The 226,842-nt window shown below is 57.6% G+C and carries 220 protein-coding genes, 2 tRNA genes, 1 other RNA gene and 1 pseudogene (2 of these 224 running past the window's edge); 113 read left to right on the forward strand and 111 right to left on the reverse strand.

Translation table 11 applies throughout. The annotated features are described in order from the left end of the window. From ED661_RS19795 to ED661_RS19810, 4 genes are all read right to left on the reverse strand, one after another. Positions 1–1,047 carry the 5' portion of an SPOR domain-containing protein gene (locus ED661_RS19795; RefSeq protein ID WP_254054902.1) on the reverse strand. The gene continues 564 nt to the left of window position 1, outside the view, so only the first 1,047 of its 1,611 coding nucleotides appear in the window; its start codon is at positions 1,045–1,047; its stop codon lies beyond the left edge, outside the window. Positions 1,048–1,145: 98 nt separating this feature from the next. Further along, positions 1,146–2,891 carry an arginine--tRNA ligase gene (argS, locus tag ED661_RS19800; protein ID WP_122076350.1) on the reverse strand — a complete coding sequence of 582 codons (1,746 nt, stop codon included), beginning with the start codon at positions 2,889–2,891 and terminating at the stop codon, positions 1,146–1,148. A 141-nt stretch (positions 2,892–3,032) separates the two neighbouring features. Continuing rightward, entirely contained in the window at positions 3,033–3,329 is a 297-nt protein-coding gene (locus tag ED661_RS19805; protein WP_122076352.1) for a hypothetical protein, read from the reverse strand. A gap of 132 nt (positions 3,330–3,461) precedes the next feature. Beyond that, the gene (locus tag ED661_RS19810; RefSeq protein ID WP_122076354.1) at positions 3,462–4,613 is read right to left on the reverse strand and encodes a deoxyguanosinetriphosphate triphosphohydrolase; all 1,152 of its coding nucleotides are present in this window, start codon (positions 4,611–4,613) and stop codon (positions 3,462–3,464) included. Positions 4,614–4,703: 90 nt separating this feature from the next. Between ED661_RS19810 and ED661_RS19815 the strand changes: the two genes are divergently transcribed. Then, positions 4,704–5,027 carry an iron-sulfur cluster assembly accessory protein gene (locus tag ED661_RS19815; protein ID WP_122076355.1) on the forward strand — a complete coding sequence of 108 codons (324 nt, stop codon included), beginning with the start codon at positions 4,704–4,706 and terminating at the stop codon, positions 5,025–5,027. Between the two features lie 85 nt (positions 5,028–5,112). Here ED661_RS19815 and ED661_RS19820 read toward each other — a convergent pair whose 3' ends face one another. From ED661_RS19820 to ED661_RS19830, 3 genes are all read right to left on the reverse strand, one after another. Further along, positions 5,113–6,093: a DMT family transporter gene (locus ED661_RS19820; RefSeq protein ID WP_122076357.1), complete on the reverse strand. Its 981-nt coding sequence runs from the start codon at positions 6,091–6,093 to the stop codon at positions 5,113–5,115. Beyond that, complete coding sequence (locus ED661_RS19825) at positions 6,090–7,244, reverse strand: hypothetical protein (protein ID WP_122076359.1); 1,155 nt, start codon at positions 7,242–7,244, stop codon at positions 6,090–6,092. Before ED661_RS19825 ends, ED661_RS19820 begins: the two co-directional genes overlap by 4 nt. Before the next feature lie 105 nt (positions 7,245–7,349). After that, positions 7,350–7,661 (reverse strand): DUF6749 family protein, encoded by a 312-nt coding sequence (locus ED661_RS19830; RefSeq protein WP_162930203.1) that lies wholly within the window; start codon positions 7,659–7,661, stop codon positions 7,350–7,352. A 368-nt stretch (positions 7,662–8,029) separates the two neighbouring features. Between ED661_RS19830 and xth the strand changes: the two genes are divergently transcribed. Beyond that, complete coding sequence (gene xth, locus ED661_RS19835; protein WP_122076363.1) at positions 8,030–8,836, forward strand: exodeoxyribonuclease III; 807 nt, start codon at positions 8,030–8,032, stop codon at positions 8,834–8,836. A 185-nt stretch (positions 8,837–9,021) separates the two neighbouring features. On the opposite strand, the gene ED661_RS19840 is transcribed toward xth, so the two are convergent. Next, positions 9,022–10,197: an FAD-dependent monooxygenase gene (locus ED661_RS19840; protein WP_122076365.1), complete on the reverse strand. Its 1,176-nt coding sequence runs from the start codon at positions 10,195–10,197 to the stop codon at positions 9,022–9,024. A gap of 95 nt (positions 10,198–10,292) precedes the next feature. Further along, the gene (gene dksA, locus ED661_RS19845) at positions 10,293–10,715 is read right to left on the reverse strand and encodes an RNA polymerase-binding protein DksA (protein ID WP_027240655.1); all 423 of its coding nucleotides are present in this window, start codon (positions 10,713–10,715) and stop codon (positions 10,293–10,295) included. Between the two features lie 186 nt (positions 10,716–10,901). Between dksA and ED661_RS19850 the strand changes: the two genes are divergently transcribed. From ED661_RS19850 to ED661_RS19860, 4 genes are all read left to right on the forward strand, one after another. Next, positions 10,902–11,741, forward strand: coding sequence for a MoxR family ATPase (locus ED661_RS19850; RefSeq protein ID WP_122076367.1), 840 nt, complete (start codon positions 10,902–10,904; stop codon positions 11,739–11,741). A 259-nt stretch (positions 11,742–12,000) separates the two neighbouring features. Beyond that, complete coding sequence (locus tag ED661_RS19855; protein ID WP_122076369.1) at positions 12,001–13,362, forward strand: DUF2927 domain-containing protein; 1,362 nt, start codon at positions 12,001–12,003, stop codon at positions 13,360–13,362. A gap of 50 nt (positions 13,363–13,412) precedes the next feature. Continuing rightward, entirely contained in the window at positions 13,413–13,580 is a 168-nt protein-coding gene (locus ED661_RS22035) for a hypothetical protein (protein ID WP_162930204.1), read from the forward strand. A 21-nt stretch (positions 13,581–13,601) separates the two neighbouring features. After that, positions 13,602–14,786 carry a VWA domain-containing protein gene (locus tag ED661_RS19860; RefSeq protein WP_122076371.1) on the forward strand — a complete coding sequence of 395 codons (1,185 nt, stop codon included), beginning with the start codon at positions 13,602–13,604 and terminating at the stop codon, positions 14,784–14,786. A 163-nt stretch (positions 14,787–14,949) separates the two neighbouring features. On the opposite strand, the gene ED661_RS19865 is transcribed toward ED661_RS19860, so the two are convergent. Then, positions 14,950–15,270: a DUF4389 domain-containing protein gene (locus ED661_RS19865; RefSeq protein ID WP_254054904.1), complete on the reverse strand. Its 321-nt coding sequence runs from the start codon at positions 15,268–15,270 to the stop codon at positions 14,950–14,952. A 136-nt stretch (positions 15,271–15,406) separates the two neighbouring features. On the opposite strand from ED661_RS19865, the gene ED661_RS19870 reads away from it, so the two are divergent. Both ED661_RS19870 and ED661_RS19875 read left to right on the forward strand, forming a co-directional pair. After that, on the forward strand, positions 15,407–16,093 hold the full coding sequence (locus ED661_RS19870) for a M48 family metallopeptidase (RefSeq protein WP_122076375.1): 687 nt from the start codon (positions 15,407–15,409) through the stop codon (positions 16,091–16,093). A gap of 93 nt (positions 16,094–16,186) precedes the next feature. Then, on the forward strand, positions 16,187–17,176 hold the full coding sequence (locus ED661_RS19875) for an LLM class flavin-dependent oxidoreductase (RefSeq protein WP_122076377.1): 990 nt from the start codon (positions 16,187–16,189) through the stop codon (positions 17,174–17,176). Positions 17,177–17,199: 23 nt separating this feature from the next. Here the strand turns inward: ED661_RS19875 and ED661_RS19880 are convergent, their stop codons facing one another. From ED661_RS19880 to ED661_RS19900, 5 genes are all read right to left on the reverse strand, one after another. Then, entirely contained in the window at positions 17,200–17,745 is a 546-nt protein-coding gene (locus ED661_RS19880) for an RSP_2648 family PIN domain-containing protein (RefSeq protein WP_122076379.1), read from the reverse strand. A gap of 9 nt (positions 17,746–17,754) precedes the next feature. Beyond that, the gene (locus ED661_RS19885; RefSeq protein WP_122076381.1) at positions 17,755–18,969 is read right to left on the reverse strand and encodes an RSP_2647 family RNA methyltransferase; all 1,215 of its coding nucleotides are present in this window, start codon (positions 18,967–18,969) and stop codon (positions 17,755–17,757) included. A gap of 90 nt (positions 18,970–19,059) precedes the next feature. Beyond that, a complete protein-coding gene (locus ED661_RS19890) occupies positions 19,060–19,833 on the reverse strand; it encodes a DUF6778 family protein (protein WP_122076383.1) in 774 nt (257 codons plus the stop codon). 210 nt (positions 19,834–20,043) lie between these two features. Beyond that, a complete protein-coding gene (locus tag ED661_RS19895; protein WP_122076384.1) occupies positions 20,044–20,316 on the reverse strand; it encodes a hypothetical protein in 273 nt (90 codons plus the stop codon). Continuing rightward, positions 20,288–23,098, reverse strand: coding sequence for a glutamine-synthetase adenylyltransferase (locus ED661_RS19900; protein WP_122076386.1), 2,811 nt, complete (start codon positions 23,096–23,098; stop codon positions 20,288–20,290). Before ED661_RS19900 ends, ED661_RS19895 begins: the two co-directional genes overlap by 29 nt. A 562-nt stretch (positions 23,099–23,660) precedes the next feature. Between ED661_RS19900 and ED661_RS19905 the strand changes: the two genes are divergently transcribed. From ED661_RS19905 to ED661_RS19920, 4 genes are all read left to right on the forward strand, one after another. Continuing rightward, on the forward strand, positions 23,661–24,329 hold the full coding sequence (locus tag ED661_RS19905) for a cupin domain-containing protein (protein WP_122076388.1): 669 nt from the start codon (positions 23,661–23,663) through the stop codon (positions 24,327–24,329). Next, the gene (locus tag ED661_RS19910; RefSeq protein ID WP_122076390.1) at positions 24,329–25,429 is read left to right on the forward strand and encodes an NAD(P)/FAD-dependent oxidoreductase; all 1,101 of its coding nucleotides are present in this window, start codon (positions 24,329–24,331) and stop codon (positions 25,427–25,429) included. Before ED661_RS19905 ends, ED661_RS19910 begins: the two co-directional genes overlap by 1 nt. After that, positions 25,422–26,000 carry a TetR/AcrR family transcriptional regulator gene (locus ED661_RS19915; protein ID WP_122076392.1) on the forward strand — a complete coding sequence of 193 codons (579 nt, stop codon included), beginning with the start codon at positions 25,422–25,424 and terminating at the stop codon, positions 25,998–26,000. Before ED661_RS19910 ends, ED661_RS19915 begins: the two co-directional genes overlap by 8 nt. A 239-nt stretch (positions 26,001–26,239) precedes the next feature. Continuing rightward, entirely contained in the window at positions 26,240–26,917 is a 678-nt protein-coding gene (locus ED661_RS19920; protein WP_122076394.1) for a nitroreductase, read from the forward strand. Between the two features lie 119 nt (positions 26,918–27,036). On the opposite strand, the gene ED661_RS19925 is transcribed toward ED661_RS19920, so the two are convergent. Then, on the reverse strand, positions 27,037–28,158 hold the full coding sequence (locus tag ED661_RS19925; protein WP_122076395.1) for a serine/threonine protein kinase: 1,122 nt from the start codon (positions 28,156–28,158) through the stop codon (positions 27,037–27,039). Positions 28,159–28,664: 506 nt separating this feature from the next. Here ED661_RS19925 and ED661_RS19930 point away from each other — a divergent pair. Continuing rightward, positions 28,665–30,566 carry a PAS domain-containing sensor histidine kinase gene (locus tag ED661_RS19930; protein WP_122076397.1) on the forward strand — a complete coding sequence of 634 codons (1,902 nt, stop codon included), beginning with the start codon at positions 28,665–28,667 and terminating at the stop codon, positions 30,564–30,566. Positions 30,567–31,064: 498 nt separating this feature from the next. On the opposite strand, the pseudogene ED661_RS19940 reads toward ED661_RS19930, so the two are convergent. Further along, positions 31,065–31,499, reverse strand: a pseudogene (locus ED661_RS19940) (integrase core domain-containing protein); the annotation flags it as partial. Between the two features lie 14 nt (positions 31,500–31,513). Here ED661_RS19940 and ED661_RS22115 point away from each other — a divergent pair. Continuing rightward, complete coding sequence (locus ED661_RS22115) at positions 31,514–31,816, forward strand: hypothetical protein (RefSeq protein WP_216822473.1); 303 nt, start codon at positions 31,514–31,516, stop codon at positions 31,814–31,816. Between the two features lie 31 nt (positions 31,817–31,847). Here ED661_RS22115 and ED661_RS19950 read toward each other — a convergent pair. The 3 genes from ED661_RS19950 to ED661_RS19960 all read right to left on the reverse strand — a co-directional run bounded on the left by ED661_RS19950 (position 31,848) and on the right by ED661_RS19960 (position 33,281). Further along, positions 31,848–31,934, reverse strand: a tRNA-Leu gene (locus ED661_RS19950). Between the two features lie 155 nt (positions 31,935–32,089). Further along, positions 32,090–32,719, reverse strand: coding sequence for a tetratricopeptide repeat protein (locus ED661_RS19955; RefSeq protein ID WP_122076398.1), 630 nt, complete (start codon positions 32,717–32,719; stop codon positions 32,090–32,092). Between the two features lie 91 nt (positions 32,720–32,810). Next, the gene (locus tag ED661_RS19960) at positions 32,811–33,281 is read right to left on the reverse strand and encodes an Lrp/AsnC family transcriptional regulator (protein WP_122076400.1); all 471 of its coding nucleotides are present in this window, start codon (positions 33,279–33,281) and stop codon (positions 32,811–32,813) included. A gap of 125 nt (positions 33,282–33,406) precedes the next feature. Between ED661_RS19960 and putA the strand changes: the two genes are divergently transcribed. Genes putA through ED661_RS19975 form a run of 3 tightly spaced genes read left to right on the forward strand, consistent with a single transcriptional unit; the run spans position 33,407 to position 38,051 of the window. Beyond that, positions 33,407–36,814 carry a bifunctional proline dehydrogenase/L-glutamate gamma-semialdehyde dehydrogenase PutA gene (gene putA, locus ED661_RS19965; RefSeq protein ID WP_122076402.1) on the forward strand — a complete coding sequence of 1,136 codons (3,408 nt, stop codon included), beginning with the start codon at positions 33,407–33,409 and terminating at the stop codon, positions 36,812–36,814. Between the two features lie 58 nt (positions 36,815–36,872). Further along, complete coding sequence (locus ED661_RS19970; RefSeq protein WP_122076404.1) at positions 36,873–37,643, forward strand: rhomboid family intramembrane serine protease; 771 nt, start codon at positions 36,873–36,875, stop codon at positions 37,641–37,643. 12 nt (positions 37,644–37,655) lie between these two features. Continuing rightward, positions 37,656–38,051, forward strand: coding sequence for a GFA family protein (locus tag ED661_RS19975; protein WP_122076407.1), 396 nt, complete (start codon positions 37,656–37,658; stop codon positions 38,049–38,051). A gap of 99 nt (positions 38,052–38,150) precedes the next feature. On the opposite strand, the gene ED661_RS19980 is transcribed toward ED661_RS19975, so the two are convergent. Further along, positions 38,151–38,936 (reverse strand): inositol monophosphatase family protein, encoded by a 786-nt coding sequence (locus ED661_RS19980; protein WP_122076409.1) that lies wholly within the window; start codon positions 38,934–38,936, stop codon positions 38,151–38,153. 249 nt (positions 38,937–39,185) lie between these two features. On the opposite strand from ED661_RS19980, the gene ED661_RS19985 reads away from it, so the two are divergent. Then, entirely contained in the window at positions 39,186–40,226 is a 1,041-nt protein-coding gene (locus ED661_RS19985; RefSeq protein WP_122076411.1) for an NADP-dependent oxidoreductase, read from the forward strand. A gap of 233 nt (positions 40,227–40,459) precedes the next feature. Next, positions 40,460–41,491, forward strand: coding sequence for a GAF domain-containing protein (locus ED661_RS19990; RefSeq protein WP_122076413.1), 1,032 nt, complete (start codon positions 40,460–40,462; stop codon positions 41,489–41,491). A 79-nt stretch (positions 41,492–41,570) separates the two neighbouring features. Here ED661_RS19990 and ED661_RS19995 read toward each other — a convergent pair whose 3' ends face one another. Next, entirely contained in the window at positions 41,571–42,476 is a 906-nt protein-coding gene (locus tag ED661_RS19995) for a LysR family transcriptional regulator (protein WP_122076415.1), read from the reverse strand. A gap of 96 nt (positions 42,477–42,572) precedes the next feature. Here ED661_RS19995 and metF point away from each other — a divergent pair, with 96 nt between their 5' ends. Further along, positions 42,573–43,442, forward strand: a complete 870-nt coding sequence (metF, locus tag ED661_RS20000; RefSeq protein WP_122076417.1) for a methylenetetrahydrofolate reductase [NAD(P)H] — start codon at positions 42,573–42,575, stop codon at positions 43,440–43,442. Between the two features lie 101 nt (positions 43,443–43,543). Continuing rightward, a complete protein-coding gene (locus ED661_RS20005) occupies positions 43,544–44,035 on the forward strand; it encodes a PaaI family thioesterase (protein WP_122076419.1) in 492 nt (163 codons plus the stop codon). Between the two features lie 75 nt (positions 44,036–44,110). Here ED661_RS20005 and ED661_RS20010 read toward each other — a convergent pair whose 3' ends face one another. The 3 genes from ED661_RS20010 to ED661_RS20020 are packed head-to-tail and all read right to left on the reverse strand — an operon-like array spanning position 44,111 to position 48,666. Further along, positions 44,111–45,190, reverse strand: a complete 1,080-nt coding sequence (locus ED661_RS20010) for a DUF2235 domain-containing protein (RefSeq protein ID WP_122076421.1) — start codon at positions 45,188–45,190, stop codon at positions 44,111–44,113. Next, complete coding sequence (locus tag ED661_RS20015; RefSeq protein ID WP_122076423.1) at positions 45,171–47,465, reverse strand: xanthine dehydrogenase family protein molybdopterin-binding subunit; 2,295 nt, start codon at positions 47,463–47,465, stop codon at positions 45,171–45,173. The genes ED661_RS20010 and ED661_RS20015 overlap by 20 nt, the downstream gene beginning before the upstream one ends. A 49-nt stretch (positions 47,466–47,514) precedes the next feature. Further along, positions 47,515–48,666 (reverse strand): type III PLP-dependent enzyme, encoded by a 1,152-nt coding sequence (locus tag ED661_RS20020; RefSeq protein ID WP_122076425.1) that lies wholly within the window; start codon positions 48,664–48,666, stop codon positions 47,515–47,517. 107 nt (positions 48,667–48,773) lie between these two features. Here ED661_RS20020 and ED661_RS20025 point away from each other — a divergent pair, with 107 nt between their 5' ends. From ED661_RS20025 to ED661_RS20095, 15 genes are all read left to right on the forward strand, one after another. Next, complete coding sequence (locus ED661_RS20025; RefSeq protein ID WP_122076427.1) at positions 48,774–49,208, forward strand: Lrp/AsnC family transcriptional regulator; 435 nt, start codon at positions 48,774–48,776, stop codon at positions 49,206–49,208. Positions 49,209–49,329: 121 nt separating this feature from the next. Next, on the forward strand, positions 49,330–52,452 hold the full coding sequence (locus tag ED661_RS20030; protein ID WP_122076429.1) for a valine--tRNA ligase: 3,123 nt from the start codon (positions 49,330–49,332) through the stop codon (positions 52,450–52,452). Between the two features lie 195 nt (positions 52,453–52,647). Continuing rightward, on the forward strand, positions 52,648–52,941 hold the full coding sequence (locus ED661_RS20035) for a DUF1330 domain-containing protein (RefSeq protein ID WP_122076431.1): 294 nt from the start codon (positions 52,648–52,650) through the stop codon (positions 52,939–52,941). A 163-nt stretch (positions 52,942–53,104) separates the two neighbouring features. Then, the gene (locus ED661_RS20040; protein WP_122076433.1) at positions 53,105–53,566 is read left to right on the forward strand and encodes a TerB family tellurite resistance protein; all 462 of its coding nucleotides are present in this window, start codon (positions 53,105–53,107) and stop codon (positions 53,564–53,566) included. Continuing rightward, positions 53,566–54,006 carry a TerB family tellurite resistance protein gene (locus ED661_RS20045; protein ID WP_122076435.1) on the forward strand — a complete coding sequence of 147 codons (441 nt, stop codon included), beginning with the start codon at positions 53,566–53,568 and terminating at the stop codon, positions 54,004–54,006. Before ED661_RS20040 ends, ED661_RS20045 begins: the two co-directional genes overlap by 1 nt. After that, on the forward strand, positions 54,003–54,770 hold the full coding sequence (locus ED661_RS20050; protein WP_122076437.1) for a phosphate/phosphite/phosphonate ABC transporter substrate-binding protein: 768 nt from the start codon (positions 54,003–54,005) through the stop codon (positions 54,768–54,770). The genes ED661_RS20045 and ED661_RS20050 overlap by 4 nt, the downstream gene beginning before the upstream one ends. Before the next feature lie 135 nt (positions 54,771–54,905). After that, a complete protein-coding gene (locus ED661_RS20055) occupies positions 54,906–55,694 on the forward strand; it encodes an ABC transporter ATP-binding protein (protein ID WP_122076440.1) in 789 nt (262 codons plus the stop codon). Positions 55,695–55,772: 78 nt separating this feature from the next. Beyond that, positions 55,773–56,480 carry a transporter substrate-binding domain-containing protein gene (locus ED661_RS20060; protein ID WP_122076442.1) on the forward strand — a complete coding sequence of 236 codons (708 nt, stop codon included), beginning with the start codon at positions 55,773–55,775 and terminating at the stop codon, positions 56,478–56,480. 106 nt (positions 56,481–56,586) lie between these two features. Further along, positions 56,587–57,468 (forward strand): ABC transporter permease, encoded by an 882-nt coding sequence (locus ED661_RS20065; RefSeq protein ID WP_122076444.1) that lies wholly within the window; start codon positions 56,587–56,589, stop codon positions 57,466–57,468. Further along, complete coding sequence (locus tag ED661_RS20070; protein WP_122076446.1) at positions 57,465–58,271, forward strand: ABC transporter permease; 807 nt, start codon at positions 57,465–57,467, stop codon at positions 58,269–58,271. The genes ED661_RS20065 and ED661_RS20070 overlap by 4 nt, the downstream gene beginning before the upstream one ends. Before the next feature lie 159 nt (positions 58,272–58,430). Further along, the gene (locus ED661_RS20075) at positions 58,431–59,750 is read left to right on the forward strand and encodes a glutamine synthetase family protein (protein ID WP_122077095.1); all 1,320 of its coding nucleotides are present in this window, start codon (positions 58,431–58,433) and stop codon (positions 59,748–59,750) included. A 60-nt stretch (positions 59,751–59,810) separates the two neighbouring features. Next, positions 59,811–60,491 (forward strand): type 1 glutamine amidotransferase, encoded by a 681-nt coding sequence (locus ED661_RS20080; RefSeq protein ID WP_122076448.1) that lies wholly within the window; start codon positions 59,811–59,813, stop codon positions 60,489–60,491. Continuing rightward, positions 60,491–61,849: a glutamine synthetase family protein gene (locus ED661_RS20085; RefSeq protein ID WP_122076450.1), complete on the forward strand. Its 1,359-nt coding sequence runs from the start codon at positions 60,491–60,493 to the stop codon at positions 61,847–61,849. Before ED661_RS20080 ends, ED661_RS20085 begins: the two co-directional genes overlap by 1 nt. 121 nt (positions 61,850–61,970) lie before the next feature. Continuing rightward, a complete protein-coding gene (locus ED661_RS20090) occupies positions 61,971–63,281 on the forward strand; it encodes an FAD-binding oxidoreductase (protein WP_122076452.1) in 1,311 nt (436 codons plus the stop codon). Positions 63,282–63,511: 230 nt separating this feature from the next. Beyond that, positions 63,512–64,723 (forward strand): DegT/DnrJ/EryC1/StrS aminotransferase family protein, encoded by a 1,212-nt coding sequence (locus ED661_RS20095; protein WP_122076454.1) that lies wholly within the window; start codon positions 63,512–63,514, stop codon positions 64,721–64,723. A gap of 203 nt (positions 64,724–64,926) precedes the next feature. Here ED661_RS20095 and phaR read toward each other — a convergent pair whose 3' ends face one another. Then, positions 64,927–65,502, reverse strand: coding sequence for a polyhydroxyalkanoate synthesis repressor PhaR (phaR, locus tag ED661_RS20100; RefSeq protein ID WP_122076456.1), 576 nt, complete (start codon positions 65,500–65,502; stop codon positions 64,927–64,929). A gap of 210 nt (positions 65,503–65,712) precedes the next feature. Between phaR and ED661_RS20110 the strand changes: the two genes are divergently transcribed. Beyond that, the gene (locus tag ED661_RS20110) at positions 65,713–66,585 is read left to right on the forward strand and encodes an NAD-dependent epimerase/dehydratase family protein (RefSeq protein ID WP_122076460.1); all 873 of its coding nucleotides are present in this window, start codon (positions 65,713–65,715) and stop codon (positions 66,583–66,585) included. A 141-nt stretch (positions 66,586–66,726) separates the two neighbouring features. Here the strand turns inward: ED661_RS20110 and ED661_RS20115 are convergent, their stop codons facing one another. Both ED661_RS20115 and ED661_RS20120 read right to left on the reverse strand, forming a co-directional pair. After that, positions 66,727–67,170: a phasin, PhaP gene (locus tag ED661_RS20115; protein ID WP_122076462.1), complete on the reverse strand. Its 444-nt coding sequence runs from the start codon at positions 67,168–67,170 to the stop codon at positions 66,727–66,729. A 132-nt stretch (positions 67,171–67,302) separates the two neighbouring features. Then, positions 67,303–69,108 (reverse strand): alpha/beta hydrolase, encoded by a 1,806-nt coding sequence (locus tag ED661_RS20120; RefSeq protein ID WP_122076464.1) that lies wholly within the window; start codon positions 69,106–69,108, stop codon positions 67,303–67,305. Between the two features lie 141 nt (positions 69,109–69,249). Between ED661_RS20120 and phaZ the strand changes: the two genes are divergently transcribed. Together phaZ and ED661_RS20130 are read left to right on the forward strand one after the other, a co-directional pair. Continuing rightward, positions 69,250–70,551: a polyhydroxyalkanoate depolymerase gene (gene phaZ, locus ED661_RS20125; protein WP_122076466.1), complete on the forward strand. Its 1,302-nt coding sequence runs from the start codon at positions 69,250–69,252 to the stop codon at positions 70,549–70,551. A 4-nt stretch (positions 70,552–70,555) separates the two neighbouring features. Then, the gene (locus ED661_RS20130) at positions 70,556–71,128 is read left to right on the forward strand and encodes a DUF6151 family protein (RefSeq protein WP_122076468.1); all 573 of its coding nucleotides are present in this window, start codon (positions 70,556–70,558) and stop codon (positions 71,126–71,128) included. A gap of 31 nt (positions 71,129–71,159) precedes the next feature. Here ED661_RS20130 and ED661_RS20135 read toward each other — a convergent pair whose 3' ends face one another. From ED661_RS20135 to ED661_RS20145, 3 genes are all read right to left on the reverse strand, one after another. Then, a complete protein-coding gene (locus ED661_RS20135) occupies positions 71,160–71,897 on the reverse strand; it encodes an alpha/beta fold hydrolase (protein ID WP_122076470.1) in 738 nt (245 codons plus the stop codon). A 200-nt stretch (positions 71,898–72,097) separates the two neighbouring features. Then, positions 72,098–72,523, reverse strand: a complete 426-nt coding sequence (locus ED661_RS20140) for a VOC family protein (RefSeq protein WP_122076472.1) — start codon at positions 72,521–72,523, stop codon at positions 72,098–72,100. Between the two features lie 49 nt (positions 72,524–72,572). After that, complete coding sequence (locus tag ED661_RS20145) at positions 72,573–73,313, reverse strand: alpha/beta fold hydrolase (RefSeq protein ID WP_122076474.1); 741 nt, start codon at positions 73,311–73,313, stop codon at positions 72,573–72,575. A 205-nt stretch (positions 73,314–73,518) separates the two neighbouring features. Here ED661_RS20145 and ED661_RS20150 point away from each other — a divergent pair, with 205 nt between their 5' ends. The 6 genes from ED661_RS20150 (at position 73,519) to ED661_RS20175 (ending at position 79,616) form a co-directional block, all read left to right on the forward strand. Beyond that, positions 73,519–74,526, forward strand: a complete 1,008-nt coding sequence (locus tag ED661_RS20150) for a DUF4105 domain-containing protein (protein WP_122076476.1) — start codon at positions 73,519–73,521, stop codon at positions 74,524–74,526. A 164-nt stretch (positions 74,527–74,690) separates the two neighbouring features. Continuing rightward, complete coding sequence (thrS, locus tag ED661_RS20155; RefSeq protein WP_122076478.1) at positions 74,691–76,637, forward strand: threonine--tRNA ligase; 1,947 nt, start codon at positions 74,691–74,693, stop codon at positions 76,635–76,637. 221 nt (positions 76,638–76,858) lie between these two features. Next, positions 76,859–77,164, forward strand: a complete 306-nt coding sequence (locus tag ED661_RS20160) for a DUF2282 domain-containing protein (RefSeq protein WP_122076480.1) — start codon at positions 76,859–76,861, stop codon at positions 77,162–77,164. A gap of 214 nt (positions 77,165–77,378) precedes the next feature. Continuing rightward, entirely contained in the window at positions 77,379–78,269 is an 891-nt protein-coding gene (locus ED661_RS20165) for a DUF692 family multinuclear iron-containing protein (protein ID WP_122076482.1), read from the forward strand. After that, positions 78,266–79,048, forward strand: a complete 783-nt coding sequence (locus ED661_RS20170; RefSeq protein ID WP_122076484.1) for a DNA-binding domain-containing protein — start codon at positions 78,266–78,268, stop codon at positions 79,046–79,048. Before ED661_RS20165 ends, ED661_RS20170 begins: the two co-directional genes overlap by 4 nt. 4 nt (positions 79,049–79,052) lie before the next feature. Further along, positions 79,053–79,616, forward strand: coding sequence for a DoxX family protein (locus ED661_RS20175; protein ID WP_122076486.1), 564 nt, complete (start codon positions 79,053–79,055; stop codon positions 79,614–79,616). Between the two features lie 116 nt (positions 79,617–79,732). On the opposite strand, the gene ED661_RS20180 is transcribed toward ED661_RS20175, so the two are convergent. Further along, the gene (locus ED661_RS20180) at positions 79,733–80,047 is read right to left on the reverse strand and encodes an ArsC/Spx/MgsR family protein (RefSeq protein WP_122076488.1); all 315 of its coding nucleotides are present in this window, start codon (positions 80,045–80,047) and stop codon (positions 79,733–79,735) included. A 231-nt stretch (positions 80,048–80,278) separates the two neighbouring features. On the opposite strand from ED661_RS20180, the gene ED661_RS20185 reads away from it, so the two are divergent. Next, a complete protein-coding gene (locus ED661_RS20185; RefSeq protein WP_122076490.1) occupies positions 80,279–80,497 on the forward strand; it encodes a cold-shock protein in 219 nt (72 codons plus the stop codon). A gap of 137 nt (positions 80,498–80,634) precedes the next feature. Here ED661_RS20185 and ED661_RS20190 read toward each other — a convergent pair whose 3' ends face one another. Together ED661_RS20190 and ED661_RS20195 are read right to left on the reverse strand one after the other, a co-directional pair. Continuing rightward, entirely contained in the window at positions 80,635–81,123 is a 489-nt protein-coding gene (locus ED661_RS20190) for a dihydrofolate reductase (protein ID WP_122076492.1), read from the reverse strand. Between the two features lie 82 nt (positions 81,124–81,205). Continuing rightward, positions 81,206–82,039: a thymidylate synthase gene (locus ED661_RS20195; RefSeq protein ID WP_122076494.1), complete on the reverse strand. Its 834-nt coding sequence runs from the start codon at positions 82,037–82,039 to the stop codon at positions 81,206–81,208. Positions 82,040–82,348: 309 nt separating this feature from the next. On the opposite strand from ED661_RS20195, the gene ED661_RS20200 reads away from it, so the two are divergent. Next, positions 82,349–82,777: a VOC family protein gene (locus ED661_RS20200; protein WP_122076496.1), complete on the forward strand. Its 429-nt coding sequence runs from the start codon at positions 82,349–82,351 to the stop codon at positions 82,775–82,777. Between the two features lie 227 nt (positions 82,778–83,004). Here ED661_RS20200 and ED661_RS20205 read toward each other — a convergent pair whose 3' ends face one another. The 3 genes from ED661_RS20205 to ED661_RS20215 form a co-directional block, all read right to left on the reverse strand. Then, complete coding sequence (locus tag ED661_RS20205) at positions 83,005–83,502, reverse strand: MarR family winged helix-turn-helix transcriptional regulator (RefSeq protein ID WP_174214198.1); 498 nt, start codon at positions 83,500–83,502, stop codon at positions 83,005–83,007. A gap of 71 nt (positions 83,503–83,573) precedes the next feature. Then, complete coding sequence (locus ED661_RS20210; RefSeq protein ID WP_122076500.1) at positions 83,574–83,843, reverse strand: succinate dehydrogenase assembly factor 2; 270 nt, start codon at positions 83,841–83,843, stop codon at positions 83,574–83,576. A 10-nt stretch (positions 83,844–83,853) separates the two neighbouring features. Next, complete coding sequence (locus tag ED661_RS20215) at positions 83,854–84,255, reverse strand: helix-turn-helix domain-containing protein (RefSeq protein ID WP_122076502.1); 402 nt, start codon at positions 84,253–84,255, stop codon at positions 83,854–83,856. Positions 84,256–84,353: 98 nt separating this feature from the next. Between ED661_RS20215 and ED661_RS20220 the strand changes: the two genes are divergently transcribed. Then, positions 84,354–85,556: a pyridoxal phosphate-dependent aminotransferase gene (locus ED661_RS20220; RefSeq protein WP_122076504.1), complete on the forward strand. Its 1,203-nt coding sequence runs from the start codon at positions 84,354–84,356 to the stop codon at positions 85,554–85,556. Between the two features lie 18 nt (positions 85,557–85,574). Continuing rightward, positions 85,575–85,988, forward strand: a complete 414-nt coding sequence (locus tag ED661_RS20225) for a hypothetical protein (protein WP_122076506.1) — start codon at positions 85,575–85,577, stop codon at positions 85,986–85,988. Between the two features lie 10 nt (positions 85,989–85,998). On the opposite strand, the gene ED661_RS20230 is transcribed toward ED661_RS20225, so the two are convergent. Then, on the reverse strand, positions 85,999–87,393 hold the full coding sequence (locus ED661_RS20230; RefSeq protein ID WP_254054906.1) for an MATE family efflux transporter: 1,395 nt from the start codon (positions 87,391–87,393) through the stop codon (positions 85,999–86,001). A 105-nt stretch (positions 87,394–87,498) separates the two neighbouring features. Next, positions 87,499–88,434, reverse strand: coding sequence for a polyphosphate kinase 2 (ppk2, locus tag ED661_RS20235; RefSeq protein ID WP_122076510.1), 936 nt, complete (start codon positions 88,432–88,434; stop codon positions 87,499–87,501). Between the two features lie 184 nt (positions 88,435–88,618). Between ppk2 and ED661_RS20240 the strand changes: the two genes are divergently transcribed. Next, positions 88,619–89,488: an alpha/beta fold hydrolase gene (locus tag ED661_RS20240; RefSeq protein WP_122076512.1), complete on the forward strand. Its 870-nt coding sequence runs from the start codon at positions 88,619–88,621 to the stop codon at positions 89,486–89,488. Between the two features lie 55 nt (positions 89,489–89,543). On the opposite strand, the gene ED661_RS20245 is transcribed toward ED661_RS20240, so the two are convergent. Then, complete coding sequence (locus ED661_RS20245; protein WP_254054907.1) at positions 89,544–90,158, reverse strand: HD domain-containing protein; 615 nt, start codon at positions 90,156–90,158, stop codon at positions 89,544–89,546. Continuing rightward, positions 90,155–91,027, reverse strand: a complete 873-nt coding sequence (locus tag ED661_RS20250) for a phytanoyl-CoA dioxygenase family protein (protein WP_122076514.1) — start codon at positions 91,025–91,027, stop codon at positions 90,155–90,157. Before ED661_RS20250 ends, ED661_RS20245 begins: the two co-directional genes overlap by 4 nt. Before the next feature lie 107 nt (positions 91,028–91,134). On the opposite strand from ED661_RS20250, the gene ED661_RS20255 reads away from it, so the two are divergent. The 8 genes from ED661_RS20255 to ED661_RS20290 all read left to right on the forward strand — a co-directional run bounded on the left by ED661_RS20255 (position 91,135) and on the right by ED661_RS20290 (position 98,886). Continuing rightward, positions 91,135–92,037 (forward strand): LysR family transcriptional regulator, encoded by a 903-nt coding sequence (locus ED661_RS20255; protein ID WP_122076516.1) that lies wholly within the window; start codon positions 91,135–91,137, stop codon positions 92,035–92,037. Positions 92,038–92,157: 120 nt separating this feature from the next. Continuing rightward, complete coding sequence (locus ED661_RS20260) at positions 92,158–92,766, forward strand: carboxymuconolactone decarboxylase family protein (protein WP_122076518.1); 609 nt, start codon at positions 92,158–92,160, stop codon at positions 92,764–92,766. A 213-nt stretch (positions 92,767–92,979) separates the two neighbouring features. Beyond that, positions 92,980–94,938, forward strand: a complete 1,959-nt coding sequence (gene parE / locus ED661_RS20265; protein ID WP_122076520.1) for a DNA topoisomerase IV subunit B — start codon at positions 92,980–92,982, stop codon at positions 94,936–94,938. Positions 94,939–94,999: 61 nt separating this feature from the next. Then, a complete protein-coding gene (locus tag ED661_RS20270; RefSeq protein WP_122076522.1) occupies positions 95,000–95,632 on the forward strand; it encodes a DUF2971 domain-containing protein in 633 nt (210 codons plus the stop codon). A 600-nt stretch (positions 95,633–96,232) separates the two neighbouring features. After that, a complete protein-coding gene (locus ED661_RS20275; RefSeq protein WP_122076523.1) occupies positions 96,233–96,997 on the forward strand; it encodes a hypothetical protein in 765 nt (254 codons plus the stop codon). Positions 96,998–97,029: 32 nt separating this feature from the next. Continuing rightward, positions 97,030–97,452, forward strand: coding sequence for a PaaI family thioesterase (locus tag ED661_RS20280; RefSeq protein ID WP_122076524.1), 423 nt, complete (start codon positions 97,030–97,032; stop codon positions 97,450–97,452). A gap of 17 nt (positions 97,453–97,469) precedes the next feature. Further along, entirely contained in the window at positions 97,470–98,129 is a 660-nt protein-coding gene (locus ED661_RS20285; RefSeq protein ID WP_122076525.1) for a DNA-3-methyladenine glycosylase I, read from the forward strand. 73 nt (positions 98,130–98,202) lie between these two features. Continuing rightward, positions 98,203–98,886: a hypothetical protein gene (locus ED661_RS20290; RefSeq protein ID WP_122076527.1), complete on the forward strand. Its 684-nt coding sequence runs from the start codon at positions 98,203–98,205 to the stop codon at positions 98,884–98,886. A gap of 26 nt (positions 98,887–98,912) precedes the next feature. Here the strand turns inward: ED661_RS20290 and ED661_RS20295 are convergent, their stop codons facing one another. Then, positions 98,913–99,320, reverse strand: a complete 408-nt coding sequence (locus tag ED661_RS20295; RefSeq protein WP_122076528.1) for a cytochrome c — start codon at positions 99,318–99,320, stop codon at positions 98,913–98,915. 258 nt (positions 99,321–99,578) lie between these two features. Between ED661_RS20295 and ED661_RS20300 the strand changes: the two genes are divergently transcribed. Continuing rightward, positions 99,579–100,013, forward strand: a complete 435-nt coding sequence (locus ED661_RS20300) for a DMT family transporter (protein WP_122076530.1) — start codon at positions 99,579–99,581, stop codon at positions 100,011–100,013. Here ED661_RS20300 and ED661_RS20305 read toward each other — a convergent pair. Beyond that, positions 100,010–100,693, reverse strand: a complete 684-nt coding sequence (locus ED661_RS20305; protein ID WP_122076531.1) for an ABC transporter ATP-binding protein — start codon at positions 100,691–100,693, stop codon at positions 100,010–100,012. The two genes, ED661_RS20300 and ED661_RS20305, sit on opposite strands and share 4 nt — an antisense overlap. After that, positions 100,686–101,972, reverse strand: coding sequence for a lipoprotein-releasing ABC transporter permease subunit (locus ED661_RS20310; RefSeq protein ID WP_122076534.1), 1,287 nt, complete (start codon positions 101,970–101,972; stop codon positions 100,686–100,688). The genes ED661_RS20305 and ED661_RS20310 overlap by 8 nt, the downstream gene beginning before the upstream one ends. A 280-nt stretch (positions 101,973–102,252) precedes the next feature. On the opposite strand from ED661_RS20310, the gene ED661_RS20315 reads away from it, so the two are divergent. The 4 genes from ED661_RS20315 to ED661_RS20330 all read left to right on the forward strand — a co-directional run bounded on the left by ED661_RS20315 (position 102,253) and on the right by ED661_RS20330 (position 108,061). Further along, positions 102,253–103,362 carry an NADH:flavin oxidoreductase gene (locus tag ED661_RS20315; protein WP_122076537.1) on the forward strand — a complete coding sequence of 370 codons (1,110 nt, stop codon included), beginning with the start codon at positions 102,253–102,255 and terminating at the stop codon, positions 103,360–103,362. Between the two features lie 253 nt (positions 103,363–103,615). Next, a complete protein-coding gene (locus ED661_RS20320; RefSeq protein ID WP_162930205.1) occupies positions 103,616–104,347 on the forward strand; it encodes a class I SAM-dependent methyltransferase in 732 nt (243 codons plus the stop codon). 219 nt (positions 104,348–104,566) lie between these two features. Then, the gene (gene prpE / locus ED661_RS20325) at positions 104,567–106,459 is read left to right on the forward strand and encodes a propionate-CoA ligase PrpE (protein ID WP_122076543.1); all 1,893 of its coding nucleotides are present in this window, start codon (positions 104,567–104,569) and stop codon (positions 106,457–106,459) included. 171 nt (positions 106,460–106,630) lie between these two features. Continuing rightward, positions 106,631–108,061 (forward strand): amidase family protein, encoded by a 1,431-nt coding sequence (locus ED661_RS20330; protein ID WP_122077101.1) that lies wholly within the window; start codon positions 106,631–106,633, stop codon positions 108,059–108,061. Between the two features lie 374 nt (positions 108,062–108,435). Here ED661_RS20330 and ED661_RS20335 read toward each other — a convergent pair whose 3' ends face one another. After that, on the reverse strand, positions 108,436–109,191 hold the full coding sequence (locus ED661_RS20335) for an NAD kinase (protein ID WP_122076545.1): 756 nt from the start codon (positions 109,189–109,191) through the stop codon (positions 108,436–108,438). A 186-nt stretch (positions 109,192–109,377) separates the two neighbouring features. Between ED661_RS20335 and glyA the strand changes: the two genes are divergently transcribed. Both glyA and ED661_RS20350 read left to right on the forward strand, forming a co-directional pair. Then, a complete protein-coding gene (gene glyA / locus ED661_RS20345; protein ID WP_122076551.1) occupies positions 109,378–110,673 on the forward strand; it encodes a serine hydroxymethyltransferase in 1,296 nt (431 codons plus the stop codon). Positions 110,674–110,743: 70 nt separating this feature from the next. Continuing rightward, on the forward strand, positions 110,744–111,274 hold the full coding sequence (locus tag ED661_RS20350) for an RNA 2'-phosphotransferase (protein ID WP_122076554.1): 531 nt from the start codon (positions 110,744–110,746) through the stop codon (positions 111,272–111,274). Between the two features lie 50 nt (positions 111,275–111,324). Here ED661_RS20350 and ED661_RS20355 read toward each other — a convergent pair whose 3' ends face one another. After that, complete coding sequence (locus ED661_RS20355) at positions 111,325–111,690, reverse strand: hypothetical protein (RefSeq protein ID WP_122076557.1); 366 nt, start codon at positions 111,688–111,690, stop codon at positions 111,325–111,327. Positions 111,691–111,775: 85 nt separating this feature from the next. On the opposite strand from ED661_RS20355, the gene ED661_RS20360 reads away from it, so the two are divergent. Then, positions 111,776–112,576: an alpha/beta fold hydrolase gene (locus ED661_RS20360; protein WP_371412474.1), complete on the forward strand. Its 801-nt coding sequence runs from the start codon at positions 111,776–111,778 to the stop codon at positions 112,574–112,576. A 144-nt stretch (positions 112,577–112,720) separates the two neighbouring features. On the opposite strand, the gene ED661_RS20365 is transcribed toward ED661_RS20360, so the two are convergent. Together ED661_RS20365 and ED661_RS20370 are read right to left on the reverse strand one after the other, a co-directional pair. After that, a complete protein-coding gene (locus ED661_RS20365; RefSeq protein WP_122077106.1) occupies positions 112,721–112,912 on the reverse strand; it encodes a hypothetical protein in 192 nt (63 codons plus the stop codon). 87 nt (positions 112,913–112,999) lie between these two features. Further along, positions 113,000–113,398 carry a rhodanese-like domain-containing protein gene (locus ED661_RS20370; protein ID WP_122076560.1) on the reverse strand — a complete coding sequence of 133 codons (399 nt, stop codon included), beginning with the start codon at positions 113,396–113,398 and terminating at the stop codon, positions 113,000–113,002. A 741-nt stretch (positions 113,399–114,139) separates the two neighbouring features. Here ED661_RS20370 and ED661_RS20375 point away from each other — a divergent pair. Genes ED661_RS20375 through ED661_RS20405 form a run of 7 tightly spaced genes read left to right on the forward strand, consistent with a single transcriptional unit; the run spans position 114,140 to position 121,617 of the window. Next, positions 114,140–115,261, forward strand: a complete 1,122-nt coding sequence (locus ED661_RS20375; protein WP_122076564.1) for an SRPBCC family protein — start codon at positions 114,140–114,142, stop codon at positions 115,259–115,261. Continuing rightward, positions 115,258–116,793 (forward strand): choline-sulfatase, encoded by a 1,536-nt coding sequence (betC, locus tag ED661_RS20380; protein ID WP_122076567.1) that lies wholly within the window; start codon positions 115,258–115,260, stop codon positions 116,791–116,793. The genes ED661_RS20375 and betC (ED661_RS20380) overlap by 4 nt, the downstream gene beginning before the upstream one ends. Continuing rightward, positions 116,790–117,584: an SDR family NAD(P)-dependent oxidoreductase gene (locus ED661_RS20385; RefSeq protein ID WP_122076570.1), complete on the forward strand. Its 795-nt coding sequence runs from the start codon at positions 116,790–116,792 to the stop codon at positions 117,582–117,584. Before betC (ED661_RS20380) ends, ED661_RS20385 begins: the two co-directional genes overlap by 4 nt. After that, complete coding sequence (locus ED661_RS20390) at positions 117,584–118,516, forward strand: 3-keto-5-aminohexanoate cleavage protein (RefSeq protein WP_122076573.1); 933 nt, start codon at positions 117,584–117,586, stop codon at positions 118,514–118,516. The genes ED661_RS20385 and ED661_RS20390 overlap by 1 nt, the downstream gene beginning before the upstream one ends. Before the next feature lie 10 nt (positions 118,517–118,526). Next, positions 118,527–119,945 carry an aminobutyraldehyde dehydrogenase gene (locus ED661_RS20395; RefSeq protein WP_122076575.1) on the forward strand — a complete coding sequence of 473 codons (1,419 nt, stop codon included), beginning with the start codon at positions 118,527–118,529 and terminating at the stop codon, positions 119,943–119,945. Positions 119,946–119,971: 26 nt separating this feature from the next. Beyond that, positions 119,972–120,685 (forward strand): SDR family NAD(P)-dependent oxidoreductase, encoded by a 714-nt coding sequence (locus ED661_RS20400; RefSeq protein ID WP_254054908.1) that lies wholly within the window; start codon positions 119,972–119,974, stop codon positions 120,683–120,685. Further along, entirely contained in the window at positions 120,685–121,617 is a 933-nt protein-coding gene (locus ED661_RS20405; protein ID WP_122076581.1) for a 3-hydroxyacyl-CoA dehydrogenase NAD-binding domain-containing protein, read from the forward strand. Before ED661_RS20400 ends, ED661_RS20405 begins: the two co-directional genes overlap by 1 nt. Here ED661_RS20405 and ED661_RS20410 read toward each other — a convergent pair. The 7 genes from ED661_RS20410 to ED661_RS20440 all read right to left on the reverse strand — a co-directional run bounded on the left by ED661_RS20410 (position 121,595) and on the right by ED661_RS20440 (position 127,645). Continuing rightward, the gene (locus tag ED661_RS20410) at positions 121,595–122,626 is read right to left on the reverse strand and encodes a GlxA family transcriptional regulator (protein WP_122076584.1); all 1,032 of its coding nucleotides are present in this window, start codon (positions 122,624–122,626) and stop codon (positions 121,595–121,597) included. The genes ED661_RS20405 and ED661_RS20410 overlap by 23 nt on opposite strands. 205 nt (positions 122,627–122,831) lie before the next feature. After that, on the reverse strand, positions 122,832–123,740 hold the full coding sequence (locus ED661_RS20415) for a DMT family transporter (RefSeq protein ID WP_122076586.1): 909 nt from the start codon (positions 123,738–123,740) through the stop codon (positions 122,832–122,834). Between the two features lie 13 nt (positions 123,741–123,753). Beyond that, positions 123,754–124,389, reverse strand: a complete 636-nt coding sequence (locus ED661_RS20420) for a cysteine hydrolase family protein (RefSeq protein WP_122076589.1) — start codon at positions 124,387–124,389, stop codon at positions 123,754–123,756. Between the two features lie 61 nt (positions 124,390–124,450). Further along, positions 124,451–125,236 (reverse strand): ABC transporter permease, encoded by a 786-nt coding sequence (locus ED661_RS20425; protein WP_122076592.1) that lies wholly within the window; start codon positions 125,234–125,236, stop codon positions 124,451–124,453. A 4-nt stretch (positions 125,237–125,240) separates the two neighbouring features. Further along, positions 125,241–125,897, reverse strand: a complete 657-nt coding sequence (locus ED661_RS20430; protein WP_254054909.1) for an ABC transporter permease — start codon at positions 125,895–125,897, stop codon at positions 125,241–125,243. A 119-nt stretch (positions 125,898–126,016) separates the two neighbouring features. Beyond that, positions 126,017–126,790, reverse strand: a complete 774-nt coding sequence (locus ED661_RS20435) for a transporter substrate-binding domain-containing protein (RefSeq protein ID WP_122076597.1) — start codon at positions 126,788–126,790, stop codon at positions 126,017–126,019. Between the two features lie 60 nt (positions 126,791–126,850). Next, a complete protein-coding gene (locus ED661_RS20440; protein ID WP_122076600.1) occupies positions 126,851–127,645 on the reverse strand; it encodes an ABC transporter ATP-binding protein in 795 nt (264 codons plus the stop codon). 115 nt (positions 127,646–127,760) lie between these two features. Between ED661_RS20440 and ED661_RS20445 the strand changes: the two genes are divergently transcribed. Next, a complete protein-coding gene (locus tag ED661_RS20445; protein ID WP_122076603.1) occupies positions 127,761–128,660 on the forward strand; it encodes a LysR family transcriptional regulator in 900 nt (299 codons plus the stop codon). 43 nt (positions 128,661–128,703) lie between these two features. On the opposite strand, the gene ED661_RS20450 is transcribed toward ED661_RS20445, so the two are convergent. After that, on the reverse strand, positions 128,704–129,627 hold the full coding sequence (locus ED661_RS20450; RefSeq protein ID WP_122076606.1) for a LysR family transcriptional regulator: 924 nt from the start codon (positions 129,625–129,627) through the stop codon (positions 128,704–128,706). 98 nt (positions 129,628–129,725) lie between these two features. Between ED661_RS20450 and ED661_RS20455 the strand changes: the two genes are divergently transcribed. From ED661_RS20455 to ED661_RS20485, 7 genes are all read left to right on the forward strand, one after another. Beyond that, on the forward strand, positions 129,726–130,511 hold the full coding sequence (locus tag ED661_RS20455) for a CmcJ/NvfI family oxidoreductase (RefSeq protein ID WP_122076609.1): 786 nt from the start codon (positions 129,726–129,728) through the stop codon (positions 130,509–130,511). Positions 130,512–130,547: 36 nt separating this feature from the next. Next, a complete protein-coding gene (locus tag ED661_RS20460) occupies positions 130,548–131,336 on the forward strand; it encodes an SDR family NAD(P)-dependent oxidoreductase (protein WP_122076612.1) in 789 nt (262 codons plus the stop codon). A 101-nt stretch (positions 131,337–131,437) separates the two neighbouring features. After that, a complete protein-coding gene (locus tag ED661_RS20465; RefSeq protein ID WP_122077109.1) occupies positions 131,438–132,283 on the forward strand; it encodes an enoyl-CoA hydratase/isomerase family protein in 846 nt (281 codons plus the stop codon). Positions 132,284–132,436: 153 nt separating this feature from the next. Next, a complete protein-coding gene (locus tag ED661_RS20470; protein ID WP_122076615.1) occupies positions 132,437–133,345 on the forward strand; it encodes a 2OG-Fe(II) oxygenase in 909 nt (302 codons plus the stop codon). A 195-nt stretch (positions 133,346–133,540) separates the two neighbouring features. Beyond that, positions 133,541–134,518, forward strand: a complete 978-nt coding sequence (locus ED661_RS20475) for a zinc-dependent alcohol dehydrogenase family protein (protein WP_122076617.1) — start codon at positions 133,541–133,543, stop codon at positions 134,516–134,518. Between the two features lie 604 nt (positions 134,519–135,122). Beyond that, complete coding sequence (locus ED661_RS20480) at positions 135,123–136,205, forward strand: AbrB family transcriptional regulator (RefSeq protein WP_162930206.1); 1,083 nt, start codon at positions 135,123–135,125, stop codon at positions 136,203–136,205. Between the two features lie 8 nt (positions 136,206–136,213). Beyond that, on the forward strand, positions 136,214–137,164 hold the full coding sequence (locus tag ED661_RS20485; RefSeq protein WP_122076623.1) for a formylglycine-generating enzyme family protein: 951 nt from the start codon (positions 136,214–136,216) through the stop codon (positions 137,162–137,164). Positions 137,165–137,338: 174 nt separating this feature from the next. Here the strand turns inward: ED661_RS20485 and ED661_RS20495 are convergent, their stop codons facing one another. Genes ED661_RS20495 through ED661_RS20515 form a run of 5 tightly spaced genes read right to left on the reverse strand, consistent with a single transcriptional unit; the run spans position 137,339 to position 143,170 of the window. Next, positions 137,339–138,484 carry an alpha-hydroxy acid oxidase gene (locus ED661_RS20495; protein ID WP_122076628.1) on the reverse strand — a complete coding sequence of 382 codons (1,146 nt, stop codon included), beginning with the start codon at positions 138,482–138,484 and terminating at the stop codon, positions 137,339–137,341. Between the two features lie 13 nt (positions 138,485–138,497). Beyond that, positions 138,498–140,024 (reverse strand): sulfatase-like hydrolase/transferase, encoded by a 1,527-nt coding sequence (locus ED661_RS20500; RefSeq protein ID WP_122076631.1) that lies wholly within the window; start codon positions 140,022–140,024, stop codon positions 138,498–138,500. Positions 140,025–140,061: 37 nt separating this feature from the next. Beyond that, entirely contained in the window at positions 140,062–141,642 is a 1,581-nt protein-coding gene (locus tag ED661_RS20505) for a tripartite tricarboxylate transporter permease (protein ID WP_162930207.1), read from the reverse strand. Next, positions 141,642–142,202, reverse strand: a complete 561-nt coding sequence (locus ED661_RS20510; RefSeq protein ID WP_122076636.1) for a hypothetical protein — start codon at positions 142,200–142,202, stop codon at positions 141,642–141,644. Before ED661_RS20510 ends, ED661_RS20505 begins: the two co-directional genes overlap by 1 nt. Positions 142,203–142,228: 26 nt before the next feature. Next, a complete protein-coding gene (locus ED661_RS20515) occupies positions 142,229–143,170 on the reverse strand; it encodes a tripartite tricarboxylate transporter substrate-binding protein (RefSeq protein WP_122076639.1) in 942 nt (313 codons plus the stop codon). A gap of 118 nt (positions 143,171–143,288) precedes the next feature. On the opposite strand from ED661_RS20515, the gene ED661_RS20520 reads away from it, so the two are divergent. Then, positions 143,289–144,218, forward strand: a complete 930-nt coding sequence (locus tag ED661_RS20520; RefSeq protein WP_162930208.1) for a LysR family transcriptional regulator — start codon at positions 143,289–143,291, stop codon at positions 144,216–144,218. A gap of 26 nt (positions 144,219–144,244) precedes the next feature. Here ED661_RS20520 and ED661_RS20525 read toward each other — a convergent pair whose 3' ends face one another. The 3 genes from ED661_RS20525 to ED661_RS20535 form a co-directional block, all read right to left on the reverse strand. Beyond that, a complete protein-coding gene (locus ED661_RS20525; RefSeq protein WP_122076644.1) occupies positions 144,245–145,096 on the reverse strand; it encodes an NAD(P)H-binding protein in 852 nt (283 codons plus the stop codon). 75 nt (positions 145,097–145,171) lie between these two features. Beyond that, positions 145,172–145,642, reverse strand: coding sequence for an ester cyclase (locus ED661_RS20530; protein WP_122076647.1), 471 nt, complete (start codon positions 145,640–145,642; stop codon positions 145,172–145,174). Positions 145,643–145,703: 61 nt separating this feature from the next. Continuing rightward, complete coding sequence (locus tag ED661_RS20535; RefSeq protein ID WP_122077111.1) at positions 145,704–145,997, reverse strand: DUF2218 domain-containing protein; 294 nt, start codon at positions 145,995–145,997, stop codon at positions 145,704–145,706. Here ED661_RS20535 and ED661_RS20540 point away from each other — a divergent pair. After that, positions 145,975–146,985 (forward strand): LysR family transcriptional regulator, encoded by a 1,011-nt coding sequence (locus tag ED661_RS20540; RefSeq protein WP_122076649.1) that lies wholly within the window; start codon positions 145,975–145,977, stop codon positions 146,983–146,985. The two genes, ED661_RS20535 and ED661_RS20540, sit on opposite strands and share 23 nt — an antisense overlap. Before the next feature lies 1 nt (position 146,986). On the opposite strand, the gene ED661_RS20545 is transcribed toward ED661_RS20540, so the two are convergent. Both ED661_RS20545 and panB read right to left on the reverse strand, forming a co-directional pair. Continuing rightward, on the reverse strand, positions 146,987–148,072 hold the full coding sequence (locus ED661_RS20545; RefSeq protein ID WP_122076652.1) for an aromatic ring-hydroxylating dioxygenase subunit alpha: 1,086 nt from the start codon (positions 148,070–148,072) through the stop codon (positions 146,987–146,989). Continuing rightward, positions 148,069–148,929, reverse strand: coding sequence for a 3-methyl-2-oxobutanoate hydroxymethyltransferase (gene panB, locus ED661_RS20550; protein ID WP_216822474.1), 861 nt, complete (start codon positions 148,927–148,929; stop codon positions 148,069–148,071). Before panB ends, ED661_RS20545 begins: the two co-directional genes overlap by 4 nt. Positions 148,930–149,022: 93 nt before the next feature. Between panB and ED661_RS20555 the strand changes: the two genes are divergently transcribed. Together ED661_RS20555 and ED661_RS20560 are read left to right on the forward strand one after the other, a co-directional pair. Next, positions 149,023–149,508 (forward strand): MarR family winged helix-turn-helix transcriptional regulator, encoded by a 486-nt coding sequence (locus ED661_RS20555; RefSeq protein WP_122076657.1) that lies wholly within the window; start codon positions 149,023–149,025, stop codon positions 149,506–149,508. A gap of 35 nt (positions 149,509–149,543) precedes the next feature. Beyond that, positions 149,544–150,647, forward strand: coding sequence for a glycine cleavage T C-terminal barrel domain-containing protein (locus tag ED661_RS20560; RefSeq protein ID WP_122076660.1), 1,104 nt, complete (start codon positions 149,544–149,546; stop codon positions 150,645–150,647). Between the two features lie 461 nt (positions 150,648–151,108). Here ED661_RS20560 and ED661_RS20565 read toward each other — a convergent pair whose 3' ends face one another. Next, positions 151,109–151,654: a tyrosine-type recombinase/integrase gene (locus tag ED661_RS20565; RefSeq protein ID WP_162930209.1), complete on the reverse strand. Its 546-nt coding sequence runs from the start codon at positions 151,652–151,654 to the stop codon at positions 151,109–151,111. Between the two features lie 711 nt (positions 151,655–152,365). Further along, positions 152,366–152,452 (reverse strand) — tRNA-Leu (locus tag ED661_RS20575). Positions 152,453–152,690: 238 nt separating this feature from the next. Between ED661_RS20575 and hemN the strand changes: the two genes are divergently transcribed. Next, positions 152,691–154,046, forward strand: a complete 1,356-nt coding sequence (gene hemN / locus ED661_RS20580; protein WP_122076666.1) for an oxygen-independent coproporphyrinogen III oxidase — start codon at positions 152,691–152,693, stop codon at positions 154,044–154,046. A gap of 83 nt (positions 154,047–154,129) precedes the next feature. Here the strand turns inward: hemN and ED661_RS20585 are convergent, their stop codons facing one another. Both ED661_RS20585 and proS read right to left on the reverse strand, forming a co-directional pair. Next, entirely contained in the window at positions 154,130–155,035 is a 906-nt protein-coding gene (locus ED661_RS20585) for an ABC transporter substrate-binding protein (protein ID WP_122077114.1), read from the reverse strand. Between the two features lie 338 nt (positions 155,036–155,373). Then, positions 155,374–156,729 (reverse strand): proline--tRNA ligase, encoded by a 1,356-nt coding sequence (gene proS, locus ED661_RS20590; protein ID WP_122076669.1) that lies wholly within the window; start codon positions 156,727–156,729, stop codon positions 155,374–155,376. A gap of 265 nt (positions 156,730–156,994) precedes the next feature. Here proS and ED661_RS20595 point away from each other — a divergent pair, with 265 nt between their 5' ends. From ED661_RS20595 to ED661_RS20615, 5 genes are all read left to right on the forward strand, one after another. Next, the gene (locus ED661_RS20595; RefSeq protein WP_122077116.1) at positions 156,995–158,359 is read left to right on the forward strand and encodes an FAD-dependent oxidoreductase; all 1,365 of its coding nucleotides are present in this window, start codon (positions 156,995–156,997) and stop codon (positions 158,357–158,359) included. Continuing rightward, positions 158,359–159,336 carry an isopenicillin N synthase family oxygenase gene (locus tag ED661_RS20600; protein ID WP_122076673.1) on the forward strand — a complete coding sequence of 326 codons (978 nt, stop codon included), beginning with the start codon at positions 158,359–158,361 and terminating at the stop codon, positions 159,334–159,336. Before ED661_RS20595 ends, ED661_RS20600 begins: the two co-directional genes overlap by 1 nt. 157 nt (positions 159,337–159,493) lie before the next feature. Beyond that, on the forward strand, positions 159,494–160,576 hold the full coding sequence (locus ED661_RS20605) for an AI-2E family transporter (protein ID WP_122076675.1): 1,083 nt from the start codon (positions 159,494–159,496) through the stop codon (positions 160,574–160,576). Further along, complete coding sequence (locus tag ED661_RS20610) at positions 160,577–161,296, forward strand: DnaA ATPase domain-containing protein (protein WP_122076678.1); 720 nt, start codon at positions 160,577–160,579, stop codon at positions 161,294–161,296. A 57-nt stretch (positions 161,297–161,353) separates the two neighbouring features. Beyond that, the gene (locus ED661_RS20615) at positions 161,354–162,898 is read left to right on the forward strand and encodes a Ppx/GppA family phosphatase (protein WP_122076681.1); all 1,545 of its coding nucleotides are present in this window, start codon (positions 161,354–161,356) and stop codon (positions 162,896–162,898) included. 55 nt (positions 162,899–162,953) lie between these two features. On the opposite strand, the gene ED661_RS20620 is transcribed toward ED661_RS20615, so the two are convergent. The 4 genes from ED661_RS20620 to ED661_RS20635 all read right to left on the reverse strand — a co-directional run bounded on the left by ED661_RS20620 (position 162,954) and on the right by ED661_RS20635 (position 165,743). Continuing rightward, positions 162,954–163,331, reverse strand: a complete 378-nt coding sequence (locus ED661_RS20620) for a hypothetical protein (RefSeq protein WP_122076684.1) — start codon at positions 163,329–163,331, stop codon at positions 162,954–162,956. A gap of 31 nt (positions 163,332–163,362) precedes the next feature. Next, positions 163,363–164,358, reverse strand: a complete 996-nt coding sequence (locus ED661_RS20625) for an endonuclease/exonuclease/phosphatase family protein (RefSeq protein WP_122076687.1) — start codon at positions 164,356–164,358, stop codon at positions 163,363–163,365. Further along, complete coding sequence (locus tag ED661_RS20630; RefSeq protein WP_122076690.1) at positions 164,339–165,037, reverse strand: molecular chaperone DjiA; 699 nt, start codon at positions 165,035–165,037, stop codon at positions 164,339–164,341. Before ED661_RS20630 ends, ED661_RS20625 begins: the two co-directional genes overlap by 20 nt. 103 nt (positions 165,038–165,140) lie before the next feature. Then, entirely contained in the window at positions 165,141–165,743 is a 603-nt protein-coding gene (locus ED661_RS20635) for a VOC family protein (protein ID WP_122076692.1), read from the reverse strand. 274 nt (positions 165,744–166,017) lie between these two features. Between ED661_RS20635 and ED661_RS20640 the strand changes: the two genes are divergently transcribed. Continuing rightward, the gene (locus ED661_RS20640) at positions 166,018–166,497 is read left to right on the forward strand and encodes a hypothetical protein (protein ID WP_122076695.1); all 480 of its coding nucleotides are present in this window, start codon (positions 166,018–166,020) and stop codon (positions 166,495–166,497) included. 82 nt (positions 166,498–166,579) lie between these two features. Here the strand turns inward: ED661_RS20640 and scpA are convergent, their stop codons facing one another. Next, the gene (gene scpA, locus ED661_RS20645; RefSeq protein WP_122076698.1) at positions 166,580–168,709 is read right to left on the reverse strand and encodes a methylmalonyl-CoA mutase; all 2,130 of its coding nucleotides are present in this window, start codon (positions 168,707–168,709) and stop codon (positions 166,580–166,582) included. Continuing rightward, positions 168,672–169,607: a hypothetical protein gene (locus ED661_RS20650; protein ID WP_254054911.1), complete on the reverse strand. Its 936-nt coding sequence runs from the start codon at positions 169,605–169,607 to the stop codon at positions 168,672–168,674. The genes scpA and ED661_RS20650 overlap by 38 nt, the downstream gene beginning before the upstream one ends. A gap of 180 nt (positions 169,608–169,787) precedes the next feature. Between ED661_RS20650 and ED661_RS20655 the strand changes: the two genes are divergently transcribed. Continuing rightward, positions 169,788–170,234, forward strand: coding sequence for a DUF4174 domain-containing protein (locus tag ED661_RS20655; protein ID WP_122076705.1), 447 nt, complete (start codon positions 169,788–169,790; stop codon positions 170,232–170,234). Between the two features lie 4 nt (positions 170,235–170,238). Here ED661_RS20655 and ED661_RS20660 read toward each other — a convergent pair whose 3' ends face one another. From ED661_RS20660 to ED661_RS20690, 8 genes are all read right to left on the reverse strand, one after another. Then, complete coding sequence (locus tag ED661_RS20660; protein ID WP_122076708.1) at positions 170,239–170,739, reverse strand: hypothetical protein; 501 nt, start codon at positions 170,737–170,739, stop codon at positions 170,239–170,241. Between the two features lie 186 nt (positions 170,740–170,925). Continuing rightward, positions 170,926–172,977: an acetyl/propionyl/methylcrotonyl-CoA carboxylase subunit alpha gene (locus ED661_RS20665; RefSeq protein WP_122076711.1), complete on the reverse strand. Its 2,052-nt coding sequence runs from the start codon at positions 172,975–172,977 to the stop codon at positions 170,926–170,928. A gap of 137 nt (positions 172,978–173,114) precedes the next feature. Then, positions 173,115–173,318 (reverse strand): hypothetical protein, encoded by a 204-nt coding sequence (locus ED661_RS20670; RefSeq protein ID WP_122076714.1) that lies wholly within the window; start codon positions 173,316–173,318, stop codon positions 173,115–173,117. 277 nt (positions 173,319–173,595) lie between these two features. Beyond that, positions 173,596–173,952 (reverse strand): hypothetical protein, encoded by a 357-nt coding sequence (locus ED661_RS20675; RefSeq protein ID WP_122077119.1) that lies wholly within the window; start codon positions 173,950–173,952, stop codon positions 173,596–173,598. Positions 173,953–174,021: 69 nt separating this feature from the next. Further along, complete coding sequence (locus tag ED661_RS22040) at positions 174,022–174,162, reverse strand: hypothetical protein (protein WP_162930210.1); 141 nt, start codon at positions 174,160–174,162, stop codon at positions 174,022–174,024. Between the two features lie 214 nt (positions 174,163–174,376). Further along, on the reverse strand, positions 174,377–174,946 hold the full coding sequence (locus ED661_RS20680) for a DUF6497 family protein (protein WP_122076717.1): 570 nt from the start codon (positions 174,944–174,946) through the stop codon (positions 174,377–174,379). Next, positions 174,943–175,365 carry a hypothetical protein gene (locus ED661_RS20685; protein ID WP_122076719.1) on the reverse strand — a complete coding sequence of 141 codons (423 nt, stop codon included), beginning with the start codon at positions 175,363–175,365 and terminating at the stop codon, positions 174,943–174,945. The genes ED661_RS20680 and ED661_RS20685 overlap by 4 nt, the downstream gene beginning before the upstream one ends. Positions 175,366–175,520: 155 nt before the next feature. Next, the gene (locus ED661_RS20690) at positions 175,521–177,053 is read right to left on the reverse strand and encodes an acyl-CoA carboxylase subunit beta (RefSeq protein ID WP_122077121.1); all 1,533 of its coding nucleotides are present in this window, start codon (positions 177,051–177,053) and stop codon (positions 175,521–175,523) included. A gap of 241 nt (positions 177,054–177,294) precedes the next feature. On the opposite strand from ED661_RS20690, the gene ED661_RS20695 reads away from it, so the two are divergent. The 3 genes from ED661_RS20695 (at position 177,295) to ED661_RS20705 (ending at position 181,325) form a co-directional block, all read left to right on the forward strand. Beyond that, entirely contained in the window at positions 177,295–178,611 is a 1,317-nt protein-coding gene (locus ED661_RS20695) for a M10 family metallopeptidase (protein ID WP_122076722.1), read from the forward strand. A 48-nt stretch (positions 178,612–178,659) separates the two neighbouring features. Beyond that, a complete protein-coding gene (locus tag ED661_RS20700) occupies positions 178,660–179,871 on the forward strand; it encodes a multidrug effflux MFS transporter (protein ID WP_122076725.1) in 1,212 nt (403 codons plus the stop codon). 65 nt (positions 179,872–179,936) lie between these two features. Further along, positions 179,937–181,325 (forward strand): short-chain fatty acyl-CoA regulator family protein, encoded by a 1,389-nt coding sequence (locus ED661_RS20705; RefSeq protein WP_122076727.1) that lies wholly within the window; start codon positions 179,937–179,939, stop codon positions 181,323–181,325. Positions 181,326–181,448: 123 nt separating this feature from the next. On the opposite strand, the gene ED661_RS20710 is transcribed toward ED661_RS20705, so the two are convergent. The 5 genes from ED661_RS20710 to ED661_RS20730 form a co-directional block, all read right to left on the reverse strand. Continuing rightward, positions 181,449–181,688 (reverse strand): YdcH family protein, encoded by a 240-nt coding sequence (locus tag ED661_RS20710; protein ID WP_122076730.1) that lies wholly within the window; start codon positions 181,686–181,688, stop codon positions 181,449–181,451. Positions 181,689–181,908: 220 nt separating this feature from the next. Further along, positions 181,909–183,564: a choline dehydrogenase gene (gene betA, locus ED661_RS20715; protein WP_122076733.1), complete on the reverse strand. Its 1,656-nt coding sequence runs from the start codon at positions 183,562–183,564 to the stop codon at positions 181,909–181,911. Between the two features lie 210 nt (positions 183,565–183,774). Further along, the gene (gene betB / locus ED661_RS20720) at positions 183,775–185,232 is read right to left on the reverse strand and encodes a betaine-aldehyde dehydrogenase (protein WP_122076735.1); all 1,458 of its coding nucleotides are present in this window, start codon (positions 185,230–185,232) and stop codon (positions 183,775–183,777) included. Between the two features lie 48 nt (positions 185,233–185,280). Continuing rightward, complete coding sequence (betC, locus tag ED661_RS20725; protein WP_122076738.1) at positions 185,281–186,789, reverse strand: choline-sulfatase; 1,509 nt, start codon at positions 186,787–186,789, stop codon at positions 185,281–185,283. A gap of 145 nt (positions 186,790–186,934) precedes the next feature. Then, positions 186,935–188,143, reverse strand: a complete 1,209-nt coding sequence (locus ED661_RS20730; RefSeq protein WP_122076741.1) for a BCCT family transporter — start codon at positions 188,141–188,143, stop codon at positions 186,935–186,937. A 157-nt stretch (positions 188,144–188,300) separates the two neighbouring features. Between ED661_RS20730 and betI the strand changes: the two genes are divergently transcribed. Continuing rightward, positions 188,301–188,876, forward strand: a complete 576-nt coding sequence (gene betI / locus ED661_RS20735) for a transcriptional regulator BetI (RefSeq protein ID WP_122076743.1) — start codon at positions 188,301–188,303, stop codon at positions 188,874–188,876. 74 nt (positions 188,877–188,950) lie between these two features. Here betI and ED661_RS20740 read toward each other — a convergent pair whose 3' ends face one another. From ED661_RS20740 to ED661_RS20750, 3 genes are all read right to left on the reverse strand, one after another. Further along, entirely contained in the window at positions 188,951–189,973 is a 1,023-nt protein-coding gene (locus ED661_RS20740) for a DUF1036 domain-containing protein (RefSeq protein WP_162930211.1), read from the reverse strand. A gap of 67 nt (positions 189,974–190,040) precedes the next feature. Continuing rightward, positions 190,041–190,961 (reverse strand): DMT family transporter, encoded by a 921-nt coding sequence (locus ED661_RS20745; RefSeq protein ID WP_162930212.1) that lies wholly within the window; start codon positions 190,959–190,961, stop codon positions 190,041–190,043. 114 nt (positions 190,962–191,075) lie between these two features. After that, the gene (locus tag ED661_RS20750; protein ID WP_122076749.1) at positions 191,076–191,696 is read right to left on the reverse strand and encodes a LysE/ArgO family amino acid transporter; all 621 of its coding nucleotides are present in this window, start codon (positions 191,694–191,696) and stop codon (positions 191,076–191,078) included. Between the two features lie 143 nt (positions 191,697–191,839). On the opposite strand from ED661_RS20750, the gene ED661_RS20755 reads away from it, so the two are divergent. The 4 genes from ED661_RS20755 to ED661_RS20770 all read left to right on the forward strand — a co-directional run bounded on the left by ED661_RS20755 (position 191,840) and on the right by ED661_RS20770 (position 195,524). Further along, positions 191,840–192,745, forward strand: coding sequence for a LysR family transcriptional regulator ArgP (locus ED661_RS20755; protein ID WP_122076752.1), 906 nt, complete (start codon positions 191,840–191,842; stop codon positions 192,743–192,745). A 31-nt stretch (positions 192,746–192,776) separates the two neighbouring features. Next, complete coding sequence (locus ED661_RS20760; RefSeq protein ID WP_122076754.1) at positions 192,777–193,469, forward strand: nitroreductase family protein; 693 nt, start codon at positions 192,777–192,779, stop codon at positions 193,467–193,469. A 33-nt stretch (positions 193,470–193,502) separates the two neighbouring features. After that, positions 193,503–194,348, forward strand: coding sequence for a hypothetical protein (locus ED661_RS20765; RefSeq protein ID WP_122076757.1), 846 nt, complete (start codon positions 193,503–193,505; stop codon positions 194,346–194,348). A 78-nt stretch (positions 194,349–194,426) separates the two neighbouring features. After that, the gene (locus ED661_RS20770; RefSeq protein ID WP_122076760.1) at positions 194,427–195,524 is read left to right on the forward strand and encodes an agmatine deiminase family protein; all 1,098 of its coding nucleotides are present in this window, start codon (positions 194,427–194,429) and stop codon (positions 195,522–195,524) included. A gap of 94 nt (positions 195,525–195,618) precedes the next feature. Here the strand turns inward: ED661_RS20770 and ED661_RS20775 are convergent, their stop codons facing one another. Then, the gene (locus tag ED661_RS20775; protein ID WP_122076763.1) at positions 195,619–196,359 is read right to left on the reverse strand and encodes a YebC/PmpR family DNA-binding transcriptional regulator; all 741 of its coding nucleotides are present in this window, start codon (positions 196,357–196,359) and stop codon (positions 195,619–195,621) included. Between the two features lie 161 nt (positions 196,360–196,520). On the opposite strand from ED661_RS20775, the gene ED661_RS20780 reads away from it, so the two are divergent. Together ED661_RS20780 and ED661_RS20785 are read left to right on the forward strand one after the other, a co-directional pair. After that, positions 196,521–198,296 carry an SLC13 family permease gene (locus ED661_RS20780; RefSeq protein WP_122076767.1) on the forward strand — a complete coding sequence of 592 codons (1,776 nt, stop codon included), beginning with the start codon at positions 196,521–196,523 and terminating at the stop codon, positions 198,294–198,296. Positions 198,297–198,426: 130 nt separating this feature from the next. Further along, positions 198,427–200,097: an FAD-binding dehydrogenase gene (locus ED661_RS20785; RefSeq protein ID WP_122076771.1), complete on the forward strand. Its 1,671-nt coding sequence runs from the start codon at positions 198,427–198,429 to the stop codon at positions 200,095–200,097. 466 nt (positions 200,098–200,563) lie between these two features. On the opposite strand, the gene ED661_RS20790 is transcribed toward ED661_RS20785, so the two are convergent. The 4 genes from ED661_RS20790 to mgtE form a co-directional block, all read right to left on the reverse strand. Next, the gene (locus ED661_RS20790; protein WP_122076774.1) at positions 200,564–202,342 is read right to left on the reverse strand and encodes an SLC13 family permease; all 1,779 of its coding nucleotides are present in this window, start codon (positions 202,340–202,342) and stop codon (positions 200,564–200,566) included. A gap of 196 nt (positions 202,343–202,538) precedes the next feature. Continuing rightward, positions 202,539–203,357, reverse strand: a complete 819-nt coding sequence (locus ED661_RS20795) for a TIGR00282 family metallophosphoesterase (RefSeq protein ID WP_122076777.1) — start codon at positions 203,355–203,357, stop codon at positions 202,539–202,541. Between the two features lie 131 nt (positions 203,358–203,488). Beyond that, entirely contained in the window at positions 203,489–204,046 is a 558-nt protein-coding gene (locus ED661_RS20800) for a 5-formyltetrahydrofolate cyclo-ligase (RefSeq protein ID WP_122076779.1), read from the reverse strand. 26 nt (positions 204,047–204,072) lie between these two features. After that, positions 204,073–205,464, reverse strand: a complete 1,392-nt coding sequence (gene mgtE / locus ED661_RS20805) for a magnesium transporter (protein WP_122076782.1) — start codon at positions 205,462–205,464, stop codon at positions 204,073–204,075. A 137-nt stretch (positions 205,465–205,601) separates the two neighbouring features. Between mgtE and guaD the strand changes: the two genes are divergently transcribed. Next, on the forward strand, positions 205,602–206,888 hold the full coding sequence (gene guaD / locus ED661_RS20810; protein WP_122076785.1) for a guanine deaminase: 1,287 nt from the start codon (positions 205,602–205,604) through the stop codon (positions 206,886–206,888). Positions 206,889–206,925: 37 nt separating this feature from the next. Here guaD and ED661_RS20815 read toward each other — a convergent pair whose 3' ends face one another. From ED661_RS20815 to ED661_RS20830, 4 genes are all read right to left on the reverse strand, one after another. Beyond that, on the reverse strand, positions 206,926–207,378 hold the full coding sequence (locus ED661_RS20815; RefSeq protein WP_254054912.1) for a CAP domain-containing protein: 453 nt from the start codon (positions 207,376–207,378) through the stop codon (positions 206,926–206,928). Position 207,379: 1 nt separating this feature from the next. Then, positions 207,380–208,720, reverse strand: a complete 1,341-nt coding sequence (locus ED661_RS20820) for an 8-oxoguanine deaminase (RefSeq protein WP_122076788.1) — start codon at positions 208,718–208,720, stop codon at positions 207,380–207,382. A 226-nt stretch (positions 208,721–208,946) separates the two neighbouring features. Beyond that, the gene (gene hisN, locus ED661_RS20825; protein ID WP_122076791.1) at positions 208,947–209,741 is read right to left on the reverse strand and encodes a histidinol-phosphatase; all 795 of its coding nucleotides are present in this window, start codon (positions 209,739–209,741) and stop codon (positions 208,947–208,949) included. A 249-nt stretch (positions 209,742–209,990) separates the two neighbouring features. Beyond that, entirely contained in the window at positions 209,991–210,359 is a 369-nt protein-coding gene (locus ED661_RS20830; protein WP_122076794.1) for a helix-turn-helix domain-containing protein, read from the reverse strand. A 350-nt stretch (positions 210,360–210,709) separates the two neighbouring features. On the opposite strand from ED661_RS20830, the gene ED661_RS20835 reads away from it, so the two are divergent. Further along, positions 210,710–211,666: an NADPH:quinone oxidoreductase family protein gene (locus ED661_RS20835; RefSeq protein WP_122076797.1), complete on the forward strand. Its 957-nt coding sequence runs from the start codon at positions 210,710–210,712 to the stop codon at positions 211,664–211,666. A 157-nt stretch (positions 211,667–211,823) separates the two neighbouring features. Here ED661_RS20835 and ED661_RS20840 read toward each other — a convergent pair whose 3' ends face one another. Further along, entirely contained in the window at positions 211,824–212,705 is an 882-nt protein-coding gene (locus tag ED661_RS20840; protein WP_122076800.1) for a LysR family transcriptional regulator, read from the reverse strand. Between the two features lie 124 nt (positions 212,706–212,829). Here ED661_RS20840 and ED661_RS20845 point away from each other — a divergent pair, with 124 nt between their 5' ends. The 3 genes from ED661_RS20845 (at position 212,830) to ED661_RS20855 (ending at position 214,682) form a co-directional block, all read left to right on the forward strand. Beyond that, complete coding sequence (locus tag ED661_RS20845) at positions 212,830–213,063, forward strand: DUF1127 domain-containing protein (protein ID WP_122076802.1); 234 nt, start codon at positions 212,830–212,832, stop codon at positions 213,061–213,063. Positions 213,064–213,326: 263 nt separating this feature from the next. Continuing rightward, complete coding sequence (locus tag ED661_RS20850; protein ID WP_122076805.1) at positions 213,327–214,100, forward strand: Bax inhibitor-1/YccA family protein; 774 nt, start codon at positions 213,327–213,329, stop codon at positions 214,098–214,100. A gap of 108 nt (positions 214,101–214,208) precedes the next feature. After that, on the forward strand, positions 214,209–214,682 hold the full coding sequence (locus ED661_RS20855; RefSeq protein ID WP_122076808.1) for a GNAT family N-acetyltransferase: 474 nt from the start codon (positions 214,209–214,211) through the stop codon (positions 214,680–214,682). A 168-nt stretch (positions 214,683–214,850) separates the two neighbouring features. On the opposite strand, the gene ED661_RS20860 is transcribed toward ED661_RS20855, so the two are convergent. From ED661_RS20860 to gatC, 7 genes are all read right to left on the reverse strand, one after another. Continuing rightward, the gene (locus tag ED661_RS20860) at positions 214,851–215,306 is read right to left on the reverse strand and encodes a hypothetical protein (RefSeq protein ID WP_162930213.1); all 456 of its coding nucleotides are present in this window, start codon (positions 215,304–215,306) and stop codon (positions 214,851–214,853) included. Positions 215,307–215,581: 275 nt separating this feature from the next. Continuing rightward, positions 215,582–215,749, reverse strand: a complete 168-nt coding sequence (gene rpmG, locus ED661_RS20865) for a 50S ribosomal protein L33 (RefSeq protein WP_008206879.1) — start codon at positions 215,747–215,749, stop codon at positions 215,582–215,584. 371 nt (positions 215,750–216,120) lie between these two features. Further along, positions 216,121–216,543: RNase P RNA component class A (gene rnpB, locus ED661_RS20870), an RNA gene on the reverse strand. 175 nt (positions 216,544–216,718) lie between these two features. Then, positions 216,719–217,447 carry an N-acetylmuramoyl-L-alanine amidase gene (locus ED661_RS20875; RefSeq protein ID WP_122076814.1) on the reverse strand — a complete coding sequence of 243 codons (729 nt, stop codon included), beginning with the start codon at positions 217,445–217,447 and terminating at the stop codon, positions 216,719–216,721. After that, positions 217,447–218,232 carry a hypothetical protein gene (locus ED661_RS20880; protein WP_122076817.1) on the reverse strand — a complete coding sequence of 262 codons (786 nt, stop codon included), beginning with the start codon at positions 218,230–218,232 and terminating at the stop codon, positions 217,447–217,449. The genes ED661_RS20875 and ED661_RS20880 overlap by 1 nt, the downstream gene beginning before the upstream one ends. 39 nt (positions 218,233–218,271) lie before the next feature. Beyond that, complete coding sequence (gatA, locus tag ED661_RS20885; RefSeq protein WP_122076819.1) at positions 218,272–219,759, reverse strand: Asp-tRNA(Asn)/Glu-tRNA(Gln) amidotransferase subunit GatA; 1,488 nt, start codon at positions 219,757–219,759, stop codon at positions 218,272–218,274. A 3-nt stretch (positions 219,760–219,762) separates the two neighbouring features. Continuing rightward, positions 219,763–220,050, reverse strand: coding sequence for an Asp-tRNA(Asn)/Glu-tRNA(Gln) amidotransferase subunit GatC (gene gatC, locus ED661_RS20890; protein WP_122077130.1), 288 nt, complete (start codon positions 220,048–220,050; stop codon positions 219,763–219,765). A gap of 231 nt (positions 220,051–220,281) precedes the next feature. Between gatC and ED661_RS20895 the strand changes: the two genes are divergently transcribed. After that, complete coding sequence (locus tag ED661_RS20895) at positions 220,282–220,974, forward strand: metal-dependent hydrolase (protein ID WP_122076822.1); 693 nt, start codon at positions 220,282–220,284, stop codon at positions 220,972–220,974. Between the two features lie 144 nt (positions 220,975–221,118). Here the strand turns inward: ED661_RS20895 and ED661_RS20900 are convergent, their stop codons facing one another. After that, positions 221,119–221,742, reverse strand: a complete 624-nt coding sequence (locus ED661_RS20900; protein WP_122076823.1) for a DNA-3-methyladenine glycosylase I — start codon at positions 221,740–221,742, stop codon at positions 221,119–221,121. Between the two features lie 128 nt (positions 221,743–221,870). Further along, positions 221,871–222,317, reverse strand: a complete 447-nt coding sequence (locus tag ED661_RS20905; protein WP_122076826.1) for a nucleoside deaminase — start codon at positions 222,315–222,317, stop codon at positions 221,871–221,873. 81 nt (positions 222,318–222,398) lie between these two features. Here ED661_RS20905 and ED661_RS20910 point away from each other — a divergent pair, with 81 nt between their 5' ends. The 4 genes from ED661_RS20910 to ED661_RS20925 form a co-directional block, all read left to right on the forward strand. Then, positions 222,399–223,568 (forward strand): pseudouridine synthase, encoded by a 1,170-nt coding sequence (locus tag ED661_RS20910; protein ID WP_122076829.1) that lies wholly within the window; start codon positions 222,399–222,401, stop codon positions 223,566–223,568. A 173-nt stretch (positions 223,569–223,741) separates the two neighbouring features. Continuing rightward, positions 223,742–224,671: a 5-bromo-4-chloroindolyl phosphate hydrolysis family protein gene (locus ED661_RS20915; RefSeq protein WP_122076831.1), complete on the forward strand. Its 930-nt coding sequence runs from the start codon at positions 223,742–223,744 to the stop codon at positions 224,669–224,671. A 37-nt stretch (positions 224,672–224,708) separates the two neighbouring features. Further along, the gene (locus ED661_RS20920) at positions 224,709–225,899 is read left to right on the forward strand and encodes a toxic anion resistance protein (RefSeq protein WP_122076834.1); all 1,191 of its coding nucleotides are present in this window, start codon (positions 224,709–224,711) and stop codon (positions 225,897–225,899) included. Continuing rightward, a protein-coding gene (locus ED661_RS20925; RefSeq protein WP_122076837.1) for a DUF2927 domain-containing protein crosses the window boundary here: on the forward strand, positions 225,900–226,842 show its 5' portion. The gene runs 17 nt beyond the window's last position; only the first 943 of its 960 coding nucleotides appear in the window; it begins with the start codon at positions 225,900–225,902; its stop codon lies off the right edge, out of view. It begins immediately after the preceding gene.

Here is a 226,842-nt window from a genome sequence, read left to right on the forward strand (position 1 = left end):
GGCCGACACGGAGGCCTCGGAAATCTGCGGTGCGGCTGCCTGGCTCCCCTGATTGATAACCTGCGGTGGCAGGTCAGCCTCTGGCGTGGTGAGACGGGACATCGGTTGGTCATCCTGTGACAGCTCGATGGGCTGCGGCGCCAGGGTCACGCGATCCGCTGCCGCTTCGGCGGTGCCATTGGCCGCAACTGAATTCACCGCCAGGCCCTGATGATCCGCCTGGCTGCCGCCTGGGTTTTCAGGCTGTGCGCGCATTGGTCCTTCTACAGCCCGCACAACCGGAACACCGCTGACGTCCCGCATGACCAGCTGATAGCCCCAGACGCCCAGTCCGATCACCAGCGCCAGAGAGGCCGCAGCCCCCGCCAGGCCAGCAGCACGGGCAAAACCCGTAGCGGCAATCGGCGTCGCGTAGCTGCTGTCGTCATCATAGCCGTAGTCAGTGAGTTCTTCTTGCGCCTGATAGCCATAGCTCTGCGCCGCCGCAGCACCATAGACCGCTCCGTAGGCACCATCGCTGGCGCCAGCCTCAGGAGCGGGGGTTGCTTCGACAGCCCCTGCATATGTTGCAGCGGGCTCAGCCGCATAGCTATCCGAGTTAAATTCCTGTGCGGCATAGCTCTGCGCGCCAATCCCAGGCACGCCGTAGTCCTCGCTCACATAGTCCTGCAGCTTTGCCTGATGCAGCGGCGCTGTCGCGGTGGGAGCCGCAGCAAAGGCAATCGGCGCGGCTTCAGCCTCGCTTTCAGATTGGCGCGGCTGGTAATTTGCGTAGAGATCAGGGCCTTCCGAGGGGAATGGGCTCACCACGCGGGGGGCTTGCGGCTGAACAGCTGGCTGAGCGACCTGCGGTTGGGGGGAATGCTGAAAACCCTGAGCTTGCGCCGCCGGAATGGGGCGCGCCATCACATGCGGGTTCACAGTCACCTTGGGGCCTGCAACTTTGGGACCAGGTGCCCCCTGCCCCAAATGATCAGTAGCCCCCTCGTTTTGGGAACCATTATGGGAATGGGACTGACCAGAGCCCGCCTGCGCAAAATACGCCATAATCCGCCTTACTGCCCTTAGCATCAGGCGAGATCTCCCTCACCTGACTGCTATTAGGTCTCTTGAACTGCCTCAGTCCGACGGTTGTGCGCGGTTTTTTACCGCATCTCCTGCGCCGGTTTCACCCCTAGAATACCAAGACCGGCGGAAATAACAATGGAAACGCTGCGCGCCAGCGCCAAATTGGCATGTGTTGCCGTTTCGCTGCTCTCGTTAACAAAACGTAAACCAAACTCCGTTTTGCCAAGATGGTAGAGCCCGTGCAGCTCCGACGCCAGATCATAGAGGTAGAAGGCGACGCGATGCGGCTCGTTTGTGCGGGCGGCAATTTCAATCTGACGTGGCCATTCTGCCAGCTTCTTGACCACAGCCAGCTGCGCCGGATGGGAGACCTGAGCCAGATCAGCAGCGCCAAGCACCCCATCATCGGTGGCGATATCGGCCTCACCCGCCTTGCGCAGGGTCGAGCAGATCCGCGCATTGGCATATTGCACATAGAAGATCGGGTTGTCCTTGGATTGCTCCAGCGCCTTATCGAGATCAAAGTCAAAACCCTGATCGTTCTTGCGGGTGAGCAGCATAAAGCGAGTCACATCCGGGCCCACCGCATCAACCACATCGCGCAGGGTGACAAAGGTCCCTGCCCGTTTCGACATCTTGAATTCCTGACCATCCTTGAACAGCTTGACCAGCTGGCAGAGCTTGATGTCCAGCGGCACCTTGCCGTCCGACAGCGCCGATACAGCCGCCTTCATCCGTTTGACATAGCCACCATGGTCGGCGCCAAAGATATCGATCAGCTCATCAAAGCCACGGCTGACCTTGTCGTAGTGATAGGCAATATCCGGGGCAAAATAGGTCCAGGCGCCATCGGATTTTTTCACAGCCCGATCAACATCATCGCCATGGTCGGTAGATTTGAACAAGGTCTGCTCGCGTGGTTCCCAATCATCAGGCTTCTTGCCCTTTGGTGGCTCCAGCACGCCCTGATAGATCAGCCCCTTGCCTTCCAGCTCCGTCAAGGCAGCCTCGATCCGGCCCGTGCCATAGAGCGACTTTTCCGAATAGAAGACATCCATCTTGATGCCGAGCATCGCCAAGTCTTCCCGGATCAGCTCCATCATCGCATCGGTGGAGAATTCCCGCACCTCAGCCAGCCAGGCATCCTCGGGCCGGTCGAGATAGGCATCACCGACCTTGTCTTTCAGCGCCTCGCCCACGGGGACCAGATAGTCACCGGGATAGGTGCCATCGGCAAAGGCGATTTCCTGACCATGTGCCTCCAGGTAACGCAGGTAGACCGAGCGCGCCAGGACGTCGACCTGACCACCGCCATCGTTGATGTAATACTCGCGGGTGACGTCATAGCCCGCATAGCTCAGCAAAGAGGCCAATGCGTCGCCAAACACTGCGCCCCGGGTGTGCCCCACGTGCAGAGGTCCGGTGGGGTTCGCCGACACATATTCGACGTTGACCCGCTTGCCCCTCCCCAGATCGGCGCGCCCATAGTCGAGCCCGCCGTCCAGAACCGCGCCCAGAACCGATTGCCAGACCACGGGTGCCAGCCGCAGGTTCAAAAACCCAGGGCCTGCGACCTCAGCCGAAGTGATCCGCGCATCATCGCCCAGCTTGGCAGCCAGGGCATCGGCAATATCACGGGGTTTCATCTTGGCGGGTTTGGCCAGCACCATGGCGGCATTGGTTGCCATATCCCCATGCGCCGAATCGCGCGGCGGCTCTACCGCAACATTTGCAAAATCGAGCCCCTCGGGCAGAGCGCCCTCGGTGGTCATTGCAGTGAGGCTGTCGATGACAAGCGCGCGGATCTCGGAAAAAAGGTTCATCTCTGGCGTCCCATTGGTTCGGCTTTGCGGCTTATCATGCCTAGCTCAATGGTCAACCATTCTATGCGGCAAGACCAGCGCAGAAGCAGACCAACCGCCTATTGCAGGCGCATCTTCTGGCTAAAACCAGCCATCAGGCCATCAAATCGCGGCCTGATCCACAGCAGCATCGCCCCAGGCGCTGACCTTGTAGCGGCGCAGAGAGGCGACATAGTATGGGTCCGACAGGATGAGCCGTTCGACATCAGCCCGGGTTTCCGCCTGAACCGTCCAGATGGCGCCGGGAAAATCCTGCATGGGCACCATCGCCAGTGGTCCGCCAATCTGCAACTCGGGGCGCCCTCGCACAAAGGCAATATGCGCGTTGCGCCGCGCCCTATCGCTGCGGATGCGAGACATGCCTGGGGCATCGAGAAAAGTAACAGTCCATTGTTTCATAGCGCGCCCCGGCCTTGTCCTGCGATGTCCCAAAGAAAAGGCCACAGCACGCCGGAGCATAGGGCCAGATTGCAGCAGAAATACAGCCAGAGACCGAGCCAAGAGTTAACAGCGGCAGCTTCCCCCCCTGGATCACGCGAGTTTTCCCTCTCTTGTCAGCTGCTCGTGCTGTTGCAGTGCAAACCTGTCGGTCATGCCGGCAATGTAATCAGAGGTAATCCGCGCCAGGGTGGTCTGATCAGATGCCGCCTTGATTTCCTCATGCCAACGGTCCGGCATTTGCAGTGGATTGGCCAAAAAGTAGGGGAACAGATCCTCGACAATGGCGGCCATACGAATACGCACCTCCATAACCGAGGGCGCGCGGTACATATGGCGGAACAAAAAGGCGCGGATCTCTTTCAGATCGCGCCACAGGTCGGGCGAAAAAGCCACCACGGGACGTCCCAGCGCCCGCACCTCTTCGACGCTTTGAACACTGCTATCGCGCAGGTTGGCATGGGCTGTGTCGATCACATCCCCAACCATGACGCCAAAGACCCGACGCAGGGCCTCATGGCGGCGACGCAGCGGGTCAAGGCCCGGGTATTTGCCATCCACTTGCGCATAGGCGCCACCAATGATGGGCAGATGGGTGATATCCTCATCCCTGAACAGCCCGGCGCGCAGACCATCGTGCAGATCGTGATTGTTATAGGCGATATCATCCGACAGGGCCGCAACCTGTGCCTCGGCACTGGCATGGGTATGCAGCTCCAGATCCATCGCCGCGTTGCATTCTGCGAGCGCCCAGGGCAGCTCGCCCACCACAGGTCCATTGTGCTTGGCAATGGCTTCCAGGGTCTCCCAGGTAAGGTTCAGCCCGTCAAATTCGGCGTAATGGCGCTCGAGATTGGTCACGATGCGGATGGCCTGGGCATTGTGGTCAAAGCCCCCATGGGGCGCCATCAGCGCATGTAAGGCGTCTTCGCCGGTATGACCAAAGGGCGTGTGCCCTAGATCATGCGCCAGGGCCACCGCCTCGGTCAGTTCCTGATTGAGCCCCAAAGCTGCGGCAATGGTCCGCCCGACCTGTCCCACCTCGATCGAATGGGTCAGGCGGGTGCGGTAATTGTCGCCCTCATGTTCGACAAAAACCTGGGTCTTGTGTTTGAGCCGCCGAAAAGCGCTGGCATGGATGATACGATCACGGTCGCGTTGGTAGGGAGAGCGAAAGCTGCTTTCCTCTTCATCAATCAGCCTGCCCCGGCTTTGATCCGGTTTAGTGGCATAAGAGGCATGCATGATTAATCTTTCTCCCATGAAATCTTGTCGTTCTGCCTGCACCTTTCTATATAATGGAATGCGCTGCAATACAGCATCGGGAGAGACCAGATGAACCTGCCACCAAAAGTGACCGACCGGGCCTTTGCCCGACTGACCGAAATCGGCGCTGCGGCCCAGGGTCAAGCCCTGCGCATTGCGGTCGAAGGCGGCGGTTGCTCAGGCTTTCAATATGAAATCGCTCTGGATGCACCAGCCGCAGATGACCTGGTGCTTGAAGGTCAGGGCGAAAAGGTGGTGGTTGATACCGTCTCGCTGCCCTTCCTAAAAAACGCGGTGATTGATTTCACCGAAGAGCTGATTGGGGCGCGATTCACCATTGAGAACCCCAATGCCTCCTCCAGCTGCGGCTGCGGCACCTCGTTCTCTATGTGATGAAACAACGGCCAGCCTGACGCAGCATTCAAACCTGCATTCTGCCCGCCAGTTCAGCCCGCAGAATAGGGGTTTGAGCGTCACGCTAGGCGGTTAGGCGTTGTCTGACTGTTGGCCGCAGCACCTGCCCCCAAAGCAGGAAGGCACCGGACCCGATCACGATACAGCCGCCTATCCAGGTGCCCTGGGTTGGCATTTCGCCAAAAATCCAGGCCCCGATAGTCAGCATCCAGACAAATTGCAGGTTCATCAACGGTGTCACCACATAGGCAGGCAGCAGACGAAGGGCCGAAACTGCGAGCCAGCGGGCGGCAAAAAGCAGCACGGCATATCCCAAGACCCAGACCAGATCGCTCAGCGGCATCGGCTGCCAGACAAAGGGAAATAGCGGCAGCATCGCAAGACAGAGCAGCAGGTTTGGATAAAAAACCTGCGGCAGAAGATTTGTATCATAGCGACTGATGTAACGCGCCATCACCATGGAGAATGTCCCCCACGCCGCCCCCGATAGCGCCAGAACATGCCCTCCCGATACGGAAGAGACGCCGCTGGGAAACAAAAACAACACTCCAACAAAGCCCAACCCCAGGGCTATCCAGGCCCAAAAACTGATCCGCTCTTTCAGAATCAGCCCCGACATAACCCCTGCCAGCAGCGGCATAAGGCCGATAAACAGAAAGACCTGCGCAAAGGGCAGCAGTCGAAAGGCGTAAAAAAAGCAAATGGCCCCCAGAAGGGCCGCAAAGCTTCGCAAGGTCATGGCCCGCGGGCAAGCGGTTCGCCAGGGAATAATCCCGGTTTGGGCCGCCTGCCCAGATGGCGACACCTGCCGCTCTAGGGGGGCGCTCCCCATGGTCCGCATTTTGCCCCGAGCAGCCTCCCGAGATATGCAGCCCCAGCTGACCAGCACCGACAGCAAAGCTACAGCACCACCTGAAATCACATAGATCTGCGCCGCCTCGTAGCCCCCTGACAGCAGTTTGATGATGCCATCGGCAGAGGAGACAAAGCCCGTATAGCCCACGATCATTAGTGCGCCCAAAACCGGAGTTGACAGCCCCCTCATCCGTTGTTCACCCGCATAAATGGCTGCTGCTGGATGGTGCCCCTGCGGGCAAAGCCATCAAAGAAAGTGCCAAACCTATCAAAGCTCTTCTCGGCTTCACAGAGAAGCCTGTAGTCGCCCTCGCTGAACCCGTCAGAGATCTGCGGCCGCAGCTTTTGCCAATCCCCGGATCGCCCCTCCAGCTGATAAGCTGCGTGGGACAGGTGATGCAGAATTCCCTGGCGGGCCGGGCGCTGAAACCGCAGCGCGCCTGTTGGAACCCTTTGATGAAAAGACGCCTCCCCAGTTAGCGCCTGATGCCAACTGCTCACCAGGAACATATGATAGTCGTCACGGTGCAGCGCAGGCGCGCCGGCGCGCCCCGCCTCGATCAGCGCAAATCCCTGATGATGCAGTTGCAACCAATCCTCCCACACCTTTGAGGGCATCTCGCTGCAATAGCGCAGCGACACACAGACCTCAGACAACAGATCAGCGTCTTGATCCAAAAAGGCCAGCAGCCCGACATGGTTGAGGCTGTGCACGGCAGTAGCCGACAGCCCCGGATCACGGCGGCCATAATCGCTCAGATAAAAGACAATATGTGTCAGCTCATAGGCTGCCTTACGGTTGGGCACAGCAAACTGAGCTGTATTGTCGACAAACCCATGCAGCCTGTCATCCAAACCGGGAAAATCCCCCACCAGCCCGCGCCGCGCCAACAGACGGCGCGCTTCGGCGCGCTGCAGGTCAGATAATTCATGCCCCGGCAGATCCTGTTGCATCACCCAATGGGCCAGATCCTCGCCCCTGCCAGGGGTGCCAGCCAGTCCAAGATCCTCAAGATCCATACAGATGGACAGGATAAACCGGTAATACTGCCTGAAAAAGCAAAGGTGGCGGTCAGCATCCTTGTAAAAGCTCCGAAGCGGGGCCAGTGCGTCCGGGCATAGCTCAGCAGCAAGCTCGCTCAAATCGCCCGCACCAGCCCCCGTGGCACCCGTGGATTCTCCCGTACATTCGAGCACATTCAACAGTTCAGCATTCTCTTTCAACCAGTAGACATCTTCCCGTGAGTGGCGATGCTTAGACAGGGCTGAAATCAGGTGAGACAAGTTGTCGACACGGCGCAACGGCAACCTGGAATTGGGAAATTTCAGAATCTGCGCCATGTATTTCTCTCCCTAGACCTCGCCTACAGGGGCCTGCCCTGGCCCCAGTGCCTTACCACCGCCCCAAAGAGGCGCGCTCGCAAAGAGCGCGCCATAGCTTTTGTTTTAGCTGCCCGAAGAGAACAGCCCAGACAGATCACCCCGCACAACAGAGGTCTCTGCTGTCGGCGCCGACCCGGATGAGAACAGCCCAACCAATGCGCCGGAGGTTTGATCACCGCGCGCCTGAGGCGCAGAGCCAGAGGAGAACAGCGCTGAGTTCTCACCGCTCCAACAGCTATTCATTTCAGGTGCAGAGCCGGACGAAAAAAGCTCAACCCCATCACCACGGAACAGGCTGCATCCTTGTCCTTCCGCCTCAACCTCTGTCAGAGCCGGGGAAAAAGTCGCCGTGTGAGTTTTATGCAAAGCAGTCATTGGAACCTCCGTTGGAAATGAATAGTCACCCCCAAAGGCTTGCACGGCTTTTCCTGTCTGAAAACAGCGTAATTCAATTTCAGGTTGCCAGTCAAAGGATACTCACCTTAACTTAGGAATAGATTTAACTGTTCCTTTTCAGATAACTAAATCGATCCCCATGCTGCGGGTCGATTTATCCACAGCCATGTAGATGCAAGGCAATACCCTCACGCCAAGATTGCACCCCGCAGCCCTGCAAAACCTCCAGTTCTTTTGCGAAAAAAAGTCACTTACTGATTCGTGTTTTCACCCCGCACTTGCTCCAGCCTCCTACTTCGGCGATAGATCAGCCCAAGCACTCAAATCGCCGTGGCAGGAGAGACCCCATGAAGATCGCCAGTTTCAACATCAACGGCATCAAGGCCCGCGCCGCTGCCCTCCCGCAGTGGCTTGATGAGGCCAATCCGGATGTTGTTCTGCTACAGGAGGTCAAATCTGTCGATGAAGCCTTCCCGCGGGAGCTGTTTGAAGATCGCGGCTATGCCGTCGAAACCCACGGACAAAAGGGTTTTAACGGGGTGGCGATCCTGTCCAAGCTGCCATTGGAGGACGTGAGCCGGGGTCTGCCTGGCGATGATGAGGACCTGCAGGCCCGTTGGATCGAAGCAACTGTGGTTGGCAAGCAGGCCCTGCGCATCTGTGGCCTCTATTTGCCCAATGGCAACCCGGTTGAACTCACCGAGGATGGCAGCCCGGTTCCAGGCGGGAAATACGCCTATAAGCTGGCCTGGATGGAGCGGTTAAAGGCCCGCGCACAGGACCTGTTGGAAAGCGAGATGCCCGCCCTGATGGCGGGGGACTACAATATCATTCCCCAGGCCGAAGATGCCAAGCGCCCAGAGGCCTGGCGAGAGGATGCCCTACACCGCCCCGAAAGCCGCGCTGCCTATCAGCGCATCGTCAACCTCGGCTTCACCGAGGCCTATCGAGCGCGCCACCAGGGGCCAGGGCATTATTCCTTTTGGGACTATCAGGCGGGGGCTTGGAATCGGGATGATGGCATCCGCATCGATCACTTCCTGCTCAGCCCGCAAGCGGCAGATCTTTTGCAGGACTGCCAGATCGACAAAGAAATCCGCGGCCGCGACAAACCCTCCGACCACGTGCCAATCTGGGTTGAGCTGGACCTCTAGCCCCCTGATGGAGGGTCCAAGTTTCGAGCCAATCGAGGGGCCGCGTTCCAGATCAGGATCAATCCGCGCCGCGCGGTAGCACGGCGCCAGACCCAACGGGAGGCCGGGCCGCCAGGCGGCCCAACTCCGGGCGGGAGCCCCCCGTTACTTTGCTTGATGATCAGCTAGGGGCGGTCGCCCAAGAATCACGCCTGGCGGGTCACATCGTGGCGATAGATCCAGTCAAACTGCGCCACCATACGCTGGGGAGCCAGCCGCCCTCCCAGTTTCAGAACCTGGTGCGCGGGCCAGCTCAGAGGGGCGCGCAGATGATATTTCCAAGCATTGCGGCTGGCAGCATCAACCACCCTAACCGCCCGATCCCGCCGCTGGAGTTGATAACCTGCCAGAGCCGCCGGTATATCTTCCGGCTGCGCCTCCAGCGCCTCCCCCAGCAGCCAGGCATCTTCCAGGGCCAGATTTCCGCCCTGCGCCATAAAGGGCAGCGTGGGATGCGCCGCGTCCCCAAGCAGGGCAACGGCCCCCTTGTGCCAATGCTTGGCAACGGGGTGACGGAACAGCCCCCAAAGGGCGCAGTCTTGTACCTGAGACAACAGGTGATGTGCCTCACCGCCAAATCCCGCAAAGGCCCGGCGCAGGTTCTCCGGATCATCCGGCAAATGCCACCCCTCTTCTGCCCAGGCGCGACGCTCCTGCGCCGCAACCAGATTGACCATCGAACCGTCGCGCAGCGGATAGGCCACCAGATGCTGTCCCGGTCCCATAAAGACCTGCACCTCGGCTGGCAGCTTGCCGTGGTTTGGCACAATCGCCCGCCAGGCCACCTGGCCGGTGAAAAACGGCTGACTGGTCTCGTTCAGCGCCCGCCGGGCCTGCGAGTGCAACCCATCAGCGCCGATCACCAGATCGCCGCCGCATTGGGCACCATTGGCAAGATGCACCACAGGATTTGGCCCAGTGTCGACCCGCTCCACTTTCTGCAACAGCCGAACCTGAACCCCGGCTTCCCGGGCGGCATCGGCCAAGATCTTGATCAGATCCGCACGATGGACAAAATAGTAGCGCAGATCGGCGGCGTATTGGTCCAGATCCAACCGCAACACCGCGCTGCCATCCCCATGCCGCCGCAACACCACCGCCTTGGCCCGTTGCGATGACCAGGCCAGCGCATCACTCAACTCCAACGCTGTCAGAACCGCCATGCCATTCGGGGTGATCTGCAACCCGGCCCCGACCTCCGAAACAGCCTCGGTCTGTTCCAACACCGTGACCTGGGCGCCTCGGCGTTGCAAAACCAAAGCCGCCGCCAGGCCGCCGATACCTGCCCCGATAATGGTTACATTGAGATGTTTCAGTGTCATTGCGACCCGCTGTGTTGCGCTCATAAACAGTGCATAAACGAAAATCGCCGGAGCAACAGGCCCCGGCGGAATGGTTTTTCAATTTTACTCGGGAATCAATCGTCGCGGTGTACTTTTTCGCGGCGCTCGTGACGTTCCTGCGCTTCCAGGCTCATGGTCGCATTGGGACGCGCATCCAGCCGTTTCAGCGAAATCGGCTCCCCGGTGACTTCGCAGTAACCGTATTCCCCCTCATCGATCCGGCGGATCGCCGCGTCGATTTTGGAAACCAGCTTGCGCTGACGGTCTCTGGTCCGCAGTTCCAGGGCCCGGTCAGTTTCTTCGCTGGCCCGATCCGCAACATCTGGAATATTGCGGGTATTGTCTTGCAGCCCTTCAATGGTATCGCGGCTTTCAGCGAGCAGATCCTGCTTCCAATTCAGAAGTTTACGACGGAAATACTCAAGCTGCCGATCATTCATGAAAGGCTCGTCTTCGGCCGGACGGTAATCTTCCGGCAGAAACATTTCTTGTTTCATTTCGGCTCCTTCGGTCTCGCCCATTCTGTAGGTCTCTTTAATTATCGCCATACATCCTGGCTCCCCATGCCGCTGCGTTTATCCCCTGACAGTCCGATTGTCACTACACAATAGTAAAGAGACCGGGTTAAAACCGTGCTAAATGCGCCAGATCGCAAGTTAGCAAGCAGGGGATGTATATAAACTATGCAGTTTCAAGGCACTAAAGACTACGTCGCCACCGACGACCTGAAAATAGCCGTCAATGCGGCCGTCACCCTGGAGCGCCCGCTTCTGGTCAAGGGCGAGCCCGGCACCGGCAAGACGGAATTGGCCCGCCAGGTGGCAGAGTCCCTGGGGCTGAAAATGATTGAGTGGAACGTAAAATCCACCACCCGTGCCCAGCAGGGTCTCTATGAATATGATGCGGTCAGCCGGCTGCGCGACAGTCAGCTTGGCGAAGAGCGCGTGCATGACGTCAAGAACTACATCAAAAAGGGCAAGCTCTGGGAAGCCTTTGAAGCAGATGAAAAAGTTGTTTTGCTGATCGATGAGATCGACAAAGCGGATATCGAATTCCCCAACGATCTGTTGCAGGAACTCGATAAGATGGAATTCCACGTCTATGAGACAGGCGAGACCATTCGTGCGGTGAACCGCCCTATCATGATCATCACTTCCAACAACGAAAAAGAGCTGCCCGACGCCTTTTTGCGCCGCTGTTTCTTCCACTACATCCAGTTCCCGGATGCGGCGACCATGAAAAAAATCGTTGCCGTACATCACCCCGACATCAAGGAAGCCCTGCTGACTACGGCGCTCACCCAATTTTATGAGATCCGCGACACCGCTGGTCTGAAGAAAAAGCCCTCGACCTCTGAGGTCCTGGATTGGCTGAAGCTGCTATTGGCCGAAGACCTGACCCCAGAAGATCTGGCTCGTGACGGTGCAGATGCCCTGCCAAAACTGCATGGTGCGCTGCTTAAGAATGAACAGGATGTGCATCTGTTCGAACGGCTTGCCTTTATGGCTCGCGGGCGCCGATAACCGCAATCTTTGCTGGCGGCACCCGCGGGTCGCCGCCAGCAAAAGACCAATGATTGGTCAGACACAACCAACAAGTTTCTCTCGACTGCCTCCGTCTCTTCAAATTTGCGCCCCATTGCCCTATCACTGATATAACGGATCTATCGAGCGGTGCCGTTTCGCGCCGAGTTTTTGACGCATGCCGGAGCCACAACTGTTGCCTTTAAGATTTCAAATCGGCCCCGTTTCAGGAACCCGACGCCCCGCGGTTCTGACCCGTTTGCGCCGCGCTGCGCTGCCGCTTGGCCTTGCAGCGCTGCTCTCGGCCTGCGCCCTTCCGGACAGTCAAAAATCCACCAGTCGCGCGGCCCTGGCCAGCAGCAGCCTGCCAGCCGCCAAGGCCTTTTCAGCGCCACGCCCGCAGGCGCCGCAACGCTCCAACCGCGATATCGCCCGTGATTTTCTCGATCTGCATTTCCGCCTCGAAGGCGGCACCAACCTGCCTGTCTTTACCCGTTTTGAGCGCCCCATCCGCCTCAGGGTGACCGGCAACCCCAGCGCCGGCTTTCAAAGAGACCTCACCCAATTGTTGCACCGTTTCAAACAGGAGGCCGGGATCGACATCCAGCGGGTGAATAGCGGCCCGGTCGAGATCACCGTTCAGGCGGTCTCCAGCCGCGCGATCCATCGCGCCCTGCCCAAAGCAGCCTGTTTTGTTGTTCCAAATGTCGACTCGCTTTCCGAACTACGCCGCAAACGGCGCAGCCCCGACACCGATTGGTCGCGCCTGCGCAGCCGCGAACGACTGGCCGTGTTTGTCCCCAATGACATCAGCCCCCAAGAGGCCCGCGATTGCCTGCATGAGGAGCTGGCCCAGGCCATTGGCCCGCTTAATGATCTGTATCGGCTCTCTGATTCCGTCTTTAACGACGACAATATCCATACGGTGCTCACCGGGTTTGATATGCTGGTATTGCGCGCCACCTATGCGCCAGAGCTGCGCACCGGCATGAGCCGCAGCGAAGTCGCCGCTTTGTTGCCGGGACTGTTGTCGCGGTTAAACCCTGCGGGCAATTCGATTGCCTCGCGGGCCCTGCCCGCAACGCCGCGCAGCTGGATCACCGCGATAGAAACGGCACTTGGCCCCGGCAGCAGTCTCAGCAGCCGCAAACGGGCGGCAAACCAGGCTGTTGTTCAGGCGCGCAACCTTGGCTGGTCCGATCATCGCCGCGCCTATAGCCACTATGTTCTGGGGCGGATGATTCAGGCAGGTGAACCGGATCTTGCGCAACGCCACTTTCAGACGGCGATTGATTTCCTCAGCCAGGTGCCTGGCAGTGAGCTGCATCAGGCGATTATCCGGCCGCGCATGGCCGCCTATCAGATTGCCCATGGCGCTGGCGAAGCCGCACTGCAGCAAATCAACCCCGCGCTGCCTGTTGCCAGCCGTTATGAAAATGCCGCCCTGTTGGCGACCTCCTTGCTGATCAAGGCCGAAGCCCTGGATCTGTTGGGCCAATTTGCCACTGCAAATACGGTCAGGCTGGACAGCCTGGGATGGGCGCGCTACGGGTTTGGCCCGGATTGGGCGGTACATGCCAAGATCCGCGAAGTCGCGGAACTACGTCCCGCATCCAACTGACAGGTACAAATAGTGGCGCAGGAAGTTGCGCATAGACAGGCGGAAAAATCATGATCGTAATTGGCGCAGTCCTGCTGGGCATTCTGTTGGGCCTCTACACGGCACGAAAACGTGGCGGCAATACAGCCGATTTGCTGCAATATGGCGCTGTCTATGCCATCGCCTTTGGTATTGTGGGTGTCATCGCCACCATCGTGATCCATCGCATGCTGGCCTAACCGCCGCGAAAGGCCCTCTCTATGTTTCAGCCCTTTTTTGAGAATCTGCGCAAGGCCGCAATCCCGGTCTCGCTGCGCGAGTACCTCACCTTTCTGGAGGGCATGAAAAAGGGTCTGGTGACCTATGACATCGAGGCCTTCTACTTCCTGGCCCGCGCTGCCATGGTCAAGGATGAGCGCAATATCGACAAATTCGACCGCGCCTTCTCGGCCACGTTCAAAGGTCTGGAATCCATCCCGAATTCGGCTGTGATGGATGCGGTAGACATTCCCGAGGAATGGCTGCGCAAGATGGCTGAAAAGCACATGACGCCGGAAGAAAAGGCCGAGATTGAGGCCATGGGTGGCTTTGAGAAGCTGATGGAGACGCTGAAAGAGCGGCTGGAAGAGCAAAAGGGCCGCCATCAGGGCGGCAGTAAGTGGGTCGGCACGGCTGGCACTTCGCCTTTTGGCGCCTATGGCTACAATCCCGAAGGCGTACGCATCGGTCAGAAAGAAAGCCGTCATCAGCGGGCGGTCAAGGTCTGGGATAAACGTGAATTCAAAAACCTTGATGGCGATGTCGAACTGGGCACCCGCAACATCAAAGTGGCGCTAAAGCGCCTACGCCGCTGGGTCCGCGAGGGCGCCCATGAGGAGCTGGACCTCGACAACACCATCCGCGCCACTGCCGAGCATGGGTATCTGGATGTAAAAACCCGGCCAGAGCGGCATAATGCCGTCAAGGTTCTGCTGTTTCTGGATGTGGGGGGATCAATGGACCCCCATATCAAAGTTGTGGAAGAGCTGTTTTCGGCCGCCCGCAGTGAATTCAAGCACTTGGAATATTTCTACTTTCACAACTGCCTCTATGAAGGGGTCTGGCGTGATAACCGGCGGCGCTGGGATGCGCAGCTGCCCACCCATGAGGTGCTGCGCACCTATGGTCCGGATTACAAATGTATCTTTGTCGGCGATGCCTCAATGTCACCTTATGAGATTGCCTATCCAGGCGGCGCCAATGAGCATTGGAACCAAGAGGCCGGCCAGGTCTGGCTGCAGCGCGCCCGAGATCAGTGGCAAAGCCATCTCTGGATCAACCCGGTGCCGCAGATGCACTGGGACTATACCCATTCCATCGGTATGGTCCGCGAGATCTTTGAGGACCGCATGGTACCGATGACCCTGGACGGGTTGGAAAGCGGCATGAAAGAGTTGACGCGTTAGAAACTCAAAAACCACTGGCCCGCATTGTTGGAAACCGTCTCCTAAAGGGATTGCCCTTTGGGCAAGGCCTCCGGCGGGAATATTTTTAGAAAGATGAAGTCGGCAAACCCCTAGGGGGCAGCTTTGTCAGTCTTCTGCAATGTGAGAGGGCCGCAGGGTTCCTTTAGTCCAGTTCAGTCCAGGGCCAGGGTTTGACGTTGCTGGCCGCCATTTGATAGCGCGCGGCCTTGGCGATCCAAATACCCAGATCGGTGCCAAAATCTGCCAGCCGCTCGTTTGGCTCCTTGCTGATCGCCATGACAATGAACTGCAGCACCGTGGCGGTTGCCAGCACCGTCTGGGCGAAAGAAATCATCACCGCGATCAGGATCATATAGATCAGCCGCGTCAGCAGATTGTCCTTTTCCTCAGGCTCAAACTGGTCGCCGTGTAGACGGCCATCGATGTTTTTAGGGTCTGACACTGTATTCTCACGATCTGGCAATTTCCCCTATCCTGAAACACCGAAGGGATATCTGCAACCAGAGAACGACAAGAGGAGCATCGTTTTGATCGCCATTCGCCTTGTGTCCCGACAAAGCTCCCTTGCCCTACCGCCCAATCCGCCCCATATCTGAGAGATGTTGCGCTTTACCCCCATCCTGCTGGCTGTGATCTATGGCCTTATCTCTTACCGGATTTCTGTCTGGCGCACTCACCGCGAGCTGGATGCGCGCTCAACCGAGCTGGCGGATGCAAAACTGCGGCGCCTCACCGATCGCATGGCGGCTGCGCTGGAGATCGAGCGCATTCCGGTCTTTATCTATGAGGTCGACCCGGTGAATGGGCTGGCGGCACCTGATGGGCGTATCTTCATCACCCGTGGATTTTATCGCAAATACCAAAACTGCGAGGTCACAGAGGCCGAGTTGGCCTCTGTTATTGCTCATGAGCTGGGCCATGTGGCGCTGGGGCATGCCAAGAAACGTATCATTGATTTTTCAGGCCAGAATGCCCTGCGGACAGCGTTGATGATGATCCTGGGGCGCTATATTCCCATTGTCGGCCCCTGGATTGCGGGACTGCTGGCCAATCTGCTGGCGGCGCGTCTGTCGCGCAGTGACGAATATGAGGCCGATGAATATGCCGCCGCTTTGCTGGCCAAGTCCGGTATCGGACTGGAGCCGCAGAAGAGCCTGTTTCTTAAACTCGAAGAGTTGACACAGGCTCGCGCCGGCATGGCCCCTGCCTGGTTGATGTCACATCCCAAAACAGAAGAGCGCATTGCCGCGCTGGAGCGACTGGAAGCGAGCTGGCACGGCACCTGACATGACGTCATTTTTCCAAGCCCCCCTTGCCAATCCTGCCCTGCGTGCCCACATCAAAACTTCCCGTGACTGGAAGCCTGATTGGACCCATTGATGCGCTACTCTCTTCTTGACCTTGCCCCGGTACCCGAGGGCAGCGAAATCCCCCAGTCCTTTCAAAACAGTGCCGATCTGGCACGTCAGGCCGAAGGCTGGGGCTATCATCGTTACTGGCTGGCAGAGCATCACAATATGCCCGGTATTGCCTCTGCTGCCACGGCAGTGTTGATCGGACATATCGCCAGCCAGACCTCGTCAATTCGCGTTGGCGCTGGCGGGATCATGCTGCCCAACCATGCGCCCTATATGGTGGCTGAGGCCTTTGGCACACTTGCAGCCCTTTATGGTGATCGAATTGATCTGGGGCTGGGCCGTGCACCGGGCACGGATATGGCGACCGCCCGCGCCCTACGGCGGGGCATGGCACCGGGTGCTGGGGACAGCTTCCCACAGGATGTGATTGATCTTATGGGTTTTCTTGGTCCACTGGATCCGGAGGCAAAGGTGCGTGCCTTTCCCGGGCAAGGCAGCAATGTGCCTGTCTGGATCCTCGGCTCCAGCCTCTACGGCGCACAGTTGGCGGCGCAACTGGGGCTGCCCTATGCCTTTGCCTCTCACTTTGCGCCCCAGGCACTGGAACAGGCGCTTGAGGTCTACCGCCGCACCTTCCGCCCCTCGACCAATCTGGAAAAACCCCATGCCATGGTGGCAGTGAATGTCTTTGGCGCCGAGAGCGACGCCGAGGGCATCCGGCTGCGGACCACCATGCAGCAAGCCTTTGCCCGGCTGCGGTTGGGTCAGCCCGGCAAACTGCCGCGCCCGGTGGAGGATATCAACGATCACCTGTCGCCATCGGTGCTGGCCGGGGTGAACGAGGCCCTGACGGTTTCAGCCACCGGCAGCCCTGAAACGGTCAAGCGTGAGCTTTCGGAAATACTGCAACGTTACACCCCGGATGAGGTGATCATTACTGGACAAATTCACGATCATGCTGCCCGGCTTCGCTCGTTCAAAATTGCTGCTGAGGCGCTCAAAACACTGTAATTCCCAACGAGGTCGCAGCCCCGTTACAGACCCGCAAGGGCCTTGGCCAGCCTCGGCAGTCGGGCCTTTTTCAGCAGGGGCCGGATTTCCCAGCCGCCACCTGACAGGCGGTTGGCCTCAGCCAATACCCGTGCCCCCAGGGCTTCCATCCCGGCATTGTCTTTGAGCCAAAGATCATACAGAAACTGATCCGGACCAATGCGCTCCAGCCCTTCCTCCGCCAATGTATGACGGGGGAAGTCCTTGTTATTGACGGTGACAATGGCGTCGGCATGACCGGTGATAGCCGCAGCGAGCACATGCACATCCGCAGCGTCCGGCAGCCAGAGCCGGGCCTCCACTCCCGGGGCCGGGGCCATAATCGCCCCCGGCCAGTTGGCTTTCAGCAATGCCACCTCTGAGCGCGCCTGCGCCGCCCCAACGGGGCCGAGTTTCAGCGCCGCCCGGCTCCACTCTTCCAGAATGCGCGCAGACCACAGCGGTGTGAAAGCGCCCTGTGCTGCCGCGCCGATCAGCATTTCCCGCATCACGGTCGGGTAAAGCACACAGGTGTCCAGAAGCAGCTTCATCGCAGGGGCTCAGTCCAGACGGAAGAAGACGGACTTCAGATAGCCGCTTTCCGCCAGTTGTGGCAATTGCGGATGGTCCGCGCCTGCATAGCCCGTGTGGATCAACTGCCCGCGCCGCCCGGCCCGACCAATGCCACGCGCCGAAGCATTGCGGAACCGCGCCAGATCAGCGGCATGTGAACAAGAGCACAGCCCCAGATAGCCACCCGGTTTGACCAGCGGCGCTGCCAGCTTAGCAATCCGCTCATAGGCGCGTAAGCCCGCCTCCAGCGCCTGTTTCGATGGGGCAAAGGCCGGGGGATCACAGATCACCACGTCAAAGCTGCGCCCTTCCTCGGTCAGGGCTGCCAATTGATCAAAGGCATCGCCCTGACGGGCGGTGAAACTATCACCAAAGCCAGAGGCTTCAGCCCCCTGCCCGGCCAGTTCCAGCGCCGCGGCAGAACCATCAACGCAGGTGACGCTGCCAGCGCCAGCTGCGCGCATCGCCAGGCCAAAACCGCCAACATGGGAAAACACGTCCAATACATCACCGCCCTGGGGCACCAGACGGGCGGCAAAAGCGTGATTGTCACGCTGATCATAAAACAGTCCGGTTTTCTGCCCGCCGGTCAGATCCGCCATATAGGTGGCCCCGTTCATTTGAACCGGCACCGGCGCGCTAGGTGTTTCGCCCAACAGAGTGAGGCTCTCGTCGTCCAGCCCTTCCAGCCCACGGGTCCGCCCGGAGGCGTTTTTCAAAATAATGCTACAGCCGGTGACCTCAGCCAGGGCAGCTGTTAGGGGCTCCAAATGGGCCTCGGCCCAGGCGGCATTGGGCTGCACCACGCAGGCCTCGCCAAAACGGTCAATCACCACCCCGGGCAACCCGTCGGCCTCGGCATGAACCAGGCGATAGAAAGGCGCATCATAGAGCTGCTCGCGCAGGGCAAAGGCCTGGGAGATCCGGGCCTGAAACCAGGCCTGATCAATCACCGCCTCTGGGTCGCGGTCCAGCATCCGGCAGATGATCTTGCTGGTTGGGTTCACCGCAACGGTGCCCATTGGCGTCTGCGCCTCGTCCAGCAGCACGGCGAGGCTGCCCGGCTCCAGCTTGCGGGTGCGCCGATCAGTGACCAGCTCGTTGGAATAGACCCAGGGAAAGCCATGGCGCAGGGCGCGGGCATTGGCTTTGGGCAGGAGTTTTACGCGGGGGCGCTCTGGCGCGGGGGATGTGGCTGTCATAGGCCCCTCATAGACCCATCGTGGCAACAGGGAAAGGGGCCAGCACATCCCATGCGGCCCCCAAAACCTCTGCAAGGTTGATAATCTGCTCTAGAGCTTGTTCAGAGCCTGGATCAGCCCCCCCCGACGTGGCGCCCGGCTGCCGGGGGCCAGGATTTCCTGCTGGATCACCTTAGCCAAAAACCCAGTGATCCGCACTTTCTGGGTGTTGCCTTCGGCAATGGCGACTAGGGCACGACGCCCCCCATAGGCCGTCAAATCCGCCTCGATCTCTCGCACTTCGGTGAGCGCTTCACCGGTCTGAGCGTCACGCAGCACCATGGTAAAGGAAATCGAGTGCACCCCACCAGTGGTATAGCGCGCCTTTTGGGTCAGGGCGTGGAACCGCAGGACTTCAACATCCAGCTCGGCCTGAACTGGTCCGGACAAGGGGCGCACCCCGGCTTCGAGCGCATTTTGCACAATCGCCTGAACCTGCGCATGACGGTTGCCCAGAGGATCTTCACGCCAAACGATATCTCCCTGAGGAAGGTAGCGGTTGGCCTCTGACGCCTTCAGGGTGCGGGGCACCCGCACAGTGACTTTGGTGATCGACATGTCAGAGCCTGCAACACTCCCGAGTGCCCCAAGGGCCTGTGGGTTGTAGGCATTACCGTCCAGGGTATCAACAGCAACTACCGGCGTGACGAACTCCGGCTGCAGTTGCAAAACCGAGCGCTCAAGAGGTTCATAGCCCTGCGCAACAGCGCCATGGCTTTCAGGCAAAGACTCAAACGGCGCATTACGGGAAGGAATGTCCACTGTGGCACAGGCCGAAAGGCTACAGCCCAATGCGGTGAGGAAAAGTCTGCGAAGGGTCATCATTGCTCTGCTCCTTGCCAATTGCCGGTAAGGCCCGGCACTGCTGGTTCAAAGCCAACCTGATCCGCAATCAGGGCAGGATTGAGACAAATTTAGTCCAATTTAACGAAATCGAAATCTATTTGCAGGTCTCGAGCCGCTGTCCCTCCAGACCTTTCCGGGTCAGATCCGGAAAGGAACAGAGCCAAGCCGAGCAATACCTCAGCTGCGCAATCAGTCTCGCGGCCGGGAGCGCCATCCGCCACGTCGGCGCGGATTGACGGTTTCGTTCAACCCCTGTTGCAGCACCGCAGTCATTGGATGATCTGCCGGTTCATCCCTGTAGTGTTCCAGTAATTGGGCGATCGCAGACCGGTTTTCCATCTGGACAGGCAGGCTCAGCGCCCAGTCCAGAAAGATGCTGCGACATTGGCTCGCGGTGATGCCCTCGATCCGGTAAGCCTCCCGGATCAGCTGTTTATGGTCCAGTTCCGCCAGCGTCTGCATGCGCCGTCTCCTTCTGCAGGGTCTGCGAAATGATCGCAGCGCAATTCCCATAGGCCGCTTCCAGGGCCTGTTCCAAGTCTTGCAAGCTTCCATAGTCGGCACTGCGGCTCAGGAACTGTGCACCGCCCTCTCCCAGGGCCTCTTGCTCCAGAGAACCGCCAGACAGCAGGCGGGCAGCGGTTTGTACCGACCAATATAGGGCGTAGCCGTTTTGCAAAACCAGCGCATCTGCGGCATCCAGCCAGCCACCAGCGACAGCCTGCTGCAGTCCGCTGGCCACGTCCCGCTGTGGCGACTGCGCCAACAACGCCCCCGACTGGGACAACAGCTCGATATCCATCATCCGCCCGGCGCCAGTTTTGGCATCCCAAACCCCAGAGGGGGTCTTGGCCGCTGCCAGCCTGTCGCGCATATGAGCGACCTCTCCCAGCACCACTTCTTTTTCCCGCTGGCGCGAAAGCACACCTCGCCGGAAACTCTCAAACTCCTGCATCAAGCCCGGCTCACCGGCAATCACCCGCGCCCGTGTCAGCGCCAGGTGCTCCCAGACCCAGGCCTCATTCTCCTGATAATGGGTAAAGGCCGCCCAGCTGGTGGCCACTGGCCCCTTGTTGCCCGAGGGGCGCAGCCGCATGTCCACTTCGTAAAGACGCCCCTGCGACATTGGCGCCGAAAGCGCCGTAATCAGCGCCTGAGTCAAACGGGCATAATAGGGACGCGTCGCCAGCGACTTGCGCCCCTGTGACATCTCCACGTCCTGCGGGTCATAGACCACAATGATATCAAGATCGGACTGCGCATTGATCTGCCCTGCCCCCAGAGACCCCATGGCAATCACAATGGGTCCAGAACCGGGAGGTGGCCCATGTTTGATGGAGAACTGAGCAACCACCCGTGGGAAAAGCGCCTGGATGACGGCCTCTGCCAGTTCACTATACTGAGCACCCGCAGCTTTGGCGTCGATCAATCCACGCAGATGATGCACGCCGATGCCGAAATGCCATTCCTTGCACCAGCGTCGCGCAGCATCCAGCTGGCTCTCGTAATCCTCTTCCAGTGCCAGAACTGATTCCAGTTCTTGCTGCAGCGCCGCGCCGCCTGGCCAGTCCTCAAAGAAACTACCGCCAATCACTGCATCAAATACGCTGGAGTTGCGTGACAGAAACCCGGCCAGCGCATGAGAAGTCCCCACAATATCCACCAATAGATCCATCAGATGTGGGTTTGCCTCAAACAGGGAAAACAACTGCACCCCCGCAGGCAGACCTGCCAGAAACCCATCCAGTGCCAGCAGCGCCTCGGCTGGTTTTGCGGTACGGGAAAGGCGGCTCAGCAGTTCCGGTTTGAGCCGGTTAAAGATCTGTGCGCCGCGTTCAGAACGCAGGGCGGGATAGCCGCGCCAACGGGCAATAACGCTTTTATCAAATCCCTCTGGAATGGTCGCTTTGGGCTGCGCCGCTGCGTCCGGGGCAAAAAAGTCTTCAGTCATGCCGTGGACTTCGACCAGGCGGCTGCGGATTTTTGCCTGCAGATCCGCCGGGTCCTCTCCCATCAGGCAGGCCACACGCGCAATACCTTCGGCCGAATTTGGCATCTTGTGGGTCTGAGCGTCATGCACCATCTGAATGCGATGCTCCACCTCGCGGTGCGCCCGGTAATGATCGCTCAGCCGCTCCGCGACATCCGCAGGGATCCAGTCCCTCTGGGCAAGAGCAGCAAGCCCCTCAACAGTGCCACGCAAGCGCAACCCCTCGTCGCGACCGCCTGCAATCAGCTGCCGCGTCTGGGTAAAGAACTCGATCTCACGAATGCCACCACGCCCCAGTTTCATATCATGGCCGGGCACGGTAATCGGGCCACCGGTGCCCTTGTTTTCACGGATCCGCAGCCGCATGTCATGGGCATCCTGAATGGCGGCAAAATCCAGATGGCGACGCCAGACAAAGGGCCGCAGGGTTTTGAGGAAGGCCTCACCCGCAGCGATATCCCCGGCGCAGGGGCGCGCCTTGATATAGGCGGCCCGCTCCCAGGTCCGTCCCAGGCTTTCATAGTAACGCTCTGCAGCCTCCATCGCGAGACAGGCCGGGGTCACCGCCGGGTCAGGTCGCAGCCGCAGATCGGTGCGAAAGACATAGCCATCGGCAGTGCGCTCGCTCAATGTTGTGCACATGTTTCGGGTCGCCCGCGCCATGCCCTGGCGCGCCTCGAAAAAGTCATCGGGGTCAAAACGAGTCTCGTCAAACAGGCAGATCAGGTCGATATCGGAACTGTAGTTCAGCTCATAAGCGCCCATTTTCCCCATAGCGAGAATGGAAAGCCCCCCGGCGGTCTCAATATCCGCCTCCGTCAGGCCCGGCAGTTTCTTGCGCCGAATGAGTGTGGCAATTTCCGCCTTGATCGCCACATCCGCGCTGAGTGCGCCAAAATTTGTAAGCGCCGTCGTGACCTCTTCCAGTGACCAGCCACCAGAGAGATCGCAGAGCGCCGTCAAAAGCGCGACACGGCGCTTTGCCTTCCGCAGCCCCGGCTTCAGCTGATCAGGTGCCAGGGCACGACAGTCCTCAAATACTGCCGCCAAAGCCCGTTGGGGATCACTCAGCGCCTCGCCAATCCATGCCGCCTCTTGTTCGACCAAACTGCGCAGATAAGGGCTGGAGCCGGCTGCTCCGGCGATAAGTTGCCCTGTTTCCTGATTAAGCCCAGCAACAAGATCGCGGGATTCGGCACCAAGATCGGGGTCATAGGCGATGGGAAGGCGGGTGATTTGCAGGTGATCAGACATGGCGAAACACTGTTCTGCCTGACCAGCGGCGTCAATCCGCGAACCGCCCAAACGTGGCAAGAAAGCGCGGATCATAACCCAAAATGACGCCTATGAGGTAAGGAATTCCAGCCTCCTCATTTCCGATCACAACCGTTAAGGTAGTCTTGCTGCTATGCTCTTCCATTTGTTTGTTTTTTGATGGTTCACGAGTGAAAGTGTTTTGGCTTTTCCAGTCAGGGATATTTTCCTTGGCCCTGTGGCAAAGTCGGTGTTTTGTTTAGGTGTTTGTCAGTCGGCGGATCATAGCAGCGCTCCTCTCTCCTCCCAAAAAAACCAGTTCTGCCAATCAGTTGTCAGCCTGCCCTAATCAACCGATCTTAATGGTAGTGACAAAAGCGTGAACAGCGCCACCTTTACCTCAACTCATGCTTCACCTATCTAGATTTCACCTACCTACTGGTAGATAGAATTCCAGCATGCTAACCGCTCACATGCAGCGCCAGTGAACACCAAACCGCTTGCGCCATCATTTCACAGCAGCCAGAGAGGCTGGCCAGCTTTAACAACCGGAGACAAGTTAATGGAAGTCAATGCAGATTTCACCAAACGCGCGCTGGTTCATTCCACTGATGAGCCCTGGATTGCCTCTCCGATGGCGGGGGTTGACCGCCGAATGCTCGACCGGATTGGCGATGAGGTGGCCCGCGCCACCTCAATTGTCAGATATGCCCCCGGCAGTCATTTTTCCCCGCACACCCACACCGGCGGCGAAGAGTTCATAGTTCTGGAGGGCGTATTTCAGGATGAACATGGCGACTATCCCGCAGGCAGCTATGTCCGCAACCCGCCCACCACCAGCCACACACCAGGCTCCGACGAAGGCTGCACCATTTTTGTGAAACTCTGGCAGTTCGATATGGAGGACCGCACCCAGTTCCGCAAACAAATGACCCTGGAACCAGGGTCCGAACAAGATGGCGTTGCCACGCTCGAGCTATATCGCGACGCCCGCGAAGTCGTGCGCTATCACCAGATCGCAGCCGATACCCCGTTTGAGATCACCGCCCCCGGTGGCATTGAGATTCTGGTTCTCGACGGCAGTCTCAGCGAAGGCGGCGACCAGCTCAAAACCGGCTCCTGGCTGCGCCTTCCCGAAGGCGAGACGCTCGAGGCCGTAACCGGGCAGAACGGTGCACGGGTCTGGGTAAAAACCGGCCACCTGCCCTTTGCCAAACCTCCGGCCGCCTGATGCACACCGATATTGCCATCATCGGCGGCGGGCTCGCTGGCCTGTCCCTTGCCCGGCAACTTACCCTGGCGGGGCGGGATTTTCAGCTGTTTGAGGCCCGCGACCGCCTTGGTGGGCGGATCGCTTCAGTGCAGCACCCGGCACAGCAAGAAAGGTCACTGGGGCTGGAGGGCTATGATCTCGGCCCCTCCTGGTTTTGGCCGGGCCAGCACCGGATGGAGCGCCTTGTTCAGGACCTTGGCTTGGCCAAGTTTGACCAATATGCCAGCGGCGCGATCCTGTTTGAGACCGAAACCGGGGAAGTTCTGCGCAATCTTGGGTTTGCTTCGATGCAGGGGGCATGGCGGCTACAATCCGGCATGCGTGGGCTGATTGATGGGATTGCACAGCAGTTGCCGCCGGAGCGATTGCACCTGAATCATGCGGTTACAAAGCTGACCCAGGATGGCAAGCTTACCTTCAAAGATGGCTCCAGCTGTCAGGCAGAGCGGATCATCCTGGCGCTGCCACCGCGCCTTGCGGCTGAGTTGTCTTTCGCCCCCCCGCTCAGCAGGGCGCAGCTTCAGGCCCTTACCGCAATCCCCACCTGGATGGGAGGCCAGGCCAAATTTGTGGCACTTTATGATCAGCCCTTTTGGCGCGAGGATGGGTTCTCCGGCGATGCGATAAGCCAGTCAGGTCCACTTGCCGAAATCCACGATGCCTCGCCACCACAGACCGCCCTGAGCAGTGGTGCCCCTGCGGCCCTGTTTGGTTTTCTCGGCCTGCCTGCGCCGACACGTCAGGGAAAAGCGGAGGCGATCACCCGCGCCGCTATAGCCCAGCTCACCCGCCTATTTGGACCAAAGGCGGCTCAGCCCATCAGGGTCGCCTATCAGGACTGGGCGCAGGAGCGCTACACCGCTGCGCCTATGGATCAGTCCGCCGCAGGTCAACATCCCGCCTATAGCCTGCCCGCGGCCTTGCAAGATATCTGGCATGGGCGGATCTCCCTTTGTGTGAGCGAAGTGGCCTCAGAGATGGGCGGATATCTGGAAGGTGCTCTGGCTGCGGCCGAGGAGCAGACAGAACTCTTACAGAAAGAGCGGGTAGATGAGTAAAGCTGACACCAAGACCAAGCTGATGGATGCCGCCGAACATCAAGTCCGCCAAAAGGGCGCCGATGGGTTCAGCTATTCAGACCTGAGCGCCGAGGTAGGCATCCGCAAGGCCAGCATTCACTATCACTTTCCCGCCAAATCCGATCTTCTGACGGCGATCATGGCGCGATACGCGCAGCAGGTCCTGGCAACTCTGGAAGGCTATGCCGATCAGCGCCCCACCCCTGAGGAACAGCTGACTGCCTTTGTTGGCTTTTATCGCGATGCCTTGCAACAGGGCAGTCGGCTTTGTCTTTGCGTTGCTTTCACGGTGGGCCGGGACGGTCTCTCGCCAGACACCCGCCAAGAGATCAGCCGCTTTCGCGATGCTGTGCAAAACTGGCTGCAACACCGCTTTGAGCAGATGCAATCAGAAGGCAGTTATACCAGCTGGACTGGCGATCCAAAGGCAGAGGCCGCCGCGACGCTTGCCCTGGTGGAGGGCGCGCAGCTTGCAGCCCGCAGCACCGCTGATCTCAGCCGTTATGATGCGGCCACCCAGGGTCTGTTGGAACGGCTCCACGTCGCCTGACCGCTGGGTTCAGCCAGCCTCCTATCGCAATATGCCTGTTACAGTCCCTGCCCGCCCTTTGAATCACACAACATGTGCCGCTGCGGCACATCTGGCAAAACCATCTATAAAGCAAAGACCTAGAGACCTAAGATCATGACTGAACGTGCTTTACCCTCGCGGCAAAGCACCAAGGCTTCCTGAGACCAGGCCCTATCCGGCAGGCCGAACGGAGGTCAGGCAAACAAAAAGGGCATGTGATGGAACTCAAACAGGCAATTCAAGAGCGGCGCTCAATCCGGGGCTTTACCAAGGAGCCGATCTCAAAAGAGATCCTGCAAGAGATCATTGCGCTCGCCAACCGCGCCCCCTCCTCCATGAATACCCAGCCCTGGCACCTGCATGTGCTGACCGGAGACCCCCTGGAACAGGTACGCCGTGGCAATACAGAACGGATGCTGGATGGCACGCCGCCGACCCGCGACATCGAGGACTACGCCGCCTATGAGGGCGAGCACCGCGCCCGTCAGATTGAAATTGCAGTGCAATTGTTTGAGGCCATGGGGATCGAGCGTCACGACAAGGAACGCCGTCAGGATTGGGTGATGCGAGGGTTTCGTCAGTTTGATGCCCCGGTTTCCATTGTGGTCTGTTTTGACCGGGCGCTCTTGGACAATACGATTGCCCATTTTGACACTGGTGCGATGACCTACGGACTGGTGCTGGCCGCCTGGAGCAAGGGGATTGGCGCGGTGATCAATGGCCAAGGCATCATGCAGAGCCCGGTTGTGCGGGAGGTTGCCAATATCCCCGAGGATCAGATTATCCTGACCTGTGTGGCCCTGGGCTGGCCGGATGAGGATTTTATCGCCAATTCAGTTGTCTCGCGCCGCCGACCGCTGGAAAACACCACGCGTTTTCTGGGCTTTGAGGACTAACCGACGTCCAACAAGTCTCGCTTGCCGCCATCAAGACTGACTGTAGCCCTGGGGAGCTCCCCTGCCCTGTAGAAAAAGGCCGACCCAATTGGGTCGGCCTTGAAGAGTTTTTTCGAGGCTTAAAGGTTCGGGAAGTAGTCTTCACATTCGCCGTCGCGGTAAACATCCGCAGTACAGCAATGCAAACCACCGCCAAAGGCATAGGCGTCGCGCAGCTCAACTTCGACGACCTCCATACCCAGCTTGTCCATCTGCTCAGCCTGATAGACTTCGGACTTTTCAACACAGACGGTTTTGGGGTCCAGAACCAGCACGTTCATCGACAACCAGGTTGAGGAATAGCACAGCGGCGGCGGTGTGTTGTGGGCAGGCTGTGCCGCATCCACGATCTCCCAGCCGTTTTTCTCAAACATGCCGCGCTGCTCTTCGGGCAATCTGCGTTGAGGGTTGTTGAGGATCAGCCCAGGACGCAGGGGGGTGAACGTGGCGTCGATATGGATCGGATAGGGATCGCCGGGGAAGTTCACGGTGTGCACACGGTGGTCGGGGAAGTGACGGCGCAGCCATTCGATCCCTTTGAGGTTGGTGGTAAACCCATGCTGCACGACCAGATCACGGCCAAAACGCAGCACATCAGCCGCATCAAACAGCGGCTCTTCTTCGGTGGTGACAAAGAACTTCTCTGCCGCCCATTCCAGGCGCTTGGCCTCGCCGATCTTGTCGCTGAGATAATCCGGATGATAATCGGCATCGGTCAGGCGCGGCTTGGGCGCAGCCTCGTGGCGGAACTTGGGATCCTCATCCCAATATTGCTGCAACAAAGGACGGTAGTTCAGATACTCAAACCAACGGCACCGATAAGACATCGTCGCCTCAAGCATCTCATGCCCGACAGTCAACAATACATCGCGTGGCGGCATGCAGCCAAATTGGCTGTCGGTGTGAAAATCCGGGGTCGTGGCCGGCTGAGAGTGATCAATGGATGTCGGACGATCAACCCGAATACCGCGACCGCGCAGCTGATTGGCAAAATTGTCGAGCAGCTCATTGGCGCGATCGATTGTCTCTTGCGGGCGGCGCCCCCATTGGCCACGCATATCGCTGTCTTCTGGAACCTTGGCTTCCAGCGCGGGCTCTTCAGGTGGAATGTGGCAATCATCCGCACGGCCCACAATGACGTGGCGCAGCGTGTCCCATTCGTTCCAGCTTTTGATTTCGGTTTTATCTGGTGACCAGGCCATGACCGTCTCCTGTTGTGAGGGAGATAAGGCAGGGCCTTCAACCTCCCGATTGAAAGTCCCGGCGTACAGGATCTGGGGTTAGGCAATAACAATCCCCGCGCGACGCCATCGCCAGAGTGCCTTATGAGCGGCATATCATTGCACAGGGACATTGGGAAGAAGCGGATTAAAAGGAGTAGTTTTACCGAATTTGGCAACCTGACACGCCACTAAGGGCACCTCTCGTTGGTTCATCGCAATCAAAAGTCGATTTGACTGATCAGCCTGACCTAAGTGATCGATGATGAAAGTTGGTGCCAAAACAGAGAAATAAACCTGGTGTTCACCGCGAAACGATAAGCTGTAGCTGTGCGCCTTGCGACGAGGATGCAACCCAGAAATGAATGCCAAACTGCGACGTCAGGAGGGCTTGCTAGGTTTAGGATTTTTCCTGTTAAACTGAGTATGCTGAACCTCTGCCCACATAGGAGTGTTCTGAAGAATCTATCTGCGACGAAAGGAAAAAGATGAAAGGTCGTAGTGAGATTGAACTGCAGCAGGTGTTTGAACAGGCAGGCGAGGCGATCTACGTCATCGATGCCAAAACGGGCTTTGTTGACCAGGTTAACGAGCAAGCCGTACTGGATTTAGGATACAGTCGAGAAGAACTCTACTCAATGACCGCAGCCGACTTGGTCGGCCTGGACGAAGGAGAGGTTATCTTCAAGTCATTGCTCAGTATGAAGATGGGCGAAAAGAGAACTCGTCGGGGTTTCCACAAAAGAAAAGACGGGTCGATCTTCCCCGTTGAGGTGCGTGTGGGAAAAATTGAAATCGGCGGAGCAGCTAAGCTTCTGTCGCTTGCGCGAGACATGACGGAACAAGTTCAGGTTCTCGAGCAAAAAGCTGTGAGTGACGCGAACTTTCGCCTGCTGATCGACAACTCGGTCCAAGGTGTAGCGATCGCTAATTCGAAACGTCAAATTGTATATGCGAATGCAAAGTTCGCCGAAACCTTTGGCTATGCCAATGAACAAGAGATTCTCTCGGCAAAAGGCACACCTAATTTTATCTCTGAAAAAGATCAGGCCTTGGTCAATGATATTCGCAAGAGAGTTCTCTCTGGTGAATCTGAACCGACGACTTTTGAGTTCGACGGTATCAAAAGAGACGGAAGTGTCGTCAACCTAGAGTGCACTCTCGGGCGGGCAACCTGGAACAACGAGACAGCAACTTTAACAACATTCAGGGATGTTACCGAGGAAAAGCAGGCCAAAATCAGGCTTCAGCAAGCGCAGAAAGTAGAAGCCATTGGGCAAATGACCGGAGGCGTGGCACATGACTTCAACAATTTGCTGGCTGTCATTTTGGGCAATCTAGAGCTGCTGAATGAAGACTTGGCAGATGAGGCACAAAAAAAACTGGTGGGGAAGTGCATTTCCGCGACTGCCAGAGGCGCAGACCTTACTCGCAACATGCTCGCGTTTGCCAAACAAGCGCAACTCCAGCCTGTGGTCTTGGACGCGAACCAAACAGTGATGGATGTTCGGAGCTGGGCTGGTCGAACGCTTCCGGCATCCATTAAGCTTGAGTGCTCCCTGAAGAATGGGCTTTGGAGCGTAAAAGCTGACAAGCCATCGTTGGAAAGCGCTTTGTTGAACCTAATTCTGAATGCCAAGGACGCTCAACCAGAAGGGGGCGAAATTTCGGTTACTACGGAAAACGTGATAATCGAGGGTACCGACGTTGGATCAAATGACCTCGAACTTCCTTCTGGGCGCTATGTCAAACTGTCTGTGAGCGATACAGGAAACGGAATTGCAGATCAGAATCTACCGTCCATTTTTGATCCTTTCTTCACTACAAAACCCCCTGGAACTGGTTCAGGCCTTGGTCTCTCCATGGTTCAAGGGTTTATCCACCAATCCGGCGGTGCTGTTCAGGTTTTTTCTGAACAAGGCAAGGGGACACAAATAAATCTCTTTTTTCCAGCGGTTTCATTGGAAGCTAAACAACCTGTCTCCCCAACAGATGACAAGGTTTTCACTTCTGGTGCGGCAAAATCAATCCTTGTCGTCGAGGACCAGGAAGAAGTCAGAGATGTTGTTGTCGCGACACTAGAACGGGCTGGTTACAGTATAACAGCAGCCATATCAGGAGATGCCGCCAACGCGCTCTTTGGAGACGGCGGGGGTTTCGACTTGTTAGTGACCGACATTGTCATGCCCGGCCACCTACAAGGTCCCACTCTAGCCCAGGCGCTAAGGGAAAAGAAGCCCGATTTACCTGTCGTTTTCATGTCAGGTTATGCTTCGGAAACCATTGACGCAGAAGACGGCATTCATGCCGATGATATTCGGCTTTCAAAGCCGGTGCTTCGCCAGGATTTGCTTCATGCAGTTGAGACGGCTCTCAGCAAAGTTCGATAGTTTTCCTCCTGCCCGGCCTCAGCGAGTCCGTGGTCAGGGTTTTGGAACAAAAAGCAGCCTAAACTCAGAGAGTGTATGGCTCATCTGGGAGGGTGTAAAAGTTCTGTTGAGGTCATTTACGCGAATACAGATACTTAACGCGGGGAATCCAGTGAGTGAACTGCCTGGGTGATCAACCATGGCTCATCAACATAGGACTGGAAATTGCGAGGGATTAGCCGCGCCTCGGCCTTAGCCTCGGGGTTCCCCTTCAGCTGATCGACAGAGACCGCCCTGCCCGCTTCAACCGGCTAAGCTCGGAGTCCGCTGACTTTTGGGCAGCTGCCTTGTTCGGGAACCTGCGCTTGAGGCGCAGAACTTGGGCTGGGCAGCCTTATCTGACTGGTCCAATTTGATTGTTAGTGCATGATCGGCCTGGGTTCCATTGGGACAATGTGTATTGGTTCAGATGTGATCTGACAGTTGTCCGTTTTTCTGGCGGCGTCTGTCAGGCGAAGTTCAGCTCACGAACTTTTCCATCCAGATTTCTTTCCCGTCGATCATAGTTTCGATGGATGTTCTGCCGCAACACATTTTGCCCTGATGTGTGCGCTCGTGGTTGTAGTGATGCAGCCATTCGTCGAGATCAGCTTGTAACGCGTCGATGCTGTCGTAGAGCTTCTTGCGGAACGCGACCTGATAGAACTCCTGTAGGATCGTCTTATGGAACCGCTCGCAGATGCCGTTGGTCTGGGGTGACTTCACCTTGGTTTTGGTGTGGTCGATATCATTGATTGCCAAGAAGAGCTGGAAATCGTGTTTGTCGACGCGCCCACAATATTCCGTGCCCCGATCCGTCATGATCCGCAGCACCGGCAGGTCGTGTTCCTCGTAGAATGGCAGCACCCGGTCATTGAGTAGATCAGCTGCCGTGATGGGGGGCTTAGTGGTGTAAGCAGCAGGACGCCATGGTTGAGAGATTGGTTGAAACATCTAACCCGAAGGTCATTGCAGCACTCGAAACAAAGATTGCCAAGCTGGATGAAGACAAGCTCCGCCTGAGTGACAAAATCACGCAAAACACCAAACTGAAGGCCAGCATGGGTCAGATTTTCGAACTTTTGCGCGAGTTCCTGTCAAACCCTTGGAATATCCACGATAAAGGGCCTTTGGCAGTGAAGAAAACCATCATCAAAACGGCATTCAAAGCACCTTTGGCCTATGACCGCAAAAACGGATTTCGAACTCCGCAAGTGTCTGTAATATTTTAGTTTTTGGGATTTTTTACGTCTGAATGTAAAATGGTGCGGGCGGTGGGACTCGAACCCACACGGGCACAAGGCCCAACAGATTTTAAGTCTGGTATGTCTACCATTCCATCACGCCCGCAACCAAGGCAGGGTTTCACCACGCCTTAGGACAGTTGTCTAGCCGCCCAAGTCTCAGGGTTCAATCGATTTTCGCGCCTTAAAGGGGTTTCTCTGGCTTTCTGCAGAAACGACGAGACCACCAGCTGGAAACCTGTGCCCTTCCCCAAAGAACAACTAGAGATCCTGGCCTGATGAAGGAGGGCTTGCCGGAGGTTGCGGGGACAACGGGCCGCCAGGGGTGGCGAGCCCACGCTCTGGCAGCCAAGGGTTTAGCGTCAGGGCTTCGCCAAGCGCCAATCGGGCTTCGCCGAGCCGATTCAATCCATAAAGCGCCAGTGCCCGCCCGCTCAGGGCTGCCACATGTCGGGGCGACAGGGCCACAGCCTGATCAAGATCCTTCAGCGCCGTCTCATAGTCCTGGCGCAGATAATGCACAAAGGCGCGCTGATTGTAGCCCTCGGCATAGTGCGGACAATAGGCGATCAACTGGTCAAAATCTTCCAAGGCACCAAGAAAGTCATAAGAAGAGCGCCGGGTCATGCCACGATCCAGGATCGCTTGCGCCTGATCATCTGGCGCATCAGCCCAGAATTCCCACATCTGATTAGACAGATGGCGCGCCGCGTTCTCATCCGGGGCGCGTTGAACCTGGGTGATCAGCACCTCAAGGGCTTCGGAATGGTCCTGAGATGGGGGGCAGACCTCTTGAGCCGCAGCTTGTTGAACCGCTGATGCAGTCGACAGAGGCAAAGACAACAAGATTCCAGCACCAAGAGGGCGGAGATTGGAGAATATACTGGTCATAAGTAGATGCTGCGTGACTTTGCCACCCGCTGGCAAATCAACTTTTTGCGTGCCTCCCCTACCCCGACCTCACCTGAACACTCCCCGAGCCTTAGACCGGTGCCAGTCCTGCGTCCTCTTTGACGGCCTGCATCGCCACATAGGTCGAGGTGGCCGAGACATGCGGCAGTGAGGAGATTTTCTCGCCCAGCACCTGCCGATAGGCCGACATCGACCGGGTGCGCACCTTGAGCAGATAGTCAAAATGCGACGCCATCATATGGGCCTGCTCGATCTCGGGGATCCGTGCCACGGCGGCGTTGAACTTGGATAAGGCCGCCTCGCGGGTATCTTCCAGTTTGACCTCAACAAAGGCGACATGGTCGAGGCCCAGACGGATGGGATCAATCAGAGCACGGTAACCGGTGATGATCCCAGCGCTCTCCAGTCGGCGCAATCTTGTCTGGGTCGGGGATTTTGACAACCCAATGCGGCGGGCCAGATCCGCGATGGAAATCCGACCATCCTCTCCCAATACGTTGAGAATCTTTCGATCAAAATCATCCAGCTCTGAAAAATCCATTTGCCTCGCCACTTTGGTAAAAATCCACCCATATGGACCACCATACCCTATAATTCAGGTGATTGTCCCGGACAAAAGCCGATAATCTAATCAAAACGCCCTCCTCATAGCATTGGAGCCAGACCATGACCCTGCACCGCAAACTGCGTGACCGGATTGATGCCGGAACCTATGTCGATCAACAGGCGATGTTCGCCCAGCTCTGCGACACGGCTGCGCTGGATGAAACCGATCGCGCCAAGATTTGCACCAGAGCCGCCAACCTGGTGCGCGACATCCGGGGCCATTCCAATCCCGGCCTGATGGAGGTTTTCCTGGCGGAATACGGTCTCTCCACCGATGAGGGCGTTGCGCTCATGTGTCTGGCCGAAGCACTGCTGCGGGTGCCGGATGCCGATACCATTGATGCCTTGATCGAAGACAAGATCGCCCCCTCGGACTGGGGCAAGCACCTCGGTCGGTCCTCCTCCTCGCTGGTCAATGCCTCGACCTGGGCCTTGATGCTCACCGGGCGGGTTCTGGACGAGGATCGCAGCCCGGTGGGGGCCCTGCGCGGCGCCATCAAACGGCTGGGGGAGCCGGTCATCCGCACCGCTGTGGGGCGGGCGATGAAGGAGATGGGGCGCCAGTTTGTACTGGGCGAGAGCATCGAAAGCGCCATGAAGCGCGCCGCGGGAATGGAAGCCAAGGGCTATACCTACTCCTATGACATGCTGGGCGAAGCCGCCCGCACCGAGGCAGACGCGGCCCGCTATCATCTAGCCTATTCCAAGGCGATTTCGGCCATTGCCGTTGGCTGTACGGATAATGACATCCGCAAAAACCCCGGCATCTCGATCAAGCTCTCGGCGTTGCACCCACGCTATGAGCTGGCGCAGGAGGCCCGCGTCATGGAGGAGCTGGTACCGCGCATCAAGGCGCTGGCGCTGCTGGCAAAATCCGCCAAGATGGGCCTGAACATCGATGCGGAAGAGGCCGATCGTCTGTCGCTATCGCTGGAGGTCATTGAGGAGGTGGTCTCTGATCCCTCCCTGGCCGGCTGGGAGGGCTTTGGCGTTGTGGTGCAGGCCTATGGGCCACGCACCGGGCTGGCGCTGGACGCGCTGTATGAGATGGCCGAGAAATACGACCGCCGGTTCATGGTCCGTCTGGTCAAGGGCGCCTATTGGGATACAGAGGTAAAACTGGCGCAGGTCGAAGGCGTTGATGGCTTCCCTGTCTTCACCAACAAATCCCTGACGGACGTTTCCTATATCGCCAATGCCCGCAAATTGCTGCAGATGACCGATCGGATCTACCCGCAGTTTGCCACCCATAACGCCCATACCGTCAGCGCCATTCTGCATATGGCAGACGATAAAGAGGCCTATGAGTTCCAGCGCCTGCATGGCATGGGCGAGACCCTGCACAATATGGTGCTGGAGCAAAACCAGACCCGCTGCCGTATCTATGCGCCAGTGGGCGCGCATAGTGATCTGTTGGCCTATCTGGTGCGCCGCCTGCTGGAAAACGGCGCCAACAGCTCCTTTGTGAACCAGATCGTTGACGAGGAGGTAGCCCCTGAGGTTGTCGCTGCGGATCCCTTTATCGCCGCCGCAGATTGCGCCAATAAGATCCCAACCGGACCAGAGCTCTATGCGCCGGAACGGCCCAATTCCAAAGGCTTTGACCTGGGCCATGCTCCCACCCTTTCCCGGATTGAAGAAGCCCGCGCGCCCTGGCGGCAGCACAGCTGGCAGGCAGGACCACTGATCGCAGGTGAGGCCACGCCAGAGGCGCCTCAGGATGTGATCAACCCCTCTGATCTAACCACCATTGGCCAGGTCACCCCCGCCAGCGCTGCAGATGTCGAACTGGCGCTGGCCTCTGCCCAGCCCTGGGACGCTCCTGCCGCCGAACGCGCAGCTGCATTGAACAAGGCTGCTGATCTTTATGAAGAACATTTTGGTGAGCTATTTGCCATTCTGGCACGCGAAGCGGGCAAGAGCATCCCAGACGCCGTCGCAGAGCTGCGCGAGGCCGTGGACTTTATGCGCTACTACGCCGCCAATATCCCCGATGCAGCCCCAGCTGGGGTCTTCACCTGCATCTCGCCTTGGAACTTCCCGCTGGCGATCTTCTCCGGTCAGATTTCTGCCGGGCTGGCCTGTGGCAATGCCGTGCTGGCCAAGCCAGCTGAGCAAACGCCGCTGATTGCCCATCGTGCCATCGCGCTGATGCATGAGGCTGGTGTGCCGCGCAGCGTCTTGCAACTGCTGCCCGGGCAAGGCTCAAAGATTGGAGCCGCCCTCACCGGCGACGCCCGTGTAGATGGCGTGGCCTTCACCGGCTCTACCGCCACGGCTATGCGGATCCGCTCTACCATGGCAGAGAACCTGCACCCAGGCGCGCCCTTGATTGCCGAAACCGGTGGGTTGAACGCGATGATCGTCGACAGCACCGCCCTGCCCGAGCAAGCCGTGCAATCGATTATCGAGAGCGCCTTTCAATCCGCAGGCCAGCGCTGTTCGGCCCTGCGCTGTCTCTACCTGCAGGACGATATCGCCGACGGCGTATTGACCATGCTCAAAGGCGCGATGGATGTGCTGAACCTCGGTGATCCCTGGCACCTGAATGTCGATAGCGGCCCCGTGATTGATGCCGGTGCGCGCGCAGGCATTCTGGCCCATATCGATCAGGCCCGCAGTGAAGGCCGGGTGCTGAAGGAAATGAGCACACCGCAGGGCGGCACCTTTGTCGGCCCGACCCTGATTTCTGTCAAAGGCATTGGCGATCTGGAACAGGAAATCTTTGGTCCGGTTCTGCACGTGGCCCGGTTCAAGTCGCAGGAGCTGGACAGCATCATCAATGACATCAATGCCACCGGCTATGGGCTGACTTTTGGGTTGCACACCCGCATTGATGACCGGGTACAGCATGTCTGTGATCGCATTCATGCAGGCAATATCTATGTGAACCGCAACCAGATCGGTGCCATTGTCGGCAGCCAACCCTTTGGCGGCGAAGGCCTGTCCGGCACCGGCCCCAAGGCGGGTGGCCCCAACTATCTGGCGCGGTTCTGCGCGCCAGACCGCCAGACCAGTACAGAGACCTGGGGCGAAACCAGTGCTGAACTGCCAGGTGAGACCGGCGTTCCGGGCCGCCCCATCACTACCTCCCTGCCCGGTCCAACGGGGGAATCAAACCGGTTGACCACCTCTGCCCGCCCTCCGCTTTTGTGTATGGGTCCTGGGGCCGCTGCCGCAGCAGCCCAGGCCAAAAAGGTCATCGGCATGGGCGGTACCGCGATTGAGGCCCATGGCATGTTCGACCTGCACCGTCTGGAATTCATCCAGGGCATCGCCGGCGTCTTGTGGTGGGGGGATGTCGAGACAGGCCGCGAGATCGAGCGCACCCTGGCCAAACGGCAGGGGCCCATTCTGCCGCTGATCCCCGGCAACCCGGATCGCGCCCGGGTGCTGGCAGAGCGCCATGTCTGCGTCGATACCACAGCAGCTGGCGGCAATGCTGCCCTGCTGGGAGGCGAAAGCTAAGGTGAGAAACACGTCATAAGACCTTGACGCTGGGCTAAGATCGGCCCAGCGTCACCTCATGTTTCCACTGCGCGATCATAACCCGTCAAACTGCACCCCCTATGTGGTCTACTGCCTGATAGCGGTGAATGTTCTGGCCTTTGTGATGTATGCCGGCCTCAGCAATGACCCGCCAGCGCTCATGCAGTTCTACCAGACCTATGCTATCATCCCGTCTGAGATTGTCGGGGGGGAGAACTCTTCCACCCTGTTCACATCGATCTTCATCCATGGCGGCTTGATGCATCTGGGTGGCAATATGCTGTTTCTCTGGATCTTTGGCGACAATCTGGAAGATGAGATGGGGCATCTGCCCTTTCTGGCCTTCTACCTTGTCTGCGGCGTCGGAGCTGGCCTGATCCATGTGCTGGCGGCCCCCACTTCGCAGGTGCCCACAATTGGCGCCTCTGGTGCAATTGCAGGGGTTATGGGGGGATATCTGCTGCTGTTCCCCAAGGCCCGCGTTGACATCTTGCTGATCCTGATCGTGTTTTTCCGGGTCATTACAGTGCCGGCATCGCTAATGCTGGGGCTTTGGCTGGCCTTACAGATCTTTGGTGGCTTTGGCTCGGACCCCCACGAAGGAGGCGTGGCCTATTGGGCCCATGCTGGCGGCTTTGCGGTCGGCTTGGTGCTGGTTCTGCCCCTCTGGCTGCGCCGTGGGGGCCCGAGGTTCTGGAAACAAACCGCCGGATCGCCGCCCAATCCCAAAACCGAATATACCTATAGCGTCACCCGCGTCCCCCGGCTGCCGCGCAAAAAGAAAAACCCCGGCCCCTGGGGCAAGTAACAGGAGAACCCGATGGTTGAACTGACCGCATCGTGTCATTGTGGAGCGGTTGAACTGATAGCAGAGTTCCCGCAGGGGCTTGCCTCGGCGGCGCGCTGTGATTGCTCCTTTTGTCGACGCAGAGGTGCCGCAGCGGTGACTGCTGTGACCAGTTCTCTGCAGATCACCAAGGGAGAGCAGAACCTGAGCCTCTATACATGGGGCACCGGTACAGCCAAACACCACTTCTGCAAGACCTGCGGTATCTATACCCACCACCAACGCCGCTCTGATCCCAGGGAATGCGGCGTGAACCTGGGCTGCATCCAAGGGGCTAACCCTCGTACCCATCCAGACTCCTATGGAGAAATCCCCTGGAACGATGGTGTGAACCATCCGTCAGACAGAAAACCTGACCAGTCCAACTGATTGGCGCGCAGCCCCTTGCCCCCGCACGCAAGGACAGCGCAACAAAAAAACGCGACCCCAGGGCCGCATTTGCTGTTCTTAACCTGTCCCGGACTTGGATCAGCCGCGGATCACTTTGGCAAAGCTCTCAAAGATTGGCTCGTTGGCGCAGATCACTTCGCCGCTCTCAACGATGCTTGCCTCTGGGTCCATTGCTTCGGCCAGACCGCCGGCCTCTTTGACGATGATGATACCCGCAGCCAGATCCCAGGCGTGCAGGCGACGCTCCCAGAAGCCCTCGTAGCGACCAGCAGCCACATAGGCCATGTCCAGCGCTGCGGAACCAAAGCGACGCACGCCAGCGGTGGCAGGCAAGAGACGCGCCAGATCCTGCAGGGTCTCGGGCAGATCGGCACGGCCCGCAAAAGGCAGACCCGTGGCAAAAATCGACTCGATCAAACGGTGACGGGCGGACACGCGGATGCGGGTCTCGTTCATCCAGGCGCCAGTGCCTTTTTCGGCAAAGAACATCTCATCCTTGGCGGGATCATAGATCACACCGGAGACAATCTTGCCCTTGTGCTCCAGCGCGATGGAGATCGCCCAATGGGGCAGGCCGTGCAGGAAGTTGGTAGTACCATCCAGCGGATCAACAATCCAGCGACGGGTTGGATCCTCACCGGGGGTTTCGCCACCTTCCTCGGCCAGCCAGCCATAGGTGGGGCGGGCACCCATCAGTTCTTCTTTCAGGATCTTCTCGGCGGCAATATCTGCCTTGGAAACAAAGTCACCAGCGCCTTTGCGCGAGACCTGCAGGTTTTCCACTTCCTGGAAATCCTTCACCAGAGAACGGCCAGCCTTGCGGGCGGCTTTGATCATCACATTGAGGTTTGCGCTGCCAATCATGTCTGCTGGATCCTGTTGAATGCGGGGAGATGTCGGTCAAGCCGTGCCTATACGCCGCAGAGGCGCATTTGCCAAGGGTGAATAGAGCATCAGGTAAATGCCACCTGCCCTACCGAGGGTTTTGGTGGCTTTCACTTTTCCGCAGGGTCATATCTATGCGAGAGTTGTCAAAGGCAGAACTGAACGACAGAGTTCAGTAAATCCCAGTGCTGTACCTGCTGCGCACTGGGACACAACAGGGAGAGAGACATGAGCACAGAGATGCAACAAATCGTTTTGGCCAGCCGTCCAGATGGGGCCCCAACCCCTGAGAATTTTCGACTGGAAAGTTCCGCACTGCCACAGCCCGGCGAAGGGGAAGTGCTTGTAAAACTGCACTATATGTCCCTGGACCCTTATATGCGTGGCCGGATGGATGATGCAAAATCCTATGCTGCTCCGGTGCCGATTGGCGGCCGCATGGAGGCCGGTGGCGTTGGCGAGGTGATCGCCTCCAACAGCCCCCATTTTGAAGTCGGTGATTTTGCCTTTGGCATGTTTGGCTGGACCAGCCATGGCTGCCTGCCCGCCAATGAGCTGCGCAAGCTGGACCCCAAACAGGGACCAATCACCGCGGCGCTCGGCGTTTTGGGCATGCCTGGGTTTACCGGATGGCATGGCTTATCCGCTTACGGCCGCCCGCAAGCCGGAGAAACCCTGGTTGTTGCCGCGGCCACTGGACCGGTGGGCTCTATGGTGGGGCAGCTGGCCAAACAGGCCGGGCTGCGGGTTGTCGGCATCGCGGGCGGCGCCGACAAATGCAAGATGGCGGTTGAGACCTTTGGCTTTGACGCCTGCCTGGATCACCGCGCTTATCCGGACGCCCGCGCCCTACGCCAAGACCTGAAAGAGGCCTGCCCCAAAGGCATCGACATCTATTTTGAGAATGTCGGCGGCAAGGTCCTGGAAGCGGTCCTGCCAATGATGAACCCCAATGGGCGTATCCCGATCTGTGGCATGATTGCCTGGTACAATGCCGGTGGCCTGGGAGAAGGCGCCAGTGACGTTGCCCTCACCGGGCCAAACATCTGGCGCAATGTGCTGGTAAAGTTCCTGTCGGTGAACGGCTTCATCATCTCCAATCATTTTGACCGCTACCCTGAGTTCCTCAAAGAGGTCGCGCCAATGGTTGCCAAAGGCGAAGTGCGCTTTGTCGAAGATATCGCTGAAGGCCTGGAAAACGCCCCCACCGCATTTATGTCGCTACTAAAGGGCGGCAATACTGGCAAACAGATCGTTAAACTGGTCTAACCAACAGCCTCCCCAAGGCAACTCCCTTCAGCTCTGGCCTGAGCTGAGGGGAAATTGAACACACTCAACGCAAGCATCAAAATTTGCAATTCACCCCCAGCGGGTCTATCTTGCCCACTTATTGGATAAAACCGCCACAAAACCATTTTCCAAGCTTCACTTTGTCCCACTTCCATTCCAAAATTACCCTAGGTAAGGCCCCGAGGAACGTGAATACTAAACAGGTGTAGTTTATGGAAATCAGTTCGGCTCATTCAGGTAATAGCCATCAGACAGATCCACTGGATGTAATTACCCCTCTTTCCTCTTCTAAAAATGACCTTGAGCTTTTGTCCTCCAAAACCGGTCAGGAGTTTCTGCAGACTTTTGTTGATCTTTTACAGGATGTGATTCAGGCCGATTTTGTCGCGATCAGTGAATTACGCGTGACGGACAAGGAACACATTCAGGTCAAAGCGGGTTGGATGGATGGGGAATCGCTCAAGAATTTTGAGTATGAAGCCTGCTTCACCCCTTGCCTGGAAGCCATAAAAAGCGCTCAGATTGTCCTGGTTCACGAAGGGGTTCAAAACTCATTTCCCAACGATGAACTGCTTCAGCATAAAGGGTTGGAGAGCTTTCTGGGATATCCCGTGCTCAATACCTACAATGAGGCCATTGGCCTCATCCAGCTTGCCTGGCGCAGACAGACCTCTGGTGAAGAATGTGAGCAAATACTGGAGACCATCAATGACTTCTCCGCGCGCATTGCAACAGAGTTGGAGAACCTGCGATCCCAGCGTGTTCTGCAAACACTCGCCAGAGGCCCCGCCCTCGGCACCTCCGAAAACATCTTTCAACTGATTGCTCGGCAAATCCAATCTCTGCTGGCTGTCAGATCTGTCTTTGTTGCTGAATGCTCTGTTACAGACCAAAGAAACTTCAACATTCTTGCCTATTGCGACGACGGTATCTGCCGGAAAGTCCTAGAAGGCACATCCCTCACCTATGAAGGAAGACCCTGTAAGCAGTTGGAAACCATGGAAGAGTTTCGCATTGACGAAGGGTTGGCCGATGCATACCCCGACCAAGAAATATACCGCACTGCCGGTTTTGATAGCTATCTCGGAATTCGGGTGGCGGACGGTGAGGCAAATGCCCTGGGCCATCTCGTCATTTTTCATGACGAACCAATCATCACACATAAACTCGAAACCGAACTCCTGAATATTTTCCGAGATCGGTTGAGCTTTGAGATCATGAGAGAGCGCTCTCTCGAACCATAGGATCCGGCCGCCGCTACCTCTGCAGCCCCTTTGAAACGTCGACAAAGGGGATGTGAAACCCCATGTCTGAGGCATGAGATTATTGCTGTTGCAGTTTTCGGGCCTCAACTTTTGCCAAGCGGATCAGCTCCTGCATATAGGGTTTTTGCCGGTCATCGCTGCGGATTGCAGCATAAAGACTGCGGGTGATACCCGTCTTGGTGAGGGGCCGCGTCACGTAGTCAGAAGAATATTTCACCTCCCGCACCACCCAGTCCGGCAGCACTGAAATCCCCCGGTTTGAGGCCACCAGCAGCAGGATCACGGCGGTCAATTCGACTTGCCGAATGCTCTCGGGCTCTACCCGTGCGGGGATCAGCAACTGGCTGAACACATCCAGCTTGGTCTTCTCCACCGGATAGGTGATCAGGGTTTGGTCGACAAAATCTTCTGCCTCGACAAAAGCTTTCTGCGCCAGCGGGTGGTGTGACGAGGCAACAAATACCGATTTGTAGTCAAAGAGTTCGATGAAATCGACGCCGGGGATATCTTCGGGATCGGAAGAGACCACCAGATCCACCTCTTCTTTCTGCAGGGCTGTCAGCGCGTCAAAGGCGAGGCCGGGGCGAATGTCCACATCAACATCCGACCAGTTCTTGCGAAAGCCCTCTAGTACCGGGAACAACCATTCAAAACAGGCATGGCATTCGATCGCGATATGCATCCGCCCAGCATGGCCATCGCGCAATGAGGAAAACTCAGCCTGCATCGCCTCGACCTGGGGCAGCACCTGTTCGGCCAGCCGCAGCAGCCGTAGACCCGCCGCCGAGAGCTTCATCGGCTTGGAGCGACGCAGAAACAATTCCACCCCGGCCTGATCCTCCAACCCCTTGATTTGATGGCTCAACGCGCTTTGGGTGATGTTGAGCTGATCAGCCGCCCGCGCCAGCCCGCCCGCCTCGTGAATGGCCTTGATGGTGCGCAGGTGGCGGAACTCGATATGCATAACTTCAACTCAGTTCATGTTGTTCTTGAGAATTATGAAATTGTCTCACAATGCTGCGCGTGCAACAAGAGGCTAAATCTATTGGAGAGCAAAGTCATGACCAGCCCTGAGATTTCATTTGAGTTTTTCCCGCCGCAGTCGCTGGAGGCCTCATTTCGGCTCTGGGACACGGTACAGACCCTGGCGCCGCTGGATCCGCGCTTTGTGTCGGTCACCTATGGCGCCGGTGGCACCACCCGCGATCTGACGCGGGACGCGGTCAAAACCCTGCATGGCAGCTCTGGGCTCAATGTTGCGGCGCATCTCACCTGTGTGGATGCCAGCCGGGCGGAAACGCTAGAGATTGCAGAAAACTTTGCCGCAGTGGGCGTCACCGAGATCGTCGCTCTGCGTGGCGACCCGCCAAAGGGCAGCGGCCAGTTTGTGCCGCACCCCGATGGCTTTGCCAATTCGGTTGAACTGATCGAAGCCCTGGCCGCAACCGGCAAGTTCTCCCTGCGTGTAGGGGCCTATCCCGATCCCCACCCAGAGGCCGCAAATGCCCAGGCAGATGTGGATTGGCTCAAGCGCAAGTTGGATGCTGGTGCGGATGAGGCCCTCACCCAGTTCTTCTTTGAAGCAGAGACCTTCCTGCGGTTCCGCGATGCCTGCGCCAAGGCCGGCATTGATGGCGACAAGCTGATCCCGGGCATCTTGCCAATTGAAAACTGGAAAGGCGCGCGTAATTTCGCCAAGCGCTGCGGTACTGTAATCCCGTCCTGGGTGGATGACGCCTTTGAAAAGGCCATGCGGGATGATCGTGAAGACCTGTTGGCAACAGCGATCTGCACAGAGTTATGTTCTGACTTGCTGGATGAAGGGGTAAAGAAACTGCATTTCTACACCCTCAACCGCCCAGAACTGACCCGCGATGTCTGTTTTGCCCTTGGCATCACGCCAAAGGTCTCGCTGGAGAACGTAGCGTAAGGGGTGTTGGCGGCTCTGCTCTTGCGGTAATTCCAAAAAGGAACGCACTATGGAAAACACTTCTGGTGCGTCTTTGGTGAACGCGCATAAAGGGCCCAGACATGGCAATTGCAAAATCCCCAGCCGATCTGTTGTCGATGGATCAGGTTGTCCAGCTTTCCGGGCTTGAATTCATGCAGGGCATCCTCGAAGGCCGCCTGCCCGGCCCTCCGATCGGGGCACAGCTGGGCTATAGGCTGCACGAAGTCTCTGAAGGGCGCGCGGTGTTTCGCGGCACCCCAGAGTTTGAGGTCACCAACCCTATGGGCACGGTCCATGGGGGATGGTACGGCACCCTGCTCGACAGCGCCATGGCCTGCGCGGTGATGACCGCAGTGCCCAAAGGATCCGCCTATACAACGCTGGAATATAAGATCAATATTGTGAAATCCATCCCGTTGGGCACCACCGTAGACTGCGTCGGCGTTATTGACCATGTTGGTCGCTCGACCGGCGTCGCCCATGGCGAAATTCGCGGCGTCAAAGATGGCAAGCTCTACGCAACCGGTTCAACCACGTGTATTGTCATGAAGGTCTTTGGCACCAAAACCTAAGACAGCAGAAACGATACATCCTGCCAAGACCAGTTTAAAGCCAGCGGCCGGGGATCCCGACCGCTGTTTGCTTTTCTAGGGGGCATTGCCCGTCAGCCCAGCAAACCAGCCCGGTGGTTTTTTCTGCATCTCAACCCCCTGAACACTGGGGTGCAGCCGTTCGCTGGGGTCCAACCCCACCTGGCGCTTGCTGCGCAACAAAAAGATCTTACCCCAGCCCTGCCAGGTTCCGATCGAGGGCGCCTTGGGGTCGACCGGAAAGCGCATGCGCCAATCCTGCGGCAGCGGCAAACCGCAGTCCTCGGCCTTTTCCAACATCCAGACCAGCGGCAGATTTGACAGGGGCCGCGCCTCCTCATGCCCGGCCAGCTGACCACCAACATCCCCATGGGCCCCGTGAAACCAGACCTGCTCGATACGCCCGTTCCAGCCCTTGGGGCAGGTCCAGAGCACCGGCTTGAACACGTCACGGGTCTCGTCCAGGGCCAGGGCATGGTAGCCATGTTTCACATGCGCCCCAAGTTCGTGGTTGTGAAAGGAATGACGGCTTTCCGCCCAGCGCCATAGCAAAGGCAGGCGCAGGCCCAGCGCCTTGACAGTATCCCAAGCCCCAATCATCTCGATCTCGGTCTCTGCATGGCAATGGGCGTTGTGAAATGCCTGTGCCACCTGCGGCGATCCCCCCTGCTGGTAGTGGCGATAGGCGGTGCGGATGTTGCGCACAGTGGCATGTTCCGCCTTCAGCAGACCAACCTCTCCGATCACCCCCGCCAAGGAGCGCACCGCATAGGCCCCACGCGAGTAGCCCATCAGGTAGATGCGATCCCCCGGGCGATACCGCGAGGCAAGATAGCCATAGGCGCGGCGGATCTGCCTGTTGATGCCACGCCCCATCATCACATCCGGTGCGCTGGCCCATCCGGTCCACTGCACCCCGGCCTCATAAAAGACCGAAACCTCAGCCCCCATCTCGCAACACATCCGGTAGAGTCGGCCAGCATGGGTCTCGTGGCCGGGCTCCAGCGTTGACATGGTGCCATCCAGAATGATCACATGGGCCTGCGGCCCCCGCAGCTTGGCCTCACCCGAATGCTCTGAGCGCAATGGGCGCCCGAGCCATCCGAGTAAGCGATTACTAAGCTGCTTGAGTACCATCCTTCAAAGCTTCCCATAGTTTCAGCGGTGTGAACGGCATGTCCACCTGCCGCAGTCCCCGGTCCCAGGTGGCGTCCTGAACCGCATTGGCCAGGGCCGCCAGTGCCCCAACTGTCCCGGCTTCACCGCAGCCCTTCATCCCCATCGGGTTCTGGGTCGAGGGTACCGGTTCAGAGGTAAATCCAATCATGGGGACGTCAGCGGCGCGCGGCAAGGCATAGTCCATAAACGTTGCCGTGAGCAGCTGACCCTCTTCATCATAGACAACATGCTCCATCATCGCCTGTCCCAGCCCCTGAACCACCCCGCCATGCACCTGACCTTCGGCCAGCATCGGGTTGATAAGGTTGCCAAAATCATCAACCACCGTATAGCGGTCCGTCACACAGGTCCCGGTCTCGGGGTCGATCACGACTTCCGCGATATGGGCTCCGTTTGGAAACGAGCGCCCAGGCAATTGCGCCCGCGCCGTGTGACGCAGCAAATCAAGGCGGCCTTGCGCGCGGGCCATCTCTGCCGCCTCCAGCATAGATGGTGTCAGGTTTGATCCCGGCGCCCGGAAGGTCTCGCCGTCAAAATTCACCGCCTCTTCTTCGACGCCCATTTCTGCGGCCAGGAAAGGCGTAAAGGCGGCAACCATCACCTCCACCGTTGCCAGTGTGGCATTGGCCTGCGTCGTCACCGAGCGCGAGCCACCCGTGCCGCCACCCTTGGCAATACGGTCGCTGTCGCCCTGGATGGTCGATATCATATGCGCCGGAATACCTGTCTGATCCGCAAGGAACTGGGCATAGACAGTTTCATGCCCCTGCCCGTTGCTCTGCGTCCCGACATAGATATTCACCCGACCGTCCTCCAGAAATTCGACTTCTGCACCCTCTGAAGGATCACCCAAAATACTTTCGATATAGTAACACAGTCCAAGGCCACGCAGTTTTCCCGTCTCTGCATCCGCAGCACGACGGGCGGCAAAGCCCGCCATATCCGCCATTTCCGTAGCGCGGGACAGGATCATGCCAAAGTCGCCAACATCGTAGCTTTCACCGGTCACAGTGGCATAGGGGAAATTGGCTGGCGCGATAAAGTTGCGGCGGTGCAGCTCAAACGGATCGACCCCCAGCTCGCGCGCCGCGCGGTCCATGACCCGCTCCAGCACATAGATCGCCTCGGGACGCCCAGCGCCGCGGTAAGCATCTACCTGGGTGGTATTGGTATAGATCCCCTCCACCTGCAACCAGGCGGTTTTGATATCATAGACCCCGGCCAGAACCCGGCTGAACAGCTGGGTCTGGATCGGCTGGCCGAATTGCGAGTTATAGGCGCCAAGGTTACAGCGGGTCTTTACCCGGTAGGCGGTGATCTTCAGATCCGCGTCAAAGGCCAGTTCCGCCAGTGAGGTCAGATCACGGCCACCATTGTCGCTCAACATCGCCTCAGTACGGTCCGACATCCAGAACACTGGCATGCCCAGGCGGCGTGCCGCATGGGCCACCACAAAATACTCCGGATAGGTCATGGCCTTCATGCCAAAGCCACCGCCGACATCTGGTGTCACCACATGTACGGCCTCCTCTTCCAGATGCAGCTTGGCCGCCAGCTGGCTTTTGGCGCCCCAGACGCCCTGGCCCCCATAGGTGAAATGCAGGCGCTCCTCTTTCCAGGTGGCAAAGCAACCGCGTGGCTCCATCGCATTGACGATAATACGGTTGTCCTCAACCTGTAGCGACACGGTATGGGCAGCGGCCTCAAAGGCCGCCTCGGTTACCGCCTCATCTCCCATACCCCAGTCAAAGGCGCTATTGGTGGGGGCTTCCGGGTGCAGCGGCTCACCGCCCGCCTGCAGATCCAGCTTTACTGGTAAGTCGTCAATATCCAGCTCAATCAGCTCACCTGCATCGCGGGCCTGGTCCAGGGTATCGGCAATCACCACCGCAATAGGTTCCCCGACAAAACGTACCCGCCCGTTGGCCAGCATATGGCGCTCAGGTGCTGCACCATCGCTATCATCGCGGTTCTTGACCACGGTGGCATCCATGGTGGTGGTGAGCCCGGCCGCCTGTAGATCCGCCAGGGTCAGCACCATATGGACACCCTCCGCAGCGCGGGCCTCTTCCAGATCCAAGGTCGAGATCACCCCATGGGCAATGGGGCTGCGCAGCACCCAGGCCCGCAGGGCGCCCGCCGGGGCGCAGTCTTCAATGTAGCGCCCATGTCCGGTCAGGAACCGAACATCTTCGACCCGTTTGACCGGCTGACTTTTCCCAAATTTTTCCATGCTCGCCCCCTGTTCACGCTGGCTACTGCCGTTGAGGGGGACATTAGCTTCAGGGGCGCGCTTGTCCAGAGAGCTCAATCACCGTCGCCACGTCAGAAAGCCCATAACCGTTGAACTGCGTACTCATGGCCGAGGAATAAGCCCCCAATCCCGGGAACAACACATAATCGCCCGTCTGGGTATCCGCAGGCAGCGGCAAACCATCAGGCAAACGGTCCAGGCTGTCACAGGTAGGACCAAAGACAACACGCGGATTGCGTGCTGCATCCCGGTGCTTACCTTTTGCACTGACCACCTCAACCCGACCGGGCAGTCCCATATCACGGATATCAACCAACCCGCCGTAGATCCCGTCATTGAGAAAGACCATCTCACCGCCTTTGCGCATCCCCTTGATCCGCGCCGCCAGGGTGAAGCTCTCAGAGACCATCGCCCGACCCGGCTCGCAGATCAGCTGTGGGTGATCGGCGCCAAAGGCCGCAAGGACCGCGCCATTGATGGCCGCAAAGACCCGTTCCAGATCCGGAGCCACCCCGTCACGGTTGGCCGCAAAACCGCCGCCCACATTGAGCCGGGCAATACTCACACCAGAGGCTTCAACAATCCGCTTGGCTGCATGGATATACTCGACCCAGGCAGCCTCATCCTCACATTGGGTGCCGGGATGGAAACACAGGGCGGGCGTCCAGCCCTCAGCTGCGACACGTTTCAGCAGTTCAACCGCCTCTTCCGGCGCCGCGCCAAATTTGCTGCCAAAATCATAGGCGGCCCCTTCTACTGGCAGGGCAAACCGCACCGCGATTTCCTTATCGCGGGGGACCGCACTCAGCTTGTCCAGCTCAGAGTGCTCATCCACCGACCAGCTGGCCACATCATGGGAAATCCCCGCCGCAATCTCGAGGTCCGACCGTACCGGGTTGTTGTAATGCATAACCGCATCCGGGCTGGCCAGACGCACAGCCTGCATTTCCGCCGGAGAGGCCACGTCAAACGCGGAAATCCCAGCAGCTACCAGATTTGACAGCACCGCCTGATGCGGATTGGCCTTTACCGCATAGGTAACCAGCCCATCAAACCCGGCCTGAAACCGCTCTGCCACCTGATGCAGCACCCGCGGCGAAAAATACAGGATCGGGTGATCCGGATTATGCCGTGCCAGGTGGGTTTCGGGGTCAAGCCAGAGCGGTGGGATCTGCTGCATCGGATAAAGCCTCATGTGTTTTACTTATTTTCCGGCGTTTTGGCGTCGATATCCTCCGGCACTTCGACTAAAATGACGAAAAATATCGGCACATCGCAGGCAAACAGATGAAAACAGACGAAATAGATCAGCAGCTTTTGACCCTCTTGCGGGATAACGCCCGCCGACCAGTCGCAGATCTGGCCCGCACCCTGGGCCTCGCCCGCACCACCGTTCAGGCGCGGATTGAGCGGCTGGAAAGCACCGGCGTGATTGAGGGCTATACCCTGCGCGCCTCTGCCGCGACGCGCCCCCCGCTGCAAGCCACAGTGCTGATCTCGATCGAGCCACGCTCCGGCCCCGAAGTCCTGTCACGCCTGCGCAGCCTATCGGGGGTTGAGGTGGTGCATACCACATCCGGGCGCTTTGATCTGCTGGCCCAGGTGGTAGCCCAGAGCACCACCGAGCTGGATCAGACCATTGACCGCATTGGCGAGGCGCGTGGCGTGCGCTCCTCCGAGAGCCTGATCCATCTGGCCACCAAGCTGGACCGCACCTCCTAAGCCCCTGCATCATGACCAAAACAGGCTTTTGCGACGCAGGGCTGCGCCATGGCTTCCCCTTTGCGCCCCCATTCGCTATTGGAGGCGCAACCCCGAATTCAACCGACGCAGGACGACCCTCATGGCACTGGACAAGACATTCGACGCGGCCGAAGCTGAAAGCCGCCTATACAAAGCCTGGGAAGAGGCCGGCTGCTTTAAAGCGGGCGCCAATGCCAAGCCAGAAGCCTCGACCTATTGCATCATGATCCCGCCCCCCAACGTCACCGGCGTTCTGCACATGGGCCATGCCTTCAACAACACGCTGCAAGATATCCTGATCCGCTGGAAGCGTATGCAGGGGTTTGACACCCTCTGGCAGCCCGGCACCGACCACGCCGGCATTGCAACACAAATGGTGGTGGAGCGCGAGCTGGCCAAGACCCAGCAGCCTTCACGTGCTGAGCTGGGCCGCGAGAAGTTCCTGGAGAAGGTCTGGGAGTGGAAAGAACAGTCCGGTGGAACGATTATTGAGCAGCTCAAACGCCTCGGTGCCTCCTGCGATTTTGACCGCACCGCCTTTACCATGGCCGGTGCCCATGGTGACACCCGCACGGGCCACGAGAACTCGCCCAATTTCCACGATGCGGTGATCAAGGTCTTTGTGGAGATGTACAACAAAGGCCTGATCTATCGCGGCAAGCGTCTGGTCAACTGGGACCCGCATTTTGAAACCGCGATCTCGGACCTCGAAGTCGAAAACATCGAGACCCCCGGCCATATGTGGCACTTCAAATACCCGCTGGCGGGTGGCGCCACTTATGAGTACGTCGAGAAAGATGAAGACGGCAATGTCACGCTGAGCGAAACCCGCGATTACATCTCTATCGCCACCACCCGGCCCGAAACCATGCTGGGTGACGGCGCGGTTGCGGTGCACCCCTCGGACGAGCGTTATGCACCCATCGTTGGCATGCTCTGTGAAATTCCGGTTGGCCCCAAGGCGCAGCGCCGTCTGATCCCAATCATCACGGATGAGTACCCCGACAAGGATTTTGGCTCTGGTGCGGTGAAAATCACCGGTGCGCACGACTTCAACGACTATCAGGTCGCTAAGCGTGGCGGCATTCCGATGTATAACCTGATGGACACCAAGGCCAATATGCGCGCCGACGGTGCGCCCTATGTCGAGGAAGCCACCACCGCCCAGGCGATTGCCAATGGCGAGGCGGAGTTCACCGAGGCCAGCATCGCCGCGATGAACCTGGTACCGGAAGAATACCGTGGCATGAGTCGCGAAGAGGCCCGCAAGGCCGTGATCGCCGATATCACCGCCGAGGGACTGGCCGTGATGGTCGCCGAGACCGCAAAGGTCAAAGACGACGAGGGCAACGAAACTGAGGTGACAACCTCTGTGCCCTATGTTGAGAGCAAACCGATCATGCAGCCCTTTGGGGATCGCTCAAAGGTGGTGATCGAGCCGATGCTGACCGACCAATGGTTTGTGGAGACTGACAAGATTGTTGGCCCGGCGCTGGATGCGGTGAAAGACGGCACCGTCAAGATCCTGCCCGAAAGCGGCGAGAAGACCTATTACCACTGGCTGGAAAACATCGAACCCTGGTGCATCTCGCGCCAGCTGTGGTGGGGGCATCAGATTCCGGTTTGGTTCGGTCCACGCGTCGAAGCCGACGGAAAACTAACTTATGATAGTAAGAAGGAATTCTGCGGATCGAGTGAAGCGGAAGCCTCAGCAATTGCTCGCGAGTATTACAAGTCGGCTCTCGGCTACGATGTTGACATCTTCGCCTGTACGGACCCTGACGATGCTATTTCCAAGCGCCAAGCACGCCTTGGCCGTAATCCTGCAACATCAGGCGCAGCTTGGTCATTTGACGCTGAGGGCAATATCACTGACCTAGACATTGTCCGCGACCCCGACGTGCTGGACACCTGGTTCTCCTCCGGCCTCTGGCCCATTGGCACCCTGGGCTGGCCGGAATGGTCCGAAGAGACCTCGAAATACTTCCCGACCTCGACCCTGGTGACTGGGCAGGACATCCTGTTCTTCTGGGTGGCGCGGATGATGATGATGCAGATGGCGGTTCTGGATCAAGACCTCCCCGTCGAGCAGCGCATCCCATTCGACACTGTCTACCTGCATGGGCTGGTCCGTGACGCCAAGGGCAAGAAGATGTCCAAATCCACCGGCAACGTCGTTGACCCGCTGGAAATCATTGACGAATACGGCGCCGATGCGCTGCGCTTTACCAATGCCGCCATGGCCTCCCTTGGGGGCGTGCTGAAACTGGATATGCAACGCATCGCGGGCTACCGGAACTTTGGCACCAAACTGTGGAACGCAGTGAACTTTGCCAATTTCAACGAGGTCTACGACGAGAGCCAGCCCGGCTATACCTGCCCCGAGGCATCGGCCGCAGTAAACCAGTGGATCATTGGTGAGACCGCCAAGGTTCGCGTTGAGGTGGATGCAGCCCTTGAGGCCTACCGTTTCAACGATGCGGCGCTGTCGCTCTATGCCTTTGTCTGGGGCAAGGTCTGTGACTGGTATATCGAACTCAGCAAGCCATTGTTTGGCTCAGAGGATGAGGCCGTGATTGCCGAGACCCGCCAGACGCTCGGCTGGGTGCTGGATCAATGCATGGTGCTCTTGCACCCCATCATGCCCTTCATCACCGAAGAGCTTTGGGGCAAGACTGCCAAGCGCGACAACATGCTGGTGCATCAGGACTGGCCCTCTTATGGCCTGGAGCTGGTCAATGAAGCGGCCGACACGGAAATGACCTGGGTCATCACCACGATTGAGAACATCCGCTCCGCCCGTGCGCAGATGAACGTGCCTGCGGGCTCCAAGATCCCGATGCTGGTCACCCAGTTCGACGATGCCGCCCGCGCCGCCTGGGAGGCCAACGAGGCCATGATCCAGAAACTCGCCCGCGTGGTGAGCCTCGATCAGGTTGATGAGTTCCCCAAAGGCTGCGCCTCCGTTGCGGCCCCCGGTGCCAGCTTTGGCCTGCCGCTGGCCGACATCATTGATGTCGAGGCTGAAAAGGCGCGTCTGGAGAAAAACCTCGGCAAGCTGGCCAAGGAATTGGGCGGGCTGCGCGGTCGACTGAAGAACCCCAAATTTGTCGCCTCGGCGCCGGATGAGGTGGTGGCAGAGGCCCGCGAGAACCTCGCCCTTCGTGAAGAAGAGGAAGCCAAACTGAAAGACGCTTTGTCGCGCCTGCAGGAAATCGGCTAGAACCCCGCGCTCTGACGCAGTTACACCTATAGAAACGCCCGCCTCTGCGCGGGCGTTTTTTTGGCCGATAGCGGCAATTTTCTGAGAACTTGTCAAAGCTTCACCCGCGTAGGGGGAAAATGTTTGACAGCTCACCATTGTCATTGCTGCGGTTCTGTATCAGCTTGTTGCAAAGAGCATGAGGGAGTTCTGAAGATGCCAAAGGGCTATTGGGTCGCGCATGTCGATGTCGACGACTTGGAACGTTACAAAGACTATGTCGCCGCCAATGCAGCGCCTTTTGCAGAATATGGCGCGCGTTTTTTGGTCCGTGGCGGATCCAAGGAGGTGCGCGAAGGCGCGCTGCGCGCCCGGACCGTGGTGATCGAATTCAAGGATTTCGAAACCGCAAAATCCTGTTATGATAGCGTTGCTTACCAAGATGCCAAAGCGCTGCGTGATCCGGTTTCAACCGGCGACATGGAGATTATCGAAGGCTACGACAGCTAGGGCCAACGGATTGGCCCGGCAACCACATGCGGCTTTGCCAGCCCGGCGTTGATTAATATAGTATCTCGGGTCAGTTTTTGGGGGCCCACCTTTAGGTTTACACAACTTGGCCAGGCGCGGTTGATCCTCACCTTGGCCCTTAGATCCACGGAGTATCCCTGGCATGCTCAAGAAGTTTTTTCAGGCTTTTCGGCCAACCGACACACCGGCGTTACCAGATCCGGACGCCGAACTCGCCCTGGGGGCATTGCTGGTGCGTGTGGCCAAATCCGACCGCGAATATAAGGTAGAGGAGATCAGTCTGATTGATCGGATCCTGTCGCGGCTTTATCAGCATGACGCCCTTGAGGCCGCCAAGGTCCGCGCCACCTGTGAGAAATTGCACTCTGCCGCCCCGGAAACCGACACCTTTGGCCGTCTGATCCGCGAGACCACCGGCCTGGACGAACGCCTCGCGGCATTGGACGCGCTGTGGGAGGTGGTTCTGGCTGACCAGAATGAGCACGAGGGCGAAGTCCGCATCCTTGAGGAAGCCTATAAGGCCATGGGGTTGTCTTTTGCGGATAATGAGGCAGCGCGCGCCAAAGCCCTGGCCAAGCTCGCGGCAAGCCTAGAGGAAAAATGATGTTTAAAGAACTGCTGTCCCGCCTCTTGGCCCCGGCACCGGAGCCTTTGACGGATGAAGGTGCGCGCATGGCGCTGACTGCGCTTTTGGTTCGTATTGCCCGTTCCGACCACAACTATTCTGAAGTTGAGAAAGACCGCATCGACCGCATTATCTGCACCCGGTTTGGCCAGGATACCGGCGGCGCAATCATTCTGCGCGAACAGGCCGAAGCCATGGAGGCCGAGGCACCGGATACGGTTCGCTTTACCCGCGCCATCAAGGAGGCAATTCCCTTTGAGGACCGCATCGGCGTGGTCGAGGCCCTGTGGCAGGTGGTGCTGGCAGATGGTCACCGTGATGATGGTGAGGATGCCCTGATGCGATTGACGGCGAATCTGTTGGGCGTCAGTGATGTAGAAAGCGCCAAGGCCCGCAAGCGGATGGAGGCAGTCATATGATCGCCTTTCTCGGGATGTATGACAGACCGGAAACTGCTGCTGCCAATGATCAGCTCTGGGCTGCCATTCGCAGCAATCTGGACAAAGGCCCCGAGACCCTCTCGCGCGGGATTGACCCCTGGCAGGCCTGGAGCTCTCCCGAGCTGTTGTTAGCCCAGACCTGTGGCTGCCCGTTTCGAACCCGCCTCTATGGCGAGGTTGAGCTGGTCGGCACCCCGGATTATGGCCTGCCCGATTGCCCCCCGGGCTATTATCGCAGCGTCTTTGTCGCCAAAAAATCCGCAACCCTGCCGCCACTGGAACAATTCGATCGCACCCGCTTTGCCTATAACGACGCCTTGTCGCAATCCGGCTGGGCCGCGCCGCTGATCCATATGCAGGATCGCAATATCCTACCCGGCGCCCTGATCGAGACTGGCAGCCACCGCGAGTCAGCCCGGGCCGTCGCCGAGGGACGTGCCGATTTTGCCGCGCTGGACCTTCTGTCCTGGGAAATGATTCAGGACTACGATGATTTTGCCGATGCGCTCTGTGTTGTCGATCTCACGGTGCCAACCCCGGGACTGCCGTTTATCACTGCCCTGTCCCAAGATCCTGCGGCTTTGTTCATCGCGGTAAAATCCGCCATCTCCTCGCTGGAGGAAACCACACTTGCCACTCTGCGGCTCAAGGGGTTTTTGCACATTCCAACCAGCGAATACCTGGCGGTGCCAACACCACCGGGGCCCGTGCTCACAGAACTGAAGATAAAAGCACGCGGCTAAGGTACGCCTGCCCATTTCGACGGATGCTACCGCCATTCCGCGCAGTTACCCCCGAAACTTTCCGGTTTTAACATTGCATTCAGTCAATTTTTCGGTCCAATTAGAGCGAGTTTTTTACAACTGGGCGAAACCGTTTTGACCACTCCGACACCTGTACTCGAGATCCGCGACCTGCATAAATCTTATGGAGAGCTGGAAGTCATCAAAGGTGTCAGCATCACCGCCCATCGCGGTGATGTTGTGTCCTTGATCGGCTCATCCGGATCGGGAAAATCCACGCTTTTGCGTTGCTGCAACCTGCTGGAAAACAGCCAGGACGGTGAGATTCGGTTCAAAGGCGAACCCATCTCCTGGTCCGGTAACGGGCTGAGCCGTCGTCCCAGTGATGCCAAACAGGTGCTGCGCATTCGAACCAATCTGTCGATGGTGTTCCAGCAGTTTAACCTTTGGGCGCATATGACCATCTTGCAAAATGTGATGGAGGCCCCTGTGACGGTTCTGGGGCACGACCCCAAGGAGGTCGAGGAAGCCGCCCGTAAATATCTGGACAAGGTCGGCATTGCCGACAAATGGGATGCCTATCCGGCGCAGCTGTCTGGCGGCCAACAGCAGCGCGCAGCAATTGCGCGGGCGCTCTGCATGGAGCCAGAAGCACTGCTGTTTGATGAACCGACATCTGCCCTGGATCCAGAACTGGAACAGGAAGTTGTCAAGGTGATCAAAGACCTGGCTGCCGAAGGCCGTACAATGATGATCGTCACCCATGACATGAACCTTGCGGCCGATGTGTCAGATAAGGTTGTGTTTCTGCACCAGGGCCTTATCGAAGAACAGGGCAGCGCCGATGAGGTCTTTGGCAATACGCAATCTGAACGGCTGCGCAATTTCCTGGCGCCAACACGACATCTGCGCGCCAGTTTTTAACCCTTCGCCCGGGCCGTGATTTGGCCCTCGCGAGTACAAAAAGAAACCAAACAGAAAACAATAAACGGGAGAAACACCATGAAATCACTTATTATGACCACTGCCGCGCTGGCAATGACCGCAGGTATGGGCCTGGCTGACACCGTCCGTCTGGGCACCGAGGGCGCCTACCCTCCCTACAACTTCCTCAACGACAATGGCGAAGTTGACGGTTTTGAGCGCGAGCTGGGGGATGAGCTGTGCAAACGCGCCGAGCTGACCTGCGAGTGGGTGACAAATGACTGGGATTCCATCATCCCCAACCTGACCTCCGGCAACTACGACGCCATCATCGCCGGCATGTCCATCACTGATGAGCGCGAAGAAGTTGTTGACTTCACCCAGGGCTACACCCAGCCTTCTCCCTCGGCCTACGCAGGCATGAGCGAAGGCGTTGACGTAAAGACCGCGATCGTAGCGGCTCAGGCCTCGACCATCCAGTCGGCGCATGTTGCCTCCACCGGCGCTACCCTGGTTGAATTCGCCACCCCAGATGAAACCGTTGCGGCAGTTCAGTCCGGTGAAGTTGACGCGGTGCTGTCCGACAAGGATTTCCTGATCCCAATCGTTGCAGAAACCGAGCTGATGTTCCTGGAAGAAGTCCGTCTGGGCGGTGGTATCGGCATGGCATTCCGTGAAACCGACGACGAGCTGCGCGGCAAGTTCGACGCGGCTATCGCTTCGATGAAAGCAGACGGCTCGCTGAACGATATGCTCGACAAATGGGAAATCGAAGGCAAATTCTGATCGCCTGACAATCTCCACGATCTTTGGGACAGGGTTCGCCCTGTCCCATTCCCTTTCCTCTCCCGCCACCTCTCCACCGGTTGCGCTCTAAGGTAAGAGGCCCACCATTTTTTCCTATTGCTCCGACCCCTCCCTGCTCGAAGGTCTAAAGTGGCTCAGCTGCTATCTGACCACTGGCAAGCATATGGGTTTCTACGTCTCCTTTGGGACCGTGTTGTTGCTGTTGGCCATTACCGCGCCGGCAGCCCTTAGCTTTGGCTTTGGCGCTGCGATGCTGTCGCGCGCGCGCTTTGCCCCGGTGTCCTGGATCGGCAAGACCTATATCGCTGCCGTACGTGGTGTGCCTGACATTGCCTTCTTCCTGTTTTTTGTCATCGCCCTGGACCAGGGAATCGAGTGGGTGCTGCACCAGGCCCGTTGCCCGGAATGGACTGAGCCGATCCGTCAGGGCAGTGACTTTGTGGTCTGCGATATTGCCAAGATGCCGCTTGGCACTTCGCCGCAATGGATCCATGAGACCTATGGCTTTGCCCTGGCGGTTCTGACCTTTGCCATCGTTTTTGGCGCCTTTGCCGGTAATGTGCTCTATGGCGCGATGAATTCGGTGCCCCGCGCCCAGATCGAAACTGCCGAGGCCTATGGCATGACTCATCGTCAGGCCTTCTGGCGCGTTCTGGTGCCGCAGATGTGGGTCTATGCTCTGCCCGGCCTGTCGAACCTGTGGATGGTGCTGATCAAGGCGACGCCACTGCTGTTCCTGCTGGGTGTCGAAGACATCGTCTATTGGGCGCGCGAACTGGGTGGTTCAAAAATGGCGCGCTTTACCGACTACCCCCATGGGGACTGGCGCATGTGGTACTTCCTGGTACTGCTGGTGTTCTACCTCGTCTTTACCCGTGTGTCCGAGATCGTTCTGGCCCGTATTTCTCTGAAACTGTCCCATGGTCAGGCGACCATCGGTGGCGAAGCGCAAAGGAAAGCGGCATGAGCTGTTGGGACACAGTACAAAAGTACGCTTTTCAGTCGATTGGATTTGGTGAGCGGGTTCTCCCCAAGACTGACATCACCCTATGCGATCAGTTCACCCTGATCGGCTCGGGCATGATCGTGAATCTCTACTTTGGCATCCTGGCCGTCATCGCAGGGTATTTCTTTGCCAATGCGCTGGCGATGGCAAAATACGCAGGCAACCGCTGGACCCGGAAGCCAGCCGAATGGTTCATCTTCCTGTTTCGTGGCTCGCCTCTGTTCATTCAGTTCTTCTTTGCCTATTTCCTCTTCATCAACCTCAAAGGCGTCTTTCCTGTCCTGGGGCCTCTCAGTGCCGCCTGGCTGGGTGCGCTGATCGTATTGTTCCTGAACACGGCGGCCTACTCCGCCGAGATCTTCTACGGAGCACTTCAGTCTATTCCAAAGGGCGATATTGAAGCGGCAGATGCCTATGGGCTGACCGGCTGGTCGCGGTTTCGCAAAGTCATGTGGCCCACGATGATGCGGCTGGCCTGGCCCGCCTATACCAATGAGGCGATCTTTCTGTTCCATGCCACCACTCTGGTGTATTTCTCGGGCTTTCCGATCTGGCGGCAACAGGGAGATGCGCTCTACTACGCCAAATACATCGCCGACAAAACCTTCAACCCCTTTGTCCCCTACCCGATTCTGGCGTTCTATTTCGTCCTGCTTACCCTGATCGTCATCTTCCTATTCGGGCTGATCAACACGAGGCTGAACCGGCACATGCCGCAGAGCCTGCGGTCAAAGGTGAAGTACAAACCCAACCTGATGCGCTAGAAGATCAAAAATCTAACTCTAAAATGGCTCCTCCGGGGGCCATTTTTTATGACCTTTCCCTTGATCAAGACAGCAGAATGCAAACTTTTGATCAAATTCTCTTGGCGCAATCACAATCCTGAAGTACAACAGGGGCAACACCACCAAGGAGCCTTCGCCATGGACCTGTCCAAGCTGAAAACCATCCGCATCGCTGCCTGTGATGTGAACGGGCAGATGCGCGGCAAACGCATGCCGTCTTCGCAGGTGGCAAAGCTGGCCGATGGCGCTGCGCGTCTGCCGCTCTCTGCGCTGAACGTGGATATCTGGGGGCGTGATATCGAAGACAGCCCGCTGGTCTTTGAAACTGGCGATGCCGATGGTATTTTGAAACCCACCGGGCGTGGCCCCGTGGCGATGCCCTGGCTCGACACCCCCTCGGCGCTGATCCCGATGACGTTGGAGACCGACGACGGTGCCCCCTTTATGGGTGACCCCCGTCAGGTGCTGACCCAGGTGCTGCAAGGCTATGCAGCCCGGGGCTGGCAGGTGATGGCCGCCACCGAGATGGAGTTCAATCTGGTGGATGATACTGGTGCCCAGCCTGGCCCGCCAGCGCATCCCCATACCGGGCGCAAACTCGCCCAGCAATCCGTGCTCTCAGTAGAGGAGCTCGACGCTTTTGACGCCTTCTTTACCGACCTTTATGCCGGGGCAGAAGAGATGGGCATCCCCGCTCAATCGGCAATTTCTGAAGCCGGTTTGGGCCAGTTTGAGATCAACCTGAACCATCAAGACGCCCTGCGCGCTGCTGACGATGCCTGGCTGTTCAAGGCTTTGGTCAAAGGGCTTGCCCGCAAACATGGGATGGCCGCCACCTTTATGGCCAAGCCCTATGCCGATGATGCCGGCAATGGGATGCATGTGCATTTTTCGGTGGTGGACGAGAACGGTGTGAACGTCTTTGATGATGGGTCTGAAACAGGCTCTGAGCTGCTGCATCAGGCCGTAGCCGGCTGCCTTGCCGCGATGCCTGCCAGCACACTTGTATTCGCCCCTCATGGAAACTCCTACGCGCGTCTGGTGCCTGGTGCCCATGCCCCGACGGGTGCAGCTTGGGCCTATGAAAATCGCACTGCGGCCATTCGTATTCCCGGCGGCAATCCCAAGGCGCGGCGCATTGAACACCGCACAGCTGGCGGCGACATCAATCCCTATCTGATGCTCTCGGTTGTGCTGGGCGCCGCCCTGCTGGGTATCGAAGATAAAATGGTGCCACCCGCCGCCTCCAGCGGCAATATCTACGACCTGACCGACCTGCCGCAGCTGGCCCCGGATTGGGAGACCGCAATCTCCCGATTTGAGGAAAGCCCGCTTATCGCCCGGATCCTGCCGCAGATGATGATCCGCAACCTTGTGATGACCAAGCGACAGGAGTTGCTCGGCTTTGCCGCCCTGCCCGCAGATGAACATTGGCTCAGCTGGTTGGAAGCGGTATGAACACGGTCAGTCCTGAGGCGCGGCCTCATCCCATCCCCTTTTGATCAAATCTGGTGAACTATGAAAATCGGCATCCTGCAAACCGGCCACGCGCCTGACGACCTCATCCAGGACTCGGGCGACTACGATCAGATGTTCTGTGACCTCCTGGCGGGCAACGATTTTGAATTTGAAACCTTTGCAGTGGTGGATGGGATCTTTCCCAAAGATGCCGAGGCCGCCGATGGCTGGATCATCACCGGTTCGCGCCATGGCGCCTATGAGCCCCACGACTGGATCCCACCGCTGGAAGAGTTGATCCGGGACATTCACGCCAAGAAACAACCCATGGCCGGGATCTGTTTTGGCCATCAGATCATCGCCCAGGCCCTGGGCGGCAAGGTCGCCAAATTTGAAGGCGGCTGGGCAATTGGTCATGTGACCTATCAGCAGGACGGCGCGCCGCTGACCCTGAACGCATGGCATCAGGATCAGGTGATCGAGCGCCCGGCCGAGGCCCGCGTTCTGGCTGGCAATGACTTTTGTGAAAACGGCATCCTTGCGTATGGCGACCATATCTGGACCCTGCAGCCACATCCCGAATTCAGCAATGAATTTACCGGTGGCCTGATCGACAAACGCGGCCGCGGTGTGGTGCCAGACCAGATCCTGGACCAGGCCAGTGCCCGGCTCGACACGCCCGTAGACACCCCAAAAATTGCAACCTTCCTCGCAGATTTTATGAAGAAAGAGAGGACCTAATGTCATCTTGGATTGACGACCTACCCGAAGCGGCAAAGACCTATCTGGAGGGCCGTCGTCTCGACGAAGTTGAATGCGTTATCTCGGACCTTCCCGGTATTGCCCGTGGTAAGGCAGTACCGGCCTCCAAGTTTTCAAAGCAGGACTTCTTTCACCTGCCTGACAGCATCTTTTACCAGACCATCACCGGCGACTGGGCCGAGGCTGCTGATGATGATGGCTGGATCGAAAAAGACATGACCCTGCATCCCGATATGTCCACCGCCACAGCGGCGCCCTGGACCGGCGACTGGACCCTGCAGGTGATCCATGATGCGGTAGACCGCAATGGCGATCCGATCCCCTTTAGCCCGCGCAACGTGCTGAAACGGGTGGTGCAGCTCTATCATGATCAGGGTTGGGATCCGATTGTAGCGCCAGAGATGGAATTCTTCCTGGTGGCCCGCAATGTCGATCCTGCCAAAAAGATCGAACCGATGATGGGCCGCTCTGGTCGCCCGGCTGCGGCGCGTCAGGCCTACTCCATGACCGCTGTAGATGAATTTGGCCCCGTCATTGACGATATCTACGACTTTGCCGAGGCTCAGGGATTTGAGATCGACGGCATCACCCAGGAAGGTGGCGCTGGTCAGCTGGAGATCAACCTGCTGCATGGTAATCCGGTCAAACTGGCGGATGAGGTTTTCTACTTCAAACGGTTGATCCGCGAAGCCGCCCTGCGCCACGATTGTTTTGCCACTTTTATGGCCAAACCAATCGAGAATGAGCCGGGATCGGCGATGCATATCCACCATTCGGTGCTGGATCGCAAAACCGGCAAGAATATTTTCTCTGCCGAGGATGACACAGAGACCGAGGCCTTTTTCCACTTTATTGCCGGTCTGCAAAACCATCTGCCTGCCGGTATTGCGGTGATGGCGCCCTATGTGAATTCCTACCGGCGCTACGTCAAAGACCATGCGGCGCCGATCAACTTGGAATGGGCCCGTGACAACCGCACCACCGGTATTCGCATTCCGCTTTCCAGCCCTGCAGCGCGACGGGTGGAAAATCGCATCGCCGGGATGGACTGCAACCCTTACCTCGGAATCGCGGTCTCCCTGGCCTGTGGTTATCTGGGGTTGATGGAGCAAAAGCATCCCGACAAGCAGTTCAAAGGCGATGCCTATGAGGGTGAAGGCGATATTCCCCCGGTCATGGGCAGCGCCCTGGATCTGTTTGAGGAAGCGACAAAACTGCATGAAGTTTTGGGGCCTGAATTTGCCCGGGTCTACAGCATCGTAAAACGTGCCGAATATGAGGAATTTCTGCAGGTGATCTCCCCCTGGGAGCGTGAACATCTGCTGATGAATGTCTAGGTTTCACCTCTGAACTCAGACGTCGCCCATAGGGGCGGCGTCAGTGCAATTGAATATTTGTTGAAAGATGAATGGGGGGGGGCTGTGCGCCTATTCCCCCGACATCTCATAGAGGTGAGTGATGGGCCTGAACCTGCTTCATTCCAATGATCGCAAAGGGAAATACCCCAAAAGCTGGTACGCGGCGACAGCCACGCCTCTGGCGCCTTTTGCCCCCCTGTCCGGGGACACCCGCGCCGATGTCTGCATCATCGGGGGTGGGTTCACCGGGTTGTCGGCGGCGCTGCATCTGGCAGAGGCCGGGATGGATGTGGTTCTGCTCGAGGCCCATCGCGTCGGTTTTGGCGCCTCTGGTCGCAATGGCGGCCAATTGGGCAGCGGCCAGCGCATGGACCAGGAAGACCTTGAAGGTTTTGTAGGTAAACAAGAGGCTCAAACCCTTTGGCGGATGGGAGAAGAGGCCAAGGATCTGGTCAAATCCCTGATCATCAAACATGACATCGAGTGCCACCTGCGCCCCGGCGTTGCCTGGACCGCCTCCAGCACCAGGGACGCCATGCATCTGCATGACTACGGGCGGCATCTGCGCGATACTTATGGGTATGACCAGATTGAGCTGCTCTCGACCGAGGCCTGCCACCAGATGTGCCCCTCACCGGATTACAAAGGCGGTGTTCTGGATCATGGGGCCGCCCACCTGCATCCGCTGAACCTGTCGCTTGGCCTGGCCCGTGCGGCGGCAAAGGCTGGTGCCGCGATTCATGAGGAAAGTGAAGTTCTGGAAATCCGCGAGGGCGCAGAGGTCCGTGTCAAAACCGCCACTGGCGAAGTGCGCGCAGATCATTTGATCCTGGCCTGCAATGGCTATCTGGGTGGGTTGAACCGCCAGGTGGCCGCCAAGGTAATGCCGATCAACAATTTTGTGGTTGCAACCGAACCCCTGGGCGATGAAGCCGACAAGGTATTGGGGCGGGATGTCGCGGTGGCCGATAGCAAGTTTGTGGTCAACTACTTCCGGCTCAGCCATGATAAACGGTTGCTGTTTGGCGGTGGTGAAAGCTATGGCTACCGCTTCCCTTCAGATATTGCATCGGTGGTACGCAAGCCAATGACGCAGATCTTTCCGCATCTGAAAGATGTGCGGATAGATTATGCTTGGGGAGGCACTTTGGGGATCACCATGAAACGCATGCCCTATCTGGCACGCTTGGGGGGGAATGTGCTTTCGGCCTCAGGCTATTCCGGGCACGGAGTTGGCACTGCCATCCATGCAGGGCAATTGATCGCCCAGGCCATTCAGGGCCAGGCAGAGGGGTTTGACACCATGGCGCGCGTCCCGGCCCCAAGCTTTCCCGGAGGTCCAGCCATGCGCTCGCCACTGCTGGCCTTGGCGATGACTTGGTTTGCCCTGCGCGACCGGATCGGGATCTAACCCCTCCTTAGATTTACTTTTTCAGCAATTGCCCCCCTGCTCCGCCCGGTCTGAGCAGGGGGTTTGCCGTTTTATGCTTAGGCGATGCAGCTTGGCGCAAAATCTGCGTGGGAACATCGCAACAAATTTGTGAAATTCCGCCGATCGCAACCAGGATTCACTGGCATGCACTTGGCACAGTCTCTTAGTTGTTTTATATTTATCAAATCCATAATTCAGGAATTTGAAATATGACCAAGGCCCCAAATGTCCACGCTGCGGAACCCATCCCGGCGGCAGCCCGTCAGGCAATCGACGACCTGATGCAATCTGGCGACCTGTTTCGCTATACCGCGCCCGAGGATGCTCCGGTTGCCCTGCTCGAACAGGAATTCGCTGCGCTGTTGGGGTGCAAATACGCCCTGGCGATTTCCTCCTGCTCCGCGGCCCTGTTCCTGTCCCTGAAGGCCTTGGACCTGCCTCGCGATGCCCGCGTATTGATCCCAGGATTTACCTTTGCCGCTGTGCCCTCTTCGGTGATCCATGCCGATTGCATTCCTGTGCTTTGCGAAGTGGGGGAAAACTACCGCATTGATCTGGCTGATTTTGAGGCCCGGCTGGATGACGGCATTCAGGCGGTCATCATCAGCCACATGCGTGGCCATACCTCTGATATGGATGCCATTCTCACGCTCTGTGAGGTGCGTGACATCCCGGTGATCGAGGATGCCGCCCATTCGCTAGGCACCACCTGGAGCGGTCGCAACATTGGCACTCTGGGCAAGATTGGCTGCTTTTCCTTTCAGTCCTACAAGATGATCAATGCCGGCGAAGGTGGCATCCTGATTACCGATGACGCAGACTTGGTGGCGCGCGCTGTGATCATGTCCGGCGCTTACGAGCACAATTGGCAAAAGCACAAGGGCCCGATGGGCGATAACAGCGCAGACTTGGCCGAGGCCTTTGCCAAATGGCAAAACCAGCTACCGCTGTATAATCTGCGGATGAGCAATCTCTCCGCCGTGGTCATTCGCCCCCAGCTGCCGGAACTGGCGCGCCGCGTCCGTGATGGGCTGAAGAACCACGATTCTGTCGCAGCACAGCTGAATGCGTCACCCTTTTTTCATGTGCCCGCGCCACTGGCTCCTGAACAACGCGCCCCGGATTCCATCCAGTTCAATCTGGTGGGCATGACGGATGATCAGATCTCGGCCTTTTCCGAGGCAACCGCCAAGGCTGGCGTCAAGGTGCAGATTTTTGGCCGCTCTGCCGATAATGCCCGCGCCTTCTGGAATTGGCAGTTCATTCAGGACCTGCCTGAATTGCCCCAGACCCGCGCCATGCTGATGCAGGCCTGCGATGTACGCCTGCCGGTGCGCCTGACCCAGGAAGAGCTGGATGTGGTGGCTGGAATTCTGGTTGAAGCCGTCACCACAACCATGGCCCGCGCCGCCGCTGCCTAGTTCGTCTACAGTCAGCTGTGTCACGCAGCCGCGCCGCGCGCTTTGCGCGCGGCGCCAGGCCCAACGGGAGAAGATCCCAGGGGGATCTTCCGACGGGCGGGAGCCCCCCCTCTTTTATTCCTTTGCAATCACAGCACAGAAAAAGGCTCTGATCCGATCAGAGCCTTTCCAAGTCCAACGCCTTGCAAGGCAATGATCACTACCTATTTCAGTTTCGACAGCTTTTCCTGCAATTCTGACAGCTGGCGCTTGATGGCATCCAGGTCTTCGCCATCCCCTTCCTTGGCATTTTCCGCTTCGGGAGTGGTAGAACTGCCGGCCCAGCCGCTGGCCAGATTGCCCGGCAGCCCGCTGGTCATGGCCTTCAAAAACGCCTCCTGTTGCGCCTTCATGGCGTCAAACCCAGGGATCTGCGACATCGGATTCATCGCCGACATATTCTCAACCATCTGCGATTGGCTGTCGCGCAGCATGTCAAAGGACGCCTGCAGGAACTGCGGCATCACCCCGCCGCCCGGCTGCATATAGCTGCGCACCAGATCGTTCAGCACATTGACCGGCAGCACATTCTCGCCACGGCTTTCGTGTTCGGCAATAATCTGCAACAGATATTGACGCGTCAGATCATCGCCGGATTTCAAATCGACAATCTGCACTTCACGTCCATCCCGGATGAAACCCGCAATATCCTCCAAAGTGACATAATCGCTGGTCTCAGTGTTGTACAAACGCCGACTGGCGTAACGCTTGATCAACAGAGGTTTTTCCTGATCCGCCATTCTGTCCCTCCCCGGACATGATGCATTGCAGAAAAAAGACTATGCGAGCGCAGAACAAAAGAAAAGCCTGCAGAATGGCCTTCGAACCCTGATGGCAGGCTATGCCGCCACCCCAATCCAGGCACAGGCTCTTCTGACAGGACAAAACCGCTTGAGCTCAACCAGACTTGAGGTTTTACAACTTCTCCCAAATAGCAAAGGAGACCTGGTTTGAAAATTTTGATCCTTGGCGGGACCGGCTCCATCGGCAGTGCCGTCACCGCAGAACTGGTTGCCCACAATCATTTGGTTATCGGTCTTTGCCGCTCACAGAGTTCCGCACATAAGCTCGCAGCCCTGGGCGCCCAACCCTGGAGGGGCGATCTGCGCAATCCAGCCAGTTGGCGGGCAGCGATTGACCAGGTGGATGTCGTCATCCAGCTCGCGGCAAGTTTTGAGGAGGACATGGCAGCAGTCGATACAGCGGCCATCGCCGTGATCAAACAGCAGGCACGCCATCGCAACAAGCCTTTGCGGGTGCTTTACACCGGTGGCTGCTGGCTCTACGGCGAAACCGGTGAACATGCAGCCCGCGAGACCAGTCCAAAGCGACCCATCCCTGCCTTTGCCTGGATGCAGGACAATGCCCAGTCGCTGTTGCAAGACCCCAAGCTGACCAGCTGCATAATCCACCCGGCCATGACCTATCACGAAGACGGTGGCGGCGTTTTTTCTCGTCTCTTGTCGCAGGCCGCATCCGGTCAACCGCTGGAGGTCTGGGGCAGCATTCAAATTCGCTGGCCGCTGGTGCATCGCCGAGATCTTGCCCGTGCCTATCGCCTGCTGGCAGAGCAGCCAGAGCTCAGCGGACACTATAATGTCGCGGCCCAGACCGGCGTGCCGATGCGCGCCATTCTCGACGAGATCATCCGGCGGCACCTCCATGATGGTGCCTATTTGGTCCGCAACCGCAAATATGTGATGTTCAAATACGGTAACTGGGCCGCAGGCCCGACCTTGGATCAGCAAATGAGGGCAGACAAAATTCAGACCGCCTGCGGCTGGCGCCCCGAAGTCAGCGATTTCACCCAGGCCGCGTTCTAACACTTGCACCTGCCCAATTTGCAAAAGGGCAACGCAAAAAGGACAGGTCGAAACGACCTGCCCTTTTGGACACGTAAGAGAGGGATCAGATGCAGGGAGGAGCCATGATCCCGCTCTTCGTGATCAGCCCGTAGGGGCTGCTTATTTTGCTGCTGCTTTTTTGGCGGCAGTGGTCACGTCATTGGTCGCTTTTTTGACAGCGGCAGTGGCTTCTTCGCCCATGTCTTTGCCAGCAGCCATCAGCAGCTCAACGGTTTCCATCTGAACTTTTTTCGCAACTTCAGCAAAAGCGGCCATGTTTTCGGCTGCAACTTCAGCAGAGGCGCTGGCGAAATCGGTTGCGGATTTTGCGTATTCAGCAGGATCTGCCTGAGCCTTGGAAACGCCGGACATTTTGGCCAGGGCGTCTTTGGTCCATTTGCTGGAGATTTCCGAGGACTGCTCAGCAGCACCCAGAACAACCGCGCTCAGCTTTTCATTCAGCGCAGCGGTGTTTTTGAAAGCGTCTTCCATTGCGGATGTATCCACTGGAAATGCGCCCATCATGTCTTTCATCATAGCGGTAAAATCTTGGGTCTTAGCCATTGTACTGGTTCCTCTGGTTGCCATCTCGGGACCACCCCGCGTTTCAGCATGAGGAATATATACTTTCTGCATCGCAGCATTTCAAGAAAAATCTTGCTGCAATGCAGAAAAAATTAGCGTACCCTCAAGAAATCAATCGGTTGCCCGGATCCGCACATAGCTGCCGGGGGCTGCTTCCAGCACCGGGTTATTGGAATCACCCGGTTCCCGCGCCGGAACCTGCTTGCCCGAGCGTTTCTTCAGCCAGCCTTCCCAACGGGGCCACCAGGAGCCTTCGTTGAATGTGGCCCCTGCCATCCAATCGTCCGCGGACAGCTTCAGATCGTCATTGGTATAGTGACCATATTTGTTGCGGCTTGGCGGATTGACGATGCCCGCGATATGGCCCGACTGCGACACGATGAAGGTCTTGCTACGCCCCCCCATCTGTTGCACGCCTTTGTAACAGTTATCCCAGGGCGCAATGTGATCCGTCTCGCAGGTGATCGCCATCAGCGGAATATCCACATCCTTAAGCTGCAGCTTCTCGCCAAAGAGCTCAAAACCACCATCCGCGAACTGGTTCCCCTGACACAGGCCCCGCAAATACTCCCGCGCCATCTTGCCGGGCAGATTGGCACCATCGCCATTCCAATAGAGCAGATCAAAGGCAGGTGGCGTTTCCCCCATCATGTAGCTGCGGATGGCGGGGCCATAGACCAGATCATTGGCCCGCAGATAAGAGAAGGTGCGCGCCATGATATAGGAGGGCAGGATGCCGTCTTCGCCGATCTCTTCAACAATGGCATCAACAAAATCATTCTGCAGGAAGGGGGTGAAATCCCCCTGATCGGAAAAATCCGTCAAGGCGGTAAACAGGGTCGCCGACTTCACAGATTTATCGCCGCGCTTTTTCATCAAGGCCAGCGTCAGGCTGAGCGTGGTTCCCGCAATGCAATAGCCGATGGCATTGACCTGCTTGACCTTGCAGATCTCCTTGGCCTTGTTGATCGCAGCCAGGAAACCCTCTTCGACATACTCTTCCATGCCAACATCGGCATAGTCACTATTGGCATTGATCCAGGAGACCACAAACAGGGTATAACCCTGTTCAGTCACCCATTTGATCAGACTGTTCTGCGCCTTGAGGTCAAGAATGTAGAATTTGTTGATCCAAGGCGGGAACAGCACGATAGGAGTTTCATGCACGGTCTCGGTGGTGGGATGATACTGGATTATCTCCATCATCCGATTGCGGAACACCACCTCACCGGGGCTGGTGGCGATATTACCACCGATTTCAAAAGCGGTCTCATCCGCCAGCCGCACCACCAGCTCGCCATTGTTGGCCTCGAGGTCGGACACCAGGTTCTGCATGCCGTCAATCAACGATTGCCCCTCGGTCTCCAGCGCCTTTTCCAGCGCATCCGGATTGGTGGGCAGAAAATTGGTCGGTGCCATCATATTGATGATCTGATCAGAGAAGTAGCTCAGCCGGTGACGATCAATAGGCTCCAGGTCGTCGACCTGCTCCACTGCGCTGCGTATTGTCTCAGCATTTGTCAGGTACTGTTGTTTTACAAAGTTAAAATAGGGATTGCTGTCCCACATCGGATTACCAAACCGACGGTCCTGAGGGGGTGTTTTGGCACCTTCCTCATCTCCCTGTGCGGCCAAGACCTGCTGTGCTTCGGCAAAATTGAGCACAGATTTTCCCCAAAATTCGACCTGTTGTTCCATTAATTTGGCAGGATTTTGTAAGATTTCAGTCCAGTAAGAGGTTGCTGCACGTGCAAACAACTCCTGATTCGGACCATCCAATCCAGGGTGGTGACCTTTCTTGCTGGCCATTATTTCGACCAGCTTTTGCGAGAGCTGATCAACGCGCTCCATATTTTCCTTAAGGCGTTCAATGTGTTCTGGCGAAGCGCCATGGTTCAATATGTCACTTGTTGTCATCTTAAGGAATCCCCCATACTCTTTCTGCCATGCAGAATACTGGTTTAACCATGTTACGCCAAAGCGACGAAAGGTCCGAGGCCCTGCATAAATTCCGTCCGCAGTTGCGAGACATGGGCGGGCAGTAAAAAGGAAAGCCATATGCGTTATATGATGTCGTACGACTTGATGGAAACCGCCCGGAACATGAACCAATGGCTGGGCGCCAGTGCCTTGTCGATGGCCTCCTATCCCGCGTTTTCTGCCATCCCCAACCCGGCGCTCAGCTGGATGGCTGCCTGGGGCGAAGTCACCGAACGTAGCTTTCACCGCATGACCGTCAAACCCGATTGGGGCATCCGCAGTTTCACCTGCGAAGACGGCAAGGATCATCTGGTCGAAGTGACCCCGGTTGTTGAACGCGATTTTGGCGATCTGATCCATTTTCGTGTGACCGGCCGTGAGGAACAGCCCCGCAAGGTTCTGATCGTGGCGCCGATGTCTGGCCACTATGCAACCCTGCTGCGCTCGACCGTCAAAAGCCTGCTGGTCAACTGCGAAGTCTATATCACCGACTGGCACAATGCCCGCGATATTCCCGTGTCCGCCGGCAAGTTCGACATCGAAGATTACACGCTCTACCTCGTTGATTTTATGCGCGAATTAGGCCCTGACACCCATGTGGTTGCTGTCTGCCAGCCCGCACCGCTGACGCTTGCCGCCACCGCTTATCTGGCCGAGCAAGACCCGGCCGCGCAGCCCTCCTCGCTGACCTTGATTGGCGGCCCGGTGGATCCGGATGCCGCCCCGACCGAAGTCACCGATTTTGGCAGCCGCGTCACCATGGGGCAATTGCAGGAAACCATGATCCAACAGGTAGGTTTCAAATACAAAGGTGTCGGGCGCAAAGTCTATCCCGGCCTGTTGCAGCTGTCCTCCTTCATGTCGATGAACATGGATCGCCACTCCAAGGCCTTTACGGACCAGATCCAGCGCGCCAGCCGCGGCGAGAGTTCGGATCACGATGCCCACAACCGGTTCTACGACGAGTATCTGGCGGTTATGGATATGACAGCCGAGTTCTATCTCTCGACTGTTGAGCGCGTTTTCAAATCCCGAGAGATCGCCCGCAACGAATTCATCGTCGATGGTCACAAGGTCGATATCGGCGCGATCACCGATGTGGCGGTAAAATCCGTTGAAGGTGCCAATGACGACATCTCCGCCCCCGGTCAGTGTATCGCGGCACTGGATCTGTGCACCGGTCTGCCCGACAGCAAAAAGGCAAGCCACGTCGAGCCTGGCGCTGGCCATTACGGTATCTTTGCCGGCCGCAGCTGGCGCGACAATATTCGCCCCCTGGTGATCGACTTTATGGATGAAAACAGCCGCAAACCCAAATCGGCAAAACCCAAGGCGACCAAAGGCAAGGCAAAGCCCAAAGCCGCCGCTGCAAAAGCCTGATGTCATGAGCGACGGAAAACACAGCTTTTCCTGCTCCTGTGGCAGCTTCGCCGGGCACATCTCCGCTGAGGGGCAGAAATCCGGTCTCCGGCTTTTGTGCCACTGCCCGGATTGTCGCGCGGCGGAGCTCTATCATCACCAACCAGATCCGGTTGAGGGGGTGGATCTGTTTCAGCTTGCCCCGCACGCCATCTCAATCACCCAGGGTGCTGAGCACCTGCGTCTGATGCGCCTTGGCCCCAAGGGATTGTTTCGTTGGTATGCGGGGTGCTGTGGTACGCCCTTTGCCAATACCCTGTCAAAACCGCAGCTTTCCTTTGCCGGGCTGCGTTCAGATATCTTTGACAACAAAGACGCACTGGGCAAGGTCAAGGCTCAGGCCAATATCACCCGTCCCGGCAAGCCGCCCCAGAACAAGGGCATGGCGCGCATGGTCTATGGGATCTTTTCGCGTATGATTACTGCACGCCTGTCCGGCCTTTGGCGTGAGACACCGTTTTTTGATGCTGAAACGGGAAAACCCATGGCGGAACCCGAGGTGCTCTCAAAAGAGGCCCGCGCCAAGCTCTACCCCTGATCCCCACCCTGTAGAACCATAGAAGCCAGGCTCAAACAGTTTCAGCATTGGTTGGCGCGGCCAGCCAGTGCAACAGCGCGTGGTTCACCACTTCGGGCTGCTCCAACCCTGGCAAATGCCCAGCGCCTGCAATGACTTCCAGCCCTGCATGGGGGATCAATCCAGCCATGAATTCATGCCGTTTTACCGGTGTCAGCCGGTCATACTCCCCACAGAGAATAAGCGTTGGCACCTGACAGCGCCGGGCCGTCGCCTGTTGGTCAAGCCGCCGTTGCAAAGCCCGGCTTTGATCAACAAACAGCTCGGCCCCCAGATCCAACCCCATCTCGCGGACCAGATTAAGGATATCCAGGCGGCGCGGCCCCGGCGCCAGAACCTCTGGCGGCAGGGATAACTGCAGGGCCTTTTCCAACCCACCCGTGCGGGCACTGATGATCAGCGGTTCTCGCATGGCGGCTTGGTCTGGAGTCTCGGACAATGGCGTTGTCGCCATCAGGCACAGCCGGGTGATCCGCTCCGGAGCACGGCGCAGTATCTCCAACGCCACGATACCGCCCATCGACAGGCCAACCAGCGCAAACCTCTCAGGCAGCATCGACAGAATATGGGTGGCGATATCTTCCACCCGCGCCCCACCATGCAAAGGTGCAACCATCACCGGGGCCTTTGCGGACAGGGCTTGAATTTGGGGGGTAAAGACCCGCGCATCGCACATCATTCCCGGCAAAAACACCACCGGCTCGCGCCCCCAATTGCCTGTTTGCTCCATGCCCTACCACCTCCATCTCGTTGATCTTCAAAACCATCAGTCGGGATAGGTCTTGAAGGTTTCAAACCCGCGTGTCTCTTATTCCCCAACTCTTGCGGTGACTTGCCGCTGGGAGCAAGGGAGATTTCGCCCTGCTTCGCGATGAAACATGGATCTCACGAAAAATCCGCCTCAAGGCTTGCTCACATCACCGGATGAGATCAGTATCCGTTCCAGCGAAAGGCGCCATCCCCGGCCAGCGAAGAAAAGGGATTATGTGCCACTTCCCAGATATGGCCATCAGGGGCTCTGAAATAGCCAATATACCCTCCCCAGAACACCTCGCCCGCCGGACGCAAGATTTCCGCCCCAGCCTTGAGTGCAAGTGCCAACAGATCATCCACCTCCTCGCGGCTGCGGGTATTGTGGCTGAGAGTCATCGCCCCGGTGCCAAGCGCCTCAAGCGGCAGGCCAATATCCTCTGCCAGCTTCTCCAGAGGGTAAAGCCCCAGCGTCTGCGAGATCAGGTCAAACGCAACCACCCCGTCGGGACTCTCAGCGGTTTGCCAGCCAAGCGCCGCATAAAAGGCCGCAGCCTGATCTACATCAGGCACCCCAAGGGTGATCAAACTTACCCGTTGTTCCATAGTCATGACGTCTCCTTCCAGCGAGATATCCCGCGACTCTCTGAACCCGTTAAAGCAGCTCGGATATCGAGATTTCAATCAGGCGCAGACAGGCTTCATCCGAAAACCGATGATCCGCATCCTTTACCAGGTTCAGCCGCATGTCCGTGCAGCGCGCGTGTTGCAACAGCCGCAAGGCGGTCTCGGTAGAAACGGCCGTATCTGCCGTGCCCTGCAAGCACCTGACAGGAAAAGGCAAATCAAGCGCGTCGCGCAGCACCAAGCGGTTGCGCCCATCCTCGATCATGCGCTTGCTGATGCGATAGGGCTCCATGTAATCGCTTGGCAGTTCAACATAGCCCTGCGTCTCCAGCTCTGCCTTCTGCGCGGCGCTAAAGCTGGCCCAATAGCCGTCTTCAGTGAAATCCGGGGCGGCAGCGATGGTCACCATGCCCTGAATACGCTCCGGCATGGCCTTGGCCAGCAACAGGGCCTGCCAGCCCCCCATGGAGGAGCCCACAACCAGCAAGGGCCCCGTGGTCAGAGCGGTAACAGTGGCAAGGGTATCTTCATGCCAATCGCCAATGCAGCCCTCCTCAAACTGGCCCGAGCTCTCCCCATGGCCAGAGTAATCAAAACGCAAAAACCCCAAGCCCCTGGCCTTGGCCCAGGCCTGCAGATGGATCGCCTTGGTCCCCTCCATGTCGGATTTGAGCCCGCCCAGGAACACCAAGGTCGGCCCCTTGCCACTGTGGAAATGATAGGCGATAGAGCGCCCCTGCGCGGTCTTCAGAAAACGTGTTGCTGCCATGTCTTAGCCTCCCTCTTTGGTTCCAGATGTGTCACGCCTAGCGCCGGGCTGCAATTCGCAAAACCGCCCGGTCCGTACCCTGCCCCGTTTCAAGAGCTCCCCAGGTTAGACCCCAAGTTGCTCTCAAGCCTGTTCTCAGGCTTGCTCCCATTCCCCACAGCTCTTAGGTTGCGCCAAATTGCCAGCGACACCCCAGGGATCCTATATGACACAGATACTCCATCGCAGTGGCCTTGCTGCGCTCTGCTTGGCGATTGCCCTCTCCGGCGTCTGGGCGTCACTGGCCCTCTGGTATCGCCTGCCCTTTAGCCTCTTCACCCGTATGAGCTTTGCCACCGGCTTTGCCATCCTGACACTGGCAGTGATCCTGGGGCTCTTTCGCCCCCGGCGCCTGCGTGCCCTTGCCACCTATTTGCTTGCACTGGCAACTCTGATCACCTGGTGGACCAGTCTCACCCCGCCTGCGACCCGTGATTGGGCCCCAGACGTGGAACACCAGGTCACCGGACAGCTTGAGGGCTCACTGCTGACACTGGAGCATGTCCGCAATTTCACCTGGCGCAGCCCGGTGGATTTTGACCCCAACTGGGAGACCCGCAGCTATGATCTAGACCAATTGGAAAGCCTTGATCTTTTCATGTCCTATTGGTCCAGCAAAACCATTGCCCATATGATCATCAGCTTCGGTTTTGCCGATGGAGAACAACTCGCCTGGTCAGTGGAAGTGCGCCGCCAGCGCGACGGCAGCTTCTCTCCCATCGCTGATATGTTCAAAGCCAACACCCTATCCCTGATCGCCGCAGATGAACGCGATGTGGTGGGCACCCGCACCAATGCCCGCGGCGAAGACGTCCAGCTCTACCGCACGAACACCAGCCCAGACAAAGCCCGCGCCCTGTTGCTGCACTATGTGGCAGCGGCCAATCAGCTGGCCGCGCAGCCCCGGTGGTACAATTCGCTCTTTACCAATTGCACCACCGTGGTCCTGCAAATGATCCGCACCATCACCGGAGACATCCCTCTGGATTGGCGGGTCCTGGCCAATGGCTACCTGGCAGGCTACGCCTATGACGCTGGCGTTCTCGACAGCCGCCTGCCGCTCACGGAGCTGACTCAAATGGGCCGCATTACGGCCCGCGCCCAGGCCCAAGGTATCAGCCCCGAGTACTCCCGCATGATCCGCCAAGGTGTTCCCTCCCCCCTGGCAAAGTAAAGCCAAGCCGCTGGTTTTCATTTGGCCAGAAATATCCCGGGGAGCGCGAGGGGCTGGCCCCTCGCCCCCTTGACACGACCAGATACAGCTGCCAAATCCTCCCCATCACATAACCCGCAACCGGGCGTTCAGTGGGCGCCAAACCGACGAGGAGCAGCCAGGATATGGCCCAAATCTCTCTCACATTCCCCGATGGCAATGCACGCAGCTATGAGGCTGGCATCACCGCCGCCGAAATCGCCGCCGACATTTCAACCTCGCTGGCAAAAAAGGCCATCTCCGCCACCCTGGATGGTCAGCACTGGGATCTGCAATGGCCGATTGATGCCGATGCCGCCATCGCCCTGCACACCCTCAAGGATGAAGCGCAGGCCAATGAGCTGATCCGTCACGATCTTGCCCATGTCATGGCCCGCGCCGTGCAGGAGCTCTGGCCCGACACCAAGGTCACCATCGGCCCGGTGATTGAAAACGGCTGGTACTACGACTTTGACCGCGCCGAGCCCTTCACCCCGGAAGACCTGGGCGTGATTGAGAAAAAGATGAAAGAAATCATCAACAAGCGCGAACCTGTTCGGACTGAGGTCTGGGACCGTCAGCGCGCCGTTGACTTCTACACTGCCAATGATGAGCCCTATAAGGTCGAACTGATCGAGGCCATTCCCGGCGATGAACCGCTGCGCATGTACTGGCATGGCGACTGGCAGGATCTCTGCCGTGGCCCCCACCTGCAGCACACTGGCCAATTGCCCGGTGACGCCTTCAAACTGATGAGCATTGCGGGCGCCTACTGGCGCGGTGACAGTGACCGCGCCATGCTGCAGCGCATTTACGGCGTTGCCTTCACCGGCAAGGAAAAGCTCAAGGCCCACCTGCATATGCTGGAAGAGGCCGCCAAACGCGACCACCGCAAGCTGGGCCGTGAAATGGATCTGTTCCATATGCAGGAAGAGGCCCCCGGCCAGATCTTCTGGCACCCCAATGGCTGGAAGATCTACACCCAGCTGCAGGACTACATGCGCCGCCAGCAGGAAAAAGGCGGCTATGTCGAGGTGAACACCCCGCAGGTGGTGGATCGCAAGCTCTGGGAGGCCTCAGGTCACTGGGAAAAATACCAGGAAAACATGTTCATCGTTGAAGTCGACGAAGAGCACGCCCGTGAAAAAGCAGTCAACGCGCTGAAACCGATGAACTGCCCCTGCCATGTGCAGATCTTCAACCAGGGCCTCAAGAGCTACCGCGATCTACCGCTGCGGATGGCCGAGTTCGGCTCCTGCAACCGCTATGAGCCCTCGGGCGCGCTGCACGGCATCATGCGGGTGCGTGGCTTTACCCAGGACGATGGTCACATTTTCTGCTCGGAAGATCAGATCGAGTCGGAAACCGCCGAGTTCATCCGCTTTCTGTCCACCATCTACAAGGATCTGGGCTTTGAGAATTTCTCGGTGAAGTTCTCCGATCGTCCAGAAAAGCGTTCCGGCTCGGATGAAGTCTGGGACAAGGCCGAGGCTGCTCTCTTGTCGGCCACCCGTGCCGCCGGGATCGAGCCAGAGCTGAACCCAGGCGAAGGCGCCTTTTACGGGCCCAAGCTGGAGTTTGTTCTGACCGATGCCATTGGCCGGGATTGGCAGTGCGGCACCCATCAGGTTGACTTTGTTCTGCCTGAACGCCTGGATGCCACTTATATTGGTGCCGATGGCGCCAAGCACCGTCCGGTCATGCTGCACCGGGCAACTTTGGGATCCTTTGAACGCTTCATCGGTATTCTGATCGAAGAACACGCCGGCAAGCTGCCTTTCTGGTTGGCACCGCGCCAAGTGGTTGTCGCCTCCATCACTTCGGATTCGGATGACTATGTGCATGAGGTCGTGGCCGAACTGCTGAAACAGGGCGTGCGCGCTGAGGCCGATATCCGCAACGAGAAGATCAACTACAAGGTCCGCGAACATTCCCTGGGCAAAGTGCCGGTGATCCTGGCCATTGGCCATCGCGAAGTGGAGGAGCGTACCGTCTCGATCCGCCGCCTGGGTGAGAAGCAGACGCGTGTTGATAGTCTCGAAAATGTTACAAAGGCTCTTGGGGCCGAAGCAACGGCGCCAGACCTTTTGTAACATTTCCTCTAAAACCTTAACTTAGCGGCCCCCATTTGGGGGCCGTTTTGTTTCAATGCTTCAGAATTTCTTTTATTTTCAATCCACTAGGTAGAACCCTACTGTCACGGATGCTGACGCGCCCGTGAGACACGCTCTCGTGACTTAAACTCTTGTACTCCTCGGGTTAGGTTTTTCATGTCAACAAGACAGCGCAAGCCTAACCAAAAGGAATTCATGAGATGTCGAAAACTTCCAAATCTCTCGCCGTTGCAAGTGCCGTTGCCGCAGCTCTGACCGCAGCCGCCACCATGCCTGCCGCCGCTGGCACCAAAGAGAAATGCTATGGTGTCTCCCTTGCCGGTCAAAACGACTGTGCCGCTGGCCCCGGCACCACCTGCGCTGGCACATCCACAGTTGATTATCAGGGCAATGCCTGGACTTTGGTCGATGCGGGCACCTGCGCCGATATCGAACTGCCGGACCTCGCCGATGGCAGCAAGCGCACTGGTTCGCTGGACGCACAGGAACGCGATCTGCCTGCATAAGCTAGCGCAGTGAAACAGATCCAGGAGGGCGGTCCCCATGCTGCCCTCTTGAATTGAACACCCAGACCAGCAAGAATGCCCTTTCAGAACCTTCAGCCAATCAGTTCATCTGCTTCCCCCCCCCGTGGCGCTCTTTTATTGGCTGAATGATCCCGCTGCCGTCTCTTCCCGACTTGATCCGACCTGATCGGGTCCATCTGATACGAGATCTGCCATGCTTCAGTCCTTTCCCAACAGATCTCTGCCGAATGCGCCTGGTGTCGGCTATAAGCCACAGCATTTTGCCGAGATCATGGAGCAGGCTGAGCCGGTGCAATGGCTGGAGATCCACGCGGAAAACTACATGGGAGCTGGTGGACGCCCCCTTGCCCAGCTGCGCCATCTGGCTGAAAAATTTGCCATCTCGGTGCATGGTGTTGGCCTATCGATTGGCGGCGAAGCTCCGCTTGACCCAGAACATCTGTCCCGGTTGAAACACCTTGTGAGCTGGCTCAACCCCGCCAGCTTTTCCGAACATCTTGCCTGGTCGACCCATGACGGCCAGTTCTACAACGACCTGCTGCCCCTGCCCTATACGGATGAGACGCTCACCCGTGTCTGCACGCATATCGATCAGCTGCAAGAGGTGATTGACCGCCCCATGCTGCTGGAAAACCCCTCCAGCTACCTCGCCTTTGCTGAAAGCACCTGGTCGGAACCGGATTTTCTGGCAGAGATCAGCCGTCGCACGGACTGTGGATTGCTGCTCGACGTCAACAATGTCTTTGTCTCTGCCACCAACTTGGCCTTCTCTCCGCAGGGCTATATCGATGCCTTTGCGCTGGACAGGGTTGGCGAGATCCACCTGGGCGGTCATGACGAAGACACCGATGATCAGGGGCGCCCTCTATTGATCGACAGCCATGGCCGCGAAGTGGTGGATCCCGTCTGGGCCCTGCTGGACTACACTTTGGAACGCGCAGGCCCCAAGCCGGTGCTGATTGAATGGGACAATGATGTCCCTGATTGGTCGACCCTGGCCGCCGAAGCCGAACGCGCCGCTTTTGCCTTGGCCAATCTTCCTGCCCAGGCGCCACTCGCAGCTGCGCAACAAGTCCCGGCATGAGCAAACAGTTGAAATCCCACACGCCTCTGGTCGATCAGGCGCAGTTTATCACTGCCCTGATGTCCGCAGAGACGCCGGTGCCCGAAGGGCTGGTTGATCAGGACTGCCTGGCGGCTGGACGGCGGTTCTCGGTTTATCGCAACAATGTGGCGGTCTCTTTGACCGAAGCAATGCATAGTGCTTTTCCGGTGGTTGCCAAGCTGTTGGGAAACAAGAACATGGATGGGTTGTCCGGTCTTTTCCTGCGCGCCCATCCCCCCAGCTCGCCACTGATGATGTTCTATGGAGCCGAGTTCCCGGCCTTTCTGGAGGGCATGCCGCAGCTGGATCATCTCGGCTACCTGGGCGATATCGCCCGGCTGGAACTTGCTCTGCGCCATGCCTATCACGCCGCGGATGCCAGTGCTATCGACCCATTGAAGCTGGCAGAACTGTCTGAAGAGGCACTGTTGCAAACAGGGCTGACGCTCTCCCCGGCGCTCCATCTCCTGCGCTCGCCTTGGCCGATCCAGTCGATCTGGCGCTTCAACACCATTGAGGGAGCAGACAAGCCACAGGCAGGCGCCGAAGCGGTGTTGATCACCCGCCCGGAGTTCGACCCGATCCCGCAGGTCGTCAGCAGCGCCGAGGCCACCTGGATAGAGGCGCTCATGCAGGGCGCCAGCATTGGCCAGGCACTGGACCAGGCTCGCAGCACTGACACCAAATTTGACCTCAGCTCCCCACTCACCCTGCTGTTGCAGGGCGGAGCAATCACTGGACTAGTAAACAAAGGGTAATGACATGCACCTACTTGTCACCATTCACAACGCCGTTTTTGACCTGGTAGAAAAGATTGGCAGCTGGGTGCTGCCGCTGGCGGCACGCTTTGTCTTTGCCGCCACGCTGCTGCTTTATTATTGGAACTCCGGCCTGACCAAACTGGGCGACGGTTTCTTTGGCCTGTTCAGCCCCTCTATTGGCGCCTATTCCCAGATCTTCCCAAAACAGCTGGAAGCCGTTGGCTATGATGTGTCCGAGTTCGGACTGTTCCACCAGTTGGTGGTTCTTGCCGGCACCTATGCCGAATTCATCCTGCCCCTGATGATCATTCTGGGCCTGTTCACCCGGTTGGCCTCGTTGGGCATGATTGGCTTTATCGTTGTGCAGTCGCTGACGGATGTCATTGGCCATGGCGCGACGGACGCCAAGACTCTGGGCGCTCTGTTCGACCGTTTCCCCGATAGCGTGATTATGGATCAGCGCCTGTTCTGGGTCTTTGTTCTGGCCGTGCTGGTGGTCAAAGGCGCAGGCGCACTGTCCTTGGATACGGTCTTGAAACGCCGGATCGAATCCGAAGCCATGTAAGGCCCGCAGCCCAAACCAGCAAAAAGCCAAGCCACACAGAAAGGCGCCCTGCTCCTCGCAGCGGCGCCTTTTTTGCGTCTCAAATCCAGATAGCCCGTTGGGTTCCCCCGGTTGGACTACCCTGTCAGGGAGGCCTGCGTGGTCTTATCCCAACCCAAATACAGCGCGTCATCGGTTTTGATCAGCGGACGCTTCATCAAGGCCGGGTGCTGTTGCAGCAGATCAATTGGCGCTCCTGCACGTTCCTCCTCGCTCAATCCCCGCCAGGTGGTTGAACGGGTATTCACCAATTTTTCCCCAAACCGCATCAGCGCCTCGGTCAACACCTCCGTTGGCACCCCTTCGCCGCGCACATCCACCAGGCGAGCCTCAGGCAGTTGTTTCATGGCTTTACGACAGGTGTCGCAGTTTTTTAATCCGTAGAGGATCATGAACTTCCTTTCCTCAGCGTGACAATCAACACAATCTATGGAAGAATGCCTATAGCCACTTGATTTATTTTATACACATGCAACAGTTGCAGTTGGGGAGACACGTAAATCGGTGCTTGTATGACCGGCCCTTGGGCCTGCCACGTTTGCACACAGATATCTGGCCGTCACAAACCCCAATATTCGCTGGGCTGCCCCAGAACAACACATTAGTAGAAGGAGACACGGGAAATGCCAACTGGCACCGTGAAATGGTTCAACACCACCAAAGGATTTGGCTTCATCGAACCCGATGGCGGCGGAAATGACGTCTTTGTACATATCTCTCAGGTTGAGAGATCCGGTTTAACAGGTCTCTCTGACAACATGAAAGTTGACTTCGAGTTGACCGAGGGACGCGATGGGCGGCAAATGGCTGGGGAAATCAAACCCCTTATGAGCTCCAACTAGCCTGAGCGCCTGATCCGAGCGCACAACCCATCGTGCGGCTAGTTGCTATCCACCTGCGGCGGGGCGCTAGCTGCGCCCTCCCCCCGACGCTCGTCGCCTACGATTAGCCCGTCTCACGTAAAACCGGGCACTCTGCCCTATCGACTAGGGGAGGCGCGTAGGTATTCCACCATGATGCAGGCCGGATCATCGGATCGCAGCTGTGTTTCGCCATGTTGCAGCCATTCGCCGGGCGCCATCTCGGGGAAAAAGGTATCCGCGCCTTCGACTTCAACAGCGACCTCGGTAATCAACAGGCGGTCCGCGATCTGCATCATTTCGCGGTAGATCCCCGCGCCGCCAATGCCATAGACGCGACGATAGCCCTGCGCATAGGCCGCCTCCACGGCATCTGCTACCGATGCATACACATCATCTGCCGCCTGCGGGTTTGAAGAAACCACCAGGTTCAACCGGTTTTTCAAGGGCTTGAATGGCAGGCTGTCCCAGGTATTGCGCCCCATAACGATGGCTCCGCCCAGGGTTTCGCGCTGAAAAGCCTTGAGGTCCTCGGGCGCATGCCAGGGAATGCTATTGTCCTTGCCAATGGCACCATTGCGGTCACGGGCAACAATCAGGGTTATCATTTTGCGGTCTACCTTGAAACGGGCCCCGCTTGCGCCCGGGGCTTATGATACGATGACGGCGGTCAGTGCCAGAGCAGCAGGCTCAAACAGCGACGGGCGCCTTGATGCCCGGATCGGGATCATAGTTCAGGAATTCAAAATCATCATAGGTGAAATCAAAGATCGACGAGACCTGCCGTTTGATCCGGATCTGCGGCAGCGGTTTTGGGCTACGCGAGAGCTGTAGCGCCACCTGATCCTGATGGTTCGAATAGATATGCGCATCGCCCAAAGTATGCACAAAATCTCCCGGCTCATAGCCGGTCACATGGGCCAGCATCACCTGCAACAGGGCATAGGAGGCAATATTGAAGGGTACGCCCAGGAACATATCTGCGGAACGCTGGTAGAGTTGCAGGTGCAGCTTGCCGCCCAACACCCGAACCTGCCACAGGGTATGACAGGGCGGCAGCGCCATATCTGGCACATCCGCAGGGTTCCAGGCCGAAACGATCAGGCGGCGGCTGTCTGGGCTGGTTTTAATCATCTCCACCAGATCGGAAATCTGATCAACGGTGCCCGCGCGGTAAATCGGCTCATCCCCGGTGGTCCCAGGCACCAGCTCCAGCTTGGGGAATTTCCGCCACTGATAGCCATAGACCGGCCCAAGATCGCCGTTTTCATCGGCCCATTCATCCCAGATCGAAACGCCGTTGTCCTTGAGGTATTTGATATTGGTATCACCTGACAGGAACCACAAAAGCTCATGAATGATCGAGCGCAGATGCAGTTTTTTAGTCGTCACCAGCGGAAAACCATCCGCCAGAGGGTATCGTGTCTGCATGCCAAAACAAGAGATCGTGCCAGTGCCAGTGCGATCGCTACTGGGTACACCGGTTTCCAGAATTTGGCGCAAGGCCGCGTGATATTGCTGCACTGTGATCCCTCTTTGACGGTCGATGCCAGTCCTGCAGTCATAGCGGGGAGTCGCCCCAAATAACAAGCACAAGCACTGATGCAGATGCTGAGGCAAGACGGACGAATGGCCGCAAGCCGCCAGACGAACGCCCCTCAGCTCTCGGAGCACATATTCTTTGAGCGCAAGCTGCCAAGCTTCCAACCCTGCGAATCGATTGGAACTGGCCTATAGTCCGGGCAGATTGTACCAAGCATATCTAACGCCCCATCTCCCAGTCGGTCCACGGACCCTGGAATGGGATGTTCAAACCATCAAGGATCCTCGCACATGGCGCTTACATATCTGCACGTAATGGTTCGGGTGAAAGACCTGGAAAAATCCAGAGCATTTTATGAACTTCTGGGACTGCGGGAAACCCGCCGCTACGACAGCGAACAGGGTCGCTTCACCCTGCTCTATCTGGCCGCGCCCGGTCAGGAAGAAACCCCAGTAGAGCTGACCTATAACTGGGACGGGGACGACGGCCTGCCCAGTGACAGCCGCCATTTTGGCCATCTGGCCTATGGTGTCGATAATATCTATGAGACCTGCCAGTTCCTGCAGGACAACGGCGTGACCATCAACCGCCCGCCCCATGATGGGCGTATGGCCTTTATTCGCTCGCCCGATAATATTTCGATCGAGCTGCTGCAAAACGGAGAGGCCCTAGAGCCAGCAGAGCCCTGGACCAGCATGGGAAATACCGGCCACTGGTAACCCAAGCCCCGACCAATTGCCTGCAGTCAAATGAGGGCAGGCCAAATAAAAAACGCACCGCTGGTCCTCTGAGGACTAGGCGGTGCGTTTTGTAGCGAACCCGAATTCTTCAAGTCTAGATGCGACTGATGTCCAGTCGAACCATGATTATTTTTTAGCTTTGGGCGGTGCAATTCTTGCGCGCCCCAGATGTTTACTCAGGGACATTTTGCCCCAAAGCACTGTTTTTAATAGATATAGCGGATCTGATCCGACCAATACCGTTCCACCCGCTTTAGCGAGTCCGTGATGTTAGCAACGCCTTCGCGGCTGATAACATCCTTGCCCTCTAGACCTTCGGCGTGGCGTGCAAAGAGGCCCGCGACGATATCGCGGATCTCGCGACCACGCGGTGTCAGGCGAACCCGAACAGACCGGCGGTCAATTTCGCAGCGCTGATGGTGCATATAGTCCAGCTCAACCAGCTTTTTCAGATTATAGCTGACATTGCTGCCCTGATAATAGCCACGGCTCTTCAGCTCGCCTGCAGTGACCTCATTGTCACCGACGTTGAACAAGAGCAGCGCTTGCACTGCGTTTATTTCCAGAACGCCTACGCGTTCGAACTCATCCTTGATCACGTCAAGCAGCAGACGGTGCAGTCGCTCCACCAGCGCCAGCGCTTCAAGGTAACCAGTCATGAACCCTTTGCGGTCCTGCTGGCCAATTGGCATTTCCATACTCATTCGCATCTCCGACTCGAGTTTGCTCAGGAGAGAATGCAGAAAATTCCCCAAAAATGCGTTAAGCTGGTTTTTTATTTAGTTTGATGAGTTTGCGCGACTTCCTGGATCAGCGACTCATAGGGGCTAGGTGTTGCCACCTGCCCCGTAACCCATTGATAGAGATCCTGGTCATTCTCGTGCAGAAGCTGATCATAGAGATCCAGCTTGGCGGCATCCATCGCGGGCAGGTTTGCATCCGCATAGGCCGTCAGCAGGATATCCATCTCTTTGATGCCACGCCGCATCGAGCGCATCTTGAGACGCTTCAGGCGGTGCTCATACAGTTCCGGTGCCTCTGTCATCCCGTCGACCTCATGTGGTGGTGGCACTTTGGATGATCGTGCGCAGTTTCTTTTCCAACCGGGCAGCGCGCTCGGCGTTGCTGCGCATCTCATTGCGCAGGCCACGCAGCTCTTGCAGCACACCGGCAAAATCGCCCACCTCAACATCCATTTCATTCGGCTCGGACATGCCTTCGCCCTCGCCGGTCAAAAGCCAGGACATCGAGACATTTAACAGACCGGATACCATCGACAGCTTGTTGGCGCGGGGTTCTGACAGATCCTGCTCCCAGCCCATCAAAGTGGTTTTCTTGACCCCAAGGCGGCGCGCCAATTGCGCCTGCGTCATGTCGGCAGCCTCGCGGGCAGCGGCAACGCGATCGCCAAATGTTGCGGCCTCAGGTCCAAACCAATCCGTTGTTTCGTCAGACATATGCGATCTCCGTTCAGGTCTTTGTCAATGTTGCTTGATCGAGATTTGGTGGCACCCTATGACAGTTGCCAAGAACATTCAAACAGGGACCAGCCGCCATGTCTTTCCTCTCCAAGACCCTCGAGCGTGTAAAACCGTCGCCCACTATCGCGATCACTGCCATGGCCGCAGAGCTGCGCGCCGCAGGTCGTGACGTCATAGGGCTAAGCGCCGGAGAACCTGACTTTGACACGCCCCAGAACATCAAGGATGCCGCCGTGGCGGCCATCGCGGCAGGCAAGACAAAATACACTGCCCCCGATGGCATCATCGAGCTGAAACAGGCGATCTGCACCAAGCTTGAGCGTGAAAACGGCCTATCTTACGAACCGGCCCAGGTCTCTGTTGGGACCGGTGGCAAACAGACGCTGTATAATGCGCTGATGGCAACGCTGAACCCTGGTGATGAGGTGATCATCCCGGCCCCCTATTGGGTGAGCTACCCCGACATGGTGCTGCTGGCCGGCGGCACGCCGGTTGCAGTCGAGGCCAGCCTTGAAACCAATTTCAAGCTGACGCCAGAGCAGCTGGAGGCGGCCATCACCCCCAAGACCAAATGGTTTATCTTCAACTCCCCCTCCAACCCCAGCGGTGCCGGCTATAGCCAGTCTGAGCTGAAGGCCCTGACAGATGTGCTGATGCGTCACCCCCATGTCTGGGTGATGTCAGATGATATGTATGAGCATCTGGTTTTTGATGGCTTTGAATTTGCCACCCCCGCTCAGGTGGAGCCCGGTCTCTATGAGCGCACCCTCACTTGCAACGGTGTCTCCAAGGGCTATGCCATGACTGGCTGGCGGATTGGCTATGCTGCAGGCCCGCAACATCTGATTGCCGCCATGCGCAAGGTGCAGTCGCAGTCCACCTCCAACCCTTCCTCGATCAGCCAATGGGCCGCCGTTGAGGCCCTGAATGGCCCGCAGGATTTCCTGGCGAGCAACAATGTCGCCTTTAAACGGCGGCGCGATCTGGTGGTGGCAGCACTGAACGCGATCGATGGCGTGACCTGCCCAACGCCCGAAGGCGCGTTTTACGTCTACCCATCTATTGAGGGGCTGATTGGCAAGACAACGCCTAAGGGCACAGTGATCGAGGATGATGAGGCTTTTGCCAAAGCACTCTTGGCCGAAGCGGATGTCGCAGTGGTCTTTGGGGCCGCCTTTGGTCTGTCGCCCAACTTCCGGGTCAGCTATGCCACCTCCGACGAGGCCCTCACGAAGGCCTGTGCCCGCATCGCTGCATTCTGCGCCGCGCTGACCTAAGTCAAAGGAACCTGTTGAATGGCTGGGATGCTGCCCGAGTACTTCTTTCGTGTCCGTGAAAACGGGGCCTTTGTATTTCGGGTAGATACCGAAAACCGGCAACGGCGCATCGACATGGATCAGATCGCAGCCATCAACATCCGCAATGGTGAGATCAAGCCCCATGGCGGCCGTGTCTTGTCAGAGCGGGATCTGGCGGAGATCAAATCCTGGATGGCAGAGCGCCAGTCGGTGCTGGCGGCAAGGGACATCGACGATATCAAACGGGCGGTGGATCATTTGAACCTCACCGCCCATTGGGCCCAGACCAAGGCCACGGATGAGCAGCTCGAGGCCGTCACCGATGATCTGTTGCTGACCATGCATGACCTGCGCAGCGTTTTGGTGCGCAAAAAGGCGGACCGGCTGATGAAGGGCAAAAAGCCCGAGTAAACACTGCAGCCTAGGCTGCCATTTTCTCAGGAGTGCGTTTGATGGAATGGCGCCAGAAGCGCAGCATTAGGAAGACGCCAGCAAAGCTGAGCCCCAGCACCAGCCCGGACCAAACCCCAACGCCGCCCCAGCCGAAAGTAAAGCCAAAGATATAAGAGGCCGGAACGCCAATCGCCCAGTAGCTGAGCGCCGCAATCACCATGGGCCAATTGGTGTCCTGCACCCCGCGCAACACGCCCAACGCAATGACCTGCATGCCATCGGCCAATTGGAACAATGCTGCCATCGCCAAAAGGCTGGCACCGACAATCAGAATTTCGGGCTTGTTGGGATCACTGGGATCCAGAAACAGCGATATCAGCTGATCCGGGAACAGCAGGAAGGCCGCGATGCCAATCAACGCCATCGCAAGCGACAGCACAATCACCACCTGAGCGCCCAGCGCCATATGGGCCCGATCACCGCGCCCATAGGCATTCCCAGCACGAATGGTAGCGGCGTTACTCAGCCCCAGATGCACCATGAAGGTCAGCCCTGCCAGGGTCATCGCCACACCATGGGCGGCCAGCGTAATGGTCCCCAGCCAGCCCATCATCATCGCTGAGGCCGCAAAGAGGCTGACTTCGCTGAGGTTGGTTAGGCCTATGGGCATGCCCAGTTTAAAGACACGTGCAAACATCTCCCAATCCGGGCGATGGAAATTCTTCAGGATCTCATGTTCCGGCAGTACCCATAGCGCATAGGCGCCCACCGCCAGCAAGGACACCGTCTGGGTCGCAATCGAGGCATAGGCCGCCCCGGCGATGCCCAGCTCGGGCGCGCCCCAGTTGCCAAAGATCAGCGCATAATTGACTAGCCCGTTGACCACAGCCGCCAAAATGGTGATCCACAGCACGATCTGAGTGCGCTCCAGTGCCGCAAGATAGGATTTAAACACCATAACCAACAGCGCCGGGAACAGCCCCCAGCCCGCCAGTTGCAAATAGTCCGAGGCAGGCCCTGCCACTTCGGGCTTTTGCCCCAGCGCTAACAGGATCTGTTCTGAAAACAGCAGCACCGGCATCGCTGCCACGCCATAGAGCAGCGACAGCCACAGCCCCATGCGGGTTGCGCGCCGGATCTGGCGCTCTTCGCCCGCGCCGGCAGCCGCCGCCACCAGCGGCATCACCGCAATGGCGAATCCTGCGCCCATAAGGAAGAACACAAAGAAATAGGAGCCCGCCAAAGTCACCGCAGCCAGGGCTGCGGCCCCATACCAGCCCAGCATGATGGAATCCGTCATGCCAATGGCAAATTGCGCCACATGGCCGCCAACCAGCGGAAAACCAAGCAGGGATACAGCCCGCAGGTGGCCAGCTGTGGTCATCCTGGGCGTGGACATAGGGGTGTTGAACTGTTCTACCATAGGGCAGTCTTAGCAGGTACTGCGCCCCCGGCAAGCACCGAGAACGCAGCAGAACACTTCAGTTCAAACTACCGCCCTCAGACAAGGGCGGCAGGAGATGGCAGATTAGCGCGATTTGGTTTCTGGATGCAGAGCCTTACCCAGGATGTGATCAGAGCGGTGGATCACATGATGCGCCTGCCCCACGATCAGCGGATCGGGATCCTGGGCGATCGAGTGATCTTTGCCAGGATAGTCCAGGGTACTCAGGAAATGACGCATACAGTTCAGACGCGCGCGTTTCTTGCAGTTAGATTTGATCACGGTCCAGGGCGCATCGGCAGTGTCTGTGTAAAAGAACATCGCCTCCTTGGCCTCGGTGTAGTCATCCCATTTGTCCAATGAGGCCTTATCGATTGGCGACAGCTTCCACTGTTTTAGCGGATCGGTCTCACGCGATTTGAACCGGCGCAGCTGCTCTTCCTGGGTCACTGAGAACCAGTACTTGTAAAGCCGCACATTCGAGCGCACCAGCATCCGCTCCAGTTCAGGCGTCTGACGCATGAATTCCAAGTACTCATCAGGCTCACAGAACCCCATGACACGCTCAACACCGGCGCGGTTGTACCAAGAGCGGTCATAGAGAACGATCTCACCATTGGTCGGCAGATGATTGATATAACGCTGAAAATACCACTGACCACGCTCTTCGTCGGTGGGTTTGTTCAAGGCCACAACACGGGCCGAACGCGGGTTCAGGTGCTCGGTAAAGCGCTTGATCGTACCGCCCTTACCCGCAGCATCGCGTCCTTCAAAGACCATGGCAAATTTCTGGCCGGTCTCCTGCGCCCAAAGCTGAACCTTCAACAGCTCCGCCTGCAGACGCGCCTTTTCAGCCTCATAAACGCGGCGCCCCATCTTCTTCTTGTAGGGGTAGCGACCGCTTTCAAAAGCGCTGTGGATCTCTTCGGGCGAAGGCCCCTTGGGGGCTGTATTCGCGGCAGTCGTGACTTCGGTAAATTCGGTTGGTGCAATCGGAGAGTTGGCAGTGGCTTCTGTCATTTTTGTCCCTTTGTTTTCTGTTCGCCGGGATCCTAATTCTTCCGGAACAGCGCCGCGCTGACCTGTGTCAAAAAACTGTCATATCTGGTGCATTTTTTCTTTTTCTTCCCGCAGGTGACGCGACGGTTTGCTTGTGTGAGACTTGGCCAGCGCCCAGCCTTTCCCAAAGCAAGGAGAGGATCAGATGCAGGGGAGTTTTGAAACGCTGAAAGGGCAGCCCTTCTATGTCCGCCGCTGGGGAGATCCCAATCTGCCGCCGTTGCTGATGCTGCATGGCTTTCCGGAATATGGCGGCGCCTGGCAGCAGGTGGCGCAGCGTCTGAGCCAGAGGTTTCACTGTATCGCGCCCGATCAACGCGGGTTTGGTCAAAGCTGGGCACCAAAAGGCGTTGAAAACTATACCGCAGCTGAGCTTGTTGGCGATATGGCTGCCCTGATCAGCCCCCAGAACCGCCCCGTTACGGTCTTTGGTCATGACTGGGGCGCCGCCATTGCCTATGGGCTGGCCATGTTTCACCCGCAGTTGGTTGACCGCTTGATCATCGCCAATGGGGTGCACCCGGTCCCTTTCCAGCGTGCCCTGGCCGCGGGTGGCGCGCAGACAGCTGCCTCACAATACATCACCTGGCTTCGACAACCCGGTGTCGAGGCAGAACTAAGCGCCAATGGGTTTGAAAAACTCCAGAAGCTGTTTGCTACCCATATGGATATGTCCTGGCTTTCTGGTGCCTTGCTACAAACCTACAAGGCGGAATGGTCCCGTCCAGGCAGGCTGGAGGCCATGGTCAACTGGTACCGAGCCTCGCCGCTTCAGGTCGGCAGCCCGGGACAGCCGATCGCCATGCCCCCCCTGCCGGTGGAGCGCCTGATGGTTCGCCAACCCCACCTTTTGCTCTGGGGGGATGGAGATACAGCGCTGCTGCCAGAAACGACCCAAGGGTTGGAAGACTTCGCCCCCGATCTTACCCGCGTCACGCTGGCGGGCTGTGACCACTGGCTACACCACCAACAACCCGGTGATGTTGCTCAGGCCATTCTCGACTGGCATGCCTGAGTCAGACCAGCGGGATCAAAGATCCCCCAGGGTTGGACACGGCAACGCCGCAGTGTCAGAAATTCAGCCCTATTGAAACACCCTCTTGGATCACCTCCGGATCATAGGCCTTGCGGGCAAAAACCTCACGGACCATGGGTTCAAAATACGAAAGCGGTTTCATCGGGTACTCAGGGTCAAAGGCGCTTTGATCCCAGCGCTCGCAGAAGGTGGCACAGGTCGCAAAACAGGGGTGATCTTTGAACTCATCCCGCGCGTTTTCATCCCAATTGTAGTGACGTGCGTAGTACAGCATCTGGAAGATGCCGTGATGTTCGATGCACCAGGAAACCTCCCAGCGGACAAAGGGCCGGATCACCTCGGCTGAGAAACGATCATGGTTCTGGGGCGCCAACCCATCACCGATGTCATGCAACAGCGCCGCAACAACCCAGTCGATATCCACCCCATCGGCCTCGGCCCGGGTGGCGGACTGCAGCCCGTGTTGCAGCCGGGTGATCTGATAGCCCTCCAGCGAGACCTCCCCCTGGCGGCGCATCTCATCCATCACCCGATCAGCGGTAAGGGCATGATAGGGACGTTCAAGCTCGGCCAGCTTCAAATATTCTTCCTTGGTGCCGTCTTTCATCTGGGTGAAAGATACTTTGTAGTCTTGATCTGCCTGGCTCATGCCTCGGCTCCCTTTCCTGCGTAGAGCGCAACGTTGTTTTCCGCGCCAGCTGTCAGTGTGGACTGCTGATCCCGAAGGATCTTGTCATAGAGCGACAAATCAGCGGCGTGAAACAGGTCTCGTGGTCCGGCGATATTGACCCAGCCACGGGCCTCATCACTGCCGCGCACCAGCATTGCATAGTCACGTCCTGGCAGCCCCTCGCGCACCTCTGGCGTGACATAGCGGATCGCGAGGCCAATACGGCGTCCATCTGATCGATTAGGGCCAGAGGCGTGAAAGCAACGACCATGGTGCAGAGACATCTCCCCAGGTTTCAGCGCCCCCGGACACGCCTCTTCTTCGTTGATGCCGCCAATCTGTTGTCCGCGGGACAGCAGGTTATTCCCATCCGCAGTATCCTGATGATCAACAATGCCATTCCTGTGACTGCCGGGAATGAACCGCATGCAGCCTGCTTGCTCACTCACATCGCTTAGCGCCACCCAAGCGGTCACCTCGTCATTGGTTTCGCCCATGCCCCAATAGGTAATGTCCTGGTGCCAGGAGACGATTTTTTCGCTTCCGGCCTCCTTGATGAACAGTTCGACCGACCAGACCAGCAGGTTTTCCCCCAAAATGCTTTCCACCGCGTCCAGAATTGCCGGGCTGCGAGCAAGATCCGCCAGCAGGGGGATCACCACATGGCCGTTCACACGAAAATACTGGTTCAGGTCCTGACCATTAGCACCGCTGCGATGGGCAGCCTCCAGAGCCTCGATCTCGGAACGGATCCTTGCAACGCCCTGCGCGTCAAAGACGGGCAGATTGCAAATATAACCATTGGTTTCATAGTGTCTTTTCTGATCCGCTGTCAGATGGGTTTGCATGATGTCCTCGTTCGCTGCGCCTTGGTTTTGCCCATCAAAGTCAGCGAGGCCTGCTATTGCCAGAAATAGTTCTTGAGACTGAGGGTAAGTTCAACTTACCCTAATGCATGACCCAAACCCGAATTCCCTCCCTCAACTGGCTGCGCGTCTTTGAAGCCGCGGCGCAAGAAGAAAGCTTTGTGCGGGCTGCCGAAAGGCTGAACATGAGTCCCCCCGCAGTCAGCCAGCAAGTGAAAGCTTTGGAGGAGCATCTGGGCCGCCAATTGTTTCAACGGGCGCCTCAAAAAGTGCGCCTCACCCCGGCGGGTGCGGCCTTTCTCCCGGTAGTTCAGCACTCGCTGGCCTCGGTTGAAACCACCGCAGCGGCTCTTTTTGGCGGCAAAACACAAGCAACAATTACACTGCAGGCGGTCACGCTTTTGGCTGCCAGCTGGCTGCCGGAGCATCTAGCGGCTTTTGAAGCGGCACATCCCGGGCTACGCGTCGACGTCATCACCGGCGAGACCCTGAGTGATTTTCGCACCATTCTGCCGGGGCGCGAGCCAGACCTGCAAATTGCCTTTGGCTCGGTCACCGATTTTGCGGATACGGCTGAACCTTTCCTGCAGGAAAGCCTGCATATCGTTGTCCGTCCCGAACTCGCCGCACAGGTGGAAAACGCCGAGGATCTGACCAAGTTCAGCCTGTTCGAGGTGGCAGCCCACCGATCCGGCTGGCATCAGATCCTGTCGCTGGTTCCGGATGCCGATCTGCGTGCAATGAAGTTCAGAATGGTCGATTCAACATCCATCGCTTTGTCGCTTGCCGCTCAGGGCCTTGGATTCGCCCTGGCCCGCGCGCCCGCAAGCGATGAGATGGTAGCAGCCTACGGGCTGCAGTATTGCGAGACCTTCCCGACGATCAGAGGCGTACAACGCTATTTCCTCCTCTCCCCCGGAGGCGGACCACTCTCGCGTAACGCGGCAAAACTCAAAACCTACCTCACCACGGCAGGTGCCCAGCAAGCTTAGCCCCTAGCCAGAGAGCCAGCCTGCTGTGCGATCTCCTCTAAGATCTTGCCGACATTAATTTTACTTTCAACCTCTAGCGAAACCGCTACCTTGCTGTGACGCCAAAAGGGAGACTGTGTCATGGCTTGGATCAAAACCATTCCGTTCAGCGAAGCAACGGGCAAGTTGAAAACGCTATATGGTCGTGTCACCGGCCCCAACGGCAACGTTGATAACATCATGATGGCCCATTCGCTCCGCCCGCATTCGATGGAAGGGCACATGGCGATCTACAAGAACGTGCTGCATCACAGCGGAAATAGCATTCCCAAATGGTTCCTGGAAACCCTGGGTGTTTGGGTCAGCCGTTTGAACGATTGCGACTATTGTGTGGACCATCATTTTTCGGGGCTGAAACGCCTGTTGCGCGATGACGCCCGGGCAAATGCCTTGCGATCCGCCATCGAGGAGCGCAACATTGCTGATGCACCGCTGGATGCCGGGCAAAAACTGGCGCTGGACTACGCCCGTCAATTGACCAGAGATCCAGGCGGCATGACACAGGGCATCGTGATTGAACTGCGTGAACAGGGGTACTCTGATGGTGAGATACTCGAAATCAACCAGGTCACTGCATATTTCAACTACGCCAACCGCACTGTGCTGGGCTTGGGCTGTTCGACCAAGGGCGATGTGCTGGGACTAAGCCCCAACAATTCCGAAAACCCCGAGGACTGGGGCCACAGCTGACCTACAAGGCAGTTCAGGTTGTGCCCTAGCATCCGCCCACAACTTCTGACGGGGGCTTTGATCCGAGCTCTCGTTTTCTTTTGCGGGAACCTATAGGCTGACCGTCCCTCCGTCCGGCAGGTTATCCACAGCCCCTAGCGGCCCTCTTTCGCAACACCACAACACCTGCCATAATGGCAGCAACCATAACAAACCGAAGAGCAGCCCCCGCCAATGGCAAACGACCTTCTCAGCACGCCCGACGACGAAACCTATGACGCCTCCTCGATCGAAGTGCTTGAAGGGCTGGAACCGGTCCGCCAGCGTCCCGGCATGTATATCGGCGGCACCGATGAGCGGGCGCTGCACCATATGGTGGCCGAGATCCTCGACAACTCGATGGATGAGGCCGTTGCGGGCCATGCCAACCGTATTGAGGTGACGCTGCATCAGGATTATTCGGTCACCATCTCCGACAACGGCCGTGGCATTCCCATTGATCCGCACCCCAAGTTCCCCGACAAATCGGCGCTCGAGGTGATCCTTTGCACCCTGCACGCGGGCGGCAAATTCTCGGGCAAAGCCTATCAGACCTCGGGTGGTCTGCACGGTGTTGGCTCTTCAGTTGTAAACGCGCTCTCAGATAGCCTCGTGGTGCAAGTCGCTAAAAACAAAGAACTGTTTGAACAGCGTTTTTCCCGTGGCCTGCCCCTGGGCCCGGTGGAAAAGGTCGGCGCCGCCCCCAATAAACGCGGCACCTTTGTGACCTTCCACGCGGATGAGCAGATCTTTGGCTCGCATCGCTTCAAGCCCAAACGCCTGTTCACTCTGGTGCGCTCCAAGGCCTATCTGTTCTCGGGCGTGGAAATCCGCTGGAAGTCAGAAATCGACGACAACGAAACCCCGGTTGAGGCCACCTTCCACTTCCCCGGCGGCCTCAAAGACTATCTGACCGAAGTGCTGGGCAAGGCCTCGGTCTATGCCGATGTTCCTTTTGCCGGCAAGGTGGAGTTCCGCGAGAAATTTGGCGAGCCGGGCTATGTGGAATGGGCGATCAACTGGACGCCCTCGCGCGATGGCTTCACCCAAAGCTACTGTAACACCGTCCCCACCCCCGAGGGCGGCACCCATGTCACCGGCTTTTGGGCGGCGATTCTCAAGGGCATCAAGGCTTACGGCGAATTGGTCGGCAACAAAAAGGCCGCCAGCATCACCCGCGACGATCTGATGGCGGGCGGCTGTGCGCTGGTCTCCTGCTTTATCGCCGACCCCGCCTTTGTCGGCCAGACCAAGGACCGTCTGTCGACCGAGGGTGCTGCCAAGATGGTGGAAAACTCGGTGCGTGACCATTTTGACAACTGGCTGGCCGCCGATACCAAATCGGCCGGTGCCATCCTAGATTTCCTGGTGCTGCGGGCCGAGGAGCGCCTGCGCCGCAAACAGGAAAAAGAAACCCAGCGTAAAAGCGCAACCAAAAAGCTGCGCCTGCCGGGTAAGCTGACTGATTGCACCTCCAAAGACCGCGCCGGAACTGAGCTGTTCATCGTCGAGGGTGACTCGGCGGGGGGCTCTGGCAAGGGCGCGCGTAACCGCAACAATCAGGCGCTGCTGCCCCTGAAGGGTAAGATCCTCAACGTGCTGGGCGCGGCCTCTAACAAGATCGGCACCAATGCCGAGATCCGCGACCTCTGCGAGGCGCTGGGGGTGGGCACCGGCACCAAGTTCAACCTTGATGATCTGCGCTATGACAAGATCATCATCATGACCGATGCGGATGTCGACGGGGCGCATATTGCCTCGCTGTTAATGACCTTCTTCTTCACCCAGATGCGACCCCTGATTGACGGTGGTCATCTGTACCTCGCCTGCCCGCCGCTGTTCCGCCTCACGCAAGGCGCCAAGCGTGTGTACTGCCTGGATGAGGCCGAGCGGGACACATGGATGGAGAAGGGCCTGGGCGGCAAGGGCAAGATTGATGTCAGCCGCTTCAAGGGTCTGGGCGAGATGGATGCCAAGGATCTGAAAGAGACCACCATGGACCCCAACACCCGGAAATTGATCCGGGTGACGATTGACGAGGATGAACCCGGCGAGACCGGCGATCTGGTCGAGCGTCTGATGGGGAAAAAGCCCGAGCTGCGCTACCAGTATATTCAGGAGAACGCGAAGTTCGTGGAGGAGCTGGATGTTTGAGGAGGCCTGAGTGAGGCTATATTATTTTACTCCAGAAACGCATGCTCTAGAGAACCTATGCATGCGTCATTTGAAAATATCATTCCCTGACGAAGTAAACGATGTTTTTGAACTGAAACCATTTTCTTTTCAGGGCAAAAACAGAGAGGAAAAGCGCAATCTGAGGACCGAGTGGCACGACAGCATTGTAAGCCTTTCAAAGTCGTGTGGCTTTATTTCCTTTTCTTCCAATTGGCACAGTCCAACGATGTGGGCGCACTATGCGAACAACCATTTGGGCCTATGTTATGGATTTGAAATCGACGAATCTGGCTTGGATCGTGTCGGATATGTTGAGCACCTACAGAAAATCCATCGAACTGATCTAAAATGCGCCCAAAGACTAAAGAATCTGACAGGGTATGCAAAATGCACAAAAAGTCTTCATTGGGCTTATGAACAAGAATGGAGAATGTACATCAAGCTTGACCCTTTGGATGTACACAAAAAGGCAAAAGGGCAACGTTTGTTTTTCACTGACTTCAATCAGAATATGCGCCTCAAAGAAGTGGTTATCGGATGTGAATCAAAAATTTCTTCCCAACAGATTAAAAAAGCCCTGTCAGACTATGAAGATGTAGCAGTGAAAACTGCCCGCCCAGCTTTTGAATCCTTCAAGATTGTTGAACAACAAAATTCAAACTTTCTAAAGTGACAACAATTTTCCGCCCCCCCAAGGCCCGCGCCTGACCTTGGGGAGGCGTGAAGCGCCTTCCCGGGGGGAAGGTCAGGCGCGGGCCTGACGGCCCAGAGAAACACCTGCAACTGTCACCTTCCAAAGCTGCGGACACCTGCGAAGGGCTCCGCCCGTCCTCGCCTCAAACAGTCCCCCGGACTGTTTGTCCCTACGGGAACCGGCGTGAACTCCCGAAGGGAAGGTCAGGCGCGGGCCTGACGGCCCAGAGAAACACCTGCAACTGTCACCTTCCAAAGCTGCGGACACCTGCGAAGGGCTCCGCCCGTCCTCGCCTCAAACAGTCCCCCAGACTGTTTGTCCCTGCGGGAACCGGCTTGAACTCCACGGGGGGAAGGTCAGGCGCGGGCCTGGCGGCCCAGGGGTTCGCTCACAACTGTTGCCTTCCAAAGCGGCGAACGTCAGCGAAGGGCTCCGAAATCCCTGCGCCGCTACCTGCCTTGGTGATCCTCCTATCAAACCAACGCAGACCTGGGGTGATCACGTTTCCTTCACCCCTGTTGCATGACCCCCTGCAGGCTTCTTAGTGTTGCGACAGATGCCTTGCCCCAAGGAGCCGCCATGATTTTTATCGCCGACAACCAGCTCTTTTTGATCCTGGCCTGCTTTTGCATTGGCTTGGTCGGGACGGGTTTCCTGCTGCGCAAACCTGCGGGTCATAGGGCCTGGAAGTTTGCTGATCTGGTCTGGGTTCTTTTGGGCGGAATTGGCGCGCTGGCCGCGGTGATCGCCGGGATCTACAAATCCGACAGCAGCCATCTGGAGCGCCAGATTGACGTGGCCTATGCCGCGACATCCGCCTTTGACCGCGACGCGGCGCGGTTTCGCCTTCGCTTTTGTGACCCGGCCTATGACACGGATATCGCGGTGCTTTGTGACAAGGTCGAATTCCTGTCCGCCTCAACCGCCGGCAATGCTGAGCTGCCCCTGTTTATTGCGGTCACAGATGAGGTCGCGCCTTTGCAGGGGATCTCCTTTCTCGCCGGGTCCAAAAGTGCCGCCCAGGAAATGACCGCCAAGGCCGCCACTGCCGATGCCTTTGACCCGGAGGCCTTTTTGATCTTTACCGCCCTGGATGAGCCCACAGAGGCCGCTGTGGAAAACCTGCGCCGCCGGATCCCCACCATTGCGGGTGATTTTGTCATTCTGGCGCAGGCCTATGAGGATCTGATTGCCCAGATCCAGCGGTTGAAGCAGGAATGGGACTATCTGCAGGACAATGCCTATATCCTGGTCCTGCAGCTCTTTGCGCTTTGCCTGGTAGGGTTTGCGGCTCCGTTCCGATTGGGCAAATCTGTGGTGGAGTTGCGCCAATCAGGTCGTTAGGCTCCCCTGACGGACAAGCAAAAGAGGCCGAGATGACTTCCACCACAGCGCTGAGCATAAAAGATGGCCAGACCATATTGGACGAGAATTTTGCCGATTGGGTGCGGTCACTGGATCTGACGGTCACCGAGTTTTCGCCCGAAGCCGCCGTATTGCATATGCCGCTGGCGCCCCATCTGGCACGGGTGGGCGGCATCGTATCTGGTCAGGCGCTGGCCGCTTTGGCGGATACCGCCATGGTCCTCGCGGCCGTTGCCCATGCCGGTGAGATGCGGATGTTTGCCACCACCGATCTGCACACGCAGTTCCTGCGCCCAGGTGTCGGCTCCGCGATCCTGTGCCGGGCCGAAGTTATCCGCGCAGGTAAGGCACTGGTCTTTGCCCGTGCCGAGATGCGCGAAGAGTCCAGCGACAAACTCGTCGCAACTGCCACCGCCACCTTTTACGCCCCCTAACCCGCAGGAGCGGTTTCATGCGCAGTTTCGACGAGATCTTTGACATTTCAGCTACCCGCCATGGCGGAGCCGAGGCCCTGGAAGCGAAGCTTCAACGCCCAGATCCCGCGGTAGCGAATTTGGCAGAGGACCGCTGGCTCTCCTTGATGACCAAATGTGTCTTTCAGGCCGGTTTCAGCTGGAAGGTAATTGAGAGCAAATGGCCCGGGTTCGAAGCGGCTTTTGATCAGTTTGATGTACCGCGAAACGCCTTTATGGATGAGGAAAAGCTGGACGCCCTGCTGCGCAATACCGATATCGTGCGCAATGGAGCCAAGATCCAGACAGTGCGCGACAATGCGATTTTCCTGATGGAGCTGCGCCAGGAGGGCGGCGCGGCCAAGGTGTTTGCTGATTGGCCAGACACGGACTTCATCGGTCTGTTGGAGATGCTGAAAAAACGCGGTAGCCGATTGGGCGGCAATAGCGGCCAGATGGTGATGCGTTTTGCCGGGCGCGACGGCTTTGTCCTGTCACGGGATGTCACCGCACGGCTGATCGCCGAAGGGGTGATCGACAAGCCCGCGACCTCAAAGACCGCACTGCGCCAGGTTCAAGCAGCCTTTAACTCTTGGCAGGAGCAGTCGGGACGCTCCCTGATGGAGATCAGCCGGGTTCTAGCGTTGAGTTGCGGATAGGAAAACGGGGCCAGGATTTGATCTACGACATGCATTACCATTGCCATCAGCAACAAGCCGCCAGAGGCGCAGCATGATCCTGCGCCTTGTTGTCATTCTCTCCTTGCTTGCCGCCTGCGGACGACCACTGAGCGAGGCTGAACGCAGCTTTCTGTTCGATATTCACGGCGACAGCATCAATCATGACCGGGTGCGTCTGGTGCGGGGGGCGCCAGTTGCCGCCGTGACCTTTCGGCGCAAACCCCGCCCCCGCGTCACCTGCCGCGAGCGTATTCTGCCGCCGGTGAAGGAAGAGAAGGTTGTCACCTCCTCTCCTGCGGCTGTCGCCCTGTTCAACCGGATCTTTTTTGTCAAAGACTGGTACACCGAGGACTATATGCCTGCCTATCCAGACCGGCTGTATCTGGTCGAGGCGATGTTACTGGCCCATGAAATGACCCATGTCTGGCAATGGCAAAACCGCCGGGTCACCGGTTATCACCCGCTGCGGGCCGCCGCCGAACACAGTGCCAGCCCTGATCCCTACTTGTTTGAGTTGGACAATAGCCCCGATTTTCTAAGCTATGGCTTTGAACAACAGGGCGCCATTGTTGAAGAATACGTCTGCTGCCGCGCACTGGCGCCGCAGGCCGCCCGCAGCAAACGGCTGCATGAGATGCTCAAGGCGGTGATGCCCGTCACTGATCTGCCAAAGACCCGGCAGAGCGACGTCTACCTACCGTGGAAAGACGCCGAGCTGACGGGAATCTGCACTTGAAGGCAGGAACTTTGACGGCGCTGGGGTCAGCGCTGGATGTCTTCCAGATAGGCCAGCAGTGCTGCCAGGGGGCGCGGTGTTGGCGTAAAGATCCCATCCACCTCGACAGGCACCAGATCCCCTTCGAGCAGGTTGCCAAACTCCGGCATCTGTTCCTCACCTACGCGACCACGCCCATAGCCATCGATTTGTGACAGCATGGCAGCGCGCGGGAACACCCCTTTGTTGCGGGTCGCAATATGGCGCAGATCCGGAGCTCCAACGGACAGCTCCCGCGTGGTCGGATCGGCGTTTTCACCGTGGCAGGCAGAACAGTTCTGATTGAACAGCGCCGCGCCCTCGCTCGGCTCTGGCATATCCACATCCGCAGGCGCACAGTTTGACAGAGTAAGCACCAGCGCCGTCAGGCTCAAAACCACAAGTGGGGATTTCATCAATTGGCTTCCTTCTTCCTAGGTGGCGCTCTGGTCAGTGGCAATCCGGCGGTTTCCCTGTGAAGCCACAAGGCCCGGGGGAAATCTTTTGCACTGATCTGTATTTAAACACCAAATGAGGCTGGGTACGACAGGAAAACGCAACGTTGGCCCCCAGAACTTACCCTTGGCTCTTGCCCCGGTGCGCCGCTCCCGGGCACAGTCACTCGAAATCATCGGTCCGCAAGAAATGGGCCACCCACCAGCCCCGGAGATCCCATGCTTTCTTACGCGCTTATCATGTTGGCCGCAGGCCTTGGCATCCCGGTTCTTGCGGCTTTGAACGCCGCCCTGGGCCAGCACATCGGCTCCCCGGCGGCTTCGGGCGTGGTGCTCTTTGCCGTCGCCTTTGCCGCCGCGCTGACCTATTGCCTGATCAAGGGGCCCAGCGCCCTGATGCTGCTACCAACGGCGCCAAAACATCTGTTTCTGGCCGGGCTATTGGTGGCCTTTTATGTGCTGTCGATCACCCATGTGGCACCGCATTTTGGCGTCGGAAATGCGGTCTTCTTTGTGCTGCTTGGGCAATTGGTCAGCGCCGCTTTGATTGACCATTTTGGCCTCTTTGGAGCACAGGCGACGCCGCTGACACTCATGCGCACCGCGGGCATCTCAGTCATGGCGCTGGGGGTCTGGATTACCCAGTTGGCCTAGAGCTCAACCAGCCTGCCCTGTTCCAGTTTGACCCGGCGGTCCATCCGTGCGGCCAGCTCGTGATTATGGGTGGCAACCAGCGCCGACAGACCTGTTCCGGCCACCAGATCCATCAATGCAGCAAAGACCTGATCCGAAGTACCGGGATCCAGATTGCCCGTGGGTTCATCCGCCAGCAGCACTCGGGGTTTATTTGCCAGCGCCCGACAAAAGGCCACCCGCTGCTGCTCACCGCCCGACAGGGCCGCAGGGCGGTGCCCGGCACGGTCTGACAAGCCCACCAGCGCCAAGAGTTCTTCTGCCCGCGCCTCTGCCCCCGCCTGCGAGATCCCATTGGCCAGCTGCGGCAGGACGATGTTCTCCAGCGCGGTGAATTCCGGCAGCAGGTGATGAAACTGATAGACAAAACCCACATCGCGGCGGCGCAGGGTGGTGCGCATACCGTCGCCCTTGCCGCTGACCTCCTGCCCAGCGACCTTGACCGATCCACCATCCGGCGCATCCAGCAGCCCTGCGATGTGCAACAGGGTGGATTTCCCCGCCCCTGAAGGCGCCACCAGCGCCACCATTTCGCCGGGACTCAGCGTGAGATCAATCCCGCGCAGCACGTCAATCTGGTTGGCAGTGCCTGTGTTGTAGGATTTGGTCACAGCCTTCAGGTCTAATACAGCTTCACTCATAACGCAGGGCCTCCACCGGGTTCAGCCGGGCGGCACGCCGGGCGGGAAAGATTGTCACCACAAAGGAAAGCCCCAGCGATAGCCCAACTGCCGACATCACATCAGGCAGGTTCAGCTCGGCCGGCAGCGCATAGATCCCCCGGATCGACGGATCCCAGACACCACCGCCCATGACAAAGTTCACGAAGGAAAAGATCGGATCGATATAGCTGGCAAAGAGGCAGCCGAGAATGACGCCAAACAGTGTGCCCAAGACGCCGGTAAAGGCGCCGCAAATAAAGAAGACCCGCATCACCGAGCCTTCACTGAGGCCAATGGTGCGCAGGATGCCAATGTCGCGGCCTTTGTTTTTCACCAGCATGATCAGACCCGAGACGATATTCATCGTCGCAATCAGCACCAGGATCGACAGGATGATGAACATCACATTGTCCTCAACCTCCAGCGCCCGCAAAAAGCCCCCCGAAGCATCCCGCCAGGTCCAGACCCCAACCGTACCTCCAGCGGCCCGCAACAGCGGAAGGACCTGCAGGTCCACCGCTTCGGGGTCTTCAATCATCACCTCGATCTCATCCGCCACACCTTCGCGGTTGAAAAAGCTCTGCGCCTCGGCAAAGGGCATATAGAGCCGGGTGCGATCAATATCATAACGTCCGGCGGTAAAAATATAGACCACCTCATAGGCCTTGACCCGGGGGCTGGTACCAAAGGGCGTTTTGACCCCATTGGGTGAAATCAGCTTGATGCGGTCGCCAACAGTGGCGCCCAACTCGCGCGCCACGCCAGAGCCAATCGCAACCCCCTCCTCGAACCGGTCGAGATCCCCCATGGCGCCGTCACTTTTGGCCACACCCGGAATGGTCAGAATGCCCGACTTGGCAATGCCAAAGACCTCAACCCCGGCATTGCGCTGACGGGCATTGGCCATGACCTGTCCCTTGACCAGAGGTGCAGCGCGGATCACGCCCGGCACCTCGGCCACCCGCGCCGCCATCTCGTCAAAATCCTTTAGGGTGCGCTCAAAATGCCCGGCCTCGTTCAGCTCCCCGTGGGAGTAGAGCGTCACATGGGCATTGGCGCCCAGGATGGTGCCGACAAATTCAGAGCGAAAGCCCGAGCGCACCGCAAGCGTCGCAATCAGCGCAAAGACCGCCAGGGTAATACCAATGAGGCTGATCCAGGTCATCACCGAGACGCCACCTTCGGCCCGGCGCGCCCGCAGGTACCGCCAGGCAATCATCCATTCAAATCGCGCAAAAGGCGCTGGGGTGCTGGCCATGTTGGCTCCTGCTCGCAGTTTTTCGCCAAAGTGAGGCTTCCGCCGTGCGGGGTCAAGTCGCTACCCCTCTTGTTTGGGTTGAGGACAGCTGATCTGCGCCGGATCGGCAAAAGACCGCACCCCTGCTTTCCCGCCGCCTGCAAGCAACAGAACGCTGGGTCACTCTGGGTTTGACCTCAAGTCAAACCTATCCCGGCACGGTCGACTGATGTTTGATGCCAGGCAAGGATGCGGCCCGTCGAGCGGCCTCAACACCATTAGTTATTAAAGGACCCGCGCAATGGACCATGCCGATACCCTGTTTGCCCCTGTCGATCTTGGCAAGTTAAGCCTGAAAAACCGAATTGCCATGGCGCCAATGACACGCACCTATTCGCCCGGCAATATTCCCAACGATGCGGTGGTTTCCTACTATCAGCGCCGCGCACAAGGCGGTGTGGGACTGATCATCACCGAAGGCACCTTTGTCAATCACGAGGCCGCCAGTGGTTATCCAAATGTTCCTGCCTTTTATGGCGAAGAGGCCCTGGCTGGCTGGAAGAAAGTTGTTGACGCGGTTCATGCCGCTGGCGGCAAGATCGCGCCGCAGCTTTGGCATGTGGGCGCCATTCGCCGCCCAGGTGTGATGCCCGGTGGCGATACCCCCGGGCACAGCCCCAGCGGCATGGCCTTCCCCGGCAAGGTCACTGGCCACGCCATGACACAGGCCGACATTGACAATGTCGTTGCCGCCTTTGCCCAGGCCGCCGCCGATGCCAAAGAAATCGGCTTTGATGCGATCGAACTACACGGCGCCCATGGCTATCTGATTGATCAGTTTTTCTGGGAGGGCACCAACCAGCGCGAGGACGGCTATGGCGGCGATCTGGCACAACGTTCGCGTTTTGCGCTGGAGATCATCCGCGCGGTCCGCGCCGCCGTTGGCGAGGACTTCCCGATCATCTTCCGCTATTCCCAGTGGAAGCAGCAAGACTACTCTGCCCGGCTCTGTGAAACGCCCGAGGCTTTGGAAGCCTTCCTCATGCCACTGGCCGAAGCTGGCGTTGATATCTTTCACTGCTCCACCCGCCGCTTCTGGGAGCCGGAATTTGAAGGCAGTGATCTGAACCTCGCCGGCTGGACCCGCAAGCTCACAGGCAAAGCCGCGATCACCGTCGGCAGCGTTGGTTTAAATGCGGACTTCCTACCCGAAGACGGAACCGCTGACTTCAAAGGCGCCGAGCCGGCCAGCCTGGATCGTCTGATGGAACGCGCCAAACGCGACGAGTTTGACCTTGTTGCCGTTGGCCGCGCCCTAATTGCAAACCCTGACTGGGTAAATCAGGTAGCCGCAGGGCAAACTGATGGGCTGATCGCCTATGAGAAATCCATGCTGCACAAGCTGCGCTGATCTGGGTACAGCCCCAGCCTGCTCTGATTTTGCGCTCCCGCCCGGCCTCAGGTCCGTGCGGGAGCGTTCTTGTCCTGACTGTAGTGATAGGTTTTGCAATCGCTTCTGCTGACTGTTAGCTTTTTAAAAACAGAGGCAGGCGCAGACCATGACAAAATCAAAGCGCATTTCGAAACCCTTGAGAAGTCCGAAACCCAAGGTTACTCCAACAAAGACCAAATCTGTCAAAGCCAAAGATACAGCTGCGCCCGTTGTGTCTGCACCCGAGATCCCAACCCAAGAAAGCCATCCGGCTGAGGTTGCTGAACTGCTGCCTCTGGGGGAACTGGACCAATTGGCCATCCAGGCTGAAACCGACAAGAGCTCAAAACGGCATGACTACATGCGATTTTATGAGCACCTTTTGACGCCCTACAAAGACAAATCCTTTTCCATGCTGGAGCTGGGCGTTGGCCTGCCCAGTCGCCGCGCGCCCTCGCTGCGCACCTGGAAGGCCTTTTTTCCGAAGGCACGGATTGTCGGTGTCGATATCAAAGGTGTCTCAAAGACCTTTGAAGAAGACCGGATCCATATCGAAATCGGCGATGCCTCGAAGCCTCGTTTCCTGAAGCGTGTCTTTCGGATCTATCAGCCTTCGGTCATTCTGGACGATGCCTCGCATTTCTGGTCGCATCAGATCATTGGCTTTCAGACTCTGTTTCCAATGTTGCCCCCTGGAGGCGTTTATATCGTTGAGGATGTGCACACCAGCTTCCTGGCCAAGGAAGAAGGCTCGCAATATGCCGATCACGAGGAATCCTTCTGGAGCTATTTCAGCCGCCTGCAGGCTGGGCTGGTCTGCTCCCAGCGCCACGGCCCCGAGCTCTCCACCCAGGAAAGCCGCCTGATTGCCTGGATCGACAGTATCTCGATTTCGCGCCGAACCGTTGCAATCGTCAAACGTCAAAAAATGCGCCGCCGCGAACTGAGCCGGGCTGACAACTGAACTGGCAATATTAGCGAAGCAAAATTAGCAGATTTGCAAAAATCTAAAAACCTTGCTTGCGTACCCATAATTCAAATGGGTTTGCAAAAATTTGCAGGGTTCATTGTGATCAGAGTGCAAATTTCTTGCGTCTCTGTGACGCGGGGTTATTAAGATTACTTGCCCCAGGCGCAGGCTTGGGCATAACTCTTTTGAGAACAAAATGCGTGGAGGACGCCGATGTCTTACAAAGAGATATATGCCAACTGGAAAGCCGATCCTGAAGCCTTCTGGATGCAGGCCGCCGAGGCAATTGATTGGGTGGAGGCCCCGACCAAAGCGCTGACCGACAAGGGTGAGGGCCTGTATGAGTGGTTCGCCGACACCAAGGTCAACACCTGCTACAACGCGGTGGACCGGCACGTAGAGGCCGGACGTGGAGAGCAGACGGCGATCATCTATGACAGCCCGATCACCCATACCAAACGTGAGATCTCTTATGTGGAGCTGCGCAACCGCGTCGCCAATCTGGCCGGCGCATTGCGGGCCAAGGGCATCGAAAAGGGCGATCGCGTCATCATCTATATGCCGATGATCCCAGAGGCGCTTGAGGCCATGCTGGCCTGTGCCCGGATTGGCGCGGTGCATTCGGTTGTCTTTGGTGGCTTTGCCGCCAATGAACTGGCGGTTCGCATTGATGACGCCACGCCCAAGGCGATTATCGCCGCCTCCTGCGGGTTGGAGCCAGGTCGGGTTGTGCATTACAAACCGCTGCTGGACGGCGCCATTGATATGGCTGAACACAAACCCGATTTCTGCGTTATTTTGCAGCGTGAGCAAGAGGTTGCAGAGCTTGTTGAGGGGCGTGACGTAAACTGGCACGGCTTCCAATATGGTGTTGAGCCCGCCGAATGTGTCGCGGTTGAGGGCAATCACCCCTCTTATATTCTCTATACATCAGGCACCACTGGCCAGCCCAAGGGCGTGATCCGCCATACTGCAGGTCAACTGGTGGCGCTGAACTGGACCATGAAGAACATCTATAACGTCGATCCCGGCGATGTGTTCTGGGCGGCCTCGGATGTGGGCTGGGTCGTGGGTCACAGTTATATCTGCTATGCACCATTGATCCATGGCAACACCACCATCGTCTTTGAAGGTAAGCCAATCGGCACACCGGATGCGGGCACCTTCTGGCGGGTGATTTCCGAACATGGGGTCAAGAGCTTCTTCACCGCCCCCACCGCGTTTCGCGCGGTGAAACGCGAAGATCCCAAGGGCGAATTTGTCGGCAAATACGATCTCAGCTGCCTGGGTCAGGTTTATCTTGCGGGTGAGCGCGCCGACCCTGACACCATCACCTGGGCTCAGGACAAGCTGGGCGTTCCCATCGTCGACCACTGGTGGCAAACTGAAACCGGTTGGTCGATTGCTGCAAACCCGCTTGGCATAGAAGAACTGCCAACCAAACTGGGTTCGCCTGCGGTGCCGATGCCCGGTTATGAGGTTGATATTCTGGACGAGGGCGGCCATCCCGTCGCCGCCGGAGAACTGGGCGCTATTGCCATCAAGCTGCCCCTGCCCCCCGGCACCCTGCCAACCCTGTGGAACGCCGAGGCGCGCTTTAAGAAAAGCTATCTCAATACCTTCCCCGGCTATTATGAAACAGGGGATGCCGGTATGAAGGACGAGGACGGTTATCTCTATATCATGGCGCGCACCGATGACGTGATCAATGTCGCCGGTCACCGCCTGTCAACCGGCGCCATGGAAGAAGTTCTGTCGGGTCACCCGGATGTGGCGGAATGCGCGGTGATCGGCGTGGCCGACCAGTTGAAAGGTCAGGCACCGCTGGGCTTCCTCTGCCTCAACGCTGGGGTTGATCGCGATCACGGCGAGATCGTCAAAGAAGTGGTCAAGCTGGTGCGCGAAAAGATCGGCCCTGTAGCAGCCTTTAAATTGGCTGTGGTTGTTGAGCGCCTGCCCAAGACGCGCTCGGGCAAAATCCTGCGTGGCACCATGGTCAACATCGCAGATGGCACCGCCTGGAAGATGCCCGCAACCATTGATGACCCGGTGATTCTGGACGAAATCACCGCGGCCCTTCAGGGCCTTGGCTTTGCAAAGGGCTGATATGCTTGTGATGAGGTCGAAGGGTAGCAGCTGTCTTTTGACCTCATAACGCACAACTCAGCCAAAACTCTGGCTGATGGGGCGAATATTCTAAAGGAAACCGGGTTCACGTCTGGTTTTCCTTGCAAGCCTCAATTGCCGCTCTACCCTGCCGCGCAGGAGATGAGCATTATGAACACAGACGAGATCTGGCGCCTGAGCGCCACTGAGCTATCCACCCTGACTCGCACCGGTGATGTTTCCGCAGAAACGGCGGTTCAGGCTTCGATAGACCGGATGAGGGCGGTGAACCCGGGCCTGAACGCGGTTGTCGAAGACCTGAGCCTTGAGGCTTTGAGCCGCGCCCGGGAACTCGACAAGGCCCGCGCCGACGGTGCCGCTCCGGGACCACTTCAAGGGGTGCCTGTCACCATCAAAATCAACGTCGATCAGGCAGGCCATGCCACCTCCAACGGGGTGACGGCATTGAAAGACCTGATTGCGCCAGGTGACGCCCCGGTAGTGGCCAATCTGGAGAAGGCCGGTGCGGTGGTGATTGGCCGGACCAATACGCCCGAGTTCTCCTTTCGCGCCGATACCGACAACCCGCTGCATGGCCGCACCCATAACCCATGGGGGCGCCATATCTCCCCCGGCGGCTCCTCTGGCGGTGCCGGGTCTGCAGTGATGGCCGGGATTGGCGCGCTGGCCCATGGCAATGACATTGGCGGCTCGCTGCGGTTTCCGGCGGCGGCCAATGGCGCGGTGACGGTCAAGCCGGGTCTTGGCCGGGTGCCCGCCTGGAATCCCAGCCAAAAAGCCGAGCGCGGACTGCTGGCGCAATCCATGTCGGTGCAGGGGGTGATCACCCGCTCGGCGGCAGATCTGCATCTGGCAATGCCTTCGCTGATTGCGCCGGATGCGCGCGATCCGTTCCATGTCCCCCTGCCCTGGCGTGGCGAGCCGCTGGAGGGTCCAATCAAAGTTGCCTTTACCCGCAATACCTTTGGCTATGATCTACATCCAGAGGTCAATCTGGCGCTGGAGACGGCCCGCGACGCACTGGTTGAGGCCGGCTATGTCGTTGAAGACGTTGAACCCCCCAATGTCTTTGAGGCCGGACGCACTGGCTATCGCGCCCTGATGGGTGAAGTCTATGCGATGATGAAACAGGATGTCGACGCAGCGGGCTCTGACACCGTTCAACAGATCTTTGAGGTCTATTTTCAGGAATTCCCGCCCTTTGCCGGGGTGGAGCTGCTGCAGATGATGGCCAAGCGCAGCCATTACGCCCGTGAATGGTCCCTGTTCATGCAGGACTACCCGCTGGTTCTCACGCCGTTTCTACCGCAGCCGTTTTTCAAACCCGACCGCGACACCGAAGGCGCCGAGGGCGTGCATGAGGTACTGGGCTGCGCCGTCTACTCCTATGCGGTGAACTATCTTGGCCTGCCTGCTGGCTGCGTCCCGGCCCGACTTGCGCCGCTGGCAAGCGGCCCTCAACCAATCAATGTGCAGATCGTTGCCCGACGCTGGCGCGAAGATATGGCGGTAGATGCCTGTATTGCTATCGAACAGAGGGTGGGCCGTTTCAGCCCGCATCTGTGGGATCTTATGACCTAGATCTGGTGATCGGGATGTCAGCCCATCGGGGAGATGAAACCGCTGGGGGTGTTTTATGGCAGAAAGGAAACCGGGAGATGGATCACTCCATTCCCGGCACCTTTCGTACCATGAAAACTCGCTCACGCGCGACTGCCTTCCGCCAAAGGGCCAAATTTGTCGCTCAATACAGGGATAGCTTCGGCCAAAAATAAAGTAAGACACTAAAAACAGAAGCTATCTTACGGCCAGAATGCCCCAACCTTTGAGGGTTAGACCAGCCCCCTCACAGAAACGTGATCGCATTTCGCACAACACAATGTCTAGCAGGATCGACCAAATAGCAGGATAGCTGATTGATTTTTATCAGAAACTCCCTGCCTCACACAGACGCTTTAAGTGAATTGCTCAGAAATGAGCCGTTCTTCCAGCCCATGCCCCGGGTCAAACAGGATCTTATGGCAGATGCTGGGCTCGGTCTGGATTTCCACCCATTGAATGTCTGGGCAGGAAATGGAATCCGCATCCGCCATCACTGGACGCTTGTCCGCCTCCAGCACATCAAAGCGCACCTTGGCGCTGCTGGGCAGCAAGGCCCCCTGCCAGCGGCGGGGACGAAAAGCGGCAATTGCTGTCAGCGCCAGTACATCCGACCCAATCGGCAGGATTGGCCCATGGGCGGAGTAGTTATAGGCTGTTGAACCCGCAGGCGTAGAGACCAGCGCCCCATCACAGACCAGCTCTGCCAGCCGCTGACGGCCATCCACAGAAATTTTCAACCGCGCCGCCTGCGGGCCAGCCCGCAGTAGAGAGACCTCATTGATCGCCAGCGCCTTGTGACAGAGGCCATTGCGGTCCATCGCAGTCATAGACAGTGGATTGATGATTTCTTCTTCGGCCGCCTCTAGCCGGGCAAGCAGACCGTCTTCATGGTATTCATTCATCAAGAACCCAACTGTGCCCCGGTTCATGCCATAGACCGGCAGGGCCAGATCGACGGCGTCGTGCAAGGTCTGCAGCATAAAACCATCGCCGCCAAGGGCCACAATCACCTCAGCGTTCTGCGGCTCAGCATTGCCATGACGTTTCACCAGAGCGTCACAGGCCGATTGCGCAACGGGGGCGTCGCTGGCCAAAAAGGCGATTCTCATTATTACTAAACCCTGTTTCCGGTGTGAGCCATTTTGTTCCGAAACAAGCACAGCTGAACCACAAAGACCAGAGTTGCCGCTCTATGATTGGTGATTGCCGCTTTACAGCCTTTAAGAACCATGAAGTTTCCGATAGGAAATCCCCAGATCACCCAACCCTGCCACTTCCTACCAAACGGAGCCACCATGACCGCGAACACCCGTGACCCCGGATTTTTCACCGAAGCCCTAGCCGAACGTGACCCCGAACTCTTTGGCGCAATGACCGACGAGCTGCATCGCCAGCGCGACGAGATCGAGCTGATTGCCTCTGAGAATATCGTCTCTGCCGCCGTTATGGAAGCGCAGGGCTCGGTGCTCACCAACAAATACGCCGAAGGCTATCCAGGTCGCCGCTACTATGGCGGTTGCCAGCACGTGGATGTTGCCGAGAACCTCGCCATTGATCGCGCCAAGCAGCTGTTTGGCTGTGACTTTGCCAATGTGCAGCCCAACTCCGGCTCGCAGGCCAACCAGGGTGTGTTCCAGGCACTGATCCAGCCCGGCGATACCATTCTTGGCATGGACCTGTCTGCTGGTGGTCACCTGACCCACGGCGCGCGCCCCAACCAGTCGGGCAAATGGTTCAACGCCGTGCATTACGGTGTCCGGGAAGACGACAACCTGATCGATTACGATCAGATTCAGGCTCTGGCCACTGAGCACCAGCCCAAGCTGATCATCGCTGGTGGTTCTGCCATTCCGCGTCAGATCGACTTTGCCCGCTTCCGTGAAATCGCCGATAGTGTTGGCGCCTATTTCATGGTCGACATGGCGCATATCGCCGGCCTGATCGCCGCAGGCGAGCACCCCTCGCCCTTCCCCCATGCCCATGTGGCCACCACCACCACGCACAAGACCCTGCGCGGCCCCCGTGGTGGTATGATCGTCACCAATGACGAGGCCATCGCCAAGAAGGTCAACTCGGCCATCTTCCCTGGTATCCAGGGCGGCCCCCTGATGCACGTCATCGCAGGCAAGGCTGTCGCCTTTGGCGAAGCGCTGCGCCCCGAGTTCAAAGACTATCAAAAGCAGGTTCGTGCCAATGCGGTTGCCCTGGCAGATCAGCTGATCAAAGGTGGTCTGGACATCGTCACCGGCGGCACCGACACCCATGTCATGCTGGTCGATCTGCGTCCCAAAGGCGTGACTGGCAATATCGTCGACAAGGCCCTGGGTCGTGCTCATATCACCACCAACAAGAACGGCATCCCGTTCGACCCGGAAAAGCCCACGGTGACCTCCGGTATCCGTCTGGGCACCCCTGCGGGCACCACCCGTGGCTTTGGTGAGGCTGAGTTCCGTCAGATTGCCGATCTGATTGTCGAAGTGGTCGATGGTCTGGCTGCCAATGGCGAAGAGAGCAACGGCGAAGTCGAAGCAGCGGTACGCGGTAAGGTCGCCGATCTCTGCGCCAAATTCCCACTCTATCCAAACCTCTAAGACCTGGATCAGCAAGGTATAACGGGGAGCGCCGCTGGATTTTCCAGCGGCGCTCTTTTAATATCTGCTTATGAGCAAAGATATTTTAAAGACCACCAGCAAGTTCCTCAGTTTCGTTCTGCGTCATCGCCCTGAGAGCATTGGCCTGACCCTTGATGGCAATGGTTGGGCAGAGATTGAAGTGCTGATTGCCAAAGCCTCGATTCCCCTCAACCATGCGCTGATTGCGGAAGTTGTCGCCAGCAGTGACAAAAAGCGCTTTGCTTTGAGCGAAGACGGTCTGTGGATCCGTGCTAATCAGGGCCATTCTGTACAGGTCGATCTGCAACTGGCCTCACAGACCCCACCCGAAATCCTGTTTCATGGCACGGCTGAGGGTTCAGTGGCGGCAATACAGCGTCTAGGTTTGCTAAAGGGCAGCCGACAGCATGTGCATTTGTCCCCGGATCCTGAAACAGCGCGCAGAGTTGGCCAACGACACGGGCGTCCCACTGTGTTGCGCGTCTACAGCGCCCAAATGCATGCCGCGGGCTATCAGTTTCTTTTGTCAGAGAATGGCGTTTGGCTCTGTGATCATGTGCCGCCAGCCTATCTTGAGTAAGCGACGGAACGAAGCCCTTCCTCACTTAAGGACGGCGAGCCGCCCGCAGTTCAGATAAAGCCACGCCAACGCAGAACGATGATAAGCAGCACAAAAACCACCAGTACAGAAAAGGCGATACTGCCAAGAATGTCCAGCAACCGCCCCTTGCGGCGATCGGCGGTATCAATAGCCTTCAGGTGATTTTTCACCTCCAGTGCCGCCTTATGCAGGGACTTTTCGTCCTGGGTCTGACGCAGTTTGGGATGCTCTAGCATCGGCAAAGCATCCGCCAGTCGCATCCCCTGTTTATAGATCCGGCGCGGCAGATGACGCCGCGCTTTGCCCAGAGCAGAAGCCAGATCCCCCGAAACTTCGGCATGGGACTTCAACAACTCCTGAACCTCTTCAATATCGGCAAAGATGTCTTGGGCCATGGCTCTGTGCTCCGCGATTAGAGGCGCTGCGCCGCCCCCGGTGTTTTCCTGCCCCAGTAGTTACCGCAAGCGCCCCTGCGCCTCAATGGGTCTGGCCACGCCCCGCGCCGGAGGCTATCACTGCCCCATGCTGAACTACATCCTACATGGTACCCCCACCGATAAACCCGCCCTGCTGGTTGCGCATGGTCTTTATGGCTCTGCCCGCAATTGGGGGGTGATCTGCAAAAGACTCTCGGATGAACGACAAGTGGTGGCCGTCGACCTGCGCAATCACGGTCAAAGCCCCTGGACCGAGAGCCACAGCTACCCTGAAATGGCCGAGGATCTGGCTGAGGTCATCGCTGCAAATGGCGGCCAGATGGATGTGATCGGCCATTCCATGGGCGGCAAGACCGCCATGATGCTGGCGCTGAACCATCCGGAAATGGTGCACCGCTTGATCGTCGCTGACATTGCGCCTGTGCCCTATACCCACAGCCAAATTCAGTTCATCGAGGCGATGCGATCGGTGGATTTTGACAAGGTGGAACGGCGCCCGGATGTTGAGGCACAACTGGCCGAGGTCGGTGTCGACCCTGCACTCCAGAGCTTTTTCACCCAGTCGCTGGATATTCCCAACAAGGGATGGCGGCTCAATCTGGACACCCTGGCGCGGCATATGCCGGACATCATGTCCTTCCCCGAGACCACGGCGCAATGGCAAGGCTCTGCGCTATTTTTGTCTGGTAGCAACTCGGATTATGTGCGCCGCGAAGACCGCGAGACCATTCTGGCCCGCTTCCCCAATGCCCGCTTCGCCAAGATACCCGGCGCGGGGCACTGGCTTCATGCAGAAAAACCGCGCGAGTTCGAGGCCAATGCCCGCGTCTTTCTGAACGCCTGATTTTCCTAACACCCCTGACCCAGACACGATCTATTCCCCCTGACTTGTCTGGGGCTGACCTGTCTAAGGTGCGATGTTGACCGTCACAACCAAAGCCAAAACCCGGAAGACAGGGTCTTTCCGGGTTTTGGCTTTATACGCCGGTCAGTGCGCCGAGTTTTGATAGAGCTGACGTGCCACCAACCAGGCCACTGGCAGACCCAAAACGGCTCCGGCAGCGGCCGCAAGCAAAATTGCTTTTACCGAGACAAATCCGGCCACCAGCACTGCGATGACACCAACCCCGGCAAGGGAGCTACCAATGAGAGAATAGAGAATGGATGCAAGGCGCAACATGCGGGCCTCCTCGGGTATCTGGTTTGAAATATGAATCAATTCCTACCCAAAACTGCAGCCCTCCACTTTGATCCGGATCAGTTCGCCTCAGGACGTCATGCCGCGATCCACAGGTTCTTCTACCGCAGCACCCGCCTCTTTCCATTCGGCAAAGCCGCCAACATTGTAAACCTCGCTAAATCCCATATCGATGAGCAGCTTGCCCGCAAGGGCGGCACGGCCACCGCTGGCACAATGCAGCACTACCGGACGGTCCCGACGCAGGGCGGTATCGTGAAAAGGGCTGTTGGGATCGGCGCGAAACTCCAGCATGCCGCGCGGAACGTGATGGGATCCCGTGGCACGCCCCTGGGCTTCCAACTCAGGCGCATCGCGCACATCCAGCAACAAAGCGCCCTGTGCAACCAATTCCTGTGCCTTCTCAACAGGGATGCGTGCCACTGCCGCGTTTGCTTCTGCCATCATCTCTTGCAAGGAAATTGCCATCTGTCACTCCTGAGATTCATCCGGCACCACAGGATGCCTGCCGACTTGTTGCAAGATGACGCGGTTCGAAACCGGAGAAAAGCCCTGTTCAAGATGATGTGACTATTTGGCTAAGACCAGCCAGCCCGTTCAATGCACTCGCCAGTCATACAAAACGACTCTCGCCTGAAGACAGATTGTATAGGGGTTTGCTCTCGTGTCTCACAAGAGACTTGTAGCGCCCAGGAGAGGACTCTAATAGCCAAACTAACACTTTGTAAATATATATTTTTCTTTATCATTTTGTTCAAGGTCACCTCTGAGGCCACCCTTGGAACTAATACCTACCAAACTGGGTTTCAGTTTTTTACTTACAAAAGCAGGCAAGGAAACGTGGTTAAACTTCTCGCTTCCGTTCTCTCTCATGTGAAAGATGATCTAGGCGCTTTTTGGAGAGCGTCGGTGCTGTCCGAGCTGTTGCTCAGAGCCTCTCGGGTTTTGGCCAGGGCCACATCCTGTCTCTGAGTTTTGGTACGACCTAGAACACTCTTTCATTTGATTGCGTGACAATTGCCAATTTCGACCAAGCAGATGTTCTAGCCAACTATCTACCCGGAAGTGAGTTTATATAACCACTTAGATTGCCTGCTCCGCACGAGCCAGTTGAATTCAACTGTACGAAAAATGTTAAAAAGACGTCCAATTTCCTAAAGATTACTTTCAAAGGTCGCTTAGTCTTCTTCCAACTTAGGGAGGGATAACATGACAAATACGGACTCAATTTCCTTTGGCTATGATCCTGACCCGGCGCGGTCAAACTCATTGCGGGCAGAGGCCTATACCCAAGAGAAGTGGTTTGATGCTGATCTGAAATCAGTCATCTCAAAGACTTGGCAATGGGTGTGTCATGTGGAGAAAACAAGGACACCCGGATCCTATGTCACGGTGGATATTGCCAACCAACCTATCGCGGTTGTCCGCGACAAGGAGGGCAAGCTGCGGGCTTTTTACAATGTGTGCAAACATCGCGCCCATGAATTGCTGTCGGGCGAAGGCAATACCACGCGGATAATGTGCCCTTATCATGCCTGGGTTTACAAACTGGACGGACAGCTGGCACGTGCGCCGCACACGGAAAATCTGGAAGGGTTCAGTACCGGTGAGATTTGCCTGGACGAAGTGCAGGTTGAAGAATTTTGCGGGTTCGTCTTTGTCAATCTAGACCCAAATGCAGCACCCCTATCGGAACAGTCCGGGGATCTGGAAACCGAGGTCCGCCACTGGGCGCCGGATGTGGACCAGCTCACCTTTGGGCATCGGCTGACCTATGACATCAAATCCAATTGGAAGAATGTCGTGGATAACTTTCTTGAGTGTTATCACTGCCCCACCGCCCATAAGGATTTCTGCGACCTTGTGGATATGGACACCTACAAGGTGACGACCTACGGCATCTATTCCAGCCATATGGCAGATGCGGGGCAGACGACCAACAGCGCCTACGACGTCTCCAACGCCACGGTGAAAACTCACGCGGTTTGGTGGCTCTATCCCACTACCTGCCTGATGCGTTACCCTGGGCGCTCCAGCATGATTGTGCTCAACATTATTCCCGTCGGGCCAGACCGGACTCTTGAAACCTATGATTTCTTTCTGGAAACGCCTGACCCCGACCCGATGGAGCTGGATGCCATCCGGTATCTGGACGAGGTCTTGCAAGTCGAAGACATCGGTCTGGTCGAAAGTGTGCAACGCGGCATGAACACCCCGGCCTTTACCCAGGGCCGCATCGTCAATGACCCGGACGGATCAGGCAAATCCGAACATGCCGTGCATCATTTCCACGGGTTGGTTCTGGGCTCTTATGACAAAGGTGCGGCGTGACGCGGCCCAACATCCTGGTGATCATGGCAGATCAGCTGGCGCCCCAGTTTACGGGTGCTTACGGACATCCTGTCGCCAAAACTCCGCACCTTGATGCCCTCGCGGCGCGTGGTATGAGGTTTGACGCTTCTTATTGCAACTCACCGCTCTGTGCACCCTCCCGTTTTGCCTTCATGTCGGGACAACATATCAGCCGTATTGCGGCCTATGATAACGCCTCCGAATTCAAGGCCTCGGTGCCAACCTTTGCGCATTATCTGAAATCATTGGGCTACCGGACCTGCCTGGCTGGTAAAATGCACTTTGTTGGTCCTGACCAAATGCACGGGTTTGAGGATCGGATTACCACAGATATTTACCCCGCTGACTTTGCCTGGACGCCTGATTGGGAAGCCCCGGATGAGCGGATCGACAAATGGTACCACAACATGCAGACCGTCAAGGAGAGCGGTCTGGCCCAGGCAACCTTTCAGATTGATTATGATGATGAAGTTGCCTTTGCCGCCAAGCGTTGGCTGTTTGATGTGGCGCGGGACAAGGCGCTCGGCAACGATGCGCCCTTTGCAATGGTTGCAAGTTTCATCCACCCGCATGACCCTTATGTTGCGCGGCCTGAGTGGTGGCATCTCTATTGTGATGATGAGATCGACATGCCCGCCTTTGTACCCACGCTGGAAGATCAGGATCCTTTCTCACGCCGCTTGATGGATGGGATAGAGGCCTCCTATGTGCCTCTAACGGAGGAAGAAGTGCGCCGAGCCCGCCACGCATATCTGGCAAATGTCAGCTACTTCGACAGTCAGATCGGCGCTCTGGTTCAAACCCTGGAAGAGACAGGTGAGTTGGACAACACCATCGTGATTGTCACAGCCGACCACGGCGACATGCTGGGTGAACGTGGCCTGTGGTACAAGATGAACTTCTTTGAACACTCCGCCCGTGTACCGCTGGTGATGGCAGGTCCAAATATTGCAACCGGTACGGCACAGAACGCCGTCTCCTTGGTGGATATGTTGCCAACCTTTATCGACATCGGTGGCGGCGATCCGGCGATGATCGGAGAACCAATTGATGGGCGCAGTCTGATGCCGCTGGCGCGCGGTGAAGACGACCCCATCGATGAAGCCATCGGGGAATACTGCGCTGAAATGACCGGCTATCCTGTCATCATGATCCGGCGCGGCTCTTTGAAATACATTCATTGCGACAGCGACCCGGCCCAGCTTTATGACCTCAGCGTGGACCCTTTGGAGACCAGCAATCTGGCAACGGATGCAGGCTACGCTGATGTGGCCGCAGGTTTTGCAGCAGAAGTGGCCGCCCGGTGGGATGGGGAGGCTCTGCGACAGAAGATCATCGCAACCCAGAAATCCCGCCGAACCCTGCATGCCGCAATGGAAGCGGGTGCAAGTGAGCCCTGGGACTACAACCCGCCCTCCGACGCAAGCCAGCACTATGTGCGCAACCACATGGATTGGACAGTGGCCGCCAACCGCTATCGCTATCCACCTATGAAGGACCATGACCAATGATGCTGAACGGAAAGATCGCCCTTGTCACAGGAGCACGCGGGGGGATCGGCCGCGCAATTGTCGCCCGCTTTGTAAAGGAAGGGGCCACAGTTTTTGCCGCTGACCTCACGGCTGAGGGATCTATGGATCGCCATGACGATGATGGCAGCCATTTTGTAAAGCTGGACGTGACCCAGGAAGCCGACGCCATTGCCGCGATGGACCATGTTCGCGAACGGCACGGCAAGCTGGATATCTTGGTGAATGCCGCAGGCATTGAGATCGAAAAGACGGTCGAGGAAACCACGCTTGAAGAATGGAACCAGAGCTTTGCGGTGAATTCAACGGGCACTTTCTTGACCTCGAAATACGCCATTCCGCTGATGCGTGAAGCTGCCAAATCCGGCAGCAGCGCCAGCCTGATCAACTTTGGTTCTTATGATGGGTTTATTGCAGATCCTGGGCTTGCCGCCTATTGCGCGACCAAGGGCGCGGTGCATGCCCTGACCCGCGCGATGGCCTGTGATCATGGTCCCGAAGGTATCCGGGTCAACGCTATTTGCCCCGGCTATATCGACACACCGATGCTGCAGAGCTTCTTTAACGGCGATGGATCCGGCGGTGGCGGCGGCAATATTGAAACGCTACAAAAGGCCGTGCGGGATGTGCATCCGATGCGCACCTATGGCACGCCGACGGATATTGCCAACCTGGTAAATTGGTTGGCCTCGGATGAGGCCCGCTATGCCTCTGGCCAGTTGTGGGTCTTGGACGGGGGGCTGTCTGCACAAGTGCAACAGATGAAACTCTGATGGCCAAATCTGTTATCATCACATGCGCCCCGACGGGTGGCATCCACACCCCATCCATGTCGCCCCACTTGCCGATCACCCCGGCTGAAATCGCAACCGCCAGCATCGAGGCGGCAGAGGCCGGGGCCTCAATCATCCATCTGCACGCACGCCACCCCGAGACCGGAAAACCAGATCCACGTCCCGAATTGTTTGCGCAGTTCCTGCCCGTCATCAAGCAATCCACCGAGGCCGTGATCAATGTCTCAACCGGTGGTGGACTTGGCATGTCGATGGATGATCGCCTGTTGGCGGCGACCTCAACCAGTCCGGAAATGGCTTCGCTCAACATGGGGTCCATGAATTTTGGCATTTTCCCGATGCTGCAGAAATACACCGAGTTTCAGCACGACTGGGAACGCCCCTTTCTCGAGATGACCGAGGACTTTATTTTCCCCAACACCTTCAAGACCATTCGCTACGCTATTGAAAAACTAGGGGGCGAGCATGGGACAAAGTTCGAATTTGAATGCTACGACCTTGGCCATCTCTACAATATCAAATGGTTTGTGGACCAGGGCGTGATCAAGCCCCCCTTTTTCATTCAGATGGTGTTTGGCATCCTGGGCGGTGTCGCCGCTGATCCCGACCATCTGACACATATGCACAACACAGCCAATAAGCTGTTTGGGGCAGAGAACTACGAATGGTCGGTCCTGGCCGCCGGGCGACATCAGATGCAATTTGCGACCCATAGCGCCATGCGTGGCGGCAACCTGCGGGTGGGGCTTGAAGATAGCCTGTTCATTGGCAAAGGGGAATTGGCCCAGTCCAATGCAGAACAAGTCTTACGCATTCGCACTATCATTGAAAATCTTGGCCTTACGGTCGCCACTCCTGCCGAAGCGCGGGAGAGACTGGCGCTGAAGGGCGGCGATCAGGTCGGGTTTTAGGGAGGACCACATGCAGACAAAAATGTTGATCAACGGCGAATTGGTTACGGGCACTGGCGCCGCACTGGATGTGCTCAACCCCGCTACAGGCGAGCTGATCGGCAAGGTCAATGAGGCCAGCCCGGAGCAGGTTGAGGCGGCGGTGAAGGGATCAGAGGAAGCCTTTGAGATCTTTTCGGCCAGCCCCCCTTCTGAGCGCGCAGCATTGCTTTTGCAGATTGCCGATGTGATCGAGGCAAACAGTCATGAGCTCGCTGAGCTTGAAAGCCTTGATGTCGGCAAACCCTGGCCCTCGGCTCATGATGACGAGATGCCGTTGACCATTGATGTGTTCCGGTTCTTTGCCGGGGCGGCACGTACAATGATGGGCTCTGCCGCGGGTGAATATGTTGCTGGACATACCTCCATGATCCGGCGCGATCCCGTTGGCCCTGTTGCAGCCATTGCGCCTTGGAACTACCCGCTGATGATGGCGTCCTGGAAATTGGCTGCTCCGATCGCAGCCGGCTGCTCAGTGGTTTTGAAGCCCTCGGAACTAACACCTTTGTCCACGCTCCGGCTGGCAGAGCTGTTGCAGGATGTGTTGCCAAAGGGAGTGCTGAACGTTCTGCACGGGGGTGGCCTGAATGTTGGAGACGCGCTGATTAACAGTCCGCAAATGGAAGCGATCAGCGTGACAGGATCGCCTGCAACCGGCATGGCTGCAATGCGGGCGGCCTCTCAGCAGATCCGGCAAGTGCATCTTGAACTGGGCGGCAAGGCGCCAGTCATTGTGTTTGAGGATGCCGATCTGGAAGCCGTGGCTGAAACCATCCGCTATGGCAGCTATTTCAACGCCGGTCAGGACTGTGCACAGCCCTGCCGGGTGATGGTGGCTGACAGTGTCTATGATCAGCTTGTTGCCCTGATCGCGGATCAGGTTGGCCAGATCCAGATCGGCGCCCCCAGGGCTGAAGGCACCGAGATGGGTCCCCTTGTTTCCGTCGCACAAAGAGATCGCGTTGCGGGCTTTGTCGACCGCGCCCGTGCATCCGCTGAAATCGTCTCAGGCGGGGAAATGGGGGATGGCGCGGGGTTCTATTATCGCCCCACGGTGATCGCAAATGTCGACAATGATGCCGAGGTCGCCAGTAAAGAGATCTTTGGTCCCGTGGTTACCGTCTCTCGTTTCTCGGATGCGGATCAGGCGCTTAAAATAGCCAACGCGGGCCCCTATGGTCTAGCCTCTTCAGTTTGGACCCTTGACGTTGGGCGCGCGATGCAGATGACCTCAAAACTGCGATATGGCTTTACCTGGGTGAACACCCATGGCGTTGCCACCCCTGAAATGCCCTGGGCCGCGATGAAAGGCTCTGGCACCGGAAGCGATATGTCGGTCTATGCGCTGGACGCCTATACGGCAGTCCGCCATGTGATGGTTGCGCACTGATGCGGTTGGCAGGAAAGCGCGCCTTCGTGACTGGCGGAAGGCAAGGTATCGGGCGTGGCATTGTGGATGCGTTTATGGCCGAAGGGGCTACGGTTACAGCCTGTGGCCGCGGGGCCCGTCCTGAGGGGTTGCCGGAGTGTGTGATCTGGCACTGTCTCGATGTGTCCGATCCGCAGGCGGTTGAGGAAATTGTCGGGGCCACTGGCGGCACTGAAATCTTAGTGAATAACGCCGGAGTACAGGTCGAAAGAACCGTCACTGACAGCTCTGATGAGGACTGGGACTTGGTGATGGGAGTGAATGCACGCGGCGTGTTCAACATCTGTCGTGCCTTCATCCCTATCATGTCAGCGGGATCGTCTATCATCAACATCGGCTCGATCTCGGGAAATGTCGCAGACCCCTCCATGGCGCTGTACAATGCTTCCAAGGCATTTGTGCACGGGCTCACCCGCTCCATTGCCGTGGATCACGGGCCGGATGTGCGCTGCAACGCGATATGCCCCGGCTGGATCGAAACCGGGATGCTGGATGCAGGCTTTGATCTTGCCACTGATCCGGCCAAGGCCAAATCGGATGCCTTGGCCCGTCATGCGGTCAACCGCTTTGGCAAACCTGCCGATATTGCAGCTATGGCTGTTTGGCTGGCTTCAGATGAGTCTGCCTTTGCGACGGGACAATTGTTCACTATTGACGGCGGCATGACTGCGGCCTCGCCTCTCAATCCAGGGTTATTCTAATGGTCCATATTGAAAGAACCGCCATTCTCGGGGCCGGAGTCATTGGCGCAAGCTGGGCTTCGCTGTTCCTCGCCTCGGGGCGTAGTGTCGCTGTGTTTGATCCTGAGCCGAATGTCGAAAAATCCGTGCGTAGCTATATTGATAAGGCCTGGCCTGCGCTGGAAGAATTGGGGCTCTCAGATCGTGCAACCCCTGATGCCATTCGGTTTTTCTCAACAGCCGGAGAGGCGGTAAAGGAGGCACAGTTTGTGCAGGAAAACGTGCCTGAGCGTTTGCCGATCAAGTTTGCCACCTACCAAGAGATCGAACCTGTACTGGATGCCGAGGCGATTGTGTCCAGCTCGACATCCGGTCTGACGCTTGAAGCCCTACAAGAGGGCTGGACACATCCTGCAAGGCTGATCCTGGGGCATCCGTTCAACCCCCCTCACCTGATCCCACTCGTAGAGCTGACCGCCAATGATGCCACAGCCGCGCAGGTTCTGGACCGGACCGAAGCCTTTTACAAAGATATCGGCAAGGTCACGATCCGGATCAACAAGGGGCTGCCCGGACATGTTGCAAACCGTTTGCAGGCTGCCGTCTGGCGCGAGGCAGTCCATATGGCCGTCGAGGGCGTTGCCAGTGTCGAAGATATCGATAAGGCCATGTGGGCAGGCCCTGGGCTGCGCTGGGCCGCCATGGGGCCAACAACGCTCTTTCACCTGGGCGCCGGTGAAGGTGGGCTGAAAGCCTTTTGCGACCATTTCAAAGACACGTTTAACGGATGGTGGGATGATCTGGGCGATCCCCGGCTGGATGAGCAAGTGATCAAACTATTGGTAGATGGCATGGCCTCGCAGGCACAGGGACAAAGCCCCCATGAGCTCGCTTCCCAGCGGGATAAAATGCTCACTGCCATGCAAAAAGCTACCCGGCATCTGCGCTCTTAATACCTGGGTTGAACATCGGCCAAGCACGGAACTCAAAGGGCACACGCCCCTCAACCCGATCCGTGCTTGGCGGCAACCCAAAACGTTGACTATAGGCCCGGCTGAAATGCACCTGGCTATTGAACCCGGAGGCCGCCGCAATCTCGCTGAGTTTTAGCTCGGTCTGCGTGACCAACCCCCGCGCGCGGTCAAGTCGAATATCGCGGTAATAGGCGACCGGGGATTTTTGGGCATATTGCTGAAACAAGCGACCAAGCTGACGCTGAGAAACACCCAGGTTTTGGGAAATCTCGGGGATCGACACAGGCGTTTCCAGATTGGCTTCCATCTGATCAATGGCGTCGCGCACGACCCCGGATGTGACATAGCCCAACGGCTCAACCCATTTTGGGTTTTGCGACCGTTCTTCCCCTCTGACATCGTGATGAAAGAGGTAGCGGGCAGTGGCATTGGCGAGGCTTTCACCCGCGACGGAATGGACAAACCGAAGCCCAAGATCCGTTGACGCCGTCCCGCCACAACAGGTGAATATCCGCCCATCCAGCACAAACATGTTTTCCGAAACATCGGTGTCAGCTGCGATCTCGATAAAGGCATCGATATGCTCATAGTGAACGGTGGCGGTCTTACCTTTCAACAGGCCAGCGTTTGCAAGCACAATTGCACCTGTGTCCAGGCCACCTAAGATGGCGCCACTAGACTCCCATTTCTGCAGGGCAGCCTTCAGATGCGGCGAACTGTGCCGTTCGGGCGTCCAGCTTGTACTGACCACAACCAGCCAGGGATTGTGATTTACCACTTGCCCAAGCGTCGCGGTCTCGATGACCAACCCGCTGCTGGTTTCCACAGGCCCACCAGCTTCAGAAACATAGGTCCATGAAAACCTAGCAGTTCCTGACAGATAGTTTGCAATTCTAAACGGATCTACAAACGAGGTGGTCGCAGAAACATTGAAGTGTGGTGTCACCAACACGACAATTTCCAGTTTAGGGGCAATAGCATCAGACATGACCAAACTTGTAAAACCATGTTCGAATTGTCAATTCATGGAAGCCCGCGCCACTACCCGATTCTGATGATGCTCAATGTCTTTGCGGCTATACCAATTTGCCTGTTCGTTGAATCCTCTCAGCAGCGTTCGTTCACCCGCGATGCCTATGTGATGGACAAATCCCTTCATGATTTCATTAAACACGACAGGCCCGGTGTCATGTTCAAATGGGGGCGCTTGCATCAGATGTCTTCTTTTGGGTCATCGCCATGAGGATGCCTGAAATCAGGATCACGGCGATCCCCGTCCAGGCTAGTGTGTTGGTTGCCGTGCCCCAAAGCAGATAGCCCCAGAGACAGGCGAAGATCAGGAAGGAGTATTCAAACACGGAAATGAATGCCGGGGGGCCAATCCTGTATGCCTGCGCAATCAGTGAAACAGCAATTACTGCCCCGCCTGCCTGGAACAGGGTCAACAATAGAAATCGACCGCTCGGAGCCACCCAGGGCATTGAGATGAAGGCCTCTCCGGGCCATAAGGTAGCAACACCCAACATGATCAGCCCGGCCAGTCCGATAGCCAGAAATATCCCAATGGCAAGCGAGATTGGACTTTCATCGGCGCACCAATGGCGGGTTAGCATCATGCCCAACCCATAGAAAAACCCTGCACCAAGCGGCATGGCAGACAGGAGGTTCAGGTTCTGAAGATCGGGTTGCAACAACATCAGTGCCCCAGCAAAACCAAGCATGACTGCAAAGGCGCCTATCCGTCCAATCCGCTGGCGAAACAATAGGACCGACAAAAGCGCGACCCACAATGGGGCGCTAAACAGACCAGCACCCGCCTGGGCAACCGGAAGTGTTCCCAGTGCCGCAAAATAGATCAACAAACCTATCGACACCGCTAAACTGCGCAAAGCAAGTCCGCGCAGGTTAACCGGGCGGATGCGTTGGCGCAGGATGCGAGCAGCGACCATAAGGATTGGCACCGCAAACAACGATCGAAAGACCTGGAACTGCCATAGGCCCGCTTCCTGGCTCACGGCAAAGACAAAATTGTCGATGAAGCTGAGAATAGCTGAGGCGGCCAATGCCAGACCAGCCGCGGTGATGTTTGGTGTCGCTTGCATCGGGCAGCTCGGATCAGGTCACGTTCTCGGACACAGTCATTGCTTCGACAACCTCGTCCAGAGACCGGATCGCGCCGTGCTGCAGGTATTCCATGGCATTGAGAGAAGCCTGATGGGCTTCAAAGCTGGATCCGGCGACACAGTCTTCGATCACCCGACAGAAGTAATCGCCCTGATGACTGTCGACAAAAGTATAGTGCACACATACATCGGTCAGCCCCCCCACGAGGATCAGGGTTTCAGCCTTCAATCCCTTCAGCAGGATTTCCAGATCTGTGCCGTAAAATGCAGAATAGCGGCGTTTTGAGATGCGGTAATCGTCGGGACGCATGCCCAGTTCTTCCTCGGCGAAGGCGGTCAAAGGGTTGCTGTCCAGGCAATGAATTTCTTCGTCACCATCCAGTTCCCGTCCAAAATCCACCAAATCCGCCCGATGAATTTCCTGAATAAAGATCACCGGGATACCGACCTCGCGCGCCTTGTCGATGGCCACTTTCGACCGTGCCATCCGATCTGCATAGTCCGGCATATGGGCGATGGAGCGTTCATCGTCCGGGATCGGCGAAAAAGTCGACTTCTGGATGTCAATCACGATCAGCGCGGCACGGCCCTCGATCAAATTACGTTTCTTGGAGTTAGGATTGGTCATCTGTGTGCCTTTCAAAAGGAAAATGAGGGGAGAGTGCAAAGAGGTGGCTTGTGGGCAGCCATCAGGCCGCCGCAGCTTTGGCCTCTGGTTTTGATGTTTCGCGTGGTCGTAAATGCCCCAGATAGCGGCCTTCAGCCATTTTGAACGCAGCCGAGATCAGGAAGACGATGGCCATGTAGAACACCATCGCCGTGATGAAACCTTCGTAGGCAAGATAGTAGCGACCGTTCAGCCAACGGCCAACGCCCAGTAGGTCCTGAAGTGTCACAGTGCTGGCAATAACGGAGCCATGCAGGGTGAAGATCACCTCGTTTGAATAGGCCGGCAGGGCGCGGCGGAAAGCGTTGGGAAGGACAACCAGCCGCATTCTGATCCAAGGTGACATTCCGCAGGCTTTGGATGCTTCGATTTCGCCCAATGGGGTCGCTTCGATCGAGCCTCTGAGAAACTCGGTGGTGTAGGCCGCCGTGTTGAGCGTGAAAGCGATCAAAACACACCACCAGGGGTCACTCAGGATTGGCCCCCAGAGAAAGCTGCTGCGGACGGTTTCAAATTGGCCAAGGCCAAAATAAAACAGATAGACCTGAACCAGCAGGGGCGTGCCACGAAAAGCATAAGTATAGACCCAGATAATCTGGTTCCAGACGGGCGCCTTGTAGGCGCGGGCAAGTGCCAGTGGTATGGCGATCAGGCCACCAACAAACAGGGCAAGAACGGTCAATTGCAGGGTGACCAGCGCACCCTCAAAGAACCGTCCAAGATTGTCATAGATCAGGACAAAATCCAGCGGCGAAGAGGTTTCGCTGAAATCTCGTAGGTACTGAAAGAATGTGCGTTCATTTTCCATTGCTTCAGGCCCTTCTCACGCCGGCGCTGTATTTTCGGTCAACCCGGCGCAGAGCAACATCGGAAATAGCGGTGATCACTAGGTAGATAAGCAATACAGCAATCATGAAGGTGAAGAGTTTGTGGGTCGAGCGCCCGGCGGAGAACGCATTCCAGACGAGGTCATGCAACCCAATTACAGAAACCAATGCAGTGGATTTGACCAGAACCAGCCAATTATTGGTAAAGCTGGGCAAGGCATAGCGCACCATCTGAGGCCAAGTGACCAGCTGAAATACCTGGCGAGAGCTCATCCCGACGGACATTGCGGCCTCGATCTGCCCACGGGGAATGGCCAGAATGGCGCCGCGGAACGTTTCCGCCATGTAGCCACCAAAGATGACCCCCAGGGTCACAACACCCGCAACAAACTGGTTCACATCAACATAGGACCACAACCCAGTCATAAGTCCGAAGTCGTTGACCAGCTTTTGCCCGCCATAGAAAATGAGCATCATCAAAACAAGATCAGGCACGCTGCGCACAAACGTGGTGTAGAGATTGCCGATCCGCCGAACCTTGCGAGACTGCGATAGCTTTGCAAAGGCGCCAAGCAATCCGCATACAATCGACAATAGCAGAGACAGGACGGCCAGAGAAACCGTAACGAGAGTGCCCTCCATCAAGATTTGCCTATATTCAAAAATCAGATCCATAAGCCATTGTCCAATTGAAGAGGTTTATCTTGGGGGAAGATGAACAGAGGAGAGCCCCCCTCCTCTGTCCTGTCACGACGGCTTGATCAGTTGCCGTAGATGTCGATCGAGAAGTACTTGTCGTTGATCGTCATGTAGGTGCCGTCTGTACGGATCGCCGCGATGGCCGCAGTCAGTTCATCGGCAAGCGGATCACCTTTACGCACGGCAATTCCGGTGCCTTCCCCCAGGCAGGCAACGTCGTCCAGATCTTCGCCAAGGAAAGCAAAACCCTGGCCTTGATCGGTGTTCAAAAAGCCGTCTATTGCCTGCAGTGTGTTGTTCACCTGCATGTCCAGACGCCCGGCAACAAGATCGGCGTAGACATCTTCTTGTGTGTTGTAGAGTTTGATATCCGCATCCGGGAAATGCTTTTCGACATAGCATTGCATCGTCGTGCCACGCAGCAGGCCAATCTTCAGCCCGGCGGTTCCTTCCCGTGTCATTTCAAAAGACGCACCTTCCTTGGCAATAAAGCGGGTGGGCGTGAAATAGTATTTCTCGGAGAAATCGACCTTTCTTCTGCGGTCTTCGGTGATCGACATAGAGGCGACGATTGCGTCGTATTTATTCGCCATCAGGGCCGGAATCATGCCATCCCATTCTTGCTCCACCAGCTCGCATTCGCGCTTCAACTGGGCGCACAGCGCCAGTGCCATATCAATATCAAACCCCGACAGGCTCCCGTCTGCTTCTTTTCTGGAGAAGGGAGGATAGGCACCTTCAACGCCAATGCGCAAAGTGTCGGCCACGAGGGATTGTCCCGCGAAAAGGGTCATTGCGCCGACAACAGAGGCGAGGATGGTTTTCTTGAAGGTCATGTTGGTATCTCCCTGATTGTTTTAGTCGAGGTGTCTGGCAGGTCCGCGGTCTGCGTGATGTCAGTGCCGGGTATTCGACAGGAACTCCTTGAACCGTGTCGATTCCGGATTGCGGAAAATCTGTCTTGGGTCCCCCTGCTCTGCGATCAATCCCTGATGCAGGAAGATCACCTTGGAAGAGACGTCACGGGCAAAGGCCATCTCGTGGGTCACAACAACCATGGTGCGGCCCTCTTCTGCCAGCGAGCGGATGACCTTCAGGACTTCCCCAACAAGCTCGGGGTCAAGCGCTGATGTCGGCTCGTCAAACAGCATGACTTCGGGCTCCATCGCCAGAGCGCGGGCAATTGCGGCGCGTTGCTGCTGACCGCCAGAAATATGTGACGGGTAGTAGTCACGACGCTCGTACATGCCGACACGATGCAGCATGGCTTCGGCCTTTTCGATCGCCTCGGCGCGGGGCTGTTTCAGCACATGGATTGGTCCGGCAATGACATTTTCCAGAATGGTCATGTGCGACCATAGATTGAACGATTGGAACACCATCGCCAGGCGAGAACGGATGCGTTCAACCTGTTTGGCATCAACGGGTTGAAAGGATCCCAAGCGGTTTGTTGCCATTCTGATGTCTTCACCATGAACAGAAATCATTCCAGAATTGGGCGTTTCCAACAGGTTGATGCAGCGTAGAAAGGTGCTTTTACCTGACCCCGAAGATCCGACCATCGAGATGACATCGCCTTCTTGGGCCGCCAAAGAAACGCCCTTCAGGACTTCTAACGCCCCATAAGATTTGTGGAGATCAACCACCCGAAGAGAGAGCTCTACATTGGTATCTGCATCGATTGCGACCATTGGGTTTCCAATCCATCCTTCTAACGCTTCGTCTGTTAAAACGGTAACGGGCAAAAAGAGTTTGGAAAAACAGGAATAACTGGCGCTGAGCGACGGTTTTTACTACGCTACCCCCATGATCTCTTCGCTTCGCCATCTAAATGCCTTGCGCGCCTTCGAGGCCGCTGCCAGACATCAGAGCATCGCCAAGGCCGCTGTTGAGCTGAATGTCAGCCACAGCGTAGTAAGCCAGCATGTGAAGAACCTTGAACTCTGGTTTGGGACGGATCTGTTCATCCGCCACGGCAATCGAATTGAGCTGAGTGAGAATGGGCGCGCATTGCTGCCGCGGATCTCAGGCGGGTTTCATACTTTGAATGATGCCTGCAATTCGCTCCTGCGAACCACACAGAAGGGAACCCTGATCGTCAGCGCAGAACCTGCTTTGGCCTCTCTTTGGCTCCGAAAACGCATCACAGAATTTGCCAGCGAATTTCCCAAAATTGACATTGATCTTCGCCCAGCATGGAAGCCTCCCCAACTTGGTGAAGGCCATGCGGATATGATCCTCCACTTTGAAACGCGAATGCCGACATCTGGCGCCAACCATCATCGGCTGTTTCCGATTGACGGCTACCCGGCATGTGCGCCGAAAATGCGGGATAAATTACTTGCGAAGGATGGCCAGGTGAACTGGGATACTGTCCCCCTGATCCATGACAATGGGCATGAGATTTGGCACCAGTGGTATGCAACCCACGAGGCAGGAAACGAACAATGGAAAAACGGTCGCGTCCATTCCGACCTCTCCTTAGCCATTGATGCGGCCGTGGACGGCGAAGGCGTCATTCTAGCTGATAACATTCTTTGCGCAAAAGAGGTTGGCCTGGGCGCGCTTGTTCCGCTTGATACCCGTCAGATCAGATGTGTCTGGTATTCCCTGGCGACGCCCCGAAAGTCATCCCGGAAACCCGCAGCAGATACTTTCAAGAGTTGGCTATTGAACAAGATATCTGTGGAAACAGAAACGTCCTAGTAAACGCCTGCCAAAGCTCTGAACTGCGAAACCCGTCATCGCTTTAGATTTCGGACCTGGGAGCTTTGCGCACTACATTCGCGCGGCCGAGGTGGTCTATAAGGAAATCCATGAACACACGCACTTTCGCCGAGACAACATTGCTCTTGGGGTAGATCAGCCACAAGGCCGGTTTGTTGGCCAACTCGTAGTCCGGCAATACATGGGACAGCGTTCCGCTCTCTATCTCATCCTGCACCGCCCAAACCGAATTGATCGAGATCCCGGCCCCATCGAGCGTCGTAAGTTTCTGGGTCAGCCCATCGTTTAAGATCAGATATTGGGCGGCGCGCTTGGGGGCAAACAGGGCTTGCGTACCAGCAGTTGAAACGAGCGTCCTTGGCTCAAGTTCTCTGAAGGCAAGCAATCTGTGTTTCGCCAAATCTTCTGGGTCAACCGGGGTGCCAAAACGTTCAAGATAGGCAGGCGACGCACAGAGGATACGGGTATCATCAGCCAGTTTACGCGCGGTGAGGCTGCTATCCGCAAGAACCGAGTTGCGTAGTGCAAGGTCGTAGCTGCCCTCGATCAGATCGAATTGGGTGTCGGATAGGTGCAGGTCGAGCCGAAGATCTGGGTACTTGTCCATAAAAATAGGCAAAAGCGGCGCGAGGTAGAGCTGCGCAAAGGTACTCGGGGCTGCAAAACGCAATGTCCCGCTGACCTTTGTCCGGCCCTTACCCAAAGCCGCAAGCGCGGCTTCCTCCTGGGCGATCATCTCACGCGCATAGGGCAGAAAATCCTGCCCCTCCAAGGACAACGAAACCTTACGGGTTGAACGATGCAGCAGGTCCGCGCCGACAAGACGCTCCAGTTTTGCGATACGTGTGCTGGCGACCGCAGGTGCCATGCCCAGCGTACGACCCGCAGCGCTGATGTTCAGCGTTTCGCAGGCAAGTACAAAAAGGCGCAGGGTTTGAGTGTCCATATCATTTACTTTTTCGGAATAGTGAAATCAAATCAACCTTCTTTATATAGTATGCGAAAGTGATAAATCTGTTTGCGAGACGAGAACAGGAGCAACCAATGGCCCAGATCGCGACCGTAAACTATCATGTCCACAAACCAGAACGGCAATCCTTTGAGTTGGATGCTGGTGGGATTGTCGGCAACCTTGTTTCACCCGAGCTCGCACCAAAGCAGATGGCGGTGCGGGATGTGCGTAGCTTTGATGCGAGTCTATCGTTTCAGGAGCATTCCGTTGGCTTCGCAACACTCCCCACCAATGTGCAGTGCTTTGACGCTGGAAGTGATTGGCAAGACACCTACGGTAAGGAACTCTCCAAGCTGCTGAGGGCTGAAATTGGTGCGCAGGAGATCATAATTTTTGACCATACTCTGCGCGTGGATGACCCAAATGCAGTTCGCGCACCAGCCCGCAATGTGCACAGCGATTACAGCGCGGATGGCGCCCAACAGCGCCTGATCGACATTCTGGGCGAAGACAAAGCCGCCGAATGGTCCAAGGGGCACTTTGCCTTTATCAACACCTGGCGGCCTATTGGCGCGGCGATCAACTCGGCTCCGCTGGGGTTTATCCGCCCGACCAGTGTCGCCGATGACGATTGGATCCTGCTTGATCTGATCTATCCGGATCGCAGGGGCCAGATCATGGGGGTTGCAGCAAACCCTGAACATGATTGGTTCTATATGTCCAAAATGACACCTGATGAGGTGGCATTCTTCAATATCTTTGACAATCGTGGCCTGCCTTCAGTGGCCCACAGCGCCTTGGACATGGTCGAGGACCCAAAGGTCCAGACCGTCCGGCGCAGCATTGAGAGCCGAACTTTGGTTCGTTACGCGGCCTAACTCCCAAACTGGGATCAACAAGAGAAAGATCATGCAATGACCAAGACAATTCTCATCACGGGTGCTACCGATGGCATCGGCCTTTTGACCGCGCAAGCCCTTGCGGCGGAAGGACACAGAGTACTCCTACATGGTCGCAACGCGGCCAAACTGGAGGCGGCGGCAAAAACTGTCGGCGGAACCACAGAGCAATACATAGCGGACCTGTCGAAGCGGGCTGACGTAGATGCATTGGCTGCGGCCCTCCGCAAAAACCACAGTCAGATCGATGTGGTTATCAATAACGCGGGAATACTGAAGGCGCCAAACCCGGTGACCAAAGAGGGCTATGATATCAGGTTTGAGGTCAATACCTTTGCCCCCTATGCGCTGACGTGCGACCTGCTACCGATCCTCGCAAAAGACGGTCGTGTCGTGAACCTGTCCTCAGCTGCCCAGGCCCCGGTTGATCGGGAGGCGCTGCTTGGGCGTAAAATGCTGGACGATATGGGCGCCTATGCCCAAAGCAAACTGGCCCTCACAATCTGGTCCCGCGAGATGGCAAAAGAACTGCCCGAAGGCCCAGTGATTGTCGCCGTGAACCCAGGCTCTTTGCTGGCGTCAAAAATGGTTAAAGAGGGCTTTGGCATCGCCGGCAATGATCTGAGCATCGGCGTAAATATTCTGCGCGAAGCCGCACTCGGGGATTCTTTTGCAGATGCCAGCGGCAAGTATTTCGACAACGACAGCGGGCAGTTTGCCCAGCCACATTCTGCTGCGCTGGATGCGGCGCATAGCGCCGATGTGATGCAGGCCATCCAGGATGCGCTGACCCCACAGGCCTAAACAGCATCGGCTCGGCTGAAACCGGGCCTTTGCCCCGCTCCCCCATCAGAACCAAAGCAATCCGCCAGATAATTCTGCGCGGGGCCAAGAAAGGCAAACCAATGAAATATGAAAATTTCACCACATTTGACGTCAAAGTCGAAAACGCAATTGCCACTGTCACCTTTGATTTTGGGACTGTGAATGTGCAGGGCCAGGAAATGCTGGCCGATCTCAACAGCCTTGCCATGCGGTTGGAACGCGACCGCGACACAAAGGTGGTCATCTTCCAATCGGCCAACCCGGAAATCTGGGTTTGCCACTATGACACTGAACTTCTGAAGGACATGTCCACCGAAGCCGTGTCGCGTGAAGAGGCGCAGCTGCTTGATCTGCAATCGGTCTGCGAGCGCATCAGCAGAGTGCCCCAGGCCACGATTGCCAAGCTGGAAGGCTTTGCGCGCGGCGGCGGGCACGAGTTGGCGCTGGCGCTCGATATGCGCTTTGCCGTGCGGGGCAAATACAAATTCATGCAGATGGAAGTTGGCATGGGCATTCTGCCCTGTGGTGGCGGTGCCTCCCGCATGGCGCGTCAAACTGGCCTGGGGCGTGCGCTGGAGATCATCCTAAGCGCAAGGGATTTTAGCGCTGATGAGGCCGAAGCGATGGGGACCATCAACAAGGCTTTTGAGGCGGATGAGATTGATGATTACGTCAACACGCTTGCCAACCGCATTGCCAGGTTCCCGGCGGACTCGATCAATGCCTGCAAGCAGATGGTCTATGAATCGATCGACAAACCGATTGAGGACGCCCTGAAGGCCGAGGCCTATTGGCTGTATCAAGCAACCAGCAAAACACCTGCCGTGAAACGCTTTACCATCGCGGATGAGCAAGGGCTGGAGCATGACATCGAAAACCAGCGCAATTGGAACAACCTGGTCATGGATGTCCAAGACATCCAATAGCAGCCCCTGGCCGTCAGGGCATCCCAGGTGAAACTTGGAGTGCCCAATGGGTCACCTACCTCCAAACCTTAAACCAGCCCTATGGGTCCGGTTTCTTTTAGCGAAAGGCGCAGTGCCCACAGGCAGCGCTTCAGTCACGAGGAGTGACAAGAGATGAGACATACTTCACTTCAACACGCGCGGTCGCTGAAACGGCCCACGCGTGAAGAGATGCTTCACCGCACGCCGACAGTCCAACAGTTTTGGACCCAAAACAAAGACCTGTTTGAGGGTGCCTGGAAGGAATGGGAGGGCGGAGATGCGCTGAAACCCGTTTTGGACAGCAGCCTTTACGCCCCTAAACTGCGTGCGGCCGTCGAGCAGGCCTGGCAGGATCCAAGCACAGAAATTGCGGTCAAAGATCTGTGGGAAGAGGTCTTTCCCGGCGTCTATGAGGCGCAGTTCTTTGATCCCGCACGGCTCGCGAGTTTGCGCGAATATCTTGAAAGCGCCGCCGCTGCGGATATCCCCCTGCGCCCGCCCTACGGGATTTCGCTGAATCGCGGGGGCGCGATGCTGGACCGCCGCTCACCCGGCTACCTTGCTGCTCCGGGTTTTCAGAGCTTCTACCGCGACCTCATGGAGAGTTACATGCGGCCAATTTCGCGGCTGCTGTTCCCTGATATTGTTGGCTTTGACACTCAGACCTTTGGGTTTTCAATCCAATGGCAGGCGGATGCGGATACCTCCTTGCGGGCCCATACTGACGCCTCCTCTGTCACGCTGAACCTGAACTTGAACCTGCCCGGAGAGGAATTCTCCGGATCCGGTGTGCGGTTCTTTGACCGGGAAACCCGGCAGGTGGCGGAGCTGAGCTTTGCCCCTGGGACCGCGTTGATTCATCATGGCAGCGTGCCCCATGAATCCATGCCGATCACAAAGGGCGAGCGATCAAACCTGGTGCTCTGGCTCTATGGAGATCAAGGTGAGGTGCCCCGTTTTGGTGGGGCTCAGACAGAGCTTGATGCGAGGCAGCGCTGGAGTGTGCCGACAACACCCGACGACGGGTTTGCCCCATTCTAAGGTCCGCCACGCGCCATCTATGAAAGTTTACGAGGGTCGCCAAAACTGGTGGCCCTCGTTTTGCCGTCCGGGACACTGTATCTAATTATATGCAAAATCGGAAAACTGAACTTATATTCCGGTCAATTTACTACAATACAGAATACTATATCTCCTGCACATCACTTACTCTTTAGGATGTGCACAATTAAAGCCATGACCCTCACCGCTTACGGTGAAACCGCAAAATTCGAAGCTGCCGACCTACCCAAACCAGAGCCGATCTCCGGCCATGTTGTGGTCCGCATTGCAGCCAGCAGCGTGAACACAGTTGACACAATGATCCGCGCAATGGGCAGTGACCTGCCGCTCTCCCCGGCTTTGCCTGCGGTATTGGGCATGGATTTCGCAGGGGTCGTTGAGGCCGTTGGCGAAGGCGTGAGCGCCTTTGCCGTTGGTGACGAGGTCTACGGCTGCGCCGGTGGGCTGGCTGATCTACAGGGCGCCTTGGCTGAATTCATGCTCGCCGATGCGCGCTTGATCGCTCACAAACCCAAATCCATCTCGATGCGCGAGGCCGCCGCCATGCCCCTGGTTGGCATCACCGCCTTTGAGGGACTGGAACGTGCAGGCATCACGGCTGGCCAAAAGGTTCTGGTGCAGGGTGGCGCTGGTGGTGTGGGCCACCTAGCTGTGCAATTGGCCAAACACTTTGGTGCAGAGGTCTATGCCACTGGCACAGGCGAAACCCAGATGGATGTGATCCAGGGATATGGCGCGACGCCAATTGATTTTGCTGCCGAAAAGATCGCCGATTATGTCGCGGAATACACCGACGGTGCAGGTTTTGATCTGGTCTTTGATACCGTTGGCGGCGCCAATATGACCAATTCCTTCGAGGCCGCAGCGCTCAACGCCAATATCGCCTCAACAGTCGCGCTGCTGGAAATTGACCTGTCACCTGCACATTTTAAAGGACTGTCGCTGCACATCGTTTTCATGCTGTTGCCAATGCTTGCCAACAAAGGCCGTGAAAAGCATGGAGAGATTTTGGCGCAGCTGGCAGAAATTGTGGACGCAGGCGCACTAAAGCCCTTGCTGGATGGTGAGGTATTCGGTCTCGACAATGTCGGTGGGGCCTATGATCGCCTGACAAGCGGCAAGGCCATCGGCAAGGTGGTGGTTGAGGTCTGATAAGATCAGAATTCCGCATGAGCGGCTGCCAAGCTAAAGCGCAAAGGCAGCCGCTCATGCGGTCTTAGGTTCAATCAACACAGACGGAAGATCATGGTTCGATTTGAGACGCTTTCAGGAAAGTGAGCCTGAACCGAAACCAACCCACTTCGCAAAAAATCTCCTCCCCGCAAAAGCAGACCTTCGTCCAAAACGAAGCGTGTGTTCGATCTGCGTCCACTTGATCATTTGGTCGATCTCGGTACGGGCATTTAGATGATCTGGGTTCAATCGACAAAGCATCAGGGCGCCGATGGTCTTTGCAGCTGCGCTGGAAGCACCCAGGCTAGAGATCATTATTCAGTTGGACTAACTGCCAGCCATTCACTAGCATCTTACGATAGGTGGCGGCGTAAATCTGGCCGTCACTACACGGCCGTTCGTTGATCCAAGGGGTGACATGTTTTGCCTTCAAAGAAAGACAAACTGATAAGATTACCAGCACCTATCTCATTGAGACCCGTCACGTTTTTTGAAACAGGTTCCATCCCAACCGCCGCCTTTGCCTTCCTCCCTGACTGTCATGGCTCTTCGTAAGCCGTTCTTCACCTTCGGCTCCAAGTTTATGCAAAATAAAACTGCACAATACCTGCAACTGGCGCTGATCCTTGGCGCAGGAGTGATTGGCGCCATGGCCGCGCAGTGGCTAGGCCTGCCGATCCCATATCTCCTCGGCAGCATGTCCGCTTCGGCGATCGTCTCTCTGACGACCTATTCGCGCAGCGGAGAAAAACTGTGGTTTCCGGTTCAACTGCGTCACGTCTTTATAGCCATCATCGGCATCATGATCGGGACTACATTTAGCCCAGAAGCACTTAAGACCGCGCCAATCCTGGCCATTACTCTTTGCGCTATGATGCTGTTTGTTTGCGCGGCGCAAATACTAAACTTTGGCATTTTTCATCACATCGGCGGCTATGACAGGGTGACTGCCAAATATGCTGCCATGCCCGGTGGATTGATCGAAGCTGTCACTCTTGGTGAAAAAGCCGGCGGTGATGTGGAGACCATGAGTATTCAGCATTTTGTGCGGATCGTGTTGGTCATCATGTTTGTGCCAACCCTGTTTCAGATCTTTTCTGGTGAAACGGTAGGGAGCGCGGCAGGCCAGACACTGGAAAGTTCTCCGTCGGATTGGACTGACTGGCTTTTCTGCGCAGTATTTGCCCCGGTTGGGATTTGGCTCGGTGCACGGCTAAAGTTACCGGCCAGCCATCTCATGGGGCCTTTGCTGCTGACAGCGCTTCTTCATGCGGTCATGGCCGTTGATATTCAGGGCCCCAGCGCCTTGTTGAATTTGGCGCAACTCATCGTTGGCGCGGGCCTCGGTGTTAACTTTGCCCGTTCCACGCTGCGCCATCTTTTGTCGGCCTTTGCACTGGGCTTTTTGTCCGTTGCCACGACCTTGATCATGGCCTCTGGGTTTGCCTATTTGCTCGCAGGTGTGGTGCCGATGTCTTTCACGGCACTGCTTATCAGCTTTGCCCCAGGGGGCGTGACCGAGATGAGCCTGGTTGCGCTTAGTCTCGGCGTGGCGCCCGTTTTGGTCACCACACACCATCTGTTTCGCATCATCTTTACTGTGACAATAGCCGGCATAGTGACTGCGAGGGCTGAACGCCTTGGCAAGGGCAATCCCGGATCTTAAGGTGCCTCATGGCTGAATCACCACATCCCAAAAGCTGCTGTATTCCCCAAAGGGACGGCACCTCAGACAGCAATCCAACACCTGTTTTTGCTGGCAAACCAAAGCTTCGCCCGGCGCCGGATGCTGTGCTTATACCCGGCGGTGCTTCGCTGCTAGGGACAGCCGCCCCCCAAATCCCCGATGATGGCGAAGACCCATTGCGCAAGACGCGGATCAAACCCTTTCGAATGGGGGCGACCAGCGTGACCAATGCCCAATTCAAAGCCTTTGTCGAGGCAACTGGCTATGTCACCGAAGCCGAACGATTTGGCTGGTCCTTTGTGTTTTGGGCCCAGGTTCCTGAAACCCTGGGAGCAACTCAAGGCGTGGTCGATGTTGAATGGTGGCGCCGCGTTGACGGAGCCAACTGGCGTGACATCAACGGGCCCGGCACCATGGCCGAACACTGGCATCCGGACCATCCGGTGGTGCAGGTGTCCTGGAATGACGCACGGGCCTATGCGGAATGGGTGGGCGGGCGCCTTCCAACCGAGGCAGAATGGGAACATGCAGCCCGCGGCGGCAAGGGCGATGTCAGATACCCCTGGGGTGATCAAGAACCCAATGATACGGATTTCCAGCCCTGTAACATCTGGCAGGGCCAGTTCCCCAAAGTGAATACCGCCAAAGATGGCTTTGCAGCTACGGCTCCGGCACAGTTCTATGAACCCAATGGCTATGGATTGTACAATCTGGTGGGCAATGTCTGGGAATGGACGGCCGAAGCCTACCGGATCAAGTCACTCAAGAAACATGTGCGCCTGCGTCTTGCCGGGATGAAGGGCTATAAGCTGAGCAAGGGCGGGTCCTTCCTGTGCCATAAGTCCTATTGCTACCGCTACAGGATCGCCGCGCGGTCCGGCACCTCGCCGGATAGCGCGACAACACATCAGGGGTTTCGCGTAGTTTGGCCTACGTGACTGCCTTGCGCTAAACGCTTTGCTGTCCTGAGACTGGCGATAACGCTGCTTGCCAATCGAGTCGCCGCAAATGCATCAAGATTGGGTGTCTGCACAACAGCATGATTTTCACAGGACATTGCCTGCACCTGATGTTGGTCAGACAGGATGACCAGCAGGTTGAGGGGCTCTTGTTCAAGCGTCAGACCCGGAAGAATAGACATCACTCCTGCCGATTGAAGCAAGGTTGTTTTTCCCCGCGAGTCCCATGGTGGTACGCAGCTCTTTTTGCAGAATTTCAAGCAGATGCGAAATTCCCGGCTGCCCCATAGCGCCCAGCGCATAAACCATTGCACGTCCCAAAAGAACGCCAGAAGCACCCTGCGCGCGGGCCCGGAAAATGTCCATTCCGGTGCGCACCCCGGAATCCAGCATCAATTCCATGTCATCCCCCACGGCGTCCGCGATCCTTGGCAGCCAGGAAATAGAGCTGCCTGCCCCGTCCAATTGGCGACCGCCATGATTGGAGACAACGATGGTTTCAATCCCCATGCCCGCGGCAATCTTGGCGTCTTCAGCGTCCATGATGCCCTTCAGGATGATGGGGCCATCCCATTCCCTGCGGATCCATTCGACATCTGCCCAGTCCAACGAGGGGTCCACCATCTCCACCGCCCAGGTCAGCAGGCTGCTGAGGTCATCAATGCCTTTGGCATGGCCGATGACATTGCCAAAGCTCTTGTAGGGCGTGGTGGCCATTTCCATCGCCCAACGGGGTTTGGTCGCGATATTGAGCATGTTTTTCAGGTTGGGCCGGATCGACAGCTGGTTTTTCACATCCTTGTGGCGTTGCCCCAACATGGAAAGATCCATGGTGACCACCAGCTTGGAACACCCTGCAGCCTTGGCGCGATGAATCAGATCCCGGACAAAATCCCTATCCTTGACCACATAGAGCTGAAACCAAAAGGGCTGCCCCGTGGCCTCGGCCACCTGTTCAATCGAGCAGATCGACATGGTGGACAGAATGAAGGGTACGCCAAAATCGCGCGCAGCTTTGGCCACCTTGATCTCGCCCCCGGCATTCTGAATTCCCAGCATGCCAACCGGTGCAAAGGCCACGGGCAGGTTGGCGGTCTCCCCCGCCAAAAGGGCCGAGGTGTCGATATCCGTGATATCCCTGCCGACCCTTTGGCGGATGTTCAGGTTCTGAAAATCGGCCTCGTTCCGGCGAAAGGTCGTCTCGGTGTAAGAGCCGCTTTCCGCATAGTCATAAAACATCTTCGGAACGCGGCGTTTGTACAGCTGGCGGAAGTCTTCAACGCAGGTGATGGGTGGCATTGCTGAGCTCTCCCTATGCCATGCCAACAGGCGTCTGATTGGGACGCATGTCATCTGGGCGTGTCATCAGGATCAGGGTCAGATCAGATTTCAATGCGGCATATTCCGGGTCATCAAACACATTGGTCAGCTCATCCGGATCGTTTTCCAGATCGTACATTTCCCCGGCACCGGACTTCAGATCCACCGTCAGTTTGGCGGTTTTGCTCCGGACTGTGCGCAGGGACAGACCCACACCAACTCGTCCAGGCAGCAGCTCCCATTCGCTGAGCGCGCCCTCGCGGGTGCCGTCGCCACTGATAACGTCGCGCATGGAGCGCCCGTGGATCTCCATCAGGCTGTCGGCATCGGCCCAATCCATAAAGGTGGCCCCCAGATCCAGCGTCGAGAGCGGCTCGTGGCTGACCTTGCCCACCGGAACATCCGGGCCTTTGACAATGGCACGTACGTTCAGAAGGCCTTCAAAGGGCATCGGCCCCTTTAGCACCAGGCCGTGATCCCCCAACCAATCGCCATGGTCGGCCGTGTAGACAATATAAGTGTTCTCCGCGAGGCCCTGGGCTTCGAGCTCGGCAATGATACGTCCAACCGAATGGTCAATCAGCGAGAGCTGCCCATAGGTATTGGCAATGATCTCGCGCAGATGCTCATCCGAGACCTCAGGGAAGCGCGAGTAGCTGGTCCGGATCTCCGCTCCCTTACCTTCGATCTTGGTTTCCACCGCAGCCTGATGCCACCAGGGGCGGCCCTCAAAGTCACGGGTGCGATGCTCCGGCAGATCGACGTCTTCAGGCTTATGAAGCGAGGCCCAGGGTTCGGGGCAGTCAAAGGGATGATGCGGATCGGGAAATGAGACCCACATGCAGAAGGGCTTGTCATGATCCTGTTTCAGGAAATCAATCGCCCGGTCAGCGATCCAGGTCGAGTTATGCCAGGCCACCGGCAGCTTTGAGGTCCAGACCTGCGGTGCCCCGTTGTGGTCCTTGTGGCTTTCCCACAGCAGTTTGTTTTTCTGCTCCCCGCGCCCATCGCCATAGTACCATTCCTCATAGGCCAACCCATGCGGGGGCTTTTCAGGCAGCCACCAGTTGTGGCCGATATGGACCAGCTCGGCATGGTCAAACCCCATGTAGGGGCCGCGCCAGCCTTCTGGCACCCTGGCCGAACCGGGAATGGATTCCACCGTGTCGTGGTCCTCAAACACATGGTAGGTGGCAAAATGTGCCTTGCCGATTTTGGCGGTATGATAGCCCGCTGCCGACAGGGATGCGGCAAAGCCCTTTTCGCCGATCTCAGGGTCCAGATCGATGCCATTGTCATGCACCCCGTGAGTACGCGGCAGCAGCCCGGTCAGGATCGAGGCCCGTGCGGGCTGGCAGACCACGCAGGGCGTGACCACGGTTTCCAGACTGGTGCCCTCGCTGGCCAGCATATCCAGATGCGGGGTGTAGACATTACGCCCACGAAACCCATAGCAATCGCCGCGCTGCTGGTCCGAGGTGATGAACAGAATATTGGGTTTGGAAGCTGCATCAGTCATTTTTGTCTCCGTTGACAGGGGCAGTTGCCCCGTTCGGTTATTTCAGTTTGGGGCCACCGCGCAGCCAGCCCGCGCCGGAGATGATGGCGGTGGCCAGGATCAGGAAGACCACGGAAATCGGGCTGCGGAACAGGAACCAGGGATCGCTGCCCGTGGCCTCGAATGCGCTACGGATAGTTGTTTCCAGCGGACCAGCCAGGATATAGGCGATGACAAAGGGTAGGATCGGTATATCGGTGGACCGCATGAGGTACCCAAGTGCGCCAAAGAACAGCAGCACATAGACGTCGCTCATATTGCTGCCCTGCACATAGACCGAGGTCAGCGTCAGCAGCAGAACAATCGGCAACAGGATCTGTTTGGGCACATGGATCAGCCCGCCCAAAAGGCGCATGAACCAGGCCCCCGTTGTCCAGTTCAACAGATTGGCCGCCACCATCAGGGTGAACAGCGCAAAGGCCACCACCAGCTCGGGATTGACCTCATCCGCGGAAAAACGGAACACCGATGGGCCGGGATTGAAGCCGCCGATAGTGTCAGCCGCCAAAATGATGAATACGGCCGCTACATTGCCCGGAATACCGAGGCTGAGCGCCGGGATCAGATTGGCGCCCGACACCGCCGAGTTCGCAGCTTCGGTCGCAGCGATACCTTCGGGCGCACCTTTGCCAAAATCAGTCTCCCCTTGGTACATCTTGCGCCCAGCCGTATAGCCAAGGGCTGCGGCCAGCGTCGTGCCGATCCCTGGCAGCGCGCCAATGACCGTGCCAATGCTCATGGAGACACCGATAAAGGGCAGCAGTTTACGTCGCTCACCCATGCTGAGCGAGGTATCCCCCGGTGCGATTTTGGGCGGGGCTTTCTGCTTTTCGCGGGCAGAACGCCACATGTCTTCAAAGCTGACAAAGATCTCGCCAACCACCAGGACGCCGATCACAACCGCAATTGTTGGCAGGCCAGAAGCAAGCACATCGCTGCCCATCGACAGACGCGGATAAGAGTCGGTGCCCGTGGCGATCGAAGCTACCAGGAGACCAAAACAGGCGGCTAAAATGCCCTTGAAGGTATCGTTCCCGACGACCACGGCGACAAAGGACAGCGAGAGGATCATCAGCGCGGATTTCTCCGGCAGGCCAAGAAAGGCCTCGATCGAAATCGCCAGAAACGGCGCGCAGACAAAGAGCACGATGTCAGAAAACGTATCGCCACTGACGGAGGCAAAATGCGCAACCCGCAGGGCCTTGCCGCCCTGGCCGTTTTTGGCCATCGGATGACCATCCAAGGTGGTCATAAAGGCATCAGGGGTGCCCGGCGTATTGAACAGGATGGCAGGCACGGCACCGCCAACCGTTGCCCCCTTCATCACTCCGACCAGAAAGCCAAGCACCGGCAGCAGTGCATCTGGTGTGAAGCCAAAGATCGAAATCAGGATCGGCAGCGCCAGTGCCATGGCAAAGGGGCCGGATAAACCCGGTGTGGCACCAATCAAGACCCCGATAAAGAAGCCCAGGGCCACCAGTAGGATCGGCCAGGACAGAACAATCGGGCCTAGAACGATGGCCGGATTGCCAAAGAGGGCCTCCATGACGCCTGCCAGGATATACTCTAGCACGCCCATCAGATGTCACCGTTGGGGGGCAGAAGAAGGTTGTCAAAAGGCAGATCATAGATCAGCGCGATCAGCACTGTTGAAACCAGAGCCAGAAGGACAAACTTCCAGCTGAACCTGTGGCTTGTCAGGGCAGTAAAACAGAAAATCATAAAGCTGCCTCCGATGACAAAACCAATGTATTTCCAGGGTGCGGTGTCCAGCAGCAGGCGATAAGGGGTCTCGCCGAAAAACCAGAGCCAAACAATCAAGGGTCCACTCACCTGCATAAGGGTCAGCCCCAGTGCCATAACAAGGCAACTCGTTACCAAAAAAACGGGGGAGATCACGCGGTGGAGGCCATTGGGCACAAGGACAATGGCCCGCACCAGCATTACCAAACCAGCCAGCAGCATTCCTGCGGCGGCAAAACTCGGCAACATGGCATCCCCGATGCGGATGGTCCGGCGCCAGACATCGACAACACCGGTGTCAATATCTGCAGGTATCCAAACCCCTAGGGCGACGAGGGCAGAGCCTATTGCGGCGAGGCCAAGCACGATTTCACGTAATTTACCTGGATGATCCATTGCTCCCCCCTCGTGTTTTCAGGTGATCATTCGGCAGTCGCGTTCAGCAAGGCTTCGGCATCCGCCAATTCGCCTTCGACATAGCTGCGTGCCTCTTCTCCGGTCATGACCTTGATGGTCAAAGCCTTTGAAATGAAGGCATTGGATTTGGTGCCATCCTTCTGAACCACGGTTGAAATGGCATCGGACAGCGCCAGTCTCGCGTCATCCGGCAGACCCGCCGGGGCAATGGCCACGAAGGTTGCACCAAAGAAGAAGTCGACACCGATGTCGGCCAAAGGCTGCGCGTCAGGAGAGACCATAAGCGGCTTGTCTTCACCATTGGCCAGGTTGAGCAGATCACCGGCGGCAACCCCTGATTTTTGCGGGCCGGCCACCCAGCCGATGTCCACGTCTGATGCATTGACCGCATTCAGAACCGCTTTGCCGCCTTTGTAGCTGGAAACGATGTTGAATTCGACGCCGTTCATCTTGCCGATGTAATAGGCACCATCAGCCAATCGGGGGGTCATCGCGCCAAAGGAGATTTCCTCCCCGGCCTTTGCTGCTGCAATCACGTCAGACATGGTTTTCCAGCCGCGATCAGATTTGGCGACGATGCCCATCTGGGTGCCTGCCAGGGTGCTGAGGTATTCAAAATCACTGGTTGCATAACCAGGATCACGCGCCGCCAGGACGCCGTAAGCAAATGTATCGGTAATACCAACGCCGATGGTCAGCCCATCAGCTGCGGAGTCTTTCACCGAACGTGCCATCACGCCACCACCAGCGCCGGTGACATTCTCAGGCAGCAGGGTCCAGCCATATTCGGCCTGGATATCTTCAGCGATCAGGCGCGCCATGGTGTCAGCACCACCGCCGGCCTTAAAACCAATCTGGAGCTTGATCGGGCCCGATGGAGCCCAGTCCGCATAGGCTGCAGACACGGATAGTATCGCTGCGGCAGCAGCGCTCAATAGCGTTTTCATGTTTCCTCCCTTTCGCTCAACAAGGTTGAACTGACCTCAGCTTACGAGAAGAAATATAGACCCGGAAATATTACTTGCATATGCTAGCCATAACCTAATGGTTATTGGAGAGCCTGAAATGCGCCCAAGGCAGTTGTATCAGTTCCTGGCTATTTGCCGACATGGATCTATGTCGGCTGCCGCCCATGAACTGGGCATCGCGCAGCCAGCGCTCAGCAAACAGATCCTGCAGTTGGAACATGAGCTACAGGTCGAACTGTTTGAGCGCCATTCGCGCGGGGTTACCCTGACCAAACCCGGAGAGAGATTGAGGTCGGAAGCCACCGAGTTGATCCGCCGTATTGAGGCAATCAAAACCTCGATCCTGCGGCAAGACGACAATATCACCGGTACCGTCAATGTTGCAGTTATCGCCTCGCTTGCCCCTGTTCTGGCTGTCGAGCTCTATCCGCGCATGGAGCAGCACTACCCTGGAATTACCCTGCATATTGCCGACCACTCCTCAGAACAGGCTGGCCAGGCCCTGTTAAACCAGGAGGCCGAGCTCGCCGTTACCTCCAACGCTGCGACTGATCTGCCGCAGGCCCAGACGCACCCTCTGTTTGAGGAAAGTTTCTTTTTTGTCAGCCGGACAACGCCGCACGGACGTACAAAACCTATGTCACTCGCAGAGGCCGCAGCCCAGCCTTTGGTCTTGCCCTTTCACAACCATGACCTGCGCCGCCGCCTCGAGGACGCAGCCCGCGGCATCGGTGTGTCACTGAATGTCAAATATGAAACCAGCAGTATCAATGTTCTTGGTGCAATTGTTGAACAGGGTCTGGCGGCCAGCATCGTGCCTGTGACCTATTGGCTGGACCGAATTGCCGCCGGCCGCATTGGCGCTCAGCTGGTTGTTGACCCCAGCGTCACACGGGTGCACTCCCTGTGCTGGATGCCGAAGCGGCCGATGTCGGCTGCAACCAAGGTTGTCCACGACACGCTGATCATGGAAATCCAATCACTGATTTCAGGCGGCAAACTCTCTGGAAAACTGATCCAGGTCTGAGGCTTTCAAACGGCTTATCCAACCTTCTAACCGGCCAGAGCGAGAGCGGCAAAATACGCCTCCCAGCTTTGGTGCTTGCGACCTGCCGCTGCCTCAAAATCGCTAGGGGCTTCGTAGATGCCAAGGCGTATTCCCTCATAAATCCCGCCGATGATCGGCCCGATGAAGTCACCAAGTTCAGCCGACCGGTCTGCGATAAACGCCTCTGGGGTCATCTCGCGGTAGCTGAGAGCGGTTCCGAAGGTCTCATTCAAAAAGGAGACCAGTTGAGTTTGCGATATTGGCTCACCATATAGGTTAAGGGTTTGCCCATTCTGCGCCTCATGGGTGAGAAGCTGCGCATAGGCATGGGCCAGTTCGGAGCGGGTGGTGTAGCCACACCTGCCGGTGCCTGCGCTATTGGCAATTTCGCCGCGCGCCTTGTAGCTCTCGATATAGTCCACATCCGGTTCGATATAGATCCCGTTGCGACCGATCACAAAGTCGAGCCCGCTGTTGCGGATGTCGGCCTCGGTTTGGCGATTGCTTTGCACAACCGCGGAAAAAGCCGTGCCCTCCTCTACACCCTGGATACTGGTGTAGACGATCTTTTGAACCCCCGCGGATTTGGCAGCTTCAATAACATTCCGGTGCTGCTGAATGCGCAGGTCCGGGGCATCCATTCCGGACACCAACAGCAGAGTGTCGACCCCCTGCAAAGCGGTCAGAATCTGTGCCGGATCACAGTAGTCCCCTGCCCGCACCTCGATGCCAAGATCCTGCCCTTTGGCGGGGGTCCTTGCGAGACCGACAATGGTCTCCCCTGTGTCCGCCAATATCAATTTGCGAGCAATCTCGCCACCCAATTGGCCGGATACGGCTGTTACTGCAATTGTCATAGATCCATCTCCTTGAATTGAGTTCGGCGATAGAGACGCCGATGCCAGGTGGCACCGGCGAACGCGTGTGGAGGATTATTTGCCCGAAAGCTGACGCAGGGCCCCGGCCCAATCCTCAACGTGATAGGTCTGAGCGATAACGCCATCCTCAAACTCGTGAATATCGATGGTCAAGATATCAAAACTGCGCCCCTGACCGTCGACCCCAAAAAGCGGTGCGACTGGGGTGCCAGTTGCGCGGCTGCGCACGATGACTGTGTCACCATCCTGGTGGATGTCCTGAATGGCCCAGTCCAGATCGGGAATGAGTTTTCCAAAGCCGCCAACCTGGCCAAGAAAGGCCTCGCGCGATTTTGTGGCGCCAGAGTAGTCCCCCAGGCTGACCCAATCCGGTGCGGTCGCTGCCTGAAAGGCCTCAACCTCTTCTTGGGCGCCAGGATTACTCAACAGGTCATAGAACGAACGGACTGTAGAGGCGTTATCGGCAAAAGCGCCGGTTGCAAATACCGCCAGCGCGGCGGAGGTGAGGATGCTTTTGAGTGTCATTGTATCTTCCAGTTTTAAGTTCAGGGCAATAGTGAAAGCGCTTTGCCAAACTGTCCTGCCGCTATTCAGCTGTGGCGGCTTGCCAGACGACATTTGGGTTTTCTCGGAATGCAAACCGTTCCAGATGGCTGGCAATCACATCGCGGGCCTTGGTGAGCTCGGGTTGGCTTGTGGCTTTTACAGTCAGGTTCAGCCTGTCCCCTTCTGCCGCCAATTCGCACCGTCCAAAGGGCAGCTCGATTTGGCCGGATTGCGGGTCAAAATGCACTGGCACCTTGTGTCCAAAGTGTTTGCAAAGCTGCTGCAAATAGTTGCTCGCGCGCTCTGTTTCGATGATGGCGGTGCTTTCGAACAAAACGGTCTCCTTTCTGCTGGCACTAGAATTAGACAGAAAGAGGCTTTTCAATTACCCCCTAGGTTCAGAAATCATTGTTACAGAAAGTAGAAAGATGATTGACGACTATCGCAGCCTCGCCGTCTTCGTCGCAATTGCCGATACTGGCAGCCTCAGCGCTGCTGGGCGTCGGTTGAAGCTGTCCACTTCGGTCATCAGCCACCATCTTTCGCGGCTGGAAGACCGTCAAGGGGTAACGCTGTTCTTCCGCTCAACCCGTTCAATGTCGCTTACTCCAGAGGGGATTTTGGCCCTTGATCCAGCCCGCCGCATGGTCACTGCGGGTGAAGAAGCGTTGGATGCACTTCACACTGACACTGAGGAACCAGTTGGCACGCTGCGCGTCGCCATGCCCGCTTTTGGAGAGCAAAGTGCGATGCATCAAGTGCTTTGGGAATTCGCCAGCCTGCACCCAATGGTGTCCCTCTCTTTGCACTGCAGTGACACACCAACTGATCTGGTGAAAGAAGGGTATGATTTGGCGATCCGACTGGGAACGCTGCGCAACAGCAATCTCAAAAGCAGGCGCATTGCAGATTTCAAACGGCTCTTGGTGGCATCCCCTAGCTACCTAGCAGAGCAGAGCAAGATTGAGAGCCCGCAAGATCTCGCAGATAAGGACTTCATCGCCGTCACACAGATCCCACCTCGAATGACCTTGGCGCGCGCGGGGGACACTGTCGTTGTTGACCCCAGCAATATGCGCGTAGAGGTCAACACGGTGAATGCCGCCAAGGCAGCGGTACTGGCCGGGCTTGGCCTTTGGCACCTGCCTTTAAGTGAGATCACGAATGAGATCGCGGACGGCAGGCTCTTCCACGTATTGCCGGACTGGAACCTGCCCGAACTGGGGGTCTATGCGATCTGGCCGGACATCGGCCCGCAAAAGGCGCTCACGCGGCGTCTGCTTGACCATTTCCTTGAACACCGCACCGAGTTGACCCTCTGATCTAGCGCAGCGAACGCCCTTCGGCTGCCAGCTTCTTGTTCAGGATCTGACGCACCTTGATACCGGCTCCATCTGCCCCCAGCGTGACTTCGAGAAAATCGAGCCCACGCGGATCCGCCGCGACACTGGCCTGCAGCTTTTCCAGCAGGTTCTTGTCTTCATCAAAGGCCGCAGTAACGCTGGCCTTGGTTTTGACGGCAACATCCTCGCTTATTTCAGGCACGTCAAAAGCCGCAGCCCAAAAGTAATGCGTATGGCCGCGCGTAGAGGGCGTCACAATATGACAGCCGCGCATGATGAAATCGCTGCGACGCCCTGCCTCCGGCGCCGGATCATACACGTTCCAATCCGAAAAAGAAATCGCCAAGGAGGGCATGCGCCCCTTCTGTACCCGCTTGATGGGCTTATCCTCGGGCAGGCCCATGCCAGCGCAGAACAGCGGTGAGAGTGGTGCCAGATCGAATTCCTGTTCATAGCAGACGGTCTCGCCTTCCATGTAGGTATCAGGCGCGGTGATCCAGTCGTCCTGCTTAAAAGTATTCTTGTGCAGGAAGGCGATATGGGTCAGGTCAAGCACGTTTTCACGGATCAGAACCCAGTTGGCGGCAACCTCATAATAGCCGTTCACCACGCTCCAATTCGGATCAATCTGATAACCCACCTCAGGCGGATCACAGTCGATAGCCTCCTGATCGCCCATCCAGATCCAGATAAAGGCCCCCGCCTCACGCACCGTAAACGAGGGGATTTGTGCCGTCTTCGGCATCATGGTTTGGGTGGGGGCTTTGACACATTGCCCGCCGGTATCAAACTCCATCCCGTGGTAGGGACAAATCAGCCTGTCTCGTTCTACATGGCCCTCAGATAGCGGCGCCCAGCGATGCGGGCAGCGATCATACAGCGCCGCCGGTGTGCCATCCGCCAGCCGGTATAGCACCACCGGAACCTCCAGCAGCCAGCGTGCCAGAGGCTTGGTTGTGACCTCATCCCGGTGGGCGGCAACCCACCACATATTGCGGGGGTAGTTGTCTTCCAACATGCCGTTTGGAATGCGTTGCCCGTTTGGCTTGGGTGTCTGATCCGTCATTGCGTATCCTTCCTGGCCAGAAGCGCGGAGAACCGTTCGATTTCCTCGGGCTTCATTTTGTAGCTGTGGTCCTCATCTGGGAACTGCCCGCTGCGCACATCTTCGGCGTAATCAGCAAAGGCTTTGGTCGCGATCTCGGCCATGTTTGCATAGCGTTTGGCGAACTTTGGCTTGAAGCTGTCAAAGGCGCCAAGCAGGTCGTAACCATTGAGCAATTGGCAGGTGCCAGCCGATCCGGCCCCAATCGAGAAGGTGAAAATCGATACGGCCTCATCCACCGCCTTAGCGACCTCATAAGGCATGGCCTCGATCTCCAGCCCAATAGCCCCCGCCGCTGCAATGGCACGCGCATTTTCAACGATCTCCAGGGCGGCTTCGGCGGTGCGCCCCTGCATCTTGAAGCCACCCAAAAGATGCACGCGATGCGGCAGCAGGCCAACATGGCTCATCACCGGAACCCCCGCATCTGCCAGGGCTTTGATGATATGCGCGCCTTCGCGGCCCAACTGCAGCTTCACCGCATCTGCGCCGCTTTCCTTCATCATACGAACCCCATTCACCACCGCCATTTCAGGAGTCGCGTAGGAGCCATAGGGCATCGAAACCAAGCACAACGTATTGGGGGCCCCACGGCGCACCGCCTGGGTGTGGATGATCATCTGATCAACCGTCATCGCCAGGGTGTTGTCATGTCCATGCAGGGTCATGCCCAGGCTGTCGCCGACCCCAACAATATCCACGCCTGCACGTTCAGCCCAGGTCGCGGTCAAGACTTCTCCGACGGCAACCATGACAAGGCGCTCACCTGCTGCCTTCTTGGCTGCAAGATCGGGAATGGTGAGTTTTTCTTTGCTCACTTCACTCGCCTCCAGCTGAATTTAGTTGTTCCATTTGGAACAACATGCGTTACAACTGGATCCAATAGCAATGAGAATCTTTGGGGAGGGATCATGGCAAAAGAGAAGCCCGCAGAGGCGGCACCTGATCTGACGCAGATCTTTGACAGCATCGAATACCCTGAGGCCTACCGTATTACCTACCTCGCCAATGCAATCGTCTTTCCCGCCTATGCCGATATCAAACGGGACTTTGGGCTGGTGCGTGCGGAGTACATCCTGCTGGTGAGCCTGTCGCATTTTGACCGTCTCACCGCACAAGATGTGGCCAAGATTTCGCGACGCCCCAGAAACACAATCAGCCGAGCCGTACACAGGATGTTGGCAGAGGGTTTTTTGAGCCGGGTGTCAGATCCGGGCGATGGGCGTCAGGCGCTGTTACAGATCACACCGGAGGGTCGGAAGATGCATACCAAAATCTCGGCCTATCTGGCGGACAGGCAAGAGAGAGTTCTTGGTGGGCTCAGCGCTGAGGAGCGCAAAACCCTGGCTACGATTTTGAAGAAGGCCGCGTTACACGCCGCCACATTGGACACCTGACCGCGGGCCCCCGCATTGCAAAAGAGAAACACACCATGGCAGAAATCGGCCCCAATACTCGTCTCCGCGTCTCTCCATTTTACGAGGCAACACTCGCCGAAGGTGTGACCGCCTTTTCCCCCTATAACAACATGCTGATGCCGGTATCCTACGGGAACCCGCAGGCAGAGTATGATCGGTTGATGAACGGTGTGGCCCAATGGGATGTCTCGGTTCAGCGGCAGGTCGAAATCAAAGGCCCTGATGCAGCCACCCTGGTCCAGATCCTTTCGGTGCGGGACCTGTCGAACTGCGTGGTGGGCCAAGGGAAATACACCCCGATGTGCGATCATCGCGGCACATTGATCAACGACCCCGTGGTGCTGAAACTGGCCGAGGATCATTTCTGGCTCTCGATCGGTGATAACAACATCAGGATGTGGGCCCGCGCCATTGCCGCAGAACGTGGGTTAATGGTGTCAATCGAAGAGCCAGATGTCTCCCCTATGGCAGTCCAAGGCCCAAAAGCCGAAGATGTCGTGGCCCATGTCTTTGGGGATTGGGTGCGCGATCTGAAATATTTCTGGTTTGCAGATGCCGAAATCAATGGCATCCCTCTGAAAATCCAGCGATCAGGCTATTCTAAACAGGGTGGGTTTGAGCTCTATCTGATGGATGGCGGTCGTGGCAGTGACCTGTGGAACATCATCCGCGAAGCAGGTCAGTCGCATGGCATTGGGCCTGGCAACCCAAACCCTGTCGAGCGGATTGAAAGCGGACTATTGTCCTATGGCGGTGATACCGATGATGCCACCAATCCTTTTGAAGTCCGACTTGGGAAATACGTGGACCTAGACCTCGACACCTCGGTGGTTGGCATTCCAGCCCTGCGCCAGATCAAGGAACAAGGCGTGCAGCGCCACCAGTTGGGTATCGTCCTTGATCACCAAGAGCCACAGCCTGGTCATGCCATCTGGTATGATGTCTTTAAGGACGGGCAATTGGTGGGGCAAATGACCAACGGCGGTTGGTCTCCGCGCCTGCAGACGGTGATTGGGTTTGTCCTTGTTTCAAACGATGTCGAGCTCGGCGACAGGGTTACCGTGCAGCGAAACAACACGCCAGAAGCTGCAACGGTCTGCGCCCTGCCGTTCTTCTAGGCTCGGAGCCAGCGATATACCCGATGCTGCCCGAGAGGCACCTGCCCAGGGCTGCATTTCAATCACTCCAATCTCAGCTCAGCACCATTTTAGCTTAGTTTTGATATCGGCACGACAAAAGGCTAAAACTGGTTTGCTCTGAAGCGTCGAAGGTCATGTCTATCTTGTACTGCCCGATCCCTCTCACCCATTTCAGGAAAGACATGACCTTCGCTCGAACTCGCCTTACCGGTTTCATCTTCCACGACGACTTCAGTGCTTCAACGGAAGTGTTGCCAGACGGTGCAATTCATCCATCATTCTAATCACTAGCCGAATACTCACCCCGTGAATGCCCCGGCGTTGTTCGTGCAACTATTTGACAAGGCATTCGGTATCGTCAGGCGACATGTTCCGACGAATGGCCTCCTTCTCAATAAAATGGCCAATGAACAGCAATGTTTAACCAAGGTTAAAGTTTGTTAAGAATTCTCCGCGACAATCAAGTAGTTTGACCCTTTTTGCATGATTGGCGCCCGTTCTTGCAAGAAATCCTTTCGCAAATACGCCTTCTCAACACTCGTCAAATTTTGATGAGCCAGAACCATTTCAGCAACTTCATTTCTTGCATCAGTATTGTCATCGATCCAGGTTCGCAGGCTGCTTCGAAAGCCGTGAAGACGAGCCTCTAGGTTTTGATCTCTCAGGAGATTGGTCATCGCCGTATCAGAGATCACCCCCCTTGTTAGGCCAGGAAACAGATAGTCGCCACGCTCGAGACAACGCGCAGCGTCAATGGCTTTTAGCGCTTCAGTTGACAGTGAGACTCGGAAATCTGGGGTACTTCCCTTTTTTCCTTTCATGTCCTCGCCAGGAATGGTCCATACGTTTCCATTGATCTGGGTTAACTTGGCATGTCGAACAGGCTTTGCCCGCACTCCAGTCAAGATAAGGAAACGCACTGCAAGATGACTGACCGCTCTATCTTCGAGACCTTGATAGAATTTCGGCACATCTTTCCAGTTCATCGCGGGAATGTTCTTTGAAACGTGGCCGGTTTCCCCAAGCAGGATAACCGCTAAGTCAACAGCTTGAATGTCGACTTCTAGTTTGGAGGCTGCTGAATACTTTATAATGTACCTCAATAAGAAGCGGCACTGGCAAGCTATACCCCTACTTCTGGTGTCAGACACGTGATTGCTCAGAGTACCGCAAGAATATCCGCGCTGAGAAAGTTGAAGCTGGGTTTGAGAAAGTTCTGAGCGCCATGACGCCAACTGAGAATGTTCTCTCCGTGGCGATGTCGATGCTGAGTGACGCATCAAGCCAGCGCGATGAACAAACCAAACAGGCCAAAACTGCTCTAAAACGCAAAATCACCGAACTGGACAAGCAACAAGACGCCATGGTGGAGCGTTTGGTGGAGACATCAAACCCAAAGGTGATCGCGGCACTCGAAACCAAGATTGCAAAGCTGGGTGAAGACAAGCTGCGCCTGAGTGACAAAATCACGCAAAACACCAAACCGAAGGCGAGCATGGGTCAGATTTTCGAACTTTTGCGAGAGTTCCTGTCAAACCCTTGGAATATCTACAATAAAGGGCCACTTGCAGTGAAGAAAACCATCCTCAAAACGGCATTTAAAGCGCCTTTGGCCTATGACCGCCAAAACGGTTTTCGAACTCCGCAAGTATCTGTAATATTTGAGTTTTTAGAATTTTTTACGTCTGAATGTAAAATGGTGCCCAGGAGAGGACTCGAACCTCCACATCGTTGCCAATACTAGCACCTGAAGCTAGCGCGTCTACCAATTCCGCCACCTGGGCAGGTGTCGTGTGGGGCGTATAAGACGATGTTCAGCGGTCGTCAAACGGAAAAATGGAGCGAAGCAGCAAAATTTTCCAAAACCTCCGAGCACTGGGCAAAATCCGGCGAGACATCTTTCTTTTCAAAGGCTTAATTTCTTCACCCCGATAGTGTCGAAAGGCGTAACAAGGCGCAGATTTTCTGCTCTATTTGATCCTGCGCAAAGCGACGCCCTGCCATAAGGGACAAATGGGAGTCATGAAACAGATTGATCGCCTCGCCGCGCTTGGGCTTTTTGAAAGCCGCGTGCCCCGCTATACATCCTATCCCACCGCGCCGGTGTTTAGTCCCAGTGTCGGGCTGGCTTCGCAACGACGTCAGCTGGCTGCCCTGGATCCGAAGGTTCCGGTCTCGGTCTATATTCACATCCCCTTTTGTGAACGCCTGTGCTGGTTCTGCGCCTGCCGCACTCAGGGCACGCAATCGCTGAGCCCGGTTGAAAGCTACATCGCCACCCTAGAGGCTGAACTGGACCTGCTTGCGGATGCGCTGCCGGCAGGGCTGCAGATGGGGCGCCTGCATTGGGGGGGCGGCACGCCAACCATTCTGCCGCCAGCCTTGATCCACCGCTTGTCCCGTGCGGTCAAAAATGTGTTTCCGCAGACCCCGGACTGGGAGTTCTCGGTTGAGATCGACCCCACACTGGTGGACCGGGACAAGATCGCGGCCCTTGCCGCAGAGGGCATGAACCGGGCCAGTATCGGTATTCAGGATTTTGACCCGCTGGTGCAACAGGCCATTGGCCGTGAACAACCCTATGAGACAACTCTGGCCTGTGTGGAAGATCTGCGCGCCGCTGGAACTACCTCGCTCAATGCCGACCTGGTTTACGGGTTGCCGCATCAGACCCCGGCCCGCATGGCGGATACGCTGGAGAAGGTGCTCAGCCTCAAACCCGATCGCATCGCCCTGTTTGGCTACGCCCATGTGCCCTGGGTCGCCAAGCGCCAGCAACTAATCGATGAATCGGTCCTGCCAGATGACCCGGCACGCTATGATTTGGCTGTACAATCTGCCACAGCCTTCGCCGTGGCCGGGTTTGAGGCCATTGGCATCGACCATTTTGCCTTGCCTGAGGATGGATTGGCCAAGGCCGCCCGCACCGGCCATCTGCGACGCAACTTCCAGGGCTATACCGAAGACACCTGCCCTGCCCTCATCGGCATTGGGGCCTCGTCTATCTCTCGGTTTCCTGGCGGCTATGTGCAAAATGCCGCTGCTACCCCGGCCTATGTCAAACAGATCGAGGCCGGACATCTGGCCGGCGCCCGTGGCCATGAAATGACTGAAGAAGACCAGATGCGCGCCCGTGCCATCGAAATGATCATGTGCGACTTTATCCTCGACAGGAGCGCCTTGCAGCAGCAGTTTGGCGCGCGCACTGCCGGGCTGGACGCGGACCTGGAAAAGGTGGTTGCGCGCTTTGGCGAGCTGGTCACCCTGACAGACGAAAAGCTGGAGATCACCCCTGAAGGTCGCCCCATGACCCGGATCATTGCCAGCCTGTTTGATGCCCATATGCCAGCGGATGCCAAATTCAGTCGTGCATCCTAAGCCTATCACTCAACTACAAACACAATAGGCCCGAGCAACAGCCCGGGCCTTTTTCCTTCAGATCTGGTGCAAAGCGGGACCGCTTAAGAGGTGGCGTCGTCCACAACCGGCTGCCAGACAAAATCATTCATGCTCATCCATTCCTTGACCACTTCCTCCACTGCGCGGCCCTCGACGTCGATTGAGCCCATCATAGGCTGCTGGTCTTCGATGTGCAGCGTGTAGGAGAACAGAATTTCAAAGGCAGCAGGCCATTTTTCTGCCAACTGGCCCCAACCTGCCTTGAAGATACGCGCGCTTTCAAAGCCACAGTCATTGACCGCATTGGGGTTTGGCCCCCAGGACGGATCCGTGAAGCAAGCTGGTTCTGCTGCAGGCAGTTGCACAAATTTCAGATCATACTCCGTCATCGCCCAATGGGGCTGCCAAAAGGTGGCCAGAATTGCTGTGTTGTTTTCAACTGCATCCCGCAGGGACTCGGTGAGCTCAGCCTCATCTGCAGCAGGCGTGTTCTGGAACGGCAGCGCCAGACCGGCGACCCGATCTGCCCCTGGGCTACTCCAGACCTCGGGGTAGCCCAACAAACGGCCCTGATCACCGGTATCCGCCGTCGCAAAAATCGCAGCACAGTCCCGCAGGGCTTCCCAGTTGGGCAGGCCTGGGCACAGGTCTGCCACATGCGCAGGGTACACCAGACCTTCTTGCGCATAGAGTTCCAGATCCCCCAAATCCATCGCGCTGCCATCGGCGATAAAGCCCTCAAATTCCTCGGTTTGGCTGGTCGACCAGATCTCGACGTTTGCGTGGATGTCGCCCGCAACCATGGACTCCCAAACATTCAGATTGCTGGCCGTTACATATTCAACCTGATAGCCGGCCGCTTTCAGCATTTCACCCGCTACATAGGTGCTGACCTGATGGCCAGTCCAATCATTTAGGGCCAGACGGATCGGGGTATCCACATCCCCAAGTTCTGCAGCTCCCGCCATGCCGGCAACAAAAGTAGAGGCGGTAAGAACGGTCGTAAAAGATGCTTTCAACAAGTCGATTTCCTTCGGTTATTGCCAAGGGTCAGACTGAAGGGGGACGAGGTTCAATGCTCTTCCTTTCGGCACTCAAAACGTTCCCCTCAAACCCGAAATGGCTGAGTGACCCGGCAACAATGAGCGGCCAAAAGTTAATCAATCAAAAAAAAACCGCGATTAGATCGAATTACGCACGCTCGTTTTCCTTCAGTTTTAACTGCATCCGGAACAGCTGCCGCAAAACTAAAAAAAAGAGGCGGATCTTTCGATCCACCTCTTTTTTATCTCGGTTCGGACAGAAATCAGAAACCGCGCGAGGACCTGTGCGGCGCATAGATTTCAGCGATTTTCTTCACCGCCTCTTCCGGGCTCATCTCTTCGCTTTCACCAGTGCGGCGCGATGTAAGCTCAACCACACCGTTTTTCAGACCCCGTGGACCAACGGTAATGCGCCAGGGCAGACCGATCAGATCCATGGTGGCAAATTTGCCGCCCGCGCGTTCCTTGCGGTCATCATAGAGCGGCTCCAGGCCCAGCGCAGTCAAAGCAGCATAGAGTTGGTTACAGGCGGCATCAGCCTCGTCGTCGCCCTGCTTGAGGTTGACAATGCCACAGTGGAACGGCGTCACACCTTCGGGCCAGATGATGCCCTTGTCGTCGTGGCTGGCTTCGATAATGGCGCCCAACAGACGCGACACACCGATACCGTGGCTGCCCATGTGCACCGGGGTGGGTTTGCCATCGGGGCCCTGCACGGTCGCATTCAGCGCTTCAGAGTATTTTGTACCAAAGTAAAAGATCTGGCCAACCTCGATACCGCGCGCAACGCGACGGCGCTCTTCAGGCACCTCATTGAACAGCGCCTCGTCATGGGTCTCATCTGTGCGGGCATATTTGGAGGTGAACTCCTCCAGCACGCCCTGGCACTGCGCGACATTGTCATAATCGATCTCACGATCACCAAAGCTCAGATCGGTGACGGCACTGTCATAGAAGACCTCGGACTCGCCGGTTTCGGCCAGCACCAGGAATTCATGGGTATAGTCACCACCAATGGGGCCGCCATCAGCACGCATTGGAATCGCCTGCAGCCCCATGCGCTCATAGGTGCGCAGATAGGTGACCAGGTGGCGGTTATAGGCGTGAAGCGCATCCTCTTTGGAGAGGTCGAAGTTGTAGCCATCCTTCATATAGAATTCACGCCCCCGCATCACCCCAAAGCGCGGGCGGATCTCATCGCGGAACTTCCACTGGATCTGATACATGGTCAGCGGCAGGTCTTTGTAGCTGCTGACATGGGCGCGGAAGATATCTGTGATCAGCTCTTCTGCGGTTGGGGTGAACAGCATGTCGCGGCCATGACGATCCTCAACGCGCAGCATTTCCTGACCGTAGTCATCATAGCGACCGGATTCACGCCACAGATCGGCGCTCTGGATGGTGGGCATCAGCATCGGCATGTGACCAGCGCGCTGCTGCTCCTCATGGACGATGCCTTCCAGCTTTTTCAGCACTTTGAAGCCAAGCGGCAACCAGGAATAAATCCCGGCAGAGGATTGCTTGATCATGCCGGCCCGCAGCATGTAGCGGTGGCTGACAATCTGGGCCTCAGAGGGGTTCTCTTTCAGAACAGGCAGGAAATAGCGGGACAGGCGCATGTCGGTCTCAATCTTACGAAGGGTTTCCCCAGCGGTCTAAGCCATCATTGCGCGCTATTCAATCATGGTTTGGTTTTGCCCATCACCCCTGCCAAGCTGCCACTGGGCGTCCACCCGGTGCTAGAGGCGCTATGAGGCAAAACGCATCTTCTGTTAGCGGAAACGCAGCGGAATGTCGTTTTTGAACCGATCTGCCGTTTTCTTTCTTGAATGCCGATACAAGTTTCTCAACATTGGGCGAAGTTTTACGTTAGGCGAGATCACCATGCAGCAAACCATTCTGGAACCAGCCCGCGAAATTCCGGTCATCCATAACACCGAAGTGCTGGTTGTGGGCTCCGGTCCCGGTGGCTTGGCGGCAGCGCTGGCTGCGGCCCGCGCTGGCGTCGAGGTGACGCTGCTGGACCGGTTTGGCTGCTTTGGTGGCAATATCACCACCGTCGGCGTCGAGGGCTTTGCCTGGTATCGCCATGAACAGACCGTCGAGGCCGGCGGTATTGGCTGGGAATTTGAAGAACGCGCCAAATCCATGGGCGCCGCAGTGCCTGAAAGCCAGTCGCTGTCCTATGAGCTCGACAGCGAGGGTTTCAAGCTGGTGGCCGACAGGCTGGTCGAAGAGGCAGGCATTCACCCGATGTTGCATCGCGCCTTTGTGGCCCCCATCCGCGAGGGCAACCGGATCACCGGCGTCATCGTCGAGAGCAAGGCCGGCCGCGAGGCCATCCTGGCAAAACGGGTGATCGATGCGACAGGTGACGCCGATATCGCCCAGATGATGGGGGCACCAACGATCAAAACCCCAGTTGAGGACATGCAGGCGGCGAGTGTGATGTTTCACATCGCGGGTGTCGACAAGCAGAAGTTCATGGAGGGGGTCAAAGCCGACCCACAAACCTATGCCGATTGGTCGACAGGCGAATGGCAGGTCGAGACCTCGGGCAAGGAAGACGACATGTATTCGCCCTTCCTGGCCAAACCCTTTGGTCAGGCGATCCGTGACGGGGTGATCCCCGCACATCTCAACACCATTGGTGGCACCTGGGGCGCGGTGCATGACAGTGGCGAGATGACCTATATGAACCTGGTGCATCTTGCAGGTATCGACGGCACTGATCCCGACAGCATGACCCGTGGCGAAATCGAGGGGCGTTCGCAGGCAATGTTGGCGATCAAGGCGCTCAATGCCTATACGCCGGGCTGTGAGGCGGCGCGGCTGCGTAATTTTGGTATGACCATTGGTATTCGAGACACCCGCAAGATCGACGCCTTGCACAACATCACCGAAGATGAGACCCGCAATCAGGGCCGGTTTGACGATACCATCGGTATCTACCCCGAATTCATCGACGGCTACGGGGTGTTGATTCTACCCACAACGGGGCGCTACATGCAGATCCCCTATCGCTCTATGCTGCCAAAGGGCGTCGAGGGTCTGTTGGTGACGGGGCGCGCCATCGGCGGTGACAGGATTGCCCATGCCGCGACCCGCAACATGGCCTGTTGCGCTGTTGCCGGACAAGGTGCGGGCATTGCTGCAGCCCAATCGGTCAAATCCAACTGTGCGCTGGATGCGGTAGATATGACCGCCCTGCAAGGCGAGCTGAAACGCCAGGGTGTGAGGATCCACTGATGCAGACCATCCCGACAATTGACATCTCGCCGCTGCGTGATCCGGAGCATCCGGATCACCACAGCACCATAGAGGCCATTCTTGCCGCCTGTACCGATATTGGCTTTTTGTCGATCACCGGAACCGGCATCGCGCCAGAAAGCGTTGATCAGGTGCGCCAGACCTGCCGCGATATCTTTGCTGTCGAGGACGCCTCCAAATGGCAACAAGCCGTCACCCGTGAAAACTATCGCGGCTATATTCCAATGGGGTTCTTCACTCCCAATGATGGTTCTGGAACTGCCGACAAATATGAAGGCTACAAACTGCATCACGAGGTCGCGCCTGACGCGCCGATCCGCCAGGACTGCCCGCTCTATGGTCCCAATCTCTGGCCGGATGAGCTGCCCCAAGCCCGTGAGGTTATCTTGGGATATTGGCAAGAGCTAGACGCCGTTGCCGATCTCCTGCTCGCTGCGCTAGAGACTGGCCTGGAGCTGCCCGCGCAATGTCTGCAACAGGCCTTTCGCCTACCGCTGACCAATATGTCACTGCTACATTACCCGCCACAGGCCCCGGATGAGCCGGGCTTTGGCATTCATCCCCACAAGGACACCGATGCGCTGACCATCATCGCCCCCGACCCGGTTGGCGGGCTGGAAGTGCAAACCCGTGATGGCACCTGGATTACCCCGGACTGCCCTCCTGGCGGATTTGTTGTCAATATCGGCGACATGCTGGAACTGTGGTCCGGGGGACGCCTGGTCTCAACGCCCCATCGGGTGGTGAACCGAAGCGGTAAACAGCGCTACTCCTTTCCCTATTTTGCGGTACCGCGTCATGATGTGGTGGTACAGCCCCTCCTGCCCGCCCTGCCCGGCTTTGAGCGCCCTTCGGTGCATTGCGGCCATTGGTCGGCAGAAATCTGGCGCACCAATTGGCCGGATGAAGAGGCCAGTGAGGACACGCCAGAGCTCGGCACCCTTCACGACAGCTGACCTCCCCCCGCAATAGCTGGGTGGTCGATACTGAAACTCTGTGCAAAAAACAGCTGAGATTCAAATCAGAGAGACCCGCCCCTCTTGCAAGGGGCGCGGCCTTGGGCGATGACTGAACCAAGAACCCAATGATCGGTCTCAAAAAGGCAGCGCAGTCATGGCCCTTCCGGCAAAGAAGCAATTCAAATACTGGGGCGTTGCCGCCTTGGTTTTTTCTCTTGTGATGTGGTCACTGGGGGACGTCCTGCTGCCCTTTGTGCTGGGCGCCGCCATTGCCTATATGATTGACCCCATCGCCGACCGGTTGGAGGCCATGGGGCTGAGCCGCGCCTCAGCCACCGGGTTGATTGTCGTGCTCTCGGTGCTGATCTTCCTGCTCGGCCTGCTGATCGTGCTGCCGACCCTGATCAGCCAGATGATCGACCTGACAGAAACCCTGCCCAAGGCGTTTCGCGATTTGCGGACCTTTGCCCAGACCCATTTCCCTTCGGTCTTTACCGAAGGCAGCCGGGCGCAACAGACCATTGCCTCGATTGCCGGCACATTGCAGGGTAAGGGGATTGAACTGCTCGAAGGCATCGTCGGATCTGCAGCTTCGGTTGTTAATGTGTTGGTATTGTTCGTGATTGTTCCGGTGGTTGCCGTATACCTGCTGCTGGACTGGGACCGGATGATCGCCCGAGTTGACGCGCTTCTGCCGCGTGACCACGCACCAGTTATTCGCCGCTTGATGGGCCAGATCGATGCCGTGCTGGCCTCCTTCATTCGCGGCATGGGCACCGTCTGCCTGATCCTGGGCAGCTACTATGCAATTTCCCTGATGATTGTTGGCCTCAATTTTGGCCTCGCGGTGGGCTTTATCGCCGGGTTGGTGACCTTTATTCCCTATCTCGGGGCCCTGATTGGCGGCGCCCTGGCCATCGGTCTCGCCCTGTTCCAGTTCTGGGGCGACTGGTGGTCGATTGGCATCGTCGGCGCCACCTTTGCCTTTGGTCAGGTGATCGAAGGCAACTACCTGACCCCCAAATTGGTCGGCAATTCCGTAGGATTGCACCCGGTCTGGCTCTTGCTGGCCCTGTCGGTCTTTGGGGCATTGTTTGGATTTGTCGGCATGCTGATCGCGGTTCCCGTTGCCGCTGCGCTGGGCGTGGTTGCGCGGTTCCTTGTTGAACAGTATCTCGACAGCAGATTGTACCGGGGGTTTGAACACCCGGCCTCACAGCAACAAGACGAGCAGTAAATGGCCCAGCAACTCAGCTTTGATCTGCCCGCCAAAACGGCCCTGGGGCGGGATGATTTCTTTGTCGCCCCCTCCAATGCCATGGCTGTGGCCCTGCTGGATCCCTCGTTTCATTGGCCCAGTGGCAAACTGGTTCTGACGGGGCCAGCGGGATCCGGTAAAACCCATCTTGCCCATGTCTGGGCCAGCCAGACTGGCGCCAGGATCATCCAGGCTGATAGTCTGCTGGAAGACCAGGTGCCGGAGCTGGCGCAGGCGCCAGTGGTTGTCGAGGATGTCCCCGCAATTGCGGGCAACACAGAGGCGCAGAACGCCCTCTTCCACCTGCATAATCTGGTGCTGTCCAACGGCCATGCCCTGATGCTGACGGGACGGGCTGCCCCAAATCTTTGGCAGCTCTCGCTGGCAGATCTGCAAAGTCGCGTGCAGGCCGCCACCCATGCAGAACTACAAGCACCAGACGATGCACTGCTGGCTGTGGTTCTGGCAAAACTCTTTAATGACAGGCAGGTAACACCAAAACCTGATGTCATCCCCTATCTGGTGGCACATATGGATCGCTCCTTTGCGGCCGCCGCCGTCATCGTGAAACAGCTGGATAGTCTGGCACTCTCTGAAGGGCGCACCCTGTCGCGCCCTCTTGCGGTCAGGCTGATGTCACAAGATCTCCCAAATGATCTGCCAGAAGAAACCAAAAATGTCGCAACCGCGAGCGATTGACCCCACTTCGGGCTTGGCCCATCGTGACAGTCGAAACGCAGAAATGATGAGGCGCTTATGACCGCAGCCCCGGACAGCTCTAACGCCGATTGGGGTCCCTTTGGTCGCCCCGTTTTTGAAGACCCCAGCGCCCGCGCCCTGTCACGGGTTGGGGTGGTTGATGTGGGCTCAAACTCGGTCCGGATGGTAATCTTTGACGGCGCCGCCCGCAGCCCCGCCTATTTCTACAATGAAAAGATCATGTGCGCCCTGGGCGCTGGTCTATCCGAGACGGGTAATCTTAATCCCAAGGGGCGCGAACGGGCGCTGGCGGCCCTGCGCCGGTTTCAACATCTGGCTGAGGGCATGGGCCTACCGGGTCTGTCGGTGGTGGCCACAGCCGCCGTGCGGGACGCCAAAGACGGGCCGGATTTTTGCGAGGAAGTTCTGCGTGAAACCGGGCTGAAGATCTGGGTCATTGACGGGCGCGAAGAAGCACGGCTGTCAGCCCAGGGGGTGCTTTTGGGCTGGCCCGGTTCTTATGGTCTGGTCTGCGATATCGGCGGCTCCTCGATGGAGCTGGCCGAAATCCATGATGGCGAGGTTGGCAAGCGCGTGACCTCGTCACTTGGGCCCTTGAAACTGCGCGATATCAAAGGCGGGCGCCGCGGACGCAAGACTCATATTTCATCCGTTATGAAAGAGCTGAGCGCCGAGATGGGCCAGCAGACGGACCGGCTGTTTCTGGTTGGTGGCAGCTGGCGCGCCATTGCTCGGGTCGACATGATGCGCCGCGGCTATCCCTTACGGGTTTTGCATGAATACCGCATGAGCGCGCGCGATGTGCGCGAAACGCTGAAATACATCGACGCTACCAATATAGAAGAGCTGCGCACGGCCTGCGGTATTTCCAGCGCCCGTATGTCACTGGTGCCCTATGCCATCGATGTGCTGTCGCGTCTGGTCAAAACCTTCAAGCCCAAGGATATCGCGGTTTCCAGTTATGGTATTCGCGAGGGGCTGCTCTATGAGCAGATGCCACAACGGCTGCGCAACCGGGATCCGCTGGTAGAATCCTGCCGCTTTGCCGAGGCCAAGGATGCGCGCCTGCCGGGATTTGGCAAAACGCTGTATGATTTTGTCATTCCCCTGTTCAACTCCGGCCCGCATACCAAGAAACGCCTGATCAAGGCCGCCTGCCTGCTGCATGATGTTAGCTGGCGCGCCCATCCCGACTATCGCGCCGAGGTCTGTTTCGAAAACGCAACCCGCGCTAATCTTGGCGGGTTGAAACATTCCGAACGGATTTTCCTGGGCCTCGCGCTCCTGCACCGCTACCGCAACAAGCGACAGGGCACCGCCTTTGAGTATCTCTATGATCTTCTCGACGAAAAGGGCCAGAAAGAAGCCGAGATCCTGGGCAAGGCCATGCGCTTTGGCGCCATGTTGATGGTCAGCGAGGATGGCGATATCGGCAAGTTGAAATGGCAACCGCGCAAACGTCACCTCTGCCTTGAATTGCCCCGATCCTCTGAAGATCTGTTTGGCGAGGTGGCCGAGGGCCGTCTAAAATCTCTGGCCGATGCCCTGGAAGCCGAGCTGAGCGTCAAGATCACCAAGTAATATCTGCGATATGCGCGATGTCAGTTTTCCCTAGGGAAGCCGGGTTCGGGACGTATCAGAGATCTGTGGAGCCGCCCCCTGCATCCTCAGTTGCTTCAGTATCCGGCGCATCTGGTTTACGGCGGATGATGATATCGCCATTGGGCAGGATTTCTGGCGCCTCGTAGCGGCTCCAATCTTCGACCTTGTCAGCGATTTCTGCCAGCGCCGGCCCCATCTCTGTCAGGAAACCCTGCATTGAAGGGCCAATTTTTGACATCAACCCTTCCAACTCTTGCAGGGACGGCGCCATTTCTTCGCGCAGCCCTTTCCAGAACAGCTCAGCCCCGCGTTCCATCAGGCTGGAGCCATCCTCCCCCTCTGCATCCTGGGCAGCAAGAGGTGTGGCGATCAGTGAGCAGGCAACGAGGGCGGGGGCGATAAAATGTTTCATCAGGCCAATATAATCTCTCTGCGTTAGAATTTTAAGTCAGCTCAAGATCCAGCGAGACTGGAAAATGATCCGAAGCCGCCAAAAGGGCCTCCCGCATTGGAATATCATCGTAGCACTCGGCATCCTCGAACGGGTGCCAGATACGCCAGCGCGGGGCATGGGCCTCTAACCCGTGAGAGATCATGATATAATCAAGAAGAGCCCGGAAATAGCGCTTGGTTTCTGGATTGTAAAAGCGGGAAGTCGAAGGCAGCACAAGTTCACGCGGTTTTAGCAGGCTTTGTGCATGGGGGTCGGTCAGCTCAGCCCCCATGACAATCTCGACCGAGGATTTGCCAAACAGTCGCTCGTATTCATCCAGCCCCGGCCCGTCGTTGAGATCGCCCATGACAATGATGTTCTCTTGGGCCTCGACATGCTCTTTGATACGTCGGTGCAACCAGATCGCCTGAGCCAGTTGTTTGCGTCGGTTGGCAATTGAAATCTGCACCACTTCTTCGGGTGTTTTAGCCCCGTGCGGGGCCTTGGACTTCAGATGTGCCCCAATCAGGCGCAGAGCTGTTCCGCCCTTGGTGGAGACCCGCAACTCTAGGGGCGGTTTGGAAAACCGCACCCGGTCCATGCGATCGTCAACGTCCAGATCAATAAGAAAACTATCGTTAAAACGTGGGGCACGCTTACTGGCCTTCGGATCCGCCTCCACATCCAACACGGTTGGATCATACAGCAGTGCGATCTCTTGATGAGTGTCGGTGGCAAAGCCCGAAACAGCCGTGTCTGTGCGCAATCCCGCCTCGGCAGCGAACCGTTCCAGCGCCCTGGTACAGCGTTGTTTTCGTCCGGTATTGGGGGCCTCAATCACCATTACCGCATCCGCATCCAGCCGCTGCAACACATGGGCAATGGCTCGGCCCTGCGTGTAGCGATCAACGCCATAGCGCCCGGAAGACTGATCATCGAGCATCAGATTGTCCGCATCGTCAAACAGATGCGCGAACCACTCAATATTATAGGTGACCAGGCGCATGTTTTTCACATCCATTGATCTGATCCCAGGCGCGGTTGATATCAATCATGCGTTTTTCCGCCAGCCGCACCGCCTCTTCCGGAACCCCGCGCCCGATCATGGCGTCCGGGTGGGTATCACGTACCAGCTGACGCCAATGTTTGCGGATCGCCTCGCGTGGCATATCCGAGGACACCCCCAGCACCGTATAGGGATCTTTGGGCGCATCGGGGACAAACCGCGCTCGCAGCGCCTGAAACTGCTCTGGGGTTTGGCCAAAGATACGGCTCACGTCCTCTAGGAACTCGTTTTCACCGGGGTGGTAAAACCCATCCGCCATGGCGATATGGAACAGGCCCTCCATCAGATCGCACAGCGTGGTGGAATCTGAGGCAAACATCCGTTGGATACGGGCTGCATAATCCTGATAGCCCGCGATGTCAGTGCGGGCCATATCAAAGACCCGCGCGGCACCCGCCTCATCATTCTGGGCAATCTGAAAGACCTCGCGAAAGGCGGTGACCTCATCCCGGGTGACCTGCCCATCCGCCTTGGCCATCTTGGCACCCAGCGCAATCACCGCAATGGCAAAGGCGACCGAGCGTTCCGGCGGGGCCCGCAGACGATCAAAGACATCCGCAAGGCTTTCGCCCTGCCCAAGGGCAGAGAGCGCATCTGATATTCTGGACCAAAGAGACATAGGTAAAACCCTAGCGTTAAAACCATCTGTTGTCAGTCATGCGGCCTTTAAAGCGCGCGGATCATATGGGGAACCGGCAAGTCACTGCCGATCATGCACATTTTTAGCGCAACATGCGTCGCCCATGCGGGGTTTCGAATGCAGCTTCAAATCCAGCGGCCCCCGTTTCAAAGCTGACCCTCGGATCCTCAAGCGGCACCGCCTCCTGCAAAGCCTCGGCCTTGGGGTGGGAAATCACCATGTGATGCAACCTGACCCCCTGCTGTTGCAGCCGCGGCGCCGGATGGGCAGAGTGCCATTCAATCAGCGCCGGGAACATATTATCATAGGGCAGGATCCCATCCGCGGGCACCGCCATATCCCATTTCAGATCGCCACGCGTCAGCTCGACCAGCTCCCCTGCGCCTTTGGGCAACTGGGCCAACTGACCGGGCAGATCCGTGCAGCGGCAAATCCAGTTGCTGATCCGCGGAGCGCCCGAGAAGCGGTCCAGATCAAACCAGCAAGGGCGCCGCTGCGGTACTGCCTCAGGATTTATGGCGATGGCCTCCAGATAGAGCCCATCTGCCAGCCCAAGCAGGTGGTTATGGGTGCCAAACACCGCATGTTCTCCGCCCGGCTGCAGGGATACTCCCAGCGCTTCTTCCACGTGGTTGCAGGCCTCTTCCAGAGTTTCCCCCGCCACGGCCAGATGATCCAGTTCCATCGCACTCTCCCGTTTGCGGCCACCCTAGACGGTCACTGACGACATTCAAGGCAAAAGCCGACACCGTCGTGCTGTGCTGCTGGAGCCTTTCTATCTTCATGTCTTGGTAACCATGGCGGTCAAAACCTGGCCAAATCTAGCGGATTCCATGGGCAAAATCGGGAGCATTTTAACCACCCAGATAAACGTTAGGAAGTTGTTAACACCCCTCGAATTTAACAATGCGCGAAACAAAAATCCGACAAGTGCTGCCAACTCGAGGAGACCACCCCTGATGCTGATCCAAGGCGCAATTGCCCAAGGACTGACGTCGAACCTGTACAAACAGTCGACAAAACTGAACGAGGAACAGACTGCAAAGGTTGCTGAACTGTTGTCGCATGGCGGCACTGGCAACCTCAAAGACAGCACAGCACAGACGGTTGTGAGCCAGGCCAAAGAGCTCAGGCTTATCTCAAACTCTGATCTTGCCTCAGTACTGGCAGATGCGGGTTTCGACACCTCGAAATTGACAAAACAAGCGGGACAAGGCCTGACAGGCCACCCCGAAGGTCCGCCTCCTCCGCCACCGCCGCCACAGGAAAGCAAAGGCATTGCAACCGTTGACGAAGCGGTTGTTGAACTCATCGCCCAGGCGGTTGAGGAGTATGATTTCAGTCAGGAAGGTCAAACCACCTTGGGGGAGGCCGTTCAGGCCACTCTGGAGGAGGCCGGCTATGACAGCTCGCAGCCACTGATCGATTTCTACTCCTAAAGCCTTCCAGTCACTCGAAAATGCATAAGGGCGCAGAGTAATCCGCGCCCTGTTACTCTGTCTAGTTCTGCGGCAGTGCCGCTCAGCTACGGGCCTCGCGGATCAGCTTCAGGATATCCTGCGCGGCCTCTGGGATATTGGTGCCGGGACCAAAGATCGCTTTGACGCCATTGTCATAGAGGAACTGATAGTCCTGCTGTGGGATCACCCCGCCACAGATCACCAGAATATCCTCTGCGCCCTGCTCTTTCAGCTCTTTCACCAGCTGTGGCGCCAGCGTCTTGTGACCAGCGGCCTGAGAGGAAATGCCGATGACATGTACATCGTTGTCGATGGCGTCCTGAGCGGCCTCGGCCGGGGTCTGGAACAGTGGACCAACATCGACGTCAAAACCGATATCGGCAAAGGCAGTTGCGATCACCTTGGCGCCGCGATCGTGCCCGTCCTGGCCCATCTTGACCACCAGAATACGCGGGCGGCGGCCCTCGGCTTCGGCAAAGTCTTCAATGCTCTTCTGGATCGCGGCAAAGCCTTCGTCGCCTTCATAGGCCGCACCATAGACACCCGCCAGAGTTTTCACCTCGGCGCGGTGACGGCCGAATTCTTTCTCCATCGCCATGCTGATCTCTCCCACTGAAGCCCGCATACGGGCAGCTTCGACAGCTGCCTCCAGCAGGTTACCGCCCTCCTTGGCCCGCTTGCTCAACTCATCCAAAGCAGCCTGACAGGCGGCTTCATCCCGATCAGCGCGCATTTTCTCAAGCCGGGCGATCTGGCTTTCGCGCACCGCAACATTGTCCACATCCAGGATGTCGATCGGGTCTTCTTTTTCCTTGCGGTATTTGTTGACGCCAACGATCACCTCTTCGCCCCGGTCGATCATCGCCTGACGACGCGCAGCGCTTTCCTCGATGCGCAGCTTGGGCATGCCAGAGGCCACGGCCTTGGTCATGCCACCCATTTCCTCAACCTCAGACATCAGCGCCCAGGCCTTGTCGATCAGCTCATTGGTCAGGCTCTCGACATAGTAGGAGCCCGCAAGTGGATCGACCACATTGGTCACGCCGGTCTCTTCCTGCAGCACCAGCTGGGTGTTGCGCGCAATCCGCGCCGAGAACTCGGTTGGCAGCGCAATCGCTTCGTCTAGCGCATTGGTATGCAGCGACTGGGTGCCACCCAGAACCGCGGACATCGCCTCATAGGCGGTGCGGATCACGTTGTTGTAGGGGTCTTGCTCTTGCAGCGACACGCCGGAAGTCTGGCAATGGGTCCGCAACATCTTTGAGCGGTCAGACTTGGCGTCAAACTCCGTCATCACCCGGTGCCACAGCGTCCGCGCGGCGCGCAGCTTGGCGATCTCCATGAAGAAGTTGGTGCCAATGGCAAAGAAGAAGCTGAGGCGACCGGCGAACTTGTCGACATCCATACCTGCCTCGGTGGCGGCGCGCACATATTCACGCCCATCCGCCAGGGTATAGGCCAGCTCCTGCACCAGATTGGCGCCGGCTTCCTGCATGTGATAACCGGAAATCGAGATCGAGTTGAACTTGGGCATCTCGTTGGAGGTGTATTCAATGATATCCGAGATGATCTTCATCGAGGGTTCTGGCGGATAGACATAGGTGTTGCGCACCATGAATTCCTTCAGAATGTCGTTCTGAATGGTGCCCGCCAGCAGCGCCTTGTCATGGCCCTGCTCTTCGCCTGCAACGATGAAATTTGCCAGGATTGGGATCACCGCGCCGTTCATGGTCATCGAGACCGAGACCTTATCAAGCGGAATGCCGTCAAACAGGATCTTCATGTCCTCGACGCTATCGATTGCCACGCCGGCCTTGCCGACATCGCCGACGACGCGCTCGTGGTCGCTGTCGTAGCCCCGGTGCGTTGCCAGATCAAAGGCAACCGAGACGCCTTGCTGACCAGCGGCCAGATTGCGGCGGTAAAAGGCGTTGCTTTCCTCAGCGGTGGAAAAACCGGCATATTGGCGGATGGTCCAGGGACGGCCCGCATACATGGTGGCCTTGACGCCACGGGTGAAGGGACCAAAGCCAGGCAGCGTGCCCATATGGGGCAGCTCTGCGGTGTCTTCAGCGGTATAAAGCGGCTTGACCTCGATGCCCTCCAGGGTGTTCCAGGTCAGGTCCTCGAGCGGGCGGCCACGGAGCTCTTTTTCAGCCAGAGCCCGCCAATCGTCTGTCTTGCTTGTCATGGGGTCTTCCTCTTGTCACATCTGTTTGGGGCAGGTTCAATCCCGCCGCCGGGTGTTCTGGATCCTGTACCAGCTGCGCCAGCCCATCGGCGCCGGCAGCCAGCCACATCAGATCATCAGCATAGTTTTCGCGCAGCATGGCGCATTGGGTCTCATCAAAGGGGCGCCAGCGCCCCTCTCCTGCGGGCAGGCCCTGAGCCGCATTTGTCAGCAGATGAGCCCGCAGATCTTCCAGCCGCAAGGAGGCGTTCAGACGCACCCGCGCATGGGATCGCGGTGCCTCGCAATCGCTCAGCATTTCCAGCTGCATTTCGGGGCGCCCGCCAAAGATCTCAAAGGGCAGAACCTTGATCTCCACCCCAGGCATGGCGCAGGCAATATCAGAGATCACATCGCGCCAGCTGCGACTTCCTTCGGCCAGGTTCTGCAACTTCATGGCGGTGGGAATGCGATGGCCACGGGTAATCGCATAGGTCAAAACCGAGGTCCAATAGGTCTCCAGGCTGCGGATATTCATAGCCACGGATGAGATCTGCCCATCAAAGGCTTCGGCGTAGCGTGCCATCCGTTCACCAACGCCGCTATAGAGCGCCCCAAGACGCAGGTTGGCGCGGGTGCTGCCAATCAGGTTTTCATCGCTGATGATAAGCTGTTGAACGCCACGTTCGCGGCTTTGGTTCAGGTTCATCCTGATCCGCCCCTGCGCCCGTTTTGCCAGTGATTGGGAATTGCCTACACTGGGTGTTGGTAACACGCCATGAAACAGCCCATTGCGGGTGCGACGTGGTCCCCAGAACCCTATCTCCTGGGTTTCAAGCTCTGCCGCATTCTGGCGCAGGTATTCCTGAAAGGAGGTCGTGGCACAGCGGTGTGCCCCAAGATGAAGACAGGTTTGCATCGCATTTCCAATTCTTTGGACGGGAGGCACGTTTCGCACCTCTGGGAGGGGAGTCGGCCACATCATTGCCCGCAGACCCTCTCAAAGCGATTAACAGGGATGGAATTATTTCCAGCAATGGGGCGATTGCCCATCGCATTTACGCGCCATGCGCATATATTGAGGCGAACAGGAGAGATTATGAAACCAATCCTAGCCCTTGTTTTGTCAAGTTTTCTTCCGCTTGCCCTGGTGTCTTCAGCCCAGGCTGCCGAGCCAGAGACCCCGGCGCTTGTCCAGCCCGGAGAAGAAGCGGATCTCGCCAGCTTTTTGTGGCACAAGCGCCCGATTGTTGTCTTTGCCGACAGCCCGGAAGACCCCCGGTTCAAAGAGCAGTTGGCCCGCCTGACCAGTGAAGCAGAGGCCTTGCTGGAGCGCGATGTCGTGGTGCTGACAGATACCACCCCCAATCCCGCCTCGGCGCTGCGCAAACAGCTGCGCCCCCGCGGGTTCATGCTGGTTCTGGTCGGCAAGGACGGCGGTGTAAAGCTGCGCAAACCCCATCCCTGGACGGTGCGCGAGCTGTCGCGCAGCATCGACAAGTTCCAGGACCGTTTGCAAGAGGTCGAAGACCGGCGCGAAAACTGAGGTTTTAGCTGTTGCCGCGCACGTAAATCACCGCCTTGGCCTGCCCATCCACGATCATGATGGCCTGATCTTCGGGGAGCAAGGCCATACGTGAGGTCGGATTCATGATCGCCTGATGGTAGATTGATTTGACCAGCTCGCTCATGCAGTTGACCCCGGCCAGACCGGAGCTGAGCACGCTGATGCCATGCGGCAGATCGCGCGACATGATCGCCTCGACCAGTGCATTGGGAGACTTGCCCCCCACCTTGAAGACCACTGCTTGTCCCTCGGCTAGCATTTTCAGGCCCGTATCCACCGAACGCGCCTTTGGCAGCAGCGAAGAAATGCGCGGGCTGTCGGTATGAAAGACGGCAGCCGTGCAGCTGCCACTGGAGTCGAAGAAATAGGTATCGCCCAGCGTGACCCATTCGGAGAGCTGAAGGCGCAGCTCCTCTTCCTTGTCCAGCGTGCAGCCGGACAGAAGAAACAGGGCCGAAATCAAAGCTACTGCCAGTCGAAACATGTGCCATCTCGCAAGAAACCAATGAGGTTGGTCTCGCACAGAGATCTGAAGATTTGGTGCATATGGCCAATCGGCCTGAAAGTGGGGCAGGCTCAGCGCGGCCCAAAGGCCGCTGCTGACACCCGGTTCCCCCGGCCGGAGCCTTACGCTCCGCCCGGGAAATCCGGCTTATGCCTGCCTTAGGGATCACCCCTCAAATTCCATGATCACTTCGTCAACCGCCAGGCTATCGCCAGCGCTTGCGTTGATCTTGGCAATCACGCCTTTCTTTTCGGCGCGCAGGATGTTTTCCATCTTCATCGCTTCAACAGAACACAGGGCCTGACCTTCCTGAACTTCGTCACCGACCTCGACATCGATCTTCACGATCAACCCTGGCATCGGGCAAAGCAGCAGCTTTGAGGTATCGGGCGCGACCTTCTCCGGCATCAGCTCTGCCAGTTCAGCCTGACGCGGCGTGCGCACATGCACTTTGAGGTCGGCGCCACGCGACCGGATCCGGAAGCCACCAGAGATCTTGCCGACCTTCAGCACCAGTGGTGCACCATCGACATCCAAATTGGCCAGCTGATCGCCAGGTGTCCATTTGCTTGCGACCCGCATCTGGCTGCCATCGTCAAAAGTGACAGTGGACCCCAACTGATCGGCATCAATGGAGACCTGGAAATTCTGCCCCTGCAGAGAGACCACCCAATCGCTGCCAACCCGGCGCTCGTGATTGTCCATGCGCCCCGATACCCGCGTGCGGCGGATTTCGGCAACACGGTGCATCGCCGCCGCCGAGGCCGCGACACGGCGCAGCGCCTCTTCGGGCAGATCAACACCTACAAAACCCTCGGGATACTGCTCTTCGATAAAGGCGGTGGTCATGGCCCCTTCAATAAAGATCGGGTGATCCATTACCGCCGACAGGAAGGGCAGGTTATGGCCAATGCCTTCGACCTCAAACCCGTCCAGCGCGTTGCGCATGGCTTCGATCGCCTGATCACGGGTTGGCGCCCAGGTGCAGAGCTTTGCAATCATCGGGTCATAATACATCGAGATCTCGCCGCCCTCATAGACGCCGGTATCATTGCGCACCGCGATACCTTCGCCTGCCGGGGCCTCTCCCTGCCATTTGCCGTTGTCCAGCAGCGGACCACCCGACAGCTCGGCTGGGGGGCGATAGCGGGTCAGACGACCAATCGAGGGCAGGAAGCCACGGTAAGGATCTTCGGCATAGAGACGGTTTTCAATCGCCCAGCCATTCAGCTGCACATCTTCTTGCTTGATGGTCAGCGGCTCGCCATTGGCAACGCGGATCATCTGCTCAACCAGGTCAACGCCGGTGATTAGCTCGGTCACGGGATGTTCCACCTGCAGGCGGGTGTTCATTTCCAGGAAGTAGAAATTCTTGTCGCCATCAACGATGAATTCCACGGTGCCGGCAGAGGCATAGTCCACCGCCTGCGCCAGAGCGACAGCCTGTTCACCCATCGCCTTGCGGGTGGCTTCATCCAGGAAAGGGCTTGGCGCTTCCTCGACCACCTTTTGCTGGCGCCGCTGGATCGAGCATTCGCGCTCGCCCAGATAAATGCCATTGCCATGGGCATCGCAGAGCACCTGAATTTCAATGTGACGCGGCTGGGTCACAAATTTCTCGATAAAAATCCGGTCATCGCCAAAGGAGTTGACCGCTTCGTTCTTGGAAGACTGGAAGCCTTCGCGGGCCTCTTCGTCGTTCCAGGCAATCCGCATGCCCTTACCACCACCACCAGCGGAGGCTTTCAGCATCACCGGATAGCCGATCTCATTCGAGATCTTCACGGCTTCATCTGCGTCCTCGATCAGACCCATATGACCGGGCACTGTAGAAACACCCGCTTCCTTGGCGATCTTTTTTGAGGTGATCTTGTCACCCATCTTTTCAATCGCCCCAACAGGGGGGCCAACAAAGGCCACGCCTTCGGCCGACAGGGCCTCTGCAAACTTGGAGTTTTCCGACAGGAAACCATAGCCGGGGTGAACCGCCTGAGAACCGGTGGCGCGGATCGCCTCCATCACCTTGTCGATGACAATATAGGATTGGTTCGCCGGGGGCGGGCCGATATGCACCGCCTCATCAGCCATTTGCACATGCAGGGCCTGCTTATCCGCATCCGAATAGATGGCGACAGTTTTGATACCCATTTTGCGGGCAGTCTTGATAACACGGCAGGCGATCTCGCCCCGGTTCGCGATCAGGATCTTTTCAAACATTGGCAGTCCCTTGTTCTTTTGTATGCCGAAATGCAAAACGCCGCAGGGGGGCTCCTGGCCCCTCCGCAGCGTTTGCGTGAATATCTGTAGCCACCCGGTTGGATGGGCAAATCAGAGAAACAGATGCAGTATTCGCCCTAGCAACGGCCCGGGTTTTCCTTGCAGTAGATGAGATTGGCCGCAGTGCCGACAGCTGCGCCGGTGAGCAGATGCCCCCCCAGCAAAGCCGAGCCAACAGCGCCCGCACCGGCACCAATGGCGACCTGTTCGCCGGTGGTGTCGCCGCAGGCTGACAGGGCTGTGCAAAGCCCCAGCGCAGAGGTGAAAAGAATTGCCCGCATGATGATACTCCTTCTTGTGGGGAGAACTGCTCTCCCCCCCAAGAAACAGCTGCCGCGCATTCGGGCAACAGTGCGGTGTGGGACCGTTGCAAATGAGCAGTGGCGCGCCCAAAACCCGTGATCTCTCGGCGGGCTTTTGCCGCTGGCGCCGCTCTGCGTGCGACAGACACCTTCGGCTCTTGGGGGTACGATGGGGCAAAACCCGCAACAGGCCCAACAGTGACAGGGGTGCCCCCCCGTCCGCACTGGTCCAGAGCGTTATGTTTTGCCCCATGCATCACAGAACTTTCCCCTCAAATGCATCCGGGAAAGTGCGCTGTGCCAGCTCCACATCAAGAACCAACAATGCCTCATAAGAGGCCGGATCAAAGGGATCTTCAGCGGGGAGAACTTCGCGTCCAAAAAGCCAGCTCAACCGACCGGCGTCCAGATTGCCGCGTTCAAAGGGCTGATCGCCAAACTGCTGCAACAGGGCCTGCATAAAGGCAGCATCAGCGCGCCGGTCAGCCGGCTTGCGATCGCGAAACCTCTCGCGTTTGGTTAGTTCTGTCACCCCTTTGGGATTGGGGCGGCGGACGATAAATTGAAAATCTGTTCCCGGCAAACGGCCGGGGAACCCTCGGTGCTTTAGCATGACGGTGCCTCCGATCCGGCACCCCGAGGGACGGCTGGGGCCGGCCACAGGGCCGGACCCCATGTGTCGTTACTTGTATTTTCCGGTGTATGCTGGCTCGACCGAGATGGGCTCGGGCTCAACCACAACGAACTCTTCTTCACGATTGCCACAGGCGGCAACCAGCGCCAGCAGACCTGCCAGCGTGATAAACTTGATGCTCTTGGACATTTCTGTCTCCTGAATATGTTTCTGAGACCGCCAGAACCTTCTGCCCTGTCCAGCCTCAACCTCAATTTGCGAAGGGTACGGTGCCCCTTCGCGACAAGGATAGCCGGATTGCAGGCTGAATCACATCGAAAACCAACCCGCTTGGGGCGCTGTGGCCACAAAGCCGCAAAACACCGCCGATGGTAAGAGTAAGCCGCAAGATCTTGTAGAGACATTAGAAAGCCTCCCAAATACAGCCACCATCATCAGGACGATAGGCTTCAAAAAACTGGGTTGCCTCGGGATCAGCGGTGCCAAACTCAACGGGTCGGTCCGAAAAAGAGATCACCACCATGCTCGCCGCAAGCTCATGTTTGTGCAGATAGTCCAGCGCCAGAGAGTCACACAGATGCTCCATATCCGCAGCGCTACGCTGGAAATCCATAGCCGCCCCCGCCCCATCAGACAGCGCTCCCTGGCGTGAAATTGCAGGGGCAACAAACCGAAACCGCGCCCAGAGCGCCCCAGGGGTTTCATCCAGCAGCACCTCGGACAACAAAACCTGCTGACCAGAGGGCACCGTCACCGGGACAAAGGCGCCGGTCAGCCCAGGCTCATCCGCACGGACCGCCTGAACAGTCAACCAAAGCAATGCCGCAGTGGCGAGCACAATCCTGTTCACAACTGGGGAAAGCCAACCCACCAATCCGCAACCCCGCCCCCCAATTGCTTGGGCTCCTCCGGGCGGGGTTGCTGGCGCTTCGCCATTGGCGCGCGCTGTCTGGTGTTGGTTGGAGCGGATCATTGTCCAGTCACGTCCTCTTTGTCAAACCCTGTTGTAGAATTGGGCAGTTTTACTTCTGATTGCCCATTCTGTGAGCGCACCTTGTCTCGCCGCGCATGCCGCAGCCAGCGAGTTTGCTTTGTCTTATCATCCAATACAGCCTTGATCTCAGAGGCCAAATTGCCCGGCACCCGCCCCGCAACACGCCCCCCCGCAGTCACCAGCAAGCCATCGCCCTGCTCTTCGACCTTCACCACCGGAGAAAACCCACGCACATTTTGCACCGCCCGCCACATATCTTGACGGATCTGCTGCGCCATCCGCAAAGGATCCGCCAGGGGCAACTCAACAGTGACAGCGACATCAAACCGCGGCGGCACCTGACGCGCTACTATCAAAGCCCCCTTGGCTTGCAGAATGTTCCACTCGCCCCGCTTCATGCCGACCTCTTCTGTTCCTGCTTGCTATACACGGCCGAGCAAATAGTGAAAATTTGATCCTTCCAGAGCGCATTCATGACCCCGCGCCTTCCTTTCATCTTTCCACAAATATTCTCGGGGGTGCGGGGGCAGACAGCCCCCGCTGCAACAGTGTCTTAAAGCGGAATGTTGTCGTGTTTTTTCCAAGGGTTCTTCAGTGACTTGCCGCGAAGTGAGGCAAAGGCACGGCTAACCCGGCGGCGGGTCGATTTGGGCTGGATCACCTCATCAATAAAGCCGCGCTCTGCCGCCACAAAGGGGTTGGCAAAACGGTCTTCATAATCCGCTGTATGCGCTGCAATCTTCTCGGCATCGCCCAGATCAGCGCGGTGGATGATTTCTGTCGCTCCCTTGGCACCCATCACCGCGATTTCCGCAGTGGGCCAGGCATAGTTGAAATCACCGCGCAGATGCTTGGAGGCCATAACGTCATAGGCGCCACCATAGGCCTTGCGGGTGATCACAGTGACCTTTGGCACCGTGGCTTCACCATAGGCAAACAGCAGCTTGGCACCGTGTTTGATCACACCGCCATATTCCTGGCTGGTGCCAGGCAGGAAGCCGGGCACATCCACGAGTGTGAGGATAGGGATTTCAAAACAGTCACAGAAGCGCACAAACCGCGCCGCCTTGCGCGAGCTGTCGATATCCAGGCAACCCGCCAGAACCATGGGCTGGTTGGCCACAACACCCACGGTCTGCCCCTCAAGACGAATAAAGCCGGTGATGATGTTCTTGGCGTAGTCTTCCTGAATCTCGTAGAAATCACCCTCATCCGCCACTTTGGAGATCAGCTCCTTCATATCGTAGGGGCTGTTGGGGTTGTCCGGGATCAGGGTATCCAGGCTATCCTCGATGCGGCCCGGCTCATCAAAGAAGGGACGCACAGGTGGCTTTTCACGGTTGTTGAGCGGCAGGAAGTCCACCAGGCGACGCACCTCGGCCAGAGCCTCGACATCGTTTTCAAAGGCCCCATCAGCCACCGAGGATTTCTTGGTATGGGTGGAGGCCCCGCCCAGCTCCTCGGCGGTGACCACCTCATTGGTGACGGTCTTGACCACATCGGGGCCGGTCACAAACATGTAAGAGGTGTCTTTCACCATAAAGATGAAATCGGTCATCGCAGGCGAATAAACCGCGCCACCGGCACAGGGCCCCATGATCACCGAGATCTGCGGCACAACGCCACTGGCCATGATATTGCGCTGAAACACCTCGGCATAGCCTGCCAGCGAGTCGACGCCCTCCTGGATACGCGCCCCGCCAGAATCGTTCAGACCAATGATTGGCGCGCCATTCTGGATCGCCATGTCCTGAATTTTGCAGATCTTTTGCGCATGGGTTGCCGAAAGCGAGCCACCAAAGACGGTGAAATCCTGGCTGAACAGATAGACCATACGACCGTTTATGGTGCCCCAGCCTGTGATCACGCCATCACCCGCAGGCTTTTGATCTTCCATGCCAAAATCTGTGCAGCGATGCGACACGAACATGTCGAACTCTTCAAAACTGCCCTCATCCAGCAGCAGCTCGATGCGCTCACGCGCGGTCAGTTTGCCACGCCCATGTTGCGCATCGATGCGGCGCTGACCGCCCCCCAGTCGCGCGGCGTTACGACGGTCTTCCAGTTCGGACAGAATATCTTTCATGGCACAGGTCCCCATATAGAATTTGCGACAGACTATCGCCGACGCGCCTCAGACCAAAGCCATAAATGGCAAATTTGCAAATCTTTTGCATATGATGAGTGGAAACTTGTATAATTGCTAATATTCACACTGTTTCCAAAATAGATCCAATCCAACATATTTTTGCCGTAATGCGTTCACTCTTCGTTCAGCGATGAGGCCCAAGTATCAAGCCAATTTCCAAACAGATACGGGCAGAGCAATGTTAAGTCGCGACGAAATCATCAAGGCCATGCAATACGAGCGCTTCCATATCAGCGATCCGCTGAACAGCACCGGCAACCCACCTATCAAGATCACCTATCAATATGCAGGTGGCAGTGAGCCCGGCGACCTGCCGACCACAGCGGATTATGACGGATGGCGACGATTGAAAACCGCTGAAAAGGCCAGCTTCGAATCCGCTCTTACGCATATTGAAAGCTACCTCAACGTCGAGTTTGTCCAAACCAAACGCACCAGTGACCCGGATTTGAACGTGGCAGCTGTCACCCTGCCCGGCGCGACCATCGGCAGCGGCGGCTATAGTATTCGCTACCAGGGGGACCGCATTACCCAATGGGACGGCTTTGTTGCCTTTGACGCAACATTGAACCTGTCTTCAGAGAGCTATACCGACCTACTGCTGCACGAGCTGGGGCACGCCATGGGGCTGCGCCATCCGTTTGAGGCAGACCCCGCCCTGCCCGCACAATACGAAAGCAACCTCTATTCGCTAATGTCCTACAGCGAGAACCCTCTGAATGGCGAACACAGCGACGCGCTGATGCTGTTTGATGTGGTGGCCCTGCAAGACATCTGGGGAGCTGCCGTCAACAATGACGCTGACACTCGCTATACTGGTTGCCGCACCACCACTGTAGACGCGATCTGGGACAGCGGCGGCATCGACGCGCTGGATGCAACGGGCCGGACCACGGGTGTGACCCTGGACCTGCGGCAAGGCGCCTTCTCTTCCTTTGACTCCGATCACGACGTTGTTGTGACCTTCGGCTCCGAAATCGAAAACGCCTATGGCGCCAAGGGCAACGACCGGGTCATTGGCAATGACCTGGATAACCTGCTGCGCGGACATGGCGGCAGGGATCTTTTGGCGGGCAAAGGCGGCGATGATCGATTGGAAGGCGGTTCGGGCGGCGACACTCTCTGGGGCGATCATGGGGATGATTTGATTTTTGGTGGCCGTGGCGGTGATCGAATGAAGGGCGGAGCAGGTGATGACCGGCTCAGTGGCAACCGTGGCCAGGAAAGGCTGGACGGCCAGGCCGGCGATGATTTCCTAATTGGCGGGCGCGGCAAAGACGTCTTCATTTTCAAGAACAACGGGGGCGCGGATACTGTCGGCGATTTCAAGCCCGGTAAAGATCTCCTCAATATTGGGGGCCATGGCGACCGCGACGACCTGTTGGGTAAAGCCCGGGACACCGATGCGGGTCTCTTGTTCGACTTTGGAAGCAACAACAGCCTGCTGCTGCTCGACGTGACGTTAAGCAGCCTTGGCGATGACTTTCTCGTTTAGGTGGCGCCACAGATAGACAATCCTGTTGCGCTGAACTAAGCCGAAGAGATGCAAAACTCCCAAAGCTCCTCAAAGCGCGGCTTGAGCAAACCGCATATTGCGACACTGATCCTGCTGGCTGGCCTTTCAGCGCTGGGGATGAACCTGCATCTTCCCGCCCTGCCCAGCCTGGCTGAGTATTTTCAGGTCGACTACAGGGTGATGCAACTCTCCGTCGCGCTTTACCTGGCGGGCAATGCAGTTGTGCAGATCTTTGTGGGGCCAATTTCAGACCAAATGGGTCGCCGCCCGGTGTTGCTGGCCAGTATGGCTCTGTTTCTACTGGCGACACTGGGCTGTATCTACGCCCCCACAGCCGAAGTGTTTTTGTTCTTTCGCGTGGCGCAGACCGTTGTCGCCGCCACCATGGTGCTGAGCCGCGCCGCTGTGCGCGACATGTATGACACCAATGATGCTGCCAGCATGATCGGCTATGTCACCATGGGGATGGCCGTGGTGCCGATGATTGGCCCAGCCATTGGTGGCTTTCTGGACCAGCTGTTTGGCTGGACTTCAATCTTTTGGATGCTCTTTGTCATGGGGGCCCTGACCCTGGCGGTCACCTATTTCGACTTTGGCGAAACCGCCCACAAAAGCGGAAAAACACTCAGCGCTCAGTTTGCTGAATATCCGGAACTGTTCCGCTCGCCACGGTTTTGGGGCTATTCTCTGGCTTCCGGTCTCGCTTCCGGCTCCTTCTTTGCCTACCTGGGCGGCGCCCCCTTTTTGGGAACCGAGATCTATGGGCTCACCAGTGCCGAGCTGGGGGTGTATTTCTCCGCCCCGGCAATAGGCTACTTCGCTGGCAATTTCTTATCAGGGCGATACTCCAATCGGATTGGCATCAATCCAATGGTGCTCTGGGGCTGCATTATCAACGGCATTGGAGTGCTGGTCTCTCTGATTATCGCCCTGGCCGGGGCTGACACCGTCCTGACCTTCTTTGGATTGATGTGTTTTGTGGGTCTGGGCAATGGCATGGCCATTCCAAATGGCACCACCGGTGCGATTTCGGTACGCCCACATCTGGCGGGCACCGCATCAGGCCTCAGCGGCGCAATCATGATTGGCGCCGGCGCCGCGCTCAGCGCCTATGCCGGCTTCCTTTTGAAACCGGATTCGACAGCTGTTCCCCTGTTGTTGCTCATGTTTGTCACCGCCGTCGCCGGGCTCTTGTCGATCGTCTTTGTGATCCTGCGAGAGAAACAATTGGGGCGCTAGCTTGCTGCGGACCCGAGTTTGCAATTATACTTTTGCAGGACAGAAGTTTTGCAAAGGTACGGATCATGGCCACTCAGAAACTCTACGCCGGTGCAAAACTGCGCGAGATGCGGACCCGGCTTGAGCTGACGCAAAAAGACTTTGCGGCCAAGCTCGGTGTTTCCCTGCCCTATCTCAACCAGATGGAAAACAACAACCGGCCGGTCTCGACCACCGTTGTTCTGGCGCTGGCACAGGAATTTGGCCTCGATGTGACCGAGCTGTCCACCGGTGACAGCGAACGGCTGGTCAGTGACATGCGCGAGGCCATGGCCGATCCGGTCTTTGCCGATGAGGCACCGCCTCTGGCGGATCTGCGTCTCACCGCCTCCAATGCGCCCGCTTTGGCGCGCGCTTTTCTCAGCCTGCATCGCGCCTATCGTCAGACCCATGAACGGCTGGCCTCTTTGGATGAGGCCCTGGGACGAGAAGATTCCCGCATTCAGGCCAGCCCCTGGGAAGAGGTGCGCGACTTTTTTCACTATTGCGACAATTACATCGACGCGATGGACCGCGCCGCCGAGCGCTTTGCCGGATCCGCAGATGTACGACTGGCAGCAACCAATGCACTGGAAAATGCCGGCATCACCATTTTGATCACCGATATGGACGGGCTACGCGGCTATGACCCTGAGACCCGCACCCTGCGCCTGTCCAACCGCTCCAGCCCGCCAACCCAGGTGTTTCAGCTGCTACTGCAAGTGGCCCTGCTCAGTCAGGAAAGCCTCTTGGAGGCAACGCTCGATTTTGCCCGTTTCCAGAGCGATGAGGCCCGCGCCATCGCCAAGATTGGCCTCGCCAACTATTTTGCCGGCGCCGCGCTGATGCCCTATGGTCGCTTTCTTGCCGCCGCACAGGAGGACCGCCACGATCTGGAGCGCCTTGCCACCCGGTTTGGCGCTTCGATCGAACAAGTGGCCCATCGGCTCTCTACCCTGCAACGCCCCGGCGCCAAGGGTATTCCCTTTTTCTTTGTGCGGGTCGATCAGGCAGGAACCATCACCAAACGCCACTCTGCCACGCGATTGCAATTTGCCCGCTTTGGCGGCGCCTGCCCGCTGTGGAATGTGCACCGTGCCTTTGAAACGCCGGGGCGGTTCCTACGCCAACTGGCCGAAACCCCGGACGGGGTGCGCTATATCTCGCTGGCGCGGGATGTGTCGAAGTCCGGCGGCTCTTTTGGCTCACCAGTGCGGCGCTACGCCATTGCCCTGGGCTGCGAAGTCCGTCACGCTCAGGCCCTGGTTTATGCGGACAATCTGGATATGAGCCATGCCTCGGCCTATGAGCCCATTGGCATTTCCTGTCGCATCTGCGAGCGCAAGACCTGCCATCAGCGCTCGGTTCCGCCGCTGGAACGGCGTCTGAGTATCAACAATGATCAACGCGGCGTTCTCCCCTACGAAGTCAGTTAGGCCGCGGCCTCTGATGAGGAAACAAAAAGGGGGCGTAAAACGCCCCCAATACTCGTGAATGCACTGTGTTAGCTGCCCTGCCTCAATCTGTTTCAGACCCTGGCAACCTAAGCTCTGTTGGCATCAGGCCTTGGCCAGAATGCTCCAGATCTCATCTTTGAGCGCACCACGTTTTTTGCGCATCTCTACCTCTGCCAGCTCTTCCAGCGGCTCGACATTGGTTTCGGCACGGTGAACCGCCCGGTTGATCTCGTGATACTCATCCGCCAGCTTGGCAAAATGTGCGTCAGACTGTTTCAGCTGGCTCATCGCTTCGACTTTGTCGGGGAATTCTGCTGCCAGCTCGTGGGGTGTATTGGACATCTGTTCGCTCCTTATATTGGGGTCACGGGTAAGCTATTGCCCCCACAGCGGCGCCACCTTGACTCGGATCAAACAAACATCTCAAAACACAAATATGGCTGTGTTTTTTTTGCACCCTTAATGCCATTTCAATCCCAGTGGCCGCAGGTCCCGAAAAAGGCCGCCCTCCTGCATAACAGGAGCGACGGCCTTCTATTTCTTGGTGGATCAGGAGGTCAGCTTAGCGTTGGCTCTCTTGCCAGTTCTTATTGAACCATGGCTCAGCATTGGAAGCAGGCAGACGCCGCCCCAAAATATGATCCGAGGCCTTTTCCCCCGTCATGATGGAAGGGCCGTTGAGATTGCCATTGGTGATCCTTGGGAAGATCGAACTATCGGCCACCCGCAGGCCTTCGACGCCGATCACCCGGCATTCAGGATCAACCACGGCCATCGGGTCATCCAGCGCCCCCATTTTACAGGTGCCGCAGGGATGATAGGCGCTTTCGGCATGTTCGCGGATAAAGCCATCAATCTCCGCATCGCTTTGCAGGGCTTCACCGGGCTGGATCTCATGCTTCACAAAGGGCGTCATGGCATCCTGGGCAAAGACTTCACGGGTCAGCCGGACACATTTTCGGAAATCAATCCAGTCCTGTTCCGTTGACATATAGTTGAAAAAGATCTTTGGCGCGTCCTTTGGATCGGCGCTGGCCAGGGTGATCTCTCCGCGTGATCCCGATCGCATCGGCCCGACATGGGCCTGAAACCCATGCCCTTCGGCTGCGGCCTGACCATCATAGCGCACCGCAATGGGCAGGAAGTGATACTGGATATCGGGGTAATCAATCCCCTTGTCAGACCGAATGAAAGCCGCGCTTTCAAACTGGTTCGAGGCGCCCAACCCGGTCTTGCTCAAGAACCACTGGGCTCCGACCCAGGCCTTGCCCAACAGGTTCCAGTATTTGAACAGGGTGATCGGCTGTTTGGAAGCAAACTGGAAATAGAACTCCAAATGGTCCTGTAGGTTCTGCCCAACGCCAGGGCGGTCTGCGATCACCTCAATCCCATGTTCTGCCAGATGCTCAGCGGGGCCAATGCCGGACAGCATCAACAGCTTGGGCGAATTGATCGAGCTGGCAGCCAGAATGACTTCGATATCGGCCTCAATCACCTCAACCTTGCCACCGCGTTCGACCTCAACACCAGTGGCACGGCCATCCTGGATCACCACCTTACGGGCCAGGGCGCGGATCATTTCGCAGTTATCACGCTTCAACGCAGGCCGCAGATAGGCATTGGCGGCAGACCAGCGCTGACCTTTGTAAACGGTCATCTCCATCGGGCCAAAGCCCTCTTGCTGTTCGCCATTGTAGTCTTCCGTCACCGGATAGCCCGCCTGCTCGCCAGCCGACACAAAGGCATCATGCAGCGGGTTGTCGCGCGGACCACGGGTCACATGCAGCGGACCATCCTTGCCGCGCCAGTCGGCGTCGCCGCCCTGGCCTCGATTATCCCAGGTCTCCATACGTTTGAAATAGGGCAGTACATCCGCATAGGACCAGCCCTGGGCACCGCTTTCGGCCCAGTGATTGTAATCGCCTGCATGGCCGCGCACATAGACCATCCCGTTGATCGAGGAGGAGCCCCCAATCACCTTGCCGCGTGGTGTTACCAGCTCGCGGTTGTCCAGGTTTGGCTCGGGCTGGGATTTGTAACCCCAGTCATAAAGCGACATGTTCATTGGATAAGACAGGGCCCCGGGCATCTGGATCAACGGCCCAACATCGGTGCCACCATGCTCGATGATCAGGACGGATTTCCCCGCCTCAGACAAACGGTAAGCCATGGCGCAGCCCGCCGAGCCCGCCCCTACAATCACATAATCCGCTTTCATCGCATCTCTCCATCGCAGAGACCCACAAGATCAAGACCACCATTTGGTCCCCCGCATCGGCGGTTTATCCTCGTGATGGTAAGGCTCTGCATCTTCATTATTCAGGTCTACCGAGGGCGCATCTCACCCTCGGCAGGTTTCTCATCAAATCCGCGCCCATTGCCCTTTGGGGCAACGGGGCGGGTGGGTGGGCGTTGACCCAAAGGGCAATCAGAAAGCAGCCTCAACATCACCCATGCGCACATAGACCGATTTCACCTGGCTAAAATGCTTGATTGCTTCTTTGGAGTTCTCACGCCCCACACCAGAGGCTTTCACCCCGCCAAATGGTGCTTCAACAGGCGCGTCATTGTAGGAATTGATAAAGCAGCTACCGGCTTCCAGGTTGCCAATCACCCGGTGTGCACGGGTGAAGTCCCTGGTGAAGACGCCAGCCGAGAGGCCAAATTCGGTGTCATTGGCGCGGGCCACAACTTCTTCCTCGGTTTCAAAATCCAGCACCGACATGACCGGTCCAAAAATCTCTTCGCGGGCGATGGTCATATCATCGGTGACATCGGCAAAGACGGTGGGCTGCAGGTACCAGCCCGGCATGTCGCAGCGTGCACCGCCACAGATCAGCCGCGCGCCTTCGGCCTTGCCCTTCTCGATGTAGCCCAAAACGATATTCATCTGGTTTTCATTGACCATGGGACCAAAGCTGGTGGCCTCATCCATCGGGTCACCGATCACCGCATTGCCAGTCCGTTCCGCCAAGCGGGCCAGGAACTTTTCCTTGATACCTTTCTGGACAAAAACCCGCGTCCCATTTGAGCAAACCTGCCCGGAGGAGTAGAAATTGCCATTGATGGCGCCGCCCACGGCATTTTCGATATCGGCGTCATCAAAGACGATCATTGGCGATTTGCCACCCAGCTCCATGGTGACATGTTTCATATCCGCGGCAGCGGCGGCATAGACCTTTTTACCCGTGGGCACAGATCCGGTCAGCGAGACCTTGTCAACGCGCGGATCAGTGACCAGCGCGGCACCAACTTCGCCCATGCCCTGAACCACGTTGTAAACACCGGCAGGCAGACCCGCCTCATGCAGGATTTCGGCAACTTTCAAGGCACAGAGTGGTGTTGCCTCGGAGGGTTTGAACACCATGGTATTGCCACAGGCCAGCGCCGGCGCGCCCTTCCAGCAGGCGATCTGCGTCGGGTAGTTCCAGGCGCCAATGCCAACACAAAGCCCCAGGGCCTCGCGAATGGTATACACCCAGTCCTCACCCAATGGGATGTGCTCACCGGTGAGGCTGCCTGCCAGACCGCCAAAATACTCCAGCGCATCGGCACCCGAAGTGGCGTCTACCGCCAGGGTTTCCTGCATCGGTTTGCCAGTGTCATAGGTCTCCAGCACCGACAGCTCATGATTGCGTTCGCGGATAATGTCGGCAGCGCGGCGCAGAATGCGGCCCCGCTCGGTGCCGCTCATCTTGGCCCAGGCCTTTTGCGCGGCTTTGCCGCTTGCAAGTGCCTTCTCAACAATGGCGGGCGTGGCAGCATGGACGGTGGCAATCTGCTCGCCAGTGGCGGCATAGATCACCGGGATCGGCGTGCCAGCTGTGTCTTCTACATATTCGCCATTGATGAAATGGCTGGCGGTGGGTTGGGCTGGATGGGTCATTTTGAACTCACATCTGTTGTCATTCGAGAAGAAGGGTCGAAGAAAGGCTTACTCTCCACGCGGGAATCTTTTGTCCCCCTCTAGCGTGTCGAGATTCATATGATTGCGCATGTAGCGCTCGGATGCTTTTTGCAATGGCTGATAATCCCAGGGGTAATATCCCCCCTGCCGCAGGGCCTCATAAACCACCCAGCGGCACGCCTGACTGGCGCGAATATCGGCGTCAAACCGCGCCAGATCCCAACGCGCTTCAGATTTGGCCTTGAGCGTCTGCAGAGTGCCTGCATGAGCCGGATCATCAGCCAGGTTGCTCAGCTCCTTTGGGTCCGCCTCCAGATCAAACAGCTGGTCTGGATCAAGGCTGCAGCGATTGTATTTCCACTTGCCATAGCGCAGCGACACCAGTGGCGCATAAGAGGCCTCTGCGGCATATTCCATGGCCACCGGGCTGGTGCGTTCTTCGCCTTTGGCCAGCGGGCACAGATCCTCGCCATCGGTCCAGGGCGCGATCTCTTCCATTGGTAGGCCCGCAAGGGCGCCCAAGGTGGGATTCACATCCAGCGTTGACACAGGAGTTTCAACCAGACCGGCAGGCAGGTCGGGAGATGAAATCATTAGCGGCACACGGGCGGAACCCTCAAAGAAGCTCATCTTGAACCAGAGGCCACGCTCGCCCAGCATGTCGCCATGATCCGAGACAAAGAGGATGGTGGCCTCTTGCCTTGTGTCTTCCAATACCTGCAGGATCTCGCCGATTTTGTCATCGAGATATGAGATATTGGCGAAATAGGCCCGGCGGGCGCGTTTGATGTGATCTTCGGTGATGTCAAAGCTGCGCCAATCATTGGCGTCAAAAATCCGCTTGGCGTGATTGTCGTGGTCCTCGTAGTCCATCGCCGGAGTTTCGGGCAACAGATGAGCGCAATCCTCGTAGAGATCCCAGTATTTCTTACGCGCCACATAGGGGTCGTGGGGGTGGGTAAAACTGACGGTCAGCGCCCAGGGGCGGTCATCCAAGCCACGTGACAGCTCATAGAGCTTGGCGGTGGCATTATAAGCCACCTCGTCGTCGTATTCCATCTGGTTGGAGGTCTCGGCCACCCCTGCCCCGGTGACGGAGCCCATGTTGTGGTACCACCAGTCAATGCGCTCCCCAGGTTTGCGATAATCCGGCGTCCAGCCAAAATCGGCCGGGTAGATATCGGTGGTCAGGCGATCCTCAAACCCATGCAGCTGGTCGGGGCCGACAAAATGCATCTTACCGCTGAGGCAGGTGTAGTAGCCCGCACGACGCAGGTGATGGGCATAGGTGGGAATGTCAGAGCGGAACTCGGCAGCATTGTCATAGACGCCAGTGCGCGATGGCAGCTGGCCGGACATGAAAGAGGCACGCCCCGGCGCACAGAGCGGCGAAGCGGTATAGGCATTGGCAAAACGGGTCGAACGCGCGGCCAGTTTTTTCAGGTTTGGCGCATGTAGCCACTCGGCCGGACCATCCGGGAAAAGTGTCCCGTTTAACTGATCAACCATCAGAACCAGAATATTTGGCTTTGTCATCCGCGTCGTTTCCCGTGTTTGGGGGCCTGGCCCGATTTCAGTTCGATCAGTCTAAGCACTCCCAAAAGGAGAGATACTCAATTTGCGTCATTTCTGGCGCGCCGCCCCCCTATCACACGACAGGGAGGCGGGAAGTCAAAGCGGATCAGTGAACAGTATCGATCCGGTGGAAGTCGAGGGTGTTTTCCTCTGGCGAGGATTTGATGCTCATCACCTCTTTGCGCTTGAACAGAATGATGTAGGCAAGGCAAGAAATGTAGAGCCCGATCACCACGGTCCCGACCCATTGGATCTGCAGCCATTGGCTTTGGAACAGCAGGGTAAGCACAAACAGGGCCACCGCATTGCCCAGCACGTAAGGCAGGGTGCCAAAACGCTCAGCCGAGAGTTTCAGGTTGTCGGTATACAGGCGGATCAGCGAGTCAAACGAGTTGATCACGAAGAGAATGCCCACAACGGTCATCGACCAGTTCACCAGCCCAGCAGTTGGGATCGCGTTCAGGTGATAGAAATAGAGCACCGAGAACCATGTCGCCAGCGGAATGGAGGGGAAGATCAGCAGGGCTGCAAGCAGCTGCCAGGTCTTCAGGCCACCGACAAAGCGCGAGGTGAACTGACCAATCATGATCGACCAGGCAAACCACCAGAACAGGTAGAATTCATGGTAGTCGGTCAGCGGCAGCACGAATTTGTGGATATTGGCGAAGTAGCCACCGATATTGCTAGCGGTGCCAAAGAACTCACCCACCCCCATGCCTGCGTTCACCCACATACCAAGGATCAGCGCGATAAACAGGAAGGTGGAGCCCACCGACAGAACCCGCACATATTTGATGTCGGTCGAGGAATAGGCAGCAACCAGGATCACCAGGAAACAGATGATGTAGAAGGCCGGCAGGATGCTCTCACCATCGCCAACTTCGGCAATGTAATAAGGCATGTAGATCAGGAACAACGCGCCGGTAAAAGCACAGGTGGTGATGATCACCAGGTTGTTGATGAACTTCACGATGCCGATCTCAAAGAACTTCACCCGTGGCTCGATCACGCAGAAGTAAAATGCGGTCAGGAAGTAGAAAGCCCAGATCAGAAAACCCCAAAAACCAAACTCAAGTGCCAGCGGGTTGGTGAACCCATAAGCAGGCTCGGTCGCGACATCCGCATAGAGCGGATAGTCAAAGGCCAGCGGGAACATGATCAGACCAACGTCCAGGCCCGATGTGAACAAGATTGCGATGAAGGTGAACAGCGGTACCGGGGTGACCCCGACGTTTGGCAAGTTCCACCACTTGGCGGTGCAGAAGATTACCAGCGCAAATGCCAGCAAAACGCCTACAGAAATGATGAGTGTCATATGTCCCTCCCATGACGGGCTTTGGGCGCCCTTGAACATGGAAGGAGCTTCTAGCACGAAAACCTATTTCCCCAAACATTTTTCTAAATCATCATTCAAGTTTTGATTTGAAACATCAACTGTTGAAACCTTCTTCCAAGTAACGCAAAACTTCACCATGGGAAGAAAACGTATTAGAGACATTCGCAACGAAGAACTGATCGAAGCCACCATCGTGGCGGTTCACAAACGCGGTTACTCTGTTGTTACTATGGCAGAAATCGCGCAGGAAGCCGGTGCTTCAGCAGCCTCGATCAACTATTACTTCGGATCCAAGGAAGGCCTGATGGAGGCCACTATGCGGCATTTGCTGCGCAAATTGCGCATCGCCATGATCGAAGGCTACAGCGCTGCACGGACCCCAAAAGAGCGGCTATATGCGGTGATGAATGCCAATTTCTCGGATGCGCTTTTCACCGTGCCGCAGTGCAGTATCTGGATGCAGTTCTGGGCCAATGCCCCCTATTCGCCCCGTCTGGCGCGGCTGCATCGAATCAACCGCACCCGTGTACGCAGCCATGTACGGGCCGAATTGGCCAATCTGCTGCCTGCTGAACGTGTCGAAACAGCGCGCAGTGCGTTGCAATGCTACATGGATGGTGTCTGGCTGGAAGCGGCGCAATCAGACTGCAGCGTTCAGGCCTATGCCGCGCGGCGCGCGGCACATCAGGTGGTGGATCTGACCCTCTCTTAGGTCTCTCCCCCGAGCAAATGTGATGGTTTCAACTCTGCTCCAAGCCCACACAGGCACAGGCTCAAGTGACCCGGCTACTGTGACAACTCTAACCTGCGGTAGCGCAATTCTGTGCCTCTGGGCAGGTAGACCAGCTCCAACACATTTTTCGACACCGCCTTGATTTCATAGCAAAGCCCGGTCCCGCCCTGATTGTCCCAGGTATATAGATAGGCCTCGTGACCTTCATGCTCACCGCAGAACGGCATCACCGATAGGTATTCCTGCGAGGTCGGTGTACCAGCGTAAACGTTCTGCCGCCCACCACCCAGAATAGTAAATTGATCATTGCGATCACTCTCGGATCTCCAGTCGCCTTGAAGCTGCTGTAGAACCCTGTCCGCATCACTTGGCGCCCGTTCTTGTGCGGAACGCAGGACCAGCTCAACTGAGAGGTCGTATAGGCCAACCCAATCGCCTTGGATCTGCACAGGCGTGCCTTTTCTCATCCGCCGCAAGGTTTTGAACACCTCGGCGGGTGTTCTGTTGTCCTCGACCACAGTGAAAACCCGTCCCGCACCAACCAGATTGCAAAACTGGACGCCCCCCCGGAACATTTGGCTGCATTCATGAAACAGCGCCGCTCCGGAGAAAGGAGAGCCCCAGGTTCCCGGTTCAAATCCCGTCTCTGCAACAGAGGGGCCGGAGTGGGTGCTCAGGTACTGGCGGTGCTCCTTACTTCCGAGGCCAGTGTCGATCTTGGCAAAATAGGTTTTTGCATAGCCACGCGCCTCACAATCGTTGTCTCCACCGATGGTGAAAAGGGCCTGCTGGGTGCAAAAAGAAAGCCGATCGTGGCGAAATTTTTGGCCCTTGCCCTTGGCGTGAAAATAGTAAAACCGATACTGCAGATCTTCCTGTATCGCCGTCACGCAGGCGGTGGGCTCCAATGTCCACCAACCTTCAGAAACCCAGCGACCATCCTGTTTGTAACCAACTGCCACATCCTGAGGCACATCTGTATCATTGCAGATTTCCAACCCAGCCCAGGCCGGGCCGACAAATCCGCACAGCAGAAGCGCAAGCGCAACTGGATGTATTACTGTCCGCCAGAACATTGGCAATAGTTCCTGATATTCAAACAAGCATCCTTGCTAGTTTCAAAATGTAACAGTTTTACGAAGCCTAAACCTTTGTCGCTGCGTCCGGTGGCGTGATTGCCCGTCTTTTTAACATAGCTTCGCGCCAGGTGATAAAACTGATGGCAGCCAGGATCAGCCCTCCCCCCAGAACGACCCAGATATCCACAGGCTCGGAAAACACCAAAGCTCCAAGTAATGTCGCCCAAATCAGTTGAAGAAAGGTAACTGGTTGCGTCACGGTCACAGGCGCCGCGGCAAAGGCCAGCGTCATGGTGAAATGTCCAGCGGTGGCAAAACAGGCCACAGCAAAGAGAATAGCCAGTTCCTGCAGGGTTGGCGTAACCCAGACTGCCAGGGCAAAAGGCGCCAGCCCCAATGTTACCCAGATCGACAGCATCGCCACCACAACCACCGGATTGGTTCCATCCACGGTAAACTTGGCGAGCAGATATGACGCCCCAAAAGCCAGGGCGGTAAACAGCATGGCGATATGGCCCGGGGAGATCTCTCGAAACCCAGGGCGCAGAATGATCACCGCTCCGATCAAGGCCACAAGAACCGCTGCAATCCGCCGCAAAGCCAGTTTTTCACCCAGAAACAGGGCTGCCCCCAGGGTCACATAGACTGGCGACAGATAGTTCATTGCCGTCACCTCGGCCAATGGGATCTGGGTCATGGCAAAGAACCACAAGATAACGCCACCTGAATGCACCACCCCCCGGCTGGCAAACAACATCCAAAGCTTTGGCGTCAGCCTGGCGTTGCGCAGGCTGCCAATCATCGGAATGAGAAACACCAGCCCCAGCAGATACCGCAGGAAGGCCGATTCCGCGGGCGGAATGCGATCTCCAAGGAATTTCACCAGCGCCGTTACCGCGACAAAGCAAAGCCCTGTCGTAAACATCCAGAAAACACCAACCAGTGGGTGTTTGCTGCTCCGTGCTTGTTCAACCTGCTTGTTCATAGGGGTGACAGAACACCCATTCGACGCTTCACACAACCCTTCACAAGTAAATCACCTCACCTGATATTATTTATCCCCGACCTCCCTGCAGCAGCTTGTCCCGCAGGTTGCAGGTCACATCTGGATAAGCTTGAACGCAATGGCCCACATGGTCAGCCCGATCAGAACATCCAGCACCTGCCAAGCGCGGGGGCGGGCAAAGATTGGAGCCAACAGACTGGCCCCATAGCCCAGAGAAAAGAAAAAGGTGAAGCTGGAAATAACTGCCCCAAGGCCAAACACCAACGGATCGGCGTATTGCGCTGAAATCGACCCCAGCAGAACCACCGTGTCCAGATAGACATGCGGGTTCAGCCAGGTCAGGGCCAGAACCGTCGCCAGCACCGGCATGAGCGGTCGCTCACCGCCGCCTTCACCAGCTTCAAGTGCCTCACCACCCCGCCAGGCCGCCAGCAGGCTACGTGCGCCATACCAGATCAGAAAGGTCGCGCCGCCAAACCGCATCACCGGCTCGAACCAGGGAAAGGCCTGGGCCAAAGAGCCAAAGCCCAGAACGCCCGCAGCAATCAACAGAGCATCCGAAGTGGCACAGGTCAGGCAGATCCAAAACAAATGCTGACGGCGCAGCCCCTGACGCAGCACAAAGGCATTCTGCGCGCCAATCGCAAGGATAAGGCTGAAGCCAAGGCCAAAACCGGCGAACAGACTGGGCGGGAGCAATGAGACTAGGGGCATTTATCAGGAGCCTTCGGGCTGGAGCTTTTGGTTTTGCGATTTTGAAGGTCACAGCCGGCATCACGGCCCAGACCTTGGCTTTGACTACCCCGCGCAAAAGGCGTAGTAAAATTAATCATGATAACTCAAAGTAAGAGTTGCTAATGAAGTTTGACCCCAATCACCTCTCAGCCCTGGCAGCCGTCTTGCGCCTGGGCACATTTGAGGCCGCAGCCCATAGCCTCTCGGTGACGCCCTCGGCGGTGTCGCAGCGGATCAAGGCGCTGGAGGAGCGGGTTGGCACCGCTTTGGTCAAACGCGGCCTGCCCTGCACCGGGACGGAGGCCGGGCTGCGGCTGGCAAAACATGCAGAGGACGTTGCAGTGCTGGAAGGGTTGGTCTCCAGCGAATTGTCACTGGACCAGGACAGCCAGGAGACGCCGCCGCATCTGCGCATCGCGGTCAATGCAGACAGCCTGGCAACCTGGTTCATCGCTGCCATGGCTGCAACACCTGGTCTGTTGTTTGATTTGGTCATTGATGATCAGGACCACAGCGCCGACTGGCTGAAACGGGGCGAGGTCTCAGCCGCGATCACCAGCCACAGCGCCCCGGTTACAGGCTGCAATGCCAAATCCCTCGGTGCGATGCGCTATGAGGCCAGCGCCAGCCCGGCCTTCATGGAAAAATGGTTCAGCAAGGGGCTTACCCCTGAAACACTGGCACGTGCGCCCTGTCTGATCTTTAACGCCAAGGATGCCCTGCAGCGCCGTTGGCTGCTCCGGTATTTTGACCAGGAGATCACACCGCCTGCACATTTCATCCCCTCCACCCAAGGATTTGCCGATGCAGCGGAGGCGGGATTGGGCTGGGGCATGAACCCGGTGATACTGATCGAGCGCGCGCTGAAATCCGGCAGCCTGGTGCCGCTTTTGCCTGACAGCGCATTGGAGATTGATCTGACATGGCAGGTGAGCCGGGTCATGTCTTCAGCGCTGGCACCATTGACGCGCGCGGTGCTAAGCTCGGCCAGACAGCATCTGATCCAATCCCCTGCCCTGCGGGGTTAGATCCTTCTCAATCCCCTACAGGAGCCCTGCAATGTTCGCCAAATCCGCCCTCACCTATGCGCCTCAGCCACTGCCAGATCGCGCGGATTACTCTGATGCGGAGATGCAGATCCGGGCTGCGGACTACCTCGCCCATATGCAACGGCGTCACACGGTGCGGGATTTCACCCCCCAGCCGATTGCCCGCGAGGTGATCGAGCTCTGCCTCAAAACCGCCGGCACCGCCCCCTCCGGCGCCAATCATCAGCCCTGGCATTTTGTTGCCATTGCCAATCCCGCCTTGAAACAGCAGATCCGTGACGAGGCCGAGGAAGAGGAACGACGGTTCTATGCGGGGGGCGCCGGAGATGAGTGGATCAAAGCCCTAGAGCCCATCGGCACCACCGCTGACAAACCACATCTGACCACCGCGCCCTGGCTGATTGTGGTCTTTGCCCAGCGCTGGGGAGAGTTCGACGATGGCACCCGGTACAAGAACTACTACGTTCCCGAAAGCGTCAATATCGCGACCGGGTTCTTGCTGGCAGCGCTGCACAATGCCGGGCTTTGCAGTCTGACCCATACGCCCAACCCGATGAAGTTCCTGAATGCAGCGCTTGGACGTCCTGCGTCGGAAAAACCCACCATGATCATTGCCGTGGGGCACCCCAGTCAGGCGGCCACCGTGCCGGGTGTTGCCAAGCTGAAAAAACCACTTGCAGACATCTCAACGGTTTTTGAATGAGCCATCAGCTCTCCACTCCTTTTGATCTGTTCAATGAGGGCTGAGCCGCGCAGTCTGGGCGCCAGCCTGGTCTGGCACATCCTGCTGCCACGCGGGCTGACGCTGCTGCTGTGGTGGGGCGTCAATCAGCTGTTCCAAATGCCACCCGGCCTGGTCTGGGCATTGATTGCACTGGACATGCTCTGCCTGATCTGGGTCAGCCGGGCACATCTACGGGCTGCGGATGCCCATATGCTCAGTTCAGGTGCCATGGCGCCGATCTGGGGCGGATATCTGCTATTGGCGCTCACCGTACTGGCGGCACTGTCACTTTGGTGGCAAGCCTTGCTGATCGCCAACCGCCCGCCCGAAGGGCTGAGCTATGCTGAACAACGTGCCCAAGATCGTGCCCAGCGCTACAGCCTGACACGCTCGGCTGAAGGTGACGTGCTGATCTTTACCGGTGAGGTGACCTTTGGCCTGACCAAGGCCATCAAGGCGCAGCTGGAGCGCCACCCAGAGGTACGGCAGATTCACCTCACCAGCCCCGGCGGCCATATCTATGAGGCGCGCGGTACCGCCAAACTCATCCAGGCACAGGGGATTTCCACCTTTGCGCCGGGTCTTTGCGCCTCGGCCTGCACCCTGATGTTTGCTGCCGGGTCTGCGCGCAGCCTGGGCTCTGACGGGCAGCTCGGCTTTCATGGCTATTCTCTTGAGATATTTGGTGGCCTGCCACAGATTGACCTGATGGCGGAACAGCGCAAGGACGGGGATTACCTGATCTCACAGGGCCTCAGCCCTGGCTTCGTCGAACAGATCTACGCCACAGCCGCGACCGAGATGTGGTTTCCCAACCTGCAGGAGTTGCAAGCAAACGGTGTGCTGATCCCTGAGTGAGCAGAGCGACAATTCGCTTTCTTTACGCCCACAGAGCCCCTAGCCTGCCTTGCATCACGTCATTCGGGAGCGTAGCACATGACCAGGCAGGATCTGCATCGGCGCGCGCTGATCACCACAGGCCTGACCTATGCAGCGACACGGCTGTTTTCCAGCACAGGAGCACAGGCCATGACCGGGGCCTCTCACGGGCATCGGGTTCCCGCCGAAGAGGCCCCGCATCAGCGATGCTTCATGCAATGGCCCGTCAATCGCCGGGTTCACTTCGATCCGGTGTTTCTCGAGATGACGCAACAAGTGATCGCGGATATTGCCAATACAATTGCCGAGTTCGAACCCGTCACCCTGCTGGCAGGCAAAGAGGATCAGCCATCGGCACGGCGTTTACTCTCTGCAGCGGTGGAGCTTTGGGACATTCCCACCGAAGACCTCTGGTGCCGCGATTCCGGCCCCCTTTTTGTGACCAACCCGCAGGGAGATCTCGCCGTCAGTCACATCAAGTTCAATGGCTGGGGCGGAAAGCAGATCCACAAACGCGATGGTCGTATTGCCGCCGAGGTAGCCCGACGCCTTGGTCTGCCGCTATTGGAAAGCGGTCTCAGAGGCGAAGCCGGCGGAGTGGAACAGGATGGCCACGGGCTGCTGATGGCCCATGAGAGCTCCTGGGTGAACCCAAACCGCAACCCTGGACTAACCCGCAGCGAGGTTGAGGCAGCTTTGCTAGCCGCCTATGGGGCGGAGCGAATGATCTGGAGCCCTGGCGTGAAAGGTGAGGACATTACCGATTATCATATTGACGCGCTGGCCCGGTTCACTGGCCCAGGCCGCGTGCTGATGAACCTGCCCCAAACCCCGGACCCAGAGGATCCTTTCCATCTGGCAGCCCAGGAAACCCATAACCGCCTGCTGGGTGCCGGTTTGCAGGTCGATGTAATCCCCGAACCCGAAAGGCGACGGGTCGACAGCTTTGACTTTGTCGCCTCCTACGCCAATTACTATGTTTGTAATGGCGGCGTGGTGGCGGCACAGTTTGGCGACCCTGAAACCGACGCCATCGCCAAGGAGGCGCTGCAGCGCCACTACCCGGGTCGAGAAGTAATCATGCTTGATGTGGATCCGCTTGGAGAACTTGGTGGCGGCATTCACTGCGCCACCCAGCAAATGCCTGCCGTCTAAAGCTGCTATTCCTCATGGCAAAGAAAAAGCCCCCGACTGATCGGAGGCTTTTGCGGCTGTCCGAAGGATGGGCAGCTCAATCAACAGGGGCAGATCAGAGCTGCGCCATTACCTCATCAGAGGCTTCAAAGTTGGTGGTGACGCGCTGCACGTCGTCGTCATCTTCCAACGCATCCACCAGCTTCATCAGCTTTTGCATGCCTTCCAGATCCAGCTCGGTGGTGGTGGTCGGCTTCCAGACCAGCTTGGTGCTCTCAGATTCGCCCAACTCGGCCTCCAGCGCGTTGGACACATCGTTCAGATCGCTGTCTTCGCAATAGATGATGTGGCCATCATCAGAGGATTCAACATCCTCGGCGCCAGCCTCGATTGCGGCCATCATCACCGTGTCGGCATCGCCCACTTCGGGTTTGTAGGTCACTTCGCCTTTGCGATCGAACATAAAGCCAACCGAGCCGGTTTCGCCCAGGTTGCCGCCGTTTTTGGAGAAGGTCGAACGCACAGTCGAGGCAGTGCGATTCTTGTTGTCTGTCATAGTTTCGACGATGACAGCGACACCGCTGGGGCCATAGCCCTCATAGCGGATTTCATCATAGTTTTCCGCGTCGCCACCAATCGCCTTTTTGATGGCACGTTCAATAACGTCCTTGGGCACTGATTGGCTTTTGGCCTCTTTTACGGCCATCCGCAGACGCGGATTTTTATCGACGTCAGGGTCGCCCATTTTGGCGGCCACGGTGATCTCCTTGGCCAGCTTGGAAAACAGTTTTGACCGCACAGCGTCCTGACGGCCTTTGCGATGCTGAATGTTTGCCCATTTTGAGTGGCCTGCCATGGTAGATCCTTTGTCTCGTGCATGCTTGAGTTGGCGCTCATATAGCCTGTGGCAGGGGCGGCTTTCAAGCACTGCTGACATGCGGCCTCAAACCGAGGCAATATCAGCCTGTAAACCCAGTGTCGTCTTGCCCCTCTGGCACCAATGACTAGAGTGGCGCCATGACATTTGAACAGACTGCATTGTTTGCCATCTTCGCCGCCGTCTTTGGCATGTTCCTCTGGGGACGCTTTCGCTACGATATCGTTGCCTTCTCGGCGCTGATGATCGCGGTGGTCATGGGGCTGGTGCCCACCAAAGACGCCTTCTCCGGCTTTGGCCATCCGGCGACATTGGTGGTGGCACTGGTGCTGATCGTCTCTGCCGGGCTGGTGCGCTCTGGTGCAGTCTTTCTGATCACCCGCACATTGGTGGACAGCACCCGCAGCCTTGGCAGCCATATCGGATTGATGGGTGGCATCGGCGCGGTGCTGTCAGCCTTTATGAACAACGTCGCGGCGCTGGCCCTGTTGATGCCAGTGGATGTCCAGACCGCCCGCAAGGCCGGACGGGCGCCGGGCCTCAGCCTGATGCCGCTTTCCTTTGCCACCATTTTGGGCGGCATGGCGACACTTATTGGCACCCCGCCCAATATCATCATCGCCTCGATCCGGCAGGAAACCATGGGCGAGCCCTTTGCAATGTTTGATTTTGCCCCCGTGGGCGGAATTACTGCCCTTGCCGGGCTTGCCTTTGTGGCGCTGATCGGCTGGCGCCTGATCCCGCAGCGCGACACAGAGACCGGCAACTCCGAGGCGCAACTGGCTGACTACATTGCAGAACTGACGGTTCCTGAAGGCTCCAAACTGATCGGCAAGCGCCTGGGCACGCTCGACAAAGAGGCCGAGCAGGCGGATATTGCCATTCTGGGGCTGATCCGCGAAGGCAAGCGCCGCTATGGCCGCTCGGCTGGGGCCATGCTGCAGGCTGGTGATACCCTGGTGATCGAGGCTACGCCCGAGGCCCTGGATGAGTTTCGAACCTCGCTGTCGCTGAATTTCTCTGACGCGGCGCGCCAGGAAAAGCTCACCGCCGCTGGCGAGGGATTGGAAGTGATCGAAGTGGTGGTTCCGGAAACCGCCCGCATCAATGGCCGCTCTGCCCAGTCATTGGGATTGGCTTGGCGGCAAAGCACCGTGTTGCTGGGACTGTCACGTCAGGGTCGGCGTTTGACCAACCACATCCGCCAGACAGAAATTGAAGCCGGAGACATCCTGTTGCTGCTCTGCCCCCGCGACCGGGGCGCGGATGTCACCGAATGGCTGGGCTGCCTGCCCCTGGCCGAACGTGGCCTGGCAGTAACCGCCAATGACAAGACCTGGGCCGCAATCGGACTGTTTGCACTCGCCGTGCTCGCCGCCTCTTTGGGGCTGGTCTATCTGCCAGTGGCCTTGGGGCTGGTGGTTGTTGGCTATGTGCTGATCAAAGTGCTGCCCGTGGCGGAAATCTATGATCACGTGGAATGGCCGGTGGTTGTGCTGTTGGGCTCGATGATTCCCCTTGGGGCTGCCCTGGATTCGTCAGGCGGGACCGCCCTGATTGCCAATGGGCTGATTGACCTCACCGCCGGTCTGCCCTCCTGGATGGTGCTGACCGTGCTGATGGTCGTCACCATGACCCTGTCGGATGTATTGAACAATACCGCCACCGCAATTGTTGCCGCCCCCGTTGGCATTCAGATGGCCAACACGTTGGAGGTGTCGCCGGATCCGTTCTTGATGGCGGTCGCCGTGGCCGCCTCTGCCGCCTTCCTCACCCCGATTGGGCATAAGAACAACACTCTGGTCCTGGGACCCGGAGGCTATCGCTTTGGCGACTACTGGCGCATGGGACTGCCGCTGGAAATCCTGGTGATTGCGGTCTCGATCCCCTCCATTCTGGTGTTTTGGCCAATATGACTCCACCACGCTCCGTTCTGTGGTGCCATGCCCCAGAACAAAGACTGCCCCCACGGCAAAGTGTTGAAACAATTGCCCCCTACCACCGGCTTCGCTTAGGCTGGGCCAAACCGGAGGACGGGAGACACAGATGGGCGACAGTACAGATACCCACGCGGATGCGATCATAGTTGGCGCTGGCATTGCCGGGCTGACAGCGGCCTGTGAGCTGGGGGATCGGGGCAAGCGGGTCATCCTGCTGGATCAGGAACCTGCACATTTCCTGGGTGGACAGGCTCATTGGAGCCTGGGTGGCTTGTTCATGATCGACACCCCGGAGCAGCGGCGCATGGGAATCAAGGATTGCCACGATCTGGCGCGACGGGATTGGATGGGCAGCGCCCAGTTTGACCGCACCGAGGATGATTGGCCCAAACAATGGGCCCGCGCCTATCTGGATTTTGCTGCCACTGAAATGCGCCCCTGGCTGCATGAAATGGGCATGCGCTGGTTTCCCATCGTTGGCTGGGCCGAACGCGGCGGCAGCAGTGCGGAGGCCCATGGCAACTCAGTCCCACGCTTTCATGTGACCTGGGGTACCGGACCCGGGGTGGTTGCGCCTTTTGCCGCCCGTCTTGAGGCCCATGTTGCTGCTGGTCGGGTCATCACCCGATTTCGCCATCAGGTCAGCCATATAATCGTGCAGGCGGGCGAGGTCAAAGGTGTCTCTGGTGAAGTTCTGGCCGCAGATGCAGCCCCCCAGGGCGCACGCACAAACCGCCAGGAAATTGGCGAGTTTGAAGTCTATGCCCCCTCGGTCATCGTCGCCTCAGGCGGCATCGGCGGCAATTTTGAATTGGTGCGCAAAAACTGGCCACGTGAACGTTTGGGCGCGCCGCCCAAAAACATGGTTGCCGGTGTGCCCTTCCATGTGGACGGGCGCATGATCCCCATTGCCGAGACCGCAGGCGGGCATGTGATCAATGGCGACCGCATGTGGCACTATACCGAAGGGCTGCGCAACTGGGATCCTATCTGGCCAAACCACGGCATTCGCGTCCTGCCGGGACCCTCCTCGATGTGGTTTGACGCCAATGGAGACCGGCTGCAGCCCCCCTGCCTGCCCGGTTTTGACACCCTGGCGACCCTGAAGGAGATCCTGAAAACCGGGCAGGACTACAGCTGGTTTGTCCTCAGCCAGAAAATCATCGAAAAGGAATTTGCCCTGTCGGGCTCCGAACAGAACCCAGACCTGACCTCGGGCAAATGGATGGAGGTGATCCGTGCGCGCCTGATGTCGCGCGGCGGTGCCCCGGCTCCGGTGGAGGCTTTCAAGAAGCACGGAAAGGATTTTGTTATCGCTGACACCCTGGCAGAACTGGTCGAAGGCATGAACCGAATTGCCGAAGTACCACTGGACGAAACCCATCTGCGCCGCCAGATCGAGGCGCGCGATGCGCAGATGGACAATCCCTTTGCCAAAGATGCCCAAGTGATTGCAATCAATGCCGCCCGCAACTATCGCGGCGACCGGCTGATCCGCACGGCAAAGCCGCATCGCATTCTGGATCGCAAAAACGGCCCATTGATCGCTGTACGGCTCAACATTCTGACCCGCAAGACCCTGGGCGGGCTACAGACCAACCTCGACAGCCAAATGGTGGGGGCAGATGGCACTGCAGTGCCAGGACTGTTTGCCATTGGTGAAGCAGCTGGCTTTGGCGGTGGAGGCTATCACGGCTATAACGCCTTGGAAGGAACTTTCCTTGGTGGCTGCCTGTTCTCCGGCCGACAGGCTGGGCGTTCTGATCTGATCGCCTGAATCCCCACGCCGATGTCTATCCGCGGCCTCTCGATGAGGCCAAAACCACACTCTTCATGTCCCCCGGTTGAACTCAGCGGATCATCCCATTTTCACTTGGCGTCAAATATCCCGGGGGGAGCGCCCCCGGCGCGAGGGGGCAGCGCCCCCAAGCATATCCAGCGCCCCTCAAACAGCTTCGACTTCCTGGACATCCACTGTACTAAAGGGGATCTGCAGCTTCAGTGCCAGCCGACAGAGCAAAACCCTCTTCTGGCTTCTACAGCCTATGTCAGGGCCTGGGACAACAATGCGATACCGGAGGCCGTTGCAAAAAGAAAAACCAAAAATCCACGTCTAAAACTCATAAACTCACCCTCATCAAAAATTCCTACCCTTTTGATATAGGGCGAAGATTACCAATTTCACTTTTAGGGCAGATCATCGGCGAAATTCTGCGTAGCCCCTCGCACAAAGGCGCGATGGCTCAGAGTGGCCAGAGATAGGGAATCAAACCCGAGGCCAGCAGCCCGATGCTGAGATTGAGCGGAATGCCGACGCGCAGAAAATCAGTAAATTTGTATCCACCTGGACCATAGACCAGCATATTGGTCTGATAGCCAATGGGCGTGGCAAAAGAGGCCGAGGCCGCCACCATGACCGCAACCACCAAAGGCCGTGGGTCAACGCCAATGGCCTGAGCCAGGCCAACTGCAATTGGTGTCACCACCACCGCAACCGCATTGTTTGAAACCAGCTCGGTCAAGACTGAGGTCAGCAGATAGATCGCCCAGACCAGCACAAAAGGCGGCAACCCTGTCAAAGCCGGGGCAATAGCCTCAGCGATGAGGCTGACGGCACCAGAGCTCTCCAGTGCCGCGCCAATCGCCAGCATGGAAAAGATGAGCGCCAAAAGCCGCCCGTCGACAAAGGAAAAGGCCTCGTCCGCGTCGATGCAACGGGTGATCAGCACCAGGGCCACCACCACGATAGACAGCAACAGGATCGGGGCCACACCAAGCGCCGCCAGACCGACGATTGACAGTAGCCCGGCAATCGCCAGCGGCGCGTGGCTGCGCCGGTAGGCGCGCTGGGTGGGCTGGGAGACATCTGCCATATCCATATCGGCAGCGAGACGTTGAATATCGGCGGGAGCGCCTTCCAGTAGCAGCGTGTCCCCGACCCGCACCACCAGATCATCCAGCTGCACGCCGATGTTCTGGTTGCGCCGATGCACCGCCAGCACATAAACACCATAGCGACGCCGCAGACGCATGGCCCCCAGCGAGCGCCCGACCAGGCGGCACCCCGGTGTCACCAGAACCTCTACCGTCTTGGTCTCAACCGCCGAAACCTGATCTACCCGCTTGAGCTCCTTATTGGCCTGCAGGCTCAGCAATTCGGTCATTTCGGTCCGCAGTACCACCCGGTCCCCCACCTGTAGCTCAACGCCTTTGAGGTTGCGCCGCAGCGACAGATCACCGCGCACCAGATCGATCAGCCGCACGCCAGGGCGTTTGAACAGCTGCACCCCGGTGACTTCGCGGCCGATCAGGTTGCTGTCCGGGGGGATAACCGCCTCGGTGAAGAATTTCATTTTGGAACGATCACTGAGCAGCATCGCCATGCTGTCGCGATCCGGCAACAAACGCGGCGAGATATAGCGCAGATAGATCATCCCCCAGATCACCAGAATGATCCCCAAAGGGGTGACCTCAAAGATCGAAAACGGCTCCAACCCTTGGGCCCGGGCCACACCGTCAACCAGCAGGTTGGTAGAGGTGCCGATCAGCGTCAGCGTCCCCCCGAGGATGGCAGCATAGCTGAGCGGAATCAGCATTTTGGAGGCCGACACTCCAAGCGTACGTGAGATCTGTACAAAGACCGGGATCATCACCACCACAACCGGCGTATTGGACACCACCGCAGAGGCCGCAATGACAAAAGCCATCAGTAGCGCAATGGCCCGTTTGGGGCTGACTTCGGCCTGTTTACGGGCCTTGGCAGTAAAGGCATCCAACGCGCCGGTTCGCACCAGGGCGCCCATGATGATGAACATCGCGGCAATGGTCCAGGGGGCCGGGTTCGACAGCACTGCAATGGCGCGTTCATAGGGCAGCACCCCCGTGACCAGCATCAGCGAGACGCCGGTCATAGCCACCACCTCGGTTGGATAAATCTCGCGCAGGAAGGCGACAAACATCAACCCAACGATGGCAAGGGCTAGCAGCGCACTACCATTCTGGGAAAAATTGATCAGATCCATGGTGTCGACTGTCCCCAATTACCCTGACAGATCGGGCACCCCGTGCCAGCTCCTGCCAGCGGCAAGTTTCCCTCATCGTAAATGGCAGGGCAATGGTTTCATGCCGCGACAGATGTGCTGCCGCAGCAAAAAGGAGTTTATGCAACAATCTCTGGGATTTGAGAGAATTTCTTCCTTCAAACCAAGCCATCCTCAATCAGCTTTGCGGGCCGGATTGTTGCAGCAAGCCACCATTGCGCACCATATGGATCTCTTTGGCTTCGCCGCTGCGATCATCCGTCACCACCAGCGCGCCGGACAGGGTTGCTTCGCCTTCGGCCGGGGTAAAGCGGCTTTTGGGCATTCCTGTCAGGAACCGGCGCATGGGTTCGGATTTTTCCATGCCAATCACCGAGTTATAGTCACCGCACATGCCAGCATCAGTCAGATAGCCGGTGCCATTGGACAGGATCTGCGCATCGCCCGTGGGCACATGGGTATGCGTCCCCACCACCAACGAGGCACGGCCATTGCAGAAATGCCCCATCGCCATTTTCTCTGAGGTGGCCTCGCAGTGCATGTCAACAATGACAGCCTGCGCCAAGCCGCCACGCGGATGCGATTTCAGCACTGCTTCGACCGCACCAAAAGGATCATCAAAGGCCCGCTTCATAAAGACCTGGCCCAGCGCCTGTGTCACCAGAACCTTGCGCCCGCCTGTTGCTTCAAACAGGCGATATCCCCGCCCAGGTGCGCCTTTGGCAAAGTTCAAAGGCCGGATAATGCGCGGCTCTTTTTCGATGAACTGCAACATGTCCTTTTGATCAAAGGCGTGATCGCCCAAGGTAAGACAGTCCGCCCCGGCATCAAGCAGCAGCTTGGCATGTGCCCCGCTCAGCCCCATGCCATTGGAGGCATTTTCCCCATTGACCACGACAAAGTCGAGCCGCCATTCCTGACGCAGCCGCGGCAGGTTTTCGGTGATAGCGCGGCGCCCGGCGCGGCCCATCACATCGCCTAGAAACAAAATTCGCATGTAGCTGTCCTAGGCCGCACAGACCAGCAGGACAAGAGCCCCGCGCCCGTCTGCGGCCAGTTTTTGGCCCTCCCGCCGCATTCTGACCCCGCGAAACCAGAGTTAGGTCGGCTTTCCCGCTTCTGGAACTGTTAAAACTGCAGAACGCGGCTTTCCGTAACCAACATATCCAGGGGCTGGTCAGTCTCTTCCAGCGGCAGGTTTTCGGCTTGCTGTGCCTCAAAGGCAAAGCCGATAGCCAGTGTCGGACGCTTGGTCCGCAACAGCTCCAGGGTCCGGTCATAAAAGCCGCCGCCATAGCCAAGCCGCCCGCCCTGTGCGTCAAAGGCAACCAGAGGCACGATCAGGATTTCGGGCTCAAAATAGTCATCCACCTCGGGGACTGCGGCACCAAAGGGGCCCTCCCGCATGGGGCCATCCGGCTGCCAGCGGCTGAATTTGAGCGGCATGTCCCTGCCCTGAATGAAAGGCACAGCAACCAGCCCATGGGCGGCGGCCTCTGCCATGGCGGGCAGCGGGTCGATCTCGGTTCGAATGGGCATAAAGCCGGAAAGCGGCACACCGCGATAGCCCGCCAGTACTTCGGAAAGATGCCCGGCCGCACCTGGAATATTGCGATCAAAGGCCTCTTTGCGCCGGGCAAAGGCAGCCTTGCGGGCTGCAGCCTTAATCTCGGTCAGATCGCTCATCTTTTTCTCCTCCGGAAAATCCAGGCCTATAACAGCGCCCAGGCCGCCAGGCCCAGGAAGGCAAAGAACCCAACCACATCCGTGACCGTTGTCACAAAGGCACCAGAGGCCAGGGCCGGGTCCACGCCTACCTTCTCTAGTAGAACAGGGATCACCGTTCCGGCGAGCCCGGCGACGACAAGATTGATCACCATTGCGGCAGCAATCACCGCACCCAAGCTCGGCGAGCCAAACCAGATCACCCCCACAATGCCCATGACGATGGCAAAGATCACCCCATTGACCAGCCCCACCAGAACTTCCCGCCGGATCACCCGCCAGACATTGGCCCCGGTCAAATCGCGGGTTGCCATCGCCCGTACCGCAACGGTCAGGGACTGAGTACCCGCATTACCCCCCATGGAGGCCACAATCGGCATCAGGACCGCCAGAGCCACAAACTGCGCGATCGTCGCCTCAAACTGGGCAATCACCAGCGAGGCCAGAACTGCCGTAACCAGATTGACCGCCAGCCAGGGGAAGCGCCGTTTGGTGGTTTCAATCACCCGGTCCGCAAGCGAGCTTTCCTCGCCAACCCCTGCCAAGCGCAGGATATCTTCTTCGTGTTCCTCATCCAGGACCACCATGGCATCATCAATGGTGATCACCCCGGCCAATCGCCCGTCACCATCCACCACCGGCGCGGAAATCAGGTGATACTGATTAAAGGCATAGGCCACATCTTCCTCGTCCTGATCGGCGGGAATGACCTGAAAGGTCTCCTCCAGCAAATCAGTAAGCGGCACCTCACGTTTGGTGCCCATGATCCTGCCCAAGGTCACATTGCCAATGGGGCGCAGGCGCGGATCCACCAGGACCATATGGTAGAACTGTTCCGGCAGATCCTCGGACTCGCGCATATAGTCAATGGCCTGGCCAACATTCCAATGCTCCGGGGCCATCACCACTTCACGCTGCATCAGGCGCCCCGCGGAGTTTTCCGGGTAGCTCAGCGATTGCTCAACCGCGACCCGGTCAGAATCCTCCAACGCGTCCAGAATGGCCTCTTGCTGTGGCTCTTCCAGGTCTTCGACCAGATCCACAACATCGTCGGTTTCCAGCTCACGCACCGCATCGGCCAGAACGCTTGGGTTCAGCGTTGCAATCACCTCTTCGCGGATGCTGTCATCCAGTTCCGAGAGGATTTCGCCGTCAAACTCGCGCCCATACAACTTGATCAACCGGGTCCGGTCATGGCTGTTGATCTGTTCCAGAAGGTCAGCAATATCCGCCGCGTGGAGTTTTTCCAGCAGGTTTCCCAGGATCTGCTGTTCACCACGATCCACTGCAAATAAGATACGTGCAACGAGCCGCCTGTCGAGATCATAGCCTTCGTCTACTGGCTGATCATCTTGGCGGGTATCGTTGCCTGTGCTCATGTGCTGCCCTTTGCTAAGATTGGATGCAAATTACTAGAAGCAGTTACCAGAAAACAATGACAATGAGATAATTTACCGGAACTGTTGGCGCGCGTATCCTGTGGGCTGCGATTTGGCAAGAAAAGGTAGGTCCAAAAATGCAGAGCGAATTCATCCTGCGCGGACATGTACTGTCCTTCACTGCATCTCCCTTTGCAGAATCCTCGCCCGAAGGGGCCGTGCAGATCTCTGCTGCGGTGGCCCTGGCACAGGGCCGCATTACCGGCTGCGGCACATTTGAAGAGATGCAGGCGCTACAGCCCGAAGCCGAGGTGATTGATCACGGCGCCAAGCTGATCCTGGCAGGCTTTGTTGACGCCCATGTACATTATCCACAGACCGCGATTATCGCCAGTTGGGGCAAGCGGCTGATCGATTGGTTGAACAGCTATACCTTCCCCGAAGAAATGCGCTTTGGCGATGCTGCCTATGCGCAGGAAATCTCTGAGCGCTATCTGGACCTGACCCGCGCCAATGGCACCACTACGGTTTGCAGCTTTGCCACCATCCACCCCGAAAGCGTCGATGCCTTTTTCACCGCCGCTCAGGCACGCGGTCAACGGGTGGTCACCGGCAAGACCTGCATGGATCGCAACGCCCCGGACGGGCTGCAGGATACGGCGCAATCCGCCTATGATGACAGCAAGGCACTGATCCAGCGCTGGCACGGGGTTGACCGGTTGGAATATGCCATCACCCCCCGTTTTTCGCCAACCTCCACCCCCGAGCAGCTCGAGGCCATGGGGGCGCTTTGGGCAGAACATCCCGAATGCCTGATGCAAACCCACCTGAGTGAACAGCTTGATGAGATCGAATGGGTGAAATTCCTCTTCCCGCAGGCGCGCGATTATCTGGACACCTATGAGGAGTTTGGCCTGCTCGGCGCTCGTGGGCTCTATGGCCACGCGATCCATCTGGAAGAACGCGAGCGCCACCGCCTGCGCGAATACGGCGCCGCCCTGGTGCACTGCCCAACTTCAAACACCTTCATCGGCTCTGGTCTCTTTGACATGGCCGGCCTGATGGCTGAGGGCCAGCGGATCGGCCTGGCCACGGATACCGGCGGTGGCTCCAGCTTTTCCATGCTGCGCACCATGGCCGCCGCCTATGAGATCGGCCAATTGCGGGGCCGCCCACTGCATGCTGCAGAGCTGATCTGGCTGGCCACCCAGGGCTCGGCCACCGCGCTGCGCATGGAGGATAAGATCGGCAATATCGCCACCGGCATGGAGGCGGACCTGGTGGTTCTGGACCTGTCCTCGACCCCCGCCATCGCCCAGCGCAGTGCGGGTGCCAATGATCTGTGGGAAGCGGTTTTCCCGACCTTGATGATGGGCGATGACCGCGCCATATCCGAGGTTTGGATCAACGGCAAACGCCAGTAGTCGCACCCGGAGTTCGACCAAACAGCGCGCCTCAGCCTCAGCAGCCTGGGCGCGCCAATACCATCACCCAGATATTGCCCTCGGCGCGGACCAGGGCAAATTCACTCACCTGCCCATGCAGCAGATTCTTGCGGTGCCCAGGTGAGCCCCGCCAACTGCTCATCACCGTAGGCAGGCTCGGCTGCCCCTTGGCAATGTTTTCGGCGACCGCACACCAGCGGTAGCCAAGCTTGCGAACCCGGTCCCCAACGCGGCTGCCATTGCTGCCCTGATGTGAAAAGAAACCCCGCCGATGCATATCCTTTGCATGGCGCCGCGCTGCCTTTTCCAGCTTGTCCGACCAGCCAAGTGGTGCCAAGCCATGCTGGGCCCGCAACTCATTCAAACCAAGCAATGCCTGCTGGCGATCGACCTCTTTTGCAAACCCTGCCCCTGTACAGACAGACATGCAGAGCGCCAGGCAGATCACTGGTTTCAAAAACAGCTTCATATCAGCTCGCCAACATCAAAGCCTGCGCCAAGCGATGATGACGCTCCAACAGGTGCGGCAGATCCAGCGTCGTGACCTCACCGCCCTTGATCACCTGTCGGCCTTCTACAAACAGATCTTTCACTCGTGACGGTCCCGCCAGCAACAGCGCAGCCGGATCCCAGCTGCCGCTAGAGGCAACCCCAGAGACATCCCAGATCGCCACATCAGCGCGCTTGCCCACAGCCAACCGGCCACAATCCGGACGCCCCAGCACATCGGCGCCCCCCCGCGTGGCTATCTGCAGCGCCTCATAGGGGCTCATGGCATCTGCCCCCTGCATCACCCGCTGCAACAGCATTGTCTGGCGCGCCTCGCCCATCAGATCAGCCATATCGTTGCTGGCAGATCCATCAACTCCCAACCCGACCGGCACGCCGGCATCCCGCATCTGACGCACTGGCGCAATACCAGAACCCAGGCGGCAATTGGAACAGGGGCAATGCGCCACGCCAGTACGGCTGCGGGCAAAGAGATCAATTTCAGCCGGGTTCAGCTTGACACAATGGGCGTGCCAGACATCCGGCCCCGTCCAGCCCAGATCCTCGGCATATTGTCCCGGACGGCACCCGAACTGCGCCTCTGAGTAGGCAATATCCTCTTCGTTTTCAGCCAGATGTGTATGCAGCATCACCCCCTTGTCGCGGGCCAGAATCGCGGTGTCACGCATCAATTCCCGGCTGACCGAGAAAGGCGAACAAGGCGCCAGCCCCACCCGGCACATGGCACCCTCTGATGCATCATGAAATCCATCGACCACCCGGATCATATCCTGCAAAATGGCCGCTTCCTCTTCCACCAGATGATCCGGCGGCAGGCCACCCTTGCTCTCACCAATACTCATGGCTCCACGGGTTGGATGAAACCGCAGCCCCACCTCGGCAGCGGCATGGATGGTATCCTCCAGTCGTGCACCATTAGGATAAAGATACAGATGATCCGAGCTCAAGGTACAGCCAGACAACGCCAGCTCCACCAATCCCAGCTGTGCTGAGACAAACATCTCTTCCGGGCCAAATCGGCTCCAAATTGGGTAGAGCCGCTGCAGCCAGCCAAAAAGCAGCGCGTCCTGGGCACCGGGCACGGCGCGAGTCAGGTTCTGATAAAGATGGTGATGGGTATTCACCAAACCCGGCGTCACGACGCAGCCCTCGCCGCGCAGAACTTCACCCGAGGTCACAAGACCCTGCCCAACTGCAGCAATCTTGCCGTCGCGGATCAATAGATCGGCATTCTGAAAAACCTGATCAGCATCGTCCATTGTCAGGATGGTATCGGCATTTTGAATGAGGGTTTCGCCCATAAAGCACACTCCATTTAGGCCCGCCTCGGTGCATGGAGGTGCAATCAGGCCGACAGAGAACGGGCAAAGGACTCGACCTGATAGATAACTATCCCAAAACAGGTGAAAATCTCAAGTCGAAACCCGACAACGAAGCGCAGCCCCGCCTTATCACCTTTTTCAAAATATTCCGGGGGAGCGGCCCTAGGGCCGCGGGGGCAGAGCCCCATCCCCCCCAATGCCCGCTTTAGTACTGCCAGTTCAGCAGTTGCAGCGCTGCCGCGTGTAATTCCGGCGAGGCCGCAGCCAGAGCACGCCCGCCCTCATGGACGGCCCCCCCCTGCCAATCAGTGACAAGACCACCAGCCGCCTCGATGACCGCAATCGGGGCTTGAATGTCATAGGCGTTGAGCCCCGCTTCAATCACCAGATCAATCTGCCCCGCCGCCAGCAGGGCATAGGCGTAGCAATCCATCCCATAGCGCGTCAGTTTGACCTCAGCTGCCACCCGCTCAAAAGCTGCCCGCTCCTCTTCGGTGCCGACTTCTGGAAAAGTGGAAAAAAGAATGGCTTCCCCCAACCCCTGAGTTGCGCGGGTCTGCAATCCTCTGCGGCCCAAAGGTCCGGTCATTTCGGCCAACTCTGCACCGCCCGAAAACCGCTCACCAGTATAGGGCTGATCAATCACCCCCAGAATTGGCCCTTCGCCTTCGGACAAGGCAATCAAAACACCCCAGGTCGGGGTACCACTGATAAAGCCACGAGTGCCATCAATCGGATCCAGCACCCAGGTGCGCCCAGAGGTGCCGGCCTTTGGCGGAAACTCCTCGCCCAAAACGCCATCCTTTGGCCGCAGCTCGGCAAGCACAGTCCGCATTGCTTCTTCTGCTGCCCGATCTGCAACGGTCACCGGGTCAAACCCTTCGCTGAGCTTGTTCTCTGCACCAAGATCTCGACTGCGAAAATACGGCAAGATCACCTGCCCCGCAGCATCAGCCAATTTATGCGCAACCTGCATGTCGCTCAGATCTGTCTGTGTCATCTACCCACCTGAAATAGCTTCACCTGCAATACTCCGAGTTTTGCTAGCCAGGTGAAACAGCTACCAAATCAACCATGCAAAAACCGGTGCCACTCTCGTAGCGCCGGTTCAAGCAAAATAGTGCATCGACCTTGCTCTCAGCTCTAAAACTCCGCTCAGCTATTTCACCACAGACGCAATCGCCCTAAGCTCACTCTCAGCATCATCTTATTCACAGAACATCAGGTCAGGATGATCAGCAAGTGTTGCTTAGGCAACGTCGCTCAGCACGCGGGCCAGTTCAAACAGGCGCCGACGCTGGTTTTCCGGGATCGCATAATAAGAGCGCACCAGATCCAGGGCTTCTTTGTCACCCATCAGATCGTCAGGCACAGCCGATTTTCCGCCTGCCTTGGCGTCCTCATCCAGCCCTTCAAAGAAGAAGCTGACTGGCACATCCATGGCATCGGAAATATCCCAAAGCCGTGATGCGCTGACGCGATTTGCGCCAGTTTCGTATTTCTGGATCTGTTGGAATTTGATCCCAACCTGTTCCGCCAGCTGCTGCTGCGTTTTTCCAATCAGCCACCGACGGTGACGAATGCGTTTGCCTACGTGAACATCTACAGGATGAGCCATCCGCTATCTCCTAGTTAAACAATAAGTCCCTGCCCGGATATAGCTTCGCATTTCAATCGCAGCAGAATAGGGTTCACTACCCTGCCACCAATGAGACACTCAACCATCACGATCAGAGCTCAACCTCAGCCCCAACAGTAAGACCTTCGCAGTTGAATACAAGCCTGACACCTCGCCCAGATGCTCGCAATGAGGCAAATGTATGATTTCACCTATCATTTTGGTGGTATCATATATGCTTTAGGATACCTATTTATGCCTCCCCATAAATAGTGAGGTGCAAAAATCGACATTCAGTCGTTCGCTCAAGAGCGAATCACCCGCCTACGGAAAGAAAGACGGACAAGAATATGCTGGCCTATCGTATCACCTCATTTGACGCCCCTCCCGTTCTGGAAGAAATCGCCAGCCCCTCCCCTGCGCCGCATGAAGTTAAAATCAGGATCCGGGCCTGCGGGCTCAACTTCGCAGATTTGTTATTGCAAAAAGGCACATACCAAGACACCCCTACGCCCCCTTTCACCCCGGGGCTGGAAGCCGCCGGGGAGGTAACAGAATGCGGATCCGCGGTGACGGGGCTGACCCCAGGTGACCGGGTTGCGGTGTTTGGCGGCCAGGGCGGCCTGGCACAGGAAGGGGTCTTTAATGTCACCCGCGTTGTGACCATCCCCGACAGCATGAGTTTTGAAGATGCCGCGTCTTTGCAGATCGCCTATGGCACCAGTCACGTCGCCCTGGACCACTGCGCCCGCCTCCAGCCAGGAGAGACGTTACTGGTCACCGGCGCAGCAGGTGGCGTCGGGTTGACAGCGGTTGAAATCGGCAAGCTGATGGGGGCCCGTGTCATCGCCCATGCACGTGGAGCGGGAAAACTGGCGGTGGCTCAGGCGGCGGGTGCGGATCACCTGATTGATGCCGAGGATGACCTGCGCAGCGTGGTGAAATCGCTAGGCGGTGCCGATGTGGTTTATGATGCAATCGGCGGAGATGTCTGGACGGCAGCCTTCCGCTCCACCAACCCGGGTGGGCGGCTGCTGCCAATAGGCTTTGCCAGCGGTGAGGTGCCGCAGATCCCGGCCAATCATCTGCTGGTCAAAAACCTCACCGTGATCGGTTTTTATATCGGTGGCTATATGAAGTCCCACCCCGAGGTGATCCAGCACTCGCTAAAAACCCTGATGGAGTGGCATGGCACCGGACGCATCTCCCCCCATATCAGCCATGTGCTGCCTCTAGAACGAGTCGAAGAAGGCATGGAGCTGCTGCGCAGCCGGGCCTCAACAGGAAAAGTGGTGATCACGCCCTGATGCCTCTCTGTCCCCGGTGACATCTCCATCAGACCCAAACTAAAATCTGCGCAGAACAACAAAGGGGCAGCACCATGCTGCCCCTTTATGGTATTGTTCTCTCCTACTGTCCTTCTCCGCTTGCTGGCATAGCAATGTGAGTTGCTGTTAGAACCGATTAACCCGCGACGCGCAGCGGAGCCGGGCGCAAAGCCGCATAGCCCTGCCGGATGATCCGGGCCAGGTCTTCGACAAAACTGGCCCGCACGCTGTCCGCCCCATAGAGATTGATGTGCTGTTTGGGCAGATCGGGCAGCAGGCCGCCGTGATCAATAGCTTCCTGATGATCGGGGATCGTTCCCTCCAGCAGGACGCCAACCGCCAGATCGGCGCTGATGGTGGCCTCAACTGTCCGGTCAGACTCGCTGTCCACTGCCATATCCCACTCACGCCCAACCTGATCCAGCTTAGCAGTAGCAACAGGACGGAAGATACAGGACCTGCAAAACCCTAGCCGCAACGGGCTTTGCCGCCAGGCAGAGCCATTTGGCGCGCCGACCCAGCGCAGAGGCATCTCATGGATGGCCTCCCCGCCTTCGCTTGCACTGCTTTCCGTGGTCAGGATGAGATCATAGGTGCCCTTGGCAAACCCTGCTTTCAGATCGCGGGTATTGGAGGTCACCAGATTGACATTCACCCGCGGGAAGCTGGCATTAAAGCGCTGCAGCACCTGCGGGATGACCGGATAGACCACATCATGCGGCACCCCCAGCACCACTTCGCCCTCAAAGGCCTGATCCGTCAGCCGCCCGATGACTTCATCGTTCAAGGCAACCATGCGCCGGGCATAGCCCAGCAGCTGCTCTCCTGAAGGTGTTAGGGCGATAGTGCGCCCTGATCGGTCCAGCAAAGCCAGCCCCAAGAGCTCTTCCAACCGCTTGAGCTGCATCGAGACCGCCGACTGGGTCAGATGCAAAAAACCGGCAGCCCGCGTTACGCCGCCATAATCCGCCACAGCAACAAAAGACCGTAGCGTGGTGATATCCAAATTACGTGCCATCACGACTCCTGATGTGTTTCATCAATAACATTCGCTTTTAAAATAGATCATAAGCCTGCATATACATCAACAGAAATGATGCAGACCCGAAGAAATATCAAAATCTAATGAAAGGACAAAGAAGATGACCTATAGCGTAAACACCTGCCACTCCGCCCATGCACTCCCCTGCGCCAAGCCCCGTGCCCGTTTCAGCCTGCTGTCCTTTGTGACCAAGCGCCTGGAGCTGCTGCGCCAGCGTCGCCATCTGAAAACTCTGGACGCCCGCACCCTGGAAGATATCGGCATCAGCCGCCGCGACGCCCTGCACGAGGCAGGCCGCTCTATCTGGGACGCACCCGAAAGCTGGAAAGACTAAACGATTGAGCCGTCAAAACGCGCCTCTCTCTCAGGCGGCCGGGCATACATCAGACCAATCCGTTTCGCCTTGGGCAACAATTGACGCCACTTAAAAGACCTGCCCCATAATTGAGGCAGGTCTTTTTACGTTTTTAACGGGTTTCTTGGCATAGAGACTTGAACGCTAGCCCAAGAAATCCGATATTTAGCGGGAACGCCACTTGGTCTGCCCCTCGCAAACCAGGGTCGGCGAGGGAGTTTTTGGAACGGAGACCATGATACATGGCACAGTTTGATACAATGAGATCCGCTGCAGGCGCGCGTGCCGCAGAGATCGATGCAGGGCTGCGCGCCCATATGAACAAAGTCTACGGCACAATGTCCGTAGGCCTGCTGATCACAGCTCTGGCCGCATGGGCCATCGCCAACCTGTCGATCACATCTTCGCCCACCGAATATCAGATCGGCGCAGACCGTTATCTGACCGATCTCGGCTACACGCTCTATGTGTCACCGGTGAAATATGCGCTGATGTTCGCGCCACTGGCCTTCATCCTCTTTGGCTGGGGTAGCCTGATGCGTCGCGGCAGTGCTTCGGCTGTTCAGTTGGGCTTCCTCGCATTTGCTGCTGTGATGGGCGTGTCCATGGGCACTGTCTTCATGATCTACACCCCCTATTCGATCACCCAGACATTCCTGGTGACCGCGATTGCCTTTGCGGGTCTGTCGCTCTGGGGCTATACCACCAAACGCGATCTGAGCGGCATGGGCACCTTCCTGATGATGGGCGTGATTGGCCTGCTGGTGGCCATGGTCGTCAATATGTTCCTGCAGTCCGGCGTCATGATGATGGCCATCTCGGCCATTGGCGTTCTGATCTTTGCCGGTCTCACAGCTTTTTACACCCAGGACATCAAGGCCACCTATGTCGCCATGGCCACCCAGGGCAATCAGGAATGGCTGGACAAAGCCGCCTATGACGGCGCGCTGAGCCTCTACATCAGCTTCCTGAATATGTTCCAGTTCCTCCTTATGTTCATGGGTCAGCAAGAATAAGCAATAGCTGACAAACCAAGACTTTAAGCGAGGGGCGGATCACTAAGATCCGCCCCTTCTTTGTTTATCAGTACCATTTCACACATTTATTCAGACACAGGACAACACATGAAAATTCTGGACCTGCCGCCGAGTGAGGCTGCGCGCCTCATCCCGCTCTTGCAAGACCTGCATGACCTGCATGTCACTCATCAACCTGCCCGCCACCCCGCAGCGCCCTCTGACGCGGCGCTGGGACAGTGGTTGCAGGACTGGCTACAGGAAGAGGCCATCACAGCACTCATCGCCGAGAGCCCACAGGGGGCTCTATTGGGCTATGTCATCTTTGGGATTGAGCACCGCCCACCGCTGCCGGTGCGTTTTGAAGAGACCCGCGTAATGGTGCACCATGTTGCCACGGCTGCTGCCTTTCGACGTATGGGCGTCGGCCTGGCCTTGCTGAACGCGGTCAAACACCGGGCTAAATCCCAGAGTATCAACACCATCGCCACCACTTACGCGCCCTTCAATACCGCCTCAGCAGGGCTGTTTCAAAGCCTTGGACTGCAACCAGTCATGACAATGGCTGAGTGGCGCACCTAGGGGTACAGTTTTCGCAGTACTGATTTCTACAACGCCTTTCTTGCCACAGCTGCATGCGGCGCAAGAATGCTTGTTCTGGGAAGATTCTGCGGCTGATCCGCAAGGTTTGCTGGCCACCTCTTTCCCACCGCAGAAAGGCGGAACCCAGAGTCGTTCCTGCCGATTGCCTTAACTACAGGACAGCCCGGTTGCCAACGCCAGAGTGCCGCCTCTACTGCCAACCACCTGAACCTGCCCGACTGGTCGACAGCCCGATTCCTCCGCCACGAGGTTGCGAAAAGCATCAAGCTCCAGCACCGGCAGGCTGGATATGACACTGCGCTTTGGCACACTGAGGACGGCCAATCCCATGCGATCCGCCCGCATCAGAGACAAAGACAAAGACCGCCCCAGAACCTGTACCACGCGCTTCTGGCTACCAGGGGCAACCAGTTCAACAGCTTGGTTGGTTTGTGCTGCAGCAGACATAGCGACAGTCTGGGGCCTCGCCTCTCCCACCTCAGAGACAGCAATCTCCATTGGCAAGGGAACTACATTCTCTGAAACCGGCAACGGCCCAGGGCCAGCCGCAAAGATCAATGCGGCGCCAAACATCACACTCTTCACCATAACAATACCTTCCACTCACCAATCCTGGCCAAATGATTAGCGAATGAATGGGGCAAAAAATGGCCTTAAAGTTTTGATAATAATTCGCTTTTTCCATTCATTCCAATTGAATTTTAGGGATCTTCCGGACGAGGCATATAGAAAGCCAGTGCCAAAAAAAGCAAGCTCTCTCCACCAGCTTATTGCTCTGCGATACTCGCAGATGGCCTTGGGCAGCGGCCCGCAATACCTCAAACGCAAAAGGGCCACGCGTTGCGTGACCCTTAGAACCTTGAAAGAACAAGGAAGGTTTACTTGATTTTGCCTTCTTTGTACTCGACATGCTTACGCACAACCGGGTCATACTTACGGATAACCATTTTTTCGGTCATGGTGCGTGCGTTCTTTTTGGTCACGTAGAAGTGGCCAGTGCCCGCGGTCGAGTTCAGGCGGATCTTGATTGTGGTAGGCTTCGCCATGGTGCTTCTCCTGCGTCCGAAAAGGCAGGGGCCTCTCGGTAAATTCCTATACGAGCGTGGCTTGTACCCTGCCCAGCCCCCAAGTCAATAGGATTCCCACTGCTTGCCTTGTAATTCGTCGATCCCGCGCTGCTTTCTGCATATCCCTGCCCCAAAACAAGAGATGCCCCCAGACATCCAGCACATCCACGTTATTAAATTTATACTGTCTGATTTCCAGATTCACAGGCAACAGCCAACCCTACCTCAACCGGCGCCTTCCGGTCTCGCGCTCGACAGCACCCAACTGAGGAGACGCAAATGAGCTTCGGACTGCCCCTTTTGAGTAGCACAAAACTGCATGGGCCTTGTGTCATTAGGAGTTTGGAAAAACGCGCAGAAGGCCTGTAAGCCGGATTTTGTCCCAGAGCTTGCGCCCCTTGGACGACCATTCCTCTGCGGTGCATATTGCTATGCACCTCTAGCTGCCAACCCGGTCCCTCTTGGCTAAAGCAAGCCTAGCGGCGGTTTCGGCGACTGCCGACCTGCCCGCGCGGGGACCCTATTTGGCATTGCTCCCGGTGGGGCTTGCCTTGCCACCCCTGTTGCCAGCGGCGCGGTGGGCTCTTACCCCACCCTTTCACCCTTACCACACCGGAACCGTTTGCCCAAAGGCACCCGCGGCATGGCGGTTTGTTTCTGTGGCGCTATCCGTCGGGTCACCCCGCCCGGGCGTTACCCGGCACCGTTACTTTAGGGAGTCCGGACTTTCCTCGCGAAGGGCCTGCCTTCAGCGCGGCCGTCCAGCCTTCTGCGCCCCGCCCGCCTATTCCTCCTAGCACGGCACGTCAAGCTGTAAGCGAATAGGGGCTCTGCCCCTCTTGGCCTACGGCCAATTCCCCCCGGGATACTTCCCGACAAATTAAAAGAGGCACTGCTTCATTTGGACGAAAATGTCCCCGGAGCGCGAGGCGGAGCCTCGCATCTGTCTCACCCCCAGAAATCCGATTGCGCCAATGGGGCAAGATCTTCCGCGACCAATGGCCCTTGAGCCCAGGGACGATATCTCAAGCGCAGGGCTGATAAGAGAGTCGCCTCATCCACAGGTGCGGAATAGCCCAAATCATGTGCGTAGCGGCGGAGCAGAACACCAAGCGAGATCTCAGGGTCAAGCAGGCTGGAACAGGAGGCTGGCGGAACTGCCCGGGCCAATCCCTGACAGGCAAGCCGCGTCCAATCAAAGCGCGGGCCGGGGTCTGTCTTCCGCCCTGGCGCCATATCGGAATGTCCGATCACCCCTTCTGGTGGAATCGCCCAACGGTTCAGGATCTGACCAATTAGCACTTCCAGTACTGCCATCTGAGGTTCGGAAAACGGATGCCCGCCGGTATTGTCCAACTCAATCCCAATGGAGCGCGAGTTGATATCATCCTTCCCAAACCATTCTCCTGCACCAGCGTGCCAAGCACGTTGGCTCTCGGCCACCATCTGCCAGAGCCGTCCATCGCTACCGATCAAGTAATGAGCCGAGACTTCCGTGGCAGGATCACAGAGGCGTTCCAGGGCCGCCTCGGCGCTTTGCATGGCCGTATAGTGCAGAACAACCAAGCTGGGCCCCAGCCCGTCCCGCCGCGCCCCTTGATTGGGGCTGGGGCACCACAGGGGCTTTAAGGACGCAACCGGATCAGCCGCGCCAAAACCTGCCCCCGGCCCCGTCATCAGGAATTGCCGCGCACAGCCAATCGGTAGGGGCTGGGATCCCAACTGCAGGCATAGCCGTCCCCGTCCGGATCAAGCGCCTGGCGGTCCCGTTTAGGGCCACCTGCCTTGAGAAAAGCGATCTGAGCCTGATCAGGAGATTGAAACCCGGCACAATTGCGCGCCGAACGCGAACGCAGATTGATTCCGGCCCGGCTGTGAATCTTGGTGCCGACCGGGTGAGAAGTGCTGAGGGCATATTTGACGATATTGGGGTCTCGGCTGCCTGTCTGGCTGGGCAAAGCAGTGGGCGCGACCTGCTGATATTGCGAACGCTGATTGGCCAGGCGCTCGGCGTCGCTTTCGATCGTTTGGCGCGCGGCCACGGCGTCAAAACTGTTCTCGTCCGAGATACCGGGGTTGCCGATCAGGGCAGGTGCCGGGTTGGAAGGGCTGGCTTCCAGTGGCGCCTGTCCGGAGTTCCCCCCTGCAGCCTGTAGGGCAGCGCGGGTTTCGGCGGCGATATCGGATGCAGCCGTGCTGCCGCCATAGCTCGAAGCCGTGCTACTGCTGGCAGCGCTGCGCGGCGCAGTTGGCAAGGGAGTATTGGCCAGAGGCAGGCTCTCGCTGGAGATCCGCACCGGCGGCACCAGAGGATCACCATTGATCGTGGTCCCCGCCGCAGGCGGCGGGGCAAAGGGGTCGCCATCTATGCCAACACCGGCGGCACTATCAGGTACCCGAGGGCTACATGCCGCAAGGGCCAGAATACCGCCAAGGGCAGCAAGTGTAACGACGACACGCATGAGAACTACCTGTTTATCTGCTCTTCTTTGAGGAGATCCTTACCACCATTTGCCAGGCTTTGCCACAAATCCTGTGGATTGCTCCAGCGCATAGGCGGTATTGAGCAGATCACCCTCCTCCCAAGGACGGCCAATCAGCTGTAATCCGAGCGGCAATCCCTGGCTATCCAGACCCGCTGGCAGGGCAATGCCCGGCAGGCCTGCAAGGTTCACGGTGACGGTAAAGACATCCAGCAGATACATCGCTACCGGATCCGCATCCGACATCTCTCCCAGACCAAAGGCCGCCGAAGGGGTGGCTGGTGTCAAGATTGCATCGACACCCGCGGCAAAGACGTTTTCAAAGTCTTTCTTGATCAGGCTGCGCACCCGGCGGGCACGGTTGTAATAGGCGTCATAAAAACCAGCCGAGAGCACATAGGTGCCAACCATGACGCGGCGCTTGACCTCGTCACCGAACCCTTGAGCACGGGTCTTTTCATACATCTCGGTGATGCCGTCACCCGCTTCCAGCGTGGCCCGGTTGCCGTAGCGCACACCATCATAACGCGCCAGGTTGGAGGAGGCCTCAGCCGGGGCAATCACATAGTAGGCTGGCAGGGCGTATTTGGTGTGGGGCAGCGAGATATCAACGATCTCGGCGCCCGCGGCTTTCAGCATCGCGGTGCCTTCAGACCAGAGCTTTTCGATCTCGGCGGGCATGCCTTCCATATGGTATTCCTTGGGAATACCAATCTTTTTGCCGCGAATGTCACCGGTCAGCATGGCCTCAAAATTTGGCACTGCCAGATCGGCACTGGTGCTGTCTTTGGGGTCATGCCCCGCCATCGCTTCGAGCATGATAGCGGCATCGCGTACCGATTTGGTCATCGGCCCGGCCTGATCCAGCGAGGAGGCAAAGGCGACAACGCCCCAGCGCGAGCAGCGCCCATAGGTGGGTTTGATGCCAACAGTGCCGGTAAAGGCGGCTGGCTGGCGGATGGAACCGCCGGTATCGGTGCCAGTGGCCGCCAGGCAGAGATCAGCTGCAACAGCCGCAGCCGAGCCACCGGAGGAGCCGCCGGGTGTCAGCGGAGTGTCTTCGTTTTCACGGCGCCAGGGGCTGACCGCATTGCCATAGGTCGAGGTCTCGTTCGACGAGCCCATGGCAAATTCATCCATGTTCAGCTTGCCCAGCATCACCGCGCCATTGTCGGCCAGCTGCTGCGATACTGTGGATTCATATTCCGGCACAAAGCCTTCAAGGATTTTGGACCCGGCCTGGCTGGCAACCCCCTTGGTGCAAAAGAGATCCTTGATCCCGACAGGAAGGCCACACATGGCAGGGGCATCGCCCTGCTTGAGGCGCGCATCTGCCGCGGCGGCGCGTTCCAGCGCGATTTCCGGTGTTTTATGCACAAAGGCGTTGAGCACATCCGCCTTGTCGATGGCGCCAAGGCAGGCCTCAGTCAGCTCAACGGAGGTGGTTTCACCCTTGCGGAGCGCATCACGGGCCTCTGCCAGACCCAGTTTGTTCAGATCGCTCATCTCTTACTCCATCACTTTGGGGACGGCAAAAAAGCCTTCACGGGCATCCGGCGCATTGGACAGGACCTTGTCCGCCTGATTGCCATCCGTGACCACATCTTCGCGCCGCTTGAGTCGCTGCGGGGTGACCGAGGTCATAGGATCGACCCCTTCGACATCCACTTCATTCAGCTGCTCGATGAAGTCCAGGATGGTGTTGAATTCGGCGGCCAGGGCTGGCAGCGCCTCGTCTTCAACCTTGATCCGGGCCAGTTTGGCCACTTTGGCGGCGGTGTTTTGGTCAATCGACATGGAAACCCTCATCTCGTGTTCAGTCTGGCATTTACCGGGGTGACGGCTCAGCTGCAAGCCTGCGCGCGGTGTTTCTGCCCGATTTGCACCCGCTCTGCGGCTTTCAAATGCCCAGAGGTGTTTCTCCATTCAGGATAAACTCAAATTTCTGCTCCTGCAGGCTACCAAACTGCTGCAGCGCTGATAGGCTCCCCTTCGGGTAAACAGGTATTTCCAAGAGGAGTTAGAGTGATGAAAATTATTTGGCTGGGTCATGGCAGTTTTCGCATCGAGACAGAGGGTCAGGTACTACTGATAGACCCCTGGCTTACCGGCAATCCGACTCTGGGCGAGGATCAGCATGACGCCGCCCTCGCGGGCGCCAGCCATATTGTCCTGACCCATACGCATTTTGATCATGTGGTGGATGTGCTGCCGCTGGCCAAGTCGCGCAATATTCCTGTCGTTGGCCAATATGATTTGATGGGCTATTGGGGCGAAAGCGAAGAGATCACCACCATCGGTTTCAACAAAGGCGGAACTGTCGATCTGGGCGGGCCAAAGCTGGCGATGGTGCCGGCCTCGCATAGTTCCACCTTCACCACCGAGGACGGGCTGCGCGCCAGCGGGTCGGAAGTGGGCTATATGCTGATGAGTGAAGGCAAGACCCTCTATATCTCAGGGGACACTGGCCTGATGGCAGACATGGAATGGATGGGGGATTACTTCCAGCCCGAGGTTGGCATCATCAGCGCTGGCGGTCACTTTACCATGGACATGAAGCAAACCGCCTATGCGGCGAAACGCTACTTCAATTTCAAGACCCTCATCCCCTGCCACTACAAATCGTTCCCAATTCTGGAGCAATCGGCAGAACAACTGGTCAAAGCACTGCCAGATGTAGAGGTCATCGAGCCAGTGGTGATGCAGGCCATCGAGATCTGAGACCGGCCCGGTCTGAAAAAGGGGTCTGCTCTCAAACAAGATCGGATAAGAAAGACAGGGCGGAGCTCCCGCCCGTCGCCGGATCTGCTGGGCAGATCGCTCCCGTTGGGCCCAGCGCCGGGCCTTTGGCCCGGCGCGGTGGCGTCAAGCCCCGGGCGTTGTGGCGGGTGGCTGGAACCGAGCCCGGGCTGCATCGGCCTTTTCCCGGCAAATACAGCCCCTTGCGTGATCATTGACCAGACCCATGGCCTGCATGAAGGCAAAGGCAGTGGTCGGGCCGACAAATTTCCACCCGCGCTTTTTCAATGCCTTGGACAATGCCACCGACTCAGCGCTTGTGGTTTGTGTTTGTGGCTCCGGACGCGTTGCCGGATCCGGCTCAAAACGCCAGAAAAAAGCTGCCAGCGAGCCAAACTCGGCCACCATTTCCTGGGCACGGCGCGCATTGTTTATTGTCGCTTCGATCTTGCCGCGATGCCGAATGATGCCGGCATCCTGCAACAGACATTCCACATCTGCCGCGTCAAATTCCGCAACCCTGTTCCAGTCAAAGCCACAGAATGCGGCGCGGAAATTTTCGCGTTTGGACAAAATTGTACGCCAGCTGAGGCCTGACTGGAAACTTTCAAGACAGAGCTTTTCAAACAAGCGGATGTCATCGCCCACGGGATAGCCCCACTCGCTGTCATGATAGGCATCAAACTCCGGTGCCGAAGCACTCCAGGCGCAGCGCGGTCGGCCATCCTGTCCGTCGATTAACTTGCTCACCCTGCATTTCCTTTTGCTTGCGCCTCAAAGCCAAGCTTAGCTCTCGCCACTTTGCCTGCATAGCATCATGGCAGTTTGGCACCGTCCAAGACTACCCCCAAGAACGAGCTCAGGAATTCCGTCACACTTCACCGCCGCTGCGAGAAAAACTCCCGCAGGAGTTCCGCCGCGTCTACCTCAGCGATCCCCTCATAGACCTCTGGCGCGTGATGCGCCTGAGGGTGCGAGAAGACACAGGCACCATGGGCCACACCGCCGGATTTCGGATCCGAGGCTCCGTAATAGACCCGCCGGATGCGGGCGGCTGCGATGGCCGCGGCACACATAGCGCAGGGCTCCAGCGTCACATAGAGATCAAACCCCTGCAATCGCTCTGTCTTTCCGGCAGCACAGGCCTGTCGCAGCACTAGGATTTCGGCATGGGCCGTGGGATCGGACAGCTCGCGAGTGCGGTTGCCGGCACGGGCAACGATAGCCCCCTCAGGATCCACCAAAACAGCGCCCACAGGCACTTCGCCCCGCGCCGCTGCCGCGCGCGCCTCCGCTAGCGCGGCATCCATATGCGATTTGAACATAGCGGCTTTGTCCTCCCAAGGCTTTCCTGCCCCGGAATGGGAGCTTTCGCAAGCCACAGGAATGCTCTATGTCCCAGATCCATGAGCAAAGCACCCGGATCCCCCAAAGGCAAAGCCCCCACACGGGCCCAGGCCTCCGCCAAATCTGCCGCCAAGCCGGCCCCCGCCGCCGCACCCAAAGGTGACAGCGCCCCCACAGGGGACCGCATCGCCAAGGTGCTGTCGCGCGCTGGCGTTGCCTCGCGCCGCGAAGCCGAACGCATGATCGCCGAGGGCCGCGTCAAGGTGAACGGTGTCAAAATCGACAGCCCGGCGCTGAATGTAACGGATCGCGACCGCATTATTGTGGATGGCAAGCCCCTGCCCCAGGCCGAGGCGCCTAGGCTGTGGCTGTACAACAAGCCAACAGGGCTGGTGACCTCCAACAGCGACGAAAAGGGGCGGCGCACCATCTTTGATGAACTGCCCGAAGACCTGCCCCGGGTGATGACTGTCGGCCGTCTTGACCTCAACTCCGAAGGCCTGCTGCTGCTGACCAATGATGGCGGCATCAAAAGACGCCTTGAGCTGCCCTCGACCGGCTGGCTGCGCCGTTACCGTGTGCGTATCAATGGCCGCCCCCGGGACGAAGATTTTGAGCCGCTGCGCAAAGGCATGGTGATTGAGGGGGAACGTTTTCAACCCATGACCGTGGCGCTGGATCGCCAGCAAGGCGCCAATGCCTGGCTGACCATCGGGCTGCGCGAAGGCAAAAACCGAGAGATCCGCCGCGCGCTGGAAGACATCGGCTTTAACGTCAACCGATTGCTGCGCCTGTCCTATGGTCCGTTTCAGCTGGGCTCGCTGAAGCTTGGCGAAGTGGAAGAACTGCGTCCACGTGTTGTGCGCGATCAGCTGGGGCTTGAACCCGAGGACATGGAAGAAACACCGCCCGCGCGGCCAACACGCGGACGGCCAGGGGCAAAACCGGGCCAGAAACCTAGTGGCAGACCCAGCTCCAAAACGGCTCCAAAATCAGACGGTATGACCTTTGGCATACCAAAGGGCAAGCCAACAGGCAGACCCGCTGATGGACCAACAGGCCGATCAACGGGCAAACCGGGTGGCAGGCCGACCGGTAAGCCCGGTGCCCGTTCTGGTGGCTATGGCGACAAACCAAGCAGCGCAGGTGGCAACGCGCGCGGTGGCAAACCCGCATCACGTGGTGGCAGCTCAAAACCACGCCCTATCGGCAAAAATCCCCGCCGCTGAGGCGGTTCCACAAGACTTCCCCCTAGCAAGTGCCCTTCGCATCCCTTAGTTTCTTGGTAACGTAAGAAAACTTTCCTTTGCGAGGGGACCCCGCGTGCAAAAAATTGCCTTTGTCGCTTTGTTGATCCTGATGTTCGGTCTCAGCACCGGCGTGATCGTGGGAGGCTGAAGCCATGGCAAAACAGTTTGGTGGCAAATTCAGCCCCCGTGGCAAAACAAGCACGACGACCTCTGCCTCTGAGAGCGATGCCGGGGCAGCACAACCACCCCGCGCCCATGCGGTGAGTCGAAATGCCAAGGTCGATCCCGTCGGTGTCCGCTCGAACCTGATGTTTGTGCCCGGCGGGCTATTGCTTTTGCTCTCTGTCACAGATCAGGCCGCTGGCATGGCGCTGGGGATGATCGCTGCCGGAATCTGGACTGGTGGCGCCTATATGTTGCGGGAAGGCCTGCGGGCCACGGCGGCCTTTGAAGAGCGCCGGGTGGCGCGCAAACCCGCCCTGCCCCGGAAAATCCTCGCGGCCCTTTTGGTCGGCATTGGGGCAGCGCTTGCCGCCCTGAAGGCAGAACCAAACATTCTGACAGCTCTGCTCTATGGGCTTGCGACCTGTGGGTTGCATCTGGCCGCCTTTGGGCTTGATCCGCTGCAGGACAAGGGCACCGAAGGAATTGATGACTTTCAACAAAACCGGGTGGCCCGCGCTGTCGAGGAAGCCGAATTCAGCCTCGATTCCATGACAGATGCCGCCATGCGCTCGCGTGACCGCGAAGTGGAAGAACGCGTTGAACAGTTTCAGGCAGTCGCCCGCGAGCTGTTTCGCACCGTCGAAGAAGACCCTCGTGATCTGACTGCGGCCCGCAAATACCTCACGGTTTATTTGCAGGGTGCCAAGGACGCGACGGTGAAATTTGCCGATATCTACAGTCGCAGTGGCGATGCGACTGCACGGGCAGATTACCTCGCACTGTTGAGTGATCTGGAAAACAACTTTGCCGCCCGCACCCGCAAACTGCTGCTTGAGGATCGCACCGACCTCACCGTTGAAATTGACGTGCTGCGCGATCGGTTGCAGCGTGAAGGCGTCCATCTGGACCGCAGCTAACCATTTGCCTTTTTGCCTCTTTTGCAAGGAACCTTAGATGTCTGAGACCATTCAAAAACAAGCCGCCGAAGCCGAAGCCCAGGTCATGGCCGTCGCCGCCAATACCCTGCCCGAACCCGTCGAAGAGGTGCAGCCGCTGGAGGCCGCCACGCCGGAGGTCAGCGCTGCCATCACCACCCGCATCGGCGAGATCGACATGGGCGACAGCAATTCGATCATTCGCTTTGGCTCAGGCGCGCAGGCCGAGTTGCAGACCATAAGCCAGGCGATGCTGGCAGATGTGCGCAACAAGGATGTGGGCCCGGCCGGCGACTCGCTGCGTGGCATTGTTACGACCATTCGGGGCTTCTCCGTCTCGGAACTGGACGTGCGCCGCAAGCCTACTTTCTGGGAACGGCTGCTGGGCCGCGCGGCTCCTTTTGCCAAATTCACCGCCAAGTTTGAAACCATCCAGAGCCAGATCGACAAGATCACCGATGATCTGCTGGGCCATGAGCACACCCTGCTGAAAGACATCAAATCACTGGACTTGCTCTACGAGAAGACCCTGAACTTCTACGATGAGCTGGCGCTGTATATTGCCGCCGGTGAGGCCAAGCTGGCCGATCTGGATGCCAATGACATCCCGGCGCTTGACGCTGCCGTTGCCGCCGCACCCGAGGGTGATCAGGTCATGAAGGCGCAGGAGCTGCGCGATCTGCGTGCCGCACGGGACGACCTGGAACGCCGGGTACACGATCTCAAACTCACCCGCCAGGTGACCATGCAGTCGCTGCCTTCAATCCGCTTGGTGCAGGAAAACGACAAGAGCCTGGTCACCAAGATCAACTCGACCCTGGTCAACACGGTGCCGCTCTGGGAGACCCAGCTGGCCCAGGCCGTGACCATCCAACGTTCCGCCGAGGCGGCAAAGGCGGTGAGCTCTGCCAATGATCTCACCAATGAGCTGTTGACCTCGAATGCCGCCAACCTGCGTCAGAGCAACAAGATGATCCGCGAGGAAATGGAGCGCGGTGTCTTTGATATTGAGGCGGTGAAACAGGCCAATGCCGATCTGGTTGGGACCATTCAGGAAAGCCTGCAGATCGCCGATGAGGGCAAGGCCCGTCGCGCCGCTGCCGAGGAAGAGCTGAAAAAGATGGAAAGCGAGCTGCGCGACACCCTGGCTGCTGCCAAGGCGCGCAAAGACGGTATTGGCGACACTGCCGGCACCGCCGTTCCCGGCTGAATGATGCAGCAGGCTGCACGGACAGTTTTGCGGGCCGCAAGGCCTCTGGTGCTGGCGACCCTTGCCGGGGTCGCCCTAACCGCCTGCCTGCCCAGCAGTCCCGGCACCTCATTGGTGCCGGAACAACGCCCAGACATTATCCCGGCAGCCTACCGCCCGCCTTCGGCCGAAAGCGCTGAACTACGCAATTATTACCGGGTTCTACAGCAGGATCTGCTCACCCGGGGATTGCTGCGCACGGACGGCGGCGGGCCCGAAACGCCTTTTGACGCCGATGATCTGGCAGAGCATTTTGAAGAAATTTCCTTTTACAACGAATATGCCGGGCGCAGTGGCAGTGGGTTGAGCGGTGGTTTGAGCCGCTGGTCAGGGCCGGTAAAACTAGTGGCTGATTTTGGCCCCTCTGTCCCCGAAGGACAGCGCCTGCGGGATCAGGGCGTGTTGAGCGCCTATGCTGCGCGCCTGTCCCGCATCACTGGACACAATATCTCTACCACGCCCAAACGGGGCAACTTCCATGTGATCTTTGCCAGCGCGGATGATCGGGCCTATGTGGCTGAAAAAGTGCGCGATCTTTTGCCCAATTTAAGTGCCAGTGACCTGCAGCTCTTTGTCAATCCGCCGCGCACCCACTATTGTTTTGTTCTGGCGGGCGGACCGCAGAATGCCCCCTTTGACTACATCCGCGGCGTTGCCCTCATTCGGGCCGAACACCCCGATCTGGTGCGCGACAGCTGCATCCACGAAGAAGTGGCACAGGGCCTGGGCCTGTTGAACGACAGCCCGCGCGCGCGGCCCTCGATCTTTAATGATGACGATGAATTTGCCTATCTGACCAGCCATGACGAATTGCTGCTCAAGATGCTTTATGATCCCAGGCTGCGCACCGGCATGAGCGCTGAAGAGGCCCGGCCCATCATTCGCATCCTCGCCCGCGACGTAA

The sequence above is a fragment of the Pseudophaeobacter sp. EL27 genome, assembly GCF_900313025.1.
GTDB lineage: Bacteria > Pseudomonadota > Alphaproteobacteria > Rhodobacterales > Rhodobacteraceae > Pseudophaeobacter.

Excerpts from the sequence above, each read along its gene's own strand:
- argS (WP_122076350.1), bottom strand. The coding sequence starts at position 2,891 with ATGAACCTTTTTTCCGAGATCCGCGCGCTTGTCATCGACAGCCTCACT.
- ED661_RS19805 (WP_122076352.1), bottom strand. The coding sequence starts at position 3,329 with ATGAAACAATGGACTGTTACTTTTCTCGATGCCCCAGGCATGTCTCGC.
- ED661_RS19810 (WP_122076354.1), bottom strand. The coding sequence starts at position 4,613 with ATGCATGCCTCTTATGCCACTAAACCGGATCAAAGCCGGGGCAGGCTG.
- ED661_RS19815 (WP_122076355.1), top strand. The coding sequence starts at position 4,704 with ATGAACCTGCCACCAAAAGTGACCGACCGGGCCTTTGCCCGACTGACC.
- ED661_RS19820 (WP_122076357.1), bottom strand. The coding sequence starts at position 6,093 with ATGAGGGGGCTGTCAACTCCGGTTTTGGGCGCACTAATGATCGTGGGC.
- ED661_RS19825 (WP_122076359.1), bottom strand. The coding sequence starts at position 7,244 with ATGGCGCAGATTCTGAAATTTCCCAATTCCAGGTTGCCGTTGCGCCGT.
- ED661_RS19830 (WP_162930203.1), bottom strand. The coding sequence starts at position 7,661 with ATGACTGCTTTGCATAAAACTCACACGGCGACTTTTTCCCCGGCTCTG.
- xth (WP_122076363.1), top strand. The coding sequence starts at position 8,030 with ATGAAGATCGCCAGTTTCAACATCAACGGCATCAAGGCCCGCGCCGCT.
- ED661_RS19840 (WP_122076365.1), bottom strand. The coding sequence starts at position 10,197 with ATGACACTGAAACATCTCAATGTAACCATTATCGGGGCAGGTATCGGC.
- dksA (WP_027240655.1), bottom strand. The coding sequence starts at position 10,715 with ATGAAACAAGAAATGTTTCTGCCGGAAGATTACCGTCCGGCCGAAGAC.
- ED661_RS19850 (WP_122076367.1), top strand. The coding sequence starts at position 10,902 with ATGCAGTTTCAAGGCACTAAAGACTACGTCGCCACCGACGACCTGAAA.
- ED661_RS22035 (WP_162930204.1), top strand. The coding sequence starts at position 13,413 with ATGATCGTAATTGGCGCAGTCCTGCTGGGCATTCTGTTGGGCCTCTAC.
- ED661_RS19860 (WP_122076371.1), top strand. The coding sequence starts at position 13,602 with ATGTTTCAGCCCTTTTTTGAGAATCTGCGCAAGGCCGCAATCCCGGTC.
- ED661_RS19870 (WP_122076375.1), top strand. The coding sequence starts at position 15,407 with ATGTTGCGCTTTACCCCCATCCTGCTGGCTGTGATCTATGGCCTTATC.
- ED661_RS19875 (WP_122076377.1), top strand. The coding sequence starts at position 16,187 with ATGCGCTACTCTCTTCTTGACCTTGCCCCGGTACCCGAGGGCAGCGAA.
- ED661_RS19880 (WP_122076379.1), bottom strand. The coding sequence starts at position 17,745 with ATGAAGCTGCTTCTGGACACCTGTGTGCTTTACCCGACCGTGATGCGG.
- ED661_RS19885 (WP_122076381.1), bottom strand. The coding sequence starts at position 18,969 with ATGACAGCCACATCCCCCGCGCCAGAGCGCCCCCGCGTAAAACTCCTG.
- ED661_RS19890 (WP_122076383.1), bottom strand. The coding sequence starts at position 19,833 with ATGATGACCCTTCGCAGACTTTTCCTCACCGCATTGGGCTGTAGCCTT.
- ED661_RS19895 (WP_122076384.1), bottom strand. The coding sequence starts at position 20,316 with ATGCAGACGCTGGCGGAACTGGACCATAAACAGCTGATCCGGGAGGCT.
- ED661_RS19900 (WP_122076386.1), bottom strand. The coding sequence starts at position 23,098 with ATGTCTGATCACCTGCAAATCACCCGCCTTCCCATCGCCTATGACCCC.
- ED661_RS19905 (WP_122076388.1), top strand. The coding sequence starts at position 23,661 with ATGGAAGTCAATGCAGATTTCACCAAACGCGCGCTGGTTCATTCCACT.
- ED661_RS19910 (WP_122076390.1), top strand. The coding sequence starts at position 24,329 with ATGCACACCGATATTGCCATCATCGGCGGCGGGCTCGCTGGCCTGTCC.
- ED661_RS19915 (WP_122076392.1), top strand. The coding sequence starts at position 25,422 with ATGAGTAAAGCTGACACCAAGACCAAGCTGATGGATGCCGCCGAACAT.
- ED661_RS19920 (WP_122076394.1), top strand. The coding sequence starts at position 26,240 with ATGGAACTCAAACAGGCAATTCAAGAGCGGCGCTCAATCCGGGGCTTT.
- ED661_RS19925 (WP_122076395.1), bottom strand. The coding sequence starts at position 28,158 with ATGGCCTGGTCACCAGATAAAACCGAAATCAAAAGCTGGAACGAATGG.
- ED661_RS19930 (WP_122076397.1), top strand. The coding sequence starts at position 28,665 with ATGAAAGGTCGTAGTGAGATTGAACTGCAGCAGGTGTTTGAACAGGCA.
- ED661_RS22115 (WP_216822473.1), top strand. The coding sequence starts at position 31,514 with ATGGTTGAGAGATTGGTTGAAACATCTAACCCGAAGGTCATTGCAGCA.
- ED661_RS19955 (WP_122076398.1), bottom strand. The coding sequence starts at position 32,719 with ATGACCAGTATATTCTCCAATCTCCGCCCTCTTGGTGCTGGAATCTTG.
- ED661_RS19960 (WP_122076400.1), bottom strand. The coding sequence starts at position 33,281 with ATGGATTTTTCAGAGCTGGATGATTTTGATCGAAAGATTCTCAACGTA.
- putA (WP_122076402.1), top strand. The coding sequence starts at position 33,407 with ATGACCCTGCACCGCAAACTGCGTGACCGGATTGATGCCGGAACCTAT.
- ED661_RS19970 (WP_122076404.1), top strand. The coding sequence starts at position 36,873 with ATGTTTCCACTGCGCGATCATAACCCGTCAAACTGCACCCCCTATGTG.
- ED661_RS19975 (WP_122076407.1), top strand. The coding sequence starts at position 37,656 with ATGGTTGAACTGACCGCATCGTGTCATTGTGGAGCGGTTGAACTGATA.
- ED661_RS19980 (WP_122076409.1), bottom strand. The coding sequence starts at position 38,936 with ATGATTGGCAGCGCAAACCTCAATGTGATGATCAAAGCCGCCCGCAAG.
- ED661_RS19985 (WP_122076411.1), top strand. The coding sequence starts at position 39,186 with ATGAGCACAGAGATGCAACAAATCGTTTTGGCCAGCCGTCCAGATGGG.
- ED661_RS19990 (WP_122076413.1), top strand. The coding sequence starts at position 40,460 with ATGGAAATCAGTTCGGCTCATTCAGGTAATAGCCATCAGACAGATCCA.
- ED661_RS19995 (WP_122076415.1), bottom strand. The coding sequence starts at position 42,476 with ATGCATATCGAGTTCCGCCACCTGCGCACCATCAAGGCCATTCACGAG.
- metF (WP_122076417.1), top strand. The coding sequence starts at position 42,573 with ATGACCAGCCCTGAGATTTCATTTGAGTTTTTCCCGCCGCAGTCGCTG.
- ED661_RS20005 (WP_122076419.1), top strand. The coding sequence starts at position 43,544 with ATGGCAATTGCAAAATCCCCAGCCGATCTGTTGTCGATGGATCAGGTT.
- ED661_RS20010 (WP_122076421.1), bottom strand. The coding sequence starts at position 45,190 with ATGGTACTCAAGCAGCTTAGTAATCGCTTACTCGGATGGCTCGGGCGC.
- ED661_RS20015 (WP_122076423.1), bottom strand. The coding sequence starts at position 47,465 with ATGGAAAAATTTGGGAAAAGTCAGCCGGTCAAACGGGTCGAAGATGTT.
- ED661_RS20020 (WP_122076425.1), bottom strand. The coding sequence starts at position 48,666 with ATGCAGCAGATCCCACCGCTCTGGCTTGACCCCGAAACCCACCTGGCA.
- ED661_RS20025 (WP_122076427.1), top strand. The coding sequence starts at position 48,774 with ATGAAAACAGACGAAATAGATCAGCAGCTTTTGACCCTCTTGCGGGAT.
- ED661_RS20030 (WP_122076429.1), top strand. The coding sequence starts at position 49,330 with ATGGCACTGGACAAGACATTCGACGCGGCCGAAGCTGAAAGCCGCCTA.
- ED661_RS20035 (WP_122076431.1), top strand. The coding sequence starts at position 52,648 with ATGCCAAAGGGCTATTGGGTCGCGCATGTCGATGTCGACGACTTGGAA.
- ED661_RS20040 (WP_122076433.1), top strand. The coding sequence starts at position 53,105 with ATGCTCAAGAAGTTTTTTCAGGCTTTTCGGCCAACCGACACACCGGCG.
- ED661_RS20045 (WP_122076435.1), top strand. The coding sequence starts at position 53,566 with ATGTTTAAAGAACTGCTGTCCCGCCTCTTGGCCCCGGCACCGGAGCCT.
- ED661_RS20050 (WP_122076437.1), top strand. The coding sequence starts at position 54,003 with ATGATCGCCTTTCTCGGGATGTATGACAGACCGGAAACTGCTGCTGCC.
- ED661_RS20060 (WP_122076442.1), top strand. The coding sequence starts at position 55,773 with ATGAAATCACTTATTATGACCACTGCCGCGCTGGCAATGACCGCAGGT.
- ED661_RS20070 (WP_122076446.1), top strand. The coding sequence starts at position 57,465 with ATGAGCTGTTGGGACACAGTACAAAAGTACGCTTTTCAGTCGATTGGA.
- ED661_RS20075 (WP_122077095.1), top strand. The coding sequence starts at position 58,431 with ATGGACCTGTCCAAGCTGAAAACCATCCGCATCGCTGCCTGTGATGTG.
- ED661_RS20080 (WP_122076448.1), top strand. The coding sequence starts at position 59,811 with ATGAAAATCGGCATCCTGCAAACCGGCCACGCGCCTGACGACCTCATC.
- ED661_RS20085 (WP_122076450.1), top strand. The coding sequence starts at position 60,491 with ATGTCATCTTGGATTGACGACCTACCCGAAGCGGCAAAGACCTATCTG.
- ED661_RS20090 (WP_122076452.1), top strand. The coding sequence starts at position 61,971 with ATGGGCCTGAACCTGCTTCATTCCAATGATCGCAAAGGGAAATACCCC.
- ED661_RS20095 (WP_122076454.1), top strand. The coding sequence starts at position 63,512 with ATGACCAAGGCCCCAAATGTCCACGCTGCGGAACCCATCCCGGCGGCA.
- phaR (WP_122076456.1), bottom strand. The coding sequence starts at position 65,502 with ATGGCGGATCAGGAAAAACCTCTGTTGATCAAGCGTTACGCCAGTCGG.
- ED661_RS20115 (WP_122076462.1), bottom strand. The coding sequence starts at position 67,170 with ATGGCTAAGACCCAAGATTTTACCGCTATGATGAAAGACATGATGGGC.
- ED661_RS20120 (WP_122076464.1), bottom strand. The coding sequence starts at position 69,108 with ATGACAACAAGTGACATATTGAACCATGGCGCTTCGCCAGAACACATT.
- phaZ (WP_122076466.1), top strand. The coding sequence starts at position 69,250 with ATGCGTTATATGATGTCGTACGACTTGATGGAAACCGCCCGGAACATG.
- ED661_RS20130 (WP_122076468.1), top strand. The coding sequence starts at position 70,556 with ATGAGCGACGGAAAACACAGCTTTTCCTGCTCCTGTGGCAGCTTCGCC.
- ED661_RS20135 (WP_122076470.1), bottom strand. The coding sequence starts at position 71,897 with ATGGAGCAAACAGGCAATTGGGGGCGCGAGCCGGTGGTGTTTTTGCCG.
- ED661_RS20140 (WP_122076472.1), bottom strand. The coding sequence starts at position 72,523 with ATGGAACAACGGGTAAGTTTGATCACCCTTGGGGTGCCTGATGTAGAT.
- ED661_RS20145 (WP_122076474.1), bottom strand. The coding sequence starts at position 73,313 with ATGGCAGCAACACGTTTTCTGAAGACCGCGCAGGGGCGCTCTATCGCC.
- ED661_RS20150 (WP_122076476.1), top strand. The coding sequence starts at position 73,519 with ATGACACAGATACTCCATCGCAGTGGCCTTGCTGCGCTCTGCTTGGCG.
- thrS (WP_122076478.1), top strand. The coding sequence starts at position 74,691 with ATGGCCCAAATCTCTCTCACATTCCCCGATGGCAATGCACGCAGCTAT.
- ED661_RS20160 (WP_122076480.1), top strand. The coding sequence starts at position 76,859 with ATGTCGAAAACTTCCAAATCTCTCGCCGTTGCAAGTGCCGTTGCCGCA.
- ED661_RS20165 (WP_122076482.1), top strand. The coding sequence starts at position 77,379 with ATGCTTCAGTCCTTTCCCAACAGATCTCTGCCGAATGCGCCTGGTGTC.
- ED661_RS20170 (WP_122076484.1), top strand. The coding sequence starts at position 78,266 with ATGAGCAAACAGTTGAAATCCCACACGCCTCTGGTCGATCAGGCGCAG.
- ED661_RS20175 (WP_122076486.1), top strand. The coding sequence starts at position 79,053 with ATGCACCTACTTGTCACCATTCACAACGCCGTTTTTGACCTGGTAGAA.
- ED661_RS20180 (WP_122076488.1), bottom strand. The coding sequence starts at position 80,047 with ATGATCCTCTACGGATTAAAAAACTGCGACACCTGTCGTAAAGCCATG.
- ED661_RS20185 (WP_122076490.1), top strand. The coding sequence starts at position 80,279 with ATGCCAACTGGCACCGTGAAATGGTTCAACACCACCAAAGGATTTGGC.
- ED661_RS20190 (WP_122076492.1), bottom strand. The coding sequence starts at position 81,123 with ATGATAACCCTGATTGTTGCCCGTGACCGCAATGGTGCCATTGGCAAG.
- ED661_RS20200 (WP_122076496.1), top strand. The coding sequence starts at position 82,349 with ATGGCGCTTACATATCTGCACGTAATGGTTCGGGTGAAAGACCTGGAA.
- ED661_RS20205 (WP_174214198.1), bottom strand. The coding sequence starts at position 83,502 with ATGAGTATGGAAATGCCAATTGGCCAGCAGGACCGCAAAGGGTTCATG.
- ED661_RS20210 (WP_122076500.1), bottom strand. The coding sequence starts at position 83,843 with ATGACAGAGGCACCGGAACTGTATGAGCACCGCCTGAAGCGTCTCAAG.
- ED661_RS20215 (WP_122076502.1), bottom strand. The coding sequence starts at position 84,255 with ATGTCTGACGAAACAACGGATTGGTTTGGACCTGAGGCCGCAACATTT.
- ED661_RS20220 (WP_122076504.1), top strand. The coding sequence starts at position 84,354 with ATGTCTTTCCTCTCCAAGACCCTCGAGCGTGTAAAACCGTCGCCCACT.
- ED661_RS20225 (WP_122076506.1), top strand. The coding sequence starts at position 85,575 with ATGGCTGGGATGCTGCCCGAGTACTTCTTTCGTGTCCGTGAAAACGGG.
- ED661_RS20230 (WP_254054906.1), bottom strand. The coding sequence starts at position 87,393 with ATGGTAGAACAGTTCAACACCCCTATGTCCACGCCCAGGATGACCACA.
- ppk2 (WP_122076510.1), bottom strand. The coding sequence starts at position 88,434 with ATGACAGAAGCCACTGCCAACTCTCCGATTGCACCAACCGAATTTACC.
- ED661_RS20240 (WP_122076512.1), top strand. The coding sequence starts at position 88,619 with ATGCAGGGGAGTTTTGAAACGCTGAAAGGGCAGCCCTTCTATGTCCGC.
- ED661_RS20245 (WP_254054907.1), bottom strand. The coding sequence starts at position 90,158 with ATGAGCCAGGCAGATCAAGACTACAAAGTATCTTTCACCCAGATGAAA.
- ED661_RS20250 (WP_122076514.1), bottom strand. The coding sequence starts at position 91,027 with ATGCAAACCCATCTGACAGCGGATCAGAAAAGACACTATGAAACCAAT.
- ED661_RS20255 (WP_122076516.1), top strand. The coding sequence starts at position 91,135 with ATGACCCAAACCCGAATTCCCTCCCTCAACTGGCTGCGCGTCTTTGAA.
- ED661_RS20260 (WP_122076518.1), top strand. The coding sequence starts at position 92,158 with ATGGCTTGGATCAAAACCATTCCGTTCAGCGAAGCAACGGGCAAGTTG.
- parE (WP_122076520.1), top strand. The coding sequence starts at position 92,980 with ATGGCAAACGACCTTCTCAGCACGCCCGACGACGAAACCTATGACGCC.
- ED661_RS20270 (WP_122076522.1), top strand. The coding sequence starts at position 95,000 with ATGCGTCATTTGAAAATATCATTCCCTGACGAAGTAAACGATGTTTTT.
- ED661_RS20275 (WP_122076523.1), top strand. The coding sequence starts at position 96,233 with ATGATTTTTATCGCCGACAACCAGCTCTTTTTGATCCTGGCCTGCTTT.
- ED661_RS20280 (WP_122076524.1), top strand. The coding sequence starts at position 97,030 with ATGACTTCCACCACAGCGCTGAGCATAAAAGATGGCCAGACCATATTG.
- ED661_RS20285 (WP_122076525.1), top strand. The coding sequence starts at position 97,470 with ATGCGCAGTTTCGACGAGATCTTTGACATTTCAGCTACCCGCCATGGC.
- ED661_RS20290 (WP_122076527.1), top strand. The coding sequence starts at position 98,203 with ATGATCCTGCGCCTTGTTGTCATTCTCTCCTTGCTTGCCGCCTGCGGA.
- ED661_RS20295 (WP_122076528.1), bottom strand. The coding sequence starts at position 99,320 with ATGAAATCCCCACTTGTGGTTTTGAGCCTGACGGCGCTGGTGCTTACT.
- ED661_RS20300 (WP_122076530.1), top strand. The coding sequence starts at position 99,579 with ATGCTTTCTTACGCGCTTATCATGTTGGCCGCAGGCCTTGGCATCCCG.
- ED661_RS20305 (WP_122076531.1), bottom strand. The coding sequence starts at position 100,693 with ATGAGTGAAGCTGTATTAGACCTGAAGGCTGTGACCAAATCCTACAAC.
- ED661_RS20310 (WP_122076534.1), bottom strand. The coding sequence starts at position 101,972 with ATGGCCAGCACCCCAGCGCCTTTTGCGCGATTTGAATGGATGATTGCC.
- ED661_RS20315 (WP_122076537.1), top strand. The coding sequence starts at position 102,253 with ATGGACCATGCCGATACCCTGTTTGCCCCTGTCGATCTTGGCAAGTTA.
- prpE (WP_122076543.1), top strand. The coding sequence starts at position 104,567 with ATGTCTTACAAAGAGATATATGCCAACTGGAAAGCCGATCCTGAAGCC.
- ED661_RS20330 (WP_122077101.1), top strand. The coding sequence starts at position 106,631 with ATGAACACAGACGAGATCTGGCGCCTGAGCGCCACTGAGCTATCCACC.
- ED661_RS20335 (WP_122076545.1), bottom strand. The coding sequence starts at position 109,191 with ATGAGAATCGCCTTTTTGGCCAGCGACGCCCCCGTTGCGCAATCGGCC.
- glyA (WP_122076551.1), top strand. The coding sequence starts at position 109,378 with ATGACCGCGAACACCCGTGACCCCGGATTTTTCACCGAAGCCCTAGCC.
- ED661_RS20350 (WP_122076554.1), top strand. The coding sequence starts at position 110,744 with ATGAGCAAAGATATTTTAAAGACCACCAGCAAGTTCCTCAGTTTCGTT.
- ED661_RS20355 (WP_122076557.1), bottom strand. The coding sequence starts at position 111,690 with ATGGCCCAAGACATCTTTGCCGATATTGAAGAGGTTCAGGAGTTGTTG.
- ED661_RS20360 (WP_371412474.1), top strand. The coding sequence starts at position 111,776 with ATGGGTCTGGCCACGCCCCGCGCCGGAGGCTATCACTGCCCCATGCTG.
- ED661_RS20365 (WP_122077106.1), bottom strand. The coding sequence starts at position 112,912 with ATGTTGCGCCTTGCATCCATTCTCTATTCTCTCATTGGTAGCTCCCTT.
- ED661_RS20370 (WP_122076560.1), bottom strand. The coding sequence starts at position 113,398 with ATGGCAATTTCCTTGCAAGAGATGATGGCAGAAGCAAACGCGGCAGTG.
- ED661_RS20375 (WP_122076564.1), top strand. The coding sequence starts at position 114,140 with ATGACAAATACGGACTCAATTTCCTTTGGCTATGATCCTGACCCGGCG.
- ED661_RS20385 (WP_122076570.1), top strand. The coding sequence starts at position 116,790 with ATGATGCTGAACGGAAAGATCGCCCTTGTCACAGGAGCACGCGGGGGG.
- ED661_RS20390 (WP_122076573.1), top strand. The coding sequence starts at position 117,584 with ATGGCCAAATCTGTTATCATCACATGCGCCCCGACGGGTGGCATCCAC.
- ED661_RS20395 (WP_122076575.1), top strand. The coding sequence starts at position 118,527 with ATGCAGACAAAAATGTTGATCAACGGCGAATTGGTTACGGGCACTGGC.
- ED661_RS20405 (WP_122076581.1), top strand. The coding sequence starts at position 120,685 with ATGGTCCATATTGAAAGAACCGCCATTCTCGGGGCCGGAGTCATTGGC.
- ED661_RS20410 (WP_122076584.1), bottom strand. The coding sequence starts at position 122,626 with ATGTCTGATGCTATTGCCCCTAAACTGGAAATTGTCGTGTTGGTGACA.
- ED661_RS20415 (WP_122076586.1), bottom strand. The coding sequence starts at position 123,740 with ATGCAAGCGACACCAAACATCACCGCGGCTGGTCTGGCATTGGCCGCC.
- ED661_RS20420 (WP_122076589.1), bottom strand. The coding sequence starts at position 124,389 with ATGACCAATCCTAACTCCAAGAAACGTAATTTGATCGAGGGCCGTGCC.
- ED661_RS20425 (WP_122076592.1), bottom strand. The coding sequence starts at position 125,236 with ATGGAAAATGAACGCACATTCTTTCAGTACCTACGAGATTTCAGCGAA.
- ED661_RS20430 (WP_254054909.1), bottom strand. The coding sequence starts at position 125,897 with ATGGAGGGCACTCTCGTTACGGTTTCTCTGGCCGTCCTGTCTCTGCTA.
- ED661_RS20435 (WP_122076597.1), bottom strand. The coding sequence starts at position 126,790 with ATGACCTTCAAGAAAACCATCCTCGCCTCTGTTGTCGGCGCAATGACC.
- ED661_RS20440 (WP_122076600.1), bottom strand. The coding sequence starts at position 127,645 with ATGGTCGCAATCGATGCAGATACCAATGTAGAGCTCTCTCTTCGGGTG.
- ED661_RS20445 (WP_122076603.1), top strand. The coding sequence starts at position 127,761 with ATGATCTCTTCGCTTCGCCATCTAAATGCCTTGCGCGCCTTCGAGGCC.
- ED661_RS20450 (WP_122076606.1), bottom strand. The coding sequence starts at position 129,627 with ATGGACACTCAAACCCTGCGCCTTTTTGTACTTGCCTGCGAAACGCTG.
- ED661_RS20455 (WP_122076609.1), top strand. The coding sequence starts at position 129,726 with ATGGCCCAGATCGCGACCGTAAACTATCATGTCCACAAACCAGAACGG.
- ED661_RS20460 (WP_122076612.1), top strand. The coding sequence starts at position 130,548 with ATGACCAAGACAATTCTCATCACGGGTGCTACCGATGGCATCGGCCTT.
- ED661_RS20465 (WP_122077109.1), top strand. The coding sequence starts at position 131,438 with ATGAAATATGAAAATTTCACCACATTTGACGTCAAAGTCGAAAACGCA.
- ED661_RS20470 (WP_122076615.1), top strand. The coding sequence starts at position 132,437 with ATGAGACATACTTCACTTCAACACGCGCGGTCGCTGAAACGGCCCACG.
- ED661_RS20475 (WP_122076617.1), top strand. The coding sequence starts at position 133,541 with ATGACCCTCACCGCTTACGGTGAAACCGCAAAATTCGAAGCTGCCGAC.
- ED661_RS20480 (WP_162930206.1), top strand. The coding sequence starts at position 135,123 with ATGCAAAATAAAACTGCACAATACCTGCAACTGGCGCTGATCCTTGGC.
- ED661_RS20485 (WP_122076623.1), top strand. The coding sequence starts at position 136,214 with ATGGCTGAATCACCACATCCCAAAAGCTGCTGTATTCCCCAAAGGGAC.
- ED661_RS20495 (WP_122076628.1), bottom strand. The coding sequence starts at position 138,484 with ATGCCACCCATCACCTGCGTTGAAGACTTCCGCCAGCTGTACAAACGC.
- ED661_RS20500 (WP_122076631.1), bottom strand. The coding sequence starts at position 140,024 with ATGACTGATGCAGCTTCCAAACCCAATATTCTGTTCATCACCTCGGAC.
- ED661_RS20505 (WP_162930207.1), bottom strand. The coding sequence starts at position 141,642 with ATGGGCGTGCTAGAGTATATCCTGGCAGGCGTCATGGAGGCCCTCTTT.
- ED661_RS20510 (WP_122076636.1), bottom strand. The coding sequence starts at position 142,202 with ATGGATCATCCAGGTAAATTACGTGAAATCGTGCTTGGCCTCGCCGCA.
- ED661_RS20515 (WP_122076639.1), bottom strand. The coding sequence starts at position 143,170 with ATGAAAACGCTATTGAGCGCTGCTGCCGCAGCGATACTATCCGTGTCT.
- ED661_RS20520 (WP_162930208.1), top strand. The coding sequence starts at position 143,289 with ATGCGCCCAAGGCAGTTGTATCAGTTCCTGGCTATTTGCCGACATGGA.
- ED661_RS20525 (WP_122076644.1), bottom strand. The coding sequence starts at position 145,096 with ATGACAATTGCAGTAACAGCCGTATCCGGCCAATTGGGTGGCGAGATT.
- ED661_RS20530 (WP_122076647.1), bottom strand. The coding sequence starts at position 145,642 with ATGACACTCAAAAGCATCCTCACCTCCGCCGCGCTGGCGGTATTTGCA.
- ED661_RS20540 (WP_122076649.1), top strand. The coding sequence starts at position 145,975 with ATGATGGCGGTGCTTTCGAACAAAACGGTCTCCTTTCTGCTGGCACTA.
- ED661_RS20545 (WP_122076652.1), bottom strand. The coding sequence starts at position 148,072 with ATGACGGATCAGACACCCAAGCCAAACGGGCAACGCATTCCAAACGGC.
- ED661_RS20555 (WP_122076657.1), top strand. The coding sequence starts at position 149,023 with ATGGCAAAAGAGAAGCCCGCAGAGGCGGCACCTGATCTGACGCAGATC.
- ED661_RS20560 (WP_122076660.1), top strand. The coding sequence starts at position 149,544 with ATGGCAGAAATCGGCCCCAATACTCGTCTCCGCGTCTCTCCATTTTAC.
- ED661_RS20565 (WP_162930209.1), bottom strand. The coding sequence starts at position 151,654 with ATGAACTGGAAAGATGTGCCGAAATTCTATCAAGGTCTCGAAGATAGA.
- hemN (WP_122076666.1), top strand. The coding sequence starts at position 152,691 with ATGAAACAGATTGATCGCCTCGCCGCGCTTGGGCTTTTTGAAAGCCGC.
- ED661_RS20585 (WP_122077114.1), bottom strand. The coding sequence starts at position 155,035 with ATGGCGGGAGCTGCAGAACTTGGGGATGTGGATACCCCGATCCGTCTG.
- proS (WP_122076669.1), bottom strand. The coding sequence starts at position 156,729 with ATGCGCCTGTCCCGCTATTTCCTGCCTGTTCTGAAAGAGAACCCCTCT.
- ED661_RS20595 (WP_122077116.1), top strand. The coding sequence starts at position 156,995 with ATGCAGCAAACCATTCTGGAACCAGCCCGCGAAATTCCGGTCATCCAT.
- ED661_RS20600 (WP_122076673.1), top strand. The coding sequence starts at position 158,359 with ATGCAGACCATCCCGACAATTGACATCTCGCCGCTGCGTGATCCGGAG.
- ED661_RS20605 (WP_122076675.1), top strand. The coding sequence starts at position 159,494 with ATGGCCCTTCCGGCAAAGAAGCAATTCAAATACTGGGGCGTTGCCGCC.
- ED661_RS20610 (WP_122076678.1), top strand. The coding sequence starts at position 160,577 with ATGGCCCAGCAACTCAGCTTTGATCTGCCCGCCAAAACGGCCCTGGGG.
- ED661_RS20615 (WP_122076681.1), top strand. The coding sequence starts at position 161,354 with ATGACCGCAGCCCCGGACAGCTCTAACGCCGATTGGGGTCCCTTTGGT.
- ED661_RS20620 (WP_122076684.1), bottom strand. The coding sequence starts at position 163,331 with ATGAAACATTTTATCGCCCCCGCCCTCGTTGCCTGCTCACTGATCGCC.
- ED661_RS20625 (WP_122076687.1), bottom strand. The coding sequence starts at position 164,358 with ATGCGCCTGGTCACCTATAATATTGAGTGGTTCGCGCATCTGTTTGAC.
- ED661_RS20630 (WP_122076690.1), bottom strand. The coding sequence starts at position 165,037 with ATGTCTCTTTGGTCCAGAATATCAGATGCGCTCTCTGCCCTTGGGCAG.
- ED661_RS20635 (WP_122076692.1), bottom strand. The coding sequence starts at position 165,743 with ATGGAACTGGATCATCTGGCCGTGGCGGGGGAAACTCTGGAAGAGGCC.
- ED661_RS20640 (WP_122076695.1), top strand. The coding sequence starts at position 166,018 with ATGCTGATCCAAGGCGCAATTGCCCAAGGACTGACGTCGAACCTGTAC.
- scpA (WP_122076698.1), bottom strand. The coding sequence starts at position 168,709 with ATGACAAGCAAGACAGACGATTGGCGGGCTCTGGCTGAAAAAGAGCTC.
- ED661_RS20650 (WP_254054911.1), bottom strand. The coding sequence starts at position 169,607 with ATGCAAACCTGTCTTCATCTTGGGGCACACCGCTGTGCCACGACCTCC.
- ED661_RS20655 (WP_122076705.1), top strand. The coding sequence starts at position 169,788 with ATGAAACCAATCCTAGCCCTTGTTTTGTCAAGTTTTCTTCCGCTTGCC.
- ED661_RS20660 (WP_122076708.1), bottom strand. The coding sequence starts at position 170,739 with ATGTTTCGACTGGCAGTAGCTTTGATTTCGGCCCTGTTTCTTCTGTCC.
- ED661_RS20665 (WP_122076711.1), bottom strand. The coding sequence starts at position 172,977 with ATGTTTGAAAAGATCCTGATCGCGAACCGGGGCGAGATCGCCTGCCGT.
- ED661_RS20670 (WP_122076714.1), bottom strand. The coding sequence starts at position 173,318 with ATGCGGGCAATTCTTTTCACCTCTGCGCTGGGGCTTTGCACAGCCCTG.
- ED661_RS20675 (WP_122077119.1), bottom strand. The coding sequence starts at position 173,952 with ATGCTAAAGCACCGAGGGTTCCCCGGCCGTTTGCCGGGAACAGATTTT.
- ED661_RS22040 (WP_162930210.1), bottom strand. The coding sequence starts at position 174,162 with ATGTCCAAGAGCATCAAGTTTATCACGCTGGCAGGTCTGCTGGCGCTG.
- ED661_RS20680 (WP_122076717.1), bottom strand. The coding sequence starts at position 174,946 with ATGATCCGCTCCAACCAACACCAGACAGCGCGCGCCAATGGCGAAGCG.
- ED661_RS20685 (WP_122076719.1), bottom strand. The coding sequence starts at position 175,365 with ATGAAGCGGGGCGAGTGGAACATTCTGCAAGCCAAGGGGGCTTTGATA.
- ED661_RS20690 (WP_122077121.1), bottom strand. The coding sequence starts at position 177,053 with ATGAAAGATATTCTGTCCGAACTGGAAGACCGTCGTAACGCCGCGCGA.
- ED661_RS20695 (WP_122076722.1), top strand. The coding sequence starts at position 177,295 with ATGTTAAGTCGCGACGAAATCATCAAGGCCATGCAATACGAGCGCTTC.
- ED661_RS20700 (WP_122076725.1), top strand. The coding sequence starts at position 178,660 with ATGCAAAACTCCCAAAGCTCCTCAAAGCGCGGCTTGAGCAAACCGCAT.
- ED661_RS20705 (WP_122076727.1), top strand. The coding sequence starts at position 179,937 with ATGGCCACTCAGAAACTCTACGCCGGTGCAAAACTGCGCGAGATGCGG.
- ED661_RS20710 (WP_122076730.1), bottom strand. The coding sequence starts at position 181,688 with ATGTCCAATACACCCCACGAGCTGGCAGCAGAATTCCCCGACAAAGTC.
- betA (WP_122076733.1), bottom strand. The coding sequence starts at position 183,564 with ATGAAAGCGGATTATGTGATTGTAGGGGCGGGCTCGGCGGGCTGCGCC.
- betB (WP_122076735.1), bottom strand. The coding sequence starts at position 185,232 with ATGACCCATCCAGCCCAACCCACCGCCAGCCATTTCATCAATGGCGAA.
- betC (WP_122076738.1), bottom strand. The coding sequence starts at position 186,789 with ATGACAAAGCCAAATATTCTGGTTCTGATGGTTGATCAGTTAAACGGG.
- ED661_RS20730 (WP_122076741.1), bottom strand. The coding sequence starts at position 188,143 with ATGACACTCATCATTTCTGTAGGCGTTTTGCTGGCATTTGCGCTGGTA.
- betI (WP_122076743.1), top strand. The coding sequence starts at position 188,301 with ATGGGAAGAAAACGTATTAGAGACATTCGCAACGAAGAACTGATCGAA.
- ED661_RS20740 (WP_162930211.1), bottom strand. The coding sequence starts at position 189,973 with ATGTTCTGGCGGACAGTAATACATCCAGTTGCGCTTGCGCTTCTGCTG.
- ED661_RS20745 (WP_162930212.1), bottom strand. The coding sequence starts at position 190,961 with ATGAACAAGCAGGTTGAACAAGCACGGAGCAGCAAACACCCACTGGTT.
- ED661_RS20750 (WP_122076749.1), bottom strand. The coding sequence starts at position 191,696 with ATGCCCCTAGTCTCATTGCTCCCGCCCAGTCTGTTCGCCGGTTTTGGC.
- ED661_RS20755 (WP_122076752.1), top strand. The coding sequence starts at position 191,840 with ATGAAGTTTGACCCCAATCACCTCTCAGCCCTGGCAGCCGTCTTGCGC.
- ED661_RS20760 (WP_122076754.1), top strand. The coding sequence starts at position 192,777 with ATGTTCGCCAAATCCGCCCTCACCTATGCGCCTCAGCCACTGCCAGAT.
- ED661_RS20765 (WP_122076757.1), top strand. The coding sequence starts at position 193,503 with ATGAGGGCTGAGCCGCGCAGTCTGGGCGCCAGCCTGGTCTGGCACATC.
- ED661_RS20770 (WP_122076760.1), top strand. The coding sequence starts at position 194,427 with ATGACCAGGCAGGATCTGCATCGGCGCGCGCTGATCACCACAGGCCTG.
- ED661_RS20775 (WP_122076763.1), bottom strand. The coding sequence starts at position 196,359 with ATGGCAGGCCACTCAAAATGGGCAAACATTCAGCATCGCAAAGGCCGT.
- ED661_RS20780 (WP_122076767.1), top strand. The coding sequence starts at position 196,521 with ATGACATTTGAACAGACTGCATTGTTTGCCATCTTCGCCGCCGTCTTT.
- ED661_RS20785 (WP_122076771.1), top strand. The coding sequence starts at position 198,427 with ATGGGCGACAGTACAGATACCCACGCGGATGCGATCATAGTTGGCGCT.
- ED661_RS20790 (WP_122076774.1), bottom strand. The coding sequence starts at position 202,342 with ATGGATCTGATCAATTTTTCCCAGAATGGTAGTGCGCTGCTAGCCCTT.
- ED661_RS20795 (WP_122076777.1), bottom strand. The coding sequence starts at position 203,357 with ATGCGAATTTTGTTTCTAGGCGATGTGATGGGCCGCGCCGGGCGCCGC.
- ED661_RS20800 (WP_122076779.1), bottom strand. The coding sequence starts at position 204,046 with ATGAGCGATCTGACCGAGATTAAGGCTGCAGCCCGCAAGGCTGCCTTT.
- mgtE (WP_122076782.1), bottom strand. The coding sequence starts at position 205,464 with ATGAGCACAGGCAACGATACCCGCCAAGATGATCAGCCAGTAGACGAA.
- guaD (WP_122076785.1), top strand. The coding sequence starts at position 205,602 with ATGCAGAGCGAATTCATCCTGCGCGGACATGTACTGTCCTTCACTGCA.
- ED661_RS20815 (WP_254054912.1), bottom strand. The coding sequence starts at position 207,378 with ATGAAGCTGTTTTTGAAACCAGTGATCTGCCTGGCGCTCTGCATGTCT.
- ED661_RS20820 (WP_122076788.1), bottom strand. The coding sequence starts at position 208,720 with ATGGGCGAAACCCTCATTCAAAATGCCGATACCATCCTGACAATGGAC.
- hisN (WP_122076791.1), bottom strand. The coding sequence starts at position 209,741 with ATGACACAGACAGATCTGAGCGACATGCAGGTTGCGCATAAATTGGCT.
- ED661_RS20830 (WP_122076794.1), bottom strand. The coding sequence starts at position 210,359 with ATGGCTCATCCTGTAGATGTTCACGTAGGCAAACGCATTCGTCACCGT.
- ED661_RS20835 (WP_122076797.1), top strand. The coding sequence starts at position 210,710 with ATGCTGGCCTATCGTATCACCTCATTTGACGCCCCTCCCGTTCTGGAA.
- ED661_RS20840 (WP_122076800.1), bottom strand. The coding sequence starts at position 212,705 with ATGGCACGTAATTTGGATATCACCACGCTACGGTCTTTTGTTGCTGTG.
- ED661_RS20845 (WP_122076802.1), top strand. The coding sequence starts at position 212,830 with ATGACCTATAGCGTAAACACCTGCCACTCCGCCCATGCACTCCCCTGC.
- ED661_RS20850 (WP_122076805.1), top strand. The coding sequence starts at position 213,327 with ATGGCACAGTTTGATACAATGAGATCCGCTGCAGGCGCGCGTGCCGCA.
- ED661_RS20855 (WP_122076808.1), top strand. The coding sequence starts at position 214,209 with ATGAAAATTCTGGACCTGCCGCCGAGTGAGGCTGCGCGCCTCATCCCG.
- rpmG (WP_008206879.1), bottom strand. The coding sequence starts at position 215,749 with ATGGCGAAGCCTACCACAATCAAGATCCGCCTGAACTCGACCGCGGGC.
- ED661_RS20875 (WP_122076814.1), bottom strand. The coding sequence starts at position 217,447 with ATGACGGGGCCGGGGGCAGGTTTTGGCGCGGCTGATCCGGTTGCGTCC.
- ED661_RS20880 (WP_122076817.1), bottom strand. The coding sequence starts at position 218,232 with ATGCGTGTCGTCGTTACACTTGCTGCCCTTGGCGGTATTCTGGCCCTT.
- gatA (WP_122076819.1), bottom strand. The coding sequence starts at position 219,759 with ATGAGCGATCTGAACAAACTGGGTCTGGCAGAGGCCCGTGATGCGCTC.
- gatC (WP_122077130.1), bottom strand. The coding sequence starts at position 220,050 with ATGTCGATTGACCAAAACACCGCCGCCAAAGTGGCCAAACTGGCCCGG.
- ED661_RS20895 (WP_122076822.1), top strand. The coding sequence starts at position 220,282 with ATGAAAATTATTTGGCTGGGTCATGGCAGTTTTCGCATCGAGACAGAG.
- ED661_RS20905 (WP_122076826.1), bottom strand. The coding sequence starts at position 222,317 with ATGTTCAAATCGCATATGGATGCCGCGCTAGCGGAGGCGCGCGCGGCA.
- ED661_RS20910 (WP_122076829.1), top strand. The coding sequence starts at position 222,399 with ATGAGCAAAGCACCCGGATCCCCCAAAGGCAAAGCCCCCACACGGGCC.
- ED661_RS20915 (WP_122076831.1), top strand. The coding sequence starts at position 223,742 with ATGGCAAAACAGTTTGGTGGCAAATTCAGCCCCCGTGGCAAAACAAGC.
- ED661_RS20920 (WP_122076834.1), top strand. The coding sequence starts at position 224,709 with ATGTCTGAGACCATTCAAAAACAAGCCGCCGAAGCCGAAGCCCAGGTC.